At 70.7% G+C, this 227347-nt stretch carries 212 protein-coding genes and 4 tRNA genes (1 of these 216 only partly in view); 134 read left to right on the top strand and 82 right to left on the bottom strand.

The genetic code is table 11. The features are described 5' to 3' along the window. Positions 1–98: 98 nt before the first annotated feature. The 5 genes from TBR22_RS14595 (at position 99) to trxB (ending at position 6300) form a co-directional block, all read left to right on the top strand. Complete coding sequence (locus TBR22_RS14595) at positions 99–1364, top strand: M20/M25/M40 family metallo-hydrolase (RefSeq protein ID WP_239488576.1); 1266 nt, start codon at positions 99–101, stop codon at positions 1362–1364. Between the two features lie 188 nt (positions 1365–1552). Continuing rightward, positions 1553–2665 carry a D-alanyl-D-alanine carboxypeptidase family protein gene (locus TBR22_RS14590; protein ID WP_239488575.1) on the top strand — a complete coding sequence of 371 codons (1113 nt, stop codon included), beginning with the start codon at positions 1553–1555 and terminating at the stop codon, positions 2663–2665. A gap of 276 nt (positions 2666–2941) precedes the next feature. After that, entirely contained in the window at positions 2942–4852 is a 1911-nt protein-coding gene (gene glgA, locus TBR22_RS14585) for a glycogen synthase GlgA (protein ID WP_239488574.1), read from the top strand. Between the two features lie 27 nt (positions 4853–4879). After that, positions 4880–5209, top strand: coding sequence for a thioredoxin (gene trxA, locus TBR22_RS14580; protein ID WP_239488573.1), 330 nt, complete (start codon positions 4880–4882; stop codon positions 5207–5209). A gap of 119 nt (positions 5210–5328) precedes the next feature. Continuing rightward, positions 5329–6300 (top strand): thioredoxin-disulfide reductase, encoded by a 972-nt coding sequence (gene trxB, locus TBR22_RS14575; RefSeq protein ID WP_239488572.1) that lies wholly within the window; start codon positions 5329–5331, stop codon positions 6298–6300. Between the two features lie 104 nt (positions 6301–6404). On the opposite strand, the gene mnmA is transcribed toward trxB, so the two are convergent. Both mnmA and TBR22_RS14565 read right to left on the bottom strand, forming a co-directional pair. Continuing rightward, positions 6405–7475 (bottom strand): tRNA 2-thiouridine(34) synthase MnmA, encoded by a 1071-nt coding sequence (gene mnmA / locus TBR22_RS14570; protein ID WP_239488571.1) that lies wholly within the window; start codon positions 7473–7475, stop codon positions 6405–6407. Between the two features lie 3 nt (positions 7476–7478). After that, on the bottom strand, positions 7479–8678 hold the full coding sequence (locus TBR22_RS14565; protein WP_239488570.1) for a cysteine desulfurase family protein: 1200 nt from the start codon (positions 8676–8678) through the stop codon (positions 7479–7481). Between the two features lie 275 nt (positions 8679–8953). Here TBR22_RS14565 and TBR22_RS14560 point away from each other — a divergent pair, with 275 nt between their 5' ends. From TBR22_RS14560 to TBR22_RS14525, 8 genes are all read left to right on the top strand, one after another. Further along, positions 8954–9322 carry a polymer-forming cytoskeletal protein gene (locus TBR22_RS14560; protein ID WP_239488569.1) on the top strand — a complete coding sequence of 123 codons (369 nt, stop codon included), beginning with the start codon at positions 8954–8956 and terminating at the stop codon, positions 9320–9322. A 61-nt stretch (positions 9323–9383) separates the two neighbouring features. Continuing rightward, a complete protein-coding gene (locus TBR22_RS14555; RefSeq protein ID WP_239488568.1) occupies positions 9384–10058 on the top strand; it encodes a class I SAM-dependent methyltransferase in 675 nt (224 codons plus the stop codon). Positions 10059–10186: 128 nt separating this feature from the next. Next, positions 10187–11404, top strand: coding sequence for an acyl-CoA dehydrogenase family protein (locus TBR22_RS14550; RefSeq protein WP_239488567.1), 1218 nt, complete (start codon positions 10187–10189; stop codon positions 11402–11404). Between the two features lie 51 nt (positions 11405–11455). After that, the gene (locus TBR22_RS14545) at positions 11456–12664 is read left to right on the top strand and encodes an MFS transporter (protein ID WP_239488566.1); all 1209 of its coding nucleotides are present in this window, start codon (positions 11456–11458) and stop codon (positions 12662–12664) included. Continuing rightward, the gene (gene ybaK, locus TBR22_RS14540; protein ID WP_239488565.1) at positions 12661–13134 is read left to right on the top strand and encodes a Cys-tRNA(Pro) deacylase; all 474 of its coding nucleotides are present in this window, start codon (positions 12661–12663) and stop codon (positions 13132–13134) included. Before TBR22_RS14545 ends, ybaK begins: the two co-directional genes overlap by 4 nt. Positions 13135–13157: 23 nt before the next feature. Beyond that, entirely contained in the window at positions 13158–14447 is a 1290-nt protein-coding gene (gene hflX, locus TBR22_RS14535; RefSeq protein ID WP_239488564.1) for a GTPase HflX, read from the top strand. Continuing rightward, positions 14444–15856, top strand: a complete 1413-nt coding sequence (locus TBR22_RS14530; protein ID WP_239488563.1) for a tetratricopeptide repeat protein — start codon at positions 14444–14446, stop codon at positions 15854–15856. Before hflX ends, TBR22_RS14530 begins: the two co-directional genes overlap by 4 nt. A 15-nt stretch (positions 15857–15871) precedes the next feature. Further along, on the top strand, positions 15872–16420 hold the full coding sequence (locus tag TBR22_RS14525) for a CDP-alcohol phosphatidyltransferase family protein (RefSeq protein WP_239488562.1): 549 nt from the start codon (positions 15872–15874) through the stop codon (positions 16418–16420). A 21-nt stretch (positions 16421–16441) separates the two neighbouring features. Here TBR22_RS14525 and TBR22_RS14520 read toward each other — a convergent pair whose 3' ends face one another. From TBR22_RS14520 to TBR22_RS14490, 7 genes are all read right to left on the bottom strand, one after another. Beyond that, on the bottom strand, positions 16442–17377 hold the full coding sequence (locus TBR22_RS14520) for a UDP-glucuronic acid decarboxylase family protein (protein ID WP_239488561.1): 936 nt from the start codon (positions 17375–17377) through the stop codon (positions 16442–16444). 10 nt (positions 17378–17387) lie between these two features. Beyond that, positions 17388–18830 (bottom strand): undecaprenyl-phosphate glucose phosphotransferase, encoded by a 1443-nt coding sequence (locus TBR22_RS14515; protein ID WP_239488560.1) that lies wholly within the window; start codon positions 18828–18830, stop codon positions 17388–17390. Continuing rightward, on the bottom strand, positions 18824–19954 hold the full coding sequence (locus TBR22_RS14510) for a glycosyltransferase (RefSeq protein WP_239488559.1): 1131 nt from the start codon (positions 19952–19954) through the stop codon (positions 18824–18826). The genes TBR22_RS14515 and TBR22_RS14510 overlap by 7 nt, the downstream gene beginning before the upstream one ends. After that, positions 19951–21066, bottom strand: a complete 1116-nt coding sequence (locus tag TBR22_RS14505; RefSeq protein ID WP_239488558.1) for a glycosyltransferase family 1 protein — start codon at positions 21064–21066, stop codon at positions 19951–19953. Before TBR22_RS14505 ends, TBR22_RS14510 begins: the two co-directional genes overlap by 4 nt. 95 nt (positions 21067–21161) lie before the next feature. Further along, the gene (locus TBR22_RS14500; protein ID WP_239488557.1) at positions 21162–21989 is read right to left on the bottom strand and encodes a glycosyltransferase family 2 protein; all 828 of its coding nucleotides are present in this window, start codon (positions 21987–21989) and stop codon (positions 21162–21164) included. After that, positions 21986–23095, bottom strand: coding sequence for a glycosyltransferase family 1 protein (locus TBR22_RS14495; protein WP_239488556.1), 1110 nt, complete (start codon positions 23093–23095; stop codon positions 21986–21988). Before TBR22_RS14495 ends, TBR22_RS14500 begins: the two co-directional genes overlap by 4 nt. Next, positions 23095–24195, bottom strand: a complete 1101-nt coding sequence (locus tag TBR22_RS14490; protein ID WP_239488555.1) for a glycosyltransferase family 1 protein — start codon at positions 24193–24195, stop codon at positions 23095–23097. The genes TBR22_RS14495 and TBR22_RS14490 overlap by 1 nt, the downstream gene beginning before the upstream one ends. Before the next feature lie 104 nt (positions 24196–24299). Here TBR22_RS14490 and TBR22_RS14485 point away from each other — a divergent pair, with 104 nt between their 5' ends. The 9 genes from TBR22_RS14485 to priA are packed head-to-tail and all read left to right on the top strand — an operon-like array spanning position 24300 to position 34805. Then, a complete protein-coding gene (locus tag TBR22_RS14485; RefSeq protein WP_239488554.1) occupies positions 24300–25595 on the top strand; it encodes a UDP-glucose/GDP-mannose dehydrogenase family protein in 1296 nt (431 codons plus the stop codon). Between the two features lie 4 nt (positions 25596–25599). Beyond that, the gene (gene galE, locus TBR22_RS14480) at positions 25600–26610 is read left to right on the top strand and encodes a UDP-glucose 4-epimerase GalE (RefSeq protein WP_239488553.1); all 1011 of its coding nucleotides are present in this window, start codon (positions 25600–25602) and stop codon (positions 26608–26610) included. An 18-nt stretch (positions 26611–26628) separates the two neighbouring features. Beyond that, positions 26629–28464, top strand: a complete 1836-nt coding sequence (gene msbA, locus TBR22_RS14475; RefSeq protein WP_239488552.1) for a lipid A export permease/ATP-binding protein MsbA — start codon at positions 26629–26631, stop codon at positions 28462–28464. After that, positions 28461–29345: a YicC/YloC family endoribonuclease gene (locus TBR22_RS14470; RefSeq protein WP_239488551.1), complete on the top strand. Its 885-nt coding sequence runs from the start codon at positions 28461–28463 to the stop codon at positions 29343–29345. Before msbA ends, TBR22_RS14470 begins: the two co-directional genes overlap by 4 nt. After that, the gene (gene gmk, locus TBR22_RS14465; protein ID WP_239488550.1) at positions 29342–30001 is read left to right on the top strand and encodes a guanylate kinase; all 660 of its coding nucleotides are present in this window, start codon (positions 29342–29344) and stop codon (positions 29999–30001) included. The genes TBR22_RS14470 and gmk overlap by 4 nt, the downstream gene beginning before the upstream one ends. 44 nt (positions 30002–30045) lie before the next feature. Beyond that, entirely contained in the window at positions 30046–30255 is a 210-nt protein-coding gene (locus TBR22_RS14460; RefSeq protein WP_239488549.1) for a DNA-directed RNA polymerase subunit omega, read from the top strand. Between the two features lie 28 nt (positions 30256–30283). After that, the gene (coaBC, locus tag TBR22_RS14455) at positions 30284–31507 is read left to right on the top strand and encodes a bifunctional phosphopantothenoylcysteine decarboxylase/phosphopantothenate--cysteine ligase CoaBC (protein WP_239488548.1); all 1224 of its coding nucleotides are present in this window, start codon (positions 30284–30286) and stop codon (positions 31505–31507) included. After that, positions 31504–32334 (top strand): uracil-DNA glycosylase, encoded by an 831-nt coding sequence (locus TBR22_RS14450; protein ID WP_239488547.1) that lies wholly within the window; start codon positions 31504–31506, stop codon positions 32332–32334. Before coaBC ends, TBR22_RS14450 begins: the two co-directional genes overlap by 4 nt. Beyond that, entirely contained in the window at positions 32334–34805 is a 2472-nt protein-coding gene (gene priA, locus TBR22_RS14445; RefSeq protein ID WP_239488546.1) for a primosomal protein N', read from the top strand. The genes TBR22_RS14450 and priA overlap by 1 nt, the downstream gene beginning before the upstream one ends. Positions 34806–34949: 144 nt before the next feature. Here priA and TBR22_RS14440 read toward each other — a convergent pair whose 3' ends face one another. Further along, entirely contained in the window at positions 34950–35999 is a 1050-nt protein-coding gene (locus TBR22_RS14440; protein WP_239488545.1) for a site-2 protease family protein, read from the bottom strand. A 13-nt stretch (positions 36000–36012) separates the two neighbouring features. After that, a complete protein-coding gene (locus TBR22_RS14435) occupies positions 36013–36285 on the bottom strand; it encodes an HU family DNA-binding protein (protein WP_239488544.1) in 273 nt (90 codons plus the stop codon). Positions 36286–36346: 61 nt separating this feature from the next. Between TBR22_RS14435 and der the strand changes: the two genes are divergently transcribed. Together der and TBR22_RS14425 are read left to right on the top strand one after the other, a co-directional pair. Beyond that, positions 36347–37771 carry a ribosome biogenesis GTPase Der gene (gene der, locus TBR22_RS14430; RefSeq protein WP_239488543.1) on the top strand — a complete coding sequence of 475 codons (1425 nt, stop codon included), beginning with the start codon at positions 36347–36349 and terminating at the stop codon, positions 37769–37771. 33 nt (positions 37772–37804) lie between these two features. Next, entirely contained in the window at positions 37805–38320 is a 516-nt protein-coding gene (locus tag TBR22_RS14425) for a MerR family transcriptional regulator (RefSeq protein ID WP_239488542.1), read from the top strand. A gap of 54 nt (positions 38321–38374) precedes the next feature. Here the strand turns inward: TBR22_RS14425 and TBR22_RS14420 are convergent, their stop codons facing one another. Then, positions 38375–39382: an LLM class flavin-dependent oxidoreductase gene (locus tag TBR22_RS14420; RefSeq protein ID WP_239488541.1), complete on the bottom strand. Its 1008-nt coding sequence runs from the start codon at positions 39380–39382 to the stop codon at positions 38375–38377. Between the two features lie 98 nt (positions 39383–39480). Between TBR22_RS14420 and TBR22_RS14415 the strand changes: the two genes are divergently transcribed. Both TBR22_RS14415 and TBR22_RS14410 read left to right on the top strand, forming a co-directional pair. Further along, positions 39481–39557: transfer RNA gene (locus TBR22_RS14415), tRNA-Pro, on the top strand. A gap of 172 nt (positions 39558–39729) precedes the next feature. After that, positions 39730–41121: a hypothetical protein gene (locus tag TBR22_RS14410; protein WP_239488540.1), complete on the top strand. Its 1392-nt coding sequence runs from the start codon at positions 39730–39732 to the stop codon at positions 41119–41121. Positions 41122–41164: 43 nt separating this feature from the next. Here TBR22_RS14410 and TBR22_RS14405 read toward each other — a convergent pair whose 3' ends face one another. Continuing rightward, entirely contained in the window at positions 41165–41533 is a 369-nt protein-coding gene (locus TBR22_RS14405; protein ID WP_239488539.1) for a hypothetical protein, read from the bottom strand. A 72-nt stretch (positions 41534–41605) separates the two neighbouring features. On the opposite strand from TBR22_RS14405, the gene TBR22_RS14400 reads away from it, so the two are divergent. Both TBR22_RS14400 and TBR22_RS14395 read left to right on the top strand, forming a co-directional pair. After that, a complete protein-coding gene (locus TBR22_RS14400) occupies positions 41606–44788 on the top strand; it encodes a DUF1553 domain-containing protein (protein ID WP_239488538.1) in 3183 nt (1060 codons plus the stop codon). A gap of 10 nt (positions 44789–44798) precedes the next feature. After that, positions 44799–46262 (top strand): DUF1501 domain-containing protein, encoded by a 1464-nt coding sequence (locus TBR22_RS14395; protein WP_239488537.1) that lies wholly within the window; start codon positions 44799–44801, stop codon positions 46260–46262. 96 nt (positions 46263–46358) lie between these two features. On the opposite strand, the gene TBR22_RS14390 is transcribed toward TBR22_RS14395, so the two are convergent. Then, positions 46359–46868 (bottom strand): DinB family protein, encoded by a 510-nt coding sequence (locus TBR22_RS14390; RefSeq protein WP_239488536.1) that lies wholly within the window; start codon positions 46866–46868, stop codon positions 46359–46361. Next, complete coding sequence (locus tag TBR22_RS14385) at positions 46865–47314, bottom strand: hypothetical protein (protein ID WP_239488535.1); 450 nt, start codon at positions 47312–47314, stop codon at positions 46865–46867. Before TBR22_RS14385 ends, TBR22_RS14390 begins: the two co-directional genes overlap by 4 nt. A 348-nt stretch (positions 47315–47662) precedes the next feature. Here TBR22_RS14385 and TBR22_RS14380 point away from each other — a divergent pair, with 348 nt between their 5' ends. From TBR22_RS14380 to TBR22_RS14365, 4 genes are read left to right on the top strand one after another with little or no spacing between them, the layout of a single operon-like run. Beyond that, positions 47663–48433, top strand: coding sequence for a phytanoyl-CoA dioxygenase family protein (locus tag TBR22_RS14380; RefSeq protein WP_239488534.1), 771 nt, complete (start codon positions 47663–47665; stop codon positions 48431–48433). Beyond that, positions 48433–49545: a HupE/UreJ family protein gene (locus tag TBR22_RS14375; RefSeq protein WP_239488533.1), complete on the top strand. Its 1113-nt coding sequence runs from the start codon at positions 48433–48435 to the stop codon at positions 49543–49545. Before TBR22_RS14380 ends, TBR22_RS14375 begins: the two co-directional genes overlap by 1 nt. Positions 49546–49598: 53 nt before the next feature. After that, positions 49599–50468 (top strand): MBL fold metallo-hydrolase, encoded by an 870-nt coding sequence (locus TBR22_RS14370; protein ID WP_239488532.1) that lies wholly within the window; start codon positions 49599–49601, stop codon positions 50466–50468. A gap of 14 nt (positions 50469–50482) precedes the next feature. Next, a complete protein-coding gene (locus TBR22_RS14365) occupies positions 50483–51778 on the top strand; it encodes a Gfo/Idh/MocA family protein (protein ID WP_239488531.1) in 1296 nt (431 codons plus the stop codon). A gap of 183 nt (positions 51779–51961) precedes the next feature. Here TBR22_RS14365 and TBR22_RS14360 read toward each other — a convergent pair whose 3' ends face one another. Then, positions 51962–52888, bottom strand: a complete 927-nt coding sequence (locus tag TBR22_RS14360) for an META domain-containing protein (RefSeq protein ID WP_239488530.1) — start codon at positions 52886–52888, stop codon at positions 51962–51964. Positions 52889–52940: 52 nt separating this feature from the next. On the opposite strand from TBR22_RS14360, the gene TBR22_RS14355 reads away from it, so the two are divergent. From TBR22_RS14355 to TBR22_RS14345, 3 genes are all read left to right on the top strand, one after another. Beyond that, complete coding sequence (locus TBR22_RS14355; protein WP_239488529.1) at positions 52941–53099, top strand: hypothetical protein; 159 nt, start codon at positions 52941–52943, stop codon at positions 53097–53099. A gap of 394 nt (positions 53100–53493) precedes the next feature. Next, positions 53494–55107 carry a serine/threonine-protein kinase gene (locus TBR22_RS14350; protein WP_239488528.1) on the top strand — a complete coding sequence of 538 codons (1614 nt, stop codon included), beginning with the start codon at positions 53494–53496 and terminating at the stop codon, positions 55105–55107. Positions 55108–55115: 8 nt separating this feature from the next. After that, positions 55116–57356 carry a hypothetical protein gene (locus TBR22_RS14345; protein WP_239488527.1) on the top strand — a complete coding sequence of 747 codons (2241 nt, stop codon included), beginning with the start codon at positions 55116–55118 and terminating at the stop codon, positions 57354–57356. Here TBR22_RS14345 and TBR22_RS14340 read toward each other — a convergent pair. From TBR22_RS14340 to TBR22_RS14330, 3 genes are read right to left on the bottom strand one after another with little or no spacing between them, the layout of a single operon-like run. Then, positions 57280–58659 carry an NTP/NDP exchange transporter gene (locus TBR22_RS14340; protein ID WP_239488526.1) on the bottom strand — a complete coding sequence of 460 codons (1380 nt, stop codon included), beginning with the start codon at positions 58657–58659 and terminating at the stop codon, positions 57280–57282. The two genes, TBR22_RS14345 and TBR22_RS14340, sit on opposite strands and share 77 nt — an antisense overlap. Then, positions 58659–60329, bottom strand: coding sequence for a hypothetical protein (locus TBR22_RS14335; RefSeq protein ID WP_239488525.1), 1671 nt, complete (start codon positions 60327–60329; stop codon positions 58659–58661). The genes TBR22_RS14340 and TBR22_RS14335 overlap by 1 nt, the downstream gene beginning before the upstream one ends. Before the next feature lie 3 nt (positions 60330–60332). Further along, positions 60333–61622: a BamA/TamA family outer membrane protein gene (locus tag TBR22_RS14330; RefSeq protein WP_239488524.1), complete on the bottom strand. Its 1290-nt coding sequence runs from the start codon at positions 61620–61622 to the stop codon at positions 60333–60335. A gap of 695 nt (positions 61623–62317) precedes the next feature. On the opposite strand from TBR22_RS14330, the gene TBR22_RS14325 reads away from it, so the two are divergent. Continuing rightward, positions 62318–63124, top strand: coding sequence for an FRG domain-containing protein (locus tag TBR22_RS14325; RefSeq protein WP_239488523.1), 807 nt, complete (start codon positions 62318–62320; stop codon positions 63122–63124). Between the two features lie 277 nt (positions 63125–63401). Beyond that, positions 63402–63680, top strand: coding sequence for a hypothetical protein (locus TBR22_RS14320; protein WP_239488522.1), 279 nt, complete (start codon positions 63402–63404; stop codon positions 63678–63680). 159 nt (positions 63681–63839) lie between these two features. On the opposite strand, the gene TBR22_RS14315 is transcribed toward TBR22_RS14320, so the two are convergent. Both TBR22_RS14315 and TBR22_RS14310 read right to left on the bottom strand, forming a co-directional pair. Beyond that, the gene (locus tag TBR22_RS14315) at positions 63840–64709 is read right to left on the bottom strand and encodes a Gfo/Idh/MocA family protein (RefSeq protein ID WP_239488521.1); all 870 of its coding nucleotides are present in this window, start codon (positions 64707–64709) and stop codon (positions 63840–63842) included. Between the two features lie 90 nt (positions 64710–64799). Continuing rightward, positions 64800–65909 carry a glycosyltransferase gene (locus tag TBR22_RS14310; RefSeq protein ID WP_239488520.1) on the bottom strand — a complete coding sequence of 370 codons (1110 nt, stop codon included), beginning with the start codon at positions 65907–65909 and terminating at the stop codon, positions 64800–64802. Between the two features lie 439 nt (positions 65910–66348). Between TBR22_RS14310 and TBR22_RS14305 the strand changes: the two genes are divergently transcribed. Further along, entirely contained in the window at positions 66349–66558 is a 210-nt protein-coding gene (locus TBR22_RS14305) for a hypothetical protein (protein ID WP_239488519.1), read from the top strand. A 4-nt stretch (positions 66559–66562) separates the two neighbouring features. Further along, the gene (locus TBR22_RS14300; protein WP_239488518.1) at positions 66563–67954 is read left to right on the top strand and encodes a sigma-54 dependent transcriptional regulator; all 1392 of its coding nucleotides are present in this window, start codon (positions 66563–66565) and stop codon (positions 67952–67954) included. On the opposite strand, the gene TBR22_RS14295 is transcribed toward TBR22_RS14300, so the two are convergent. The 3 genes from TBR22_RS14295 to TBR22_RS14285 form a co-directional block, all read right to left on the bottom strand. Then, complete coding sequence (locus TBR22_RS14295; RefSeq protein ID WP_239488517.1) at positions 67932–70043, bottom strand: amylo-alpha-1,6-glucosidase; 2112 nt, start codon at positions 70041–70043, stop codon at positions 67932–67934. The genes TBR22_RS14300 and TBR22_RS14295 overlap by 23 nt on opposite strands. Next, on the bottom strand, positions 70040–71965 hold the full coding sequence (treZ, locus tag TBR22_RS14290) for a malto-oligosyltrehalose trehalohydrolase (RefSeq protein WP_239488516.1): 1926 nt from the start codon (positions 71963–71965) through the stop codon (positions 70040–70042). The genes TBR22_RS14295 and treZ overlap by 4 nt, the downstream gene beginning before the upstream one ends. Positions 71966–72349: 384 nt before the next feature. Then, entirely contained in the window at positions 72350–72505 is a 156-nt protein-coding gene (locus TBR22_RS14285) for a lmo0937 family membrane protein (protein ID WP_239488515.1), read from the bottom strand. 180 nt (positions 72506–72685) lie between these two features. Between TBR22_RS14285 and TBR22_RS14280 the strand changes: the two genes are divergently transcribed. Continuing rightward, positions 72686–73408 carry an SRPBCC family protein gene (locus TBR22_RS14280; RefSeq protein WP_239488514.1) on the top strand — a complete coding sequence of 241 codons (723 nt, stop codon included), beginning with the start codon at positions 72686–72688 and terminating at the stop codon, positions 73406–73408. After that, a complete protein-coding gene (locus TBR22_RS14275; protein WP_239488513.1) occupies positions 73402–73794 on the top strand; it encodes a hypothetical protein in 393 nt (130 codons plus the stop codon). The genes TBR22_RS14280 and TBR22_RS14275 overlap by 7 nt, the downstream gene beginning before the upstream one ends. A 31-nt stretch (positions 73795–73825) precedes the next feature. Here TBR22_RS14275 and TBR22_RS14270 read toward each other — a convergent pair whose 3' ends face one another. From TBR22_RS14270 to TBR22_RS14255, 4 genes are read right to left on the bottom strand one after another with little or no spacing between them, the layout of a single operon-like run. Next, positions 73826–74674 (bottom strand): Cof-type HAD-IIB family hydrolase, encoded by an 849-nt coding sequence (locus tag TBR22_RS14270; RefSeq protein WP_239488512.1) that lies wholly within the window; start codon positions 74672–74674, stop codon positions 73826–73828. A gap of 40 nt (positions 74675–74714) precedes the next feature. Further along, the gene (locus TBR22_RS14265; protein WP_239488511.1) at positions 74715–75344 is read right to left on the bottom strand and encodes a hypothetical protein; all 630 of its coding nucleotides are present in this window, start codon (positions 75342–75344) and stop codon (positions 74715–74717) included. A 3-nt stretch (positions 75345–75347) separates the two neighbouring features. After that, positions 75348–77261, bottom strand: a complete 1914-nt coding sequence (locus TBR22_RS14260) for a monovalent cation:proton antiporter-2 (CPA2) family protein (protein ID WP_239488510.1) — start codon at positions 77259–77261, stop codon at positions 75348–75350. After that, positions 77261–77857 carry an NAD(P)H-dependent oxidoreductase gene (locus TBR22_RS14255; RefSeq protein ID WP_239488509.1) on the bottom strand — a complete coding sequence of 199 codons (597 nt, stop codon included), beginning with the start codon at positions 77855–77857 and terminating at the stop codon, positions 77261–77263. Before TBR22_RS14255 ends, TBR22_RS14260 begins: the two co-directional genes overlap by 1 nt. A gap of 27 nt (positions 77858–77884) precedes the next feature. Here TBR22_RS14255 and TBR22_RS14250 point away from each other — a divergent pair, with 27 nt between their 5' ends. The 3 genes from TBR22_RS14250 to TBR22_RS14240 all read left to right on the top strand — a co-directional run bounded on the left by TBR22_RS14250 (position 77885) and on the right by TBR22_RS14240 (position 80423). Further along, positions 77885–79243 (top strand): sulfatase, encoded by a 1359-nt coding sequence (locus TBR22_RS14250; protein ID WP_239488508.1) that lies wholly within the window; start codon positions 77885–77887, stop codon positions 79241–79243. 170 nt (positions 79244–79413) lie between these two features. Beyond that, a complete protein-coding gene (locus TBR22_RS14245) occupies positions 79414–80199 on the top strand; it encodes a BON domain-containing protein (RefSeq protein ID WP_239488507.1) in 786 nt (261 codons plus the stop codon). Beyond that, complete coding sequence (locus TBR22_RS14240) at positions 80196–80423, top strand: CsbD family protein (protein ID WP_239488506.1); 228 nt, start codon at positions 80196–80198, stop codon at positions 80421–80423. Before TBR22_RS14245 ends, TBR22_RS14240 begins: the two co-directional genes overlap by 4 nt. Positions 80424–80534: 111 nt before the next feature. On the opposite strand, the gene TBR22_RS14235 is transcribed toward TBR22_RS14240, so the two are convergent. Genes TBR22_RS14235 through TBR22_RS14225 form a run of 3 tightly spaced genes read right to left on the bottom strand, consistent with a single transcriptional unit; the run spans position 80535 to position 82733 of the window. After that, a complete protein-coding gene (locus TBR22_RS14235; RefSeq protein ID WP_239488505.1) occupies positions 80535–80756 on the bottom strand; it encodes a hypothetical protein in 222 nt (73 codons plus the stop codon). Between the two features lie 49 nt (positions 80757–80805). Next, positions 80806–81348: a PAS domain-containing protein gene (locus TBR22_RS14230; RefSeq protein ID WP_239488504.1), complete on the bottom strand. Its 543-nt coding sequence runs from the start codon at positions 81346–81348 to the stop codon at positions 80806–80808. After that, entirely contained in the window at positions 81345–82733 is a 1389-nt protein-coding gene (locus tag TBR22_RS14225) for a sigma-54 dependent transcriptional regulator (protein ID WP_239488503.1), read from the bottom strand. Before TBR22_RS14225 ends, TBR22_RS14230 begins: the two co-directional genes overlap by 4 nt. A 274-nt stretch (positions 82734–83007) precedes the next feature. Here TBR22_RS14225 and TBR22_RS14220 point away from each other — a divergent pair, with 274 nt between their 5' ends. The 3 genes from TBR22_RS14220 (at position 83008) to TBR22_RS26935 (ending at position 84815) form a co-directional block, all read left to right on the top strand. Further along, positions 83008–83466 carry a DUF3592 domain-containing protein gene (locus TBR22_RS14220; protein WP_239488502.1) on the top strand — a complete coding sequence of 153 codons (459 nt, stop codon included), beginning with the start codon at positions 83008–83010 and terminating at the stop codon, positions 83464–83466. Between the two features lie 197 nt (positions 83467–83663). Continuing rightward, positions 83664–84419 carry a hypothetical protein gene (locus tag TBR22_RS14215; RefSeq protein WP_239488501.1) on the top strand — a complete coding sequence of 252 codons (756 nt, stop codon included), beginning with the start codon at positions 83664–83666 and terminating at the stop codon, positions 84417–84419. Between the two features lie 105 nt (positions 84420–84524). Further along, positions 84525–84815, top strand: a complete 291-nt coding sequence (locus tag TBR22_RS26935) for an alpha/beta fold hydrolase (RefSeq protein WP_370651344.1) — start codon at positions 84525–84527, stop codon at positions 84813–84815. A gap of 45 nt (positions 84816–84860) precedes the next feature. On the opposite strand, the gene TBR22_RS14210 is transcribed toward TBR22_RS26935, so the two are convergent. Next, positions 84861–85340 (bottom strand): hypothetical protein, encoded by a 480-nt coding sequence (locus tag TBR22_RS14210; protein ID WP_239488500.1) that lies wholly within the window; start codon positions 85338–85340, stop codon positions 84861–84863. A gap of 157 nt (positions 85341–85497) precedes the next feature. Continuing rightward, positions 85498–85571: transfer RNA gene (locus tag TBR22_RS14205), tRNA-Gly, on the bottom strand. A gap of 249 nt (positions 85572–85820) precedes the next feature. Here TBR22_RS14205 and TBR22_RS14200 point away from each other — a divergent pair. The 3 genes from TBR22_RS14200 to TBR22_RS14190 all read left to right on the top strand — a co-directional run bounded on the left by TBR22_RS14200 (position 85821) and on the right by TBR22_RS14190 (position 91096). Continuing rightward, positions 85821–89522 (top strand): alpha-amylase family glycosyl hydrolase, encoded by a 3702-nt coding sequence (locus tag TBR22_RS14200; protein WP_239488499.1) that lies wholly within the window; start codon positions 85821–85823, stop codon positions 89520–89522. Continuing rightward, entirely contained in the window at positions 89519–89869 is a 351-nt protein-coding gene (locus TBR22_RS14195) for a CBM20 domain-containing protein (protein ID WP_239488498.1), read from the top strand. The genes TBR22_RS14200 and TBR22_RS14195 overlap by 4 nt, the downstream gene beginning before the upstream one ends. A gap of 330 nt (positions 89870–90199) precedes the next feature. Continuing rightward, positions 90200–91096: a hypothetical protein gene (locus TBR22_RS14190; RefSeq protein WP_239488497.1), complete on the top strand. Its 897-nt coding sequence runs from the start codon at positions 90200–90202 to the stop codon at positions 91094–91096. Positions 91097–91295: 199 nt separating this feature from the next. On the opposite strand, the gene TBR22_RS14185 is transcribed toward TBR22_RS14190, so the two are convergent. Both TBR22_RS14185 and TBR22_RS14180 read right to left on the bottom strand, forming a co-directional pair. Next, positions 91296–92663 carry a phosphomannomutase/phosphoglucomutase gene (locus tag TBR22_RS14185; RefSeq protein ID WP_239488496.1) on the bottom strand — a complete coding sequence of 456 codons (1368 nt, stop codon included), beginning with the start codon at positions 92661–92663 and terminating at the stop codon, positions 91296–91298. Between the two features lie 61 nt (positions 92664–92724). After that, positions 92725–93777 carry a sugar phosphate nucleotidyltransferase gene (locus tag TBR22_RS14180; protein WP_239488495.1) on the bottom strand — a complete coding sequence of 351 codons (1053 nt, stop codon included), beginning with the start codon at positions 93775–93777 and terminating at the stop codon, positions 92725–92727. Positions 93778–93845: 68 nt separating this feature from the next. Here TBR22_RS14180 and pgsA point away from each other — a divergent pair, with 68 nt between their 5' ends. Then, the gene (gene pgsA, locus TBR22_RS14175; RefSeq protein WP_239488494.1) at positions 93846–94406 is read left to right on the top strand and encodes a CDP-diacylglycerol--glycerol-3-phosphate 3-phosphatidyltransferase; all 561 of its coding nucleotides are present in this window, start codon (positions 93846–93848) and stop codon (positions 94404–94406) included. Positions 94407–94428: 22 nt separating this feature from the next. On the opposite strand, the gene TBR22_RS14170 is transcribed toward pgsA, so the two are convergent. The 9 genes from TBR22_RS14170 to aroC all read right to left on the bottom strand — a co-directional run bounded on the left by TBR22_RS14170 (position 94429) and on the right by aroC (position 102351). Then, positions 94429–95412 (bottom strand): outer membrane protein assembly factor BamD, encoded by a 984-nt coding sequence (locus tag TBR22_RS14170; protein WP_239488493.1) that lies wholly within the window; start codon positions 95410–95412, stop codon positions 94429–94431. Then, a complete protein-coding gene (locus TBR22_RS14165; RefSeq protein WP_239488492.1) occupies positions 95388–96329 on the bottom strand; it encodes an NAD-dependent epimerase/dehydratase family protein in 942 nt (313 codons plus the stop codon). Before TBR22_RS14165 ends, TBR22_RS14170 begins: the two co-directional genes overlap by 25 nt. Continuing rightward, complete coding sequence (locus TBR22_RS14160) at positions 96326–96727, bottom strand: thioesterase family protein (RefSeq protein ID WP_239488491.1); 402 nt, start codon at positions 96725–96727, stop codon at positions 96326–96328. The genes TBR22_RS14165 and TBR22_RS14160 overlap by 4 nt, the downstream gene beginning before the upstream one ends. Beyond that, a complete protein-coding gene (gene rpe / locus TBR22_RS14155; RefSeq protein ID WP_370651529.1) occupies positions 96724–97401 on the bottom strand; it encodes a ribulose-phosphate 3-epimerase in 678 nt (225 codons plus the stop codon). Before rpe ends, TBR22_RS14160 begins: the two co-directional genes overlap by 4 nt. 2 nt (positions 97402–97403) lie before the next feature. Further along, positions 97404–98138, bottom strand: coding sequence for a PASTA domain-containing protein (locus TBR22_RS14150; protein ID WP_239488489.1), 735 nt, complete (start codon positions 98136–98138; stop codon positions 97404–97406). A gap of 174 nt (positions 98139–98312) precedes the next feature. Continuing rightward, positions 98313–99650: an RsmB/NOP family class I SAM-dependent RNA methyltransferase gene (locus TBR22_RS14145; RefSeq protein ID WP_239488488.1), complete on the bottom strand. Its 1338-nt coding sequence runs from the start codon at positions 99648–99650 to the stop codon at positions 98313–98315. Continuing rightward, on the bottom strand, positions 99647–100621 hold the full coding sequence (gene fmt / locus TBR22_RS14140) for a methionyl-tRNA formyltransferase (protein WP_239488487.1): 975 nt from the start codon (positions 100619–100621) through the stop codon (positions 99647–99649). The genes TBR22_RS14145 and fmt overlap by 4 nt, the downstream gene beginning before the upstream one ends. Then, entirely contained in the window at positions 100618–101127 is a 510-nt protein-coding gene (gene def / locus TBR22_RS14135; protein WP_239488486.1) for a peptide deformylase, read from the bottom strand. Before def ends, fmt begins: the two co-directional genes overlap by 4 nt. 3 nt (positions 101128–101130) lie before the next feature. After that, entirely contained in the window at positions 101131–102351 is a 1221-nt protein-coding gene (aroC, locus tag TBR22_RS14130) for a chorismate synthase (protein ID WP_239488485.1), read from the bottom strand. A gap of 181 nt (positions 102352–102532) precedes the next feature. Here aroC and TBR22_RS14125 point away from each other — a divergent pair, with 181 nt between their 5' ends. The 5 genes from TBR22_RS14125 (at position 102533) to TBR22_RS14105 (ending at position 107961) form a co-directional block, all read left to right on the top strand. Then, the gene (locus TBR22_RS14125) at positions 102533–104578 is read left to right on the top strand and encodes a sigma-54-dependent Fis family transcriptional regulator (protein WP_239493495.1); all 2046 of its coding nucleotides are present in this window, start codon (positions 102533–102535) and stop codon (positions 104576–104578) included. A gap of 10 nt (positions 104579–104588) precedes the next feature. Beyond that, a complete protein-coding gene (locus tag TBR22_RS14120) occupies positions 104589–105548 on the top strand; it encodes an ABC transporter permease (protein WP_239488484.1) in 960 nt (319 codons plus the stop codon). After that, positions 105545–106342: an ABC transporter permease gene (locus TBR22_RS14115; protein WP_239488483.1), complete on the top strand. Its 798-nt coding sequence runs from the start codon at positions 105545–105547 to the stop codon at positions 106340–106342. Before TBR22_RS14120 ends, TBR22_RS14115 begins: the two co-directional genes overlap by 4 nt. Before the next feature lie 225 nt (positions 106343–106567). Then, complete coding sequence (locus TBR22_RS14110) at positions 106568–107164, top strand: RNA polymerase sigma factor (protein WP_239488482.1); 597 nt, start codon at positions 106568–106570, stop codon at positions 107162–107164. Then, positions 107161–107961 carry a zf-HC2 domain-containing protein gene (locus TBR22_RS14105; protein ID WP_239488481.1) on the top strand — a complete coding sequence of 267 codons (801 nt, stop codon included), beginning with the start codon at positions 107161–107163 and terminating at the stop codon, positions 107959–107961. Before TBR22_RS14110 ends, TBR22_RS14105 begins: the two co-directional genes overlap by 4 nt. 24 nt (positions 107962–107985) lie before the next feature. Here TBR22_RS14105 and TBR22_RS14100 read toward each other — a convergent pair whose 3' ends face one another. Further along, positions 107986–110214: a hypothetical protein gene (locus tag TBR22_RS14100; RefSeq protein WP_239488480.1), complete on the bottom strand. Its 2229-nt coding sequence runs from the start codon at positions 110212–110214 to the stop codon at positions 107986–107988. Between the two features lie 7 nt (positions 110215–110221). Next, the gene (locus TBR22_RS14095; protein WP_239488479.1) at positions 110222–112075 is read right to left on the bottom strand and encodes a SpoIVB peptidase S55 domain-containing protein; all 1854 of its coding nucleotides are present in this window, start codon (positions 112073–112075) and stop codon (positions 110222–110224) included. 401 nt (positions 112076–112476) lie between these two features. On the opposite strand from TBR22_RS14095, the gene TBR22_RS14090 reads away from it, so the two are divergent. From TBR22_RS14090 to TBR22_RS14030, 13 genes are all read left to right on the top strand, one after another. Further along, a complete protein-coding gene (locus TBR22_RS14090; RefSeq protein WP_239488478.1) occupies positions 112477–113976 on the top strand; it encodes a type I 3-dehydroquinate dehydratase in 1500 nt (499 codons plus the stop codon). Next, the gene (gene trpE / locus TBR22_RS14085; RefSeq protein WP_239488477.1) at positions 113964–115478 is read left to right on the top strand and encodes an anthranilate synthase component I; all 1515 of its coding nucleotides are present in this window, start codon (positions 113964–113966) and stop codon (positions 115476–115478) included. The genes TBR22_RS14090 and trpE overlap by 13 nt, the downstream gene beginning before the upstream one ends. Positions 115479–115480: 2 nt before the next feature. After that, positions 115481–116047 carry an aminodeoxychorismate/anthranilate synthase component II gene (locus TBR22_RS14080; protein ID WP_239488476.1) on the top strand — a complete coding sequence of 189 codons (567 nt, stop codon included), beginning with the start codon at positions 115481–115483 and terminating at the stop codon, positions 116045–116047. Further along, positions 116047–117075 (top strand): anthranilate phosphoribosyltransferase, encoded by a 1029-nt coding sequence (gene trpD, locus TBR22_RS14075; protein WP_239488475.1) that lies wholly within the window; start codon positions 116047–116049, stop codon positions 117073–117075. Before TBR22_RS14080 ends, trpD begins: the two co-directional genes overlap by 1 nt. Beyond that, a complete protein-coding gene (gene trpC / locus TBR22_RS14070; RefSeq protein WP_239488474.1) occupies positions 117072–117941 on the top strand; it encodes an indole-3-glycerol phosphate synthase TrpC in 870 nt (289 codons plus the stop codon). The genes trpD and trpC overlap by 4 nt, the downstream gene beginning before the upstream one ends. After that, positions 117938–118546, top strand: coding sequence for a phosphoribosylanthranilate isomerase (locus TBR22_RS14065; protein ID WP_239488473.1), 609 nt, complete (start codon positions 117938–117940; stop codon positions 118544–118546). Before trpC ends, TBR22_RS14065 begins: the two co-directional genes overlap by 4 nt. A 14-nt stretch (positions 118547–118560) precedes the next feature. After that, positions 118561–119796, top strand: a complete 1236-nt coding sequence (gene trpB, locus TBR22_RS14060) for a tryptophan synthase subunit beta (protein ID WP_239488472.1) — start codon at positions 118561–118563, stop codon at positions 119794–119796. Beyond that, the gene (gene trpA, locus TBR22_RS14055) at positions 119793–120596 is read left to right on the top strand and encodes a tryptophan synthase subunit alpha (RefSeq protein WP_239488471.1); all 804 of its coding nucleotides are present in this window, start codon (positions 119793–119795) and stop codon (positions 120594–120596) included. Before trpB ends, trpA begins: the two co-directional genes overlap by 4 nt. Next, a complete protein-coding gene (gene pheA, locus TBR22_RS14050; RefSeq protein ID WP_239488470.1) occupies positions 120593–120898 on the top strand; it encodes a chorismate mutase in 306 nt (101 codons plus the stop codon). The genes trpA and pheA overlap by 4 nt, the downstream gene beginning before the upstream one ends. Before the next feature lie 123 nt (positions 120899–121021). Next, positions 121022–122071, top strand: coding sequence for a 3-deoxy-7-phosphoheptulonate synthase (aroF, locus tag TBR22_RS14045; RefSeq protein ID WP_239488469.1), 1050 nt, complete (start codon positions 121022–121024; stop codon positions 122069–122071). Then, positions 122068–123471 (top strand): prephenate dehydrogenase/arogenate dehydrogenase family protein, encoded by a 1404-nt coding sequence (locus TBR22_RS14040; RefSeq protein ID WP_239488468.1) that lies wholly within the window; start codon positions 122068–122070, stop codon positions 123469–123471. The genes aroF and TBR22_RS14040 overlap by 4 nt, the downstream gene beginning before the upstream one ends. Before the next feature lie 136 nt (positions 123472–123607). Then, entirely contained in the window at positions 123608–124303 is a 696-nt protein-coding gene (locus TBR22_RS14035; RefSeq protein ID WP_239488467.1) for a CoA transferase subunit A, read from the top strand. An 84-nt stretch (positions 124304–124387) separates the two neighbouring features. Beyond that, positions 124388–125035: a CoA transferase subunit B gene (locus TBR22_RS14030; protein ID WP_239488466.1), complete on the top strand. Its 648-nt coding sequence runs from the start codon at positions 124388–124390 to the stop codon at positions 125033–125035. Positions 125036–125053: 18 nt separating this feature from the next. Here the strand turns inward: TBR22_RS14030 and TBR22_RS14025 are convergent, their stop codons facing one another. Then, positions 125054–125497 carry a hypothetical protein gene (locus TBR22_RS14025; protein WP_239488465.1) on the bottom strand — a complete coding sequence of 148 codons (444 nt, stop codon included), beginning with the start codon at positions 125495–125497 and terminating at the stop codon, positions 125054–125056. A 107-nt stretch (positions 125498–125604) separates the two neighbouring features. On the opposite strand from TBR22_RS14025, the gene TBR22_RS14020 reads away from it, so the two are divergent. Both TBR22_RS14020 and TBR22_RS14015 read left to right on the top strand, forming a co-directional pair. Then, a complete protein-coding gene (locus TBR22_RS14020; RefSeq protein WP_239488464.1) occupies positions 125605–127152 on the top strand; it encodes a leucyl aminopeptidase in 1548 nt (515 codons plus the stop codon). Positions 127153–127155: 3 nt separating this feature from the next. Next, positions 127156–127557 (top strand): hypothetical protein, encoded by a 402-nt coding sequence (locus tag TBR22_RS14015; protein ID WP_239488463.1) that lies wholly within the window; start codon positions 127156–127158, stop codon positions 127555–127557. Between the two features lie 125 nt (positions 127558–127682). On the opposite strand, the gene TBR22_RS14010 is transcribed toward TBR22_RS14015, so the two are convergent. The 8 genes from TBR22_RS14010 to TBR22_RS13975 all read right to left on the bottom strand — a co-directional run bounded on the left by TBR22_RS14010 (position 127683) and on the right by TBR22_RS13975 (position 141402). Then, complete coding sequence (locus TBR22_RS14010; RefSeq protein WP_239488462.1) at positions 127683–129668, bottom strand: N-acetylmuramoyl-L-alanine amidase; 1986 nt, start codon at positions 129666–129668, stop codon at positions 127683–127685. Positions 129669–129677: 9 nt separating this feature from the next. Then, a complete protein-coding gene (locus tag TBR22_RS14005; RefSeq protein ID WP_239488461.1) occupies positions 129678–132092 on the bottom strand; it encodes a DNA translocase FtsK in 2415 nt (804 codons plus the stop codon). Further along, positions 132092–133825, bottom strand: a complete 1734-nt coding sequence (locus TBR22_RS14000; RefSeq protein WP_239488460.1) for a ribonuclease J — start codon at positions 133823–133825, stop codon at positions 132092–132094. The genes TBR22_RS14005 and TBR22_RS14000 overlap by 1 nt, the downstream gene beginning before the upstream one ends. 277 nt (positions 133826–134102) lie before the next feature. Beyond that, positions 134103–134891, bottom strand: a complete 789-nt coding sequence (gene rsmA / locus TBR22_RS13995) for a 16S rRNA (adenine(1518)-N(6)/adenine(1519)-N(6))-dimethyltransferase RsmA (protein ID WP_239488459.1) — start codon at positions 134889–134891, stop codon at positions 134103–134105. Beyond that, a complete protein-coding gene (locus TBR22_RS13990) occupies positions 134891–135289 on the bottom strand; it encodes a metallopeptidase family protein (RefSeq protein ID WP_239488458.1) in 399 nt (132 codons plus the stop codon). Before TBR22_RS13990 ends, rsmA begins: the two co-directional genes overlap by 1 nt. Next, a complete protein-coding gene (gene nth / locus TBR22_RS13985) occupies positions 135286–136164 on the bottom strand; it encodes an endonuclease III (protein WP_239488457.1) in 879 nt (292 codons plus the stop codon). Before nth ends, TBR22_RS13990 begins: the two co-directional genes overlap by 4 nt. Before the next feature lie 20 nt (positions 136165–136184). After that, on the bottom strand, positions 136185–137897 hold the full coding sequence (locus TBR22_RS13980) for a glycosyltransferase family 39 protein (RefSeq protein ID WP_239488456.1): 1713 nt from the start codon (positions 137895–137897) through the stop codon (positions 136185–136187). A 115-nt stretch (positions 137898–138012) separates the two neighbouring features. After that, positions 138013–141402 carry a carboxypeptidase-like regulatory domain-containing protein gene (locus TBR22_RS13975; protein WP_239488455.1) on the bottom strand — a complete coding sequence of 1130 codons (3390 nt, stop codon included), beginning with the start codon at positions 141400–141402 and terminating at the stop codon, positions 138013–138015. Positions 141403–141563: 161 nt separating this feature from the next. On the opposite strand from TBR22_RS13975, the gene TBR22_RS13970 reads away from it, so the two are divergent. Further along, positions 141564–143942, top strand: coding sequence for an alpha-L-rhamnosidase C-terminal domain-containing protein (locus tag TBR22_RS13970; protein ID WP_239488454.1), 2379 nt, complete (start codon positions 141564–141566; stop codon positions 143940–143942). 154 nt (positions 143943–144096) lie between these two features. On the opposite strand, the gene TBR22_RS13965 is transcribed toward TBR22_RS13970, so the two are convergent. Further along, on the bottom strand, positions 144097–145806 hold the full coding sequence (locus TBR22_RS13965) for a GMC family oxidoreductase (RefSeq protein ID WP_239488453.1): 1710 nt from the start codon (positions 145804–145806) through the stop codon (positions 144097–144099). Positions 145807–145909: 103 nt separating this feature from the next. Further along, positions 145910–147604 carry a GMC family oxidoreductase gene (locus TBR22_RS13960; RefSeq protein WP_239488452.1) on the bottom strand — a complete coding sequence of 565 codons (1695 nt, stop codon included), beginning with the start codon at positions 147602–147604 and terminating at the stop codon, positions 145910–145912. A 137-nt stretch (positions 147605–147741) separates the two neighbouring features. Here TBR22_RS13960 and TBR22_RS13955 point away from each other — a divergent pair, with 137 nt between their 5' ends. Next, positions 147742–148428: a gluconate 2-dehydrogenase subunit 3 family protein gene (locus TBR22_RS13955; RefSeq protein ID WP_239488451.1), complete on the top strand. Its 687-nt coding sequence runs from the start codon at positions 147742–147744 to the stop codon at positions 148426–148428. A 60-nt stretch (positions 148429–148488) separates the two neighbouring features. On the opposite strand, the gene TBR22_RS13950 is transcribed toward TBR22_RS13955, so the two are convergent. From TBR22_RS13950 to lexA, 3 genes are all read right to left on the bottom strand, one after another. After that, entirely contained in the window at positions 148489–149643 is a 1155-nt protein-coding gene (locus tag TBR22_RS13950) for a hypothetical protein (protein ID WP_239488450.1), read from the bottom strand. A gap of 168 nt (positions 149644–149811) precedes the next feature. Beyond that, entirely contained in the window at positions 149812–150147 is a 336-nt protein-coding gene (locus TBR22_RS13945) for a DUF3467 domain-containing protein (protein ID WP_239488449.1), read from the bottom strand. 4 nt (positions 150148–150151) lie between these two features. After that, positions 150152–150757: a transcriptional repressor LexA gene (lexA, locus tag TBR22_RS13940; RefSeq protein WP_239488448.1), complete on the bottom strand. Its 606-nt coding sequence runs from the start codon at positions 150755–150757 to the stop codon at positions 150152–150154. A gap of 143 nt (positions 150758–150900) precedes the next feature. Here lexA and TBR22_RS13935 point away from each other — a divergent pair, with 143 nt between their 5' ends. Genes TBR22_RS13935 through TBR22_RS13910 form a run of 6 tightly spaced genes read left to right on the top strand, consistent with a single transcriptional unit; the run spans position 150901 to position 157311 of the window. After that, positions 150901–151527, top strand: a complete 627-nt coding sequence (locus tag TBR22_RS13935; protein WP_239488447.1) for a hypothetical protein — start codon at positions 150901–150903, stop codon at positions 151525–151527. After that, positions 151524–153623 carry an ATP-dependent DNA helicase RecG gene (recG, locus tag TBR22_RS13930; RefSeq protein ID WP_239488446.1) on the top strand — a complete coding sequence of 700 codons (2100 nt, stop codon included), beginning with the start codon at positions 151524–151526 and terminating at the stop codon, positions 153621–153623. Before TBR22_RS13935 ends, recG begins: the two co-directional genes overlap by 4 nt. Beyond that, the gene (gene rsmD / locus TBR22_RS13925) at positions 153623–154171 is read left to right on the top strand and encodes a 16S rRNA (guanine(966)-N(2))-methyltransferase RsmD (RefSeq protein WP_239488445.1); all 549 of its coding nucleotides are present in this window, start codon (positions 153623–153625) and stop codon (positions 154169–154171) included. Before recG ends, rsmD begins: the two co-directional genes overlap by 1 nt. After that, on the top strand, positions 154168–154650 hold the full coding sequence (gene coaD, locus TBR22_RS13920; protein ID WP_239488444.1) for a pantetheine-phosphate adenylyltransferase: 483 nt from the start codon (positions 154168–154170) through the stop codon (positions 154648–154650). Before rsmD ends, coaD begins: the two co-directional genes overlap by 4 nt. Positions 154651–154675: 25 nt before the next feature. Continuing rightward, positions 154676–155875, top strand: a complete 1200-nt coding sequence (locus tag TBR22_RS13915; RefSeq protein WP_239488443.1) for a pyridoxal phosphate-dependent aminotransferase — start codon at positions 154676–154678, stop codon at positions 155873–155875. After that, the gene (locus tag TBR22_RS13910; protein WP_239488442.1) at positions 155875–157311 is read left to right on the top strand and encodes an FAD-binding oxidoreductase; all 1437 of its coding nucleotides are present in this window, start codon (positions 155875–155877) and stop codon (positions 157309–157311) included. The genes TBR22_RS13915 and TBR22_RS13910 overlap by 1 nt, the downstream gene beginning before the upstream one ends. 99 nt (positions 157312–157410) lie before the next feature. On the opposite strand, the gene TBR22_RS13905 is transcribed toward TBR22_RS13910, so the two are convergent. Next, the gene (locus TBR22_RS13905; RefSeq protein WP_239488441.1) at positions 157411–159117 is read right to left on the bottom strand and encodes a glycosyltransferase family 39 protein; all 1707 of its coding nucleotides are present in this window, start codon (positions 159115–159117) and stop codon (positions 157411–157413) included. A gap of 296 nt (positions 159118–159413) precedes the next feature. Here TBR22_RS13905 and rho point away from each other — a divergent pair, with 296 nt between their 5' ends. After that, the gene (rho, locus tag TBR22_RS13900) at positions 159414–160640 is read left to right on the top strand and encodes a transcription termination factor Rho (RefSeq protein WP_239493494.1); all 1227 of its coding nucleotides are present in this window, start codon (positions 159414–159416) and stop codon (positions 160638–160640) included. Between the two features lie 131 nt (positions 160641–160771). Here the strand turns inward: rho and clpB are convergent, their stop codons facing one another. From clpB to TBR22_RS13885, 3 genes are all read right to left on the bottom strand, one after another. Further along, the gene (gene clpB, locus TBR22_RS13895) at positions 160772–163381 is read right to left on the bottom strand and encodes an ATP-dependent chaperone ClpB (protein ID WP_239488440.1); all 2610 of its coding nucleotides are present in this window, start codon (positions 163379–163381) and stop codon (positions 160772–160774) included. 86 nt (positions 163382–163467) lie between these two features. Continuing rightward, complete coding sequence (locus TBR22_RS13890; protein ID WP_239488439.1) at positions 163468–164451, bottom strand: DnaJ C-terminal domain-containing protein; 984 nt, start codon at positions 164449–164451, stop codon at positions 163468–163470. An 11-nt stretch (positions 164452–164462) separates the two neighbouring features. Beyond that, positions 164463–164828, bottom strand: coding sequence for a MerR family transcriptional regulator (locus tag TBR22_RS13885; protein ID WP_239488438.1), 366 nt, complete (start codon positions 164826–164828; stop codon positions 164463–164465). 193 nt (positions 164829–165021) lie between these two features. Between TBR22_RS13885 and TBR22_RS13880 the strand changes: the two genes are divergently transcribed. Genes TBR22_RS13880 through TBR22_RS13870 form a run of 3 tightly spaced genes read left to right on the top strand, consistent with a single transcriptional unit; the run spans position 165022 to position 167243 of the window. Continuing rightward, positions 165022–165747, top strand: coding sequence for a hypothetical protein (locus tag TBR22_RS13880; RefSeq protein ID WP_239488437.1), 726 nt, complete (start codon positions 165022–165024; stop codon positions 165745–165747). Positions 165748–165749: 2 nt separating this feature from the next. Next, complete coding sequence (locus TBR22_RS13875; RefSeq protein WP_239488436.1) at positions 165750–166769, top strand: RimK family alpha-L-glutamate ligase; 1020 nt, start codon at positions 165750–165752, stop codon at positions 166767–166769. A gap of 45 nt (positions 166770–166814) precedes the next feature. Then, positions 166815–167243 carry a BrxA/BrxB family bacilliredoxin gene (locus tag TBR22_RS13870; protein ID WP_239488435.1) on the top strand — a complete coding sequence of 143 codons (429 nt, stop codon included), beginning with the start codon at positions 166815–166817 and terminating at the stop codon, positions 167241–167243. A 135-nt stretch (positions 167244–167378) separates the two neighbouring features. Here TBR22_RS13870 and hemH read toward each other — a convergent pair whose 3' ends face one another. Next, positions 167379–168407, bottom strand: a complete 1029-nt coding sequence (hemH, locus tag TBR22_RS13865; RefSeq protein WP_239488434.1) for a ferrochelatase — start codon at positions 168405–168407, stop codon at positions 167379–167381. A gap of 195 nt (positions 168408–168602) precedes the next feature. Between hemH and surE the strand changes: the two genes are divergently transcribed. Next, on the top strand, positions 168603–169367 hold the full coding sequence (gene surE, locus TBR22_RS13860) for a 5'/3'-nucleotidase SurE (protein ID WP_239488433.1): 765 nt from the start codon (positions 168603–168605) through the stop codon (positions 169365–169367). Here surE and TBR22_RS13855 read toward each other — a convergent pair. Next, entirely contained in the window at positions 169351–169536 is a 186-nt protein-coding gene (locus TBR22_RS13855; RefSeq protein WP_239488432.1) for a hypothetical protein, read from the bottom strand. The genes surE and TBR22_RS13855 overlap by 17 nt on opposite strands. Positions 169537–169644: 108 nt before the next feature. Here TBR22_RS13855 and TBR22_RS13850 point away from each other — a divergent pair. Beyond that, positions 169645–169721: transfer RNA gene (locus tag TBR22_RS13850), tRNA-Pro, on the top strand. A 119-nt stretch (positions 169722–169840) separates the two neighbouring features. Beyond that, entirely contained in the window at positions 169841–171418 is a 1578-nt protein-coding gene (locus TBR22_RS13845; protein WP_239488431.1) for a M20/M25/M40 family metallo-hydrolase, read from the top strand. Between the two features lie 64 nt (positions 171419–171482). Here the strand turns inward: TBR22_RS13845 and TBR22_RS13840 are convergent, their stop codons facing one another. Both TBR22_RS13840 and TBR22_RS13835 read right to left on the bottom strand, forming a co-directional pair. After that, the gene (locus tag TBR22_RS13840) at positions 171483–172487 is read right to left on the bottom strand and encodes an acetamidase/formamidase family protein (protein ID WP_239488430.1); all 1005 of its coding nucleotides are present in this window, start codon (positions 172485–172487) and stop codon (positions 171483–171485) included. Between the two features lie 39 nt (positions 172488–172526). Then, positions 172527–174515 (bottom strand): ATP-binding protein, encoded by a 1989-nt coding sequence (locus TBR22_RS13835; RefSeq protein WP_239488429.1) that lies wholly within the window; start codon positions 174513–174515, stop codon positions 172527–172529. A gap of 80 nt (positions 174516–174595) precedes the next feature. Here TBR22_RS13835 and TBR22_RS13830 point away from each other — a divergent pair, with 80 nt between their 5' ends. Then, on the top strand, positions 174596–175426 hold the full coding sequence (locus tag TBR22_RS13830) for a DUF72 domain-containing protein (RefSeq protein WP_239488428.1): 831 nt from the start codon (positions 174596–174598) through the stop codon (positions 175424–175426). Between the two features lies 1 nt (position 175427). Here TBR22_RS13830 and TBR22_RS13825 read toward each other — a convergent pair whose 3' ends face one another. Then, entirely contained in the window at positions 175428–175658 is a 231-nt protein-coding gene (locus TBR22_RS13825) for a hypothetical protein (RefSeq protein WP_239488427.1), read from the bottom strand. 142 nt (positions 175659–175800) lie between these two features. Here TBR22_RS13825 and TBR22_RS13820 point away from each other — a divergent pair, with 142 nt between their 5' ends. Next, a complete protein-coding gene (locus tag TBR22_RS13820; protein WP_239488426.1) occupies positions 175801–176922 on the top strand; it encodes a Vms1/Ankzf1 family peptidyl-tRNA hydrolase in 1122 nt (373 codons plus the stop codon). Between the two features lie 63 nt (positions 176923–176985). Here TBR22_RS13820 and TBR22_RS13815 read toward each other — a convergent pair whose 3' ends face one another. From TBR22_RS13815 to TBR22_RS13805, 3 genes are read right to left on the bottom strand one after another with little or no spacing between them, the layout of a single operon-like run. Continuing rightward, positions 176986–177180 (bottom strand): hypothetical protein, encoded by a 195-nt coding sequence (locus TBR22_RS13815; RefSeq protein WP_239488425.1) that lies wholly within the window; start codon positions 177178–177180, stop codon positions 176986–176988. A 13-nt stretch (positions 177181–177193) separates the two neighbouring features. After that, positions 177194–177562 carry a hypothetical protein gene (locus TBR22_RS13810; RefSeq protein ID WP_239488424.1) on the bottom strand — a complete coding sequence of 123 codons (369 nt, stop codon included), beginning with the start codon at positions 177560–177562 and terminating at the stop codon, positions 177194–177196. Between the two features lie 21 nt (positions 177563–177583). Continuing rightward, positions 177584–178906 carry a hypothetical protein gene (locus TBR22_RS13805; RefSeq protein WP_239488423.1) on the bottom strand — a complete coding sequence of 441 codons (1323 nt, stop codon included), beginning with the start codon at positions 178904–178906 and terminating at the stop codon, positions 177584–177586. 330 nt (positions 178907–179236) lie between these two features. Here TBR22_RS13805 and TBR22_RS13800 point away from each other — a divergent pair, with 330 nt between their 5' ends. The 6 genes from TBR22_RS13800 (at position 179237) to TBR22_RS13775 (ending at position 186070) form a co-directional block, all read left to right on the top strand. After that, the gene (locus TBR22_RS13800; RefSeq protein WP_239488422.1) at positions 179237–182455 is read left to right on the top strand and encodes a hypothetical protein; all 3219 of its coding nucleotides are present in this window, start codon (positions 179237–179239) and stop codon (positions 182453–182455) included. 4 nt (positions 182456–182459) lie between these two features. Next, a complete protein-coding gene (locus TBR22_RS13795) occupies positions 182460–182729 on the top strand; it encodes an acylphosphatase (protein ID WP_239488421.1) in 270 nt (89 codons plus the stop codon). Between the two features lie 54 nt (positions 182730–182783). Beyond that, on the top strand, positions 182784–183311 hold the full coding sequence (locus TBR22_RS13790) for an adenine phosphoribosyltransferase (protein ID WP_239488420.1): 528 nt from the start codon (positions 182784–182786) through the stop codon (positions 183309–183311). 163 nt (positions 183312–183474) lie between these two features. Further along, positions 183475–183551: transfer RNA gene (locus tag TBR22_RS13785), tRNA-Arg, on the top strand. Positions 183552–183588: 37 nt separating this feature from the next. Continuing rightward, positions 183589–184338: a tetratricopeptide repeat protein gene (locus TBR22_RS13780; RefSeq protein ID WP_239488419.1), complete on the top strand. Its 750-nt coding sequence runs from the start codon at positions 183589–183591 to the stop codon at positions 184336–184338. Between the two features lie 4 nt (positions 184339–184342). Beyond that, complete coding sequence (locus TBR22_RS13775; protein WP_239488418.1) at positions 184343–186070, top strand: response regulator; 1728 nt, start codon at positions 184343–184345, stop codon at positions 186068–186070. Here the strand turns inward: TBR22_RS13775 and TBR22_RS13770 are convergent. From TBR22_RS13770 to TBR22_RS13760, 3 genes are all read right to left on the bottom strand, one after another. Next, a complete protein-coding gene (locus TBR22_RS13770) occupies positions 186042–186905 on the bottom strand; it encodes an HDOD domain-containing protein (protein WP_239488417.1) in 864 nt (287 codons plus the stop codon). The genes TBR22_RS13775 and TBR22_RS13770 overlap by 29 nt on opposite strands. Beyond that, positions 186902–187375, bottom strand: a complete 474-nt coding sequence (locus TBR22_RS13765; protein ID WP_239488416.1) for a chemotaxis protein CheX — start codon at positions 187373–187375, stop codon at positions 186902–186904. Before TBR22_RS13765 ends, TBR22_RS13770 begins: the two co-directional genes overlap by 4 nt. 64 nt (positions 187376–187439) lie before the next feature. After that, complete coding sequence (locus TBR22_RS13760) at positions 187440–187805, bottom strand: response regulator (protein ID WP_255664930.1); 366 nt, start codon at positions 187803–187805, stop codon at positions 187440–187442. A 116-nt stretch (positions 187806–187921) separates the two neighbouring features. Between TBR22_RS13760 and TBR22_RS13755 the strand changes: the two genes are divergently transcribed. Further along, positions 187922–188659, top strand: coding sequence for a sensor histidine kinase (locus TBR22_RS13755; RefSeq protein WP_239488414.1), 738 nt, complete (start codon positions 187922–187924; stop codon positions 188657–188659). A gap of 97 nt (positions 188660–188756) precedes the next feature. Here TBR22_RS13755 and TBR22_RS13750 read toward each other — a convergent pair whose 3' ends face one another. Then, positions 188757–190172, bottom strand: coding sequence for a sigma-54 dependent transcriptional regulator (locus TBR22_RS13750; protein WP_239488413.1), 1416 nt, complete (start codon positions 190170–190172; stop codon positions 188757–188759). A 258-nt stretch (positions 190173–190430) separates the two neighbouring features. On the opposite strand from TBR22_RS13750, the gene TBR22_RS13745 reads away from it, so the two are divergent. From TBR22_RS13745 to TBR22_RS13555, 39 genes are all read left to right on the top strand, one after another. After that, positions 190431–190961, top strand: a complete 531-nt coding sequence (locus tag TBR22_RS13745) for a response regulator (RefSeq protein ID WP_239488412.1) — start codon at positions 190431–190433, stop codon at positions 190959–190961. Positions 190962–191166: 205 nt separating this feature from the next. Beyond that, on the top strand, positions 191167–191574 hold the full coding sequence (gene flgB, locus TBR22_RS13740; protein WP_239488411.1) for a flagellar basal body rod protein FlgB: 408 nt from the start codon (positions 191167–191169) through the stop codon (positions 191572–191574). A gap of 9 nt (positions 191575–191583) precedes the next feature. Further along, a complete protein-coding gene (gene flgC, locus TBR22_RS13735; RefSeq protein ID WP_239488410.1) occupies positions 191584–192015 on the top strand; it encodes a flagellar basal body rod protein FlgC in 432 nt (143 codons plus the stop codon). Between the two features lie 2 nt (positions 192016–192017). Continuing rightward, positions 192018–192323: a flagellar hook-basal body complex protein FliE gene (gene fliE / locus TBR22_RS13730; RefSeq protein WP_239488409.1), complete on the top strand. Its 306-nt coding sequence runs from the start codon at positions 192018–192020 to the stop codon at positions 192321–192323. Between the two features lie 37 nt (positions 192324–192360). Next, positions 192361–194028, top strand: a complete 1668-nt coding sequence (gene fliF, locus TBR22_RS13725; RefSeq protein ID WP_239488408.1) for a flagellar basal-body MS-ring/collar protein FliF — start codon at positions 192361–192363, stop codon at positions 194026–194028. Then, positions 194028–195056 (top strand): flagellar motor switch protein FliG, encoded by a 1029-nt coding sequence (gene fliG / locus TBR22_RS13720; protein ID WP_239488407.1) that lies wholly within the window; start codon positions 194028–194030, stop codon positions 195054–195056. The genes fliF and fliG overlap by 1 nt, the downstream gene beginning before the upstream one ends. Next, the gene (locus TBR22_RS13715) at positions 195046–195771 is read left to right on the top strand and encodes a FliH/SctL family protein (RefSeq protein ID WP_239488406.1); all 726 of its coding nucleotides are present in this window, start codon (positions 195046–195048) and stop codon (positions 195769–195771) included. Before fliG ends, TBR22_RS13715 begins: the two co-directional genes overlap by 11 nt. Beyond that, positions 195771–197099 carry a FliI/YscN family ATPase gene (locus TBR22_RS13710; protein ID WP_239488405.1) on the top strand — a complete coding sequence of 443 codons (1329 nt, stop codon included), beginning with the start codon at positions 195771–195773 and terminating at the stop codon, positions 197097–197099. Before TBR22_RS13715 ends, TBR22_RS13710 begins: the two co-directional genes overlap by 1 nt. Positions 197100–197177: 78 nt before the next feature. After that, positions 197178–197633 (top strand): flagellar export protein FliJ, encoded by a 456-nt coding sequence (locus TBR22_RS13705; RefSeq protein ID WP_239488404.1) that lies wholly within the window; start codon positions 197178–197180, stop codon positions 197631–197633. Then, positions 197630–197998 carry a flagellar hook capping FlgD N-terminal domain-containing protein gene (locus TBR22_RS13700; RefSeq protein WP_239488403.1) on the top strand — a complete coding sequence of 123 codons (369 nt, stop codon included), beginning with the start codon at positions 197630–197632 and terminating at the stop codon, positions 197996–197998. Before TBR22_RS13705 ends, TBR22_RS13700 begins: the two co-directional genes overlap by 4 nt. Position 197999: 1 nt before the next feature. Further along, positions 198000–199259 (top strand): flagellar hook protein FlgE, encoded by a 1260-nt coding sequence (locus TBR22_RS13695; RefSeq protein WP_239488402.1) that lies wholly within the window; start codon positions 198000–198002, stop codon positions 199257–199259. 56 nt (positions 199260–199315) lie between these two features. After that, the gene (locus TBR22_RS13690) at positions 199316–201013 is read left to right on the top strand and encodes a flagellar hook-length control protein FliK (protein ID WP_239488401.1); all 1698 of its coding nucleotides are present in this window, start codon (positions 199316–199318) and stop codon (positions 201011–201013) included. A 197-nt stretch (positions 201014–201210) separates the two neighbouring features. Further along, on the top strand, positions 201211–201747 hold the full coding sequence (fliL, locus tag TBR22_RS13685) for a flagellar basal body-associated protein FliL (RefSeq protein WP_239488400.1): 537 nt from the start codon (positions 201211–201213) through the stop codon (positions 201745–201747). After that, complete coding sequence (locus TBR22_RS13680; protein WP_239488399.1) at positions 201713–202015, top strand: FliM/FliN family flagellar motor switch protein; 303 nt, start codon at positions 201713–201715, stop codon at positions 202013–202015. Before fliL ends, TBR22_RS13680 begins: the two co-directional genes overlap by 35 nt. Then, complete coding sequence (gene fliO / locus TBR22_RS13675; protein WP_239488398.1) at positions 202012–202383, top strand: flagellar biosynthetic protein FliO; 372 nt, start codon at positions 202012–202014, stop codon at positions 202381–202383. The genes TBR22_RS13680 and fliO overlap by 4 nt, the downstream gene beginning before the upstream one ends. Continuing rightward, entirely contained in the window at positions 202383–203123 is a 741-nt protein-coding gene (gene fliP, locus TBR22_RS13670; RefSeq protein WP_239493493.1) for a flagellar type III secretion system pore protein FliP, read from the top strand. The genes fliO and fliP overlap by 1 nt, the downstream gene beginning before the upstream one ends. A 7-nt stretch (positions 203124–203130) precedes the next feature. Beyond that, positions 203131–203400, top strand: a complete 270-nt coding sequence (locus tag TBR22_RS13665) for a flagellar biosynthetic protein FliQ (protein WP_239488397.1) — start codon at positions 203131–203133, stop codon at positions 203398–203400. Beyond that, positions 203401–204156 (top strand): flagellar biosynthetic protein FliR, encoded by a 756-nt coding sequence (locus TBR22_RS13660; protein ID WP_239488396.1) that lies wholly within the window; start codon positions 203401–203403, stop codon positions 204154–204156. It abuts the gene before it with no gap. Between the two features lie 70 nt (positions 204157–204226). Beyond that, complete coding sequence (locus tag TBR22_RS13655; protein ID WP_370651343.1) at positions 204227–205222, top strand: flagellar biosynthesis protein FlhB; 996 nt, start codon at positions 204227–204229, stop codon at positions 205220–205222. Positions 205223–205239: 17 nt separating this feature from the next. Beyond that, a complete protein-coding gene (gene flhA / locus TBR22_RS13650; protein WP_239488394.1) occupies positions 205240–207288 on the top strand; it encodes a flagellar biosynthesis protein FlhA in 2049 nt (682 codons plus the stop codon). A 3-nt stretch (positions 207289–207291) separates the two neighbouring features. After that, positions 207292–208296 carry a hypothetical protein gene (locus TBR22_RS13645; RefSeq protein ID WP_239488393.1) on the top strand — a complete coding sequence of 335 codons (1005 nt, stop codon included), beginning with the start codon at positions 207292–207294 and terminating at the stop codon, positions 208294–208296. Continuing rightward, the gene (locus TBR22_RS13640; RefSeq protein ID WP_239488392.1) at positions 208293–209081 is read left to right on the top strand and encodes a sigma-70 family RNA polymerase sigma factor; all 789 of its coding nucleotides are present in this window, start codon (positions 208293–208295) and stop codon (positions 209079–209081) included. Before TBR22_RS13645 ends, TBR22_RS13640 begins: the two co-directional genes overlap by 4 nt. After that, a complete protein-coding gene (gene fliM, locus TBR22_RS13635; protein ID WP_239488391.1) occupies positions 209078–210070 on the top strand; it encodes a flagellar motor switch protein FliM in 993 nt (330 codons plus the stop codon). Before TBR22_RS13640 ends, fliM begins: the two co-directional genes overlap by 4 nt. Next, a complete protein-coding gene (locus TBR22_RS13630) occupies positions 210063–210863 on the top strand; it encodes a flagellar motor switch protein FliN (protein WP_239488390.1) in 801 nt (266 codons plus the stop codon). Before fliM ends, TBR22_RS13630 begins: the two co-directional genes overlap by 8 nt. A gap of 11 nt (positions 210864–210874) precedes the next feature. Next, a complete protein-coding gene (locus tag TBR22_RS13625) occupies positions 210875–211309 on the top strand; it encodes a hypothetical protein (protein WP_239488389.1) in 435 nt (144 codons plus the stop codon). Beyond that, positions 211290–212108 carry a hypothetical protein gene (locus TBR22_RS13620; RefSeq protein WP_239488388.1) on the top strand — a complete coding sequence of 273 codons (819 nt, stop codon included), beginning with the start codon at positions 211290–211292 and terminating at the stop codon, positions 212106–212108. The genes TBR22_RS13625 and TBR22_RS13620 overlap by 20 nt, the downstream gene beginning before the upstream one ends. Further along, positions 212081–212809: a flagellar hook-basal body protein gene (locus TBR22_RS13615; RefSeq protein WP_239488387.1), complete on the top strand. Its 729-nt coding sequence runs from the start codon at positions 212081–212083 to the stop codon at positions 212807–212809. Before TBR22_RS13620 ends, TBR22_RS13615 begins: the two co-directional genes overlap by 28 nt. A gap of 134 nt (positions 212810–212943) precedes the next feature. Further along, entirely contained in the window at positions 212944–213732 is a 789-nt protein-coding gene (gene flgG / locus TBR22_RS13610) for a flagellar basal-body rod protein FlgG (protein ID WP_239488386.1), read from the top strand. 31 nt (positions 213733–213763) lie between these two features. Continuing rightward, the gene (flgA, locus tag TBR22_RS13605; RefSeq protein ID WP_239488385.1) at positions 213764–214450 is read left to right on the top strand and encodes a flagellar basal body P-ring formation chaperone FlgA; all 687 of its coding nucleotides are present in this window, start codon (positions 213764–213766) and stop codon (positions 214448–214450) included. Further along, positions 214440–215156 carry a flagellar basal body L-ring protein FlgH gene (locus TBR22_RS13600; RefSeq protein ID WP_239488384.1) on the top strand — a complete coding sequence of 239 codons (717 nt, stop codon included), beginning with the start codon at positions 214440–214442 and terminating at the stop codon, positions 215154–215156. Before flgA ends, TBR22_RS13600 begins: the two co-directional genes overlap by 11 nt. A gap of 115 nt (positions 215157–215271) precedes the next feature. After that, a complete protein-coding gene (locus TBR22_RS13595; protein ID WP_370651527.1) occupies positions 215272–216369 on the top strand; it encodes a flagellar basal body P-ring protein FlgI in 1098 nt (365 codons plus the stop codon). 24 nt (positions 216370–216393) lie between these two features. Further along, positions 216394–217314: a M23 family metallopeptidase gene (locus TBR22_RS13590; protein ID WP_239488382.1), complete on the top strand. Its 921-nt coding sequence runs from the start codon at positions 216394–216396 to the stop codon at positions 217312–217314. A 60-nt stretch (positions 217315–217374) separates the two neighbouring features. After that, the gene (flgM, locus tag TBR22_RS13585; protein ID WP_239488381.1) at positions 217375–217671 is read left to right on the top strand and encodes a flagellar biosynthesis anti-sigma factor FlgM; all 297 of its coding nucleotides are present in this window, start codon (positions 217375–217377) and stop codon (positions 217669–217671) included. 42 nt (positions 217672–217713) lie between these two features. Then, positions 217714–218076, top strand: a complete 363-nt coding sequence (locus TBR22_RS13580) for a hypothetical protein (RefSeq protein WP_239488380.1) — start codon at positions 217714–217716, stop codon at positions 218074–218076. Continuing rightward, positions 218076–219443, top strand: a complete 1368-nt coding sequence (gene flgK / locus TBR22_RS13575) for a flagellar hook-associated protein FlgK (RefSeq protein WP_239488379.1) — start codon at positions 218076–218078, stop codon at positions 219441–219443. Before TBR22_RS13580 ends, flgK begins: the two co-directional genes overlap by 1 nt. A 12-nt stretch (positions 219444–219455) precedes the next feature. Beyond that, complete coding sequence (flgL, locus tag TBR22_RS13570; RefSeq protein ID WP_239488378.1) at positions 219456–220346, top strand: flagellar hook-associated protein FlgL; 891 nt, start codon at positions 219456–219458, stop codon at positions 220344–220346. Then, positions 220346–220798, top strand: coding sequence for a flagellar assembly protein FliW (gene fliW, locus TBR22_RS13565; RefSeq protein ID WP_239488377.1), 453 nt, complete (start codon positions 220346–220348; stop codon positions 220796–220798). Before flgL ends, fliW begins: the two co-directional genes overlap by 1 nt. A 16-nt stretch (positions 220799–220814) precedes the next feature. Continuing rightward, positions 220815–221054, top strand: a complete 240-nt coding sequence (csrA, locus tag TBR22_RS13560; protein WP_239488376.1) for a carbon storage regulator CsrA — start codon at positions 220815–220817, stop codon at positions 221052–221054. Next, complete coding sequence (locus TBR22_RS13555) at positions 221051–221998, top strand: GNAT family N-acetyltransferase (RefSeq protein ID WP_239488375.1); 948 nt, start codon at positions 221051–221053, stop codon at positions 221996–221998. The genes csrA and TBR22_RS13555 overlap by 4 nt, the downstream gene beginning before the upstream one ends. 100 nt (positions 221999–222098) lie before the next feature. Here the strand turns inward: TBR22_RS13555 and TBR22_RS13550 are convergent, their stop codons facing one another. The 6 genes from TBR22_RS13550 to TBR22_RS13525 form a co-directional block, all read right to left on the bottom strand. Continuing rightward, positions 222099–222569, bottom strand: a complete 471-nt coding sequence (locus tag TBR22_RS13550) for a hypothetical protein (protein WP_239488374.1) — start codon at positions 222567–222569, stop codon at positions 222099–222101. Between the two features lie 30 nt (positions 222570–222599). Continuing rightward, entirely contained in the window at positions 222600–223031 is a 432-nt protein-coding gene (fliS, locus tag TBR22_RS13545) for a flagellar export chaperone FliS (protein WP_239488373.1), read from the bottom strand. Between the two features lie 23 nt (positions 223032–223054). Further along, positions 223055–224392, bottom strand: coding sequence for a flagellar filament capping protein FliD (gene fliD, locus TBR22_RS13540; protein WP_239488372.1), 1338 nt, complete (start codon positions 224390–224392; stop codon positions 223055–223057). Positions 224393–224560: 168 nt separating this feature from the next. Beyond that, positions 224561–225367, bottom strand: coding sequence for a flagellin (locus TBR22_RS13535; protein ID WP_239488371.1), 807 nt, complete (start codon positions 225365–225367; stop codon positions 224561–224563). A gap of 222 nt (positions 225368–225589) precedes the next feature. Beyond that, positions 225590–226396, bottom strand: coding sequence for a flagellin (locus TBR22_RS13530; protein ID WP_239488370.1), 807 nt, complete (start codon positions 226394–226396; stop codon positions 225590–225592). Positions 226397–226614: 218 nt separating this feature from the next. Then, positions 226615–227347, bottom strand: partial view of a flagellin gene (locus TBR22_RS13525; protein ID WP_239488369.1) — the 3' portion only. 83 nt of this gene lie beyond the right edge of the window; only the last 733 of its 816 coding nucleotides appear in the window; its start codon lies off the right edge, out of view; the stop codon is at positions 226615–226617.

Here is a 227347-nt window from a genome sequence, read left to right as displayed (position 1 = left end):
CCATAAACTTCACAAATTCGTATCTGCCCTGCGAAAAGTTGGAGTAGGGGCAGCGGGACGCGCCGCCCCCCATGTATGATCCGCGAGTGCACACAAGCATGACGGTCAGGCGACAGGTCATGGCGCTCGGCGTGGTGTTCTTCCTCGGCAGCGGGGCGCAGGCGCAACAAGGGGCGGCAACGCTCGCCACGCGGCTACTGGGGCAGGCCGACGTCGCGGCCGCCGTCGCCGCGGCCGACACGCTCGAGCCCTGGGTGATCGACCAACAGGTGGCCCTCTGTGAGGTGCCGGCCCCGCCTTTCAAGGAGCAGGCCCGAGCAGAGGTCGTGCGGCGGGCCTTCGCGGATCTGGGCCTGCGACGGGTCCGCGTCGACGCGGTCGGCAACGTCATCGGGGAACGCGACGGCACGAGCGCGGCCGGACCGCACCTGGTGTTCAGCGCGCACCTCGATACGGTGTTCCCCGACGGCACCGTCGTGAAGGTCCGGCGGGAGGGCACGCGATTGCTGGGGCCGGGCATCACCGACGACTGCCGTGGGCTGGCCGTGCTCCTCGGCGTCGTCAAGGCCATCGGAGAGGCCGGCGTGAAGGCCCCGGGCCGCATCTCCTTCGTGGCGACCGTCGGCGAGGAAGGGCTCGGTGACCTCCGGGGCGTGAAGCACCTGTTCGGCCCCAGCGGCCTCGGACGCATCGACCGCTTCGTGTCGATCGATGGGGCGGGGCTCGAGATCACCAACGGCGGCGTCGGCAGCAAGCGGTATCGCGTCACCTTCACGGGGCCCGGCGGCCACAGTTACGGTGCGTTCGGGATGCCCAACCCCATCCACGCGCTCGGGCGGGCGGTTGCCGCCATCGGCGCGCTCGACGTGCCCGCGACGCCGAAGACCACCTTCAACGTCGGACGGATCGGCGGCGGGACGTCGGTGAACTCCATCCCCTTCGAGGCCTGGATGGAGGTGGACCTGCGTTCCGAGTCGGCGAGGAGCCTTGCCGATCTGGACACGCGGGTCCGCAGTGCCATCGAGGCGGCCGTGGTCGCCGAGAACGGTCGCTGGCGGCATGCGAGCAAGGTCAAAGCCGACGTGAGGCTGGTGGGAGACCGACCGGCTGGTCGGACGGCCGACACCTCCGACATCGTCCTGGCGGCCCGGTCGGTCCTCGAGGCGCTGAAGCAACCGGTGGTGCTCGACACGTCCTCCACGGACGCGAACGTGCCGATGAATCTGGGCATCCCGGCCATCACGATCGGTGGCGGCGGAACGGGGCAGGGTTCGCATTCCCTCGACGAATCCTTCGATTCCCGCGACGCCGTTGTCGGGTTGCGGCAGGCCATCCTGCTCGCGGCGGCGCTCGCCCAGCCCTGAGGCGCGGAGGTCGGCGCGACCGGCCGACGGCCACGTCCGGCCGCCATGTCCGCCACGTGGACATCGCGGCACGACTTTCGCGATGCATGGGTTGCAAGTGCTTGCAAGGAAAGGCTCCTGTAAAGACAATCTGCTAGACTGACGATGTCCCTTACAGAGGCCCCTCGCCCTTCCTAAGGACCCAAGGAATGCTCCAGCTCGTCGGACGTCGTTCGCTGCGCACGGTGATCGTGCTCGCCCTGTCGCTCGGCGTGTGTGGCCTGGTCGGCGTGACCGGGGCCGATGGCGCCACCAGGTCTCGCACCACCGCCAAGCGCAGCAGCGCCAAGCCTCAGGCCTCTCGTGCCTCGACCAGCCGGTCCAGGAGCGCACAGGCGTCGCGGTCGCGCAGCAGCCGTACGACACGCTATTCGGCATCAAAGTCCCGGCAGCGTCGGCTCGCGATGGCGCGGGCACGGCAGGCGGCGTATGCCCGGCAACTCGTCGAGATCCAGACGCCGCAGTTCAAGGCCGGGGCCAACGGGCAGTTGGTGCCGGACGTCCGGGCCGGCGCGGCGATCATCTACAACCCGGCCACCCATCAGGTGCTCTACGAGAGCAACGCGCAGACGCCCCGCTCGATCGCCAGCATCACCAAGGTGATGACCGCAGTGGCGTTTCTCGAGAACGAGGTGGATCTTGCGCGTCGGGTGACCGTGCACCCCGACGATCTGCGTGGAGCATCGACCACCTACCTGCGTCGCAACGACGAGGTGTCGATCCAGCAGCTGCTTCACCTGTTGCTCATCGGTTCGGACAACGTCGCGGCGCGCACGCTGGCCCGGCACTCGCTGTACGGTCCGGTCGGCTTCGTCGAGCGCATGAACCAGAAGGCGGCAGAGCTCGGGCTGTCCAGCACGCATTACTACGATCCGTCGGGGCTCTACGCCGAGAACGTGTCGTCGGCCTTCGACATGGCCCGGCTGATCTCCTTCGCCGCCGGCGACGAGCGCATCGCCTCCATCATGCGGATGAAGGAGTACCAGTTTGCCGCGCCGACCCGCACGGTGACGCTGCACAACACCAACCACCTCGTCGGCACCGACGTCGACGTGCGCGGGGGCAAGACCGGCTTCATCTCCAAGTCGGGCTACTGTCTGGCCACGCTGCTGCGCCTGCCCCAGGGCGACCAGGTCGCCGTCGTCGTGCTCGGCGCTCGCAGCAACCCGGGACGCTTCTGGGAGACACGCCACCTCTTCAACTGGCTCGCCGGCAAGGCGCCGGCCATCCTGGCGACCCAGACCCCGGAACAGCAGGACTGAACACGCGGCTCACCCACTGAGCCTCGAAGGCTGACGGCAGGCCACAGGTCCCCGCCTGTGGCCTTTCTGCGTGTGGTTGTCACGTCGCCCCGGCGATGGGCATCCGTAAGGCCGGGATGATCCGTTGCGCTACACTGGTCGTGGCGCCACGTCCGTCCCCGGCGCCCCTATCCACACGCAATGGCCAAAGCTCCCCGATCGCGCAAGGTTCCCTCCGTCGACCCGACACCCGCTCCGCCGCAGGCGCCTGACGCCGCGGGCGCCGCGGATCAAGTGATGCCGAAGAAGGCGAGCACCTCGTCACGGGCGCGCCGTCCGAAGGCGGCGGATGCGCCCGCCCAGGTGGACCCGGCGTCGACGAAGGCTCCGGCTACCGGCTCGTCGGGCAAGAGCGCGGCGACGTCGGCGCGGCAGGGCGCCGCCAGGAAGTCCACGACCGCCCGCAAACCGGCCCCGCGGGCGGTGGGGGGCAAGTCGACGCCCGCTCCCGCGGCGCCTCGCGTGCGCAAGGCCCGAACGTTGGCCGAGGCCGTCCAGGCGGCCGGGGACGTGCCCTCAGCCGTCGACCCGGTGGTGCCCATGCCGCCGTCGTCCGACGTCGTTGCGCCATCGCCCGACGTGGTCCCGGCCCCGCCGTTGCCCGCCGAGCCAGCCGCGTCCGAGCTCGTGGCCGCAGGTCCCGCGCCGACGCTGGGCGGGCACGGTCGTCCCTTGCGCATCCTGATGGTGGCCAGTGAGGCCGTGCCTTTTGCCAAGACCGGCGGCCTTGCCGACGTCGTCGCCGCGCTGCCGAAGGCGCTGGGGAGCCTGGGCCACGACGTCACCGTCGTCATCCCGCGCTATCGCGGCATCGCGGTCGAGGGCTCGCCGACGACGAGCTTTGCCGTCGCCATGGGCGGCCATCACTACCACGCCGACGTGTTCGTGAAGGAAACCAGCCCGGGCGTGCGCGTCGCCCTGGTGGACCACCCGGCGTTCTTCGATCGCGACGCCCTGTACGGCCTGGGCAGCCACGATTACGGGGACAACCCGCGCCGCTTCGCGTTCCTCTGTCTCGCCGCCCTCGAGTTCGCCCGCCTCGAAGGGCAGCCCGTCGACATCGTGCACGCGCACGACTGGCAGGGCGGGCTGGCGCCCGTGTACGTCAAGACCCGCTACGCCACCGATCCCGTCCTCGGCGGCGCCGCGACGATCTTCACGATTCACAACATCGCTTACCAGGGCACGTGCTCGTCGGAGTGGCTGCCGCAGCTCGGGCTGGGCTGGGAACTGTTCACCACCGATGGCCTGGAGTTCTGGCTGCACGCCAGCCTGCTCAAGGGCGGCATCATGTTCGCCGACCTGGTGACGACGGTCAGCCCGCGGTATGCGCAGGAGTTGATGACCCCCGAATTCGCCTTCGGATTCGAGGGCATCATCAGACACCGCGCCGCCGACCTGGTGGGCATCCTGAACGGCATCGACGCCGAGGTGTGGAACCCGGCCACCGACCGGCACATCCCCCGGCCCTTCGGGCTCGACGACATGAGCGGCAAGGCTGAAGCCAAGCGCCAGCTGCTCGAGACCTACGGCCTCTCGGGCGGCGACGACGCGCGGCAGCGGCCGCTCATCGCGATGATCTCGCGGATGGTCGACCAGAAGGGCCTCGACATCATCGCGTCGGCATCCGAGCAGTTGCCGCATCTCGGGGCGTCGTTCGTCATCCTCGGCACGGGCGAACCCTGGTACGAGGAGATGTGGCGTTCGCTGGCGCGCCGGTACCCTGACCGCGTCGGGGTGCGGATCGGCTTCGACGAGCCGCTGTCGCACCTCATCGAGGCGGGCGCCGACCTCTTCATGATGCCGTCCAGGTTCGAGCCGTGCGGACTCAACCAGATGTACAGCCTGAGGTATGGCACACTACCAGTAGTGCGTGCCACGGGTGGCCTCGACGACACCGTCGAGAACTATGAACCGGCGACCGGAGCCGGCAACGGCTTCAAGTTCCATGACGCGAGTGGTGAGGCGCTGCTTGGAACGCTCCGCTGGGCGTTGCACGTCTTTCACAACGAGCCCGAGCGCTGGCAGCAGTTGCAGCGCGCGGGCATGGCAGTCGACTTTTCCTGGACCGCGTCGGCGCGCGCGTACCTCGAGGCCTACGGGCGGGCGAGGGCGCGCATGGCGGGCGGGACGGTGGTGCCCGCCTGAGGGCGGGGCAGGCGAGAGGACACAACGATGGCTTCCGAGAACGTGCAGGTGCTGACCGACGCGAATTTCATGCAGGTGATCGGCAGCACGGATCAACCCGTGCTCGTCGACTTCTGGGCGGAGTGGTGCGGACCCTGCCGCATGATTGCGCCGGCCGTCGAGGCGCTGGCCGACGAGCTGAACGGCAAGGCCGTCATCGGCAAGCTCGACGTCGACAGCAACCCGAACGTGCCGGGCAACTTCGGCATCCGGTCGATCCCCGCGCTCCTGGTGTTCAAGGGCGGGCAGTTGGTCGACCAGACGATCGGCGTGCAGTCCAAGGATGCTCTGAAGCGTCTCCTCGAACGGCACATGTAGGAACGCGGCTCGGCTGAGCCGCGCCACACGTGCGGAATGCCGGATCCACGACCGCCCCCGGGGGGCGCTGTCGTGGATGGCACTCCGCATTTGCTGCGTCAGGGAACAGGATTGCGACTATGAGTGACGACGTGCGCGACGTGGTGATCATCGGCTCGGGCCCGGCTGGCCTGACGGCGGCGCTGTACACCGCGCGGGCCAACCTGCATCCGCTGGTCATCGAGGGCCTGCAGCCAGGTGGCCAGTTGACCATCACCACCATGGTGGAGAACTGGCCGGGGCACAAGGATGGCGTCATGGGGCCGCAGCTCATGGCCGACATGCGCGCGCAGGCCGAGCACTTCGGGACCGCGTTCATGTCGGGCCTGGTCGAGCGCGTCGACCTGTCGCAGCGCCCGTTCACGCTGACGCTGGACGGCGGGCAGGTGATCCGGTCTCGCACCCTGATCGTGGCGACCGGCGCGTCGGCCAAGCTGCTCGGGTTGCCGTCGGAGATGAAGCTGATGGGCCGCGGCGTGAGCACGTGCGCGACCTGCGACGGCTTCTTCTTCCGCAATCGCCCGGTCGCCATCGTCGGCGGCGGCGACACGGCCATCGAGGAAGCGCTCTACCTCTCGAAGCTGGCCTCGCACGTCACCGTGATCCATCGGCGAGACACGCTTCGCGCGTCGAAGATCATGCAGGACAAGGCATTTGCGAACCCGAAGATCTCCTTCCGCTGGAACACCGAGGTGGAGGAGATCGTCGCCGACGAGCGCGGCGACGTGAACGGCGCCCGCCTGCGCGACACGAAGACGGGCGTCGTCGACACGCTGGCCGTCGATGGCGTGTTCGTCGCCATCGGGCACACGCCGAACACCGCGCTGTTCAAGGGCCAGCTCGACATGGACGAGGGCGGTTATCTCGTGACCACGGGCGTGCGTACCAACGTGGCCGGCGTGTTCGCCGCCGGCGACGTGCAGGATCCGGTCTATCGGCAGGCGATCACGTCGGCCGGCGCCGGGTGCATGGCGGCGATCGACGCAGAGCGCTGGCTCGAGCTCGGCGACGCGGAGTATCACCACGGCGCCGCCGCGACCGCCAGCGCCTGACGGCGCCAGGCGCTGCATGCCGGGAAGTCCGGGAAGGCCGGCGGACCTCCCGACATTCGGCATCGCGACATTCGGAATTCACGCGCGGTGAGGGCCGTCAGCCCTCACCCCCGCGTGATCCAGCCCCCTCCCAGCACCTCGTCGCCGTCGTAGAACACCGCGGCCTGTCCGGGCGTGATCGCGTACTGCGGCGCGTCGAACTCGACACGCGCGTGCGAGGCATCGAGCGCGCGGATGGTCGCCGGCGCGGCTGCGTGGCGATGCCGGATCTGCACCTCGGCGCGCACCGCCCCGTCGGGCACGCGTCCCGACACCCAGTTGACGTCCTGCACCTCGCAGGTGGTGGCTTCGAGCGCGCTGCGCGGGCCGACGACGACGTCGCGCGAGTCGGGCTCGATGGCCACCACGTAGAGCGGCACGCCCACCGACAGGCGCAGGCCCTTGCGCTGGCCGATCGTGAAGTGGTGCACGCCATCGTGGGTGCCGAGGGCCCGGCCCTCGACGTCGACGATGCGGCCCGGGGGCGGCGTGCGATCGCCTGCGGCACGTGCCACGAACGCCGCCTGGTCGCGGTCGGGCACGAAACAGATCTCCTGCGAGTCCGGCTTCAGCGCCACGGGCAGTTCGCGCCGCGACGCGTAGGCGCGTACCGACGGCTTGTCGAGATGTCCGACCGGGAAGATTGCCCGCCCCAGCTGCGCCTGCGTCAGCGAGAACAGGAAGTACGACTGGTCCTTGCCGCGGTCGGCGCCGCGCAACAGGCGCCAGCCGCCGTCCTCGCGCCGCACCGACCGCACGTAGTGGCCCGTGGCGAGGCGGTCGGCGTCGAGTGCGCCGACCCGATCGAGGAGCGTGGCGAACTTCACTTCGCTGTTGCAGCGGGTGCACGGAATCGGCGTCCGTCCCGCCACGTAGTCGTCGACGAAGGGCGCCACGACCTGCGCGTGGAAGTGCGACTCGAAGTTGACGATGTAGTGCGGGATGCCGAGGCGACCGGCGACGCGCCGCGCGTCATGGAGGTCGTCGATCGTGCAGCAGGTGCCGAACGAGGCCTGTCCCTCCTGCTGGTCGTACAACTGCATCGACAGGCCGATCACCTCGTGGCCCTCGTCGACGAGCAGTGCGGCAGCGACCGACGAGTCGACGCCGCCCGACATGGCGACCGCGATTCGCATGCGTCAGGCCCCGCCGGGCATGCTGGCCAGCGGCGCGCGCCGGTCCGTCAGCGAACGCAGCCGCTCGACAAGGCCGGGCACCACGTCGAGCACGCGGCCGATCTCGTCGTCGGTGGTGTGCCGCCCGAGGCTGAAGCGCAGGGCATTCTGCGTGTCGTGCAGGGACAGGCCCATCGCCTTCAGCACGTGCGACGGCTCCAGCGTGCCCGAGGAGCAGGCCGAGCCGGTCGACACGGCGATGCCTTCGAGATCGAGCGCGATGAGCAGCGACTCGGCCTCGACGCCCTCGAACCCGATGCTGCTGGTGTTGGGGACGCGCGGCACCGTCCCGCCGTTGACGTGCGTGCCTGGGACGCGGGCCAGGATCTCCGTCTCGAGCCGGTTGCGAAGCGCGGCCTGCGTCGCAGCGTCGCTGGCGAGGCGCTCGCGCGCCAGGCGGGCCGCGACGCCGAAGCCGACGATGCCGGGCACGTTCTCCGTGCCGGCGCGCCGACTCCGCTCCTGCTTGCCACCGGTCATCGGCGACACCAGTCGGGTGCCACGCCGAATCCACAGCGCGCCGACGCCCTTGGGGCCGTACAGCTTGTGCGCCGACAGGCTCAGCAGGTCGACGTCGAGCTCGGTCACGTCGATGGGCGCCTTGCCGGCGCTCTGCACCGCGTCGGTGTGCACGAGGATGCCGCGGGCGTGGGCGAGTGCTGCGCAGGCAGCCACCGGTTGCAGCGTGCCGACCTCGTTGTTGGCGTGCATGAGGCTCAGTAGCGCCGTGTCGTCGGTCAAGGCGCTCGCCACCGCGTCGGGATCCACCACGCCGTCGCGCCCCGCCGCGACCCGGCTGACGCGCCAGCCGCGGCGCTCGAGGGCGCGCGCGGTGGTCAGGACCGCCTCGTGCTCGATGGCCGAGACCACCAGGTGGCGCTTGCCCAGAGGCTCGAGGGCCTCGGCCGCGCCGCGCAGCGCGAAGTTGTCGGCCTCGGTGCCGCCGCTCGTGAAGACGACCTCCGTCGGGCTGCCACCGATCAGGGCGGCGATCTCCTGCCGGGCATCGTCGAGGCGCGACTTGGCCATCTGGCCGAAATGGTGCACGCTGGACGCGTTGCCGTAGTCGTCACGCAGGGCCCGGGTGACCGCCTCGATGACGAGCGGGTCGACCGGCGTGGTGGCGTTGTGGTCCAGGTAGATGCGCGCGGAGGCGGCGGGCACGCGTCGATCGTATCACCCGCCGGTTCCCGTAAACCACAGCAATTGCGAGACCTAGACACGATCAGAGGGCTTGCGTATACTCCGCCGGACGTGGGGTCGACGCGCACCGGACCCCGACGGGAGACACCAACATGTGGAAACGCGATGACGCGCCGCGGCAACCAGCTGCCGCGCCGCCCACCCCGCCGCCGGCCCCGGCCGCCCCGCCTGCTGCGGCAGTCGATCCGGCCCCGGCCATGGCCCGGCCCACGCCTGGTCCAGGAGAACGTGCACCCATGAGCATGGGCAACATCGGCAAGTCGGTGATCATCAAGGGCGAACTCAGTGGCAGCGAGGACCTCACGATCGAGGGACAGGTCGAGGGGAAGATCGAGCTGAACAACAACGTGCTGACGATCGGGACCAACGCCAAGATCAAGGCGCAGGTCTTTGCCAAGACCGTCGTCGTGCTGGGTGAGGTCACCGGCAACATCAACGCGTCGGAGAAGGTCGACATCCGCGACAACGGGTCGGTCGACGGCGACATCACGTCCCCCAAGGTCGCCATCGCGGAAGGGGCGCACTTCCGGGGCGCCATCGACATGAACCGTGCTGGCGCGCCCAAGAGCCCCGCCAAGCCGGAGGCGACGCCCGTCAAGGCCTGAGGCCCCTGGCGACGCGGCGCCGCGCCTGGCGCCCGTCGCCGCCTCCTGTCCCGTCCGAGCCGTGACCGACACTCCCGACCGCTCCCTGGGTGCGCGCCTGTTCGGCTGGGCCAAGCGCGCCGATGGCCACGCCGACCCTGGCCGGAGCGGCCCCCCCGTGGGCACCAAGGTCCTGGCCAAGCTGCTCGCCGCGCTCACGCATCGGGAGGCGCCGGTGGTCGCCGACCTGGGACCGGTCGTCGGCAGCAACGTCTCCTTCCTCGGCGAACAACTCGGGTGCAAGCTGCGGGTCGAGGACCTGTACGCCGATATCGACAGGCTGACGCGCGAGCAGGCGCTCGACGCGATGCCCGCCTTCCTCGAGCGGCGTTTCGCCTTCGAGCCCGAGAGCCTGGACGCCGTCCTGTGCTGGGACGTGCTCGATTACCTCGACAAGCCGGCGGCCACGGTGCTCGGCAAGCAGGTCGTCCAGTGGGTCAAGCCCGGCGGCGTGGTGCTGTGTTTCTTCTCGACGGTGGCAGCGCCCGCACCGGTGTACACGCGGTACGTCATCGCCGACACCGACCACCTGATCTACCGCACCAGTCCTGCCACGCACGGCAAGCGCACGGTGTACCAGAACCGGGACTTCGACCGCCTGTTTCCGGGGCTGAGCGTGACCGAGAGCTTCCTGCTGCTCAACAAGACGCGCGAAGTCCTGCTCCGCAAGAAGGCCGCCGCGCCCGCCCGCGCGTGAGCCTGCACGTCACGCCCGAGGTCGGCCGTTTGAGGTAGCATCGGCCTGATTGCGGCGTCGATGCCGCCTCGCTCCCGACGAGGCCTGACCAGCGGGCTTCCGGGGCCTCGTTTCCTGGACGTGCCGACATGATCGATTTCGACCTGACCGAAGAGCACCGGCTGCTCGAGCAGACGGTGCGCGAGTGGGCAGCGCGCGAAGTGGCGCCCCACATCGCCGAACTGGACCGGGCCCACCGCTTCGACCCGCGCATCCTGCCGCAGATGGCCGACCTCGGCCTCCTCGGCGTGTGCATCCCGACCGAGTACGGCGGGGCCGGCATGGACTACATCAGCCTCGGCGTGGCGAGCGAGGAGCTCGAGTACGTCGACACGTCGCTGCGCGTGATCCTGTCGGTGCACGTCGGCCTCAACAGCCTGTCACTGCTCACATGGGGTACCGAGGCCCAGAAGCAGCAGTACCTCGTGCCGCAAGCCCAGGGACGGAAGATTGCGACCTTCGGCCTCACCGAGCCGGCGGCCGGCAGCGACGCACGCGGCATCCAGACCGTCGCCGTGAAGAAGGGCGATCACTACGTGCTGTCGGGCGAGAAGATGTGGATTTCTCTCGCCGACGTCGCCGACCACTTCCTGGTCATCGCCTGGAGCGACCTCGAGAAGAAGCGCGCCAAGGACCCCAGCGGACTCAGCGCCTTCATCGTGGAGCGCGCGTTCAAGGGCTTCTCGAGCGGCACTCTGACGCACAAGTGGGGCATCCTGGCGGGCAACACCGGGTTCTTCAAGATGGACGAGGTGGAGGTGCCCGTCGAGAATCTGCTCGGACGGGAGGGCGAGGGCTTCAAGATCGCCATGTTCGCGCTCGACCAGGGCCGCTATACGGTGGCTGCCGGCGCGACCGGCTTGATACGGGCGTGCCGTGACGCCAGCGTCAAGTACGCCAGGGAACGCCACACGTTCGGCGTCGAGATCGGCCAGCACCAACTGGTGAAGGAGATGCTCGCCCGCATGGAGGCCGACTACCAGCAGTCGCGGCTGCTGTGGCTGCGATCGGGCTGGCTCAAGAACGTCGGGCGCCGGAACACGAAGGAGACGAGCCTGGCCAAGTGGATGTCGACGGTGGCTTCCGAGCGCGCCGCCGGCGATGCCGTCCAGATCCACGGGGCCAACGGCTACTCCGACGAATATCCCGTCGGCCGCTACTACCGCAACTGCAAGGGTGCCGTGATCTACGAGGGCACGCGCGAGATCCACGCGCTGATGCAGGCCGACTACCTGCTCGGCTACCGCGCCGACAAGCCGACGCGTTGCGAACTGCCGGCCTACCAGGCCCAGACCGCGCACGCCTGAACCGCACGCGCCTGCAGCCCCCGCGTCGGCGCGGGGGCCCGGGCTCCCATCGTGAACCGCAACCTGCTCGCCATCGCCGGGGCCTGCTTCATCGGTTTCTCCGGCTTCACGCTCGTGATGCCGTTCCTGCCGATCTACTTCGGCCAACTCGGCATGCGCGACCCGGGCGACATCGCCCTGTGGTCGGGGCTCAGCCTCGGCGTCACGCCCGGCATGACGGCGCTGCTGGCTCCGCTCTGGGGCCGCGTCGCCGACCGCTACGGCAACAAGTTCCTCGTCCTGCGCTCCCTGGCCTGCTTCGTCATCACGATGGTGCTGTTCGGGCTGGTCACCCGCCCGTGGCACGTCTTCGGCCTGCGCGTCCTGCAGGGGTTCTTCGCCGGCTACGGCGCGCTGGCCGTGGCGATGGCGGCGCAGGCGGCGCCGCGCGAGCGCATGGCGACCGCCATCGGGACGGTGCAGACCGCCCAGCGGCTCGGACCCGCCGTCGGCCCGATCTTCGGCGGCGTGCTCGCCGTGGCGATCGGCATTCGCGCGTCGTTCTTCGTGTCGTCGCTGTTCTACCTGGCCGCCTTCGTGCTCGTGTGGCGCTGGTTCGACGAAGGCGGCGCGCCGCGCCAGCCGCGGCGGGCCGACGCCGTCAACGGACTCCGTTTCGCCAGCGGCGCCTCGCTCCAGCAGTTCGTGCTGCTGATGGGCGTCATCCTCGCCCTGCAACTCGTGGACAAGAGCTTCGGCCCGATCCTGCCGCTCTACCTGCAGCAACTCGGCGTGTCGGCCGAGCGCGTCGCGCCGGTCGCCGGCCTGCTGTTCTCGGGCGTGGCCTGTGCGGGCGCCGTGGGCAACATGGCGACCCAGCGGCTGCTGCACCGCTACGCCCCGCGGCCCGTGCTGCGCTACACCGCGATCGTCGCCGCGGTCGGGCTGCTGCCGTTCGTGTTCGGGGCGCCCGTGTGGCTGCTGATGGTGTCGACGCTGGTGTTCGGCCTGGCGATCGGGGTGGCGATGACCGCGTCGTTCACGGCCGCCGGGCACGTGATTCCGGAGGAGTCGCGGTCGACCGGCTTCGGGCTGCTGACCAGCGCCTCGCTGGTCGGCCTGTCGCTCAGCCCGGTGTTGAGCGGTGTGCTGGCCCGCACCAGCATCCGGAGCGTCTTCACGGCGGGCGTGATCACGCTCGGGGTGCTGGCCGCGACGGTCAGCTACGTGTTGCGTGACCGCGTCGAGGGCGCCACCTGGCCGTCGGTGGAGGAGACGTGAGCACGACGCCGGCGATCAGGGCCTTGCGGGCGGCCGGCGTCGCCTTCGAGGAGCATCCCTACCGGTACGAGGACCGCGGCGGCACCAGCGTCTCGGCGCGCGAACTCGGCGTCGACGAGCACCACGTCGTCAAGACGCTGGTCCTGCAGGACGACACCCGCCGGCTGCTCCTCGTGCTCATGCACGGCGACCGCGAGGTGTCGCTCAAGGGCCTGGCGCGGGTGCTGGGCGTCAAGCGCGTCGACCCGGCCGACGCCGCCGTCGCGCAGCGGGCCACCGGCTACCAGTTCGGCGGCACCTCGCCCTTCGGCACGCGTCAGCCGCTGCCGACCTATGTGGAGCAGACGATCCTCGACCTGCCCCGCATCTACATCAACGGCGGCAGCCGCGGCCTGCTGGTCAGCATCCATCCCGAGGTGCTCGTCCGGGTGCTCGACGCCACCCCCGTCACGGTCGCGATCGCGCCCTGACTGCGGGTGCTACCATGCCTGCAGTGACGGAACGTCAGGAACAGGGGCCCGCACAGGCGGGTCGCGAGCGCGCCGCGTTGGTCGGCCTGATCACCGGCCAGGCGCGCCGGACGCATGTCGAGGACGCGCTCGAGGAACTGGCCGGTCTTGCCGACGCGGCCGACGTCGTGCCCGTCCTGCGATTCATGCAGGAGCGCGATCGTCCCGATCCGGCCACCCTGATCGGCTCGGGCAAGCTCGCGCAGCTCAAGGCCGCGTGCGACGAGGCGGAGCTGTCGCTGGTCATCTTCGACCACGAGCTGACGCCGGCACAGCTGCGCAACATCGAGAAGGCGCTCGAGCGGCGCGTCATCGACCGGACCCAGCTGATCCTCGACATCTTCGCGCGGCGGGCGCGCACCCGGGAAGGGAAGCTGCAGGTCGAGCTGGCGCAGTTGCGCTACCTGTTGCCGCGCCTGGTCGGCGCGTCGGCGGCGCTGTCGCGGCTCGGTGGCGGCATCGGCACCCGCGGCCCCGGCGAGACCAAGCTCGAGACCGACCGGCGCCGCATCCGGGTACGCATCGGCGCGCTGGCCGACGAACTGGCCGAGGTGCGCCGGCGGCGAGGCCAGCTGCGCGACCGGCGACGCCGGACCGAGCTGCCTGCCGTCGCGCTGGTGGGGTACACCAACGCCGGCAAGACGACGCTCTTCAATCGCCTGACGCACGACACGGCGGTCGCCTCCGACGCGTTGTTCGTCACGCTCGACCCGCTGACCCGCGAACTGAAGCTGCCCAACCGGCAGCACGCGGCGCTCTCGGACACGGTCGGCTTCATCGACCGACTGCCGCACACGCTCGTCGCCGCCTTCCGGGCCACGCTCGAGGAGGTCGCCGACGCCGACCTGCTGCTGCACGTAGTGGACGCCTCGATCGAGGACTACGAGCGGCACATGCTCGCCGTCGACCGCGTCCTCGGCGAGGTGGACGCGGCAGAGGTGCCCACGTTGCTCGTATTCAACAAGGTGGACCGGCTCGATGCCGCGGCCCGCGAGCATCTGCGGCAGGCCTACGAGGGCTCGTTGCAGATCTCGGCCGCCACCGGCGACGGCGTGGACGATCTGCTCACGGAGGTGGCGCGCGCGCTGGCCCTCGACACGCGTCGGGTGACGCTGTCGTTCGACCAGGGCCGGCAGGAGGACCGCGAGGCCATCGAGCGGCTGTATCGCGTTGCCCGGGTGCTCAGCCACGACGCCGATGGCGACCGTGTCCGCATCGAGGCGGAAGTGCCGCGCCGGTTGATGCAACGCCTGCAGGAGGGCCTCTCGCTGTGACGCCGGTGTTGCGCCGCTGGCTGCTGGCGGCGACCGTGGGGCTGACCGTCGCAGCCGGGTGCGGGCGCCCCGCGCCGCCTCCCGTCGTGGCGCCCGGGAGCGAACGCTTCCCCGACTATCCCAAGCCGCTCGTGCCGACCGACCTGGCCCGACTGGCGCCGCCCGCGCAGGCCCACGAGCGGGCGTGGGCCCAACTGCAGTCCGGCGACCCGAAGGGCGCGGAGCGGACGCTGCGGGAGTCGTTGAAGAAGGCGCCCCGGTTCTATCCCTCCCAGGCGGCGCTCGGGTACGCGCGGCTGGCGCAGGCCGCCCACGCCGATGCGCTGCAATGGTTCGACCGCGCGCTCACCGCGAATGGCGATTACGTGCCGGCGCTGGTGGGACGAGGCGAGGCGCTTGTCGAACTCGGCAGGGAAGGGGAGGCCTTCGACGCCTACCAATCCGCCCTCGCCGAGGCTCCGGGCCAGCCCGTCGCGCTGCGTCGTGTCGAGGTCCTGCGGTTCCGGGCGGTGCAGAGCGACGTGGCGTCGGCGCAGGCAGCCCTGGCCGGCAATCGCCTCGACGAGGCGCGCGATCACTATGACCGCGCGCTGCGCGCCTCACCCGACAGCGGCTTCCTGCATCGGGATCTGGCCGACGTCGAGCTCAAGCTCGGCCACCTCGATCGCGCCCGGACGCTGGTGGACCGGGCGCTCGCGCTGGACGCGTCCGATGCCCGGGCCTACGCGATCCGCGGCGAAGTGAACGCGGCGGCAGCCGAGCCCGTGGCGGCCCTGGCCGACTTCCGGAAGGCGCTGGAACTCGATCCCGGCCTGACCGACCTCACCGCGCGCATCACCGAGATCGAGACCGGCCTGAAGGAAGCCTCGCTGCCCACCGAGTTCAAGGCCATCGGCGGGTCGCCACGCGTGACCAGGGGAGAGGTTGCCGCGCTGCTCGCCTACAAGGTGCCGGAGATCCTGCAGGCGGCGGCGCGCGGCACCGTGCTCATCACCGACAGCCGGAAGCACTGGGCGCAGTCTTCAATCCTGCTGGCGGCCCGCGCCGGCGCGATGGAGGTCTACCCGAACCACACCTTCCAGCCGAACGCCGGGATGACGCGCGGCGAGTTCGCGGCCGCCGTGGCGCGGGTGCTCAACCTGGTGGATGCCAGGGCGCCGCAACTGGCCAAGGGCTGGCGCGAGGCCCGCCTCGCCTTTGCCGACGTCCGCCCGGCGCACACGCTGTACGTGCCGATTTCGCGGGCCGTCGCCAGCGGCGTCATGACGCCACTGGAAGGCCAGACCTTCGGCATCAGTCGCCCGATGACCGGTGCCGATGCCGTGGCTGCCGTCGATCGCCTCGCGCGCATCGTCGAGGGGCTCGGTCCGCTGGCCGGTGCGGTGCCGCGTGGCGCCCAGCGTCCCTGACCCCGGATCAGAACCGTGCTGACCTTCGCAAACCAGCTCACGCTGCTGCGGATGTTGCTGATCCCGGTGTTCGCGATCCTGCTCGTGTACGGGCAGGTCGGCTGGGCGCTCACGGTGTTCGTGGTCGCCTCGGCGACCGACCTGCTCGACGGTTACGTGGCGCGACGGTCGGGCCCGACGACGCTCGGCGCGTGGCTCGATCCGGTTGCCGACAAGCTGTTGCTGCTCACGATGTTCGTGGTGCTGACGTTCCCGCTCCCGCACCTGACGCATCGCATCCCGCTGTGGCTGACGGTGGTGGTGGCGAGCCGCGACGTCGGGATCGTGCTGACGGTGTCGATCGTGAACCTGGCGCTCGGGCCGCGGACGTTCTACCCGTCGATCTGGGGGAAGCTGGCCACGGCCACCTTTGCGGCGACCGGCGTGGTGACCCTGTTCTACAACTGGCTGGCGACGCCATCGGCCGTCCCGGGCCTGTTCGCGATCGCCTCGGGCGTGATCACCGTGGTGAGCGCGCTGCACTACCTGCTCACGGCACAGCGCCCCGGCACGCAACCGTCCTGAGCCGGGGCGGGCCCCGCCGCGCTAGCCGAGCACCTTCTTGCGGAAGTACTCGATGGTGCGCGTCAGGCCGTCCTCGAGCGAGACCTTCGGCTCCCAGCCGAGCAGCGTGCGTGCCTTGGTGATGTCGGGACGGCGAACCTTCGGGTCGTCTTCCGGCAGCGGCCGATACACGAGCTGACTCGACGATCCCGTCATCCTGATGATCGTCTCGGCGATCTGCCTGATGGTCAACTCGTGCGGGTTGCCGATGTTGACCGGTTCGTTGATGTCCGAGTCCATGAGGCGGAGGATGCCGTCCACCAGGTCGGTCACGTAGCAGAAGCTGCGCGTCTGCGATCCGTCGCCGAAGATCGTCACGTCCTCGTTGCGCAACGCCTGGCTCATGAACGCCGGCACCGACCGGCCGTCGTTGACGCGCATGCGCGGGCCGTAGGTGTTGAAGATGCGCACGATCTTGGCGTCGACCCCGTGGTACCGGTGGTAGGCCATCGTCATGGCCTCGGCAAAGCGCTTCGCCTCGTCGTACACGCCGCGCGGGCCGACCGGGTTGACGTTGCCCCAGTAGGTCTCCTTCTGCGGGTGCTCGAGGGGGTCGCCGTAGACCTCGGACGTCGAGGCGAGCACGAAGCGCGCCTTCTTCTCCTTGGCGAGTCCGAGTGCCTTGTGCGTGCCGAGCGCGCCGACCTTCAGCGTCGGGATCGGCAGCTCGAGGTAGTCGATCGGGCTGGCCGGGCTCGCCCAGTGCAGCACGGCATCCACCGGCCCGTCGATGTAGATGTAGTTGGTGACGTCGTGCTTGATGAACGTGAAGTCCCGGTTGGCCAGGTGGGCGATGTTGGCGATGTCGCCCGTCAGGAGGTTGTCGATGCCCACCACCGTGTAGCCGCGGTCGAGCAGGGTCTCGGCGAGATGGGAGCCGATGAAGCCGGCGGCTCCCGTGATGACGACGCGAGGCATGTGTGGGATCTCAGTACGCGTGCTTGTGGAAGAACCCCTTGATCACGGTGAGCCACATGATCTTGAGGTCCAGCATCAACGACCAGTTCTCGATGTAGTAGAGGTCGTACTCGATGCGCTTCTCGATGGACGTGTTGCCGCGCCAGCCGTTGACCTGCGCCCAGCCCGTCAGGCCGGCGCGCACCTTGTGGCGCAGCATGTACTGCGGGATGCGCTGCTTGAACTGGTCGACGAAGAACGGGCGCTCCGGCCGCGGGCCGACCAGCGACATGTCGCCGCGCAGCACGTTCCAGAGCTGCGGCAGCTCGTCGAGGTTGCTGCGGCGCAGGAACTGGCCGATCGGCGTGCAGCGCGGGTCGTCTTCCACCGCCCAGACCGGGCCCGAGTTGCGCTCGGCCCCGTCGTACATCGAGCGGAACTTCCAGACGTGGAACGCCTTGCCGTCCAGCCCCATGCGCTCCTGGCGGAACAGCGCCGGGCCCGGCGAGGTGAGGCGGATGATCAACGTCAGCAGGCCCATGGGGATGGCCAGCACGATCAGGCTCGCGCCGGCCAGCACCACGTCCATCGTCCGCTTCAACACGGCATTGAGCCCGCGGAGCGGCACGTCGTGGATGTTGATGATCGGCAGCCCGTCGAGATCCTCGAGCCGGGCGCGCAGCGAGATGATCTGCAACAGGTCGGGGACGACGCGGATGTCGACGATCTCGCGGTTGGCGTTCTCGACCAGGGCGAGCATCTTGACGTGCTCGTCGAGCGGCAGGGCGATGTAGAGGTGGTCGATCTTCTCGCGCTGCAGGATCTCCGGCGTCTCCTCCAGCGTGCCGAGCAGCGGCAGGCCGCGGTACCCCAGGCTGGCGCCGCCCTCGGCCTTGTCGTCCACGAAGCCGATGACCTTCAGGCCCAGCTCCCGGTGCTCCAGGATCCGGTCGACGACGAGCCGGCCGAGGTCGCCGGCGCCGGCCACCAGCACGCGCTTGAGGCCGATGCCGGCGCGCCAGCGGCGCTCCAGCCAGTCGCGCACGGCGACGCGGGTGACGAAGGTGAGCGCGACGTTCAGGCAGAGGAACAGCCCCCACACCAGCTGGCTGACCTCGAAGACGCCCCGGTCCTTCAACGGATCGGGCACGTAGTAGGTCTGGACGTAAAGGGTGCTCACCACGCCGAGGACGACGGCCAGGACGCTGCCGACCAGGACGCCGAAGAAGTCGTCGATGCGGGACCGGCCCCGGCGGAGGCGATACACGCCGTGCAGGTTGAAGGCCAGGGGCACCAGGCCGCCGACGATCGGCGCCAGCCACAGGTACTGTTCGAAGGGCGGGTAGCCCTTGGTGACGGCGATGAGGCCCGAGTGGAAGCGGACCCAGTAGGCGAGCAGGAAGGCGATCACGCCCGACGCGGCGTCGACAGCCACGTGCAGCGCCACGAGGAGGCGGTTGTAGCGCCTTACCATCGCACCGCCTCCGGGGCGGCTTGTCGCAAGTCGGTCACGGCGTCGGTCAGTTCCTTGACGAATCGTTCTGTCGCAAACCGCTCCGCCTGCGCGCGGCAGGCAGCTGGAGCCGGGGGCCTGTCGAGCACCCGGCGGATCCCGCCGGCCAGGGCGTCCACGCCCTCGCCGGTCAATGCGCCCGTCTGGCCGTCCACGATCGTCTCGGTCGCGCCACCGCGGCCGAAGGCCACCACCGGGGTCCCACAGGCCTGCGCCTCGACGGGCACCAGGCCGAAATCTTCCTCGCCGGGCAGGAGCACCACTGCTGCCCGCCGGTACAGGTCACGCACCTCGGCGTCCGGCAGGGCGCCCAGGAACGTCACGCCCGTGCCGCCCATCCTGGAGAGGGCGCCGAACTCCGGCCCCTGCCCGACGATGCGGAGCGGCACCCCGAGCTGCCGGCACGCCGCCACGGCGACATCCACCCGCTTGTACGGCACCAGCGCCGAGACCACCAGCGCGTACCCCTCGCGGCGACTCTCGCCGGGCGTGAAGTACGTCGTGTCGACCGGCGGATAGACGACGGCCGACCGTCGATTATAGTACCGCCGGATCCTCCGCGCAACATACTGAGAAATCGCCACATAGCGGTCCGGACGTCCGCTGGTGCGCTGGTCCCAGCGCGCGAACCGGTCGAGCAGGTGCCGCATCACCGCCGCCCTGACCCGTCCCACCCGTTCGACGCCGAAGTACTGGTCGAACTGATCCCACGCATACCGCACGGGCGTGAAGCAGTAGCAGAGGTGGCGCGTCGGCGGGTGGGTCGGGACCGACTTGGCCGCGCAGTGACTGGTCGAGATCACCAGGTCGGCATCGCCGACGTCGAGGCCCTCGATGGCCCGCGGGTACAGCGGCAGCAGGTGGCGGTACAGCCGCGCCACGCCCGGGACCTGCTGCAGGAAGGAGGTCTGCGGCCGGTGGCGTTCGATGGTCGGCGAGACGCTGCCCGGGACGTGCAGCAGCGTGTGCAGCGACGCGTCCGGGAACTGCTCGCACAGCACCTCGAGCACGCGCTCGCCGCCACGCATGCCCGTCAGCCAGTCGTGCACGAGGGCGATGCGCGCCCCGGCCAGCCCGTCGCTCATCGGCCCGCCGCCGTCTCGCGGTAGATGCGCAGGATGGTCTCGGCCGTGCGGGTCCAGGAGTAGTGGGTCGCCCGCACCAGCCCGCGCTCGCGCATCTGCTGCCGCAGCGCCGGGTCGAGCAGGGCCCGGCGCAGCCCGTGCGCGATGGCGGTCGGCTCGCGCGGATCGACAAGGATGGCCGCGTCGCCCACCACTTCGGGCAGCGAGGAGACGTTGGAGGTGACCACCGGCGTCCCGCTGGCCATGGCCTCCAGCGGCGGCAGGCCGAAGCCCTCGTACAGGGACGGGAAGGCGAACACCGTGGCCAGCCGGTACAGCGCGGCGAGGGTCTGGTCGCCGACAAAGCCGAGGAACCGCACGTGCTTGTGCAGCTTGTGGCGGTGCACGGCCCGCCGCAGGGTGGGGTACTTGCTGATCTCGTCGCCGATGATGAGCAGCTTGGTGTTGGCCAGCGGGCCGGTCCGGACCAGCGCAAACGCCTCGATCAGCCGCTCGATGTTCTTGTGGGGCCGGATGTTGCCCACGTACAGCACGAACGGATCGTGCAGCTGGAAGCGCTCCTGCACGCGGGCGATGTCCTCGGCGGCCGGGCTGCGGTTGAAGCGTTCGTCGATGGCATTGGGCGCCACCGTGATCTTGCCCGGCGGGATCCGGTAGAACCGCAGGATGTCGCGCTTGGAGGCTTCCGACACCGTCAGCACGTGCGAGGAGCGGTGCGTGGCGCTCCACATGAACGTGCGGGCGTACGTGTAGGCCAGCCTGTTGGGCAGGTACTGCGGGAACATCAGGTGGATGCAGTCGTGGATCGTCACCACCGACGGGCAGGGGAGCAGCGGCGGCAGCACGTAATGCGGCGCGTGGAACAGGTCGACGCGCTCCCGCCGGAGCAGTGACGGGATGTTGAACTGCTCGCGCAGCGAGTAGTTGCCCGCAGTGCTGATCACCCCACGGAAGTTCGGCCCGACCGTGCAGGCGAACTCGAGATCGTCGGGGCGGCTGATCAGGACGTACTCGGTCTCGGTATCCAGCGTCGCCAGGCCGGCGACGACGTTGCGGACGTACGTGCCGATGCCGTAGTCGCGCAACTTCCGGATGTCGATGGCCACACGCATTCGGGGCGAGTCTAGCATTCGCCTGCACGGCTCCCGGCGATGCGCGCAGCCGCCCGGGCGGGAATGCCGTGATGCCCGAGCCCGGAGCCGCGTCGTCAGCTCGACCGACCGGTGATGTCGCGCGCCGCGAGGTACCACCGGAGCAGGCGGGCCCAGCGCGGATGGTGCTTGCGATAGAAGGCGAGCTGGCTGTCGCGATACCGCCGCGTGGTGGCGGTCGGGGCCGTGGCGCGTGATCGCCCGCGCAGGTGCGTGACGCTCACGTCCGGGGCGTAGAGGATCCCGTGGCCCGCGGCGCGCAGGGCCGCGCAGAAGTCGACGTCCTCGCAGTACATGAAGAAGCGCTCGTCGAGCAGGCCGACGGCCTCGGCCGCCGCGCGGCGCACCAGCAGGCAGGCGCCGCTGACCCAGTCCACCCACTGGCGACGCTGCATGTCGGCGGCGATGCGGGCCCGCACCGCCGCCGGACCTGCGGCCAGCAGCCGGCTCCGCACCTTCTGGCGGGCCTCGCCCAGCGGCGAGATCATCGGGCCGTAAGACAGCTCCTGTTGCCCGGTCCCGTCGAGCAGCCGCGGGCCGGCGGCTGCGGCGGCCGGCTCGTCGTCGAGCGCCGCGCAGAGCGCCTCGAGCTGTCCCGCCCCGACCAGGGTGTCGCTGTTGAGCAGGAGCACGTACGGGTGCGCGGTGGCGCGGATGCCGATGTTGTTGGCGGCGGCGAATCCGAGGTTCTCGGGGAGCCGGCGCAGCGGCACCTCCGGCCAGCGCGCCGCGATGGCGTCAGCGGTGCCGTCGCCCGAGTGGTTGTCCACCACGATGACGTCCCATGGCCGCGCCGGCGGGTGCGCGTGCACCGACGCCAGGCACGCAAGCGCATCCTCGCGGGCGTTGAAGGTGACGACGACGATCGAGACGCCGACGCTCACGGGCGTTGCCTCGCGGCATCGACGAGTGCCTGCCACACGAGGCGCGTGGCGTCCTCCCAGCGGTACTTCTGCACGGTGGCGTCGCCGGCCGCCACCTGCGCGATGCGGTCGACGGGTTCGCTCACGAGGCGCGCCAGGATCTGCGCCAATCCCATGGTGTCGCCGAGCTGGACGTACCGGCCCCCCTGGCCGTACACCTCACGCGCCACTGCCGTGTCGAGCACCACGGTGGGCACGCGATGGCGCATCGCTTCGAGGGGCGTCAGGCCGAAGCCTTCGTACTCGGACAGGAAGGCGAAGACCCCTGCCGAGGCATAGGCCGCTTCGAGGTCGGGGTCGGCGACGTAATCGCGCAGCCGTATCCCATCGGCGAGGCCGAGGCGGTCGGCCAGCGCCTGCAGGTCCTGGCGCGGGTGCGTCCGGTTCTCGCCGATGACCTCGAGCCGCAATGCCGGCACGGTACGCCGCGCCAGGGCGACCGCCTCGATCAGCATCGGGAGGTGGCGCCGCTCGAAGATCGAGCCGACGAACAGCACGACCGGTGTCGCCGGCGGCGGCGCCGGCGGTGGCGGTGGCGCGTCGTGATAGTCCACGGCCAGCGGCACCACCCGGAGGCGGTCGGCCGCGACGCCGAGGTGCTCCTGGATTTCGCGTGCCGAGAACTGCGTCAGCGTGAGCACGATGGCAGCGCGATGCGCGCTCCATCGGGCCATCAGGCGCAGCCGCAGGCCATGGCGCCACGCATACCACTCCGGGTGCGCGGCGAACGACACGTCGTGCATGGCCAGGACGACCGGCGTGCTCACCCGGAGGGGCGCCGTGTAGGCCGGCGAGAACAGCACGTCGACCTTGGCGTCCCGGACGGCGCGCGCCAGGGCATGCTGTTCCCACAGGGTGCCGGGCGTTCCTGGCACCAGGCGTGACGAGACCCTGGCGCCTCCCGTGCCCAGCGCCGCCTCGACGGCAATCGCGCCGGGCGAGAAGAGGATCAGTTCGGCGCCTGCGCAGGTCGGCCTCGCCTGCCAGCGGACCAGCAACTCGCGGAGGTAGCGACCCACGCCGGTCGGACGTCCGGCCAGTTCGCGCGCGTCCACGCCGATGCGCATCAGCGGGCCCTCCGCCGCGCCACGGCGTCCTCGTATGCCTGCCAGAGGCGTTGCGCCGAGCGGGCCCACGAGAACGTCGCGGCACGCGCGACGCCACGCTGGCGCAGTTGCTCCAGGCGGGCCGGCGAGGCCAGCAGGTCGGCGATGGCCTGCGCCATGCCGCGCGGGTCGTCGGGCTCGACCAGCACCGCCGCATCGCCACACACCTCGGGCAGCGCGCCGCGTCGCGAGGCGACGACGGGCACGCCGGCGGCCATGGCCTCGACGACCGGCAGGCCGAAGCCCTCGTCGAGGGAGGGCATGACGAGCAGGCGGGCCGCCTCGTAGAACCCGCGACGGTCGGCCTCTTCCACGTACCCGACGTGCTCGACCAGGCCGGCGAGCGGGGGACGGACGAGCCGCGCCAGCAACGGCGCCGCCGATGGCGGCGCGCCCCCAGCCAGTCGCAACGGAATCCGCACGCCGGCCGCCACCAGGTGCTCCCACGCGTCGAGCAGGCCGCCGACGTTCTTGCGTGGCTCGAGCGTGCCGATGCAGATGACCGGCCCTTCGGCCGGGACCGCCCGACGCGCGGTCCACGCCGGCGCGCCGTTGTGGCAGGTGACCACGGCCTGGGGCCGCACGCCCAGTCGCGTGACGACCTGCGCGGCGACCGTGGCGGACACGGTCACCACGAGGTCGGCGCGGCGCGCGTGGTCGGCGACCAGGACCGGATAGTCCCGCCGCACTTCCGCCGCCGTCGCCTCCGGGTGATCCAGGAAGAAGAGGTCGTGGATGGTCACGACCTGTGCCGCGCGCCGCGCCGGGATGAGCAGGGGCGTGGGCGAGTGGACGATGTCGTGGGCGCCGGCCAGCCACTCGATGGGCGGCCACTCGAGCCGGTGCCAGGCCCAGTTGAGGGCGCGGACCGGCACGCGGGCGTCGCTGGCCCGGATGCCGGGGGCAGGAGCCGACAGCCGATCCTTCCAGCTGCTCGAGAACACGGCGACCTCGCCACCGGCCGGGGCGGTGTCCTGCAGCGCGAGCGCCGTGCGGTGGACGTATTCGCCAACGCCCGTACGCGTCCGCAGGGCCGGGCGATAGTCGAGCAGCACCTTCACGGGACGTATGCTAGCGTAAGGCGTTCGGTCGTCTGTGCCTCGGCGCGTCAGGGCTGGCGTACGGATGGAGCGGGCATGCCGCCCCCGGACCGGAGGGATCAGACGTGAAGATTTCGGTGGTGGGGACGGGCTACGTGGGGCTCGTCGTCGGGGCGTGTTTCGCCGAGAACGGCAACGAGGTGATCTGCGTCGACAGCAACGTCGACAAGATCAAGGCGCTCAAGCGGGGCAAGATTCCCATCTACGAGCCCGGCCTGGAGGAGATCGTCAAGCGCAACTCCTCGGAGAAGCGGCTCACCTTCACCACCGACCTGCCCTCGGCCGTCAAGGCCACCGACATCATCTTCATCGCGGTGGGCACTCCTGAAGCCGAGGACGGCTCGGCCGACCTGAAGCACGTCCTCGGGGTGGCGCGCGACGTCGCCCGGGCGATGAACGGCTACAAGGTCATCGTCGACAAGAGCACGGTGCCGGTCGGGACGTCCGAGAAGGTCCGCGCCGTGATGGCCAAGGAGACCACGCATCCGTTCAGCGTGGTGAGCAACCCCGAGTTCCTCAAGCAGGGCGCCGCGGTCGACGATTTCCTCAAGCCCGATCGCGTGGTCATCGGCGCCGACGACGAGCGCGGCGGCAAGGTCATGACCGAGCTCTATGCGCCGTTCACGCGCACCGGCGCCCCGATCATGGTCATGGATTGCGCCAGCGCCGAGCTCTGCAAGTACGCCGCCAACGCGATGCTGGCGACGCGCATCTCGTTCATGAACGAGGTGGCGCGCGTCTGCGAGCTCTACGGCGCCAACGTCGACCAGGTGCGCCGTGCCGTGGCCTCCGACGCCCGCATCGGGCCGTCGTTCCTGTTCCCGGGCGTGGGGTATGGCGGCAGCTGCTTCCCGAAGGACGTCAAGGCCATCCTGAAGTTCTCCCGGGACAAGGGCTACGACTTCAAGATCCTCGAGGCCGTCGAGGACGTCAACGCGGCGCAGAAGAAGAAGCTGCTGCAGATGATGAAGCAGCGCCTCCGCTCGCTGAAGGGCAAGACGATCGGCGTGTGGGGGCTGGCGTTCAAGCCGCGCACCGACGACATGCGCGAGGCCCCGGCGATCACCATCATCGAGGGCCTGCTGAAGGCCGGCGCGACCGTGCAGGCCTACGACCCCGAGGCCCATGCGACCGCGAAGCGGATCTTCGGCGACCGGATCACGTACTGCAGGAACGCCTACGACGCCCTCAAGGGCGCCGATGCCCTGGCCCTGATCACCGAGTGGAACGAGTTCCGCGAGCCCGACTTCGCGCGCATGAAGAAGCGGATGAAGTCTCCGGTGATCTTCGACGGCCGCAACATCTACAAGCCGGAGGCCATCGCGGCCCAGGGCTTCGCGTACTACTCGATCGGACGGTAGCTGCATGGCCGTGCTCGTCACCGGCGGAGCCGGGTACATCGGCAGTCACTCGGTGAAGGCCCTCCTCAAGGCAGGACGCCGCGTGGTGGTGCTCGACGACTTCTCGGCGGGCCACCGCGGTGCCTGTGCGGCGCTGCAGACCATCGCGGCGCCGGGCCAGTTGACGGTGGTCGAGGCGGGCATCGGCGACACCGCCACCGTCGAGGCCACGTGCCGCGAGCACGGCGTCGACGCCGCGATGCACTTTGCGGCGTGGCTGTCGGTGGGCGACTCGGTGTCCGACCCGGCCGGGTACTACCGCAACAACGTCGTCGGCTCGCTCGGGCTGCTCGACGGCCTGCGGCGCGCCGGCGTCACGCGCCTGATCTTCTCGTCCACGTGCGCGACCTACGGCGAGCCGCAGCAGGTGCCGATCGACGAGACGCATCCGCAACGGCCGATCAACTCGTACGGCGAGACCAAGCTGGCCGTCGAGCGGGCGCTGCCGCATTTCGAGACCGCCTACGGCCTGAAGAGCATCGCGCTGCGGTATTTCAACGCCGCAGGGGCCGACCCCGACGGCCTGCTCGGCGAGGACCACGATCCCGAGATCCACATCATCCCGCGCGCCATCTTCGCCGCTCGCGGCACCGACAGCCTGAAGGTGTTCGGCGACGACTACCCGACGCCCGACGGCACCTGCCTGCGCGACTACATCCACGTCACCGACCTGGCCGACGCCCACGTCCGGGCCCTCGAGTCGCTCGAGCAGGGCGGCGCGTCGGCGCGGTTCAACGTCGGGACGGGCACCCCGCACTCGGTCAAGGAAGTGATCGACGCGGTGGCGCGCGTCGCCGGGCGGCCCGTGCCCTTCACCGTGGCGCCCCGGCGCGCCGGCGACCCGTCCACGCTCTATGCCGCCAACGGCGCGATCCGCGCGGCGCTCGGCTGGACGCCGCGCCACGCGGACCTCGACGCCATCGTCGGCACCGCCTGGCGGTGGTTCGATGCGCACCCCGATGGCTATGGCGACTGAGGACCGCGTCCACCGCGCGTGACTGTCCTGCTCCGGCTGCTCCGCTACGCGCGTCCCTATCGCGCCCGCATCGTCGCGGCCTTCGCGGCGATGGTGGCCTATGGGGCGGCGTCGGCGGGCGTCGTCTACCTGATCAAGCCGATCTTCGACCAGGCCCTCGGCAGCCAGTCGCAGCTGCCGACCATCGCGCTGGCGATTGTCGGCGTGTACCTGGTGAAGGGGCTTGGCGCGTACCTGTCGGCCTACCTGATGACCGACGTCGGGCAGCGCGTCGTGCGCGACATCCGCAACCAGATGTTCGGGCACGTGCTGGGGCAGTCGGCGGCGTTCTTCTCGCGGCGATCGACGGGGCAGCTCCTCTCGCGCGTCAACAACGACGTCAACCAGGTGCAGCAGGTGGTGTCGCAGACGCTCGGCGACATCATCCGCGAGGGCTTCGCGCTGGTCGGCTACATCGGGCTGCTCTTCTACCACGACGCCCGACTCGCGCTGGTGTCGCTGACCGGCGCGCCGGTGCTCATCTACCCGCTGGTGCGGCTCGGCCAGCGCGTCCGTCGCCGTGGCCGGCGCTCGCAGGAACAGCTCGAGGTCCTCACGCACATCACGGCCGAGGCGTTTGGCGGGCACCGCATCGTCAAGGCATTCGGTGCCGAGGCGCGCGAGCAGGCCCGCTTCGAGGAGGCCTCGCACCGGGTGTACCGCACCAACATGCAGGTGACCAGCACCGTGTCGGCGCTGCCGCCGCTCATGGAGTGGCTGGGGGGCATCGCCGTCGCGGCCATGCTCTGGTACGGCGCGTCGCAGATCGGCCGCGGGCGCCTGACGATGGGCGAGTTCATGCTCTTCGTCACGACGCTGTTCCTGATGTACGAGCCGATCAAGCGGCTCAGCCGCGTCAACGCGACGCTGCAGCAGGCGATGGCCGCCGCCCAGCGGATCTTCGAACTGCTCGACACCCACACCGAGGTCACCGATCGCCCGGGGGCAGTGCCGATGCCGCGGCCACGCACCGCCGTGGAGTTCCGTGAGGTCAGCTTCGCGTACGCCGATCGCGACAGGCGCACCGTGCTCGACGGCGTGTCGTTCCGCGTCGAGGCCGGCGAGATCATCGCCATCGTCGGGCTCAGCGGCGCCGGCAAGACGACGCTGGTCAACCTGCTGCCGCGGTTCTACGACGTGACCGGCGGCGCCATCCTCATCGACGGCATGGACATCCGCGACGCGACGCTCGCCTCGCTGCGCGCGCACATCGGCCTGGTGACGCAGGAGACCGTGCTGTTCGACGACACGATCGCGAGCAACATCGCGTACGGACGACCGGACGCGTCGGCCGCCGAGATCGAGGCCGCGGCGCGCGCTGCCCACGCCCACGAGTTCATCGCCATGTTGCCCGAGCGCTACGAGACGCGCATCGGCGAGCGGGGCGGCCGCCTGAGCGGCGGCCAGCGGCAGCGGCTGGCGATCGCGCGCGCCATCCTGAAGGACTCGCCGATCCTGGTGCTCGACGAGGCCACCTCCTCGCTCGACGCCGAGTCCGAGCGGCTCGTCCAGGAGGCGTTGCAGGCGCTGATGCGCAATCGCACGTCGTTCGTGATCGCGCACCGCCTGTCGACGGTGCGCAGCGCCGACCGCATCATCGTGCTCGAGCAGGGGCGCATCGTCGAGACCGGCCGGCACGACGAGTTGCTGGCGCGCGCCGGCGGGGTGTACAGCCGGTTGTACGCCTTGCAGATGTTCGGCAACGAGGCGGCTGCCGAGGGCAGAACAGTCACGGCCACGGCGGACGTGCCGTCGGGGCCCCCGAGGCCTGCCGCGGGACAGGCGACCACCGTTCCCGCGATGGAAGACCGATGATCGTGTCGATGACGGGTTTTGCGGCGGCCAGCCGCGAGACCGAGGACCTGGCGGTGACCGTCACGCTGCGCAGCGTGAACCACCGGCACCTCGACGTGCAGTTCCGCCTTCCGCAGTCGGTGCAGGCGCTCGAGCACGTGCTGCGCGCCACCGTGCAGCAGCGACTCGCCCGCGGGCGCGTCGAGGTGGCGATGACCGTGCAGGAACGCGTCGAGCCGGTCACGGTGGTGGAGTTCGACGAGACGATCGTCAACGCGGTGGGGGAGGCCGTGGCCCGGGCGCGCGCGTCGGGCGTGGTGGAGGGAGCGCTCCTGCCCGGCGACATGCTGCGGATTCCCCAGGTGCTCAAGGTGCGCGAGGAGCGGCCGGCCATCGATGCGGCGCGCCTCGAGACCGTCGTGACCGAGGTCCTCGACGAGGCCTTGCGGGCGCTCCAGGTGATGCGCTGCAAGGAAGGCGATTTCCTGGCCGCCGAGCTCGAGGAGCGGCGGCAGGCGCTGATCGGCCTGGTCGATGCCGTCGAGGAGGCCAGCCGTGAGGGGGCCGCGGCCATCCAGGAGCGGCTGTTACAACGCGTCGCGGAACTCCGGCTCGACCCGCAGGTCGATCCGACCCTGGTGGCGCAGGAGGTGGTCAAGTTCGTGGCCCGCTCGGAGATCCGGGAGGAACTGGTCCGGCTGCGGGCCCACCTGGCCCACTGGGTGGAGTTGGTGACGGGCGACGAGCCGGTCGGCCGCAAGCTCGACTTTCTTCTACAAGAGATGAACCGCGAGGTGAATACAATAGGCTCCAAGGCCGAGGGCGCCCGCGCCTCTGCCCTGGTGGTGACCGCCAAGGCCGAGCTCGAGAAACTGCGGGAGCAGGTCCAGAACGTGGAATGACGACCACCGCGCAGCAGCCGACTCACGTCCCGGGCGGGGGGCAGCTCTTCGTCGTGTCCGCGCCCTCGGGCACGGGCAAGACCACCGTGGTCGAACGCCTGGTTCAGGTCGTGCCGGGGCTGACCATGTCCCGGAGCTACACGTCGCGCAACGCGCGCGCCGGCGAGCGCGACGGGGTAGACTATAATTTCGTGTCCCGCGCCACCTTCGAGGCCATGGTGGCCCGCGGGGAGTTCCTCGAGCACGCCGACGTCTTCGGCAACCTGTACGGGACCGGCCGGGCCGATGCCGAGCAGCTGATGGCCTCGGGCAAGGACGTGGTCCTGGTCATCGACGTGCAGGGCGCTGGACAGGTCCGGGCGACCGGCATACCGCTGGTCACCGTGTTCGTCCTGCCGCCGTCGTTCGAGGTGCTCGAACAACGCCTCCGGGGGCGTGGCAAGGACCCGGACGCCGCGATCCGGCGCCGTCTCGACACGGCGCGGGGCGAGGTGGCGGCCTACGAGGACTACGACTACGTGGTCGTCAACGACGACCTCGATGCCTGCGTGACGGCGATGCGCAGCATCATCCTGGCCGAGCGGGTCCGTCGCACACGGATGCGACCCACGGCCGAGGCAATCCTGAAGACGTTCGGCGCCCAGCCGGTCGCCTGACGCGCGGCAGGGCCCCGAGAGCGCCCGGAGCAACGCCAGTACCCATGGTCGATCGCAGCACCCTCCCCAACGCCTTCGAGTTCGTCGTCGTGGCCTCGGCCCGTGCCAAGCAGCTGCTGCAGGGCTGCGTGCCCAAGGTCGAGCCGAGTGGCAAGCCGGCGCGCACGGCGCAACGTGAGGTCCTCGAGGGCCTCGTACAGCCCGTGTACTCCGACGAAGCCCCGATCGACCCGCAGGCGCCCACCCCGGTCTAGTCCGGCAGTCCCGCAGGAGGCACTCGGCATGGCCCTGGTGGCCGTCGGCGTCAGCGGAGGCATCAGCGCGTACAAGGCGGTCGAGGTGGTCCGCCTCCTCCAGAAGGCCGGCCACGAGGTCGCGGTCGTGATGACGCGCGCCGCGACGCGCTTTGTCGGCCCGCTCACCTTCGAGGCCATCACGCGCCGCCGCGTCGTCACCAGCCAGTGGACGCCGGGCGCCAACGCCGACATCGAGCACATCGCGCTCGCCTCCGACGCGGCGTTGTTCCTGGTGGTGCCGGCGACCGCCAACACCATCGCCAGGCTCGCCCATGGCCTGGCGGGCGATTTCCTGACGTCGCTGGCCCTGGCCACGCGGGCGCCCGTCCTGCTGGCGCCGGCGATGAACACGCACATGTACGACCATCCGGCCACGCAGGCCAACCTGGCCACCCTGCGGAGCCGAGGCGTCCACCTGGTCGAACCGGGCGAGGGCTACCTCGCCTGCGGCTGGGTGGGCAAGGGCCGGCTGGCCGAGCCCGACGTGATCGCGGCGGCCGCGCTGCGGCTCCTCGCCCCGTCGCGTGCGTTGGCCGGGCGGCGGGTCCTGGTGACCGCCGGGCCGACCTTCGAGGACCTCGATCCCGTCCGCTACCTCGGGAACCGTTCGAGCGGGCGCATGGGCATGGCCGTGGCGGCCGAGGCGGCGGCGCGAGGCGCCGATGTCACCCTGGTGCTCGGGCCTACCGCCGTCGAGCCGCCGGGCGGCATGCGCGTGGTGCGCGTCCGTTCCGCCCGGGAGATGCATGCCGCCGTCACCGAGGCGCGCGACCACGCCGATGCCATCGTGATGGCGGCCGCCGTTGCCGACTACGCGCCGGCCGGCGGGCCGGCCGGTGGCAAGGTCAAGAAGCAGGAAGGGCCGCTGACCGTGACGCTGGAGCGGACGGTCGACATCCTCGCGGACCTCGGAGGCTGGCGGGCCGGGCGTCCGCATCCCGTCCTGGTCGGCTTCGCCGCGGAGACGTCCGACGTGCTGGCCTACGCAGCGCGCAAGCGGGAATCCAAGCAGGTCGACCTGATCGTCGCCAACGACGTCAGCCAGGCCGGTGCCGGCTTCGAAGTGGACACCAACGTCGCGAGTTTCGTGACCGCCAGCGGGACGCAGTCGTTTCCCCTCGAAGCCAAGTCGGTGCTGGCCGCGCGCATCGTCGACTTCATCGCCGCCAGGCTCGCCCCGGCCGCCAGTGACCGCATGGTGCCAGCATGAGCGACGGCCAGGATCCCCGCGCGCAACTGCGTGCGCACCTGCAGTTCTACGCCGACCTCGGCATCGCCGGCTTCAGCCGCGACGCGGCGTGGACGGGGAGGCGGGCAGCGGAAGCCGGGCACCGGGCACCGGAGGAGCGCATCGCCAGTGCCTCGAATGCCCTGTCAGTCGAGCAGGACGCCTCGACGGCTGACGGCCGATTGCCGACGGCCGATCTCTCGGCGCTCGACTCCCTCGAGGCCCTGCGCGCCCACATCGGCCCACAGTGCACGCGCTGCAAGCTCTGTCAGCTCGGGCGCAAGCAGGTGGTCTTCGGCGTCGGCAACCCGCAGGCCGACCTGATGTTCGTCGGCGAGGCCCCCGGCTCGGACGAAGACGAGCAGGGCGTCCCGTTCGTCGGTCGGGCGGGGCAGCTGCTCACGAAGATCATCGAGGCGATCGAGATGCGTCGCGACGACGTGTACATCGCCAACGTCATCAAGTGCCGGCCGCCTGGCAATCGCAACCCCGAGCCGGACGAAGTGGCGGTGTGCGAGCCGTTCCTCTTCCGGCAGATCGACCTCGTGCGTCCCCGCGTCATCGTCGCGCTCGGCAAGTTCGCCGCGCAGAGCCTGTTGCGCACCGACACGCCGATCACCAAGCTGCGCGGACGTGTCCACCAGTTCCGCGGCGCCACGCTCGTGCCGACCTTCCATCCCGCGTACCTGCTCCGCAGCCCGGACAAGAAGCGCGAGACGTGGGAGGACATGAAGCTGGTGCGCTCCCTCCTGCGACAGGCCCCCGGCGAGACGGGCCCCGCCGCAGTCGAGGGCGGCGAGGCGCGCTGATGCGCCTGGTCCGCGTGGCCGTGCCCGTCCCGGGGCTCGGCCTGCTGACCTATCGCCTGCCGGACGGCCTGCAGGCGCCCCGCGGCACGCGCGTCATCGTGCCCGTCGGCCCGCGCAAGGTCACCGGCCTGGTCACCCACGACAACGCCCCGCCAGACGACGTCCCGGACCGCTTGCGGGACGTGCTGGAGGTGCTCGACGACGTTACGTTCCTGCCCGAGCCGGTGGTGGACCTCGCGTTGTGGGTCGGCGAGTACTACCTCGCCGGGCCGGGCGAGGTGATCTCGGCGGCGATGCCGCCCAAGGGCTGGCTGCGCGGCGACATGACCCTCACCCTGGCCGAGGACGCGGGTGAGGTGGAGGTGCACGGTGCCTTCGAGTTGCCGCTCGACGATCAGGTCGACGAGGCGGTGCTCGCGCTGTTGCGCGAGAAGGGACCGGTCCTGCGGCGGCAGGTGCCACGTGCCGTCGCGACGCGCCTGCGTGCGACCGACGTGACGCCCGACGTGGTCTCGCGCGCCGTGCGTCGCCTGCTCAGGCTGGGCCAGGTGCGGCTGCAACCCGTGGTCACCGGGAAGGCCGACGCGGCGCGCAAGCGTCGGTGGATTCGGCCCACCGCGCTCGCCAGCGAGCCCGCGAGCCAGCGCCTCGGGGCACGACAGGCCGCGGCGTGCGCCGTGCTGGTGGGCTCACCCGAGGGCGTCGACGCCAACGTGCTGCGCGACCAGGGCATCGGCAGCGAGGTGGTGCGTCGGTTGGTCGCGATGGGCCTGGCCACCGTGGAGTGGCGCGCCGTGGAGCGCGACCCGTTCGCGAGCGGCTCGGCGGGCGTGTCCGACGCGCTGGCCGCGCCGGCATTCCTCCCGCTGACGGGCGAGCAGGAGGCGACGCTGGCGACGCTCGAGCCGCTGCTCGAGCGCGGGTTCCACGCGGCCTTGTTGCACGGCGTGACCGGCAGCGGCAAGACGCAGGTCTACCTCCGGCTGGCGCGCGCGGCGCTGGCGCGCAACCGCGGCGTGCTGCTGCTGGTGCCCGAGATCGCCCTGACCTCCGCCGTCGCGTCGCTGTTCCGGCGGGCGTTCGGCGAACGCGTCGCGATCCAGCACTCCGGGCTGTCCGACGGCGAGCGCTACGACCAATGGCACCGCATCCGCCGCGGCGAAGTGGACGTGGTCATCGGCACGCGATCGGCGGTGTTCGCGCCGCTGCCCGACGTCGGGCTGGTGATCGTCGACGAGGAGCACGACACCGCCTACAAGCAGGAGGAGAGCCCGCGCTACCACGGGCGCGACGCCGCGCTGGTGCGGGCGCGGGACGCCGGGGCGCTGGCCGTGCTCGGGTCGGCCACCCCGTCGCTCGAGACGTGGCGCCATGCGTCGGAGGGACGGTATCGCCTCGTGCAGATGCGGCAGCGTGTCAACGATCGCCCGCTCGCCGAGGTGGAGACCATCGACATGCGCGACGTGCTCGCCACCGAGGGGCCGGACGTCGTGTTGAGCCAGCCGTTGCGCGAGGCGTTGCAGGCGTGTGTCGCCCGTCACGAACAGGCGATGGTGCTCCTCAACCGACGCGGGTACGCGCCATCGCTGCTGTGTCGCGGCTGCGGCAACAGCGCCGAGTGCCCCAACTGCGCGGTGACGCTCACGGTGCATCGTCGCGCCGGACAGGTGCGGTGTCATTACTGCGGGTACGCAGCCGCGCTCCCGACGGCGTGCCCCTCGTGCAAAGGCGAGTTCCTCGAGTACACGGGTGTGGGCACCGAGCGGGTGGAGCAGTCGGTGCTCGAGGCGGTGCCGGGCGCGCGCGTGGCGCGGGTGGACCGTGACACGATGCAGCGGCGCGGCGCCATCGGGCAGGTGCTCGCGCGGTTCGCGCGTCGCGAGCTCGACGTGCTGGTCGGCACGCAGATGATTGCCAAGGGCCACGACTTCCCGCAGGTGACGCTGGTCGGCGTGGTGTCGGCCGACATCGGCCTCGGCGTCGCGGACTTCCGCGCTGCGGAGCGCACGTTCCAGTTGCTCACGCAGGTGGCCGGCAGGGCGGGCCGGGGGGACATCCGCGGCACCGCGTTGGTGCAGACGCTGCATCCGCACCACTATGCGATCGGCATGGCGGCGCGGCAGGCCTACGACGAGTTCGTGGTGCGCGAGATGGAGTACCGCGAGCGCATGCGGTACCCGCCCTGGCTGTCGCTGATCAACATCGTGGTGCGGCACGCGTCGCTGGCGACCGCGCTCAAGGAGGCCGGACAGCTTGCCGACACGCTGCGGTCACTCGCGGCGGAGCGCTTCGGCGTGCTCGGGCCGGCGCCGGCGCCGCTCGGGCGGTTGCGCGGCGAGTCGCGCGTGCAGCTGTTCCTGAAGGGCCGCGACCGCGCGGCGATGCGTCAGGCGACCCGCCAGGCGATCAGCGGGATGCCGTCCTTGCAGAAGCGCGTGACGGTCGACGTCGATCCGCTGACGATGCTCTGAGGGTGGTCATTTGAAATTTGAAATTTGAAATTCTCGCGGGCGACGGCCTTCGGCCGGTCGCCCCGCTTGGCGCCTTGAGCGGCACGGCCGACAGGGCGGCCGCCGATCAATTTCAAATTTCGAATTTCAAATTGCTCGTGTCAGCTACCGGCCGCCGACGAAGTCCATCGGGCTGATCGGCACCGGCGTGAAGCTGAGGGCGAACATCGCCACGGCGACGACGGCCAGGGCGAGGCGCACGTTCCCGATGGGCAGGTGTTCCTCGCCGACCGGCGGGTGATCGAGGCCGAACGCGTAGGTCATCAGCACCAGCAGCACCGTCCACACCGCCCAGCTGTACGACACGAACACGGCCAGCCCCAGCAGGATCAGGACCGACACGAGCGTCACGTAGCGCGAGGCGCGTCCGACGATCGCGTGCACGATGTGGCCGCCGTCGAGTTGCCCGGCCGGAAAGAGGTTGAGGGCCGTCGCAAGCAGGCCGAACCACGCGGCAAAGCCCGTGGGGTGCATCACGAACAACGCACGGTCCGGCAGGGCGCCGAAGTAGAACTTCTGCAGCAAGGTCAGCAGCAGCGGATCGCCGAGGTTGAGTCCGCCCTGCAGCGCGAACTGGCGGGGCAGTCGCACGACGTACGAATGCGAGACGCCGTAGATGGCCAGGGGCAGCAGCACGAGGAAGCCGGCCAGCGGACCGGCGATGCCGACATCGAAGAGGGCGCGTCGGGTGCGCGGCAGCGCCATCCGGATCACCGCCCCGAGCGTACCGACGATCGAGAACATCGGAGCCGGCACGAAATACGGGAGCGATGCCGGGATCCGGTAATATCGACACGCGAAGTAGTGCCCGAGTTCATGCGAGCCGAGGATCAACAGCGCCGGCACGCTGAACCAGAGGCCGCCGAGCAAGGCCACGGGGGCCGTGACCACCACTCGCCGCGTGCCCACGGCCGAGACGTAGTTCAGGAAGAAGCTCGATCCGGCCCACGTCATCGTGACGAACGTGAGCACGAGCAGCAGCAGGTGGACCCAGCCGCGTGAACCGATGCGGACGGGGGCTTCCACGGGTGGCGTGAGTGGGCCGGTCGTCCACGCCTGATCCTGCGCCGACCAGCGAACCTGGCGCGCGTCGGAGAACGGATCCGGTTCGTCGCCGGGGCCGAAGGGGGGCGGAGGCAGGGGAGGCGTGGACACGGGCGGAGGAAGTTCAGCCGCCGATGTTCTGGAGATCCTTGCCCGGCTTGAACCGGATGGTGCGGCCCGGCGGGATGCGCACCTCCTTGCCCGTCCGGGGGTTGCGGCCAATGCCGCGCTTGCGGGGCTTCACCTGGAAGACGCCGAAGCCGCGCAATTCGATACGCTCGCCACGTTTCATGGCCTCGCGCATCGCCTCGAAGACGGCCTCGACGGCGATCTCGGCCTTCACCTTGGTGATGTCGGCAATCGTCGCCACTTCGTTGATGATGTCGACCTTGATCATCGTCAGCCGCTAAGAAGCATAGATTCAGGGGTTTAGCAGTGTCAATCCGCAAGATGCCCGCATGACAGGACCCTCCGCCCGCGCGCTGCCCACCGTGGTGCTCGTCGGACGCCCCAACGTGGGGAAGTCGACGCTCTTCAACCGCATCACGCGGACCCGCCGCGCCATCGTCAACGCGATGGCCGGGACGACGCGCGACGTCCTCGCGCACGAGGCGTCCTGGAACGAGGTGCCGTTGCGCCTGGTCGACACCGGCGGCATCTTCGGCCACACCGAGGATCCGCTGCACGACATGGTCGTGGAACACGGCAAGCGCGCCATTGCGCAGGCCGACCTCATCATCTTCGTGGTCGATGGCCGCGAAGGTCGCCTGCCGGGCGACGACGAGATTGCGGCCGCCGTGCGCACGACCAGCGCGCCGGTGCTGCTCGCCGTCAACAAGGCCGACGACAAGCGCGCGCGCGACCGCATGTACGAGTTCTTCTCGTTCGGCTTCGACCACGTCTTCGAGATCGCGGCCGAGCACGGCACGGGCGTGCCGGAACTGCTCGACGAGGCGCTGGCGCAGCTGAAGGCGGCCGGCAAGGTCGGCCGCAGCGGCAGCGAGGAGAACCCGGACGAGATCGCGGTCGCCATCGTCGGCCGGCCCAACGTCGGCAAGTCATCGCTGGTCAACCGGCTCCTGCGCGAGGAGCGGCTCATCGTCAGCGACATCCCCGGCACCACGCGCGACGCCATCGACACCGTGCTGCAGTGGCACAAGCGGACGTTCCGCATCGTCGACACGGCCGGGATCCGGCGGCCGGGCAAGGTGGCCAGCGCTCACGCCGTCGAGATGGTCAGCGTGCTCACGGCCAAGCGCGCCATGGAGCGGGCCGACGTCGCCGTGCTCGTGATCGATGCGTCGCAGGGCGCCACCGACCAGGACGCGGCCATTGCCGGTGAGGCGGAACGCCTCGGCTGCGGGATGATCATCGCGGCCAACAAGTGGGACCTCACCAAGGGGGAGGGCGACCGCTACTACAAGGATTTCGACGAGGAGCAGCGCTTCCGGATGAAGTTCCTCGACTACGCGCCGCTGCTGCACATCTCGGCGCTCACCGGCGAGCGCGCGCCCAAGCTGCTCGAGACCGTCGATCGGGTGGCCGCGGCCCGCAAGAAGCGCGTCACGACGGGCGAACTCAACCGCTTCGTCGAGCGCCTCGCGCGCGAGCATCCACCGTCGAGTCCCGACAAGAAGCACGTCAAGATCCTCTACGCCGCACAGACCGGTGTCGCGCCGCCCCAGTTCGTGTTCTTCACCAACGTGGCGACCGGCTTCCACTTCTCGTACGAGCGCTTCCTCATCAACAGCCTGCGCGAGACCTTCGGGTTCGAGGGCACGCCGATCCGCATCAGCGTCCGCAGGCGCGAGGGGCGTCGTCAGAGTCCGAAGGGCGAAGAGGGCAAGAGGGTCAGGAAGGCACGACCGACGTCGAAAGACTGAACGTTCGCCTTTGACAGGTCCTATACTTTCACCGTGCCCGACGTGGTGATTCCGGACAAGCCCGCGTTCAAGGCCGGGGAAGTGTGCGAGCTCGCGCAGATCCAGCCGTACGTGCTGCGCTCGTGGGAATCGGAGTTCCCCGACCTGGGGTTGTCGAAGACCCCCGGCGGCCCGCGAATCTACAGGCGCGCCGATGTCGAGCGGGTGCTGCGCATCCGTGAGCTCGTCTTCACCGAAGGGCTGACGCTCTCGGGCGTCCGCCGTCGCTTCGAGGCCGAGCAGCCACCGGCCCCGGACGACCTCTTCACCCTCGCCGCCGAGTTGCAGGCCGCCGAAGCCGCCAACGCCAGGCCGGTGACCGGCCGGGGTGCCCCGGCGCGGGAGGTGGCCGCTCCGGTCGTCGCCTCGGCGCCCGAGCCGGTCGTGTCCGAGGAGGCGCGTCTGAAGCTGGCCAAGGTCAAACAGGACATGCGCTCGCTGCTGGACCTGCTGGGGCCGCCCGGCGCGACCCCGCCCCCGGCGCCCGCCCGGCGCTCGCGACGCGCCTGATCCGCTGCTGCCCGGGACCGGCCAGGGTTCCTCCCTCCGCCCCGCGCCCGCTCGTCAGCCTCGCCAGGCTTCCATCAACCGCGTGTAACTCGCGCGACGTTCTGCGGTGTCGTGGACCACGGTGGTGACCATCACCTCCGATGCCCCGAAGGCGCGCGCCAGACCGCGTGCCTGTTCGGCCACGTCCGCGGCGGTGCCGAGCAGCAGGCGACTGCGGACGTGACCGACGATGGCGCGGTCGCCGGCGGTGAAGGCGTAGGCGCGTGCTTCCGCGACCGACGGCACCCGCTGGTGCACGTCGCCCCCGAGGAACCGCACCCAGAGCAGGTCGCCGCTCGACGCGAGGTCCTCGGCATGCGCCCTCGACTCGCCGCAGATCGCCGACACGGCCAGGATGGCCTCGGGTGACTCCCGTCGCGGCGTCGGGCGGAATGCGGTGCGGTAGATCTCGAAGGCTGCGAGCGCCGGGGCGGGGTCGATGTGGTACGCGAAGGCGAAGCCGAGTCCCAGCGTCGCCGCCAGTCGCGCCCCGAACGTGCTCGAGCCCAGCATCCACACCGGCGGGGCAGGCACGCCCGTCGGCATGGCGAGCACCGCACGACCGCCATCGGCGGTCGGCGCGTCCTCCAGGTAGGCGAGCAGGTCCTGCACGCGGTCCGGAAAGTCCTCGGCCATGAGGGCCTGAGGCGAGCGGCGCAATGCCAGCGAAGTGCGCTGGTCCGTGCCGGGGGCGCGACCGATGCCGAGGTCGATGCGACCCGGATGCAGGGCTTCGAGGACGCGGAACCATTCGGCGACCTTCAGCGGACTGTAGTTGGGCAGCATCACGCCGCCGGACCCGACGCGCAGGGTGCGGGTGGCGGCGGCGACCTGGCCGATGAGGATCTCGGGTGCCGGGCACGCGAGCGCGCCCGTGTTGTGGTGCTCGGCGAGCCAGAAGCGGTGATACCCGAGGGCCTCCACGTGCTGCGCCAACGTCACGGACTCGCGCAGGGCCGTTCCTGCCGTGGACCCGGACGGGAAGGGCGTGAGGTCGAGCACGGACAGGCGCGGCGAGGTCATGGAGCCATTGTGGAACGCCGGTCGCCCCTCGTGACCGGACCCTAGCCCCCGGCGCCTTGGTTGCGGTACACTCTGCGTTCGCGCCGTACGGCGCCGGTCGGGATGTAGCGCAGCCTGGTAGCGCACCTGAATGGGGTTCAGGGGGTCGCGAGTTCGAATCTCGCCATCCCGACCAATCCTCCCCCCCTCACAATTTCGCCACTCCGGTCGGCCGCCGCGGCCGCCGAGCCGTGCCGCGTGCCGCGTGCTGCGGGGGGGCGGGCTGTCGCCTGCGTAGCGGGGCTCGACGTGCCGATTACCCCGGGGATGCGACCCGCCCGTGGGGCGCGACGCGTCGCGTTTCACCGATGACCCGCCTCCTCGACGTGCTTTTGGGGTTGCTCGCCCTGTTCGGTCTACTCTCGCTGGCGGAGGGCAGCCTCGTCGCCGGCAGCGTGTCGATCCTCGTGGCGGGGGTCGGCGCCCTCGTCGTGCCTCGTGGCGCGGGCACGGCCAACCCGGCATGGGGCAGGGAAGCCGCCCACGTCGCCGACGTCATCGTCGACCAGGTGCTGTTCGATCACTTCGGGCTGAGCGACGCCGAACTCGAGGCGCTGGCGGCCGTCCTTCCCGAGCCGGTACGCGGCCCCGCGCCCTTCTGGTTCCTGTTGCATGCCGGCTGGCTGGTGCGCGAGGCCGCACGGCGACGGCACGGCGATGCCTTCGTCGAGCAGCTGCGCGCCGCCATGCGCGCGCGCCTGCGACTGAAGGGCGGCAATTTCGACGGCCCCCGGTGGTTTGCCACGCTCGACGGTGCGTTCACCCGTGCGGACGAGGCCATGCGACATCCCGAGGAGGGCGACCCGCCGCACACGCTGCGCGTCGCCCGCAGCCTGCTCGGCGCGAACGCGGGGAGTCCGTACGAGGGGCGCCTTGGCGTCGCCGCCGACGTGGACCGCCAACTGGCGACCTGCCTGCGCGCGCTCGAGGAACACCTGGCGCCGACGATCGATGCGCTGGCCGGGGTGGCGACGCCGGGCACAGCCACGCCTGCTGCCGAGGCCGCCTCGGCGGTCGTGGTGGAGGCAGGTCCACGCGAGCGTCTCCTCCTGCACCGCGATGGCAACGTGTTGTTCGCGCCCGAGCGCCGCGTCGTGACACCCGACGCCCTCGCGCAGGCCCGTGCCGACGACGCGCAGGAGTGCGAGGTCTTGCGGCAGCGCGCCGCCGACGTCCTGGCCGCCTCGGCCTCCGACGCGCATGGCTCGGACCCGACCCATTGCCAGGCACGGCTGGATGACCTGGCGGCGCTGATGGCGGCCTGCGCGCGCTACGGTTCGGCCGAGACGCTGGCGATCCGCGAGCAGTGCCGTACGGCGGCCCTCGACCTGGTGGGGGCGGCCCGCCACCGGCCGTCCTCGTCGCCCGAGCGCGATGCAACCTGGCAGGGATGGCTCGACAGCGAGGAGACACGCTTCAAGCGCCTGCCGGCGTCTTCGCCGGCGGACGGGATCGACGCCGTGCCCGAGGAGGACGTGGCGGCAATCGTCTGCTCGTGGACGCCCGACCGCATCCGCGACCTGGCCGCGCGCCTCGGCATCGACGGCCCGGAATGGCAGCGCCTGGTGCCACTGTGCGTGGAGCGCCTGCTGGCGGCCGAGCAGGAGGGGTATCCCGAAGAGCGCGTCGCCGAGCGGCTCGCCGCCCTTGGACGGCCGCGAGGGGTGCCGATGGGCCAGCCCGACGTCACGCCCGCCTGAGCCGCCGCGGTGGTGGTGCGCCGTGCGGCCGACGCCGCGGCCATCAGGTGCGCGGCGCTCGCCCTGCCGCCGCGAAGTGGTCGCGCGCCTTGCGCAGCGCCGCGACGCTCGGGCCACGGTGCCACAGCGTGATGCCGTGGAGCAGGTCGTGCGCCTTGCCCAGCGCCTCCCGTAGCAGGTCGGTGCCCTCGGGCAACGTCACGCCCGGGCGGTGCGCCAGCACGTCGAGTCCTTCGACGGCACGAGAGATGTCCGCGACCAGTTCATCGGCCAGCGCATCGAGGACGGGCAGGCGAGCCGCCAGGTCGTCGGTGTCGCGGGCGATCTCGATGACTGCCTGCACCCGTTGCTGCCAGCCACGCAGCGCGGCATGCACGGCGTGCACGTCGGTCGGCCTGGCGTGGTCGTTCACGGGCGCAACGCGGACAGGATGTCCATGGCGGTCTAGTTTGACAGCCTACCAACGGCTTCACAGAATGCGCGCATGACCTTCCTGCGGCGGGCGGCGTCGTGGGGGCTGGCGACCGGCCTCCTGGCCTCGGCCCTCGCTGCCGCGACGGCGGCCTCCGCGCCGGGCCAGGCGTCGTCGGCGGCGACCTCGACCCGCGTCTCGTTCACCCGCGACGTCCGGCCGCTGCTGTCGGACCGTTGCTTCCGCTGCCATGGCCCCGACCCGCGGACGCGCAAGGCCCGCCTGCGTCTCGACACCCGCGACGGGCTTTTCCAGGAACTCGAGGTCGGCACGGCGGTGGTCGTGCCAGGCGCGCCCGAGCGGAGCGAGTTGATCCGCCGCGTGTCCCTCGCGCCCGATGACGAGGACGTGATGCCTCCGGCCGACGCCCACCTGTCGCTCTCGGACGCGGAGAAGGCCCTGCTGCGCCAGTGGGTCGTCGAAGGCGCGGAGTTCCGCGGGCACTGGTCGTGGGAGCCGATCGTCGCGCCGGCCGTGCCGCCCACGTCCACGGGCCCGTCGCATCCGGTGGACGCCTTCGTGCGCGCCGCGCTCGCCGGGGACGGCATCGCGCCGTCGCCCCGCGCTGCGCCGGACGTGCTGCTCCGGCGCGTGACCTTCTCGCTCACCGGCTTGCCGCCGACGCCCGCCGAACTCGAGGCGTTCCGCGCCGACCCGTCCGAGGCTCGCTACGCAGCGGCGATCGAGCGCCTGCTGGCCTCGCCCGCGTACGGCGAGCGGATGGCGGCCGACTGGCTCGACCTGGCCCGGTACGCCGACACGTACGGCTACCAGGCCGACGTGACGCGGGACATGTCGCCCTACCGCGACTGGGTGATCGGCGCCTTCAACTCCAACCTGCCCTACGACCAGTTCCTGACGTGGCAGCTCGCGGGTGACCTGCTGCCGGGCGCGACGCGCGCGCAGCGGATCGCCACGGCGTTCAACCGCCTCCATCGCCAGACCAACGAGGGCGGCAGCATCGAGGCCGAGTTCCGCACCGAGTACGTGGCCGACCGCGTCAACACGTTCGGCACGGCGATGCTCGGCCTCGGGCTCGAATGCGCCCGCTGTCACGACCACAAGTTCGACCCGATCACCCAACGCGACTACTTCTCGCTGTTTGCGTTCTTCAACAGCATCGACGAGTCGGGCCTCTACTCGCACTTCACCAACGCGACGCCGTCGCCGTCGCTGCTGCTGTGGCCCTCGCACGCGCAGGAGGCGGCGCACGCGCGCGTGGTGCGCCGCATCGCCGCGCTCGAGCATCGGCTCGAGGGGCTCGCGCCTTCCACCGATCCGGCGTTCCAGCGCTGGCAGCGCAGCCCGTCGGCCATCGTGTCCCCGTCACCGATCGCCGCGTTCCCCTTCGACACCGTCGTGAACGGCACGACGCCCGGCCTGTCCGGAAAGGACAGCGCCACCCTCCAGGATGGCCCGGCACTGGTGGACGATGGGGAGGCAAGCGGCGGCAAGGCGTTGCGTTTCAGCGGCGACAACGCCGCCGTGCTCGGGTCGGTCCGTCAGTTCTCGCGCACCGACGCCTTCTCCGTGGCCCTGCGCATCAAGCCGACCGAGCGGCAGGATCGCGCCGTCGTGATTCATCAGTCGCGTGCCTGGACCGACGCGGGCAGTCGCGGATTCGAGCTCACCCTCGAGGACGGCCGGCCCTCGGCCGCGCTCGTGCACTTCTGGCCCGGCAACGCCATCGCCATTCGTGCGCGCGAGCCGTTGCCCCGCGGCGCCTGGTCCTCGGTGGTGGTCACGTACGACGGGTCGAGCCGGGCGTCAGGGCTCGCGCTCTACCTCGACGGCACGCCCGTGCCGGTCGACATCGTCCGTGACCGGCTCTACAAGGACATCCTGTACGACCCGGCGGCCGGCGACCTGCAGGCCAGGCCGACGCCGCTGACAATCGGTGCCCGCTTCCGCGACAGTGGATTCAGGAACGGGCTGGTCGACGACCTGCGCGTGTACGACGTCGCGCTGACGGCGGCGGAAGTCGCCGGACGTGTTCCCGGGGAGCCGCAAGCGGCGCGCGCCCATTACCTCGCGAGGGTGTCGCCCGAGGCGCAGCGGCTGCAGGCGCAATTGCGGCAGGCGCGGGTCGAGGAGCAGCGGCGAATCAGGCTCGTCCCGGAACTGATGGTGATGGAGGAACTGCCCGAGGCGCGTCCGGCGCACCTGCTCGCGCGCGGCGCCTACGACGCGCCCGGCCCGGTGGTGCCGCGCGACACGCCGGCCAGCCTGCCGCCCTTGCCGAAGGATCAGCCGCGCAACAGGCTCGGCCTGGCGCGCTGGCTCACCAGCCGCGACAACCCCCTCACGGCGCGGGTCGCCGTCAACCGCATCTGGAAGATGCATTTCGGTCGCGGCCTGGTGGCCTCGGCCGAGGACTTCGGCAGCCAGGGACGCCAGCCGACGCACCCCGAGCTGCTCGACTGGCTCGCCGCTCGCTTCATCGACAGCGGCTGGGACGTCAAGGCGATGCACCGCCTGATCGTCGGCTCGCAGACGTTCCAGCAGGCCTCCGACGCGTCTCCCGACCTGGTGCGACAGGATCCAGAGAATCTGCGACTCGCGCGCGGGCCGGCCGTGCGGTTGCCCGCCGAGCACGTGCGCGACAGCGCCCTCGCGGCGAGTGGGCTGCTGGTGCGGCGGGTCGGCGGGCGCAGCGTGAAGCCCTATCAGCCCGAGGGGCTCTGGGAGCAGTCGGGCACGGGGCAGAAGTACGTGCAGGATCACGGCGCCGCGCTGTACCGGCGCAGCCTCTACACGTTCTGGCGACGCACGTCGCCGCCGCCGTCGATGACGACCTTCGACGCGGTCTCGCGCGAGGTGTGCGTGGCGCGGCGCGAGACGACGCAGACGCCGCTGCAGGCGCTCGTGCTGTTGAACGACCCGCAGTTCGTCGAGGCGGCGCGGGTCCTCGCCGAGCGGTTGGTGCGCGCGCATCCATCCGACCCGGAGGCGCGCCATCGCGCGGCCTTTCTCGCACTGGCCGGCCGTCCGCCGACGGCCGCCGAGGCGCGGGTGCTCGCCGAGGCGGCCGCGCAGCAACGTCGGTTCGCGGCGGCCGATCCGAAGGCGGCCGCGCAGTGGCTCGCCGTCGGCGAGCGTCCGCGCGATGCGCGGCTGCCGGTCATCGACGTCGCGGCGACGATGGCCGTGACGACGTTGATCATGAACACCGAGGCCTTCGTGGTCACCCGATGAGGCGGGCCGGATGAGCATCCATCACTGCACGGGCGATCTGCCCACCGCCGGTCTCTCGCGGCGTGCGCTGCTGCAACGCGTCGGCATGGGCCTGGGCAGCGTGGCCCTCGGCAGTCTCGTGCACCCGCGCGTCGCCGCAGCGGCGGGCCCCACGGCGACGCCCGGCGTCCTCGGTCGCGCGCTGCACTTCACGCCTCGCGCCAGGCGGGTCATCTACCTGTTCATGGCGGGCGGCCCGTCGCAGATGGAGACGTTCGACGACAAGCCGGTACTGCGGGCGCGCAACGGCGAACAACTGCCCGATTCGGTGCGCCAGGGGCAGCGGCTCACGGGCATGTCCGGCAACCAGTCGTCGTTGCCGCTGGCCGGCTCGCAGTTCGGGTTCTCGCGGGCGGGCCGGTCGGGCACCTGGGTCTCCGACCTGCTGCCGCACACGGCGCGCGTGATCGACGAGCTCTGCGTCGTGCGGTCCATGTACACGGACGCGATCAACCACGATCCGGCGATCACGTTCTTCCAGACCGGGTCGCAGATCGCCGGGCGCCCGAGCATGGGCGCCTGGGTGCATTACGGCCTGGGCAGCGACACCGATGACCTGCCGGCCTTCGTCGTGCTGATCACGCCAGGAAAGGTCGATCAGCCGCTGTACTCCCGGCTGTGGGGGAGCGGCTTCCTGCCGTCGCAGCATCAGGGGGTGCAGTTCCGCAGCGGCAAGGACGCGGTCTTGTACCTGGCCAATCCTGCCGGCGTGAGTCCGCAGTCACGGCGCGCGCTCCTCGACCGCTTGCGCGACCTGCAGGCCGAGGCAGCGGCGCAGATCGGCGATGCGGAGGTCGACGCGCGCATCGCACAGTACGAGATGGCGTACCGGATGCAGGCCAGCGTGCCGGGCGTGATGGACTTGTCGGGCGAGACCGCGGAGACCTTCGAGCTGTACGGCCCCGACGCGCGGCAGCCGGGCACCTTCGCCGCCAATTGCCTGCTCGCGCGGCGCCTCGCCGAGCGGGGCGTGAAGTTCATCCAGCTGTATCACCAGGGCTGGGATCAGCACGACAGCCTGCCGAAAGGCATCGAGCGGCAGTGCCGCGAGACCGATCGCGCGAGCGCGGCACTGGTGACCGACCTGAAGCGACGCGGCCTGCTCGACGACACGCTCGTGGTGTGGGGCGGGGAGTTCGGTCGTACCAGCTATTCGCAGGGGAAGCTGACGGCGACCAACTACGGGCGCGATCACCATCCGCGCTGCTTCTCGATGTGGATGGCCGGCGGCGGCGTGAAGGCCGGCTACGTGCACGGCGCCACCGACGACTTCGGCTACAACATCGTCGACGGCGGCGTCCACGTGCACGACCTGCACGCGACGATGCTGCGGCTGCTCGGCGTGGACCACGAACGGCTCACGTACTTTCACCAGGGCCGCCGGTTCCGGTTGACCGACGTGCACGGGAAGGTCGTCGACGCGCTGCTGGCGTAGCGCGCGCTGCCTGCCGACCTGAAGGTCGGCAGGTACGAGCAGAAATGCGTAGGCGTCGACCTTCAGGTCGACGCGCACGCATGGTCGGAGCCTGTCCTACTGCTCGCCCGGGGACAGCTTGTTCAGGCGCATGTAGGTGACCACGTTGCCGTAGTGCAGGCCCGTGTGGGCGAGCAGATGCGCCGCGTAGTAGCTCTTGACGCGCGCGGTGCCGTTGGCCGTCTTCACCGTCTCGGCCAGCGTCGCGTCGGTGGCGGCCTTCAGTGCCGCGTCGCAGTAGTCGAACGCGCCGGTCAGCGCGGCGAGCACGTCGGCCTTGGCCAGTGGCGCGTCGGCGTCGACCTTGGGCCGCTTGCCGGGCGTGCCCGCCAGCCCGGAACAGATGCTGTAGCTCGCGTCGGCGATGTGCAGGAACTGCTTGCGCAGCGTGAAGACCTCCGGCGTCGCCTGGAATCCGTAGATCGATTCGGGGGCCTTGTTGGCCGCCGTCATCACCTGCGCCTTCACGGCTGCGAACTCGGTGCGGATGCCGTCGATGGCGGTCTGGGCCGCGGCGGGAACGGAGGAGAGGAGCAGGGCGGCAACGGCAAGCAGGGCAGGTCTCATTCGATGGTCTCCACGAAGGGGGTGCCCACGGCCGCAGCGATGTCGGCCAGCAGGCGGCTGTCGAGGGCCTGCGCGACCGGGTGGGCCTGCAGCGCCTCGTAGGAATCGAACACGGCCACGTAGCGCTCGTCGAGGAGTTCCCATTCCTCGAGGATGATCTTCTGCGCTCGCGTGAGGTACGCCGAGAGTGTACCCACTTGCGCCACCTTCACGCCCGTGAAGCGAAGCGTCCTGGGCACGTCACGGTTGCGGAAGTCCCAACCCACCAGTTCGACCGGCGCCATCTCACCGCGGGGCGCAGGCCGCGCGTCCCGGCGTCCGGCGACCAGTTCGAGCGCGGTGGTGACCAGGGCAGACAGGCTCTCGCCGCGCGCCGCCGCCAGGCTCCTGGCCGACTCCCAGACCGGTTGATCGCTGTCCTTCACGTACAACGTCACCTGAGGCATGAAGTACTCCTGTGGAAAAGTATACATGCACGTATACTTATCTCGACGCAATCCAAGGGAACTCGACAGGATCGCGGGGGCGCCCGGGTGCGCGCGGCACTGACCGCGGCCTGCCCCGAGGCACGCTGCCCGCGGGATGCATGGCGGGCGTGTTGGCCGACCGACGGTCGCTACGCCAGGTTCGGATCCCATGGTTTGAATAAGGTTTCCGCCTCGTCGAGCGTGCAGGGGCACGTATAAAGTGAACTAAGTATACAGCTATGTAGTGCCCGCGAAGCTCGGGCCGGCGACTTGCACTTCTCGTCGCCTCGACGTGCGTCCTGCTCGGCTGTGCGGCACAATGCGGCCGTGTCGTCACCGGTCAACGCCACGCGCTTCGAAGACGACGGGTTCGTGGTGGTCCGCGAGGCGTTTCCGCCAGCGGTCGCCGCCGAGTGTCGCGCCCTGTTGTGGCCGCAGACGGGGTGCGACCCGCGCGACCGGAGCACCTGGACACGTCCCGTGGTCCGCCTCGGCGATCAGGCCGCCGAACCATTCCGCGCCGCCGCCAATACGCCGGCCCTCCACGCCGCCTTCGACGTGTTGGTGGGCCCCGGCCGCTGGACCCCGCGGGTCAGCCTCGGCACCTGTCCCGTGCGGTTCCCCTCGCCAGAGGACCCCGGCGACGCCGGCTGGCACGTCGACGCCGGCTTCTACGCCGCCGACGGCTCCATGCGCCTCACGGTGGATTCCCGCGGCCGCGCGTTGCTGATGCTCTTCCTGTTCTCGGATACGGGCCCCGACGACGCCCCGACGCGGCTCCTGGTGGGGTCGCACCTGGACATCCCGCGATTGCTGCAGCCGGCCGGCCCGGACGGGCTGACGTTCATGGAACTGGCCCAGCGATTCCCGCCGTCGACGCTGGCGCGGCCGCTCGCCTTCGCCACCGGACGCGCCGGCGACGTGTTCCTCTGCCATCCGTTCCTGGTCCACGCGGCGCAACCGCACCACGGGACGATGCCGCGATTCCTCGCCCAGCCGCCGTTGCACCCGGCGGCGCCGCTGCAACTCGATCGCGCCGATGGCGCCTACTCGCCGGTCGAGCGTGCCATCCGCCGGGGCCTCGGGCATCCGCAGTGATGCGCTCGTGCCAAGCGATCGCCGCGACCTACGCGGTCCGTGCGTGCCTGTTGGCCGCCCTGATCCTGGTGGCGGGGACGCGGCCGGTGGCGGCGCACCCGGCGCCGTTCAGTTACCTCGACGTGAAGGTCTCGCCCGCCCGCCTCGACGGAACGTTGGTGCTGCACACCATCGACGTGGCCCGCGAAGTGGGGCTGCCGGATCCGCGCGCCCTGGCCGAACCGGCGACGGTGGCGCGTCACCTGGACGCCATCGTCACCCTGGTCACCACGCGTGCGGCCATCGAGGCGGACGGCACGCCCATCACCTGGCAGATCGACCGGGTGGAGCCTGTTCCGGGCCAGGACGCCGTGGCCATCGCCTGGCATGCGCAGTTGTCACGGTCGCCCGGCCTGCTGGGGATCGGCGCGCGTCTGTTCCCGGGCGAGTCCAATCACCAGACCTTCGTGACCGTGTATGAAGGCGATCAGGTGCGCTGGCAGGACGTGCTCGACAACCAGCGCTACCGCGCCGAGTACTTCACGGGCACGCGCCAGGGGCGGATGGCCGTGCTGCGGCGGTTCGTCGCCTCGGGCATCCACCACATCGCGATCGGCCCCGATCACATCCTCTTCATCATCGGGCTGCTGCTTCCGGGCGGCACGCTGCGGCGCCTGCTGGCGATCGTCACGGCCTTCACGGTCGGGCACAGCGTCACGCTGGCGCTGGCCACGTTGTCGATCGTCGACCCGCCCGCCCGCATCGTCGAGCCGCTGATCGCGCTCAGCATCGTCTTCGTCGGCGCCGACACGCTGCTGGTCGGGGGGCGTGGTCGCGACGTGCGGCTCTGGGTGGCGCTCGTCTTCGGCCTCGTGCACGGCTTCGGGTTCGCAGGCGTGCTGCGCGAGCAGGGCTTGCCACCGACCGCCCTTGGGGTATCGTTGTTCGCGTTCAACCTGGGCGTGGAGATCGGCCAGGCCGCCATCGTGGTGGTGGTCGCCTCCGCCATGGCGGCGGTGCGGCGTCGCGCGCCGCGGGTCGCCGAGCGGATCGTGGTCGTCGGCTCCGTGGTGGTGCTGCTGGCCGGCGCGTGGTGGTTCGTCGAGCGCACGTGGCTCTCGGCCCCCAGGTAAGGCCGGGTGTCTCACCCGGCCCAATGGTCAGGCGTCACGCAAGGAGCGGCGACATGCGAAGGTTCTTCCTCATCGGCGTCCTCGTGGCCTTCGGCGCCGCGGGCATCATGGCGCGGCAACCGGCGGGCGGGCCGCCGCAGGTGGCCGAGATCCTGAAGGTCAAGGACAACCTGTACGTGGTGAAGGGCGGCGGTGGCAACACGGCGGCCTTCATCACCAGAGCCGGCGTGGTCCTGGTGGACACCAAGCTCGCCAACTGGGGCGAGCGGATCATGCAGCAGGTGCGCACGGTCACCGACAAGCCGGTGACGACGATCATCAACACCCACACGCACGGGGATCACACGGGCAGCAACGAGTACTTCCCGGCGTCGGTCGAGGTGGTGGCGCACGTCAACACCAAGGCCAACATGGAGAAGATGCCGGCCTTCGCCGGCGAGAAGGCGCAGTTCCTGCCCGACCGGACCTACACCGACCGGTTGACGCTGGGCTCGGGCGACGAGCGCATCGAGTTGCGCCACTTCGGCCCCGGCCACACCAACGGCGACACCATCGTCGTCTTCCCGGCGTTGCGGGTGGCGCATACCGGCGACCTGTTCGCGGGCCTCGGGACGCCGCTCATCGACACGAAGAACGGCGGCACGGGCGTGGCGTACCCCGAGACCCTGAAGAAGGCGGCGGCCGGCATCTCCGGCGTCGACACGGTGATCCCCGGTCACGCCGACGTGATGCCCTGGAGCCGCTTCGTCGAGTTCGGGCAGTTCAACGCCGCGTTCCTCGCTGCCGTGCAACAGGCCATCAAGGACGGCAAGACGGCAGAGGAGGCCTTCGCGGGCCTGAAGCTGCCGGAGCAGTTCAAGGACTACCAGATCGGTCGAGGCCAGGCCAACGTGTCGGCCATCTATGCCGAGCTGAAGAAGTAAGCGGAGCCCTACGCGTGTCTGATCAGCAGGGCGGCGTGTCGCGCCGCGTGTTCCTCGGCGCGGCCGCCGGCCTCGCCTCCGTCATCCATCGTCCGGCCTTCGCCCAGCCGGCAGCGCCGAGTGACCAGTTGCGCCTCGCGTTGATTGGCGTCGGTGGCATGGGCACGGGGCGCCTCAAGGACTTCATCACCCACCCCGACGTGCGCATCGCGGCCATCTGCGACGTCGACAGCCGCCACCGCGACGCCGCCATCGCGCTGGTGAACGGCGCGCTCGGGTACGCGCCGGCAGGGGAGGGCGACTTCCGCCGCCTGCTCACCCGCAAGGACATCGACGCGGTCGCCATCCAGACGCCCGATCACTGGCACGCCATCACGGCGGTGCGCGCGATGGAGGCCGGCAAGGACGTGTTCGTCGAGAAGCCGCTTGCGTACAGCGTGGCGGAAGGGCGAGCCATGGCCGACGCCTCGACCCGCCATGCCCGGGTCACGCAGATGGGCAACCACATCCACAACACCGGGCGGAACTACCGCAACGTGGTGGAGCTGGTGAGGTCGGGCGCGCTGGGGCGCATCCACCGCGTGCAGTGCTGGAAGACGTGGGACGGTCCGCTGACCAACGGCGAACCGGCGACGCGCCCGGCCGAACTCGACTACGACTTCTGGCTCGGCCCCGCGCCGCGGCGCGAATACCACCCGCTCCGGTCGCACCGGTCCTTCCGCAACTTCTGGGACTACTCGGGCGGCACGTTCATCGACTTCTGGTGCCACATCGTCGACGTGGCCGTGTGGGCGCTCGACCTGAAGGCGCCGCGCAGCGTGTCGGCGATGGGCGGGCGATACGTCGTCAACGACGTCACCGAGACGCCGGACACGATGGAGGCGCTCCTCGAGTATCCCGAACTGCTGCTGTCGTTCAGCCTGCGTCCGGCGCCGCCGACGGGCTTCACGCACATGGGCGGTATCGGGTGCGTGTTCGAAGGCAGCGAGGCGACGCTGGTCACCAACTACGGCCGGCACGAGGTGTGGGTGAAGGGCAAGCTCGTCGAGGACTTCCCGCGGCCTGCCCAGAGCATCCCCGATTCGCCCGGGCACCTGCGCGAGTTCATCGACGCGATCAAGGCCCGCAACCTCGAGACCACGTGCAACGTGCGCTACGGTCATCGGCTGACGAAGCTGGGCCTGCTGTCCAACATCGCCTATCGCACCGGGCGCCGGCTGCACTGGGACGACACGCGCGAGCGGTTCGTCGGCGACGACGATGCGAACCGGTACCTTTCGCGGAAGTTCAGGAAGCCGTACGCGTTGTGACGTTTAACGTTTGACGTTTGACGTTTAACGCTCAACGCGGATCGCGGATCGGGCAACGCCGACCGCCGACCGCCGAACGAAGGCCTGTCCGCCGGAGCCTTGGCGGAGGCGGAACGTAGCCGTCGCCCTTGGGCGACGGTCAGGGATACGTCAGGGAGGACGCGAGAAGCGGCCCGATGCCGGTCAATTCTTCCTGAACAGGATCGTGTGCGTCACGCTGGCGTCGCCGCCTGACAGGTGGAGGCGTCCTGCCAGGAACGTGTAGCGGGTCGCGGCCTGGAGCGCGGTGAGGTAGCGGGTCTCGGTGGCGTTGGCGGCCTCCTCGGCGCACAGGCGGCGGGTGCCGGCGGTCGGCCCGACCTTCACGGTGCCGGGTGTCGACTCGGTCAGCGCGCCGGTGTAGCGGTTGCAGCCGGATGTGCCAGAGATCCGCCCATTCTCGTACGTCAGGGTCGGCGCCGTGATGCCGGCCGGCACGGGCGTGCCGTCGATCTCGACGGCGGTCCACGCGGCGCCGCCCAGGGTGGCGACCGAGAGCGTGCCAGTGACCACGGACGACTGCAGGCCCAGTCGGCCGCCCTGCAAGCGGTAGGTCCTGGTGGCCAGCTGCGTGGCGCAACACGCCGCGTCCTTCGGGCCGATCTCGACGACCTCGAGGACGATGTCGCGGCCAGCCAGGCGCAGGTCGCGGATCCTGGTGCGGTCGCCGACCAGGGTGGAACCGACGCTGGTGGCCTTGCCGCCGCGCAGGCCGACGACGGTCAGCACGACGCGCTCGCCGTTGCCGCCCTCGTTGGTGGCGATCACGGCAGCCGCGTCGGCACCGGGCGCGTCATCGAGGTCGCCGATGGCGGTCAGCGGCGCGAGCAGCGTGGCCGTGGGCCTGGAGGCCCCTCCCGGCGCGTACGGCGCCCCTTCGTACCGTCCGTCGACCAGCGTGATCGGCGTGTCGAAGGCGCCGAGAATGGTGGCCGAGGCCACGGCGCCGGCGGTCATGGCGGCCGGGGGGCCGGTGTTCACCCCAGCCTGCCTGGCCCCGCATCCGGCGAGCAGGCCAGTCGCCACCAGCAACATCGCCGCCCGCGCCCCCCCGGTCATCATCCACGGCATCCTGTCGACTCCTCGCGGTCGCGCGTCTCGGTTCGTGTTATTCAAGGACGCGATGCTCGACCCGCTCGTGCGCCTCGTCAGGCTCATTCACATGACGATTGGCATCAGTGAACCCAAGCCGGCCGAGGAGCGGACGATCGCGCTGGCGTGGCTGGCGCTCTTCCTCGCGCTCCTCGGCATTTTCGTCTTCGGACTCTTCGTGCTCGGCTGACGTTCCCTCGGGAGGTCTACCGGCCGGGTACGACGGGGGGCGCGGCACGGCCACGGCTGAGAGGGCGGCCGCCAGCGAGGCGCGGGACGACAGCAGTCTCGAGGACCATCTGGACATGCGGCACCCTTGGAGTGAAAGGAACTTCCGGACCGAGTGCTGAGCCGGGTACCTGTTGGTTCCCAGAGCGAGCAGTCGCCCCGGGCGCACGGATGTTCGCTGCCCCCGGGATGGCTCGTTGGTCAGGAGAGCGCCTCGGTCGTGAGGACCCGGCGCGAACCGGAGGCCGTGCCCCTCCGTCTGTGCTATCCATTGACCGCGCTCCGCGGACCTGCCTGAACGGCCGGGCAGGCTTGCCCCCGTCCGGCATCATGGTCGGCGGGAGGTCACACGCACCATGCAGGACGTCGTCCGCGCCACCACGCTCGGTCAGGGGACCTCCCCGCACGTCTCGTCCGAGGCGGCCCTCTCGCCGCGCCTGGTGAATCAGGCTGCGACACGGCTGTGCTGGGTGTCGCTGCTGGCGGCGGTGACCACCGTCGGCGCCTTCGTCATCCAGCGGCTGATCCAGCCCGAAATCGTCGAGGCCCAGCGCGATCCGGTCAATGCCCTGGCGCTGCTGGCAAACGTGTTGTGCGCCGCGGGGATCATCGCCCTGCAGCGCTACCGTGTCGTGCCGGCGGCCACCGTGCTGCAGCTGGGCATGGTCTTCGAACTGGTCGTGGCCTTCTCGATCTCGACGCTGGAGACGAGCCTGCCGTTCTCAGACGGGTTCGTGCGGGGCGGCTCCAACCTGGCCATCTGGATCGTCATCGTCGGCTTCCTGGTGCCCAACACGCCGCTGGTCACGCTGTCGGTGGCGCTGCTGGCGGCATCGACGTGGCCCATCGCCTACCTCATCAACCAGGCCCGTCTCGACCTGGCGCCCCTGCCGCTCAACCGCCTGCTGGCCTGGATCTTCGTGCCGTACTTCGCGGCGCTGCTGGCCTACTTCATCTCGCGTCGCGTCGAGCACATGGAGGCGGCGGCACGCAAGGCGCAGGACCTCGGCAGCTATTACCTCGAGTCGCTGATCGGCAAGGGCGGCATGGGGGAGGTCTGGCGGGCACGGCACAAGATGCTGGCGCGCGAGGCTGCCATCAAGATCATCAGGCCCGAGCTGATGCACGGCGCGACGGCCAGGCAGGCCGACGTCGCGGTGCGCCGCTTCGAGCGCGAAGCCCGGGTCACGGCCGACCTGCAGAGCCCGCACACCGTGTACCTCTACGACTTCGGGACCTCGCGCGAGGGGCACTTCTACTTCGTCATGGAACTGCTCGACGGCGTCAGCCTGCAGAAGCTGGTGCAGGTGTTCGGACCCCAGCCCGGCTCGCGCGTCATCCACCTGCTGCGGCAGGTGTGCCTGTCGCTCGAGGAGGCGCACGCCCGTGGACTGGTGCACCGTGACCTCAAGCCCTCCAACATCATGGCCTGCAAGGTGGCCCTGCAGCACGACTTCGTGAAGGTGCTCGATTTCGGGCTGGTCAAGCCGACGCAAGCCGAGGACCTCACGCACCTGACGATGGACGGCGTGTCGGCCGGCACGCCCGGCTACATCGCGCCGGAGATCGCGATGGGCGACGAGCGGATCGACGGTCGGGCCGACCTGTACACGCTCGGCTGCGTCGCCTACTTCCTGTTGACCGGCACCCTGGTCTTCAACGAGACCAGCCCGACGGCGATGGCCGTGGCCCACGTGCAGAAGTCGCCGGAGCCGCCCTCGGCGCGCACCGAGCTGCCGATCGCTGCCGACCTCGAGGCTGTCGTCATGCAGTGCCTGGCCAAGAAGCCGGGCGACAGGCCGACCAGCGCCCGGGCGCTGATCCGGTTGCTCGACGCGTGCGCGGAAGCCGACCAGTGGTGCGACGAGGATGCCGACGGCTGGTGGCGCACGCACCTGCCGCCCTCGTCCTCGCACCGCATTCCGGCCGTCGACCCGCAAGCACAGCCCTCGCCCGTCCTGGTACGCTGACGCCGCTCGTGGACATCCGCTCCCTCTCGCGCATGGCCATGACGGTGTCGGCCGTCATGCTCGCGCACCAGGTCGCCGGCAAGGCGGTGCGCGACGCGCTGTTCCTCGGCGCGCTGCCGGCTACCGACCTGCCGCGCATGGTGATCCTCGCGGCCGTGCTGTCGGTGCTCGCCGTGCCCGTGTACGCCCACCTGCTGGCCTGGGCGAGCCCGAAGCGGCTGGTGCCGGCCGGGTTCCTGCTCAGCGCGCTGGCTCACGCCGCCGAGTGGGTCGCCTACGGGCCGGGGCCGATCGTCCCGGCGCTCATCTACGTGCACGTGGCGGCCTTCGGGGCGCTGCTGCTGTCGGGGTTCTGGTCGCTGACCAGCGAGCTGTTCGATCCGCACTCGGCGCGCGAGCAGTTCGCGCGGATCGCCACGGCCGGTTCCCTGGGAGGCGTGTCGGGCGGCCTGGCGGTCGAGCGCATCGGCGCCTGGGCGACGCCGGCCGACTCCCTCCTCCTGCTGGCGGGACTGCACCTGGCGTGCGCCATCGGCTTGTGGCCCCTGTGCGCGGGCATGGTCGGGGGCGGTCGGCGCCGCGAGCCCGAGGCGACCTTCGGCGGCCGCCGCGTGTTCAGCGCGTCCCCGCAGGTCAAGGAGATCGCCCTGCTCGTCGTGCTCGGGACGGGCAGTGCGGCCATCGTCGACTACCTGCTCAAGTCGCGCGCCGCGGCCGAGTACAGCGGGGGACAGCTGCTGCAGTTCTTCGCCGTCTTCTACACCGTCGTGCAGGTCCTGACGTTCGTGGTGCAGGCCTTCGTGGCCGCCCCCCTGCAGAAGCAGATCGGCGTCGGGCGGTCGGTGACGTTGCTGCCGGTGGGGGTCGGCGTCGGCGCCGTGCTGTCGCTCTTCTTCCCGGCGACGCCGACCTTCGCGCTGGCCCGCGGCGCCGAATCCGTGCTGCGCGGGTCGTTGTTCCGGAGTGGCTACGAGCTGCTGTTCTCCTCGATGCCACCGGCCGAGAAGCGGCGCGTGAAGACGTTCCTCGACGTCGCCTGCGATCGCGCCGGTGATGCCCTGGGGGCCGGCGTCGTGCAGCTCCTGCTGCTGACCGGCCCGCTCTTCGTCGTCAACGAGATGCTCGGCGTGATGATCCTGATGGCGACGGCCAGCATCTGGATCGGGCAGCGGCTCGACGGCCTGTACCTGCAGGGCATCGAGCGGCGTCTCGTCGACCACGCCGAGGACCAGGACGTGGTGGGAGGCTTCGGCGATTTCGGCGGCCCCACGCTGGCCAGCCTCGAGATCCCGGTGGTGGCTTCGGCGCCCGTGCTCGAGGACGTGCAGCCGGCGCACCGTCCGCACGTGCCGGTGCAGGTGCTGCTCGACGAGCCGCTCGACCTGCTGCGCCAACTCCGATCGGGTGATCGGACCGTCGTGTCCGCGGCGCTCGAGTCGGCGCCGCGGTTCGAGGCCATGCACGTCGCGCAGACCATCCAGTTGCTGGCGTGGGACGACGTGACGCCGCTGGTGCGGAGGGCACTCGAGCACGTGGTGGACCGCCACTCGGGCCTGCTCGTCGACGCGCTGCTCGACGGCGGCACCGAGTTCGCCGTGCGGCGCCGGATCCCGCGGGTGCTCATCGGGGCCCCGACGCAACGGACGCTCGACGGGTTGGTGCTCGGCCTGTCGGACAGCCGGTTCGAGGTGCGCTACCAGTGCAGTCGCGCCATGGACCGGGTGCTGGTGGCCGAGCCGGGGCTGAAGGTCGATGCGGCCCGCATCCACCAGGTGGTCGAGCGCGAGTTGTCGGTGGCCAGGCCGGTGTGGAACGGCCATCGCCTGCTCGATCAGTTCGACAACGCCGACGCGGTCCTGTACCTCGACGAGCACCTGCGCGACCGGGCCAACCGCGCCCTCGAGCACGTGTTCTCGCTGCTGGTCACCGTGCTCCCGCGTGAGCCCGTGAAGGTGGCCTTCCGCGTCGTCCACAGCGAGGATCCGATGTTGCGCGGGCTGGCTCTCGAGTACCTCAATGGTGTCCTGCCCGAGCCCGTGCGGGCGCGGCTGTGGGAGGTGCTCGACGCCTCGGTCGGGCGTGCGGCGTCGGCCGCCGGATCGACCTCGGCCCTCGAGGCGCTGCTGCGTTCGCAGGAGGGGCTGCTGGAGCAGTTGGCGCGCACGCCGTCGCTCACACCGTCCGGCGCCGATGCTCCCGCGCAATCTGGCCCGCCAACGCCAGCCAGGCCACCGTCAGAGCCACGTTGAGCCAGGCGAAGGCGGCCACGCCGGCGCCCATGCCCGTGCCGACGCGGACGATCAGGGCCTGCGTCACGTCGCCCAGCCGCATGAAGAACGTGTCGATCGCGGCCTTGGCCTTGTACTTGGCCTCGCGGGTCGTCGGCAGGAAGAGCGCCTGGCGGACGGTGTTCTGGATCGAGTAGTCGGTGCTGTTCTCGAGCACCTTGAGCGCGCCGACCACCGCGAGCACCGGGGCGACGGCGATCACCGAGTAGTTCACCAGCGCCAGCACCGGCAACACGAAGAGCGCGCCGCGCACGCCGATGGCCCGCAGCAGGCGCGAGGTGACGAACAGTTGCAGCAGCAGGCCGAGCAGGTTGACGCGGCCGAAGAACGCGCCGTAGAAGGCGCCGATGTACCGCTGCCGCGCGCCGACGTCGCCGCCGGTGACGTGCGCGGCCGCATCGGCGACCACCAGCTTGCTCAGCAGGAACTCGCCCGAGGTGTTGACGATGTTGAGCAGCACCATCAGCGCCGCGATGAGCAGCAGGTAGCGGTCGGCGACGATCAGGGCAAAGCCGTTGCGGCCCTCGATCGGGGCGTCGCTCTGCCGCCGGCCGACGGCGTCGCTGCGCTGCACCTCGCGCCGGTTCACCACGACGATCAGGCCGAAGCAGACCGCGAGCAGGGCGGCGGTGCCGATCATCAGGGTGCCGGGATCGGCGGTCGTGTACGTGACCAGCGCCCCGGCGGCTTCGGCGCCGAGCCATGCCCCCAGCGAACTGCCGACGCCGATGAAGGGGAACAGGCGCCGGCCCTGACCCTCGGTGTAGACGTCGTTGGCGAAGGCCCAGAACTGGGAGATCACGAAGACGTTGAAGATGCCGAGCCAGATGTAGAACACGATGCCGACGGGCGTGCCGGCCGCCCTCAGGGAGGCGAACACCAGGAGGGTCGCGGCGAAGAAGGCATTGGACAGGCCGATGAGCGGCACGCGCGCGACCCGCGACGCCAGCCAGCCGTAGGCGGGCACGACCAGCAGGAGCAGGACGGCCTGGGCCGCCGACGAGTACGCCTTCACCTCCGCGCCGCCCTCGGTGAGGATGAGCGCCTCGCGTGCCGTCTTGAGGAGGTAGTACCCGGCCAGCAGCAGGAACACCGTGACCGCGAGCAGCAGGACGCCGAGGCCCTCGCCGGCGCGGACGTCGGCAAAGACCGAGAGCACCCGTTCCAGCGCGTTGCGCGGCGGCTCGCCGACGGTCCGGAAGTGCGGGAACGACTGCTGCGACTCGAGTTCGGGGTGGCTGACGAGGGTGCGGGGATCGTTCATCAGCGATAGAGACCCACGGGTGTCCAGTGGTCGCCCTGGCGACGGAAGTAGAACGCGACCGGCGTGGACCAGTGCCGGAACTGCGGGTGGACCGCGTGCACGCGCGCGACCACGAAGGCCTCCTGGGCGATCGCCGCCGGCAACTGGGCCTCCGGGATGTCGACGCTCACCGGACCGTCGACCGGCGTGTGGATGCCGGTGGCGTTGTCGAAGGCCTCCCATTGCACAACGTATCGGGACGGCGGGGCGCACACTCCGGCGTCGACCGCGGCGTTGGCGAAGCGGAGGCGCCCCTGCACGAGGACGGGCGACACCAGCGGCGTCACGCCGGTGAGCCACTGGCGGGCGATCGCGTCGCGCCGGCCGATCAGCGCCTGCGCCACCTGCGCGGTCGCCGCCGGATCGCTGTAGCGGCCCTGCTCGGCGAGCAGCCGCAGTTGTGCGTCGGTGAACGCCGCGACGCGACGCGCGCCCCAGAACGCGTCGTCGGGGCGCATGTTGAGGAATGCCGCGTTCGGGTACTCGGCCTTCCAGTCCGCCGGCTCGAACCCGTCGGCCGTGTAGGGGCCGACCGACGGATGGTACGGCGCGATGTGGCGTCGGGCCCAGGCCGGGGCCCACAGGCCGAACGTGCGCAGCACGCGCCAGGCCGTCGGCGCGTCGATCAGGTACGTGCGGCCCGACCGCGCGGTGTCCGGACCGGTGGTGCCGCTGCCCATGATCGAGCCGAAGTCGAACATGTAGTGGCGCAGCGCCGCGTGGTCGCCATCGCCCTCGATCATGTCGAGCGTGTTGTTGGCGCGCGAGTCGTCGTGGTTGACCCAGGCGGCGAACACGCGCGCCGCCCGCAACTCGCGCCGGTGCTCGTGCGGGTAGATGTCGTTGGGGTCGTCGTGCCTGGTGCCGTAGTAGCGGAACTGGCCGGCAGGCTTGCCCGGGGCGAAGCGACTGGCCAGGGCGCGGTACGTGCCGTCGGCACTGCGGGCGGCGCGCCAGAACAGGCGCTCGAGCGTCTCGCGCGTGAAGGGCTGCTTGCGGCCGTCGCGATCGCGGTACGTGGCGTCGGGCGCAATCGTGATCGTCGCCGGATCGACATAGACGATGTAGTTCTCGACGACGTGGTAGCCGAGTGCGTGGTAGAGCAGCGTGCCGATCATCTCGGCACCGGTCGCCAGTTGCGGGTGCCCGGGCGGATCGAACTCGATCTGGTAGAGCTGCTTGTCGTTCGCCCCGGTGATGGTGGCGCGGAAGCCGGGCTGCAGGCCGGTGTTCTTCCCGGCGACGATCGTCCAGGCGTCGGCGCGCAGCGTCTCGAACGAGTTCGGCCCCTGGGCCAGCGCCAGGTCGTCGATCGGTCGCTGCGTGATGCGATTGGTGAACCAGCTGGAGTCCGGCACTTCGTCAAGCGTGTTGACGTTCAGCGCCCGGATGTCGCGCCGATCGCCCTTGAGGGCGAAGGTGTTCTCGAGGAAGTCGTAGGACTGGCTCAGTTCCTGGGGTGCGACCTTGCTGGCGTCGACCACCATGTCGGCGTCCACCCAGAGGGGATCGTCGGCACGGAAGTGGATGGTGCGCGGCTCGTCGATCCGCGTGGCGCCAGCCACCAGCGCGGCCGCGAGGGCCAGGACGGCCACGCGGCGCAGGAACGAGGGCGGGGAAGGCCGTGACATCGGTCAGAAACTCGTGCTGAAGCCGACGATCAGGCGCGCGGTGCTCTCGCCGCCGAACGCCAGGTCGGCGCGCAGGGCGACGGCGTTGCTGTAGCCGAAGCGGAAGCCGACGCCATAGTTGTCGCGGAAGTCGCGCAGGCGGAAGTTGCTCCAGTCGGGCGCCACCTGGCCCGCGTCGTAGAAGACCGCCGCCATGAGGAACGGGTTGATCTCGTAACGATACTCGGCCGACACGAGGATCAGGCTGCGGTCGCGGAAGCGCTGGCGCTCGTACCCGCGGAGGCCGCGCGCCCCGCCCAGGGTGGGCATCAGGTAGAAGGGCACCTGCGCCTGCCCGAGGCCATCGGCATGCTGGGCGAGCACCCGCAGCGCGAGCACGCGACTGAGGTTCCAGAACGGGATGAACTGCTGCAGGTCGATGCGGGTGTCGGTGAAGGAGAACGCGCCGCCGTCCTGGTCGTCGAAGCGGCGCAACTGGAGGAGATACAGCCCGCCCTGGCGGGGATTGCCGGTGTCTCGTGTGTCGATCAGCGCGCCGAGGGTGGCCGTCACGTACGCCGGCTGGAAGGTCAGGCCCGGCGCCTCCGCCTCGGTGAACGCCTCCTGCGTGCCTGGCACGCGCGAGGCCTCCGACGAGGCTCCCAGGTCCGGAACCGCGTAGCCGACCGTCGCCGTACCCGTCAGCCACCGCGTCACCCGCACCGAGGCATGGCCCTCGACCTGCGTGGCCGACAGGCCGAAGCTGCTGCGGTCGTCGAACTCGGAGTCGGGGCCGGCGCCGTAGAACCGCTGCGCCGCCTCGTGGCGGCGCATCACGGTCAGGCCGACCTCGCCGGCGTCGCGCGGCAGGAAGGCGCGCGAGAAGTCGGCGCTCACCAGGTACGACTCTCTCAGCGAGCCCAGCCCGCGCAAGGTGAGGGCGCCCAGGGCTGTCGGCTGCCGGTAGCCGCCCCCCAGCGTGAAGCCGTTGCCCTCACCCACGCCGCCCACTTGCGCGAACCAGCCACGGGGTGGGTTGAAGATGCGCTGGAAGAGGCGTGCCTGCTCGATGAACGTGAAGGCCCGCTCCACCTTGTTGGGCGGCGGCGCCTCGGCGAGGGCCTCGCCCTTGGCGCGTCGCGCCCGTTCGATCTCGGCGGCCCGAGATTCCTCGGCCTGGCCGTGCGCGACACCACACGTCGTCACGAGGACGAGGCCAACGACACTGCCGACGCGCCGTACGCTCCGCGCCGCAGCCCGCGCAGCGCCGACCACTGCAGTGGTCCGGAGGAGGCACGGCCGCGTGTCGGTCATGAAGGGCTCATTAGACCAGAAGGCCCCGGAAGCGCCTACTCATCCGTATGGCAATTGGCCCGCCTCGGCGGCACCCTCGACCGGAGATCATCATGCGCATGCGGTGATGTCGACCAGGGTTGCCGGCGTGGAGGGCTGGGCGTACGGTGGCCCTGACAGCGCCGATCCACCGCTCTTCGACCGGTATCGGCGAGGGAGGTCACCATGGCCGAGGACAGTCCACCTTTCCAGGAAGGGCACGGCCGCCGTCACTGACGCCGACCGTGCCAGCCGGCGCGATCCCGCCGCTCGTGACCGCACGGACACCGTGGGCATCGACCCACACGGCAGCTGCCGGCGCCACGCGCACGAGGGCGAGATCGCATACAGCAGTGGTCCGCCGCGCAGGAGCGGCCGGGCATCGACATCCGAGTCGGAGGTGCGCACTGGACATGGACACGCCACCGAACAGGAACGCCGCGTAGGAGACAGGCGAGTTCCTGCGCGGCACGACCTGCAGGTCCACGCTGGCTGCGTGAGCGCCACGACACCGAGGCCCATGTGCCTCACGGCAACTGCCGACGCGCACGCCACGCTGCCAGCACGACCCGGACCGTCCGAACCACGAAAGGGAGAACACATCCGGCGGGCCCGATGCCTTCACGGCACCGGGCCCGTGTCATGTCTGCGGACCCGCCCTTGCATCGGCTCCCGACGTGACGTCCGCATGCCGGGAGCCGATCGCCGACTGGGCCGGCCTGAAAACGCGCCTCTCGCAGTTCGGCCCCGCGTGGGTCTTTCGCGGCCATGCCGGAGCCTCGTGGCCGCTCGCCACCGCCCTCGAGCGCGCTGACAGCGCCGACCGTGCCGCCGACGAGTGGCGCATGATCGATCACTTCAGGCGCCGGGCCGCCCTTCATCTGCCACCGCAACTCCAACTCACCGACGAGGACGTCTTCGGGTGGATGGCGCTGATGCAGCACTACGGGGCGCCGACGCGCCTGCTCGACGTGACGCGCTCGCCGTACGTCGCGGCCTTCTTCGCGCTCGAGGAGCCCGAGTGTGGCGACGAGACCGACGCCGCGATCTGGTGCATCGACACCCGGGCGTGCGCCGCGCAGGCCGCCAGCGCCGTCGAAGGTCACTGGGGCCTGGCCCCCGACGAGGCCGCCCGGATGGTCACTCATGAGCACGGCGCCCTGGTCCGGCGCCTCGTCTCGCCGCCGGGATGTTGCATCCCCGTCGTGTTCCCCGTCGAGCCCTGGCGCTTCGATCCGAGACAGAGTGCGCAGCAGGCCTGCTTCCTCTGCCCGGGCGACGTGAGCCGACCCATCCGTGGACTGCTCGATGCCGTGCCCGCTCCCCATGGCGCGCCAGCGATCGTGCAACTGACCGTGCCGCGCGCGACGCGCACCGAGGCACTCGACGACCTCTGGCGCATGAACGTGAGTCCCGCGTCGCTCTTTCCGAGTCTCGAAGGGCAGGCGCGCGCCTTGCGGATGCTGCTGACGCCCCGCGACTGACGCGTCGCGCTGCACGCGTCATGAACCGTGTCAACCCTGCGCAGTCCCACGCTGCTTCGGTGACGGTGGACGCCGCGCCCAGCGCGCCGTTGACGGCACGGACGCTCGGCAGCGTCCTTGCAACGGGTCGGGCGGCGCCGCGACGCGGTGCACGGCCAAAAGAAGACATGATGACCAGGATGGGGGGCAGTAGCGTGGGTGGCGCGCTGTCGACCGGTACCAACCCACCCACCAGCGTGACGCGTTCGTGACCTTCGGCCTCCGGGAGGAGCCCCGCATGACCAACACCATCAGCCTGCCCATCATTCCGCTCGATTTTCTCGGCTATGCCGATGACCGGACGCTCGACGCGACCGATCGCCCGTTGCTCGCCCTCGCCGAGGAAGATGTCGAGGAGGAGGTCGAGGACGACGAGGACGACGAAGACGACGAGGATGAAGACGACGAGGACCTCGAGGACGACGACGAGGAGGACGACCTCGACGACGAGGACGCCGACGACGAGGACGACCTCGAGGACGAAGACGACGAGGAAGAAGGCGAGTTGCAGGCGTAGGGAAGCCGGGGGGATTCGTCCCCTCGGCCCTGCTCACGCACGCGCGGCGGCGTAGAGCGCGTCGATGGTGCGGCTGACCTCGACGTGCGCCTCGCAATCGGCCTGGTAGCCGGAATCACGGGCGAGGCGCCGCGCCCAGTCCACCACCGCGCGCCCTCCCTAGGCGTCGGGCGGGGCACTGACCACGTGCGTGCGCGTGCCGTCGAGGCGCTCGGCCACGAAGTCGTGGAACGACCCGGCGACGTTGCACATCCGCAGGCCGCCGCGCGTGCCGTACAGCGCCACTTCCATCACCGCATCGCATCCGGCCGGGAGCCACCACGAGCACCCGAGCGTCGCGCTCGCCCCGCCCTCGAGGTCGAAGGCACACTGCGCGTGATCCTCGACCAGGGTCGGGTCGTGCCACCGGCGCCCCTGGGCGAACAGGACACTGCTCGACACGCGCGTCACGCCCGCGCCGGTGATCCAGGTCAGCAGGTCGAGCAGGTGCACGCCCAGGTCCATCAGGCAGCCGCCGCCGGCGAGATCGCGGGTTCCGTACCAGGCCTTGTCGGGTCCGTACGCGTTGTGGAAGGTCAGGGTGGCAGCGACGAGCGTGCCGATGGCGCCGGCCTGGAACTCGTCGCGGACGACGCGGGCGGCGTCGGTATAGCGGTAGGAGAAGTCGACGAGCAGCAAGCGGTTGGCGCGCCGCGCCGCGGCCACCACGGCTTCTGCCTCGTCTCCCGATCGCGCCAGTGGCTTCTGGCAGCACACGGCCAGTCCGGCGCGAAGGGCCAGCGCGGACTGCGTCGCGTGCAGGGCGGTGGGGGTGGCGACGACGAGGCCGTCGAGGTCCAGGCCGAGCAAGCCGTCCAGATCCTCGAGCGCGACGGCGCCCGGCGCGAGTCCGGCGGCCTCGCTGGCGGCCTCGGTCACCGGGTCGGCCACGGCGACGAGGTCGACGAGGTCGGCGGCCACGAGCGTTTCGAGGCGGTGCCTGCCGATCCAGCCCGCTCCCAGGGCGCCGACGCGAGGACGCCGCCGCATGTCAGGCACGACGCACCACCGCGGTCAGGAAGCCGTCGGGCCACGCCTGCATGACGCCGAGGGCATCGTCGCCCGAGCCCGCGAGCCTCATCACTGCCCCTGAGCGACGCGGGAGCGGGCGAGCTGGTGCAGCCCCATGGCCTCGGCCGCGTACGCCTCGAACTCGATGGCGCGGTGCTCGGCGGTGTGCGCCGCCAGGACGCGCTCCCGCGCGCGGAGTCCGAGCGTGCGCCGCGCGGCATCGGGCATGTCGAGGTACTGCTCGACGTCGGCCCGCGTCGCCGCCGGCAGGATCTCGATGTAGGGCTCGAAGAAGTCCTCGAGGCCGGGCCACTCGTCGCTGATGATCGCGGCGCCGCACGCGGCTGCCTCGAACAGCCGGACGCTGGGGGAGTGCCCCAGGCGGCGCATGTCGGCGCGGGTGAGGTTCAGCGTGAAGCGCTGGCCGCAGTAGAACGGCGCGTGCGCCGCCGGCGGCAGGTGGTCGACGCGATCGACGTTGGCAGGCCAGGCGACCGTGTCGGGATACATCGGCCCGGCGACCGCGTAGCGCCCCCAGGGCCGCGTGCGTGCGACGTCGAGCATCAGCGCCTCGAGTCCCGGCTGCCGATCGGGGGCATACGTGCCGAGGTAGCCGATGTCCCATCGGGTCTCCTCGACGACCGGCAGGTGGATGGTCGGGTCCACCGAGCAGCACAGCGCATGGGCGCGTGGCGCGCCCAGCGCGCACAGGCGATCGAGGGCGTGACCTGCCGTGAACGACAGGACCGAGTCGACCAGGCGCAGTTGATCGGGACGCAGGTACTCGCACGGCTGGCCGCTCTCGAGGGCGGCCAGGGTGATCGGCGTGTCGATGTCGTAGAACATCAGCACGCCGTTGGTGCTGCGCCGTGCCCACTCGAGGACCTCGGGGCCTTCCGGCACGCAGGACCCCACAATCACCACGTCGGCGGCCTCGACGGCCGACCGGTACTGGCAGGCCAGATCCTCCAGCGAGGTGTAGAAGCCCACCCGCACGCTGTCCCAGTCGCGCAGGTCACGGTGCGCGGCGTACCAGGGCACGTCGCGCTCGAGGAAGAGCACGTCGTGGCCGCGGCGGGCCAGCGCGCCGAGCAGGCTGCGGTAGGTGGTCGCGTGGCCGTTGCCCCACGACGAGCTGATGGAGAGACCCAGCACCACCACATGACAACGGTTCAGCATGCGTGCGCTCCGCGAGCGGGAACGGCGCCGCGGCGGCGGCCCCGGATGGACGACGTGACGCCGAGGACCGCCTCGACCCGCGCGGCGACCTGGTCGCCATAGGGCGACCAGCCCCTCGTGATCGGGCTCGAGGATGCGTCAGTCCCCTCGAGCGTGAACGCGCCATCACCGTCGTGGCGTCGCTATCGGAGGCGACAGGTCTGCAACCCACGTTCCGGCGCGAGTGCGACCGTCGCCAGCGCAAGCGGTCGCGGAAATCGAGCGAGGGATTGACCTTTCGGCACGCAGGCAAGGCAGTGGAGGGCGGCACGAGGCGCGCGTCGGGAACTCGTCCGACGTTGCGAACGGCAACGGCTGTCCGCAGGTGGTACACCCCGGCCGTTCTAGAAGTTCTAGAACGCCGTGCAGGGCGGGTACATCGCTTGCACGACGTCATCACGTGCCACCACTGCCGTCGTCTCCCGGGCCTGTCGACACTTCCACCCGCCGCATCGGGATCGACGCGTTCGGGCCGTGGTCCTCCAGCTGTCTCGAGCCGGCCCGCGACGTGCCGGTCGTCGAGCCCGACCATCCGTTCACCGACGCGTTCCTTTGCGAGCCTGACCCGCACGCCGACCTGCCGTCCCTGCCCGGGCTGGCCGGCCTCTGAGCCCGTGACTCGACCGCTCACGCGCGTGCTGCTGGTCGACCCCGAAGTCCCCGAGCGCGGCGGACTGGTGGCCGACCTGGAGGACCGGGGCTTTGCCGTCCGGATCGTGCGCGAAGGCGCGAGTGCCGAAGTGCAGGTGCGGCTGTGGCGGCCTCACGTGGTGCTGCTGGAACTGGTGCTGCCCGACGAGGACGGCCTCTCCTGGTTCACGCGCTGTCGCGGCCTCCTGGGGCACGCCCCGGTGATCGTCATCACGCGCCACGCCACGGTGCGGCGCGCCGTCGAGGCGTTGGGCGAAGGGATCGCGACGTTGCTCGAGAAGCCGGTGGACCTGCCGGTGCTGCTCGGGCACCTGCACCGGGCACTGGCGCGACGCGCGGCCCTGCTCGACGAGGCAGGACGCGCCGAGGTCGAGCCCGGCGTGGAGACGTTCGGTCGCCTGGTGTCACGGTCGCAGGGCATGCGCGATGCCTTCCGACTCGCCCGGGCGGCCGCGCCGACCGACGCCAACGTGCTCATCGTCGGCGAGAACGGCACGGGCAAGGAGCTGATGGCCTCGGCGCTGCACGACCACAGCCGGCGCGCGGGACACCCCTTCATCCGGCTGAACTGCGCCGCCATCCCGGGCGACCTCCTCGAGTCGGAGCTGTTCGGACATCGGCGCGGTGCGTTCACCGGCGCCTCGGTCGACAAGAAGGGCCTGCTGGAGGTCGCGCAGGGCGGGACCGTGCTGTTCGACGAGATCGCCGAGATGCCGACGGCGCTCCAGGTGAAGCTGCTGCGCGTGCTGCAGGAGCGCGAGTTCCGTCCGGTCGGCAGCCTCACCAGTCTGCGCGCCGACGTGCGGCTGCTGTGTGCCACCAACCTCGACCCGGCAGAGGCGGTTCGACGAGGCCAGCTGCGCGAGGACCTGTTCTTCCGGCTCAACACCATCGTGCTCAGCCTGCCGCCGTTACGCGATCGCGACGGCGACCTCCCGCTGCTGGCCACCCGGTTCATCGCGCAGTTCTCCGAACGCCACCGCCGACCGGTGAGCAGCATCGATGCGGCGGCGTTGCGGGTGCTCGAACGCCACGCGTGGCCCGGCAACGTGCGCGAACTCGAGCACGTCATCGAGCGCGCGGTGATCCTGTGCGCGGGCACCGACATCAGGGTGGAGGATCTGCCCGACACGGTGCGGCACCCGCTCGCGTCCGCCTTCCACACGTCGATGCCGATCGGGCAGTCGCTCGACGAGATCGAGCGCCTGGCGATCGTGCAGACCCTCGAGCGCACGCGCGGCAACAAGCGGGCCGCCGCCGCGCTGCTCGGCATCCATCGGCCCACCCTCTACAACAAGCTGCGCAAGTACGGCCTGTGGCGCGCCGACCCGATCAGCCCGTCGGCCGAGGAGTAGCCGTCCGCGCCAGCGCACGCAACCACTCGGCCACGCCCCAGGCCTGCGCGAAGCAGCCACGAGGGGCGTACGGCGGCTCGGCGTCGAAGATCTCGCTGACCGAGCCGATGCACGCCTGATCCAGGTGCGCGAGGCACGGCTCGACGAAGCGACGAGCGCCGGCGAGATCATCGGGATGGCGGGCCAGCCACGCGTCCACGAGAGGGCCAATCAACCAACTCCAGACCGTGCCCTGGTGGTAGGCCGCGTCACGCGCCCGGAGATCACCGAAGTACTGTCGCTGGTACTGGGCGTGTCGCGGCGAAAGCGATCGCAGGCCTACCGGCGTCAGCAGTTCGCGCCGCACCACGTCGAGCACCTCGTCCCAGTGCGCCCGGTCGAGCACCGGGAAGGCGAGGCTCATGGCCAGCAGCTGGTTGGGCCGGCATGCCGGGTCGTCGCCCGCCTCGCCGTCGACCACGTCGTTCAGGTGGCCGACCTCGGGGTTCCAGAAGCGGCGGTTGAACGACGCGCGCACGTCGGTGGCGTACGTCTCCAGCGTCGCCGCGGCAGCGGCATCGCCCGTCTCCCGCTCCCAGCCCGCGAGCAACCGCACGGCGTTGTACCAGAGCGCGTTGATCTCGACGGCCTTGCCGCGCCGCGGCGTCACGACCCAGTCGTCGACCTTGGCGTCCATCCACGTGAGTTGATAACCCTCTGCGCCCTGGCGCAGCAGGCCATCCTCGGGGTCCACCTCGATCCCGAAGCGCGTGCCGGCGCGGTGTGCCGCGACGATCCGCCGCAGCGCCGGCAGCAACTCGCGCAGCAGGAGGACGTCGTGGGTGCGCCGCTGGTAGCGGTCGATGGCGTGGAAGAACCACAGCGTGGCGTCGGCGGTGTGGTACAGCCCGTCGTTGTCCCCTTCGGGAAACATGTTGGGGATCAGGCCGTCGCGCACGTGGTAGGCGAAGGTCCGCAGGATGTCGCGGGCCTCGTTGGTCCTGCCGGTGCAGAGCGTGAGGCCCTCGAGCGAGATCATCGTGTCGCGGCCCCAGTCGGTGAACCACGGATAGCCCGCGATCACCGACCGCGCCTGGCCGCCGCTGGCGCGCACCAGCACGTGATCCAGCGTGCGCGAGGCGGGCGTCATCAGGAACTGATCGGCGGCGAGCACCAGCTCGGCCCCTGCGCCGGTCCGCACCGAAGGATCGGCGAGCGCCAGCAGCCTGGCGCGACGCGTGAGCTCCACCGCGAGGGCCTCGTCGGGATTGATCGCGGCCAGCGTGTCCCACGACTCGGCCGAGGCGATGATCGTGACCGGGGCCTCTGGCGTGAGGTCGGTCCGGAACCGGCCGGGGCTCCAGAGTGGCCCGGCATGGTCGTAGCCGCGCCGTTCCTCCACGAGGTAGCGCACGTCGCGGATGGCCTGGTCGTCGAACATGAACACGCCGGTCGCCGCGTGCAGGACGAGGCGGAGCGGCGGCAGGCCGCCATCGGCGACGACCTCGATGCGCTGACCTCGTGCGCTCACCGTGTAGCCATCGACGGGGGAGCGATCGACGGGGGCCTCGTGGGGGCGGAAGCCGACCATCGGCCGCAGCGACAGGCGCAGGCGGTCGGCGCCGTCGATCAGGCGGTAGCTGACGTGCACCGTGTTCTGCCCGTGCGGCATCAGCACGCGCTTCTCGACGATCGCCCCGTTGACGACGTAGCGCCACACGGGGAGGCCAGCCTCGAGGCGGAACTCGTCGAGGTGCAGGCCGGCGTCCAGCTGCGCCAGGCGTCCGGCGGCGCCGTGCAATCCCAGCCAGGCGCGCGTGCCGTCGCGCCACCCGAGGCGCTCCTCGAGATGGGTGAGCAGCATCGTCCGGCCGGCGGGCGCGGGCAACGCGGCCACCAGCAGGCCATGGAAGCGCCGGGTCAGCGCGCCCATGAGTGTTCCCGCGGCGTAGCCGCCGAGGCCATTGGTCACCAGCCACTCACGCGTACCGTCCTCCTCGAGGGTGGGAGCCTCGCCGGCCACGAAGGGGATCCGGCGCACCAGGGGCGCCAGTTCCGACAGCAGCGCGGCGTTGGTGGCATGAGCGGGAGCCGTGGTCACCTCCGTCATGCCGCCACCTCGCGATCGCGCACCGGTGTGGCCTGCAGCACGAGACACGCGTGTCCGGGGACGGGCCAGTGGCCCGACGTCCACGCCATCGTGCCTTGTCCGCCGTATGCCGGCTGCTCGCTCGACCACGCGTGCTGCCACTCGCGGCCGCCGGGGGGCGCCACGAGCGGGTCGGCCAGCGACGCCACGTCGCGGTCCGCCCCCATGTTCACCAGCACCAGCCAGTCGGCACCGCCGTCGCCGAAGTAGCGGAGGAGCAACAGGAAGGCGTCGGGCGTGCTCCCGTCGAGGCGATGCGCGCCGGCCAGGCGCGGCCTCCGCCGTCGCAGCGCGAGCAGGTCGGTGTGCAGCGCGAGCCATCGGCCCTGCTCGTCATCGTCGGGCGACCGACGCAGCTTGCAGCGGTGGAAGGCGTCGGGGCTGTGGGGCACGGCGAGGTTCGCCTGCACGTCCGGATCGCGCAAGCGCTCGAACTGCTCGAGGAACTGCCGTCGTCCGGCGGCCACCGCCTCGCGCAGGGGCGCAACGTGGTCGGCGAAGTAGAGGAAGGGCGCCCGCGACCCGAATTCCTGCCCCTGGAAGAGCATCGGGATTCCCGGCATGAGCAGGCACAGCGCGGTGAGCGCACGCAGGTCAGAGGGCCGTGCGAGATCGACGAGGCGGCGTCCCCGGTCCGTGTTGGCGACCTGATCGTGGTTCTCGAGGAAGTGCACCATGGTCGAGCGCGGCAGGTGCAGCGCCGGCGTGCCGCGCGCCTGCTTCTGCCAGGCGTAGTGCTGGCCCTGGAACAGGGCGCCCCAGCGGGCGCAGGCGAGCCACTCGGCCGGCGTGCCGTGGTAGTCGCTGAAGTAGGCCTCGTGCGTGCCGACCAGCGCCATGCGCGCGCTGTGGTGGAAGTCCTCGTTGTAGATGGCGTCGAGTCCGTGGCCGCCGTCGGCGACCGGCGTGACCAGGCGAGCGTGCTGTGGCTCGTTCTCGGCGGTGACGAGCACGCGCCGCGGGCCGGCCGTGGCCCGCGCCACGCGCGCGACCGCCGCCACCAGGTGCTCGGGCGAGGCATCGAAGATCTGCTGCGTGGCGTCGAGGCGGAAGCCGTCGACATGGAACTCGTCCACCCAGTACGCCACGTTGTCGAGGACCCACGCGCGCACCGGCGCGGACTCTGGCCCGTCGAAGTCGAGCGCGTCGCCCCACTCGTTGTCGTAGCGATCGGTGAAGTAGCCCTGCGAGAACTTGCGCAGGTAGTTCCCGTCGGGCCCGACGTGGTTGTAGACGACGTCGAGGACCACGGCGAGGCCGAGGGCGTGGGCGCGGTCGACGAACCGGCGCAGGTCGTCGGGCCGGCCGTACAGGCGCGACGGCGCATACAGGTTGACGCCGTCGTAGCCCCAGCCGAAGGCGCCAGGGAAGTCGGCCACCGGCATCACCTGCAGGACGGTGACCCCGAGCGCCGCCAGCGCCTCGAGCTGCGTCGTCGCCGCCGCCGTTGTGCCCTCCGGTGTGAAGGAGCCCAGGTGCAGTTCGTAGAGCACGGCGTGGTCGTGGTCGACGCCGGGCCAGTCGCCGTCCTCCCAGGTGTACGCGCGCGGATCGATCACCTCCGACAGGTCGTGCGGCCCGTCGGGCTGGAAACGCGAGGCCGGGTCCGGATAGGGCGTCGGGTCGTCGCCGAGAAGGAAGGCATACCGGCTCCCGGCCCGTCCCGGCACCTCGCCCGAATGATGGCCGTCGGGCTCTCTGGCCAGCACGTGACGCGCGGCGTCCATCACCACGGCGACGCGCGCGTGATCGGGCGCCCACACGCGCACGCTCACCATACCGGGCGCGATGATCTCTGCCCCGACGGACAAGCGGCGACTGGTGACGGGACGCGTGGGCAGGGGCGTGGACTCGACCATGGACGGCGGCAGGGCAAGGGGCATGCCTACCGGACGACACTGGTCTCGCGTCGTGGTAACTGCAGGAAGCGAGGCGCGACCTGATGCGTGGCCTGTAGGTGGCTGCGCCACGTGGTGCATTCCCGAACACGACCATGGATCACGATGGACCGTCGGGATGGCCATCGACGCCGGGCCTCAGCTCGTCGCCGGGAGGTACGCCGTCAGAGACACGCCCGTGTGGATGCCCCGGGTGGCGGTCCAGCTTCGGTCGCGATGAAGTGCAGTCGTTCGGCCTGCAGCGCAGCAGTGCACTCCTGCGAGGGCCGCGGCCCCTCACCACAAGAGTCCCCCTCGGGAGCCCTCAGCGTTCGCGGATTGCTGCGCGCGCATGGTGCGGCGCGCCGCGAGCTGAAGGCTCCCGCCGGGTCAGAGTGCCGCCCGTCGCGTTCCCGTGAACAGGTTGACCACCACGAGGATGAGCGCGAGCACGAGCAGGGCGTGAATCATCCCGCCCATCGTATAGGCGCTCACGGTACCGAGCAGCCACAGCACGAACAGGATCAAGGCCAGAGTCCAGAGCATGGTCACCTCCGGGGAAGGTCACTGCACGAAACGCGCCGACGAGTGCGCGTCCTGCCCGCTCCGTCATGCTCGTGATGGTCGATCCGCCGGCCCCAGACCGCACGCCGGCTTGCATCACTTCTTGCAGGCGATGGCTCCCGACACTCATTGCCGAGTGCCCTTCATGGAGTGGAGTTCGACGTGCGCACCAACCTCGGGACGTGGGAGCGGATTGGATCGGTTGCGGCAGGCGCGGGCCTGTTGTACGTCGCGGCGCGCCGGCCCGCGTGGCGACGTACCTCGCAGGCGGTCGGCGCCGGCCTGGTGATGCGGGGGATGTCGGGCGCGTGCCCCGTGAAGCAGGCCATGGTCGGTGACGGCAGACGCACCGACACCAGGCGTGCGCTCGGCGGGCCCGCTGGCATCCACGTGAGAGAGAAGGTCGTGATCAGGCGGCCGGCGCACGAGGTCTACGCGTTCTGGCGCGACTTCGAGAACCTCGCGCGGTTCCTGCGTCACGTCGAGCGCGTCGACGTGCTCGATGGCAGCCGGTCGCACTGGGTGGTCAAGGGACCCGGCGATATGCGGTTCCAGTGGGACGCCGAGATCCTGAGTGACGAGCCGGATGCGCTGATCTCGTGGAAGAGCATCGGCGAGGCCGACGTGGTGAGCGCCGGCAGCGTCATCTTCAAGCCGATGGGCGGCACCCACACCCAGGTCGCCGTGCACTTCCAGTACGCACCGCCGGGTGGGCGCGCAGCGCGGGCCATCGCCGCGTTGTTCGGCCACGACCCTGCCGCGCAGGTACGCGAGGACCTCGATCGTCTTCGCTCTCTGCTGGAAGGCCGCGAGGACGTGCGTCCGGAGGTGGTGGCCGCGGTCACGCCCGAGCCGCTTCCCGATCCAGGGCACCAGCCGTGGTGAGCCGGGTGCTGGTCGTCGCGTGGCTGGCGCTCGTTACGGTGGCCTGCGGGCCCCCGGGCTCCGACGTCCAGCGCGACGCGCACAACTCGCGCGACACCGGGCCGTGGCTGTCCCTCGGGCGATCGCGCTCGGCCGACGGCGCGCTGGTGGTGCACGTGACCGCGTCCTACCCGGAGCACGCCGAGACCATCGCGCAGAAGATCGTCAGGCAGAACTTCCCGACGTCGGCGCGGCCCATCCGGGTCGTCATCGACCCGACCGACGCGCAGGGGCAGCGCCGGGTGTTCCGGTGGGACGGCGTATCGCTCACGCCCGATACCGCACCGGAGGGCCTGCCGCCGCGCGCGTCCTCGCGCGCGGCGGGCGCAGGATCGGACGGGCACTGAGGCCAGGACGGGCGGCGACGGCGGGCCGGCTTCAGAGGCAGCCGGCCGGGTGCGGGCTGTGCTCGGCCAACAGCACGTCGATGGCCACGGCCAGGGCGTCCTCCGGGTCGGCGTCCGGGGCGACGAGGTCGGCGGCTGCGTGCGCCTCCGGCAGCGCGTGGGGCATGGCGACGCCCAGCCCGGCCCATCGCAACATGGGCACGTCGTTGTGGCTGTCGCCGAACGTCAGGACGTCCTCGCGCGCGACGCCGTAGTGGCGGGCGACGGCGGCCACACCGGTCGCCTTGGTGGCATCGGGGGCGTTGAACTCCAGCAGGTGCCTGGTGGTGATCACGACTTCCGCGTCGGCGCCGAGCTCGGCCGCCATCGTCGCCGCCCAGGCGTGCACCGCGTCGGTCTCGCCGAACCACAGGACCTTCAGCGGCGCGTGCCGTACCTCCTCGTCGAGATCGCGTGGCTCGATCCGGAGCGTGCCGTCGCGTTCGGCGAAGTTGTGCACGACCCACGGGCTGGTCGGCGCCGCCACGAACCCCTCGTCGGTGGCCAGCAGCACGTCGAAGCCTTCAGCACGCCCGCGCGCCAGCAGCTGCGCGGCAAGTGCCGCATCGACCGGCCGGCGCCAGAGCTGGTGGCCCGTGCTCGGATGCACGACGAGTGCGCCCTGGCTCGACACCACGTAGTCGTCGAGCCCGAGCCGCTGCTGGTAGATGGCCATGCTGTGGTGCTCCCGCCCGGAGGCAAGGATCACGCGACAGCCGGCGGCGCGCAGGCGGTCGATGGCCTCCCGGTTGGCCGGGCTGATCTGCTTGTCGGGGCCGACCAGCGTGTCGTCGATGTCGATCGCGGCAAGGCGATAGCGGAACGGCGGGCGAGCGGCCATCAGGAAATGATACCGCGCGCCCTCGCGCCGACCGCGGCCGTCACTTCACCTCGAGCAGGCTCACGTGCAGGTTGAGTTGGTGGTTGACGCGGAGGCCGACGACGCCATCGGTGTCGAGTTCCTTTGTGGGCACCCGCGCGACTTCGGTGCCGTTGACGAGGAAAGCGGTGGTGTCGGCAGCGACGCGGACCTCGAGTGCGTTCTTGACCGACTGCTGTCCCGCCTTGCGGTCGTCGAACTTCACGATCGCTGGACTCGGCGTCCAGTCCTTGACGGTGGCGGTCGTGCCGCCGGTGCGCCGCTTGATCAGGAACTCACCGGAGCGGCGAATCAGGAAGTACGTGTAGGCCTGCTGCGGCGTGTCGAGCGCCTTGCCCCCGATCAGCAGGCCGTAGCCCTCGCGACGCGTCCCGGGATCGAACTGGAAGATCTCGCTGCGCACGGTGTAGGCGCCGGTCGCCTTGCCGGCGGGCCGGTAGAGGATGGCCGCCGGTCCGGTCGTCACGTGCCAACCCGGCGGCATGGTGACAAAGGAGACACCGCTCGCGTCGGCCGTGCCGTGGTCCCCGCCGTCCACGCGCACCTGCCAGCCCTCGGGCACCTGCGGCGCGGCAGGCGCCTTGGCCTGGGGGACCGTCAACATCGCCAGCATCACGAGCATCTGCAGCATGGGTCACTCCTCGACGGAATCGGTCGACGGTGGTTCGGGCGTGGTGGCCGCAGACGGGCGGCCAAGCGCCTCGTCGCGCAGTGTCGTGTTGTCCCACGCGAGATCGAAGTGTCGATCCACGAAGTCCAGTGAGGCAAGCAGCTGGGCCGACTCGGCGATCCTGGCGCGGGCCGCGGAGAAGTACGAGCGGTCGTCGCCCCACTTGTCGGCGAGCGCGCGCACGCCCTGCTCGTCGTGGTCGCGGAACGCCTGGACGGCACGCCGGGCCTGGAACGCGCGATGGCCGAGCGCACGCAACGTCGCGTACCCCATGTCGCACGCGGTGCCGACGGTCTCCCGGTGCACCTCCGACACGCCGTCGCGCAGCAGCGCGTACGCCTCGGGCCGATCCGGCACCCGGACGATCAACCGCAGGTGCGGGAAATGTCGGCGCGCCACCTCGACGAGCCGCTCGGTGACCGCAAAGTCGTCGACCGCCACCACGAGGATGCGCGCCCGGGCCGCCCCGGCCGCCTGCAGCAGTTCGAGGCGGGTGGCGTCACCGTAGTAGGCCTCGAGGCCGAGGCGTCGCAGCACCTCGATCCGGTCGCCGTCGAGGTCGAGCACGGTGGTGCCGACGCCGCTCGCGCGCAGGAGCCGGCCGAGCGTGCTGCCGACCCGGCCGAAACCCGCGACGATCACCGGCGTGTCTTCGTCTGGGATGGCGTCGGCCTCGCGCGTCGGGGCCGCCCCGGCCAGTCGCGGTTCGACCAGGCGTGCATGGGCGAGCAGCAGGAGCGGGGTGGCGAGCATCGACAGCGCGACGGCGGCGACCAGTTGTCCGGCCTGCTGGTCGGGCAACACGCCCGCGCCGCGCGCCATGCCGAGGAGCACGAAGGCGAACTCGCCCACCTGGCAGAGCGCGGCAGCGATGAACAGCGCATCGGCCATGACGCTGCCCGCCCGGCGCGCGACCAGCACCAGGACCAGCGCCTTGAGCCCCATGATCCCCAACACCAGCGCGCCCAGCGATCCCGGGGCGGCCGCGACCAGCCGGAAGTCGATGCCGGCGCCGACCGAGATGAAGAAGAGGCCGAGCAGCAGGCCCTTGAAGGGCTCGATGTCGCCCTCGAGCTCGTGCCGGTACTCGCTGTCGGCGAGCACCACGCCCGCGAGGAAGGTGCCCAGCGCCGGGCTCAGCCCCACCGCCTGCATCAGCAGTGCGATCCCCACCACGAGCAACAGCGCCGTGGCCGTGAAGATCTCGCGCAGGCCCGTTCGCGCGATCGCCCGGAACACGGGACGCAGCAGGTAGCGCCCGCCCGCGACGATCGCGGCGACGGCGCCGAGCACGACGATCGCCTGTTGCCACCCTGGCAGCGCGCCCACGCCGTGCATCTCGGCCGCCGCTGGGGGCGGCGAGGTGGCCAGCAGCGGCAGGACCGCCAGGATCGGAATCACCGCGATGTCCTGCGAGAGCAGGATGGCGAAGATGCGCTGGCCGGCGTCGGTGCGCAGGCGGCCCGTCTCGGCGAGGCTCTGGAGCACGATGGCCGTCGACGACATCGCGATGATCACGCCGACGGCCAGCGCCATGCGCCAGGGCACGCCCAGCGCGACGCCCGCCGCGCAGCCCAGCGCCGCGGTCGCGACGATCTGCCCCCCGCCGAGGCCGACGACCGCGCCCCGCATCCGCCAGAGGGCCGCCGGACGCAGTTCGAGGCCGATCAGGAACAGCATCATCACGACGCCGAACTCGGCGACGTGCAGGACATCGCCCGCGCCGTCGGCCACCAGGCGCAGGCCGAACGGCCCGATGGCGATGCCGGCCAGGAGGTAGCCGAGGACCGCGCCCATGCCCAGGCGGCGGGCGAGCGGCACCGCGGCCACCGCGGCCGCGAGGTAGACGAAGGCCTGCGCGAGGAGGTTGTCGTGCATCACGCGTCCGCGACGAGGTCGTTGATGCGCGAGCCCTCGACGGCGCGCGCGAGGTCGAGCGTGCCGTCGCGGAGCGCGACGAGCAGTGCGCGGTACCGTCGCTCCGCGACGTCGAGGCCACCCTCGGCGTCGATGCGCAGCGCCCCGTGCACGACGAAGGGCGCCAGGTAGGTCATGCGGCACAGGAAGGCGGTCTGGTCGAACGGCGCGAGCAGTTGCCGCATCGTGAAGCGGTTGCGCCCGCCGATCTGGTAGGCCGACTCGGCGCCGCCGGTCGTCGTGGCATTCATCAGCAGCTTGCCGTCGAGGGCGTGGCCCTGCGAGCCGTACGCGAAGCCGTGCTCGAGCACCAGGTCGAGGTATTCCTTGAGCAGGGCCGGGGCGCTGTACCAGTAGAACGGGTGCTGCAGCACGATCACGTCGTGCGCGACCAGGCGCGCCTGCTCGGCCGCCACGTCGATCCGGAAGTCGGGATAGGCCTCGTAGAGGTCGTGGACGGTGATCTCGTCGAGGTCGGCAATCGCCTCGACCAGCCGCCGGTTCACCCGGGACTTCTCGTAGGCAGGGTGCGCGAACAGCACCAGCACGCGTGGCATGGACGCCGCATGATAGCCTGCCCAGCCGTGAGACGACGCCACAGCCTCCGACTCGCGCTCACCGTCGTCCTGGCCACGCTCGCCCTGGCCGTCCCCTCGGGCCAGTCCGGACGGTCGCCGGCCATGGCCCGCCCCCACGTCCTGCTGATCGTCGCCGACGACCTCGGCATCGGCGAGGTCTCCGCGTACGGCGCCACCGACGTGCGGACGCCGTCGATCGATCGGCTGGGTCGCGAGGGCGTGCGCTTCACCAGCGCGTACGCCAATGCGCCGGTGTGCTCGCCGACCCGCGCCGCGCTGATGACCGGCCAGCACCCCCCGATGGTCGGCGTGCCCGGCGTGATCCGCACCGACCCGGCCAACTCCTGGGGGGCGTTGCGGCGCGACCTGCGCCTGCTGCCGGAGGCACTGCGCGCGGTCGGCTATCGCACCGCCGCCGTGGGGAAGTGGCACCTCGGGCTCGAGCCCGGTGACCACCCGATGGATCGCGGCTTCGACGCGTTCACGGGCTTCCTGGGCGACATGATGGACGACTACGTCACCCATCGTCGTCACGGCATCAACTACATGCGCGACGGCCGCGACGCCATCGACCCGGCGGGCCACGCGACCGACCTGTTCACGCGCTGGGCGGTCGAGGCCGTGGACCGGCACGATCCCCGCTCGCCGCTCTTCCTCTACCTGGCCTACAACGCCCCGCACGTGCCGATCCAGCCGACGGCAGCATCGCTGGCCGAGGTGCGCGCGCGCATCCCCGGGATTGCCGAGCCGCGAGCGAAGTTGCTGGCCCTGGTCGAGCACATGGATGCCGGCATCGGCCAGGTGGTGGCGGCGCTCGAGCGCAAGCGGATGCTCGACGACACGCTCGTGATCTTCACCAGCGACAACGGCGGGGAAGTGCCGGCCGGCGCCACCAACAACGGGCTGCGCGGCGGCAAGCCGACGCTCCACGAAGGCGGGCTGCGGATCCCGACCGTGGTGCGATGGCCGCACGCGGCGTTCGCCGGACGCAGCGAGGGCACGCCCATCCAGTCGATGGATCTCGCCCCGACGATTGCGGGCGTGGCGCAAGCCGTGCTCGGCCCGGACGTCGCCGGGCGCGACCTGCGGCCTCTCCTGGCAGGCGCGCCGTGGGCTCCGCGTGATCTGCTGTTCAGCATCCGCGAAGGCCCGCGCCTCGGCGGCCAGGCCGTGTACGCGATGCGGCGTGGGGCGTGGACACTGGTCCAGCATCGCCCGCGCGCCCCGTTCGAGCTGTTCAACCTCGACGATGACCCGCTCCAGAAGGTGGACCGCAGCGGCGACGTCAATACGCCGCAGCGCGCCATGGTCGAGTCGCTGCAGTCGTTCATCGCTCGCGCTGAAGCGGTCCCGTACAGGCGCTGACGATCGCGGCGTGTATGCGCCGCGTACACGCGGCGCGAAGTTGCCGCGCCGCTGCCCTGATTTCGACTGTCGGGCCCGGCTGCGCGGCATTCCCGCCGCTGGTCCGGTCCTTGCTCTCCCTTTCGACACGTGTTTCGTCGGGCCTCCGCCCGACGCGAAAGGAGAAGCTGATGAGTCGGAACTTCATTCCGTGCCTCGGCCTCGCGCTGGGGGCCGCCATGATCGCCGGCACGCCAGCGATGGCCAGTGGCGCCGTCACGGCGGCGGTGATCCAGCAGGCGCAGGGAACGCAACGGGCTTCGGCCGACGCCAGCGATGACGTCGCGGATCGGGTCGAACAGCGCTGGTCGGCGGACAAGACGCTCGCCGACGCGGACCTGCAGGCGCGCATGGACGGCACGCGCCTGGTGATCGAGGGCGAGGTCGCCACGGCCGCGCAGCGACAGACGGCCGAGCGCCTGGCCAAGGGCGTCAAGGGCGTCTCGAGCATCGACAACCAGATCGCCATTCGCATGACGGCGGCCGGGACGTCGGCCAGTGAGGGCACCAAGGGATCGGTGCTCGCGGGCGACGTGAAGGATACGGCGCGCAAGGCGGGTGACAAGACCGAGGACGCGCTCGAGAAGACGGGTAGTGCCATCGGTGACGCCGCCGAGGCGACCAAGGACGCCGTGGTGACCGGCGCGAAGAAGACCCGCGACGTGGTGACGGCGACGCCCGAGAAGGTCGACGAGACCTGGATCACCAGCAAGATCGCCGGGAAGATCAACGCCGACGACGCGCTCGAGAACGTGGACGTCGACGTGAAGGTGAAGAAGAACGTCGTCACGATCACCGGCGACGTGCCGTCGCCCGAGCTGCGCGATCGCGTGCTCCGCATCGCCCGCGAGACCGAGGGCGTGAACCGGGTGGTCGACCAGATGACGGTGCGCCGCGCGCCGGAGCGCCAGCCATGAACCGCGCCACTGCCGAGGTGAAGTGGAAGGTGCTGCGCACCCGCATCAAGGAGACGTGGGGCGAGTTGACCGACGACGACCTCGACCGGTTCGACGGGCAGCGCGACAAGTTCGTCGGGCACATCCAGGAGCGGTACGGGATGTCGCGGGCCGACGTGGAGCGTCGGCTCCAGGAGATTGACGAGGCCGAGGGCAGCAGTTGGGGAGGTACCGCCCGCGGCTGACCTGCATGCAGTGCGGTGAGACGCACTGTCGGGCCGGGCAACAATCGGGGCGGGCCTGGACAGCCCGCCCCGCGGCGTTTCGATCCCGGTGGCGCCGAGCGCTGGGTGCGGTCAGTGCTGACTGGGGCGGACGTAGAGTCCGCGCGACGTGCGATGCAGGAAGTGCCGATCGACCAGCACTTCGAGCAGTTGTTCGCACTGCCGCGCATCGAGGTGCCACAGCCTGGCCGCTTGCGACGCGCTGAGCGACAGCCCGGGCATCTCGAGGTACTCGCCGACGACGCGCTGCAGCGCCTCGGGTCTGTTGAAAGACGGGTGGGCACGCTGGTTCATGCCGCCGCTCAGGAGCAAGCGGAATGCCACGTGCCCGCGAGCGCCGCGCCTACTCGGTCATCCGCTTGATGATCACCGCCTGTTGCCGCGCGTTGGCGGCGATCGCCTTGAGCCCTCGCTCCAGGACGTCGGGTCCCGCGTCGCCCGCACTCAGCAAGTCGGACCAGCCGAGAATCGCGTTCAGGGGCCCGCGCAGTTCGTGCGCCCACTTCGACATCGCGATGGTCGCGGGCGCGGCGGCGGGTTGAGGCGTGATCGTGTGGATGACGCCGAGCACGGCGCCGTCCTCGCTCGTCCATTCCGCGCTCGTATCCACGACCGGCACCGGCTCGCTCGCGTCGGTGACCAGGCGATAACCGACGGCACTGCCCGGTGCGGAAGTCGCGAGGCCGGCCCGGTCGTCGGGATGGACGAACCGCAGCCAGCCCTCCCCGACGTTGGCGTCGAGCGAACTGCCCGTCAGTGTCCGCCAGGCGCGGTTGACGTAGGTGACGCCCGTCGTCGGCGTCCACACACGCACCATGGCGGCGAGGTGGTCGAGCATCCGTTGGCAGGTCTCGTCGACGGCAGGGTGTCGCGAGGGGAGGTTCATGCCGTGGCCGCTTCTTCCTGCGGCGCCATCAGGCCGTACTTGCGCATCTTCGCGTACAGGGTGGGGCGATAGACGCCGAGGATGTCGGCCGCCGCGCGCTTGTTGCCGCGCGTGTAGGCCAGCGTCCGCACGATGGCCGCGCGTTCGACGTCCTCCAGGGTGCAGAGCGGGCTGGTGTCGTCGACCGTCGATCCGGAGCGGAACGACTCGGGCAGGTGACGCAGCTGGATCTCGCGTCCCGTCGCGACGATCACCGCGTGCTCCACCACGTGCTCGAGTTCACGGACGTTGCCGCGCCACACGTGCTTCATGAGCCGCTGCAGCACCGACGGGTGGTAGCGCACGACCTCACGCTCGTACTTCTCGGCGTAGCGCTGCAGGAACAACTGGGCGAGCACCGGGATGTCCTCGCGGCGTTCGCGCAGCGGCGGGATGTCGAGGACGACGGTGTTGATCCGGAAGTAGAGGTCCTCGCGGAAGCGATTGTCGGCCATCAACGTCTCGAGCCGCGCGTTGGTCGCACAGATGAGGCGGAAGTCCGGGGTGGTCATGCGCGTCTCGCCGAGGCGGCGCACCTGCTTCTCCTGCAGGACGCGCAGCAGCTTGACCTGCGCGTTGGCGGGCATCTCGCCGATTTCGTCGAGCAGCAGGGTGCCGCGATCGGCCGACTCGATCAGGCCCCGCTTGTCGGCCAGAGCGCCCGTGAAGGCGCCGCGCTTGTGCCCGAAGAGCTCGGACTCGAAGAGCTCGCCGGGAATGGCGCCGCAGTTGATCTTGATGATCGGCCCGCTGGCGCGAGGACTGCGCTCGTGGACCGCGTCGGCGACCAGCTCCTTGCCGGTGCCGTTCTCGCCGCGGATGAGGACCGACGCGTCGGTCGGCGCCACCAGCTGGATGAGGTCGAACAGGCGGCGCATCGACGGCGAGGTGCCGACAATGCGTCCGAGGCCGTCGCGGCGCTCGACGTTGAGGCGCAGGCGAGTCGCCTCGGCGTGCAGTTGGCGGTGCGCCAGGGCCTTGTCGAGCAGGGCGTCGAGGACGGCGAACTCCACCGGCTTCTCGACGAAGTTGAACGCGCCCTCGCGCATCGCCTCGACGGCCAGCGACACGCTGCCGTGGCCGGTCAGCATGATGACCTCGACCATGGGATCGGCCGTCTTCAGCTGGCGCAGCACCTCGAGCCCGCTCTGGTCAGGCAGCTCGTGGTCGAGCAGGACGACGTCTGGCCGGTGAGTGGTGAAGGAGGCCAGGGCCGACTGCCCGTCGGTGGCGACGGTCACCTCGTATTGCTTGCGTTCCAGGGCCAGCTTGAGCCACTCGTGGGTCTCGGGCTGGTCGTCGACATGCAGGATGCGTGCGGCCGGCATGGTGTCACGTGCGGTCATGCGGGGCTCCCGGGCCGAGTCGACCCTTGCCAAGGGGAAACCTTGGTGTGTTCAAAATTTGAACACAGTGCTGTGGATTACGGCCAGCGGTCTGGCGGAGTGTAAACATCGCCAATGGGGATGTGTCTCGATTTGACGCGGCCGGAAAGAGACGGCGTGAATTGCTGCTGCCTGAACGCATTGATTCATTGCACATGCCGTGCCGTGGTCGGGCCTGGTTGGCAACCCCGGCCGGCGACGCCGCCCCGGGGGCTCACCTTGCTATGCTGCGCGGATGGCAGCAGGTGGCCGGAGTGTCGTCGGGACGGTGCTGGTGCTGGTGGCAATCGCGCTGTTCGCCGTCGGCTGGCGGCTCACCGAGACCGACCGCTTCTTCCTGCTGCAGGCGGCGCGAACGACCGGCCAGGTGGTCGCGCACGAGTCCTACGTGCGCGAGGCCAAGAAAGTGGAGCAGCGGTACCGCCTGGTCGTGGCCTTCACGACCCCGGATGGGCAACGCGTCCGTTTTCGCAGCGTGTCGAGCTACGGGCGCCCTCCCTACGCGGTCGGCGAGGCGGTCCCGGTCCGGTACGATGCGAGCCAGCCGATGCGCGCCCGCGTGGACCGGCGCATCGAGTTCCTCGCGCCCGTCCTCATCTGGCTCGGCGGCGTGCTGTTGCTGGGGGGCACCGGAGTTGCGGTGGCGGTGTTCGGGCCCCGGGATGCCCGTGGCACCTCTCGCACCCGGCGATAGAAGAGGGCTCAAGGCTCAGGGCTCAGGTCCTGACACAACCGTCGGGCCGCGGGCCGACGCGGCCCATCCCGTTCGCGGCTCAGGGCCGAGACTCCACACCGGTAGGGCCGGGTGTCCCACCCGGCCGTTCTCTGCCGTTACGGCTCGTGGCGGAAATCGGCTTTCGCCTGTAGCCGCCCTAACGCTAGAGTCAGGGGATGCGCTTGCTCATCCGTCCGTGCCTGGTCGTGGCGCTCGGCGCCCTGTCGCTGGCCTCGACCGCCATTGCCCAGCCGCCCCCGCCAAAGGCCGAACGGGTCGCGTTCGCGGCCGGCGCCTCGTCGGCGGCGATCAAGGGGCAGTTGAAGGGTGACGAGACCATCGACTACGTGGTCAAGGCGGCGGCCGGCCAGACGATCACCGTCACCCTGGCGCCGACCAACAAGTCGACCTCGTTCAACGTGCTGCCGCCGGGCAGCGCCGACGCGGCCATGTACGTCTCCGATGGCGCGGCCTCGTACAAGGGCCGCCTGCCTGCCGACGGCGACTACAAGGTGCGCGTCTACCTGATCAGGGCGATCGCCCGTCGGGGGGCAGCCACCAGCTATGCGCTGACGATCGGCGTGACCGGCGCGCCGTTGCGTCCGCTCGCCTCGTCGGCCGATGCGCTCGTGCCGGGCACGCATCGCCACGCGGAAGCCTCGATCCCGTGCGTGGCCAATCCGTACGACACCGACAAGACGCCCAAGCCGTGCAAGGCCGGCGTGATTCGTCGGGGCCGTGACGGCACGGCCACCGTGGAGATCGAACTCGGCACGGCCGGCGTCCGGAACATCCTGTTCGAGAAGGGCAAGCCGACGGCGTCGGACGCCAGCGAGGCCATGTCGGTCGAGCGGAAGGGCGACACGACGATCGTCACGTTCCCGTCGGGCGAGCGCCACGAGATCCCCGACGCGTTGGTCACGGGCGGCTGAACGTCGCTGCCGGTCCTGCTGCTGTGTCGGGAATCGGCGAAGGGGTGGAGCGGGCTCCCGTCGGTCGGAGGAGCGTGGTCCGAAACACTTGCGAAAGGCGGATGCATGCCGCTCTTCGTCGCAGGGCTCGTCACTCTTGCGTCCGCGGCGGGTGCCGTGCATCTGCTGGCCAGGGGCGTCGTACAGGTGCCCTGCACCGTGGTTGTCGGCACGCTGGACAGAACGTCTCCGCCCGTACACGCCGATGCGCTCGTTGAGGGCATCCGGGGAGCGCGACTGCATCGTATCGAAGGGGTGGGGCACGCACCCAACTTTGAAGCGCCTGACGCCGTTGCCGAGTTGATCAGGGCGGCGTCGGCCAAGGCAGCGCCCGGGCATCCATCGGTGCCCTCCTGAGCGGCGCAGACTTCGGCCCGTCCCACACGTGCTGCTCGAACCTCGTCACGCTCTCGGCGCCGATTGCCGAGTGCCGAACGTCGCCAACCCGAACTGGAAGTTCTTGCAGCGCGTGTGGTGCGGGGGCAGGCCGTTGTAGCCGTCAGGCACGGGAGGAATGGGCAGCGCCCTGGCGTTCGTCACTTCGACCGTGTAGCCGTTGTACGTCGTCGCTGACGTCGTCGAGCCCTCCTCGTACCGGACAGGCAGATGGAGGTTCCGGTACTTCCGCTGGTCTTCCGGTCCCATCGCCACGCCGCAGATGTAGACGATCGGTGACACGTCCAGGAGGTCGAGGATGATGTCCACGCCACTGGAGGCATTGCGAGAGTGGAAGTTCGGCGCGCGGAGCCCCTTGAAGCAGCACTGGCAATGCGTCTCGGGGATGAAGCCCTTCACGTAGAAGGCCCAGATCAAGGAGAACCCTTGCACCCGCCCTGGCGGGAAGGCGGGGTGGGAGAAGCGGAGGATGATGGCGTCGGCCACGGCGATACCCCTGTCAGATGTCCACGTCCACGACAATGCACCTGGCCGAGGGCGGACGTGAGCCTGCGATCCGCCTGCTGACTGATCCGTTCGCGATGGAGAAATCGGGGAACAGCCCGGTTGGCAAGCTGTAGGTCGTTGATGCAGCGTGGGTTGGTGGAGCGGGCTACGGGAATCGAACCCGTCTAGCTGGCTTGGGAAGCCAGAGCATTACCACTATGCTAAGCCCGCACGCGCGGGAACCTTCAGTATTGTCCCCGGAACTCCGCAGAAGTCAACCGGCGCGGCTCGCCCTGGCCCCGGGGCATCCCACGCCGCCGAACCCGCCCCGGCCGCCCGCTCCCGGGCCACTCGCTCGAGGCGAGCACGCTTGACCCCGCCCGGAGAGACCGAACGACCGTCGCTGTCCTCGTGTGCGGCCTGCTGGCCGCCGTACGTCTGGCTCCGCCCCTCCTCGCGGGGAGTCCGGCGCCCACCTCGGTGACCATCGCCGGCAACCTCCAGTCGGAGCTGGGATGCCCGGGTGACTGGCAGCCCGAATGCGCCGTCACCGCCCTGACGTACGACGCCGGCGACGACGTGTGGCAGGGGACGTTCACGGTGCCTGCGGGCGCCCACGAGTTCAAGGCGGCACTGAACGGCTCCTGGGACGAGAGCTACGGCGGGCCCGGCGGCGCGAACATCCAGCTCCCGCTCGCCAGCGCCGCGAGCGTGAAGTTCTACTACGACCACAAGTCGCACTGGGTCACGACCAATCGCACCAGCGTGATCGCCGTCGTGGCCGGCAGCCACCAGTCCGAGCTGGGCTGCGGCTCTGACTGGGACCCGGGATGCCTGCGGTCGTGGCTGCAGGACCCCGAGGGCGACGGCACCTACACCTTCACCGCCACGGGCGTGCCGGCCGGGGCGTACGAAGCAAAGGTCGCCATCAACGAGGGCTGGGACGAGAACTACGGCGCGGGTGGCGCCCTCAACGGCGCGAACGTCGCCTTCACGGTGGGCGCCAGTGGCGTCGCGATCTTCTCGTACGACTCGGTCACGCACGTGCTGACGGTGAGCGGCGGGGCGCCCCTACCCGACAACACCGTGCAGTGGGACGGCCTGCTGCACGACTCGCGCGACACCCTGTATCGATCCCCGGGCGGCGCCGTGCCGGCCGGAACTCGCGTCACCCTCCGCTTCCGCACCTACCACGCCGACGTGACAGCGGTCACGCTGCGGGTCTACGACACCGATGCCGGCGCCGAACAGGTGCTGCCCATGCAGGTGGTCGCCAGCGACGTGCCCTGCTCGCCATCGTCCACCAGCAGTCCCGGGTGCGACTTGTGGGAGGCGACCGTCCAGCGGGGGCAGCCCGAGACCCTCTGGTACCGCTTCATCGTGTCCGACGGCACCGACACGGCCTACTACGCCGACCATCCGTCGCTCGATGGCGGACGCGGGATTGTGAGCGACGACATCCTGGACTACAGCTACGCGCTGTTGTTCCACGTGCCCGGATTCACCGTCCCGAGTTGGGCGCCCGGTGCGGTCATCTACCAGATCTTCCCGGACCGCTTCCGCAACGGGCGCGCCAACAACGACCTGCGCACCGGAAGCGCGCGCTACGCCGATCCGGTGCTCGCGCTCGACTGGCAGACCCTGCCCGAAGGCTACTGCCGGAACTACGCCGATGCCGCGACCAACTGCCCGTGGCGTTTCGATCCCGCGCCGCCGAGCTGGAGTCCGCTGGTCGAGATGCCGCGCGGGCGCGACTACTTCGGCGGCGATCTCCGCGGGATCGACCAGCAGGTCGAGTACCTGCAGGCCCTCGGCGTGAACACGCTCTACCTCAACCCGATCTTCGACGCCGCGTCCAACCACGGCTACGACACGCAGGACTACCTGCGCATCGACCCGGCCCTTGGCACGGCCAAGGACTGGGAGAACCTCGTCAAGCGCACCCAGCAGCGCGGCATGCGGCTGCTGCTCGACGGCGTCTTCAATCACGTGTCGTCCGACGGATCCTGGTTCGACCGGTACCGGCGCTACCAGAGGGTCGGCGCCTGCGAATCCGGCGCCTCTCCCTTCCGTCCCTGGTTCTACTTCAGGCCGGCGAGCGAACCCGGCCCGTGCGCGCCGTCGTCTCCGGGAGGCAACGACACCGCTTACGCCGGCTGGTTCGGCTTCGACAGCCTGCCGGTGCTGAACAAGTCCGTGCCGGCCGTGCACGCCTTCTTCCTGACAGGGCAGGGCAGCGTGGCTCGCCAGTGGCTGCGACAGGGCGCCGCCGGCTGGCGCCTCGACGTCATGGGCGACACGTCGTTCCCGGCGGGCTACTGGGAAGCGTTTCGCAGCGCCGTGAAGGACACCCGAGCGGACGCGCTCATCATCGGCGAGCTCTGGCAGAAGGACTCGGTGCTGCTGCGGCACCTGCGCGGCGACACGGCCGATGCCACGATGAACTATCGGCTGCGCGACGCCGTGCTCGGGTTGCTCGCGCCGCAACCGTTCGATGCCAAGGGGTTCCCGGACAGCGGGCGGCGGCTGCTGCCGTCGGAGTTCGCGGCACGGCTCGAGTCCATCCGCGAGAACTATCCCACCGCGTCGTACTTCGCGCTGATGAACCTGCTGGATAGCCACGACACCGAACGCGCGCTCTGGACGCTGACGCCGGGTGCGGAAACGGCCGCCGACAAGGAATGGAACCCGGCCAATCTCGCGGTGGGGAAGCGGAACTTCGCGCTGGCGTCCATGATCCAGTTCTTCATGCCGGGGGCGCCGACCGTGTACTACGGCGACGAGGTGGGCGTGACCGGCGACGACGATCCCGATGATCGGCGCACGTACCCGTGGCCGGATCTCGGCGGCACGCCCGACCTCGACCTGTTCGGACACTACCAATCCCTCATCGCCGTCCGCCGGCAGTCCGCGGCCCTGATCGCCGGCGACCTGCGCACGCTGCTCGCCGATGACGCCAACGATCTCGTGGCACTCGGGCGTCGCACCGACGCGCACGCGGCAGCGTTGCTGATCAACCGCGGCGACACGCCATGGACGTTCGCGGTGCCGATGAGCGGGTTCGTGCCGGAAGGCACCTCCTTCCACGTCGCGCATGGCGTCGGCGCGGCGCCGGGGGCCACGGTGTCGGTCGAGGGCCTGGCGCTCACGGTCGACGTGCCCGCGCAGGGCGCGCTGCTGCTGCTCACGGGAGCGATCGACCTGACGCCGCCCCCGCCCGCCACGGACCTCCGTGTCACTGCCGAGCAGGACGGCCGCGTCTCCCTCGCCTGGAGTGCCGTGCCTGGGGCGGCGGCGTACGTCGTCCATCGCAGTCCGGTGAGTGGCGGCGGCTTCACCCCGGTGTCGACTGCCCTGGGTACGACGACGTTCACCGATACCGGGCTTCGCAACGGCACGCCGTACTACTACGTGGTCCGCACCCTCGACGAGGTGGGCAACGAGGGGGCCTCGTCCAACGAGGTGCGTGCCATGCCGCGCCTGTCGATCGGGTGGGCCAACCTGCAGTGGCCGCCGACGATCACGCACACGATCAGTGCCGTGACCCGCACGTCCAGTGTGTACGGGCAGGCCTGGATCGACGGCGTGACCAACCAGCCCGGCCCCACGCCGTCGCTGCGGGCACAACTCGGATACGGCCCCTCGGGGAGTGATCCCGCGGCCGGCGCGTGGACGTGGGTGGATGCCGCCTTCCACACCGATGCGGGCAACAACGACGAGTTCGTGGCGAGCCTGTTGCCCGAGGCGACCGGGGCGTTCGATTACGCCTATCGCTACAGCACCACGAATGGCGGCGAGTGGATCTACGCCGACCTCGACGGTACGGGCAACGGCTACGCACCGGCGTCGGCAGGGAAGCTCACCGTCCAGGCGAGTAGCGACACGACGGCGCCGGCCACGCCGGCAGGCGTGAGCGTGGTGGGGCCACCGCCTCGAGCATCAGCCTCGCATGGTCGATGGGACCAGCTGATCCGTCGCTGTACGGTTACGAGATCCTGCGGGCGTCCACCAGCGGTGGACCGTATGTGCCGGTGGCCCTGGTGGCCGGCGCCACGAGCTACACGGATACGGCGGTCACTGCCGGGGCGACCTTCTACTACGTGCTTCGTGCGGTCGACCTGTCGTTCAACCGCTCGGCCATGTCTGCCGAGGTCGCCGCGAAGGCCCAGGCGCGGACGGTGACCGTCACATTCACGGTCACCGTTCCCTCGACCACCGAGGCCACCGGTCGGCAGGTGTACATCGCCGGCTCCCTCAATCGGCTCGACGGCGGGCTGCCGGAATGGAACCCCGGCGGTGTGGTGCTGTCGCGCCTGAACGCCACCACATGGCGGATCACCCTCACGGGCACGGAAGGGACGGCGCTGGAGTACAAGTACACGCTCGGCACCTGGGAGTACACCGAGAAGGACGACTCGTGTGCCGAGCTCCCGAACCGTCAGCTGACGCTGACCTATGGAAGCTCTGGCGTCCAGTCGTGGAACGACACCGTGATGCAGTGGCGCAACGTCGCGCCCTGCGGCAACTGAGGCGGGTTGCCGATGAGCGGCGTGCTCCGGTCCGGGCACGCCGCCATCTCGCGGTCGAGCCGGGCCGGGCCATCCCGGCGGCTGATACCTGACGCCACCGCAAGGCCGGGTTGCGCGCCCGCCTGTGTCGCTTTGAACGCGCCTGTAGGCCCGAGCTACAGGTTTTCTGCCGTTTCTTCGCTGTTTTCCCTTGCCGGTCGATTCCAGACGCGGTCCGCTTCTTGCCTCTCCTTGATGGCATGAGGCGGGCACGGGCTCGCCGTGAACCGCACCCCGGCCACGCCTCGCGTGAGTCGGAGCGTCAACCGGGCAAGACGGAGGAACGAAGCAATGAAGCGCACATTCCAGTGGGTGACGATGTTCACCGTGGCGGCGAGCATGACGGCGGCGGCCCAGCAGGCCGGCTCGTCGAGCACCTCGGCTACCTCGTCGTCGCAGCAAGCGGGGCAGAAGATCACCGTGCAGGGCTGTCTGCAGGCCGGCGGCGGCGCGGGCGCCTCGACCAGCAGCGGCACGTCCACCTACGGCAGCACCGGCAGCACCGGGTCGACCGGAGCCACCGGCTCGACCGGGTCCACCGGGAGCAGCACCACCGGCAGCACCAGCACCGGGAGCAGCGGCACCACCGGCTCGAGCGGCACGACGTCGTCCGGGACGCAGGGCGCCACCAGCCAGACCGGCCAGGCCGGCCAGGCCAACTACGGCGCCTCGGGCGCGGCGGCCAGCGGCGGCATGTACGTGCTCCGCGTGACCGATGGCTCGGGCAGCTCGCGCACCGGCATGCCGAGCGCGACCGGCGGGCAATCCGACGCGCGTTCGGCCGCCGGGCAGCAGGGCGGGCGCATGTACCACCTGATGGCCGATGGCTCGACCAACCTGGCGGCCCACGTCGGCCACCAGATCGAGGTGACCGGCACGTTGACCGGCCACGGCACCATGGGTCTCCACTCGGGCTCGGGCACGACGGGCAGCTCCGGCACGACCGGCAGCGGCGCGGCGGGCGCGGGCAGCGGCAGCTCGGGCTACACCGGTCAGGGCACGTCGGGTAGCGGCAGCACGGGCAGCGGCGCGGCCGGCGGCACGGGCAGCACGAGCGGCACCACGACGGGCAGCACGACCGGCAGCACGTCGTCCATGGGCTCGATGTCCGGCATGGCCGGTCAGGGCGACATGGCCGGAATGCTCCGCGTGACCAACGTCAAGATGATCGCGGCGACCTGCAAGTAGGCGTGGGGAACGGGAAAGGGCCCGCCCTGGCAGCAGCCGTGGGCGGGCCCTCATGTGTCTAGGCTCGGCAGTCGGCAGTCGGCAGTCGGCAGTCGGGAGTCGGGAGTCGGGAGTCGGGAGTCGGGAGTCGGGAGTCGGAGGCGGCAGCTGCGAGCGGCCGTCGACTGCCGACCCGCCGACTGCCCACTGCCGGCGGATGTCAGCCCCTGATGATGCCCAGGATCTCGTCGCGACGCTGCTCCATGATCGCCTGCGTCACGCCCTCGAGGTTGAGGCGGAGCAGCGGCTCGGTGTTGGACTTGCGCACGTTGAAGTGCCAGTCCGGGTACTCCACCGACACGCCGTCCAGGTGGTACACGTGGGCGTCCTTGTACTTCTCGCCGAGCAGCGCGATCTTCTCGTCGGCCAGTTCCATCGTCGCCAGCTTCGTGTTGATCTCGCCGGAGATGAAGTACTTCTCGCGCAGCGGCGCGAGCAGCTCGGCCAACGTCTTGCCCTTGCGCGACATCAGCTCCAGGATCAACAGCACCGGAATGAAGCCGTTGTCGGCGTAGAAGTTGTCGCGGAAGTAGTAGTGCCCCGTGACCTCGCCGCCGAAGATCGCGTTCTCGGCGCGCATGCGCTGCTTGATGAACGCATGACCCACGCGGCTCATGATCGCCGTCCCGCCGTACTGCCCGACGATGTCCTTCACGGCGTAGCTGGCACGGACGTCGTAGATGATCTTCTCGCCCGGGAACTTCAGCAGGAACGCCTCGGCGAGGAGCGCGGTGACGAAGTCGCCCGACACGAACTCGCCGGTCCCGTCGATGAAGAAGCAGCGGTCAGCGTCGCCGTCCCAGGCGATGCCGATGTCGGCCTTCTGCTCGAGCACCGTGCGGGTGGCCGTGCGGCGGTTCTCCTCGATGAGCGGGTTGGACTCGTGGTGGGGGAACGTGCCGTCCACCTCCATCGCCACGTGCGTCGTCCGGCAGGGGAGCCGCGCGAAGATCCGCGGACCGACGAGCCCGCCCATGCCGCTGCCGGCGTCGAGCACGCAGTTGAACGGCTTGATGATCGACGGGTCGATGAACCGGAAGATGTGCGCGAGGTAGTCGTCGAGCACGTCGCCGCGCTCGTAGCCGCCGATCGTCGGCGTCGACGGCGGCAGCTCGCGGGCCATGATCATCTCGCGGATTTCCTTGAGGCCCTGCTCGCCGCTGAGCGGCTTGGCGCCCTTCTCCACGAGCTTGATGCCGTTGTATTCCTTCGGGTTGTGCGACGCGGTGATCTGCGCGCCGCCGTCCAGCCCGTCGCGGCACACCGCGAAGTACATCACGTCGGTCGGCATCATTCCGTAATCGACGACGTCGCAGCCCTGCTGGCGCGCGCCCTCGATGAACGCGTCGGCCAGGCCGGGCGACGAAGTGCGCATGTCGCGCGTGACCGCGATGCGCTTCGCCTTCAGGTAGGTCACGAACGCGCCGCCGATGTCATGGGCGGCGGTCTCGTTGACCTCCGACGGATAGAGGCCCCGCACGTCGTAGGCCTTGAAGATCGAGGGGTTGACGACGTTCACGTCTGCCATGCGACTGTCCCGGCGCGCCGGGACCCGCGGGCCCGGCGCGCGAAAGCCCCGGGGCGGGGCGTCAGAGCTTGCTGAAGTCGGTGACGGTGCTGCGATCGCCGAGCATCCGGCCCTCGCTCAGCACGGTGTTGCGCCCGACGTGGCAGTTGCGGCCGACCAGCGCGCCGTCGAGGCTCGACTCGGCGCCCACGACCGTGTTGGCCCACACCACCGAGTCGCGCACCTGCGCCTGGTCGTCCACCTGGCACTGGCGACCGAGGACCGCGTACGGGCCGAGGCGCGCGCCGCGCCTGACCACCACGCCCTCGTCGAGGAAGCAGGGCCCCTCGATCTGCACGTCGTCTTCCAGGCGGGCGCCGAGGTCCACCACGCCGCCCGGCGCATCGAGGAACGGGGCAGCCTGGTAGCGACCGTCCATGATGTCGCGGTGCACCTGCCGGTACTTCTCGGGCGTGCCGATGTCGATCCAGTAGCCGTCGTTGACGTACGCCACGAACGTCTCGCCGTTGGCCACCAGCGACGGGAAGTACTGGCGCTCGATCGAGTAGTTCTCGTTGGCCGGGATGCGATCGAGCGTCTCTGGCTCGAGCACGTAGATGCCGGCGTTGATCGTGTTGCAGGTGATCTCGTCGGCCTTCGGCTTCTCGAGGAAACGCCTGACGTTGCCCTCGGCGTCGGTCTCCACCAGGCCGTACGCGCTGGGGTTGTCCACCGGCGTCAGCACGATCGTCGCCTTCGCCTTGCGCTCGCGGTGCCGCGCGATCACGGCCTGCAGGTCGATCTGCTGCAGCACGTCGCCGTTGAGCACGATGACCGAGTCCTGGACCGTCTGGGCCGAGAACTTGATGGCCCCGCCGGTGCCGAGCGGCTGCGGCTCCACGGCGTAAGAAATCTTGATCCCGAGCGCCTCGCCGTCGCCGAAGGTCTCCTCGATGCGCCTCGGCTGGTAGTTGAGGCTCAGGATCACCTCGGTGATCTCCGGCACCCGACGCAGCTGGTCCAGCTGGTACATCAGGAACGGCCGGTTGAAGATCGGGACGATGGGCTTGGGGGTGTTCAGCGTGAGGGGACGGAGGCGCGTGCCCTTGCCTCCGGCCAGCAGGATGGCCTTCATGTCAGCCCGACATCATACCGCACGCATCGGGGCGCACAGCCCGACGGGTACAATGGCGCCGCCCGCCCATGCTGAACCTCCCGAACATCCTCTCGGCCGTGCGGATCGTGCTCGTGCCGATCCTGGTCGTGGTGATGCTCACGCCTCCGCGCAGCTGGGAGTGGACCGGGCTGGGGCACAACTGGCTGGGGGCGCTGATCTTCGGCCTGGCCTCGCTGACCGACCTCGCCGACGGCTGGCTCGCCAGGCGCAATCGCCAGGTGACGGCGCTGGGCCAGTGGCTCGATCCGCTCGCCGACAAGCTCCTCGTGCTCGGCGCGCTCATCTCGCTCGTGCAGCTCGAACGCGCGCCGGCCTGGATGGTCACCATCCTGGTCGGCCGTGAGCTCGCGGTGACGGGGCTGCGCAGCGTCGCCACGGCGCGGGGCGTCGCCATGCCGGCCTCCGACCTCGGCAAGCGCAAGATGGCCGCGCAGGTCACCGCGATTCTCGGATTGCTGTTGGCGCCGAGCGTGCCGTTCCCCTTGAACTGGGTGGGCACCGTCGCGCTGTGGGTGATGCTGGCGCTGGCGATCTGGTCGGCGGTGGACTACTACCGACGCTTCAGCGCGGTGCTGAAGAACGACTGACGGCGCGGTCGGAGACCGCGCCCTACCCGCGAGGGACGGGCTTGGCGTCGACGCCGGAGGCCGGCGGCGGCGTGCCCGGCTTGACCACCGGCGTCGTGGTGGTGCCCTGGGCCGGCGGCGTCACCACACCCGACGCTCCGGGGGCTGCGGGCGCTCCAGGGGCGGCCGTCGGGCTGCCCTCGGTGCCGGGCGTACGCTGCGCCAGCGTCGTCTTGACCTGCTCCCGCAGCGCCGCGCCCTTGACGAGGAACTCGCTCTCGATGAATTCCTCCTCCAGCTTGTCCAGCAAGGGGAGGGCCTCCGCCTCGAGCCTGACGGTCACCAGGGCCTCGGCCAGGTAGTAGTACACCGCGTCGCGGCCGGTGAACTGCGGGTCTTCCTGCAGGACCTGGCGGAAGCGCGAGATGGCGCCGGGGTACCAGCGGGCCCGGTGGTAGAAGTAGCCCACCTTGTAAATCGACTCGCTGAGGCGGTCGCGCGCGATCCGTTCCTTTTCCTGGACGTCGGGCATCAACGGGCTGTTGGGGTAGCGGGTGCGGAAGGCCTCGAACTGCTCCAGCGCCGCCCTGGTCTCGGTCTGGTCGCGCTCGGCCTTCGGCATCTGCTCGAAGTGCGTCATCGCCAGCTTGAACTGCGCGTAGTCGGCCTTCTGGTGGGTCGGGAAGTACGACAGGAACTCCTGGAACTCGCGCTCGGCGCGCAGCTTGCCCTCGGTGGTGCCGTCGTTGAGGTACGCGTCGCCGAGCCCCAGCTTGGCGTCGGCGCGCAGCGGGCTCTGCGGGTAGCCGTCCACCAACTGCTGGAAGTACTCGCGGGCCGTGAACCACTTGCGGTCGGTCATCGAGGCCTGGCCCTGCTCGTACAAGTACTTGTCGGGCTCGGTGACCCCGGTGGGGATGTTGCCGCGCTTGGTGGCGCACGCGCCGGCCATCACCGCGAGGCCGAGCACCACTGCCAGCCGGAGACGTGCCATCACCATCGTCATGCGCGTTCGGTCCGTAGCCATGCGTATTCTTCTGTCAGTCCCTGCTCGAGCGTCACCGACGGGACGAAGCCGAGGTCGGCCCTCGCCCGGCTCGTGTCCGCGTACGTGTCGCGCATGTCGCCCTTCTGGGGCGGCTGCTGGTCGATCTCCACGGCGCGCCCGACGAGGCGCCCGATGATCTCGAACACCTGGTTGACGGTCACCCGCGACCCGCCGCCGATGTTGTACACGCGGCCCGGTGCGCCGAGGGTGGCCGCCGCGACCGTGGCGGTCACCGCATCGGCCACGTACGTGAAATCCCGCGTCTGCTCGCCGTCGCCGAAGCGCGTGAGCGGCTTGCCTGCCATGGCGGCCGTGAGGAAGCGATGGAACCCCATGTCGGGCCGCTGGCGGGGGCCGTACACGGTGAAATAGCGCAACGCCGTGAACGGCAGCCCATGGTTGGCAAAGTACAGGTGCCCGAGGTGCTCGGCGGCCAGCTTCGACACCCCGTACGGGGAGAGCGGCTGCAAGCGCTGATCCTCCCGCATCGGGATCGGGGCCTCGTCGCCGTACACCGAAGACGTCGAGGCATAGACGAAGCGCTCGAGCGGCCGGCCGGCGCACTCCTCGAGCAGCCGTTGCGTCGCGGCGATGTTGTTGCTCACGTAGACGCTGAAGTCGCGGCCCCAGCTCTTGCGGACGCCGGCCTGCGCGGCCAGGTGGAAGACGTGGGTGACGCCGTCGAGCAGGGCCGCCAGGTCGGTGTCGAGCAGGTCGTCCTCGACCAGTTCGAAGCGCGCCGACTGGCGTGCCCCGGCAAGGTTCGTCTCCTTGAGCGCGCGCGGGTAGTAGTCCGTGAAGCAATCGATGCCGACCACGTCGGCGCCCTGCGCCAGCAGGCGGTCGGTCAGCGTCGAGCCGATGAAGCCCGCCGCGCCGGTCACGAGTGCCCTCACGAGAAGATCTCCCTCAACGCCACCGGCAGGCGGCAGGGCCGCCCGTCGCGGTTGACGGGTACGTGCATCGTCCGGGCCGTCGCCAGCACGCGGGCGTCCTCCAGCCGGACCAGCTCATAGGTGAACTCGACCCGAAGCGCGCTCGCCATGCGGCCCGTCGTCCGGATCTCCAACTCGTCATCGTACCGCGCCGGGTGCAGGTACGTGCAAGTGGCCTCGATGACGGGCAGGCTCACGCCGTCGGCTTCGAGAGCCTTGTAGCTCCAGCCGAGCTGTCGCAGCAGCTCGACGCGGCCGACCTCGAACCAGGCGAAGTAGTTGCCGTGGTAGACCACCCCCATCTGGTCGGTCTCGGCATAGCGGACGCGGATGCGGGCAGCGCCCGCCACCCGGCTCATCGCGCGCCGCGCGCCTGCCAGCCACGCGTGCCGGCGGCCCGCAGGTCGGCCATCGCCGCGGCGGGATCGGCGGCGGCGAACACGGCCGCGCCAGCCACCAGCACGTCGCCTCCCGCGGCGACCACGGCTTCGGCCCGACCGGGATCGACCCCGCCGTCGACGGTGATCAGGGCCTGGCTCCCCGCCCGATCCAGGAAGTCGCGCAGCCGGCGCAGCCGGTCGTAGCTCCGCTCGATGAACGCCTGCCCGCCAAAGCCCGGGTTGACCGACATGAGGATGACGATGTCGAGGTCGGGCGCGATCTCGGCGAGCGTGTCGAGGGAGGTGGCCGGGTTGATCGCCACGCCCGGCCGAGCGCCCAGCTGCCGGATCCGATGCACCAACCGGTGCAGGTGGTCGGTGGCCTCCACGTGTACCGAGAGGGACGCCGCGCCGGCCTCCACGAACTGATCCACGTACCTTTCCGGCTCGACGATCATCAGGTGCACGTCGAGGGGCACCGGCGACACCCGCTTCAGGGCCGCGACGACGGGCAGGCCGATGCTGATGTTGGGCACGAAGCGGCCGTCCATCACGTCGACGTGAATCCAGTCGGCGCCGGCCGCCGCCACCTTCCGCACGTCTTCGCCGAGCGCGGCGAAGTCGGCGCTCAACACCGACGGCGCGAGACGCACGCTCACCGGCTGACCTCCAGGGAAATGGCGTCGCCGGGCGCAATCTGGAAGCCGCCGAGCGGCGACTGTCGCAGGACGATGCCGGGGGGAACGCCGGGGTAGGGCTGCTCGGCCACCAGCGCCACGCGGAAGCCCCGCACCCGCAGCACTTCCGCGGCCCGCTGGGCGTTGACGCCGATCAGGTCGGGCATGACGTAGGTGGCACCCCGCTCGCCGCGGTTGACCAGCAACGACACGGTGTCGGCCGCGGCGCCGGGCGCCGGGTTCTGCGACACGACGATGCCGGCGGGGAAGGCCGAGGAGCGGATGGCGGCGAGACCCCGGATGCCGACCCCCTCACTCTCGAGGCGCAGCTGCGCGGTGCGCTCAGTGAGGCCGGTCACGGCGGGCACGCGGCTCACGGTCGGCCCGGCACTCAACCACACCTTCACGCTGCGCGGGCGACGAGCGGTGCTGCCCGACACGGGATCCTGCGCGAGGATGAGGCCTGCCGGTACCTTCGGGTCGGAGCGCCGCGACTCTTCGACCTTGAGCGGCAGGCCGAGTTCGGTGAGCGAGGAACTGGCCTGGTTGACGGTGCGCCCACGCAGGTCGGGCACGCGCACGTCGCGCGTCCGCAGCGCGAGCCGCATCGCCATGCCGAACGAGACGGCGTACGTCAGCCCGAGCAAGGCCAGCAGCACGAGCAACTTGCCCGCGCCCCAGACCCGTCCGGTGAACCCTCGACCCGATTCCATCAGCACACCATTCTAGTCGGCAGTCGGCAGTGGGCAGTCGGCAGTCGGCAGTCGGCAGTCGGCAGTGGGCAGTGGGCAGTCGGCCGTTGGTCGTAGCCGTCGCCCTTGGGCGACGGTCAGTCATGGCCAGCCCAGGTCAGAGACCGTCGCGCGAGCGCGACGGCTACCGCATGGTCAAGGCTTCTGCAGGACCACGGCGTAGAAGGCGTCGAGGCCGTGCGCGTGCGGCCAGGTGCGCAGGGCACCCTCGTCGGTCAGCAGCGGCGCCATCGAGGCGGGCAGCGCTGCCGTGCGCAGGTCGATGCGCGTCAACTCGGGGTGGGCCACCAGCACGTCGGCTACCAGCGATTCGTTCTCCTCGGGCTCGCTCGAGCACGTGGCGTAGATCAGCCGGCCGCCGGGGGCCAGGGCCCGCAGACCTTCCTCGATGAGGGCGCGCTGCGTGGCCACCAGCGCTGGCAGGTCACCGGGGCCGCGCCGCCAGCGGACGTCGGGCTCGCGACGGAGCGTGCCGAGGCCGGAGCAGGGCGCATCCACCAGGACGGCATCGAGGCTTGCCGAGAACGGCAGGCGCGCCGCGTCGCTGCGTAGCACCGGGATGGCAGCGCCCGGGATCCGCGCCAGCGTCTGCGCCAGGAGCGTCACACGCCGGGCGCGCAAGTCGTTGGCCATCAGGCGGCTGCCCGCGGGCAGCCGGCCGTGCATGACCAGGCTCTTGCCGCCTGGCGACGCGCAGGCGTCGAGCACACGGCCCCGCGCCACGGTGGCGGCCACCAGCCCGACGGCCGCGGAGGCCTCGTCCTGAGCGTAGGCCCTGGCCTCGCGCAGCAGCGGCAGCGCGTCCTTGCCGGCGTCGAGCACCAGGCCGCCGGGCACGAAGCGCGTCGGCTGCCCGTGCAGGTCTTCCGGCAGGACGCCGCGGCCGGGCATCGGCCAGACGGTGACGTCGGCCGACGTGTTGTCGTGGCGGATCCAGGCCTCGGCCGCGTCGTAGCCGTGCCTGTCGACCCACCGCTCGACCAGCCAGCGCGGGTGCGATCCGGTGATGGCCAGGTAGGCGAGCGCCTGCTCGCGCCAGCGCGGGTCGCCGACCGGCACCCGTGGCGCGTCGGGCAGCCGCGGGAACCCATCGCGCACCACGCGGCGCAGCACGGCGTTCACCATGCCGGAGGCGCTGCGCGTGGGCCCGCGCTTGACGATCTCGACCGCGTCGTTGACGACGGCCGATGGCGGGGTTCGGGTCGCGTGCTGCAACTGGAAGAGCCCGAGCCGCAGCGTCGCGCGCACCTCCGGATCGAGCGAGGCCGGCTGCCGGTTGGTGAGGGCGTGGATGGCGAAATCGAGCGCGAGGCGCCAGCGTTCGACGCCAGAGGCCAGCTCCGTGAGCAGCGCCCGGTCGCGCGCGTCGGCAAGCCCGGCGTGCGCCTGCGCCAACGCCGACGGCAGGTCGATCCGACCGGCCTCGACGGCAACGAGCACGTCGGTGGCGGCGCGCCTCGCGGGCGCAATCACGGCGCCATCCCGGCGCGCAGGGGCTCGGCCGCGCGTCGCCCCTGCAGCCACTCCCGCGTCGTCATCGCCCGCTTCCCCTCGGGTTGCACGCGGCTGACCCGCAGGCAGCGCCCGTCGCCGCAGGCCAGCAGCGCCGCATCGCCGTCGACCCGCACGAGGCCGCCGGGCGGCACGTCACCCGCGGGCGTGTCGTCGGCCCTGGCCTCGCGCACCACGAGGCGCTGCCCGTCGACGTACGTGAAGGCCGACGGCCACGGCTGCATGCCACGCACGTGGCAGTCCAGGCTCCACGCCGACCGCGTCCAGTCGATGAGCCCCTCCTGCTTCTCGAGGCGCGGCGCCAGCGTCGCGGCCGCGTCGTCTTGCGGCACCTCCTCCACGGACTCGCCGCGGCCGATGCGATCCACCACGTCGCGCAGGAGCGACGCCCCGGCGACCGCGAGCCTCGCCTCGAGCGAGCCGCTCGTGTCGTCGGGACTGACGGGCACCTCGACCCGCGCGAGCATCGCCCCGGCATCGAGGGCGAGCACCACGCGCATGATGGTGACGCCGCTCACCGCATCGCCGTTGAGGACGGCACGCTGGATGGGCGAGGCGCCACGCCACGCCGGCAACAGCGAGGCGTGCACGTTGAGGAGCCCGCGCGGCGGGATGTCGAGCAGCACCTGGGGCAGCAGGCGGCCGTACGCCGCGACCACGCCGAGGTCGGCGTTCCAGGCGCGGAACGCGTCGAGGAACACGGGATCCTTCAGCCTGGTGGGCTGCAGGATCGGGACGCCCGCGACGACGGCGCGCTCCTTGACCGGCGCGTCGCTGACCTGCTGCCCGCGGCCGCGCGGACGATCGGGCTGCGTGACCACCCCGACCACCTCGTGCGAGGAGGCGAGCAGGGCGTCGAGCGTCGGCACGGCAAAGGCCGGGGTGCCGAAGAAGGCGATGCGGAGGGGCATGTCGGGAACCGTCGTGCTCACCACTTGCCCGCACGACGCAGGCGCTTGATGCGGCGGATGATCGCCCACCGGTAGACCGGCCGGAGGCGATCGAGGAACAACACGCCGTCGAGGTGATCGATCTCGTGCTGCAGGGCGCGCGCGAGGAGTCCTTCGGCGCGGATCTCGCGCACGTCACCGTCGGCATCCATCGCCCTGACGACCATGCGCAAGGGGCGAGGCACGGTGGCTTCGATGCCCGGCAGGCTGAGGCAGCCTTCTTCCTTCAACTGCAGGCCATCGCGTTCGAGGATCTCGGGGTTGATGAGCACGAGCAGCTGGTCGGCGCGCGAGCCCGCCGACAGGTCGATCAGGCAGAGACGCACCGACTCGCCGACCTGCGGCGCGGCCAGGCCGACGCCCGCCGCGGCGCGCAGCGTCTCGCGCATGTCGGCGATCAGCGTGTCGATCGCCGGCGTGATCGACTCGACGGGCGCGGCCTTCTGGTGGAGGACCGGGTCCCCGTACCGCAGGATCGGCCGGCGCATGCGTCAGGCTTCGGTCGGCGCGCCCGAGAACCGCTGCGCCACCCGCGCATCGACGCGCTGCATCTGGGCGCGGATGTCGTCGAGCGTGTCGGCGCCGTACCGCTCGATTACGGCGTCGGCAAGGACGAAGGCGACCATCGCCTCGGCGACGACGGCCGCCGCCGGCACCGCACACACGTCGCTGCGCTCGATCGCCGCCGGCGACTCCTGCATCGTCTGCAGGTCGACCGAGCGGAGGGGCTTCATCAGCGTGGAGATCGGCTTCATGTAGCCGCTGATGCGGAGGTCCTCGCCGTTGGTGACGCCGCCTTCGAGGCCGCCGGCGCGGTTGGTCGGGCGAGCGACGCCGATGGGACGGGACGGCGCACCCTCGGCAGGCAGGAGGATCTCGTCGTGCACCTGCGAGCCCGGGATCGAGGCGACGCCGACGCCCTTGCCGATGCCGACGGCCTTGATCGCCGGGATCGACATGACCGCCTGGGCGAGCCGGCCATCGAGCTTGCGGTCCCACTGCACGTACGAGCCGAGTCCGGCGGGAAGGCCGCGCACGACGACTTCGAAGGCCCCGCCGAGCGTGTCGCCCGCGGCGCGTGCGGCATCGATGGCCTCGATCATCTGCTGCTGCACCCCCTCGTCCACGCAGTGCAGCGGCGCCTCGTCGTCGATCGCGGCGATCTGCTCGAACGTGCAGGCCAACGGGTCGCCGGCCGACACCGCCCCGAGCGTGAACACGTGACTCACGATGCGGATGTCGAGCGCCGACAGCAGCTGCCGGGCCAGCGAACCGGCCGCGACGCGCGCCGCGGTTTCGCGCGCGCTGGCCCGCTCGAGGATGTCGCGCATGTCGTCGCGGTCGTACTTCAGCGCGCCGGCGAGATCGGCGTGGCCGGGCCGCGGCCGGGTGACCGGGGCGCGCCTGGCACCCGTCGCGTCGGCCGGCGCCTCCGGCCCGACATGCATCGTCTGCTGCCAGTTCTTCCAGTCGCGATTGCGGATCAGCATCGCCACCGGACTGCCGAGGGTCTGGCCCTTGCGCACGCCGCTGAGGATCTCTGCGGTATCGGTCTCGATCTGCATGCGGCGGCCGCGCCCGTAGCCGAGCTGCCGGCGTCGGAGCTCGCGGGCGAGCGCCTCCTGGTCGATCGGAAGGCCGGCGGGCAGACCTTCCACCATCGCAACGAGAGCCTGCCCGTGTGATTCACCGGCGGTGAGAAAGCGAAGCATCAACCCGCGATTCTACACGGCGGCCGGGCCGGGCAGCGTCGCGGTGGTAGTTCCTGCGCCGCCCGCTGCGGCCCGGCCTCGCAGATTCCGCAGGGCGGGCGGCGCGATCGCCGCAATTGCTGCGGAATCGCCGCAGCCGCGCGTGGCGAGTGGCTTGCTCCTGTGTCCACCCGTGAGCGGCATGGACGTGACGTCGATCCGGGGCGGGCGGCTGCTGTCCGGGCCGGGGGGCCTGCGCGACCTGGCCACGGGGTGGTCCGTACGGATCGACACCGTGCCCGGCATCGTCTCGGCGCCGACCGGCACGAGTTCGATCCTCGACCAGTGGGCCTGCCAGGACTGGCTGGGACGCTGGCGCACGCACCGCGTGATCGCCTCGAGCGGGGTGGCGGCGGATCTCACGATGGCAGTGCCGGACCTGGCCGACCCCGCGCCCGACAGCATCGGTGTCACGCACGCCGGAGACGCCGCGGGCTGGTGCGGGGTGGCGGCCGCGGCCCGGCGCGCCGGCTGGGTGCCGGTCCACGTCGCGCTGCTCCGTTGGCTCGATGCGCGCAGCGCCCGGGCGTGGCCGCCCCTGTGCGTGGCGGTCACAGCCGGCCAGGAGGAGGTGCCGGTCGCCCTGGCCTCCTGGGTCGCGCAGGGCGGGCGAGTCGCGGCGATGGCCACGACGGGGTTCACGCCGGTCGTCGGCGATGCGGAGGCGCTGCCGATCGTCGCCGCAACCGCGCCGGCGGCCTCCGCGCACGGTCGGCTCGTCCGCCGGGCGTGGCGGGCGAGGGGCCGCGGGCCCGCCGCGCCGTCGTTCCTCTGGTGTCGACCGTCGAGGGAAGGACCAATCCGCATGACTCATCTCGAACTGCTCGATGTCACGGCTGCCCTCGAGGAGGTGCGGCGCGACGAAGACGCCCTCGTGGTGACCTGCCGCGCGGTGCGACGGCACACCGGCGCCAGGCGCGCCGGCATCCTCGCAGTGCGCGGCACCGAGGTCCGCGTGCTGGCCACCGATGAGCCGTCGCCCGAGGCCGTGCACGCCTGGCGCCGTCTCTGCCTCGAGGACGGCCTGGATGGCCTGGCCTCGACAAGCGGCTGGCACGCATCGGGGCGGCACCAGGCCCGCGACGACCTGTACGTCCATGTCTGCGGCACCTGGCCGACGCGCGACGAGGCGGTGGCGCGGTCGGAGCTGCTGCCGGTCTTCGCGCGGCTCGCCTCCTCGCGCGTGCCGACGTCGGGGCCGTCGTCGGCGGCCAACTCGCCGCTGGCCGACACGCTGGTGGGCGAGAGCGTCGTGATGCGGGACGTGCGCGCGCAGATCGCCCTCGCGGCTCGCGCCCCGTTCCCGGTGTTGATTCGGGGGGAGAGCGGCTGTGGCAAGGAACTGGCCGCCCGGGCCATCCACGCGCTCGGGCCTCGTCGCCAGCGGCGCTGCGCCGCCATCAACTGCGCCGCGCTGCCCGACGACCTGATCGAGTCCGAGCTCTTCGGCCATGTGCGCGGTGCCTTCACCGGCGCTGCCGCCGATCGCACGGGTCTGTTCGACGAGGCCGACGGCGGCACCCTCTTCCTCGACGAAGTGGGCGAATTGGGCGCCCGCGCGCAGGCCAAGCTGTTGCGCGTGTTGCAGGACGGGGAAGTGCGGCGCGTCGGCGAGAACACGGCACACCGGGTCGACGTGCGGGTGATCGCGGCGACCAACGTGTCGCTGGAAGAGGCGGTCCGGCGCGGCACGTTCCGGGCCGACCTGTTCTACCGCCTCGACGTGGTGCGGGTGCGCATGCCGGCCCTGCGCGAGCGCCGCGAGGACATCCCGGCGCTGGCCCGGCACTTCTGGCGCGACTGCGCCGCGCGCGTCGGCAGCCGGGCCCGGCTCGAGGGGCCGGTGCTCGACGCCCTCGCGCAGCACGACTGGCCCGGCAACGTCCGGCAACTGCAGAACACCCTGGCGGCACTCGCGGTCCGCGTGCCGTCGCGCGGGCGCGTCGGCGTGGACGACCTGCCGCCGGAGTTGCGCCGCACCGACGCCTCCACGCCCTACGTCACCCGCGCCGGACTCGACGCGGCGCGCCGCGCCTTCGAGGCCACCTACGTCCGCGACGCGCTCTCGCGGGCCGGCGGCCGTCCGTCGCTGGCCGCCCGCGACCTCGGCCTCACCAGGCAGGGGCTCTCCAAGCTGGTGCGCCGGCTGCGCCTCGACGAGCCGGACGAGGGGCCTCGACTACCATAGGCGCCGACCCATGCTGCGTTTCCTCGTGCGTCGGCTCCTTCTCACCATCCCCGTGCTCCTCGGGGTGGCGACGATGGTGTTTGCGTTGATTCACCTGGTGCCGGGCGACCCGGCGGTCTCGATGCTCGGCGAGGCGGCCACGCCGGCCGACGTCGCGGCGCTGCGCGGCAAGCTCGGGCTCGACGACCCGCTGCCGGTGCAGTACGGGCGCTTCCTCTCCGATGCCGTCCGAGGGCGACTCGGGCAGTCGCTGCGCACGGGCCGGCCGGTCACCACCGAACTCTCCGAGAAGCTCGGGGCGACGGTCCTGCTGGCGGTCACCGCGATGGCCGTGGCGCTGGTGGTGGCGTTGCCGCTCGGCATCCTCGCGGCCGTGCGCGCCCACACCTGGGTAGACAGTGCCGCGATGGCCCTGGCGCTGGTGGGGGTGTCGATGCCGAACTTCTGGCTCGGGCCGTTGCTCGCGTTGTTGTTCGGCGTCACCCTCGGGTGGCTGCCGATCTCCGGGCGCGGACCGTCGAGCGAGATGCTGATCGGCTCGGTGCCGCGTGTGCCGCCCGAGTACCTCGTGCTGCCGGCGCTCACGCTCGGCCTCGCGCTCGCGGCCATCCTGGCGCGCATGACACGGGCCAGCCTGGTCGAGGAGCTCAAGGAGCTCTACGTGCGGGCGGCGCGGGCCCGCGGCCTGTCGCGTACCCGCACGGTCCTGCGCCACGCGCTGCGCAACGGCCTCATCCCGATCATCACGATCATCGGCCTGCAGTTCGGCGCCGTGCTGACGGGCACCATCATCACCGAGACGATCTTCGCGTGGCCCGGGCTCGGACGGCTGCTGATTCAGTCGATCCAGTTCCGCGACTACCCGATGGTGCAGGGGTGCATCCTGCTCATCGCGGTCACGTACGTGGCCGTCAACCTGCTCACCGACCTGGCCTACGGCGTGGCCGATCCCCGGATCCGGTACGAATGAACCTGCGCATCGGCCTCGTGCTCGTGGTGGCGACGGTGCTCGTGGCGGTGGCCGGCCCGTGGCTGGTGGCCTCCGATCCGCGGACGCAGGAGCTGGCCCTCCGCCTGGCCGGTCCCTCGCTGGCGCATCCGTTCGGGCTCGACGAACTGGGGCGCGACATCCTGGCGCGGCTGGTCGCGGGCGCGCGCATCTCGCTGCTGGTCGGCGTCTCGGTGGTGTCGGTGTCGGCCGCGATCGGCTTGCTTGTCGGTGGGGTCGCCGGCTATGCCGGGGGCTGGGTCGACACGCTGATCGGCCGGGTCATCGACGTGCTGATGGCTTTCCCGGGCATCCTGCTCGCGATTGCCCTGGTGGCCGCGCTCGGGCCCAGCCTCCGCAACGTGGTGCTGGCCCTGGCCGCCATCGGCTGGGTCGGCTACGCGCGGCTGGTGCGGGGCCAGGTGCTCAAGGCACGCGAGTTCGAGTACGTGCAGGCGGCGCGCAGCCTCGGGGCCTCGGCCGCCTGGGTGTTGGCCAGGCACGTGCTGCCCTCGGCGTACCCTGCGGTGCTGGTGCAGGCCACCCTCGGCATGGCGGGCGCCATCGTGGCCGAGGCGTCACTGAGCTTTCTCGGCCTTGGTGTCCAGCCGCCGACGCCGAGCTGGGGCGCCATGCTCGATGCCGGCCGGGGGCACCTCCTCGACGCGCCGCACCTGACGATCTTTCCGGGCATGGCCATCGCCCTGCTCGTCCTGGGCTTCAATTTCCTCGGCGACGGCCTGCGCGACCGCATCGACCCGAGGCGGGTGAAGTGACGCCTGACGCTCGAGGTAGCCGGGTGTCCTCACCCCGCCGTCGGCTGACGGCGCGGTTGCGTGCCCTGAGCGGAGTCGAAAGGGGACCGCGCCCGACCCTGCGCTCCCCCGGAGACGGCGCCCGACCTTGTCCGGCAGCCGCCCCGGAACAAAAGGTGAGTTGCGGTGTCCAACCAGACATCGGTACGCTCAGGAGGTGACTGCAGGGTGGCAGGGGAAGCGTCGATGAAGCCCGTCACACTCGACTGGGCCGGTGTCAGTGACGCCGAGGCCGCGCTGGTGTCGCGTTGCCTGGCGGGCGACGAACTGGCCTGCACCGAGCTGGTGGAGACCCACCAGCGCATGGTGTTCCAGCTCGCCTATCACCTCCTGGGCGACAAGGAAGAAGCCCTCGATCTGTCGCAGGACGTCTTCCTCACCGTCTTCCGGATGCTCGATCGCTTCCGTGGACAGTCTGCCCTCCGCACCTGGATCTACCGCATCGTCGTCAACCAGGCCCGCAACCGACAACGCTGGTGGCGTCGGCGCTACCAGTCGGCGCAGGTCCCCCTTGATGTCCACGTCTCGGCGCATGGCGACCTGGCGTCGCCGGCCGATGAATGTGGCCCCGAGCGGTTGTTGCGCCAGAAGGAACAGGCCGAGCGCGTGTGGCAGGCGCTGCGTGAACTGCCGTTCGACCAGCGCACGGCCCTCGTGCTCCGGGAGATCGACGGCCTCAGCTACGAGGAGATCGGCTTCTCGCTGAACGTCGCCGTCGGCACCGTCAAGTCGCGGCTGGCGCGGGCGCGCCAGTTGCTGCGTGCGGAGTTGCAGCAGTCATGACCACCACAGCGTGTCACGACATCGTCGAGCACCTGTCGGCGTACAGGGACGGGGAACTGTCGGTCACCGAGGACATCGACGTCGGCCAGCACCTGCGGGAGTGCGAAGCCTGCCGGCGGGTCCTGGAGGATCTCGACGACCTCGGGCAGATGCTGCGCGGCCGCGCGGCGCAGGCCTCGGCCACGATTGGCGACGAGCCGATCCGGCGGGGACTGGCCGGCGCCGTGGTGAGTCGCGTGCTCGCCGAGCAGGAGCAGTCCTGGCCGGTGCGCCTGCGCGAGGCCTTCGACGACATGCACCTGGTCTGGGCCGGGTTGAGCGCGACGGCCGCGGTGGTGGTCTGCGCCGGTGTCGCGGCCGCCCTGGTGTTGTTCGCGCCCGCCGCCGAGCGGTCCGACTCGCTCCGCGCCATGTTCACGATGATGGCGCTGCCCGGCACCGAACTCGAGCCGCTGCCGCTCGCGCCGGGGATGGAGGCGCCTCGTGTGTCGCCCGACGCCATCATGCCGCTGATGCTGGCCAATGACCTTTCGTCGGCCGACGACGAGGAGGTCGAGGTCGCGATTTCGGCAGTGGTGACTCGCGAGGGGCGCATCGAGCAGACGACGCTGCTCGAGGGCTCCGACAGCCATCAACTGGTCCAGTCGCTCGAGGACTCGGCGCGCTTCCAGCCGGCCAGTCGCGCTGGCAGTCCCGTTGCCGTGAGCCTGGTGTGGCTGGTGAGTCACACCACCGTGCGGCCGCCGATGGTCAAGCCGCAATCGTCGCGCCGGCTGCCGACCGACATCTCCACGTAGCGGGCGGGGCCTGGTCGGCCCTTCCTACCGCTTCGGCGCGATTTCGAGCGTCGCGAGGTTGGTGAGGCTGTCGGTGGCGCGTACCACCACCGGGCCGTCGCCGAGGTCGGCCAGCGGCACGGTGAACGTCTCCCGCAGGCCATCCATCACGCCATCGTCAGGGAAGACCGGGCGCCACTGCCCGTTGGCCAGGAGCACGTCCACGCGGTCGAGCGTGGACGCGCTGTCGATCACCTCGAAGGCAAGGCGGGTCGGCGCGGGCTGTCCTGCGGCCGGCTTGTCGGTGGGCACCTGGCGGACGTGGATCACGGGCGGCGTGTTGTCGACCGTGATCGGGCCGCCTTCCTTCTCGCCCGTGAGTGCCGTCCCGGTCGGATTGGCACGCCCATCGGTGGCGACGATGCGCACGAGGTATCGCGCATCGGGCAACTGCGACGTGTCCCACGTGTAGACGTTGCCGACGAGATCCCTGGCGAGCGTGCGCCAGGTGTCGGTGCCGACGCGGCGAACCAGCACCTGGAAGCGGAGGTCGTCCTTGTCGGGATCACTGGCGTCCCACTGGAACGTCTGGAAGCCTTTCTGGAACAGGCGGCGGCCGACCGCCGCGGCGGTGCTGGTCGGCGTCGCCGCGGCGATGGCCTGGTCGCGCGCCGGCGCAGGCGTCGTCGACTGGAAGCCGGCGAGGTCCGGCGGCTCCTGCGTGCCGTAGGGCTGTTGGAACACGACGCCCGCCGGGTGGAGGGTCAACGTGGTGACGCGCGGGCGCTGGTTGCGCGGCAGGTAGGTGAGCGTCACCTGGTCGAGGGCGGCCGCGCCCGTCAGGTCGACGCGCCACTGCAGGTAGCGTGCGGCGGGGCTGGCGATGCGCAGCACGCCCTGGTCGTCGCGCACCGGGACCCAGTCGGCCCAGGTGTCGTCGGGAGTCGACGTGTTGCCGCTGCGCGTGGCGAAACGCGCGCTGCTGCCGGTGGGCTGCTCGCCGTCCCAGCGGAGCACGCCCCACGCGGCGCCGGTGGTGGCGTCCTTCACCTCCGAGGTGTACTGGCCCGTGGCGGCGGGCGTCGCCGCCAGTTCCACCAGCTTGCCCGGGTTCGAGGCCGTGAGCAGGTATCGATCGCCGCGCGGGATGATCCGCGTCAGTTGCCGGGCCTGGACCTGCGCCAGGCGTGCGGTGCGTGCCGGCTCGCCGTCGACCGCGTACACGACGCCGTTGTCGGCAGCCACCAGCAGCCGACCCGTGTCGGTCGGCAGCAGGTCGAACGGCAGTTCGCCGGTCGCCTCCCAGTACGTGTCGACGAGGCCGTCGGCGCCGACTCGGTAGATGGCGCCCTTGCCGGAACCGCCCGCGCCTGCCGCAGGCGTGGCCGTGGTCGCCGGGGTGGCGCTGACCGTCGTCGAGTCGCCGACGGCAACGACCGTCACCTCGGTGGAGACCTGCGCGGATGTGGTGGACGAGGAAGTGGCCGGCGCGGGCGTGCTCGCGGCGGGCGTGGCGCCCGGTGAGACGGCCAGCACCCACACGGTCCCCTTCGCATCGGCGCGGATTGCCTGCACCTGCGTGTAGGGGCCGTCGAGCAGCGCGAATGGCCTGCCGCCCGGCGGGATTCGATAGAGGCGCCCGGGGCTGTCGGTGCCGACGAACACGTCGCCGGCGTCGGTGACGTGGAGCGCGGTGACGTTGGCCGCGGCGCTCTCGAAGATCTTCGTGGGCGTGCCGCCGGCCTTCGGCAGCCGGTACACGCGCCCCTTGCCGCCGGTGGCCACGTAGACCTGCTGCTCTCGATCGACGGCGATCGCCCAGACGTAGGTTTCCTCGGGGTCGAAGAACACCCTGGCAGTGCCGTCGCGCGCGATGCGGTACACCTTCCCGTCGGGCGAGGTGCCGGCCAGCAGTGCGTCGCCGTGCCAGGCCAGGGCGTGGACCTGGAGTTCCTCGCCGTCCCAGAACACGCGGGTCGTGTCGCCGGCGAGGGCGAGCACCTGGCCCTCGTTGCCGGTGCCGACGTAGGCCGTGCCGTCGGGAGCGGTCACCGCCGTCCACAGCGTCGGAACGGGGGCTTCGTGGAGCACGCGCGACGCGGGTCCGAGCGCCAGTCGCCCGTCGCGCGTCACGGCGACCTGCTCGCCGCGGCCGGCCATCCAGTGCTCGACGCTGGTCACCTCCCAGCGTGAGGGGCCGGCGGCCGACAGGGGCAGCGAGGCGAGGGCCGCGAGCGCGGCCGTCGCGAGCGACGATCGGGACGGAAGGGTCATGGAATGATTACGGAACGAGGGGCGTGATGGCGATCGTGCGCTGCCCGGTGGCGACCGCGTCGGCGGGAATCTCCCATTCGCCGAGCACGTCCTGGTCGAGCGAGGTGGCGACCACGCCGGGGGTCGCGCCGAGCACCTGCAGCACGCTGCCGGGAAGGGCGGGCAGGTCGCGGCCGTTGACGACCGAGCCGGCGGCGGGACGCACGAGCCGCACGTACCAGCGGTCGCCGCGACGCTGCTGGTTCAGCAGGCCGACCAGCTCGTCGACCGAGCGCGCCTGTTCGACCGTGCGTCGCCGTCCCTCGAGCTGCGCGAGCGTGGACCCGTCGATGATCTGCAGCTGCAGCGTCCCGGTGGCGCCCGGGGGAAGCGCGATGGACAGCGTGTGCAGCTGCGGCGTGCTGCGGAAGTTGCGCGTCTCGGCGCGCAGCGTGATCGTGTCGCCGGCGCGCGGGCGGGGCTCGGCGATCCAGGCGCGGTCGAGGCGGGTCGAGCGCTGCCGCTCCTCGGTGTCGAGGGTCAGCGCGATCGGCCCGAGGCGCGGGGTGCCGAGGTCGCTGCGCAGGACGGCGGCCAGCGGGGCGGCCACCGACGCGGCGGCCGTCGCGACGGCGCCGTCGCCGCCGAACACGTTGTCGAGGCGCAGCACGCTGGCCCCGACCTGCGCCGAGCCGGCGAGGCGCACCGTCGAGGCGCCGATCTCGCGCTGGTACGACTGCAGCACGTTGGCCACCGCGGCGTAGACGATGAGCGGTGAGAAGAGCTGGTCCTCGGACACCTCGAAGGCGAAGGTGCGCGCCGCGCTGCCATTGGCGCGCAGCGAGACGGTGAGCGGGATCGTCCGGGGCGTGACGCCCAGCGTGCCGCCGATCGCGGTCGCCCGGTCCTGATCCATCACGCCGACCACGTCACCCAGCTGCGCCAGCTTGATGGAGTTCAGCAGGCTCGGCACCACCGCGACGACCTGCGCGCGGGTCATCGGCAACTGCGCCGGCCCGAGGTTGAAGAACGGGTGGCCGAACGCCAGGACCCGCGTGCCCTCGACGCTGGTCACGGTGCCGGTCGCGCCGAGCGACAGGTCGCCCCGCACCAGGCTCACGCCCACCGCGTCGCCGGGCTGCAGCGGGCCGCCGTCAGCCACGGCCGCCCCGCCCGCGGACGCGCCTGCGCCGGCCGAGACCGGAGCGAACCCGGCCTCGCCGAGCGTGTCGGCCAACCATCGGCCGATGCCCGGGGCAAAGCCGCTCATCGACAGGGGCGTGGAAATCGGCCGCAACAGCGGCGAACTCGTCGACTCGACGCCGAGGTTGCGCAGTGCACTGGCCGGAACGGCGATGCCGTCGCGCCCCGGCAGGGATGCCAGGAACGCCTCGCGCAACGCCTCGGGCGTGAGCGTGGTGTCGAGCGGCCAGGCGGCGACGGCACGCAGGCCCGCCGCTGGCATCGACGTCGCGTCCTGCATCTCGGCGATCGGCGTGATGCCGGCGATCGGCGCCTTCGGGAACTGACCCATCGAGTACGCGACGGCGCCGACGAGCCGGCCGTCGATGTACACCGGGCTGCCGCTCATCCCGGCGATCACGCCGGTGTTCTCGAGACCTGCGCCCTCGAGCCTGGCGAGAATCACCTGCCGCCGGGGACCGACGACGCCGTCGAGCACGCCGAGGACGTGGGCCTTGAACCGGACCTGCTCGCCGCCCTCCATCCGGGTGAGGCCTTCGGCCACCTGGCCGCGCCTGATCTCGCTCACCGGGAACGTTGCCAGGCGCGCCGGCACGGGCGCGACGCACAGCAGGACGGCCAGTGCGACCAGGAGGACGCTGCGGCGCAGGCGAGATGGCGAGGAAGCAGGGAAGAGCAAGGTTCGGCCGTTATGACACGCGGGGGAGAGGGGGTCAAGCGAACCAGTGGCGCGCGTCATAACGTTGGACGCACGTTGACGCAGTTCGGACGACTCTGGTACGGTGCCTCTCACATGCGGGTCATCGCCGCCACCTCCTTCGTCTCGCAGCCGGCCTCCAGCCGCGTGCCGTTTTCGGCGCGGTATTGGTGGTGGTCTGGCTCCAGAGCCGAGGGGGCGGCCGTCTAGCCGCGTATCGACCAGCACCGTCACGACCGGAACCTGGCGCCCCTTCGGCCTCCGCCGAACGGGCGCTTTTTGTTTTTCACGACGAAAGATCCCCGGCTCGAGGCTCAGAGAACACACAGATGCCCGTCAGCATGCTTTCTGAGCCCTGAACCCTGAGTCCCGAGACTTCACGTATGCCGACCACCCTCGTCTCCACCCTGGCCGACCTGAGCGTCGACGCCCTGCCCGCCGCGCGGGCCGAGGCGCTGCGCGTTGCCGACCTGGTGGAGCTCAGGCTCGACCGGTTGCCGCCGTTGCCGGTGGCCGAGGTGATGGGGGAGGCCGCGAGCCGGGCCGTGGTGACGTTCCGGCCGGTCCGCGAAGGCGGGCGATTCGAGGGCGAGGAGTCGGCGCGCGAGGCGCGCCTGCGCGAGGCGCTGACGCACGGCGCGGCCTACGTGGACGTCGAGTGGGACGCGCCCTTTGCCGACGACTTCATCGCGGCGTTCCCGGGGCGGGTGATCCTGTCGCGACACGACTTCAAGGGGATGCCGGCCGACCTGGCCGCTCTGGTCTCGGCGATGGCGGCGCGCCGGCCGGGCGTCGTGAAGCTGGCGGTCACGCCGACCCGCCTCACCGACCAGCTCGCATTCCGCGCGGCGGCTCCGGCCGCTGGCGACGTGCCGCTGGTGCTCATCGCGATGGGCCCGGTGGGCCTGCCGTCGCGCCTGCTGCCCTCCCGGTTGGGATCGCACTGGACGTACGGCGGAGCGGCCGTTGCGCCGGGGCAGGTGCGTCCGGAGGTGATGCGCGCGCGCTACCGCGTCGGGCAGCAGGGACCGACCACGCAGGTGTTCGGCGTCGCGGGGCGGCCCATCAGCCACTCCTGGTCGCCGACGCTGCACAACGCGGCGCTTCGCGCGCTCGGCGTCGATGGCGTGTACGTCCCCTTCGAGGCGCAGGACATCGGCGACCTGCTCACGATGGCCGAGGCGCTCGACGTCCGCGGCCTCAGCGTCACCGCGCCGTTCAAGCTCGATGCGCTGGCGGCGGCCGTCCGCGCCGACGAGCTGGCGACGCGCCTCGGCGCCGCCAACACGCTGACCCGCGTGGAGGGCGGCTGGGCCGCGCGCAACACCGACGTCGAGGGCTTCCTCCAGCCGTTGCGCGACCGGCTCGCGCGCACCGGCCGGGTCCTGTCGGGCCTGCGGGTCGCGGTGCTCGGCGCCGGCGGCGCCGCCCGGGCCGTCGTCGCCGGCCTGGTCGACGCCGGGGCGGCGCCCACGGTGCATGCGCGTCGCCGCGAGCAGGCCGAGCAGCTCGTGGCGCTCGGCGCCCGCGCCGGCCAGGCCAGTCCCGAGCCCGGCACCTGGGACGTGCTGGTCAACACGACGCCGGTCGGCACCGCGTCGCACGACGGCGCCAGCGACGCCACGCCCATCGACGCCGACCGCCTGACGAGCGGTGGCCTCGTGTACGACCTCGTCTACAACCCGGGGCGCACCCGGCTGCTGCGCGAGGCGGCGGCTGCGGGGTGCGACACCCTCGGCGGGCTCGAGATGCTGATTGGCCAGGCGGGCGTGCAGGTGGCCACCTGGTTCGGCGTCGCCCCGCCGCTCGACGCCATGCGCGCCGCCATCCATGCCGAGGCCCCCCAGCTGGCCCTCGTGCCGGAGACCCCATGTCCGCGATGACCCAGACCACGTTCGAGGAATTCGTCGATCTCGCCGGCCGCGGCACCTTCGTGCCGGTGTGCCGCGAGCTGCTGGCCGACCTGCTCACGCCCGTTTCGGCGTTCCTGCGCGTTGCGGAACACTCCGATTACGCGTTCCTGTTCGAGAGCGTCGAGGGCGGCGAGCAGGTGGCGCGCTACTCGTTCCTCGGCAAGGACCCGTTCCTGGTCCTGCGGGCCCGCGACGGCAAGGCCGTGATGGAGCAGGGGGGGCAGGTGTCGGCCCTCGACGAGACGTTCGTCTCGGCGCTGCGGCGCATCATGGCGGAGTACCGGTCGCCCTTCGTGCCGGGCCTGCCGCGCTTCACCGGCGGCGCCGTCGGGTTCTTCGGCTACGACGCAGCGCCGTGGTTCGAGCCCAAGCTGCAGGAGACGTGGCAGGCCTACCGGGCCGCGCAGGATCCGCGCGACGAGGCGGCCTTCATGCTCTTCGACACGGTGCTCGCGTTCGACCACGTGAAGCACCGCATCCTGCTCATCGCCAATGCGCGCATCGCGCCCAGCGACGACCTGGCCTCGCTGTACCAGTTCGCCAACGCCCGGCTCGACTTCCTGCAACGCGAGCTCGAGCAGGCCCACGCGCAGCCGATCGCCGGGGGCGAGGCGGCGCCGGCGCCGCCGGTGGTCACGCCGCTGACCAGGCGCGAGGACTTCGAGCAGGCCGTCCGCACCGCGCAGGCCTACATCAAGAAGGGCGACATCTACCAGGTGGTGCTGTCGCAACGGTTCGACGTGCAGCTCGACGCCGACCCCTTCACGGTGTACCGCGCGCTGCGCCACGTGAACCCCTCGCCGTACATGTACTTCATGCGCGTCGGCGACCTCTCCATCGTCGGTTCGTCGCCCGAGATGCTGGTGCGCGTCGAGGCCGGGCAGGCCGAGACGCACCCGATCGCCGGAACGCGTCCGCGCGGCCGCACCCACGAGGAGGACCTGCGCCTCGGTGAGGAGCTGAAGCGCGACGAGAAGGAACGTGCCGAGCACGTGATGCTGGTCGACCTCGGGCGCAACGACCTCGGGCGCGTCTGCCAGTACGGCTCGGTGCGGGTGCCGCAGTTCATGACGCTCGAGCGCTACTCGCACGTCATGCACCTGGTGTCGCGCGTGGTCGGCACGCTGGCCGACGACGCCGACCGGCTCGACGCGCTGGTGTCGTGCTTCCCGGCCGGCACCGTGTCGGGCGCCCCGAAGATCCGGGCGATGGAGATCATCGCGGAACTCGAGGGGCGGCCGCGCGGCGTGTACGCGGGCGCGGTCGGCTACCTCGACTTCGCCGGCAACCTCGATTGCTGCATCGCCATCCGGACCGTCTGGATGCGCGATGGCCTCGCCTTCGTGCAGGCCGGCGCCGGCATCGTGGCCGACAGCCACCCGGCCGCCGAGTACGAAGAAACCCTGAACAAGGCGCGTGCCGTGCTCGGTGCGCTCGAACTCGCCCAGTCGCTCGGGCGCCACGCCGGGTAGCCATGGTCCTGCTGATCGACAACTACGACTCGTTCACCTACAACCTCGCGCAGTACTTCGGGGAACTGGGCGCCGAGGTGGCCGTGCACCGCAACGACCGGATCACGCTGGACGAGATTCGCGCGCTCGAGCCCTCGCACATCGTCATCTCGCCGGGGCCGGGCCGTCCTGAGCACGCCGGCGTGTCGGTCGACGTGCTGCGTACCTTCGGCCCCCACGTGCCGATTCTCGGCGTGTGCCTCGGGCATCAGGCGATGGGCTACGCTTTCGGCGGCCAGGTGGTGAACGCCCCGGTGCTGATGCACGGCAAGACGTCCGACGTCGAGCACGACGGCAAGGGCGTGTTCCGCGACATCCCGCAGGGGTTCACCGCGGCGCGCTACCACAGCCTCGTGGTCTCACCGGTCGGCCTGCCCGAGTCCCTCGAGGTGACCGCGCGGACGATGGGCGACGGCATCGTGATGGGCCTGCGCCATCGCGAGTACCCGATGCACGGCGTGCAGTTCCACCCGGAGTCGGTGCTCACCGGTCCGGGACACCACCTCCTGCGCAACTTCCTGGAGCTGTGATGTTCGCGCCCCTGCTCGAGAAACTGCAGCGGCACGTGCCGCTCACCACCGACGAGGCCGCCGCCGCGATGGCCGCCATCATGCGCGGCGAGGCCACGGCGGCGCAGGTCGCCGGTTTCCTGATGGCGCTGCGATCCAAGGGCGAGCGTCCCGAGGAACTGGTCGGGCTCGCACGGGCGATGCGCGCCGCGGCCGTTCCCCTGCCGCAGGCCTTCGCCGACGTGTTCGACACCTGCGGGACCGGCGGCGACAACGCGGGCACGGTGAACGTCTCGTCGATGGCGGCCGTCGTGCTCGCCGCATCCGGCGTGCGCGTTGCCAAGCACGGCAACCGCTCGGTGTCGAGTCGCAGCGGCAGCGCCGACGTCTTCGAGGCGCTCGGCGTCAACGTCGCCGCCACGCCGGCCGTGGTGGCGCGCTGCCTCGACGAAGTGGGCATCGCGTTCCTGTTCGCGCCGACCTTCCACCCGTCCATGAAGCACGCCGCGCCGGTGCGGCGCGAACTGGGCGTGCGCACCGCCTTCAACCTGCTCGGGCCGCTCACCAACCCTGCGGGCACCACCCGGCAGCTCGTCGGTGTGCCCCGGCCCGAGCTCACCGAACTGGTCGCGCGGGCGCTCGGCCTGCTCGGCTCGACGCACGTGTGGGTGGTGCACGCGGCCGACGGCCTCGACGAGCTGTCGACGACCGGCTACACGAAGGTGTCGGAGTGCCGCGGCGGGCTGCTGCGCACGTTCTTCGTGCACCCCGGCGCGTTCGGGCTGGCCAAGGCCACGCTCGCCGACCTGAAGGGCGGCGACGCGGCCTACAACGCCGACGTCGCGCGTCGCGTGCTCGCCGGCGAACCCGGACCGGTCCGCGACATCGTCCTCCTCAATGCCGGCGCCGGCCTGTTCATCGCCGGCCGCGTGCCCGCCGTGGCCGAAGGCGTCGCCGCCGCCGCGGCCGCGATCGACGACGGCCGGGCGGCCGCCACGTTGCGGCGGCTTGTCGAGGTCTCGCAGGCCTCCGTCGAGGCCACGGCATGACGATGCCCGCCACCCCGTCCGTGCTCGACACCATCGTCGCCGCCGCGCGTCGTCGCGTGGAGGTGGCGCGGGAGCGCCGGAGCCTCGCCGACCTGGAACGCGTGCTCATCGATCGCGCCGCGACCCCGCGTCCGGCAAGTGACCCGTCAGGGGGCCCGTCCGGGACGAACGGCGCGTTCACGCGCGCGCTGCAGGCGCCGGGCATCCGCGTGATCGCCGAATGCAAGCGGCGGTCGCCGTCCAGGGGGGTGCTGCGCCACGACTACGACCCCGTGGCGATTGCCGGCAGCTACGGGCGCGCGGGCGCGGCGGCCATCTCCGTGCTCACCGAACCGGGCTTCTTCGACGGCCAGCTCGATCACCTCGAGGCGGTTCACGCTGCCCACCCCGCGCTGCCGCTGCTGCGCAAGGACTTCGTCGTCGACGAGTACCAGATCGCCGAGGCCTCCGTGGCTGGCGCGTCGGCGGTGCTGCTGATCGTCGCGGCGCTCGAGCAGGCGGCGTTGCAGCGGCTGCTCGGCTACGCGGCGCAAGTCGGCCTCGACGTGCTCACCGAAGTGCACGACGAGGACGAGGCGCGCCGCGCCATCGACGCCGGCGCGGCGGTCGTCGGGGTGAACAACCGCAACCTGAAGACGCTGGCGGTGTCGCTGGACACGTCATACCGGGTGGCGCCCCTCATCGCGTCGGCCACCGTGCGCGTCGCGGAGAGCGGCCTGCGTTCCGGGGCGGACCTGGCGGCCTTGAGCGACGCGGGCTACGGGGCGTTCCTCATCGGCGAGCGCTTCATGACCGAGGCCGACCCCGGCGCCGGCCTGGCGCGGGTCCTCGCGGAGGCGACCGCCGCGCTGGAGGCCTCGCGGTGACCCGCATCAAGATCTGCGGGATCACGTCGGTCGACGACGCGCTCCTGGCGCTGGACGCGGGCGCCGACGCGATCGGGCTGATCTTCTGGCCGGGCAGCAGGCGCGCCGTCGACGTCGAGCGGGCCCGGGCGATCACCCGGGTGGTGCCGCCGCTGGTGGCGACGGTCGGCGTGTTCGTCGACGAGACGCCCGATCAGGTGCGCAGCATCGCCGACGCGGTGGGCCTGTCGGCGGTGCAACTGCACGGGCAGGAGACCCCATTGGACTGGGCGAGGTTCCCGCGGCCGGTCCTCAAGGCGATGCCCGTCGAGGCCTACGCCGACAGCCCGTGGCAGCAGGCACGTGCCGCCATCCTCGTGGACGCGCACGACCCGGTCACGATCGGCGGCACGGGACGCACGGTGGACTGGGAGGCGGCCAGGGCGATCGCGGCGACGCGCCGCCTGGTGCTGGCGGGCGGCCTGACGCCCGACAACGTCGGTGATGCGGTGCGGATGGTGCGCCCGTGGGGCGTGGATGTGGCGTCGGGCGTGGAGCAGGCGCCGGGCGTGAAGGATCCGGGCAAGGTGAGGGCATTCGTGCAGGCCGTGCGCGAGGCAAGGTGAATGGAATGGACGCGATGATGACGACAGGGCAGCAACAAGGGGGACGACCGGTGTTCGGCCGTCGCGACCCCGATGCCCGCGGGTACTTCGGCGAGTTCGGCGGGCGGTTCGTGCCCGAGACGCTCGTGGCGCCGATTCAGGCGCTCGAGGAGGCGTACCTGGCGGTGCGTCGCGACGAGGCGTTCATCGCCGAGTTCGAGCACCTCCTGCGGCAGTTCGTGGGGCGGCCGACGCCACTGTACGAGGCACGGCGCCTGACGGAGGCCTGTGGCGGCGCGACGATCCTGCTCAAGCGGGAAGACCTCGCGCACACCGGTGCCCACAAGATCAACAACGCCCTCGGGCAGGCGCTGCTGGCGCGCCGCATGGGCAAGACGCGCATCGTGGCCGAGACCGGCGCGGGGCAGCACGGGGTGGCCACGGCGACCGTGTGCGCGCTGCTCGGGCTGCAATGCGTCGTGTACATGGGCGTCGACGACATGGCCCGCCAGGCGCTGAACGTGTTCCGGATGCGGATGCTCGGCGCCGAGGTCCGGGGCGTCGACTCCGGCGCGCGGACGCTGAAGGATGCGATCAACGAGGCGATGCGTGACTGGGTCGCCACCGTGCGCGACACGTACTACCTGCTCGGGTCGGCGCTCGGCCCGCACCCGTACCCGCTGATGGTGCGCGAGTTCCAGTCGGTGATCGGCGAGGAGGCGCGGGCGCAGTGCCTGGCGACCTACGGACGACTGCCCGATGCCGCCCTCGCCTGCGTCGGCGGCGGCAGCAACGCGATGGGCCTGTTCGACGCGTTCGTGGCCGATCCGTCGGTGCGCCTGATCGGCGTCGAGGCCGGCGGGGAAGGGATCGTGGCGGGACGCCATGCGGCGCGTTTCGCCGGCGGCGTGCCGGGCGTGCTGCAAGGCACGCGCACGTGGGTGCTGCAGGACGAGGCCGGCAACATCTCGCTGACCCATTCGGTGTCGGCAGGCCTCGACTACGCCGCGGTCGGCCCTGAGCACGCCGACCTGCTGCAGAAGAAGCGCGCCGAGTACCGCTACGCCACCGATCCGGAGGCGCTGGCCGCCTTCCAGCGGCTCGGCCAACTCGAGGGCATCCTGCCGGCGCTGGAGTCGGCGCACGCGATTGCCGCCGTCGAGCAGGTGGCGCACGAGGTCGGCCCCGAGGGGATCGTCGTGGTCAACCTTTCCGGACGCGGCGACAAGGACGTGCAGAGCATCCAGCACCTGCTCGGAGATCAGGCATGAGCACGCGGATCGAACAGGCCTTCGCGCGGATGAAGACCGATCGACGCACCGGGCTTGTCGCCTTCGTCTCGGGCGGCGACCCCACGCTGGAGCGATCCGGCGAGGTCATCAGGGCGATCGACGAGGGCGGCGCGGACGTGATCGAGATCGGCGTGCCGTTCTCCGACCCGCTGGCCGACGGCCCCGAGATCCAGCGCGCGTCGGAGCGGGCGTTGCGGGCCGGCGCGACGCTGCGCGGGGTGCTCGACCTGGTCGGCGACCTGCGCAAGGACGTCGAGGCGCCGCTCGTGCTCTTCAGCTACGCCAATCCCGTCGTCCGCTTCGGCATCGAGGCCTTCGCCGCCCGTGCCGCCGAGGTCGGCGTCGACGGCGTGCTGCTGCTCGATCTGCCGCTCGAGGAGGCCGGCCCGACGCGAGACGTGCTCGTCGCTCACGGGCTCGCGCCCATCTTCCTGCTCTCGCCGACGACCACCGCCGAGCGCGTGCGCAAGGCCGATGCGCTCGGCAAGGGCTTCCTCTACGCCATCTCGCGGCTGGGCGTGACCGGCGTGCGCGAGCAGGTGGCCGACGACGCGCGGCAGTTGGTCGAGCGCCTGCGGCAGGACTCGACGCTGCCGATCGCGCTGGGCTTCGGCCTGTCGAGGCCCGAGCACATCCGCGACGTCGGCAGGTACGCCGACGCGGCCGTCGTCGGCAGCGCCCTGGTGGCGCAGGTCGCCAGGCACGGCCAGTCGCCGCAACTGGCCGACGAGGTCCGCGGGTTCGTGCGCTGGCTCACCGGACGGGAGGCACGGCCATGACCGACCCCGACTGGCGCATGCGCGCGCTGCGCGATCGGATCGACGCGCTCGACGAGCAGATCGTCGGGCTGTTGAACGAGCGTGCTGCGTGCGCGCTGGAGATCGGCGAGATCAAGCGGCGCATCGGCATGGCGATCTACCAGCCGGGCCGCGAGAAGGACGTGCTGGACCACGTGCGGCGCGTGAACCCGGGGCCCCTCGACGGCGACGCCGTGATGCGGCTCTTCGAGCGCATCATCGACGAGGCCAGGCGCCTCGAGCGCGTCACCGCGCAAGCGCAGGACGAAGGGAAGCGGGAGTGACGGCTGACGCCGGACACTGAACGCCGAACGCCGAACGCGGCATGTGGAACGCCGAAGCGATACGAAGGCCGACGGCCCGATGACCAGGGCCGTCCATTGTGGTTCCTGAAAGCGAGTACTGACATGGTCGTGGTGATGGAGGAACGCGCGAGCGAGGACCAGATCCAGCGCGTTGTCGCGCAACTGGTCCAGATGGGGTTCGACGTGCATCGATCCACCGGGTCGCTGCGCACCGTGATCGGCGCGGTCGGCGGCCAGGGCAAGCACGATCCGCGGCTGCTCGAGGTGCTCGACGGCGTGCAGGAGGTGATGCGCATCACCGAGCCCTACAAGCTGGCCAGCCGCACGTTCAAGAACGAGGACACGGTGGTCACCGTCGGCGACCTGCGCATCGGCGGCGACGAGGTGATCGTGATGGCCGGGCCGTGCTCGGCGGAGAACGAACAACAGGTCATGACGACGGCGGCGGCGGTGCGGCGCGCCGGCGCCAAGGTGCTGCGTGGCGGCGCGTTCAAGCCGCGGAGTTCGCCATACAGCTTCCAGGGGCTCGGCGAGGAGGGGCTGAAGCTGCTTCGCGCCGGCGCCGACGAGCACGGGCTCAAGCTGGTGTCCGAGGTGATGGACGTCAGCCAGATCGAGGTGATGGGCAAGTACGTCGACATCTACCAGGTCGGCGCCCGCAACATGCAGAACTTCACGCTGCTGCGGGAACTCGGCAAGGTGCGACGACCGGTGCTCCTCAAGCGCGGGATCTCGGCGACGATCGAGGAGTGGCTGCTGTCGGCCGAATACGTGCTGGCCGGCGGCAACATGGACGTGATCCTCTGCGAGCGGGGCATCCGCACCTTCGAGAGCTACACGCGCAACACGCTGGACATCTCGGCGATCCCCGTCGTGAAGAAGCTCAGTCACCTGCCGATCTTCGTGGACCCGAGCCACGGCACGGGCCGGCGCGACAAGGTCGCGCCGATGGCGCGCGCCGCGGTCGCCGCGGGCGCCGACGGGTTGCTGATCGAGGTCCACTGCGACCCCGACAACGCGCTCAGCGACGGCGCGCAGTCGATGTTCCCCGGGCAGTTCGAGCGGCTGATGGCCGAACTGCGCATCATCGCCCCGGCGATCGGCCGCAGCATCTGCCAGGAGCCGGTGGCGCGTCGCGGTTGGGGCCAGTGAGCGATCCGGCGCCCTTCGACCGCGTCCTGCTCGTCGGCTGCGGGCTGGTCGGCGGGTCGCTCGGACTGGCCATCCGCGCCGTGTGGCCGGAGGTGGCGATCACCGTGCTCGACCCGGCGGCCGACCCACGCGTGAAGGCGCACTTCACGCTCGTGTCGTCACCGGCCGCGGCGGCCGAGGCCGATCTCGTGGTGCTGGGCGCACCGGTGCTGGAGAACCTGCGCCTGCTCGACGCCTTCGCCCCGTACGTGGCTGCGCCGACCGTCGTCACCGATCTCGGCAGCACGAAGGGCGCGATGGTGCGGCACGCCCGGACGCACGCCGGCGTGTGCTTCCTCGGCGGGCATCCGATGTCGGGCAGCACGCACAGCGGCTTCGCGCACGCCGACGCCGGACTCTTCCTCGGTCGCCCGTGGATCCTCACGCCCGACGCCGAGAGTCCCCTCGGACCCGGTGCGGTGGGCGAGGCGCTGGCGCGACTGACGCAACTGGTCGTGGGCATCGGCGCGCGCCCGGTCGTGATGGGCGCCGACGAGCACGACCACGTGATGGCGTACGTGAGCCACCTGCCGCAGGTCGTGAGCAGCACGCTCATGGCCGTCACCGGCAGGGCCGTCACCAGCGACGGCCTGCAGTTCGCCGGCCCGGGGCTGGTGGACACCACGCGACTGGCCGGCAGTGCGCCGGCGCTGTGGCTGGACATCCTGGCCACCAACGCCACGTACGTCGGCCAGGCGCTCGACGCCTTGCGCGCCGCGTTGCCGACCCCGGACATGCTCGCTGGCGACGCCTCGGCCATGCAGCCTGTGCTGCAGGACGGGCGGCGGTGGCGGACGACGTTCGAGAGCCAGCGGCCGGCCCGCCCGTCGTCGCGCCTGCTGCACCGTCCGGCGACCCGCACGTTCCTCGAGATGCGCGCGGCGAGCCAGGTCGTGCCGTTCGCGTTCCCGGACGTGGATGCCGTGGTGCGCCGCCTCGATGTCGTGCCGGGCTCGCTGTACCGATACCTGTACCGCGAGGTCGGACGTCCGTGGCACTGGATCGACCGGTGGGACTGGAGTGACGCGCGCGTTGCCGAGCATCTCGCGTCGGGCGGGATCGAGATCTGGCTGCTGACGGTGGCGGGCACGCCGGCGGGCTACTTCGAGTTGCACCGGACCGCGCACGAGGTCGAGATCTGCTACTTCGGCCTGCTCCCCGAGTTCATCGGCCAGCGTCTCGGCCCGGCCCTGTTGACGGTCGCGGCACGCGAGGCGTGGGCCAGCCAGCCGGAGCGCGTGTGGCTCCACACCTGTTCGCTCGACCACCCGGCCGCGGTCCGCAACTACCAGCGCGTCGGCTTCGTGCCGTATCGACAGGAGCAGTACGACGCGAAGATTCCGGTGGATCGCGAATTGTAGACGGTGCGTCGACCTGAAGGTCGACGCCTACGCACCTGAAGGTCGTGGCCGCCGACCTTCAGGTCGGCGGTCCTGTTGGTCCCGGCCCCCGATCCGCGATCCCCGATCCGCGATCATGCTTATACTTCCATAAGCCATGAATAAGCAGATCGCGAGCGCCGACGAGGCCGTCGCCCTGATTCCTGATGGTGCCAGCATCATGATGGGCGGGTTCGGGCTCTGTGGCATTCCCGAAACCCTCATCGCCGCGCTCCATCGCCGGCGCACGCGGGACCTGACCGTGATCAGCAACAACGCCGGGGTGGACGACTTCGGCATCGGCATCCTGCTGAAGGCGCGCCAGGTGCGCAAGATGGTGAGCACCTACGTCGGCGAGAACAAGGAGTTCGAGCGCCAGTTCCTCACCAGGGAACTGGAGGTCGAGCTCATTCCGCAGGGCACGTTCGCCGAGCGCATCAGGGCGGGCGGCGCAGGGATCGGCGGCTTCTTCACGCCGACCGGCTACGGCACCGTCGTGGCGGAGGGCAAGGAGACCCGGGAGATCGACGGCGTGCACTACGTGTTCGAGTCCCCCCTGCGCGCCGACTTCGCCTTCGTGAAGGCACACCTCGGCGACACGCACGGCAATCTCGTGTACCGCCGCACCGCCCGCAATTTCAACCCGGTGATGGCGACGGCGGCGCGCGTCACGATCGCCGAGGTCGAGCAACTCGTCGCGCCCGGCGACATCGATCCGGACGTCGTCGTCACGCCCGGGATCTACGTCACGCACGTGCTGCGCGGCGGCCCGTACGAGAAGCGCATCGAGAAACGCATCACAGCACAGGGGTAGGGCGGGGTGTCCCACCCCGCCGTAGCGACCAACGGCGCGGTCGGAGACCGCGCCCTACCTGATCCGTCATGAGCCGGTGAGTCCATGGACAAACGTGACCGCATCATCCGTCGTGTGGCCGCCGAGTTGAAGGACGGCGACTACGTGAATCTGGGCATCGGGCTGCCGACGCTGGTGGCCGACCACGTGCCGCCGGGGATCGACATCGTGCTGCACTCGGAGAACGGCCTGCTCGGCGTGGGCCCGTACCCGTCGGAGGCCGAGGTCGACGCCGACCTGATCAACGCCGGCAAGGAGACCGTGACGGCGCTGCCGGGGGCTGCCTTCTTCAACGGTGCCGAGTCGTTCGCGATGGTGCGCGGCGGGCACATCGACCTCACCGTCCTCGGTGCCCTCGAGGTCGACGAGCAGGGGAACCTGGCCAACTGGATGGTGCCCGGCAAGATGGTCAAGGGGATGGGCGGGGCGATGGACCTGGTGGCGGGGGCGCGGCGGGTGGTCATCGCGATGGAGCACGCCACGCGCGACGGCCAGCCCAAGATCGTGCCGCGCTGCACCCTCCCGCTGACCGGCGTGCAGGTGGTGCACCGGATCGTCACCGAGCTCGCCGTGTTCGACGTGACCGGCGACGGACTGGTGCTGCGCGAGATCGCCGAGGACGCGTCGCTGGAGCAGGTGCACCGCCTGACGAGCGCGGCCTTCCGCATCGACGAACCGCTGGCGCGTTTCTGAACGGCGCCGCGATCGGTGCTACGGCAGTTCGGAAGGGTCGCGGATGCCGGCGCGCACCTGCACGAGGGTCGCCTGCCCGCCCACCACCTTGTCGCCCTTCTTCATGCGGAAGCGCACGGTGTAGCGGCCGGCCATCTCGTACGTGTGGGTGCTGCTGTAGTACCGCCGGATCTCGCTCTTGCCGGGCTCGTACGGAGCGCAGTCGGCCGTGTTCTCCGATGACGTGCCGTCGTCCCAGTCCCAGACGATGGTGGGGCAGTAGTACGGCTCGTAATCGAGTGCGCCACCCTTCATCTCGGCGCGCACCGTGACCTTCGCCGGGGAGAAGGCGATGAGCGGCGTGACCTTGATGTTGATCTCGGGGCGCCCCTCGTCGCGGGTCGCCCTGGCGTCCTTGTCCTGCGCGGAACCCTGGGCGGCCAGGGCCACGCCGGACACCACTGCCAGGACCGCTGCTGCCATCGTGCGCATCATCGCTCCGTCCTCGTCCGAGCACCTGCCACTACAGGCATCGTAGCATTCCGGCGGGCCGGGGACCGTCGGGGGCCGGCGGTATAGAATTCAGGGTCATGCCTTCGCGCGAGTTCTACACCATGCCCACGCTGCGGCTCGTCGTCGCGGCTCCGGCCGACGTCCAGGCGGACGTCGTGGTCGTCCCGGTCCCTTCCGAGGGCACGGTACCGGCGCTTCCCGACGGGCTGACGGCGGCCATCGGCGCTCTCCGCGACGGCAAGGAGTTGAAGGGCGAACCATTCGAGATGCACTGGCTCCGTGCCGACGAGCTGGCGTCGCCGCGCGTGCTGTTGCTCGGCGCGGGCTCCGGAGCGTCGATGTCCACCGACGTGGCGCGACGGCTCGGCACGACCGCCGGCCTGGCGGCGCGCAGCCGCGGACAGGGGCATGTCGCGGTTCTCGCGTCGGGGGCCTTGCAGGCCGAGGAGCACGTGCGTGCCCTGGCGGAGGGCCTGACGCTGGCGGCCTTCCATGTCGACGCCTACAAGACGAAGGATCGCAAGCTGGCCGACCTGCAGTCGGCCGCCATCGTGGTGAGCGAGGGTGCGGCCTCGACGCTGGCCGATGCGGTCGCGCTCGGCGGCGTCCTCGGCGAGGCGACCAACGTGGCTCGCGCCGTGGCGCACGAGCCGCCAAACGTCCTGACGCCAGCGGTGCTGGCCGAGCGGGCCGTCGAGCTGTTCGCGGGCACGCCGGTGTCGGTCGAGGTGCTCGACGAGGCGGCACTGCGCGACAAGCAGATGGGACTGCTGCTCGGCGTCGCACAGGGGAGTGTCAACGCACCCCGGATGATCGTGCTGACGTACGAACCCGATGCCAATCGGGAGTCGGGAGTCGGGAGTCGGGAGTCGCAGGACGCACCCGCGGCAGCCCCGGTGCTCGGCCTGGTGGGGAAGGCCGTGACGTTCGACACCGGCGGCATCTCGATCAAGCCCGCCGACAACATGGACCGCATGAAGTACGACATGTGCGGTGGCGCGGCCGTCCTGGGCGCCTTCCACGCACTGGCGCGGGTCGGTGCGCCGTGCAAGGTCATCGGCGTCATCCCTTCGGTGGAGAACATGCCCAGCGGCACGGCGTTCCGCCCCGGCGACGTCCTGACGGGCGCCAGTGGTCTCACCGTCGAGATCACCAACACCGACGCCGAGGGACGACTGATCCTGGGCGATGCCCTGTGGTACGCCCGGCAACTGGGCGCCACGCACCTGGTGGACATCGCGACCCTCACCGGCGCCTGCGCGGTCGCCCTCGGGCGCGTCGCCTCGGGGCTGTTCGGTACGCCGGACACCTGGCGCGACGCCGTGCGCGAGGCCGGGACGCGCGGTGGCGACTTCCTGTGGCCGCTGCCGATGACCGACGACTACAAGGAACTGCTCAAGAGCGACATCGCCGACATGGTCAATGCCGCCGGCACGCGGTACGGTGGGGCGATCAGCGCAGCCATCTTCCTCAAGGCGTTCGCCGGCGACGCGGCATGGGCGCACCTCGACATCGCCGGCACGGCGTGGGCCGACGAGCCGAAGCCGTATCAGCCGAAGGGCCCGACGGGCGTCGCCGTGCGTACCCTGATCGAACTGGCGCGCTCGGCGGGGAGCTGGGCGTAATCGATGGCGGTTCCCCAGGCGCCGACGACGTCGCCTGCCACACCGGCCACGCCGGCCACGCCGGCGGCGACGCAGGAGTCGGTGCCACCACCGCGAGAGACCGCGTCACCCACGGGCACGCCCGCCGGCAAGGGCACCCTGCGCCGGCCGGGTGAAGCGCCCCGCGACGTGCCGCTGATGTCGATCCAGAAGGACGAGGTTCGCGTCCAGGTCGGCCCGGTGACCCAGGGCACCGGCGTGGCCGACGTCCTGCTCGGCTCGCTCGGCATCGTCGCCGTGGCGGTGATTGCCGCGCTGGTGCTCGGGGCGCTGCTGGGCGCGGTGCTCGTGTTCGTCAAGCACCGCCTGGGGTGGGGCGGTCCGGAGCGCGACGCCGAGGATCACATCTCACTCACCGACAGGTAGATCTTCCGGGAAGATCACTGGCCATCGGGTAAGCCCGACGGCTTCATCCAATCGGGCGCGCCCGACGCGAGCTGCCAACCAGCGCGTGTAGCCGTCGCCCTTGGGCGCCGGTCATGCCGCAACGGCTACTGCGTGCGGGCTGCGGTGGTCGTCGCGCCCTTCAGCGAACGCTGGTAGCGCAGTAACCCGTCACGTAACGCTTCCGCGATCTCCTGGCGGTACGCCGCCGTCTTGAGGCGACGCCCTTCCTCGGGCGTGCTCACGAACCCGATTTCGCACAACACGCTCGGCATCGACGCGCCGATCAGCACGACGAACGGCGCCTGCTTGATGCCGCGATCGGGCAGGTCCGCCTCGCTCTTGCGCAGTCGCGAGACGAGGTTGCCCTGCACCAGTTCGGCGAGGTCGCGCGACTCGTCGAGCTTGTTGTTCAGCGTGATGGCCTTGACGATGTCGGGGAGCTGCCGCATGGAGCCCTTGGCGATGGCGTTCTCTCGCGCGGCCACTTCCTCGGCGTCGCTGTTGTTGGCGAAGTTGAGGATGAAGGTCTCCACGCCCTGCGCGGTCTTGCGGCGGCTCGAGTTGGCGTGAATCGACAGGAACAGATCCGCGTTCTGTCGGTTGGCGATCCGCGTGCGCTCCTCGAGCTCGATGAACTCGTCGGTGCGGCGCGTCATCACCACGTCGATGCCGGGTTCCTGCTTGAGCAGCTTCTCGAGCCGGAGCGCGACATCGAGCACGAGTTCGGCCTCGCGGATGCCCTCTCCGAGCGAGCCCACGTCGTGGCCGCCGTGGCCCGGGTCGATCACGATGCGCGAGACTCCCAACCCGAGCTGGCGGGCCAGCGAGTAGCTGCCCGAGCTGTTGGACTCGGGCGCCGACGGGGCCGTGGTGACGTTGGGCCCGGCGGGCGTGGTCGGCAGCGGCTCGTTGCGGACGGCCGTCTCCGGCCCGGGCGGTGGCGCTGGCGGCCTCGTCGACGGGAGCACGGCGGCGACCGAGGTCTTCGGTGCAGGGATCAGGGGCGGAGGCAGCCGCTGGCCGACTCCCGTGGACGGCGGCAGCGCCGGCGGCATCTTCTGCGTGAGCCCCGGCTCCCGGTACATGTCGAGCACGAGGCGATACGGGTTGTAGAGCGTGAACAGGCTGTGTCGAGCCACGCCCTGCGTGTCGAGGACCACGCGCACGATGCCACCCGGGTGGCTGCCGACGCGCACCTCGCGCACGACGTCACCGTCGGCGAAGGCGCGCACGCCCTCCTCGACCGCCGGGCCGAGTTTCGCGCCGCGCAGGTCGAAGAAGAGCCGCGACGGGTTCTGGAGCGCTTCCTCGTAGTAGGTCACCTCGCCATCGAGCTCGATGGTGACGCGCACGACCTCGGGCAACACGACGCGCTTCACCTCGCGCACGGTCGGCGCGTTCGCGGCGGCGCGCGTGACTGCAGGCGCCTTCGGGGCGGTCCCCTTCGGCACCGTCGGGGCGGGGGCAGGTGTCGCGGCAGGCGGGGCCGGGGGCTCGTCCATGTCGGCGGGCGGCGCGGGCTCGGCCTCCGCGGTGCGGATGTTGGCCTTGGCCAGCTCGGTGGCCGCCGGTGGGGGCGTGATCGGTTCGGCCCGCGCGTTCCGCTTGTCGGGCTCGGCCTTGGTCGTCTTCGGCGCGGCGGCGTTGATCTTGCGCAGCCGGGTCTGCGCGTCGCGCGCCAACGAGCTCGACGGGTATTCCTTCACGAGCCAGCGCAACATCTCCATCGCGCTGTCGCGCTCCTGGCGCGCGCCATAGGAGATGTTGGCGTCGTAGGCGAGGTTGGCGCCGTTCCAGAGGGCGTTGTCGGCGTAGCCGCTGGTCGGCCAGCGGCGGGCGATCGCCTCGTACTCCTCGATCACGGCGCGCATCTGCGAGAGCGGCGCCTTGCGCCGCGAGGTGCGCAGGGCGCGCTCGCGCGCCAGGGTCCGGTCGTAGGCCGCGCGGGCGGTGCGCGATTTGGACACCTGGCTGGCCGGAGCAGCAGTCTTCTTGGTCGTCGCCTTCTTCTTCTGCGCGGCCCCGGCGGGGACGCAGAGGACGAGCGCGAGGGCGGTCGCGGTGGCGATGATGCGGATCGTGCGTCGCATGCGGAGTCCTCAGCGCAGTTGCGCGTCCACCTCGTCGAAGTAGTCCTTGTCCACGAGCACCTCGCGGGCCTTGCCGCCCTGGCCGCTCGAGACGAGTCCTTCGGCTTCCATCATGTCGACGAGGCGTGCCGCGCGGCTGAACCCGATACGCAGCCGGCGCTGCAGGTAGCTGATCGACGCCTGTCCGCTGGACACCACGATCCGCGCCGCCTCGTCGTAGAGGTCGTCCTTGTCGAATCCACCGCCGCCGGCCTCGCCCGACTTCTCTTCGTCGGTGATCGAGCGGTCGTAGGTCGGCTGGCCCTGCTTGCGCAGGAAGCTCGCGAGGCGCGCGCTCTCCTGCTCGGAGATGTAGGCGCCGTGCAGGCGCATCACGCGCGAGGAGGCCGGCGGCAGGAAGAGCATGTCGCCCTTGCCGAGCAGGGCCTCGGCGCCGTTGGCGTCGAGAATCGTCCGCGAGTCCACCTTGGACGACACGCGGAACGAGATGCGCGACGGCATGTTGGCCTTGATCAGGCCGGTGATCACGTCCACCGACGGCCGCTGGGTGGCGAGGATCAGGTGGATGCCGACGGCGCGCGCCATCTGCGCGAGGCGGCAGATCGACTGCTCGACCTCGTTGGAGGCCACCATCATGAGGTCGGCCAGCTCGTCGATCACCACCACCACGAACGGCAGCGGCTTGAACGGCTCGCCGGTCTTGGCGTCGGTCCGCACCTCGCCAGCCTCCATGGCCGCCTTGAGGTTGCGGTTGAACTGCTCGATGTTGCGGACGCCGAACGCCGCGAGCGTCTTGTAGCGCTCTTCCATCTCGCGCACGGCCCAGCGCAGCGCATTGGCGGCGAGCTTGGGCTCCACCACGACTGGCGTGAGCAGGTGCGGGATGTCCTCGTACATGCCGAGTTCGAGGCGCTTGGGGTCGATCATGATGAAGCGCACCTGATCGGGCGTCGCCCGGTACAGGATGCTCGTCAGCATCGCGTTCAGGCCCACGGACTTGCCCGTGCCCGTCGATCCCGCGATCAGCAGGTGCGGCATCGTCGCGAGGTCACTGACGTACGGCTCGCCGTGGATGGTCTTGCCCAGCGCGACGGCCAGCTTCGAGGGCGACTTGCGGTAAGGCTCCGACTCGAGCAGCTCGCGCAGGGAGATCGCCTCGCGCTGCGGGTTCGGGATCTGGATGCCGACGGTGCTGCGGCCCGGGATGCGATCGATGAGCACCGACTCGGCGCGCATCGCCAGCGAGAGGTCCTCGGACAGGCCGGTGATCTTGCTGTACTTGACGCCGGCATCGGGCTTGAACTCGTAGGTCGTGACGACCGGACCGGGCAGGATCTGCACGACGTCGCCTTCGACCGAGAACTCGCGGCACTTGTCCTGCAGTTGCCGCGCGGCGTCCATCAGCTCGCGCTCGTCCACCTTGCGCTCGGCCTGCGGCGGGTCGAGCAGGGCGAGCGGCGGCAGCGTGTAGGCGCCCGGCTTGCGTTCGGCCGGCGCCTTCAGTTCCGGTTCGTCGAGCGACACCGGCGTCGGCCGCGACGGCACCTTCGGCCGGATCGCCGGCAGGTCCTTCACGACGCGCGCGGGATCGGGGCTGGCGCTGGCCACGGGCGCGGCCGGCGTCGGGCCGGGGCGAGGCCGCGGCCGGCGTCGATCCTCGGGCGGGGCGGCCACCGGCGTCTCCTCGAGGGCCTCCGTCGGGTCCTGAAGGGGCGCCGGTGTCGTCGCGGCCGGCTTGCCCTTGCCCTTGATCATCCGATCGATGTCCTCGGGCGAGGCGTTGGGCAGCCGCTTCTTCATCACCTCGCGGCGCTGTTCCTCGCGGCGACGCACCTCCTGCGCGGCCTTGCGCGCCTCCTGCCAGGTCGTCAGCCGCGCCCGCACCTTCTCGGCGGCAGCCGACGACAGGGCGCTGAGCGACACCTGCGTCGTCAGGATGAATCCCAGCAGGCCGGTGGAGAGGATGACGATGGCGCCGCCGGCGCGGTTGAAGTAGTGGACGGCGAGATCGGCGAGGACGGCGCCGAGATGTCCGCCGGCGGGCACCGACGTGTCGCCGGCGCGGGGCGAGCCGACCGCGAGGCCGAGCAGCGCCGCCAGGCAGAGCAGCAGCACGACGGCGCCGATCGACTTGGTGTAGCCGGCCGGGAGCGTGCGGCACCAGAAGTAGTGCCAGCCCGCGACCAGCAGCACCACGGGCACGAGGAACGAGGCATAGCCGAGCAACTGGAACGACGACTCGGCCACGAAGGCGCCGAAGCTGCCGGCGAAGTTGGCGGCCTGCTTGGGCGGGCCGGCGTAGAAGAACCAGGCTGGATCGCCCGGCGTGTAGCTCACCAGGGCCACGAACCAGAGCAGGGCGCCGAAGAACAGCGCCACGCCCAGCGCCTCGCTCGCGCGTCGCGACATCACGGATGCCGACATCAGATCTCCATCACCACCGGCACGATCAGCGGGCGTCGCCCCGCCTTGCGCCGCATCACCCGCTGCAGTTCCGCGCGCACGCGCTCCCGCAGCAACCCCACGTCCGTCCGTTCCTCGACCGAGGCCGCCAGCACGGCGTCGCGGATCATCGTCGTCGCGTCACGCAGCAACTGCTCGGAGGACTCGTCCACCACGAAGCCGCGCGTGATGATCTCCGGCGTGCCCTGCAGCGCGCCCGTCTGCATGTTGACGGCGAGCATCGGCACGATCAGCCCGTCGCCGGCCAGGTGCCGGCGATCGCGCAGCACCTCGTCGGCGACCTCGCCGGTGCGCGTGCCGTCGATCAGGCGCCGGCCGACCTCGGCCCGCCCGGCGACGGTGGCGCCCTCGCGGTCGAAGCGCAGCACGTCGCCGTTGTCGATCACCATCACGTCGGTGGTGCGCGACACCGCCTGCGCGACGCGCGCGTGCCGCGCCAGTTGACGGTACTCCCCGTGGATCGGCACGAAGTACTTCGGCCGCACCAGCGAGTGCATCAGCTTCAGCTCCTCGACGTGGCCGTGGCCCGACACGTGGACGTGCTTCTGGCCCTCGTAGATCACGTCGGCGCCGCGCACCGCCAGGTGGTTCATGACGCGGCCGATGGCGCGCTCGTTGCCCGGAATCGCCCGCGCCGAGAACACCACCACGTCGTCGTCATCGACCTTCACGAAGCGGTGGTCGTCGATGGCGATGCGCGACAACGCCGCGGCCGGCTCGCCCTGCGTGCCGGTGGTGATGCACACGACGTCGCTGGCGGGGAAGTCGCGCACCTCGGAGTCGCGGATGGCGACGCCCTGCGGGATGCGCAGGTAGCCGAGGCGCTGCGCGGTCTCGGAGTTGTCGATCATGCCGCGGCCGACGAAGGCCACGTGCCGGTCGAACTGCGCGGCGAGGTCGACGATCACCTGCATCCGGTGGATGCTCGAGGCGAACATCGCGACGACGATCTTTCCGGCGGTCGAGGTGAAGATCTCCTCGAAGCCGTCGATCACGTCGCGTTCCGAGCCGGCAACGCCGGGGCGATCGACATTGGTCGAGTCGGCAAACAGCGCGAGCACGCCCTGCTGGCCGAGTTCGGCCAGTCGCGGCAGGTCGGTGCGATCGCCGTCGAGCGGCGTGTGGTCGATCTTGAAGTCGCCGGTGTGCACGAGCACGCCCTGCGGCGTGTGGATCGCCAGCGCCAGGCAGTCGGGCATGCTGTGCGTGACGCGCAGGCACTCGATGGTGAACGGGCCGACCTGGACGCGATCCCCGGGGGCGACGGGCTTGAGCCGGTCGCGCACGTCGATGGCGTGCTGCTCGAGGCGGTGCTCGACCAGCGCCAGGGCCAGCTTCGACCCGTACACGGGGCCGGCGACCAGCGGCATGAGGTAGGGCAGCCCGCCGATGTGATCCTCGTGGCCGTGCGTGAGGAACACGGCGTCGACCTTGCGGCCGAGGCCCTCGAGGTACGCCAGGTCGGGGACCACGAGGTCCACGCCGGGCAGGTCCGGCTCGGCGAACATGACCCCGGCGTCGATCACGATGGTGGTCTCGCCACACGTGATCGCCATCGTGTTCATGCCGAACTCGCGGAGCCCGCCAAGGGGCACCACGTCGACAGGCAGGGCCTGCGCCTCGGGTACGGTCATCTCGCGTCGAATCACCAGAGCGTCGGCGTGAGCCGACAGCACGTCCGATCGCAGCGACATGCCGCGTCCGGAACTCACACGCGCTGCGCCACGTGCACCGGTCGAAGGTGGGGGACCGGGCCAGCGGACACGGACAGCCGGGGGACTGGCGGGAGCCAGGACCGGCGCTCTGGAATCAGACCCACTGGGTTGGGCTGAAACCGCTAAGTCCTACAACGTGCAAGAAGATAGCACAGTTGAATGGGCGCGTCGGCCAAGGCCGACGCCTACATCCAGGGGGACACGCCGCCCTACCCATGGTGTAGCCGTCGCGCTTGCGCGACGGGCAGGTCGACGCCTACAACGCCCGGGACGCGTCGGCCAGGCGGGCGAATTCCTCGAGCGTCAGTGTCTCGGGGCGGCGCGTGCCGTCGATGTCGGTGGCGCGCAACCACGCGCCCGCGTCGGCGCCCTCGCCCCGCGCCAACGCCCCGAGGCTGCTCGAGAGCATCTTGCGGCGCTGCGTGAACACGTGGCGGACGAGCGCGTCGAGGCGCGCCGGATCGGCGACGGGGACGCGGTCGGGCCTGAAGACCATCCGCACCACCGCGGAGTGGACCTTCGGCGGCGGCCGGAAGGCGCCGGGCGGCAGCACGAGCACGCGGCTGACGTCGGCCTGCTGAGCCATGGCGATGGCCAGCGGCCCGTAGTCGCGCGTCCCAGGGACGGCCACCAGTCGGTCGGCGACCTCCTTCTGCAGCATCAGGAACGCGTCGGCGAGCCGGCCGGCGCGGGCATGGCGGAGCAGGCGGCCGAGGATGGGCGTCGAGACGTTGTAGGGGAGGTTGGCGGCCATCCGGTACGGACGTTCCCCCGCGAACCAGACCTCCGGCGGCACGTCGAGGAAGTCTCCCTCGTGCACGTGGACGCCCGGGATGGCTCGCGCCCGTAACGCGGCGACGAGGTCGCGGTCGATCTCGACCGCATGCACCACGGCGCCGGTGCGCGCGATCGGCTCGGTCAACTGGCCGCGGCCCGGGCCGACCTCGAGGAACACCTCCCCGGCCTTCGGCGCGACGGCCGCGACGATCTTGGCGATCCAGGCCGGCTCGAGGAAGTGCTGGCCGAAGCGCTTGCGGGCCTGCACTAGTCGCCGCCCCCGTCCTGCTCCGCCCAGAACTTCTCCTCGACCTCCATGATCTCCTCTTCGGACATGCCGAAGTAGTGGCCGACCTCGTGGATGAGGGTCTCGGCGACCATCGCGACCAGGTCGTCCTCGTTGACGGCGTCCTCCTCGTGCGGCCCCTGGTACAGCACGATCTGGTCGGGTTCGCGATTGCCGTCGCCCCACTGGCGCTCGGTGATCGGCGTGCCGAGGTACAGCCCGTAGAGCGTGTCGGGCGGCTCGATCTCCATCTCGTGGAGGATCTCCTGCGGCGGATGATCCTCGACGATGATCGCGATGTTGCGCATCGCGTCTCGGAAGTCCGGCGGGATCAACGCGAGGGCCTCCTCGATCAGGCTGGCGAACTCGTCGCGGGTCATCGGGCACCGCCCTTCGCCGGCTTCGCCTTGACGGGCGGCGGGACGGCCTTGGGGACGGCCTTCGTCATGCGGCCTTCGGCCTTCGGAGGTTGTGGGTTCGTGGCCGTCGACCTTCCAGGTCGACGGTCAGCGATGTTCCCGGATGCTGCCGCCCTGGCGCGCTTCTTCACCGGCGCCACGAGGTCGAGCGGCCGCAGTCCGCCCACCTTGAACGGATACCGGCATACGTCGGCAACCTCGCACGCGTCGCACTGCGGCTTGGGCCGACACACGCGCCGACCGTGGAGGATGAGGCCGTCGGACAGGCGCGTCCAGTCGGCGGGCGGCAGCGCCGCACACAGGTCGCGCTCGACACCCTCCGGCGTCGTCTCGTGCGTGAGGCCGATGCGTTCGGCCACGCGCAGCACATGCCGGTCCACCGGCAATCCCGGGACGCCCAGGGCGTGCCCGAGAACGACGTTGGCGGTCTTGCGACCGACGCCGGGCAGCGCCGTGAGGGCAGCCATGTCGGCCGGCACGTCGCCCGCATGCTCGGCGACGAGGCGTTGCGACAGCGTGATGATCGCCTTGGCCTTGACCCGGAAGAAGCCGGTGGCGTGGATCAGCGGCTCGACGTCGGCCGGGTCGGCGGCAGCGAGGGCAGGCGCGTCGGGGTAGCGGGCAAACAGCGCCGGCGTCGTCTCGTTGACGCGCCTGTCGGTGGACTGTGCCGAGAGGACGGTGGCGATGAGCAGTTCGAAGGCGTTGCGGTACGCCAGTTCCGTGTCGGGAGCCGGGTAGTGCCGCAACAAGCGCTCGAGGACGGCTCGCGCGTCCACGAACGGTACGGACTCGGCAGCAGGTGTCGGGGAGGCGGGGGCCGCGCGGCGGGGCACGCCAAGGATGGTAGCAGGCGTCAGCAGGACGGCTGCAGGGCGAACACACGTACCTGCGCGTGCCGTTCGAGCGTCAGCAGTGGCGCTGCCGGATCCACCCAGCACGTGAGCGGGCCGAACGCCGCCTCGAAGGCGTCGCGGTCATCCGAGTCGTCGATGAGCAGTGCCCTGCGCCCCTGCGCACGCGCGGCGCGCGCCGCGGCAGCGAGCTCGTCGCGCGAGATGAGATCCCAGCGCACCGTGCGTGGTCCGCCGTAGAACCTGAGGCTGCCGCTGTGGAGTCGGGTGGCGGCGAACGCGCCGTCGAGGCCGGCCGCCTTCAACCGGTCCGGCAACTCGGCGAACCGCGACATCGCCGTGCGCGTGTGCCGCAGCTCCGATCGCTCCGTGAAGTGCAGTTGCCAGCCCAGGGCGATGAGCACGAGCCCTGCGAAGACCAACGGCCGCGCCGCCGTCAGCGCCGACCACGTGATCACCGCGCCCACCACCAGCACGGGCAGGGCAGGAAGCAGGAAGCGGGCAAACGTCCAGTGAGGCCACGGCAGGTACACGAGGTACAGCCCGACCGTGGTGCCGGCAAGCAGCACCACCGCCGCGGGCACGCGGGAGGTGCGGACCAGACCGACGAGCCAGGCGACGCCGCCCAGGACGGTCACCGGCGACAGCGCCTGCCACAGCCACATGGTGTAGCGCGCAAGGTTGGTCGGCACGTGTGCGACCGAGAACAGTTGGCCGGGCGCGCCGTAGCCTGTGGCCAGTGGCGCCCCATAGAGGGTCGCCTGGTGCCAGGCGAGCCACCCGACGGCGGGCAGCATCGCGGTGACGGCGAGGCTCGCGACGCGCCAGCCCTGCACCTGCACGGCCCGCAAGGCGATGGCTGCGGCCAGAGGAGCGAGGTTGGGTCGCACCAGGATGGCCGCGCCTGCCAGGGCCCCTGCCAGCAGCGCGGCGACCCATCGACGCCCGGCAGGCCCGCGACCGGCGCACACGAAACTGCCCGTCCAGTACGCCGCGGCCAGGGTGTCGCTCATCGGCACGATCGCCTGGGCCAGGACGATGGGGCAGGTGGCGACCAGCAGTGCGGCCACCGGCCCCGTGCGCTCGTCGCCGAGTTGTCGGCCGAGCGCCCAGGTGCCCCAGACCATCGCGAGGGCCGCCAGCGGCGAGACGAGGTACATCGCCCAGGGATGCGCCAGGCTCGCCAGCGCCATGTGCAGGGACGTGCCCGGCGGATACAACGCGACGGCTGCGGGGACCGGCGCCGAGCGGAAGACATAGCCCAGGGGCACGGCAGCGCCGGCATACAGATCGCCGAGTCCGGTCACCCACTCGGGATGCACCAGCGAGCCGGCGCGCCAGTCGAACGCCTGCTGCACGTAGCCGTACATGTCGGCTGCCGCAGCGTACGGAGCCAGGTGCACGCCGACGAACGCGACCTGCGCCGCGAGGGCGACGACCAGCCAGGGACGGGCGGCGCCCGGCCACGGGAGGGCCGCCCTGCCGGAGAGGGCGCGGCCGGCCAGCCACGCGAGGCTCGCGAGGACGAACGGGCGCAGGACGTGCGATGACGAGAGGCGGAGCCCGGCCAGCGAGGTCTGGAAGCCGCCGGTGGCCCAGGTGAGGACGGCGACGAGCATGCCGATGGCGGCAACCGCCTGAAGGGCGGGCGCGATCAGGGGCGAGCGGCCAGGGCGCGACGATGAGGCATCAGGCGATGCGGTGGGCTGGCCCATTGGCGTGTGACGCAGGCCAGACTACCGCGCGGCCCGGCGTTCCGCCAGCCAATCGATGGCCGCACGGAACGAACCGGCCGACCCGGGGTGCCCCGGGCCGGCCGAAGGAACGACGTCAGAAGTCGAACCGGACGCCGAACTGGAACTGGCGCGGCGGCTGCGCGCCGGTGATGGTGCCGAACGCGACGTCGTTGGCGTTCACGTTGGGGTTCTGCAGGTTCACCGTGTTGAACAGGTTGAAGCAGTCGAAGATCGGCGTCAGGTTGTAGCGGCCGCCGAACCGGAAGTTCTTGCGCAGCGAGATGTCCATCTGCGAGAACGCCGGGCCCTCGATCTGGCCCACGGTCGCCGAGCCGCGCCGATCCTCGGGCGGGTTGGCGAAGGCCGACGTGTTGAACCAGCGGCTCTCGTCGCCGTCGATGTCCACCTCGCCGCCGACGTACTCGGCGCGGCGGCTGCCGATCGACGAGTTGCCGACCGGCGTCAGGTACTGGCCCGACTGCCACCGGTACTTGCTGCTGGCCTCCCAGCCGCCGAGGACCGCCTCGAGGACGCCGCCGCGATCACGCAGCCACGGAATGCGGTAGGTCAGCGTGTTGATGAACGCGTGACGACGGTCGAACGTCGCCGGGCCGTAGAAGAAGTCCAGGTCGTTGGCGCCGTCGACCGTGTCGTTGTCGCCGTTGCCGCTGGCGTTGGTGAGCACGCGACCGAGCGTGTACGAGATGGTGAACTGGAAGTCGCCGCTGCGCTTGGCGCCGTACAACTGCATCGAGTGGTACTGCGAGCTCGCGTCGCTGACGCGCATCCGGATCGACGAGTAGCCCTTGTAGGGCCGCAGGAAATTCTCCGAGACGCGCTCGGCGGCGGGCAGCGCGGCGTTGGCGCGCAGGGCGTCGAAGCTGGCGCGGTTGATGTCGGGCTGGCGGATCAGGCTGCGGCCCGTGTTGCCGACGTACGTGGCCTCGGCGAAGTAGCCTCGCCCGAACTGGCGCTGCACGCCGATGCTGTAGTTGGTCTGGTACGGCAGCTTCATGTTGGGGTCGATCGCGTTGATCGTGCCCACCGCGCCCACCGCGCCGGCCGCGCCGCTCGACGGGTTGGCGATGTTGAAGTTCTCGTACACCGTGTTGGCGAGCACCGGCGGCAGGTTCAGCTGCGAGAACACGACGTTGCCTTCGGGCTTGTCGTAGAACAGGCCGACGCCGCCGCGGATGGCCGTCTCCGGGTTGAGCGAGTACGCGAAGCTGAAACGGGGCATGAACAGGTGCTGCGCTTCGTACAACCCGCGCGGCGCGCCGAACGGAATCTTGTCGTAGTCACCACCACTGATCAGGTCGACGCGGCCGACCTGATCCGCGGGGATGCCGTCTCCGGCCATGACCAGGCCGTTGAAGCGGTTGCCGACGCCGGGGACGAGCAGGCCGTTGGTGCGCACGATGACGGCCTGGTTCGGGTCGTACCGCGACGGGTCGAAGTTCACGAGGTTGTTGCCCGACGTGTAGGTGGGCGTCGAGTACTCGTACCGGAGGCCGACCTCGAGGCTCAGGTTGTTGCGCACGCGCCACGTGTCGGACACGAAGCCCTGATACGTGGTGAAGCGGAAGAAGCCGACCGGGTCGGCCGAGGCCTCGTCGTACGTGCGGAAGTTGCCGAGCAGCATGTCGCCGACCGAGTTGCCCGTGCTGTTGGGGTTGCCGCCGCTGTTGAAGTTCACCGACCCGAAGTAGTTGCCGCGGCCGTTCTGGTCCTTGCGGTTGCGCGAGATGGCCACGCCCGTGCGCACCGAGTGGTTGCCCTTGATCCAGGTGATCGTGTCCTGGAAGGTGATGTCGGTGGTGGGCGAGAGGAGCGCGAAGTTCGGGCCCGTCACCCCGGCAAAGCCGGCCAGCGACACGTTGGGGATGCCGCCTGCCACGTAGCCGGGCTCGTTGAACAACTCGGGATACTGGAACCCGAACGTGTCGCGCAGCCAGAAGTCACCGACCGGCTTGATGCGCTGACCGTTCCACGAGGCGCCGACCTTGGCCTCGTTGATGAAGTTGGTGCTCAGCACGTACGTGTGGCCGATCTGGTAGCTGGTGCCCGGACGCGAGCGGTCGGTCGGCACGGTGGGCATCGAGGCCCCCGAGAAGGTGCCGAACGGCTCGACCAGGTTGTACTCGTCGTGGATGTAGCGGCCGTAGATACGCTGCTTCTGCGTCGCCTGCCAGTCGATGCGGATGATGTCCTGCCGCTGCTCGAACGGGTTGTACTCCTGGAACGTCGCGTTGTTGGCCGTCGGTGTGTCGGTGAACGAGGCCGCCTTGCCCTGCATGGCGCGGTAGATGTTGGCAAACGCGCGGCCATCGGGGGTGATCCGGCTCTGCGGGATCACGTTGCCCGGGAACTGCTGCCCGGTCTGCGGGTCGCGGAGGATGCCGTCGTCGGCCGTGCCGACGATGCCGTCGGCGCCGCGCAGGCGGAACGAGAGGTCGCCATTGAGTTCGGCCGTCGTCGGCACGGTGACGCGGTTCGGGTTGGTGAACCGGTTGATGGTGCGGTACTGCTGGCCGCCGAAGAAGAACAGCTTGTTCTTCAGGATCGGGCCGCCGAGGGCGCCCTCGAAGTTGCGGAACTCGAGGGGCGGCTTGGTGCGGTTGCCGCTGGCGTCGCGCGGGGCGAAGTAGTTCGGCTCGTCGAACTTCTCGTCGCGGATGTCGTAGCGGGCGGTGCCGCGGAAGCGGTTGGTGCCGCTGCGCGTCACGACGTTGACGACGGCGCCGGAGTTGCGGCCCTGCTCGGCGGAGAAGTTCGAGGTCTGGATCTTGACCTGGTCGATGAAGCTCAGGCTCACGTTGTTGATCTGCGAGCCGTTGGAGCCGGAGTCGAGGTTCGACGTGCCGTCGACGGTCAGGTTGTTGGTGTTGCCGCGGTTGCCATTGATCGACTGCCCGGTGACGCTCAAGCTCGTGGCGAGCGCCAGGGGGTCGAAGTCGGTGGCGACGGCGCCGGGGATGAGCGACGCCAGCTCGAGGTAGTTGCGGCCGTTGAAGGCCAGATCCTTGATCTGCGTCTGGTCGATGGTGCGCGAGACTTCGCCCGAGGTGCGGTTGACCACTTCGCCGGCGACCGCGGTGACTTCGACCGACTCGGTCAGTTCACCCACGCCGAGCGCGAAGTCGGTGGTGATGCGGGCGTCGGCGCCCAACTGGATGCCCGTCTTCTGCTGGCGTCGGAACCCCTGCAGCTCGGCCGTGACGCTGTAGGCGCCGACCGGGAGGCTCGTGACGGTGAACAGGCCGTTCTCGTCGGTGACGACCGTGCGGGTGAAGCCGGTGCCTTCGTTGAGGACGGTCACGGTGGCGCCGGGGAGGACGCCGCCGGAGCTGTCACTGACATGGCCGTCGATGCGGCCGGTGATGTTCTGGGCGGCGGCGGGAAGGACGCCGAGGCCGAGAATGAGGCAGGCGTGCGCGAGCGTCCACAACGTTCGTTGGGCCCGCGATCGCAAGTCGAGCGACATCGTGACTCCTTAAGTAGCCGAGTGGTCTGACAAGTTGCCCGCCTATAGTCAGTCCGTCACAGAACGATGTCAATTGCGAAAAGATTGCGTTGCGGCCGCCGTCGCGCCCGCCTTGGTCCATGGCCGTCGGGCCCTGGCCCGCCCGTCCCGAGGAGTCCGTCGTGTCCCGTCCAATCGCCACGGTCGTCGCGTTGGTGCTGGTGCTGTCGGGAGGCCCCGGGAACACCGACCCGGCGAGCGCCGCACCCCCGGCGGCCCCGTCCGAGTGGACCGCGCGCTGGGCGGCGCCAGCGGACGCTTCCCCGTTTGCCTACGGCGTGTACCACTTCCGTCGCGCGTTCGACCTCCCGACGGTGCCGGCGCGGTTCGTGGTGCACGTCAGCGCCGACAATCGCTACCAGTTGTTCGTGAACGGCACGCGCGTGGTCTCGGGACCCGCCCGCGGGCACCTGTCGGCCTGGCCCTACGAGACCATCGACCTCGCCCCGCAGCTGCGGGCCGGGCGCAACGTGCTGGCGGCCGTGGTCTGGAACCTCGGCGAGCACGCGCCGCTGGCGCAGCACACCTGGCAGACGGGGCTGATGGTGCAGGGGGACGGCCCCGCCGAGCGTGTCGTCGACACGCCGTCCCATTGGGTGGCGACGCGCAATGCGGCGTACACGCCGGTGACCGTGGACTTCGCCACGGTGCGCGGCTACTGGGCGGCCGGGGCCGCCGAGCGTGTCGACGGCACGCAGTATCCGTGGGGATGGGAGCAGCCCGACTTCGACGCGGCGGGATGGTCGCCGGCCGTCGCCGGGCCGCCGGCCCGTCCGCGGGAGGCGCGCGACGCCGCCAGTCGTCACATGCTCGTCCCGCGGGGGATCCCGCTGATGGAGGAGCGGGTGGAGCGCATCGCCCGGCATCGCGAGACGGCCACCGCCGGCATCCCGGAGGGGTTCCCGGCCGTGCCGGTGGACATTCGCGTCGGTGCCCGCGAGCGCCGGCGCATCCTGCTGGACCGTACGCTGCTGACCACGGCCTACCCGGAGCTGGAAGTGTCGGGCGGCAGGGGGGCGCGCATCGGCGTGCGCTACGCCGAGGCGCTCTACGCGGGACCGAAGGGCAACGCCAAGGGGCATCGCGACGAGGTCGCCGGCAAGACGTTGGCCGGCTACGGCGATGAGTTCCTTCCCGACGGCGGTGCCCGTCGCGTGTTCCGGCCGCTGTGGTGGCGCACGTATCGGTACGTCGAGCTGACGATCGAGACCGCCGCGGAGCCGATGGTGGTGCACGACGTCCGGTCGGTGGCCACCAGCTATCCGTTCGAGCAGACCGCCCGCTTCGCCGCCGATCGCGCCGACCTCGACCGGATGCTCGAGGTCGGCTGGCGCACGGCCCGCGTGTGCGCCCACGAGACGTACATGGACTGCCCGTACTACGAGCAGTTGCAGTACGCCGGCGACACGCGGATCCAGGCCCTCGTCTCGTACTTCATGAGCGGCGACGGCCGGCTCGCACGCCAGGCCATCGAGGCGCTCGACGCCTCGCGCACGTTCGAGGGCCTCACGTTCAGCCGCGCGCCCTCGCGCCTGCCGCAGTACATCCCGCCGTTCTCGTTGTGGTGGATCGGCATGGTCCACGACTACTGGCGCTACCAGGACGACGAGGCGTTCGTCCGCGCGCAGCTGCCGGGCATGCGGGCCGTGCTCGAGTACTTTGCGGCGAGGCAAGGGCCCGACGGCCACCTGCGAGACGTCGGCTGGTGGAACTTCGTCGACTGGGTCGACGCGTGGCCCAACGGCGTGCCGCCAGTGGGCAAGGCCGGCGAGTCGGCGCCGCTCGACCTGCAGCTGCTGCTCGCATACCAGTACGCGGCCGATCTCGAGTCGGCGCTCGGCGCGCGGGCGCAGGCCGAGGCGTACCTCGCCTCGGCGGGGCAGTTGCGCGAGGCCGTCCGTCGTCGCTACTGGCAGCCGGAGCGACGCGTGTTCGCCGATGTCGGCGACGGCAGTCGCATCTCGCAACACACGCAAGCACTGGCCCTGCTCGCCGGCGTCGTCGACACGGCGGAGCAGGCTGCGCTGGCCGGGCGGATGCTGAGCGACGCAGACATGGCGCCCGCATCGATCTACTTCAGGTACTACGTGCACCAGGCCGTGGTCCGTGGCGGCCTCGGTGACCGGTACCTGGACCTGTTGGGGGAGTGGCGCCGCATGCTCGACCTCGGCCTCACGACGTGGGCCGAGAGGGCGGAACCGACGCGGTCGGACGCGCACGCGTGGGGCGCCAGTCCGAACATCGAGTTCCTGCGCACGGTGCTCGGCGTCGACAGCGCCGCGCCCGGCTTCCGCCGCGTGGTGATCGAGCCACACCTCGGCGCGCTCACCAGGGTGTCCGGGCGGGTGCCGCACCCGAAGGGCTTCGTGGACGTGCGACTCGAGCGCCGCGGCTCGGGCGTCGAGGCCGAGGTGACGCTGCCCGCCGGTGTCGATGGCGAGTTCGTGTGGGGCAGCGAGCGCACGCCGCTCCGGGCTGGCACGCAGGTGATTGTCAAATGACGTGTAGGCGTCGCGCTTGCGCGACGCTCAGCGACGGATCACTGACCGTCGACCTGAAGGTCGACGGCTACACGTGGGGGAGGTCGACGGCTACACGTGGGGGAGGTCGACGGCTACGTCTGCTGCTCAGGCCCCAGCGCCCAGCGCCCAGCCCCTACAAGCTCCTTGTTCGCAGCTGTTCGAGCAGGTGGTCGCAACTGCGGACCGTGAGCGCCATGATCGTGAGCGTCGGGTTCTGGCAGGCGATGGAGGGGAAGCCCGACCCATCGGTCACGAGCAGGTTCGGAATCTCGTGCGCCTGCTGGAACTGGTTCAGGAACGACGTCTTCGGATCGGCCCCCATGCGGGCCGTGCCGACTTCGTGGATGCCGTAGCCGGGCACCTGGCGCTGGTTCAATCGCAGCTGGATGTTCCTGCCACCGAGCGCGTCGAGCATCTCGGCCGCCTGCACGGCCATGTCGCGGCGCATCGCGTACTCGTTGTCGCTCCAACGCATCGACACGCGCAGCACCGGGATGCCCCACGCATCGACGACGTCGCGGTCGATGGCGACGTGGTTCTCCTCGCGCGGCAGGCATTCGCCGAAGCCACCGAGACTGAACGACGTCACCGGCTCCTTCAGCGCCGCCTTGTACGCTGCGCCGAACCCGGGCGCGCTGCTGCGCAGGGCCGTGCTGCCGCCGCCCTGATACCCGTAGCCGCGCAGGAAATCGGGAGCTTTGGTGTCGGGCCTGCCGGGGAGATTGCGGAACCGCATCAGGTAGATGCCGTTCGGGCGCCTGGGACTGTCGGGTCCCATCACGGTGCCCGCGAGATCGGGGAACTCCGCACTCGCACCGCCACCCGAGATGTGGTCCATGAGGTACTTGCCGAGCACGCCGCTGCGGTTGGCCAGCCCGCCGGGGGCGCTGTTGAGCAGCAGGCGCGTCGACTCGAGCGCCTGCGCCGCGAGGATCACGACCTTGCCGTACACCTCGCGCGCCTGGCGCGTCGTGCGATCGACGTACAGGATGCCGCGGGCGCGGTTGGTCGCGGGGTCGGTGAGGACCTGCGCCGCCATCGCGCCGGTCACCAGCGTCGTGCGCCCCGTCTTCACCGCGTCGGCGACGGTGGTGAACGCGGCGTTGAAGTAGGAGTGCGTGGCGCAGCCGTGCTCGCACGGCCCGCAGTAGTGGCACGGCGCGCGTCCGTTCAGCGGCTTCGTGATGTTCGCCGAGCGCCCCAGCGTCATCGTGCGGCCGAACTGCGTGCGCAGCCGGTTACGGACGGCATGCTCGACGCACGACATGCCCATCGGCGGGTGGAATCGTCCGTCGGGCACGACCGCGTCGGCGCCCTCGTTCATCCCCGTGATGCCGACGTAGTCCTCGACGATGTCGTAGTAAGGAGCGAGGTCCGCATAAGACAAGGGCCAGTCGACGCCATGGCCGTCGAGGCTGGCGGCCTTGAAGTCGATGTCGCCGAGCCGATAGCTCTGTCGACCCCACACGTTGGTGCGGCCACCGACCACGCGCATGCGCCCCATCCAGGCGAACGGCTTGTCGCCCGGCGTGGTGTACGGCTCGTCGATGTCGTTGGCGAACCAGTCGTAGTTCCACTCGCGGCAGGCGTAGCAGTCCTTCTGCTTCGGCCGCGTGCGGCGCATCACCTGGTCGGCGCGGTTGCGGTACTCGAGGGCGTAGGCCGGGACGTGTTCCTTGTAGTCGGCATCGGTGAGGGCGCGTCCGGCCTCGAGCAGGCACACCTGCAGGCCCGCCTCGCTGAGACGCTTGGCGGCCCACCCGCCCGACGCCCCGGAGCCGACGATGACGACGTCGAAGGTCTTGCCGGCGACGCTGGCGGTGGTGGCCTGTGCTGTCTGCATTGGTGCCCTACGGAGGCGGCCGGGAAGGTAGGGCGCGGTGTCCCACCGCGCCGCTGTCATGACCAACGGCGGCGTGGGGACACGCCGCCCTACCACCGTGGTTCTACACGTTCCCCTTCTTCATCTCTTCCATCAGGTGATCGGTGGAGCGCACCGTGAGCGCCATGATGGTGAGCGTCGGGTTCTGGCAGCCGCCCGACGTGAAGCCGGACGCGTCGGTGACCAGCAGGTTCGGGATGTCGTGCGTCTGCTGGAACTGGTTGAGGACCGAGTTCTTCGGGTCGGCTCCCATGCGCGCGATGCCCATCTCGTGGATGCCGTAGCCCGGCACGCGATCGAGGAAGAAGAACGGTCTGATGTTCTTGCCGCCGGCGGCCTCGAGCATCTCGGCGGCGGCGTACCCCATGTCGGGGATCATCTTCTTCTCGTTCTCCTTCCACTCCATCGAGATGCGCAGCACCGGGATGCCGAACGCATCGACGACGTTGGGGTCGATCGAGACGTGATTGTCCTCGTAGGGGAGCACCTCGCCGAAGCCAGCGAACCGGAACTCGGTGAGCGCGTTGTCCTTGACGGCCTGCTTGTAGGCCGCGCCGAAGCCCGGCGCCGCGAAGTTGAAGCCCGCCGAGCCGCCGCCCTGGTAGCCGTACCCGCGCAGGAAGTCCTTGTGCTTCGCTTCCCCCGGCCGGTTGCGGAAGCGGATCGTGTAGGTGCCGTTGGGGCGGTTGGGCCCGTTGACGCTCGGCTTCGTCGGGTGATCCGGGAACTCGGCCGACGCGCCGCCGGCCACCCAGGTGTGGTCCATGAGGTACTTGCCGAGCACGCCGCTGCTGTTGGCCAGGCCGCCCGGCGCGCTGTTGAGCAGGATGCGCACCGACTCGAGTGCCTGCGCGGCGAGGATCACGACGCGCGCGTTGACTTCCTTCAGCTGCCGCGTGGTGCGGTCGATGTAGGACACGCCGCGGGCCTTCTTGCCGCTCGCGTCCATCAGCACCTGGTAGACCATCGCGTTCTGCACCAGCGTGCACTTGCCGGTCTTGAGCGCGTCGGCCACGGTGGTGAACGCCGAGTTGAAGTACGAGTGCGTCTGGCAGCCGCGCTCGCACGGCCCGCAGTAGTGGCACGGCGCGCGGCCGTTGAGCGGCTTGGTGATGTTGGCGGCGCGGCCGATCGTCAGCGTGCGATTGAAGGCCTTCTTCAGCACGCCTCGCACGTGGTGCTCGGCGCAACTCATGCCCATCGCCGGGTGGAAACGGCTGTCGGGCAGCATCGGGTCGTTCTCGGCCTGGCCCGAAATCCCGACGTAGTCCTCGACGAGGTCGTAGTAGGACTCGAGGTCCTTGTAGGAAATCGGCCAGTCGATGCCGTGGCCGTCGAGGCTGGCGGCCTTGAAGTCGTAGTCGCTGAAGCGGTAGCTCTGGCGACCCCACACGTTGGTGCGCCCGCCGATGATGCGGGTGCGGCCCTGCCACGAGAACGGCTTGCCGTTGGGCGTGGTGTAGGGCTCGTCGTTGTCGTTGACGAACCAGTCGTAGTTGTACTCGGTGCAGGCGTAGCAGTCCTTCTGTCGCGGTCGCGTCTCGCGGATCCGGTCGTTGGCCCGGTTGCGATAGGCCAGGGCGTAGGCGGGGACGTGCTCCTTGTAGTCGGCGTCGGTCAGGGCGCGACCCGCGTCGAGCATCAGCACGTTGACGCCGGCCTCGGCGAGCCGCTTGGCGGCCCAGCCGCCCGAGGCGCCCGATCCCACCACGATCACGTCGTACGTCCGACCCGCTGCATCACGAGAGGCTTGCGCCACTGGCCTGGCTCCTGGCTGAAGAAAGAGAAGTGGCCGCAGCATAGCCATTCGGCTCAGAGTGGGTCAAATCGTCCAGACCTGCCGATCCCTGTGGTAACGTTTGCGCACTACCCGTCGCTCCCGAGGAGATGTCGCGCATGAAGGAAGGTCGCACCCTGCCGGTCATCCAGCCCGCGCCCGAGGCGGGGCTCTCGCGCCGTGCGGCGCTGCAGTCGCTGGCCGCCGGTCTCGGCGCCTCGCTCGCCGTGCCCGGCGTGGCGGCGGCCGACGAGCATCCCGTCCACAAGCACGTGGCCCAGGTCGCCGAGCAGGCGCGCAAGCCCGGGGCACGACCCGCGGCGGCCTTCAAGCCCGCCACCTTCGACGCCCACCAGTACGCCACCGTGGTCGTCCTGGCCGACCTGATCGTGCCGGGCGCGAAGGCCTCCGGCACACCGGAGTTCCTCGACAAGCTGTTGACGGTGGAGTCGGCCGACACGCGACGCCGTTTCATCACCGCGCTTGGCGCCATGGACGGCGCGGCGCTCAAGGCGAAGCAGAAACCCTTCAAGGACCTCGCCCCGGCCGACCAGGTGGCGCTCCTCACCGAGGCGTCCAGCGGTGCGCCCAGCATGGAGATGCCGTCCTGGAAGAAGGGCGACCCCATTCCCGTGCCGATGCCGGCCCCGAAGCCGGCGACACTCCGCGATCACTTCGATCACATCAAGGGCTGGGTGTCGGGCATCTACTTCGCGTCGGAACCGGGCCTGAAGGAATTGGGCTACACCGGCAACGTGTTCCACGAGAAGTACGAGGGCTGCACGCACGAGGGCAAGCACGCCTGACGCGTTGCCCCGGGCCGACCGCCAGGTCGGCCCGCTCCCCTTGCTGGTGATCGACGTGCCTCAGCTCGCGCGCGAGCGGCGTGCGAGCGAGCCCTTGGCCAGCGCCCTGAAGCTGCGCGCCGTGCGCAGTCCGTCGTGCCGGCGCAATGCCGCCGCGGGTTCGGTGGAGAGATCGAACAGGCTCAGCTGCGGGCCGTCAGCACTCAACCCGCTGGCCACGAGACTGACGCGCACTGGCGGGTCGCCGTATTTCCACAAGCGTGCCGCGAGCGCCCGCGCCACCGGCGCCAGGTCGGTGCGCTGGCGGGCCGCCTCGCGCAAGGTGAACGTGCGGCCGCGGAAGCGCTGGTCGGCGCCCATGACCCGTACCGTAAGGGCGTGCGCGAACGCGCCGAGCTGCGCCAGGCGCTGCGACACCTGGTCGGCCAGGTGCTCGGCCGCCAACTGCACGTCCTCCGATCCGACTGGCGGGGCCAGCGCAATCGCCCGCGTGAGGCTGCGCGGCAGCGTGGTGCTCGCCAGCGCCCGCGGCTCCTCGGCCCGCGCCATGCGCCACGCCGCGGCCCAGCCGCTGCCGATGACGGCTTCGGCCTCATGTGGCGCCAGCGCGGCGAACGCGCCAATCGTGGTGATGTTGCGATCGCCGAGACGCTCCCTGGCGGCCGCCGTGAGGCCGGGGAGCCAACGCAGGTCGAGCGGCGCCAGGAAGCGCTGGTCGTACCCCGGCAACACCTGCAGAAGGCCTGACGGTGCCACCAGCGCGGCCGCGACGCTGGCCGCCACTTCCGTGTCGGCCAGCCCGGCCGCCGTCGACAGCCCGAGTTCCTGCCGGATGGCCCGCTGCATGGCATCGGCCGCCGCAGCCGGCGTCCCGGACTTGACCGCCGACGCAGGGATGACGGCGCGATCGATCGACACCCAATCGACTTCCGTGCACCAGCGGCGCACCAGCTCGTCGAGCATCGAGGCCGTCTCCGCATAGCGGTCGAGGATGCCGGGCACGAAGCGCGCGGCCGGCGCCAGACGCGCCGCCTCCCGCAGCGGCATTCCCGATCGCACCCCGGCCGCTCGGGCGACTCGGCAGGCGGCCACGACCTGCCCGGGACCGTCCGGGGCGCCGCCGACGATGACGGGCACCTCTGGAGGCAGGCCTTCCCACCGGCGCTCGGCATCGACGACAAAATCCGGAAGCAGGAGCGTGAGCAGCGTGGCCATCGGCATTCCCTTGTTCAGACGTCTGGTGGCAAAGAAAGGGCGAAGCTGATCGGCGCGATGGGAAGCGGTGTGTGAGGCCTCCGCCTCGTCGAGGCAGCGCGTCCGAGCCCGGTTACGAGGGTCGGACGCGTTGCGGGAAAGAGTCTGACAGGGAGGGAGCGCGGGGCTTCAGTGGATCGGGTCGCCGGACCAGCCGGGGGCGCCCTGCTTCTGCGAGTCACCGAACGCGCGCATGTGCTCCTGGAGGGCCGCGATGAGCGTCGGGATGAACGGCACCGGGACGACGATCTTCGCCTTCACCGGCGCCTGCAGGACGTGTTCACGCTCGGCCTGCTGCACGTCCTGGGGCGACAGCGGCTGCACCTCGCAGAAGGTGAGCGTGAAGTCGAAGGGCGTGTTCGCCACCGCGCAGAAGTTGGCGTAGACGCGCGGGACGTCGGGCCCGTCGGCCGGGACGATGGTGAAGTTGATCTGCCGGGACTCGGGCGGCGGCTGCTGGCTCATGGCCTCAGTATCGCCGCATCACGCCGATCACCACGCCCTGCACCTGCACGTCGGCCGCCGGCACGATGATCGGCGCCATCGTCGGGTTGGCCGGCTGCAGGCGGACCTGATCGTTCTCCTTGTAGAACTTCTTGAGCGTCACGTCGGAGCCGGCCAGCAGCGCGATGACCATCTCGCCATTGCCGGCGGTCTTGCGATCCTCGACGATGACGAAGTCGCCATCGCGGATCTGCTCGTCGATCATCGAGTCGCCCTTGACGCGCAGCACGTAGGTGTCGCGCCGACCGACGAGCGCCTCGGGGACCGTGATGGTCTCGCTGCTCGTGATCGCCTCGATGGGACGACCCGCGGCCACGTAGCCGAGCAGCGGCAGTTCGAGGGCCCGGCCGCCGATGCGCGCCGGGATGAGCTCCACCGAGCGGCTGCGGTTCCAGGCCCGCTTGATGAACCCCTTCTCCTGCAGGTTCGTCAGGTGCTTGTGGACCGTCGCCAGCGACGACAGGCCGAAGCGCCGACCGACTTCCTCCAGGCTCGGCGCATAGCCGTGCTGCTGGATGAAGTCGTTGAGGTAGTCGAGGATTTCGCGCTGGCGTTTGGTGAGCGGCTGCACGATGGGAATTCTCCGGAAGCGCGCGCGCACCCGACCCGACAGTGGGCCTGCGCGACGATGGTCGGAGGGTATGCAAATAAAAAGCGAAAGTCAAGCGGCCCGGCCAAATCGCCGGTGCTAGACTCCAAACGGCAGTGGCTTCCATGCAGGACACCCGTCACGCGCCGCGCCGCGCTCGCCTCGCCGGCCTCTGGCTCGCCCTGGCCGTCACCCTCGGCCTGGTGGTGACGTCGCCCTCGCCGCGCGTGCTGGCGCATTCGCGCGCCCAGGGCAGCGCCGCTCTCGCCGACCGCATGCACGAGAAGCTCGAGTCGGTGGTGCGCTTCGGCGCGATCCCGCGCCTCGAGACGCAGGCCACGGTGTTCGAGGAAGCGGAAGTGAACGCCTACCTGGAGCACTACCTGCGCAGCGAGATTCCCCCGGGCATCGCGACGCCGACGCTGCGCATCCTCGGCGACAACCGGCTCAGCGCCACCGCGACGCTCGATCTCGACGCCATGAACGCCAGCCGCCCGCCGTCGGAGGGCTTCGACCCGTTGCGCGTGCTCAAGGGCAGCCTGCTCGCGAAGGTCAGCGGCCGGCTCGTCACCGAGAACGGCGGCGGGCATTTCGAGTTGGAGACGGCCGAACTCGGCGGCATTCCCCTGCCGCGTGCCCTCGTGTCGCAGCTGCTCGCGCGCTACGACGTCAACCTCGACGCGCCCTTCGACCTGCCCTCGTCCATCCGCGAGATCCGGGTCGAGCCCGGCCAGGTGACCGTCCTGCAGTGACGCAGGCCGATCCGCTCCTGGCCCCGCTGGCGACGCTGCCCGGCGTCGGGCCGACGCGTGCCGCCGCCCTCGCGTCGGCCGGCCTCCGCACGATCGAGGACCTGTTGCTGCGGTTCCCGCTCCGCTACGAGGACCGGGGCCACATCGTGCCGATCGGGTCGCTGCGCCCCGGCACGGCCACGGTGGCCGGCGAGGTCGTCGAGGCGCAGGTGAAGCCGACACGTCGGCCTCGATTCACGGTGTTCGAGCTGGTGGTCTCCGACCGGTCGGGCACGGCACGGGCGGTCTTCTTCAACCAGCGCTTCCTCGCGCAGGTGTTCCGTCCGGGCCAACGCGTCGTGCTGCACGGCAAGGTCGAGTGGACCAGCCTGGGCCCGCAGTTCCAGGGCCCGCAGTACGAGCTGGTCGACGTCACCACCGTGGAGGACGGCGAGAGCATCCACACGGGGCGCATCGTGCCGGTGTACGAGCGCGTCGGACCGCTCACCCCGAAGCTGCAGCGCGATCTCGTGGCGCGCGCGCTCGAGCGCTTGCCCGAGTCGATCGGCGATCCGCTGCCGCAGGAGGTGCGCCGCGCACGCGGCCTGCCCTTGCGGCGCGAGGCCCTGCTCGACACCCACTTCCCGCCGGAGGGCACCAGCGTCGACACGCTGAACGCCTTCCGCACGCCGGCGCAGGTGCGGCTGATCCTCGAGGAATTCGTGCTCTTCCAGCTGGCGCTGGCCGAGCAGCGGGCGCAGGTGGTCGTGACGCCGAAGCCGCACCGCATCGTGGTGACCGACGCGATCCGCGACCTGGCGCGCCAGGTGCTGCCGTTCGCGCTGACGGCCGGGCAGAAGCATGCGCTCAAGGAGATCGTCGAGGACCTGCAGCGCCCGACGGCGATGAACCGGTTGCTGCAGGGCGACGTCGGCGCGGGCAAGACCATCGTCGCGCTGCTGGCGGCCGTCGTCGCGATGGCCAACGGCCTGCAGGTGGTCCTGATGGCGCCCACCGAGCTGCTGGCCGAGCAGCACGCGCGGACCGTCGAGGCGCGGCTGGCGCCCACGCCGTTCCGCGCGGCGTTGCTCACCGGCAGCCAGCGCAGCCGGGCGCGTTCGGAGGCCCTGGCGCGGATCACGTCGGGGGAGGCCTCCCTGGTCATCGGGACGCACGCGGTCCTCGAGGATCCCGCCTCGTTCCCTCGCCTCGGGCTGGTGATCATCGACGAGCAACATCGCTTCGGCGTCGGGCAGCGCGCCCGCCTGCGCGACAAGGCGCGACAGCCGGACGTGCTCGTGATGACGGCGACGCCGATTCCCCGCACGCTCACCCTGACCGCCTACGGCGACCTCGACGTCTCGGTGATCCGCGACCTGCCGCCGGGCCGCCAGCCCGTGCAGACGACCGTGCGGCCCGAGACGCGCCGCGACGAGGCGTATGCCTTCGTTCGCGAGCAGGTGGGGGAGGGGCGGCAGGCCTACGTGGTCCTGCCGATCATCGAGGACAGCGAGAAGATCGACGTGCGGGCGGCGGTCGGCATGGAGGAGGAACTGCGTCATGGGGCGCTGGCGGGCCTGCGCCTCGGGCTGCTGCACGGCAAGCTCAAGGCGGCCGACAAGCAGGCCGTCATGCAGGCCTTCCTCGCCCATGAGGTGGACGTGCTGGTGACGACCACGGTGATCGAGGTCGGCGTGGACGTGCCGAACGCGAGCGTGATGGTGGTGGAGCACGCCGAGCGGTTCGGCCTGGCGCAGCTGCACCAGCTGCGCGGCCGCGTCGGCCGTGGCGCGGCGCGGAGCTACTGCGTGTTGCTGTTCGAACGGCCGCTGTCGGAGGACGCGCGCGAGCGGCTCGCCGCGATGGCCGAGACCACGGACGGCTTCGTGATCGCCGAACGTGACCTGGCCATCCGCGGTCCCGGCGACATGTTCGGCACGCGGCAGGCCGGTCTGCCGACCCTGCGCATCGGCGACCTTCGTCGCGACCAGGACCTGATGGCCGACGCCCACGGCCTGGCGCGCGACCTGGTGGCGCAGATGCCCGCCGACGCCCTCCCCCGACGGCTGGCCCGACAGGCGTGGTCGGGCCGCTTCAACCTGGCGCAGGTCGGCTGATGCGGATCATCGCCGGTGCCTTCAAGGGACGCGTGCTGCAGGCACCCTCGTGGGAGGGGTTGCGCCCGACCTCCGACCGCCTGCGCGAGACGCTCTTCAACATCCTCGCGCCGCGCATCGCCGGCGCGGTGGTGGCCGACGTGTGCGCGGGCACCGGCGCGGTGGGCCTCGAGGCCCTGAGCCGGGGCGCCGCGCACGTCACGTTCGTGGAGCAGGACCGGCGCGCCGTGGCGCTGATCGAAGCCAACGTCGGCCGGTGCGGCGTGTCCGGCGGCTATACTGTCGACCGTCGCGACGCGCTGGCGACCGGTCGTGAGGGCCGGGCGTTCGACATCGTGTTCGTGGATCCGCCCTACGCACAGCGCGACCTGGCGCCCTGGGTGGCGAGCGCCGCGCCGGTGCTGGCGCCCGGCGGTCTCGTGGTGCTCGAGCACGCGTCACGCCTCGAGCCGCCGGCCGCGGTCGCCGGGCTCGTCCTCGGACGTCGCCTGCGGCAGGGCGACAGCGCGCTGGCGTTCTACGCCGCCCCGGGAGGAGGGCCTGAATGAGCGAAGGACGGGCAGCGCTGGTCGCCGGATCGTTCGACCCGCCGACCCACGGACACCTCGACATCATCACCCGTGCCCGGCAGCTGTTCGGCCGCGTCGTCGTCGCCGTGCTGGTCAACCCCGGCAAGCAGCCGCTGTGCACGATCGAGGAGCGTCTCGCCATGATGCGTGGCAGCGTGGCGGGGCAGGCCGGCATCGACGTGGTCGCCTTCGAGGGCCTGCTCGTCGATGCGGCCCTGGCGCACCACGCCAGCGTGGTCGTGCGTGGCCTGCGCTCGTCGGCCGACTACGAGCACGAATGGCCGATGGCGCGCATGAACGCCGCGCTGCTTCCCGGCCTCGAGACCGTCTATCTCACGGCGTCGCCGCAATGGGCGCACGTGAGCTCGAGTCTCGTGCGCCAGATTCACACCCTCGGCGGTCCGATCGAGGCCTTCGTGCCCGCGGCCGTCGCCTCTCACCTGCGCAGCCGCGCCTGACGCGCCGCGCCATCCCGACCCCTGCATGCTCGCCGAACGCACCACCCGCATCGCGTCCTCGCCCACGATGAAGGGCCTCATCGCCGCCGAGCGCCTCCGCAAGGCGGGCGCCGACGTCGTCGACGTCAGCGCCGGGGAGCCCGACTTCCCGACGCCCGATCACGTGAAGGCGGCCGCCCACGCCGCCATCGACGCCAACTACACCAAGTACACGGCCAACTCGGGCTCCAGCGAGGTGAAGCAGGCGATCCTGGCGCGCTACCGCGCCGACTACGGCGTCGAGTACGACGAGAGCGAGGTGATCGTGTGCGCCGGCGGCAAGCAGGCGCTGCTGAACGCCGCGCTCGCCGTGTTCGGGCCCGGTGACGAGGTCATCACGCACATGCCCGGGTGGCCGACGCTGGTCGAGCAGATCAAGCTGGCCGACGCCACGCCGGTGATCGTCCGCACGTCGCCGGAGGACGGCTTCGCGCTGCGTGCCCAGGCGTTCATCGACGCGTTCACCGCGCGGACCCGCGCCGTGGTCATCAACTCGCCGGCCAACCCGACGGGGGCGCTGATGACCGAGGACGAGATGATCCGGCTGGCGGAGGCGTGCGCGCCACGCGGCATCTGGGTCGTCCTCGACCTCTGCTACGAGAAGCTGATCTACGACCCGGTGCCGCACAACCTGCCGGGCGTCCTGGCGGCGCGCATGCGCGAGCGCACGATCGTCACCGGCTCGGCATCGAAGGCCTACGCGATGACCGGATGGCGGTGCGGCTGGTTGCTGGCGACGCGCGAGGTCGTGGCGGCGGCCAACGCGCTCCAGAGCCATTGCACCAGTAACGTCTGCTCGATCACGCAGAAGGCCGTCGTCGCGGCGCTCACCGGGCCGCAGCAGTGCGTGACCGAGATGCTCGACGAGTACCGTCGGCGACGCGACGTGATTCAGGCGCTGATCGGCCGCGATCCCCGCCTGCGCTGCCTCACCCCGGCGGGGGCGTTCTACCTCTTCGTGGATGTGTCCGCGTTGCTCTCACCGGCTGGCTTGCGCACCAGCGCCGACTTCTGTCAGGCGATGCTCGAGGCGACGCACGTCGTGGTGACGGCCGGCGAGGCGTTCGACGCCCCGGGCTTCTTCCGCATCTCCTACGCGGCCTCGATCGATCGGCTCGAGGAGGCGGCGCGCCGCATCCACGCCTTCGTCGCCGACGTGGACGCCGGCAGGTACGCCAGGGCCTGATGACGGCCGACCGCCCCTACGGTGAGGTGACCGAGGCCTTCGTCGACGCGCTGCGGGCCGCCGTCGGCGCCGAGCACGTCCGCCTGGACGAGGAGGCGCGCGTCAGCTACGGCGCGGACATGCTCAAGAAGGGGCACCCGGCCGACGTGGTCGTGTGGCCGGCGACGACCGACGAGGTCGCGGCGGTCCTGCGCGCCTGCAGCGCGCACCGCGTGCCCGTGGTGCCGCGCGGGGCCGGCACCGGCTACACGGGCGGCGCGGTGCCCTCGCTGGGCGGCGTCGTGCTCGCGCTGTCGCGGATGAACCGGATCCTCGAGGTCGACGAGCAGAACCTGCTGGCCGTCGCCGAGCCGCATGTCATCACGGGTGACCTGCAGAAGGCCGTCGAGGCGGTGGGCCTGTTCTATCCGCCCGATCCGGCCAGCCTGTCGACGTCGACGATCGGCGGCAACGTCGCCGAGTGCGCCGGCGGCCCGCGCGCCTTCAAGTACGGCGTCACCAAGCGCTACGTGCTCGGGCTCGAGGCCGTGCTCCCGTCGGGCGAGATCATCCACACCGGCGGCAAGAGCGTGAAGAACGTCGTCGGTTACGACCTGACGCAGCTGCTGGTCGGGTCGGAAGGGACGCTGGCCGTGATCACGAAGATCATCGTGCGGCTGGTGCCTCTTCCGCCGCATCAGGTGACGCTGCGCGCGACCTTCGCGACGATTCAGGGCGCCGTCGACGCCGTCACCAACCTGATTCGGGCGCGCGTGGTGCCCTCGGCGCTCGAGCTGATCGACGGCGACTCGCTCGACGCCGTGGCGACCAACCTGGGCACCCGGGCGCTGGCGCCGGAGGGCACCGGCGCCGTGCTGCTGCTGGAGGTCGACGGGCTCGAGGCCACCGTGCAGGAAGAGGGACGACGCGTCGCGCAGGCGTGCCGCGATGCCGGGGCGACCGAGGTGCTGGTGGCCGAGGATGCGGTGACGCGCCAGGAGCTGTGGCACGTGCGACGATCGTTGAGCCTGTCGCTGAAGGTGCTGGCGCCGCTCAAGATCAACCACGACGTGGTGGTGCCCAAGGGGCGCATCCCCGAGCTGTTCGCGCTGGTCGAGCGGCTGCGGGCCGCCTCGCCCGGGGTGCGCATTCCCTGTTTCGGGCATGTCGGCGACGGCAACATCCACGTCAACATGATGCTCGACCCGTCGGACGCTGTGGCGATGGCGGCGGCGCGGGCGGCCGAGCGCGAGCTCTTCGCGGGGGTGGTGGCGCTCGAGGGGTCGATCAGCGGCGAGCACGGCATCGGCTTCTCCAAGATGCCGTTCGTCCCGCTGGAGCTGTCGCGCGTCGAGATCGACCTGCAGCGGCGGGTGAAGGCGGCCTTCGATCCGCTGAACATTCTCAATCCCGGGAAGATGTTCCCTGACGCTGGCAATTTGAAATTCGAGATTTGAAATTGATCGGCGGCCGGCCTGTCGGCCTTGCCGCGCGACACGTCCCGAGGGGCGGCGGCGAAGCCGCGCCCTCGAGCATTTCAAATGTCGAATTTCCAATTACTGGTTCGTGACCAGCAGCACCGTCTCCAGGTCGCGTGACGGATCGGGCCAGAGCAGGGTGCGGAGGCGCACGCCAGCCGGGTTGAAGTACTGCACCTCGGCGAGGGTGCGCGTCTTCAGGGCGTGCTCGGACGAGAGGCGGGCGAGGTCGTCCTTGGTGATCACGCAGAGCACGCGCTCGGGGCGCCGCAGGAACTCGACGACCTCGTGCGGCTGGACCAGGTCGGTCTGCTTGATGGTCGTGTAGAAGACCAGGTTGCGCACGAAAACGCGGTAGGTGGCCGAGGGCTCGTGCCCTTGGTAGGCCGAGGCGTACTTGCGCGCCATCACCTGCACCGGCTCGAGGTCGGCCGCCGACTGCACCGAGTACTGCAGCGAGAGCAGCGTCGCGATCGACGCCACTGCCATGGTCACGGGCAGGGCCCAGCGGCGCCGGCTCCAGCTCGCCACGAAGACCGACAGCGCCGCCGTCGTGATGATGCCGGTGCAGACCAGCGCCAGCGACGGCGTCAGGGCGAACAGCAGCGGCCGCGCCCGGTGCAGCAGGAGCCCCAGGATCAGGAACAGGATCGCGCACAGGGTGCCGCACCATGCGAGCGCCACCTGGCGCGTGGTGCGGGCCGTGGGCGACGGTCCCTCGTCGGGCAGGCGGGCGATGACGCTGCGGGCCAGCAGGAGGGCCATCGGCGGCAGCATCGGCAGGATGTAGCGCGGCTGCTTGCCGATCGAGGCCGAGTAGAACACGAACGGCACCAGCGCCCAGATGATGGCGCGCCACTCGGCACGGGTGACGAGTCGCTCGCGGCGGAACACCCGTCGCCAGGTGGGCAGCCACAGCAGGATGAAGGGCGACCACGGCATCAGGCCGCCGAGCACGATGGGCACGTAGAACCAGAGCGGCCGCGGTTCGTTGTAGCGGTCGGTCGCGAAGCGCTCCAGGTTCTCGCCGATGAAGAACCGGTGCATGTACGCCAGGCCGTGGTGCTGCGCCATGGCGATGAACCATGGCGCGGCCACCAGCAGGGCCAGCCCGCCCACCAGCAGCAGATCCACCACTCCGGGGAATCGCGAGGCCGTGTCGTCGCCTTCGGTGGCCTTGCGCTCCTTCCACCACGTGGCGGCGGCCGCGGCGACGGGCAGCGCGACTGCCACCGGCCCCTTGGCCAGCAGGCCGAGGCCCATCATCACGCCGGCGAACGCGAACCACAGGCGACGCCGCGCGACGGAGGTCGTGGCCGTCGCGATGGGGGAGCCGATGCCCTCGATGAGGCCCCAGGTCGTGGCGGCGATGAAGAAGGCCAGCGGCAGGTCGGGCAACGACAGCCGGCCGATGGAGAAGTAGCCGAAGCTGGTGGCGACCACCGTTGCCGCGAAGAAGCCGGTGCCGGCGTCGAACCAGCGGCGACCGACCAGGTAGGTGAGGATCGCCAGGCCGAGCCCGGCGAGCGCCGACGGGAAGCGCGCCGCCGCCTCGCCGACGCCAGCCGCCTTGTAGGCGATCGAGACGAGCCAGTAGTACAGGATCGGCTTCTGGAAGCGGAGCTCGTAGTTGTAGTAGGGGGTGAGCCAGTCGCCCGACGCGACCATCTCGCGGGACGCCTCGGCGTAGAACGCCTCGTCGGAGTCCCCGATGGCGCCGCGGCCCAGGCCTGCGAAAAACGTCAGGAAGCAGACCAGGCCGAGTATGAGGACATGCCGCGACACGCTGGCCCCGGATTCTACACCATGGGTTTTTTGGGCTATACTCGCCGCTCACCCCGCGGTTCCGGGATCGGCGTCGGCGCCACGCGTGCCCTCGCGTCCCTTCCGGCAACCCCTCTCCGTTCCACACCGCAGAACGCATGGCACCAGCACAGAAGCGATCCGGCGGCCGTCGCGGCCCCCGTCCCCAGGGGCCCCGCCGTCCCGCCAACGACATCCCCGACGTCGCCAACGATCCGCCGCTCGACCTGCCGCCCGAGGGCAGCGAGGCCACCCTGCGCATCGGGCAACTGAAGGAGATGAACATCCAGGCCCTGATGCAGGTGGCACAGGACCTGGGCGTGGTCGGGGCCACCGGCCTGCGCAAGCAGGAGTTGATCTTCCAGATCCTCAAGGCGCAGACCGAGCAGAGCGGCTTCATCTTCAGCGAAGGCGTGCTCGAGGTGCTGCCCGACGGCTTCGGCTTCCTGCGGGCCCCCGACTACAACTACCTGGCCGGCCCCGACGACATCTACGTGTCGCCGTCGCAGATCCGCAAGTTCGACCTGCAGACCGGCGACACCATCAGCGGCCAGATCCGCCCGCCCAAGGAAGGCGAGCGCTACTTCGCGCTGATCAAGGTCGAGGCCGTCAACTTCGAGACCCCGGAGTTCGCGCGCAACAAGGTCTTCTTCGAGAACCTCACGCCGCTGTACCCGCAGCGACGCTTCTCGCTCGAGACCTCGAAGGACAACATGTCGGCCCGCGTCCTCGACCTGATGACGCCGATCGGCAAGGGCCAGCGCGGCCTCATCGTCGCGCCACCCCGCACGGGCAAGACCATGCTGCTGCAGAACATCGCGCAGTCGGTGGTGCAGAACCACCCCGAGGTCTACCTGATCGTCCTGCTGATCGACGAGCGCCCCGAGGAAGTGACCGACATGCAGCGCTCGGTGCGCGGCGAGGTCATCAGCTCGACGTTCGACGAGCCGGCGCAGCGGCACGTGCAGGTGGCCGAGATGGTGATCGAGAAGGCCAAGCGCCTGGTCGAGCACAAGAAGGACGTGCTCATCCTGCTCGACTCGATCACCCGCCTGGCGCGCGCCTACAACAGCGTCGTGCCTCCGTCCGGCAAGGTCCTCACCGGTGGCGTCGACTCCAATGCGCTCCAGAAGCCGAAGCGCTTCTTCGGCGCGGCGCGCAACATCGAGGAGGGCGGATCGCTGACGATCATCGCCACCGCGCTGGTCGACACCGGCTCGCGCATGGACGAGGTGATCTTCGAGGAGTTCAAGGGGACCGGCAACATGGAGGTCCACCTCGATCGCAAGCTGGTGGACAAGCGCGTGTTCCCGGCGATCGACATCACCAAGAGCGGTACCCGCAAGGAGGAACTCCTCATCCCCAAGGAGGACCTCAACCGCATCTGGGTGTTGCGCAAGGTGATCAACCCGCTGTCGCCGACCGAGGCGATGGAACTGCTGATCGACAAGCTGGCCAAGGCCGGCAGCAACGCCGACTTCCTGAACGCGATGCATCGGCCCTGAGGGGCCGGTGCATCGCCTTCGATGCCGCGATGCCGGGAATGCCGTCAATGTCGAAGGCATTGCAGACTCCCGACATGCGCGGCATTTCCGGCATTTGTGCCATTGTCGTGCACTGACGGCGCGACGCGCCGTCAGTGCACGACGGCGTGCCGCTTCTCGAAGCGCAGCGCGCCGTCGACGAGGTCGAGCGTGATCTCGTCGCCCTCCACGAACTCGCCCTGCAGCACCTTCATCGCCAGCGGGTCGAGGACGCGTCGCTGCAGCGTCCGCTTCAGCGGCCGCGCGCCGTACAGCGGGTCGTACCCCTCGTCGACGAGCGCCTGGCGCGCCGTGTCGCTGAGGTGCAGCGTGAGCTTCCGCTCCTGCAGCCGCGCCAGCAGGCGCGCCATCTGCAGGTCGATGATCCGCCCCATGTGTGCCCGCCCGAGCGGGTGGAACACGATGATCTCGTCGACGCGGTTGATGAACTCGGGCCGGAAGTGCTGCCGCATCGCGTCGAGCACCTCGCGTCGCGTCCCCTCGTCCACGGTGCCGTCACGCAGCGCGCGCTCGGCCAGGAACTGGCTGCCGAGGTTCGACGTCATGATGACCACGGTGTTCTTGAAGTCCACCGTCCGCCCCCGGCCGTCGGTGAGCCGCCCGTCGTCGAGCACCTGCAGCAGCACGTTGAGCACCTCGGGGTGCGCCTTCTCGATTTCGTCGAACAGCACCACCGCGTAGGGGCGCCGCCGCACCGCCTCGGTGAGCTGGCCTGCCTCGTCGTAGCCGATGTAGCCGGGAGGCGCGCCGATCAGCCGCGACACCGCGTGCTTCTCCTGGTACTCCGACATGTCGATCCGCACCATGGCCTGCTCGTCGTCGAACAGGAACTCGGCGAGCGCGCGGGCCAGTTCCGTCTTGCCGACCCCGGTCGGTCCGAGGAACACGAAGCTGCCGAGCGGGCGGTTGGGGTCCTGCAGGCCGGCGCGGGCCCGTCGGATGGCGCTGGCCACCGCCAGGATCGCTTCATCCTGCCCGACCACGCGGTGGTGCAGCCGGTCCTCCATGTGCACCAGCTTCTGGACCTCGCCTTCCATCAACCGGCTGAGCGGGATGTGCGTCCACTTGCTCACGACCTCGGCGATGTCCTCCTCGTCGACCTCCTCCTTGAGCATGCGCGGGCCGGCGTCGGGGCCGGCCAGACGCGCCTCCTCGGCGGCGCGCTTGCGTTCCAGTTCGGGCAGCCGGCCGTACTGGAGCTCGGAGGCCTTCGCGTAGTCGCCGTCGCGCTGCGCCTGCTCGATCTGCTGGCGCACCTGTTCGATCTCGCCCGTGATCGCGCTGGTCGTCTGGATGGCCGCCTTCTCCTGCTCCCACTGCGACTGCAGACGCGTCCGCTCCTCCTTGAGTTCGGCCAGGTCCTTCTCGAGCTTGCCGAGGCGCTCCTGCGACGCCTGGTCGGTCTCCTTGCGCAGCGCCTCGCGCTCGATCTCGAGCTGCATGATGCGCCGCGACACCTCGTCGAGTTCGGCCGGCATGGAGTCGATCTCCATACGCAGGCGCGACGCCGCTTCGTCGACCAGGTCGATGGCCTTGTCGGGCAGGAACCGATCGGCGATGTAGCGGTGGCTGAGCACCGCGGCGGCCACCAGCGCGGAGTCCTTCAGCCGCACGGAGTGGTGCAGCTCGTACTTCTCGCGCAGGCCGCGCAGGATGCTGATCGTGTCCTCGACGCTCGGCTCGCCGACCAGGACCGGCTGGAAACGCCGCTCGAGCGCCGCGTCCTTCTCGATGTGCTTGCGGTACTCGTCGAGCGTCGTCGCGCCGATCGTGTGCAGTTCGCCACGCGCCAGCATCGGCTTGAGCATGTTCGAGGCGTCCAGCGAGCCCTCGGCCGCCCCCGCGCCCACGACGGTGTGCAGTTCGTCGATGAACAGCACGATCTCGCCCTGCGCGTTGGTGATCTCCTGCAGCACCGCCTTGAGCCGCTCCTCGAACTCGCCGCGGTACTTCGCGCCGGCCACCAGGGCGCCCATGTCGAGCCCGACGATGCGCTTGTCCTTCAGCCCCTCGGGCACGTCGCCGCGCACGATGCGCTGCGCGAGGCCCTCGACGATGGCGGTCTTGCCGACGCCGGGTTCGCCGATGAGCACCGGGTTGTTCTTCGTGCGGCGCGACAGCACCTGGATGACGCGCCGGATCTCGTCGTCGCGGCCGATCACCGGATCGAGCTTGCCGTCGCGCGCGGCGCGCGTCAGGTCGCGCCCGTACTTGTCGAGTGCCTCGTACTTGGCCTCCGGGCTCTGGTCGGTGACCCGCTGGGTGCCACGCACGGCCACCAGCGTATCGAGCACCTTGTCGCGCGTCGCGCCCACGGCCTGCAGCGCGAGGGTGGCCGGCGTCCGGCCGCCTTCACCGGCGATGGCGAGCAGGAAGTGCTCGGTGCTCAGGTACTCGTCCTTCAGCTGCGCCGCTTCCTTCTCGGCGGCCTCGAACAGGGCGCGCAGCCGCGGCCCGATACCGGGCTCGCTGCCACCGTAGGCGCGTGGACGCTTCTGCAGATCGGCGTCCAGGGTCCGCCCGAGGGCGACCGGATCGACCCCCATGCGGCGCAGCACCGACGGCACGATGCCGCCCTGCTGCCCGACCAGCGTCGCGAGCAGGTGCTCCGGGTCGATCTGGGCGTGGTTGAGTCGCGTGGCGAGTTGTTGCGCCGCGACGACGGCCTCCTGGGCCTTTTCGGTCAAGCGATTCAGGTTCACGGTCTCCCCCGTTCGATATCGAGTCGATCGAGAAAACGGTCTTCGTTGATGGACAGGCTCAGGGCCCAGGGCTTGAGCCGTGAGCCCTACACGGGCTGGACCTTCCGCAACTCCGCCAGCGCCTCGTAGTGGCGTCGTTCCTCCGGCGTCAGATCGGTGGGGACCTGGAGATCCAGCGTCACCAGCAGATCGCCTCGTTGCCCGGCCTGGCCCAGGATCGGGCGGCCGTGCCCGCGCAGCCGGAGGACTGCGCCAGGTCTGGTGCCCGCGGGCACCTTCGCGCGGACGCGCGGCCCGACCAGCGGCATCACCTCGATCTCGCCGCCGATCACCGCCACCGGGATGGGCACCGCCACCCGGGTGGCCAGGTCGTGGTCGCCGCGCGGCTCGAAGCGCGGGTGCGGCGCCAGCCTGACCCTGAAGAACACGTCGCCGCCGTCCGATGCCGCGCGGACCTTCTGCCCGTCGCGGATGCCGGCGGGGAAGCGGACCTCGAGCGACCGATCGCTGCCGGCGCCGGTGAGCGTGACCTTGCGGGTCGTGCCCATGAAGGCCTCTTCCAGCGAGATCGCCACGTCGTGCTCCTGCGGCACGTGGTGCCGTCGTCCTCGCGCCTTGGGCCGCGCCCCGCCCGCCTGGGCCCCGCCGAAGAACGTGGTGAAGAAGTCGGAGAAGGGGTTGGCCCCCTCGCCGAACATCTCCTGGAACTCCTCGGGCGACACGCTGCGGTAGCCGCCGCCCTGGGCGCCCGCCTGCGCCCCGGGAGCCCCCCCGAAGGGCCAGCCGCCGCCGCCGAACGGGCCGCCACCGCGCGGGTCGAACCCCTGGCGCTGGGCCTGCTCGTAGGCCTTCCAGTTGGCGCCGAGCTCGTCGTACTTGCGCCGCTTCTCGGCGTCGCCGAGCACTTCGTAGGCCTCGTTGATCTCCTTGAACTTGGCCTCGGCGGCACTGTTGCCGGGGTTCACGTCCGGATGATGCTTGCGCGCCAGCCGGCGGAAGGCCTGCTTGATCTCCTTTTCGGAGGCCGTCTTCGCCACGCCGAGGGTGGCGTAGTAGTCGCGAAAGTCCATGGGAGGCCTCCTCAGAGCCCGAGCATCGCGCTCAGGCGATCCAGTTCCTGCGCCAACCGGCGCACCGAGGCGCGCGACCAGTCACCGCCGCTGGTGATCGGTCGGATCCGACGCAGCACGTCGGCGACCTCGAGCAGGCGCTGCACGCCCGCCAGGTTGATGCCCGCCTCGTCGACCAGGTGCTTGATGACCCGCAGTCGCTCGAGCTCGTCGCGCGAGTACACCCGCATGCTGCCGAGCGTGCGCGTCGGCCGGACCAGCCCGAGCCGCTCGTACTTGCGGAGGGTCTGCGGGTGCATGCCGAGATGCCGCGCGGCCACGCTGATCAGCAGGAACTCGTCCTGCGGGCCCTCGAGTCGGGGACGGTCACCACTCATTGACACAGACCGAGTGTAGGCCTTGATACGAAGCGTGTCAATGTCATGCGGTGTCCCGAGTCAATGTGTCGGGGCGGCGCGGCCTGGCGCGGCGATGGGGCGTAGGCGTTGGCCGGAGGTTGCCGCATACTGGTCCTCTGTCCCTGCCGCGGGTATCGCACCCGAGGGGGTGGCAGCCGAGGCACGGAGACCGTTGGTAGTTTCTGACCTGATCACCATAGGCCTGCTGGTCCTGCTCGAAGGATTGCTGAGCGCGGACAACGCGCTCGTCCTCGCCATCCTCGTGCTGGGCCTGCCCCGCGAGCAGCAGCGCAAGGCGCTCCGCTACGGGATCGTCGGCGCCTTCGCCTTCCGCGCGCTGGCGACGTTCTTCGCGGCGTTCATGATCAAGCTCGCGTGGGTGAAGCTGGTCGGGGCGCTGTACCTGCTGTACCTGCCCTTCCAGCACTTCCGCGGCGGCGACCACGAGGACCGGCGGGCGATCAAGCCGGCGACCAGCTGGCTGGGCCTCGGGGTCTTCTGGACCACCGTGATCAAGGTCGAGCTGACCGACATCGTCTTCGCGGTGGACTCGATCCTGGTGGCCGTCGCGATGTCGCCCAAGCTCTGGGTCATCATCACCGGCGGCATCCTCGGCATCGTCGCGATGCGGCTGCTGATCGGGCAGCTGCTGGCGGTGGTGCAGCGGTTCCCGGCGCTGGTCGACGGCGCGTTCGTGATCATCGCGTGGGTGGGCATCAAGCTGCTCGTCGAGTACGGGCACCAGCTGGGATACGTGCACTTCGAGATCCCCAAGTGGCTGTCGCTGGGCCTGATCGTGGTGATCTTCGGCGGGTTCTACGGGTACGCGCGGCTGCAGGGCCCGGTGGAGATCCCGCCCGAGGCCGATGAGGCCGCGGAACTGCTGAAGGAGGAGTAGGCATGATCGAGATCCTCTACGAACACCCCGCATGGTTCGCCCGGTTGTTCGAGGCGCTCGACGCCAGGGGCGTGCCCTACCGTCGGACCCATGCCGCTTCGCTCCTGTTCACCCCGGACTGGCGGCACGACCCGGCGGCGCGCGCGGCAGCGCCCGACCTGCTGGTCAACCGCATGAGCCCGTCGGCCGACCGGCGCGGGCACGGACACGGGATCCTGCCCGTCCTGCAGTACGTGGCCTCGGCCGAGGCGGGCGGGGTGCGCGTGATCAACGGCGCCAGGGCGTACGGCTACGAGATCTCCAAGGCGCGCCAGATGGCGCTACTGGCCGATCTCGGGCTGCCGTTCCCGAAGACGCGCGTCATCAACGCGGCCGACCAGGCGGTGGCCGCGACCGAGGGGTTGCGCTGGCCAGTGGTCGTCAAGCCCAGTGTCGGGGGCAGCGGCGCCGGCGTGCTGCGTGTCGACCGCGAGGCCGACCTGCGCGCCGCCGTCGAGGCCGGGCAGTTGGACTTCGGCGTCGATCACCTGGCGCTGGTGCAGGAGTTCATCCCGGCGCGCGACGGCAAGATCACGCGCGTCGAAGTGCTGCAGGGCCGCTACCTGTACGCCATCGACATCCCGGTCACGGGGCAGAGCTTCAACCTGTGCCCCGCCGACCTGTGCGAACTGCCGGAGCCCGGCCAGACGACCGCGCCTGCCGCGCCCGTCGAACTGGGCGGCAACTGCGCCATCTCGCTGCCTTCGGCGGGGAAGCGCGCCGTGCAGGCCCACCCGCCGCAGGACATCATCGATGCGGTGATCCGCATGACCGATGCGGCCGGCTTCGACGTCGGCGGCGTCGAATACGTGGTTGACGACCGCGACGGGCGGCCGTACTTCTACGATCTGAACGCGCTGTCCAACTTCGTGGCCGATGCCCCGGCGGTGATCGGCTTCGACCCGTGGGTGCCGTTCGTGGATTTCCTGGTCGCGGCGCACGCCGAGGCCAGCCAACGACGCCGCGCCGTCGCGGCGGTCTGATCACACGAGTCGGGGGCGTGGCCCCCGTTGAAGGAGTAGAGACCGATGCCGTATCCCGAATTCCTGATCGCGCCGATGCGCGAAGAGCTCACCGAGGTCGGATTCACCGAATTGCGCACGGCAGCCGAGGTGGACCGTGCGGTGAACGAGAAGGGCACCACGCTGGTGGTGGTCAACTCGGTGTGCGGGTGCGCGGCGGGGAAGGCCCGTCCGGGCATCGCCCGTGCCATGCAGCACGGCACCAAGCCCGATCACGCCGTCACCGTGTTCGCAGGCGCCGACATCGAGGCCACCGACCGCGCCCGCTCGTACTTCACGGGCTATCCGCCCTCGTCGCCGTCGGTCGGGCTGCTGCGCGACGGGAAGCTGGTCTACATGATGGAGCGGCACCAGATCGAGGGGAACACCGCCGACGGCATCGCCGCCGCCCTCACCGCCGCCTTCGACAAGTACTGCGCCACCCAGAACGCGTGACCGTCATGGGCACGCCTTCGCGTGCCCACTCGTCCCGCGCCTGCGTGGAATGCCGCGATGCTGCGGCAAATACAGGTAGGGTGCGGTCTCCGACCGCGCCGTCAGCCAGCCAACGGCGGGGTGGGACGCCCCGCCCTACCTCACTGGCGAGACGGCGGGGGGCGGCAGCTCCGTCGCGTTGGGCTTGTCGGGATTGACCAGCATCAGCGGCCGGCCGCCCTTGTAGGTCTCCCACGTCCGGATCACCATCTCCGCCAGGGTGCCGATGAACGCCGGGTGGGCGTTGACGGCCGATGCGCGGGCCATCGGCAGGCCCAACTCCTCGCACGTCGCCCGCGCTTCGTGGTCGAGGTCGTAGAGCACCTCGATGTGGTCGCACACGAAGCCGATCGGGCTGAGGATCACCGCATCCAGTCCGCCGCGCGCGTGCTCGGCGCGCAGGTAGTCGTTGACGTCGGGCTCCAGCCACGGGTCTTCGGGACGCCCGCTACGGCTCTGGAACACGAGCGCCCAGTCGTCCATCCCGAGCCGGCGCGCCACTTCCGCCGCCGACACCTCCAGCTGCTTGCGGTACGTCGTCGCGCCCGTCATCGTGGCTGGGACGCTGTGCGCCGTGAAGACCAGGCGGGCCCCCGCCTGCAGGTGGGCCGGGAGCGTGTCGCGGGCCACCACCACGTGGTCGGCCACGGCCGTCAGGAAGCCGTCGTGGAGGTGCCAGTCGCCGACGTACGTCACGTCGACGGGGGGCAGGCCCGCCGCATGCACCGACTCGCGCGCCTGCAGCACGTTCTGCTTGTACTGCGTGCAGCTCGAATAGGACCGATGGGCCGCCGAGGTGACGCCGATCGCCCGCCGGATGCCGTCGCCCGCCATCCGGGCGATCACGTCCGGGAGCAGGGGTGTCCAGTTGCGCATCCCGACGTACACCGGAAGGTCGAGGCCGCGCCCCCGCAACTGCGTGCGCAGGCCCTCGGCCTGCGCCATCGTGTACGCCGTCAGCGGCGAGACGCCGCCGAACAGTTCGTAGTGATGGGCCACCTCCTCGATGCGCTGCGGCGGGATGCGGCGGCCTCGCAACACGTTGGCCAGGAAGGGGCGGATGTCGTCGAGGCCCTGCGGGCCTCCGAACGAAACGAGCAGGACGGCATCGAACGGGGCGGACATGCTGCGATCATAGACTCCGGCCTCGGCCCGGGCGGTGCACGGGCCGCCAGAGGGCCGCAGTCCACAGGCCTCAGGCTGCCTGTAGCCTGGAGGCCCTGGCCCCGACTCCGATTCCCGACTCCCGACTCCCGACTCCCGACCCCCGACTCCCGACTCCCGACTCCCGACTCCCGACTCCCGACTCCCGAAATCTCCATGCCCACCATCCTGGTCACCAACGACGACGGCATCGATTCCGAGGGCCTGCAGGCCCTCGCCGACGCGGTGCGCCCGCTCGGTCACGTGATCGTGTGCGCGCCCCTCGGCGAGGCGAGCGCCATCGGCCATGCGCTCACGCTCGCGCGGCCGCTCAGGCTCGTCCAGCGCGGCGAGGCCCGATTCGCTGTCGATGGCACGCCGGCCGACTGCGTCAACGTCGCCGTCGCGCACGTGCTGCATGGCGTGCTGCCCGACCTGGTGATCTCGGGCATCAACAAGGGCTGGAACGTCGGCGACGACGTGACCTACTCGGGAACGATTGGCGGGGCGCTCGAGGGCCTGTTGATGGGTGTGCCGGCCATCGCGGTCTCGATGCAGCGCGGCCCGACCTACGACTTCTCGCACGCCGCTGCGGCGGCCGGCCGGGTGGCCCGCGAGGTCCTCGCGCACGGACTGCCGCCGCGCGTGCTGCTCAACGTCAACGTGCCGCAGGGCGTGCCGACGGGATGGCAGGCGACCACGCAGGCCGCGCGGACGCACACCACGAGCGTGCTCCGGCGGGACGATCCCTGGGGACGTCCGTACTACTGGCTGGACGAGGGTCGGGTTGAGTGGGCGCCCGGGGAAGGCACCGACTTCAAGGCCGTGACGGCAGGGCGCATCTCGGTCACGCCGCTGCACGCCGACCTCACGGCGCACGGGGCGGTGGGGATGACGACGGCGCTGGTGGCACGCGCCGCCGGGCTCACGCCTGATAGTTGACGATCTGGCCCTTGCCCGAGGCGGCGGTCCCCTCGATGAGCCGGACCATCGCCTCGGCCTCCTTCTTCTTTTCCTGGAGCGCCTTGCTGATGGCCACGGTCGTGCGGTCCGTGCGAGCCGCGACGGTGCTGTCGCTGCCCGTGCTGATGAGAGGAGGAATCCCGGTCATACGAAGGCAATCGGCGGCTCCCGGTGGAACTTGAGAGGCCTCGCGATCTCGGCCGTTGCGGTGTCGCGTTTGACGAGCGCGAGGCGTGTGGTATCCTCCTCGGGTTGTCGGGGCGTGGCTCAGCCTGGTAGAGCGCTCGGTTCGGGACCGAGAGGTCGGAGGTTCGAATCCTCTCGCCCCGACCACGAAATCGAAAAGGCCGGATTCGCTGCACGCGGATCCGGCCTTTTCCTTTTGCACTGGCACGTTCACCCGCTGAGGCGTGCGGCCGGCCCGCCCTAACTGCTGGGATACCCTGAGGGCCATGCGCATCCGCACGGTTCTCGTCGTCCTGTCCGGCCTCCTCGCGTGCGCCGCGCCCACCGTCGGCGCGCAGCCTTCGTCGACCGGCCCCGGCAGCGCGCTCGCGGCACGCGTCCGCGCCTGGCGGCAGGCCCACGAGCGCGAGGTCCTGACCGAGCTGCGGGATCTCGTCGCGCTGCCCAACCTCGCCAGCGACGCCGAGGGCATCGCCCGCAACGCCGCACACCTGCAGGGCCTGCTGCAGCGGCGTGGGTTCGCGACGCGCCTGCTGACGGTGCCCGACGCGCCGCCTGCCGTGTACGGCAGCCTGGAGGTGCCCGGTGCCACGCGCACCGTCGTGTTCTATGCGCACTACGACGGCCAGCCGGTCACGCCTTCGGACTGGGCGACGCCGCCCTGGACCCCGGTGCTGCGTGCCGGCACCCTCGAAGCCGGCGCGCCCGTCATCGCCTGGGACGCGCTGCCGGCGACGATTCCCGGCGAGCATCGCCTCTACGGACGCGCCGCCTCGGACGACAAGGGCCCGATCGTCGCGTTGCTGGCCGGCCTCGACGCATTGAAGGCCGCCGGCGTGGCGCCGACGGTGAACCTGAAGGTGTTCCTGGAGGGCGAGGAGGAGGACGGGTCACCGAACCTCGAGCGCCTGCTGCGAGCGCATCGCGACACCCTGCGCGCCGACGCCTGGATCTTCGGCGACGGCCCCGTGCACCAGTCGCGCGCGCCGCTCGTGTCGTTCGGCGTGCGCGGGTCCATCCAGCTCGAGATCTCGACCTACGGTCCCGCCCGCGCCGTGCACAGCGGCCATTACGGCAACTGGGCGCCCAACCCCGCCGTCGATCTCGCGCACCTGATCACCAGCATGCGGGATGCCGATGGCCGGATCCTCATCAAGGGCATCGCCGAGGCCGTCCGTCCCCTCTCGGCGGCCGAGCGGGCGGCGCTCGACGCCGCGCCGGCCGAGGACGACGCGATCGCTCGCGCACTCGCGCTGGGACGCCGCGAGCAGGTGAGGAGTCGGCTGGTGGACGCCATCACGATTCCCGCCTTGAACGTGCGTGGCTTCCGTGCCGGCGAGGTGGGGGAGCGTGCCGCCAACGCGGTGCCGACGAGGGCCCAGGTCTCCATCGACTTCCGGCTGGTGCCCGACCTCACGCCGGAGGTGCTCACGCCGCTCGTCGAGGCGCACGTGCGCGCCCAGGGGTACCACATCGTGACCGGCAGCGAACCCGACGAGGAGACGCGCCGCGCGCACCCGCGCGTCGCGCGCCTCGACTGGGGACCCGGCTACCCGGGCTACCGGGCGTCGATGGACATGCCGGTGTCCAGGGCGATCGTGTCGATCGTCGCGCAGGCGCGCGGCGTGGCACCGGTGGTGATGCCGAACATGGGTGGGAGCCTGCCGCTGTACCTGTTTGCCGACATCCTGCAGGCGCCGCTGGTGAGCGTGCCGGTCGTCAACCACGACAACAACCAGCACGCCGCCAACGAGAACCTCCGCATCCAGAACCTCTGGGACGCGATCGAGACCTACGCCGTGCTGGTGGCACGCCTCGAGCCCGAGTGGGCAGCCGCGCGGTAGCGCCCAGCGCGGCGCCTCCAGCCGGTGCCCGGGGTCGGCCCACCGGTGCCAGGCACGAGGGGCTTCACGGCGCCTTCGGCAGTCGCGGTGGCAGCGCCGACTTGGGAAACTTCGCCACCACGGTGTAATTCGGATCGACGACGTTGGCCACGCGCGTGCTGCCGGCCTGCGAGACCACCTGGTAGGCGTCCATCCGGTCGAAGCCGTAGTCGTCCACGAGCCACTGGATCAGCTCGACCTGCGCGATGCGGAAGGCATCGACGAGCGGCCGGATGCTGCCGGCGACCATGATGTGCGTCTCGTCCTCGATGCGTGGCCACGCGATCTTGCGGCCCTTGATCACGTCGAACTGCAGCGTCACGTCCATCGTCGTCTCGAGCCCCGAGCCGACGATCTCGCCGTCGCCCTGCAGCGCGTGCCCGTCGCCGAAGTAGAAAAAGCCGCCCTCGTGGAAGACGGGCAGGTAGACGGTGGCGCCCTCCCGCACGTCGGAGGCGTCCATGTTGCCGCCGAAGTTGCCGGGCCACAGGCCGCCCCACGCTTCCTGCCCGGCCGGGGCCACGGCAACCCGGCCCAGCATCGGCCGCAAGGGGAGCTCGATGCGCTTGCTCGCCGAGTTGGGGATGTCGAGGATGCCGACGTTGCGCGCACGATCGAGCTGCCAGACGTAACGGCGGGCCGGCAGCGGATCGTTGAGGATGCGCGTCCGGTTGTCGCCGGCGACGGCGCTGATGCCATTGGGCACCACGGCCGACACCGCGGTGTCGCGGTTCGGGCGCACCTTCAGGATCTTCACGACGAGCGTGTCGTCGGGCGTGAGGCCCTCGATGACGAAGGGCCCGACCTCGCCCGGCCACGGCCCGCCGGCCCGGTCGTAGTAGTCGCCGGGCTTCGAGAACGTCTGCGACTCCACGACGTCGCCGGGCTTCAGGCGGAGCACCGGCTCGCGAACGGCGAACGTGGGCACGCCGGTCGTCGGCGTGAACTTGTGGACCTCGGCGAGCGTCGGCCGCGCAGGCAGGGCCAGCATCGCCGCAAGTCCGATCAGGCAGGGCAGGGAAGCGCGCATGGCGGGGCATGGTAGCGCGTCCCGCGGCGATGCGTTGCGTCAGGCAGGGGGCGCCGCACCGGCGGCGTCCTCGCGGCGCCGGGTGACTTCGGCGATGGCCGCGAGCAGGCGCGCGGGCTCGACGGGCTTGCCGACATGCGCGTCGAAGCCGGCATCCAGGACGCGGGCCCGGTCCTCGGCGCGCGTGAAGGCGGTGACGGCGATGGCGGGGGCGCGCCGGACGCGCGGGTGCGGAAACGATCGCAGCGCCCGGATCAGGTCGAAGCCGTCGCGTCCGGGCAGGCCGATGTCGCTCAGGACGATGTCGATCTGCAGGTCGCCGAGCAGGCGGAGGCCGTCGGCGACGGTGGCAGCGCCGACGGGGACGCCGCCGGCGTTCTCCAGCACCACGCTGAGCATCTCGCGCGAGTCGGCGTCGTCCTCGATCACGAGGATGGACTGGCCCCGCAGCGGGCTGGGAGCGCCGTCTTGCGGCGCCGGACTCTCTGCGGGCGTTGCGCCTTCGGCGGCCGCGACCCCGGTCGCAGGGAGCGACACGGTGAAGGTCGCGCCCAGGCCTTCGCCGGGACTGGTCACGGCGATCTCGCCGCCATGCATCTCCACCACCTGCCGCGCGATCGCGAGGCCGAGTCCGAGTCCCCCGTAACGACGAGCGGCGGGCGATTCCGACTGCCTGAAGCGGTCGAACACGAAGGGCAGGAAGTCGGCGGGGATGCCGATGCCGGTGTCGGTGACCTCGATGGTCACGCGGTGGGCGTCGTGGTGCAGGCGCGCAGTTATCGCGCCGCCCGCCGGCGTGAACTTCACCGCATTGGCCAACAGCTGGTCACAGGCCTGGCGCAGGCGCGTGGAATCGCCCCAGACCAGCGGGGCGCGGTCGGCGATCTGCACGTCGAGGCGAAGCCCCCGCGCATCGGCCAGCGGTCGGACGGCTTGCAGCGCCTGCAGCAGCACGTCGTCGAGCGCCACCGACTCCTGATCGAGCCGGACGTGGCCGGCGATCACCCGGCTCACGTCGAGCAACTGGTCGATGAGCTGTCGCTGCGCCTGGGCGTTGCGCTCGATCACGTCGAGGGCCCGCGCCTGGTCTGCCTCCGACAAGCCGCCTCGCTTGAGGAGTCCCGTCCAGCCGGTGATGGCATTGAGCGGCGTGCGAAGCTCGTGAGCCAGCGTCGCCAGGAACTCGTCCTTCATGCGAGCAGCGTCCTCGGCGGCCTGACGCGCTCGTTGCTCGGACGCCAGCAGGTGCTGGTTGGCTTCCATCAGCCGACGCTGGTCGTGGTCGTCCACCAGGATGCCTACCCAGCGCTCCACGTGGCCCTCGGGGTCGCGCACGGGCACGGCCCGCAACGCGTGCCAGCGCCACGTGTCGTCGGCGGCGCGGTGCACGCGGCAACGTGCCTCGTACGGCGCCTCCCGCCGGACCGCGCCGAGCCACCGCACCCGGATCCGCTGCAGATCCTGCGGATGCAGCGCGCGCTCCCACTCCTCGGGGCCGAGCGTGCCGACGACCTGCTGCAGGGCAGCGTTGAAGTAGGCCACTCGCCCGTCCGGGTGCGCCGCCCACACGAGGGCCGGCACCGCATCGACGACTGCCCGGAACGCGGCGTCGACCGGGTGGGACGCGTCAGGGCGTGGCGTGTCGTCTGTGGCCGCGGCGCCTGCGGTGACGACGAGCAGGACGCCTTCAAGGCCCCGCGCGGGCCCGCCTGTTCGGCGCGCGCGGACCAGGACGTGCCTCGGCGGGCCGTGGCCGGCGAGGGTCACGCGCCACTCGACGGGGCGATCGCCTCGCAGCGCCCGCTGCCAGGCGCGCCGCATCTCCTCGCATTCCGCGGGAGTGACCGCCGCGAACCACGTCCTGCGCTGCAGGCGGCCGGCGCCGAGGCCGAAGGCGTGCGCCCACCGCGGCTCGAGCTGCAGCAGGTCGGCGTCGGCGTCCCAGTGCCACGCGCCGAACTCGCCGTCGGCGATGGCCCGGAGCGCATCCGGAGAGACACGATGGGCGCTGAGCGGGAGGTCCGGCATCGGCGGGCCCGTATGCGTGGGCGAACCTTGCTACGGGCAGTGTACCGACATCCGCCGGCGGCGCACAGCAAGTTCTGTCGGTGATCACTTACAGCTCAGGTGCTGGAGGTGGCACGCCGTTCGCGACGCACGTTGCCGTGGCCGGCCTGCTGCGCGTCGGGTGCTCCGGATGGGACTACGCCCATTGGCGGGCGCGGTTCCACGCCGCGGGCGTGCCGCGGACCCGCTGGCTCGAGGGGTACGCCACGCGGTTCGACACCGTCGAGCTCAACAACTCGTTCTACCGCCTGCCTGCTCCGGAGACGTTCGCCAACTGGGCCGCCCGGGTGCCGCCGGGCTTCGTCTTCGCCGTCAAGGCAAGCCGGTACCTGACGCACATCAAGCGACTCCGCGACCCCGACGAGCCCATCCATCGGCTCCTGGCGCACGCCGAACACCTCGGGCCGGCACTGGGGCCGCTGCTGTATCAGTTGCCACCGCGATGGATGCCCGACCTCCATCGCCTGGAGCGCTTCGTGGCGGCGTTGCCGACCTGGTCGCCCGGACTCGACGTGCCGCGGGTCGGCCCTTTGGTGCACGTCATCGAGTTCAGGCACGAACACGGGGTGACCGACGAGGTGCTGGAGCTGCTGCGCGCCCACCGTGTAGGCGTGTGCCTGCACGACATGCCCGGCGGACCCACCGGCGCCGCGGCCCGCGCCGTCACCAGCGACACCCTCTACCTGAGGTTCCACGGGGCCACGCAGAAGTACGCCGGACGCTACGGCGATGCGGTGCTCGACGGGTGGGCGGACTTCCTCCGCCCCCACCTCGACGCAGGTCGCCGCGTGTTTGCGTACTTCAACAACGACATCGATGCGCAGGCGCCCGAGGATGCCGTACGACTGCGAGAACGCCTCATTGCGGGCTGAGTCAGCCGCCGCTACGGCTCTGCCGGATGCCTCGTCGCGGGTCGCCTTCACGTCCATCCGGGTTGGGCCGGGCGGAGTCTTCGGCGGCCTCACTGGCCTCCGCGGGACTCTCCGAGACGACGTGCCCGGCCAGGTCCCGTGCGGTGTCGTCCGGGCGGCGCAGCCGCTCGCGCTCCTGCTGCTCGACTTCGGCCGTCTCGCGGTTGCTGATGCCCGTGTGCTTTTCGGTCATGCCCCCTCGGGTGCAACCGCCGTACCGCCCGACCCCTGGCCGTGCAGCGCGCCGGACGTCGCTCTGGCGTCTCGTGCGGCGTGGGGCTTGCACGACTGCGCGGCAGACCGGCGCCGCGCGCGCCACAGCCAGGAGACGCACCTTGCCCAGCGCCACGCTCGACCCCGTGATCGACCGCCTCGCACGTTTCACGCTTGCGCCGATGCCGGTGGTGAGCCTCTACCTCGACCTGTCGGCCGACCAGCACGGCCGGCAGAATCACGAGGCCTTTCTCGCACGCGCCTTCGCCGATCCGGGCTCCACCTATGCGGCCGACTCGACCTTCCGCGAGTCGCTGGCGCGCGACGAGGCGCGCATCCGCACATGGCTGCAGGAACAGCTGCCGTCGCCGGCGCCGAGCGCGGTGGCCCTGTTCTCGTGCAACGGCGGCGAGGATCTCTTCGAGGCGATCGTGCTCGATACGCCCCTCGCCGGGCACCTGCTCTATGTCGACGAGGAGCCGCACCTGTTCCCGTTGGCGCGAGTGGCGGAGCAGTATGCGACGTATGCCGCGCTCGTGGTCAACACCAACACGGCCCGGCTGTTCGTGTGCGCCACCGGCGCGGTGCAACGAGCCGAGACGATCGAGAACGAGAAGACGCAGCGCGTCAGTGTCGGTGGCTGGTCACAGGCGCGCTTCCAGCGGCACGTGGACGACCTGCACCTGAAGCACATGAAGGAGGTGGCGGCCGCCGTCGAGCGTGTGGTCCGTGAGGACGGCGTGCGCGCCATCATTCTCGGGGGAGATGCGCAGGCCACGGCACTGCTGCGCAAGCAGTTGCACGAGAGCGTCGATGCACTGGTGATCGACGTGCTGCGCCTCGACGTCGGCTCGCCCGAGCAGGCCATCCTCGAGGCGACGCTGGAGCGGTTCCGCCGCAAGGATGAGGAGACCGACCGCGAGGTGGTCGATGCCCTGCTCGATGCCTACCGGTCGCGAGGACTTGCCACCGTCGGCGTCACCGGGGTGCGGGCCGCCCTCGACCGCGGACAGGTCGACCTGCTGCTGGTGCCGGCGGCACCAGCAGCACCAGCCGCCGATCATTCGTCGGCAGAGGCGTCCGACTCGGTGCCCGTCCAACAGCGCAGTCCTCCGGACGAATCACTGGTCGAGGCGCTGGTGACCGAGGCCCGTCGCACCAGCGCTGGCGTGCGCTTCATCGAGGACGGCTCGCTGCTCGAGCCCGCCAGCGGCGTCGGGGCGTTCCTGAGGTACAGAGTCTAGGCATGTCGGCTCAGGCCTCGGTATTCGAGACCCGAGCCGACGTTCACGAGGTCATGGGCGAGCTCAGCGCCCTGCCTTCCTGGTCGTCCGCGATGTGACCGCCGCGGCGGGGCCGGTGCGAGCGCCGGCCCCGGCCTTCGGATCCGGTCGGGCCTGCGCCAGTCGCGCCTTGTGCTCGCTGGTCACGACGTCGGCGCCCGGCCGCTCGCGGCCGGCGACCTTGTACTGACCCGGGTTGACGTTGTTGTTCTTGCTCATGCCCTGGTGTGCTTCACGGGGCGTGCCAGCGCCGCCACGCATCGCCAAGCATCGTCCCGCCCAGCCAGGTGACCAGCAGCGGCAGCGAGTAGATGAGCCACGCCAACGGGCCGAGCGCACTCGAGCGGAGCATCCAGCCGCACCAGCCCAGGAGCGGCAGGATGACCAGGAGCCGCGCCCCAGGCGAGGGGAGCGCCCGTGCCATCAGTGCGCCGCCGATCATCAGCAGTCCTGCCAGGACTCCCCATCGCCACAAGGCCACCCCATCGCGCCATACGCCAGGGCTCGTTTCATGGCCGCGCCAGTCGAGGCCGAGCACGACCGGTCCGAGGGCGAGGATCACCAGCGCGGTGATGAACACGGAACGCGAACCAGGGCGCATGCGCATGCCTCCGCAGGAACGTCAATGGGCCTGACAGGACTGGCATTCGACAGGACAGAAGCCGCCGGCCACCGACGTGCACCCGCCGCCGCTCGCCCCGCCGTCGCCGCCGCTGCTACCGGAGCCGCCGCCCCCACAGTACGCGGGATTGCTCACGGTACAGAAGCAGTAGACCACTTGCGCGTTGCAGCGCTGGCATGACCACGAGCCGGAGAACGGCCACCACCAACTGCTCGAGCTGCAGCCGTTGGTCTCGTAGCACTTGTCGTGCACGTCACAGCAGGCCCGGAATATCGACCCGTCGAGCCAGTGCAGGTTGTCGCACCCCGGTTCGTTCCGCACGGCGCCGGCCGCGCCCGCGATCGCCCACCAGCGCTGGGAGAGATCGCCGAGCACGTCCGAGACCACCTCGCGCGTGCGTGCGCCCACCAGGCCGGCCGCCAGCGCCGGCACCGGCGCGACGGCGCGAGCGACCAGCATGAACGGCACCGGCGCCGCGGGAGGAGCGGCCTCGTGGCGCGCGGCCATCGGCGTGACCGCGTCGAGCGTGCTCGCCGCCCCGGTGGCGAACTGATACGCCTGCACGTTGGCCCACCCCATCGTGGGCGTGAACGTCCAGCCGCCGCGGAGGCGCTCCGGCAGCACCACGCCCTGGCTGCCGCCCTCGATCTTCCACGTGAGCACCTGCGCCGTGTCGAACCAGCGAACGAACCCGCGCGGGGCGCCGGTGCGCGCATCGCGGATGGCGGCCGTGAAGCGCGAGTAGTCGATGCGCTTGCCGCCCGCCGGTCGCCGTTCGTGCCGGTCGATCGACGCCCGCACGATCACCTCGTCGAACGTCGTCTCCACCTCCTGCACCCGCGCGGCGAGTTGCCCGCTCGACACGCCGCGCCCCAGGGCCGCCCGGCTTCGCCGCAGGTGGCCATCCCACGCCCCATCGTCGCCGGCCACCTCGATGGCCCGACCGTCGGCGCGGGCGGCCTGCTCGTCCTCGTGGAGCGCATGGAGTTGGTGGGCCGCCCAGTCCAGGCTCACCGTCGCCTGGTCGGGCAGCGGAAACTCCGATGACGCGCCGCTCGACTGCCGCCACTGCACCCGCCGGGATCCGGCGGCCAGCGTCAGCCCTCCTTCGTCACGCCCGGCCCGCGACCGGAAGACCGCCTCGATGGCCTGGCCCTCCCCGCGCCGTACCTCCACGCTGCCCTCCGGGAAGGTGGCCACGACCCGGCGCGCCCGCGCCTCCAGGCCGTGGAATGTCGTGCCCATGTTGACGCTCTGCGCCAGGCTCACACCGGGCACGAGCAGGAGCAGGGCGGTCAGCACCGCCTGCGAGTGTCGACACATCGGACGCCTCCCTCCCGCCGGACCTCGCCGGCGGGCACGGAGCGGGCCAACCTCCCTGAACGTCCGTCATCCTTCTTCGCAAGGCACGGGCCAGTTCGACGTCGCTGCGGTTGCGCGTGAAATGTGCGCGGGACGCCTCTCTGGTGGCAGAAAGTGCGCACCGGGTCGCCCCCGACGCGTGGCAGATCCTGCCATCCTGACCGCGCCCCACGGGGCAGCCGAGACCGCGAGCGGCGGGCCGAGTGGAGACGTCGGTCCTGCTAGCATTAGGCGTTTTACCGGCGGGCATCGCGCCACGCCGGGCGGGCCGTGCGGGTCAAGGAGCAGAGCATGGGGCGAGCATCACGCGGGTGGCAGGTCATGGCGGCGGCAGTGGGCGTCCTCGCCCTCACGGGCACGGCCTGGGGGCAACCCGCACCAGCCGCGCCCGTGCCAGCGACCGCCAACGCGGCGCCGACGCCCGCGCCGAAGGGGCTGGCCGTCCTGTCCACGCTCAAGTGGCGCAACGTCGGTCCAGCGCGCGGCGGACGGTCCATCACCGCCATCGGCAGTGCCGCGCGACCGCAGGAGTACTACTTCGGCGCGACCGGTGGCGGGCTCTGGAAGACCACCGACGGCGGCCTCACCTGGAGTGCCGTCGGCGATGGGCAGTTCAAGACCTCGTCGGTCGGGGCCGTCGCGGTTGCTCCGTCGAACCCGGACGTCGTCTACGTGGGCTTCGGCGAGGTACAGCTGCGCGGCAACATCATCCAGGGCGACGGCGTCTACCGCTCGACGGACGGCGGCAAAACGTTCGTCCACGTCGGTCTCGCCCAGACCCGTGCCATCGGCCGGATTCGCGTCCACCCGACCAACCCTGACGTCGTCTGGGTCGCCGCCCTCGGTGAGCCGTATGCGAGGACCCCGGACCGCGGCGTCTACAGGTCGACCGACGGCGGCAAGTCGTGGACGAAGGTGCTCTTCCGCGACGAGGGCACCGGCGCGGTCGACCTCGTGGTCGACCCGACCAATCCCGACGTGCTCTACGCCTCGCTCTGGGAGGTGTTCCGCACCCCGCATTCGCTGTCGAGCGGCGGACCCGGCAGCGGCCTCTTCAAGTCCTTCGATGGCGGCGCCACGTGGACCGAGATCTCGCGTCGTCCGGGCCTGCCGACCGGCCTGCTCGGCAAGATCGGCGTCTCGGTGTCTGGCGCCGACGGCAACCGCGTGTACGCGATCATCGAAGCCGCCGACGGCGGCCTGTTCTCGACCGACGATGGCGGCTTGAACTGGAAGCGGGTGAGTGAGGATCGCAACATCCGGCAGCGCGCCTTCTACTACACCCGCGTGTACGCCGACCCGAAGGCCCGCGACACCGTGTACGTGCTCAACGTCGGCTTCCACAAGTCGGTCGACGGCGGGAAGAGCTTCAAGCCGATTCGGGTGCCGCACGGCGACAACCACGACCTGTGGATTGCTCCCGACAACCCGGCCCGCATGATCGAGGCCAATGATGGCGGGGCCAACGTCTCGATCAACGGCGGGCAGTCGTGGACGGGGCAGCAGTACCCGACCGCGCAGTTCTACAACGCGTTCACCACCTCCGACACGCCGTACATGATCTGCGGGGCGCAGCAGGACAACACCACCGCCTGCATCCCGAGCACCGGACCGGCCTCGGACTTCTACCCGGTGGGCGGCGGCGAGAGCGGCTACATCGCGCAGTCGCCGACCAACCCGGACGAGTTCTTCGCCGGCAGCTACGGCGGCATGTTGACGCGCTACGATCGCCGCACCAGGGTGACGCGCGCGGTGAACATCTGGCCGGACAACCCGATGGGGTACTCGGCCGGTGACATCACCGAGCGCTTCCAGTGGACCTACCCGATCGTCTTCTCGCCGATCGAGAAGGGCGTGCTCTACGCCGGATCGCAGCACGTCTGGCGGAGCGTGACCAACGGCGAGACGTGGGAGCGGATCAGCCCGGACCTCACGCGTCACGATCCGGCGACGCTCGGGCCGTCGGGCGGGCCGATCACGCTCGACCAGACCGGCGTCGAGACCTACGCGACGGTCTTCACCATCGCCCCGTCGCGTCGCGAGCGCGGCGTCGTCTGGGCCGGCAGCGACGATGGCCTGGTGCACGTGACGCGCGATGGCGGCAAGTCGTGGAAGAACGTGACGCCGAAGGCGCTGCCGGATTTCGCCCGCGTCAGCCTGATCGAGGCCTCGCCGCACAAGCCCGGCACGGCCTACCTCGCGGCCAACCGCTATCAGAAGGCCGACCGCGCCCCGTACGTCTTCCGCACCGACGACTACGGCGCGTCGTGGACCGCGATCACCGGCGGACTGCCCGCCGACGACTTCGCGCGCGTCATCCGCGAGGATGCCGTCAAGCCCGGCATGCTGTACCTCGGCACCGAGCACGGCATCCACGTCTCCTACGACAACGGCGGCACCTGGGAGTCGCTGCGCCTGAACCTGCCGGTCACCCCGGTGCACGGCATCGTCGTCCAGGGCAACGACCTGGTGATCGGCACGCACGGCCGCGCCTTCTGGGTCCTTGGCGACATCGCCGCGCTGCGGCAGTTCACGCCCGACCTCACCTCGAAGGCGCTGCACGTGTTCACGCCCGGCGTGGCGACGCGTCGCGTCGATGGCAGCCTGCCGATCGACTACCTCCTGAAGGCCGACGCGAAGGCCGTGACGATCGAGATCCTCGACGCACAGGGCAAGGTGCTGCGCACGTTGAAGAACGAGGCGCCGAAGCCGGATGCCGCAGCCGGCGGCGGCGACGACGACGAGGGCTTCGGTCCGCCTCCGGCGCGCGTCACGGGGAAGGCCGGGATGAACCGCTTCGGCTGGGACATGCGCGTGCAGGCGGCGCGTGACTTCCCGGGACTGATCATGTGGGCCGGCCGGGTCGCTGGGCCGATCGTCGTGCCGGGCCGGTACCAGGCCCGCGTGACGGCCGACGGCCAGACGCAGACCGTACCGCTCGAGATCGCGGCCGACCCGCGCAGCCGAGCGACGATGGCCGATCTGCAGGCGCAGTACGCGCTGGCGGCGAGGATCAACGGCGAGGTCAACGCCGCCAACGAGGCGGTGCTCCGCCTCCGCCACATCAAGCGACAGGTGGAGGAGCGCGTCAAGGCCAACGGCGAGCTGAAGTCCGCGGCAGACGCGCTGACCGCGCAACTGACCGGGATCGAAGGCGAGATCTACCAGTACCGCAATCGCAGCAGCCAGGACCCGCTGAACTATCCGATCAAGTTGAACAACAAGCTGGCAGCGCTGCAGGGGGTGGTCGAGGCCGGCGACGGCGCGCCGACCGCGCAGAGCGTCAAGGTGCACCAGGAACTGTCGGGGCGGCTGACCCAGGCGTTGGCACGCGTCGAGGCCCTGGTCGCCGGCGAGGTGGCCGCCTTCAACGCGACGCTCGCCTCGCGCAAGTTGCCGCCGGTGACGACGGCCGTGCCGACCATCGAGGAGGTCGCCAGGATGGGCACCTCGGTGGCCGACCTCGAGGCGGCTGCCGCCAACGAGCGGACGAGCACGCGGTTCTGGTGATCACATGCTCCGCGCGATGCACGTGATCGTCTCGGGCCGTGTGCAGGGGGTCGGCTTCCGCGCCTTCGTCGCCGATGCGGCGCGGTCGGAGGGCCTCGACGGCTGGGTGAAGAACCTCCCCGACGGATCGGTGGAAGTCCAGGCGGAGGGGGACGTCGAGGCGCTGCGGCGGCTCGAGTGGAAGCTGTGGCAGGGCCCGCCGATGTCGCGGGTTGACGAAGTGGCGACCGAGGACGTGGTGCCGACCGGCGCCACGGGCTTCCGGATCGCCTGAAGGCCGGTGCAGGACCCGTCGGGGGACGCCCGACGGCCATGACTCACACATCACATGACGACCGAACTGCTCAAAGGCAAGATCCGCCACGTGCCCGACTTTCCCAAGCCGGGCATCCTGTTCTACGACATCACCACGCTGCTACGCGATCCGGAAGGCCTGCGGCTGGCCCTCGACGCGATGGCCGCGCCCTTCACCGACACGCCGGTCGACCTCGTGGTGGGCATGGAGAGCCGCGGCTTCATCTTCGGCGCCGCGTTGGCCGATCGGCTTGGCGCCGGGTTCGTGCCGGTCCGCAAGCCGGGCAAGCTGCCGGCGCAGAGCGTGCGGGTGTCGTACGACCTCGAGTACGGCTCGGACGCGCTCGAGATCCACGCCGATGCGGTCGGCGCGGGGCAGCGCGTCCTCATCGTGGACGACCTGCTCGCCACCGGCGGGACGGCGCGAGCGACCATCGACCTGGTGCGGGGCCTGGGGGCGGAAATCGTCGCGTGTGCGTTCCTGGTCGAGCTGACGTTTCTCGATGGCAGGGCCAGGCTCGGCGACACCACCGTGCACGCGGTGCTGCCCTACGACGAGTGATCACAGGGGGCAGCGGGGCGCCTCGACGTGTCTCCCTCGTCGGTCCTCGCCGGTCGTTCCCGTTCTCCCTTGTCGCTTGCTCATGCGCGGCAGGGCAGTGCATCATGGCGGATGGTCCGGAGGAGGATGGCCAGCCAATCGGCGTGTCCTCCTGCGGTCACGGGAGCGTGTAGCTCAGACGGATAGAGCGGCCGCCTCCTAAGCGGCAGGTCCCCGGTTCGACTCCGGGCACGCTCACCATCGGCCCAGCGGGAGAGCCCGCGGGCCGGACGACGCCATGAACAAGACCGAACGCGAACAGCTCAAGCACAACGAAGCCGCCGACGCCATCGTCGCCGCCAGTTCCTACCTGTCCCGGTACGGGCGCACGCTGGGGCTGGCCGCCGTCGCCGTCCTCCTCCTGGTCGGCAGCGTGGCCGGCTATCGGGCGTTCAAGGCGCGGGCCGAGGAGCGAGCCCAGGCACAACTGGCGGCCGCCGTCGAGATCCTCAATGCCCCCGTGGCGCAGGCACCGGCGCCCGGACTGGCGCCCACGCCTCCAGCGCCGGGTACGTACGCCACGGAAGCGGCACGTGCCGATGCGGCGCTGAAGCAGCTGCTCGCGACCGCCGAGGGCTTCGGCAACACCGACGCCGGCATTCGGGCGCGCTACTACGCCGCCTCGCTGCATGCCGAGACCGGCCGCGTCAAGGAAGCCGCCGACCTCTACACCCAGGTGCGCGATGCTGCCGGTGCCTCGACCCTGCTCGGCCGCATGGCCTCGCTCGGCCTGGCGTCGATGCAGGTCCGCCAGAAGCAGTTCGACCCGGCGATCAAGGCGCTGCAGGAACTCGCGCAGCGCCGCGACGGGCCGTTGCCGGTCGATGCCGTCCTGGTCCAGCTCGCCGAGGCCTACCAGCAGGCCGGCCGCGCCGCCGAGGCGTCGCAGACGCTGCAGCGCGTGGTCGACGAGTTCCCGCAGAGCCCCTACGCCGCCGACGCACGGCAGCGGGTCGAGGCCCTGCAGGCCACCGCCAAGGTCTCCTGACCCCGTGAATCCCGCGCGCGCGCTCCAGACAGTCGCTGATCTCGGGGCGCGCGCCTTGTCGTCCACGCCGGTGGGCGACCTCCTCGACGCCGGCATGCGGCTGGCGCGCGAGGTCACCCAGAGCGATCACGCCGTCTTCTTCGAGGCCTCGCCCGGAGGCGACGCCCTCCTCATGCGGGCCGGCGTCGGCTGGCGGCCGGGCATCATCGGGCGCGTGTCGCTGAGCACGGGGCAGGGCTCCTTCGGCCGCTACATCCTGCAGCAGCCGACGCGCATCGTCGATGCGCTGCCGTCGCACCCGGAGTTCGGCCTGCCCGCCGTCCTGCGCGACCACCTCGTCGAATCGATGGCCTGCGTGCGCCTCGACGGGATCGGGCACCCGCTCGGCGTGGTCGCCGTGTTCAACGTCAACGACGGCCTGCCCAGCACCGAGCACCTCACGTTCCTGCAGGCGCTCGGCAACATCCTGGCCACGGCGGTGCTCCGGCAGGTCACCGAGGAAGGGCTGCTCCAGAGCCAGATCCGCCTGCAGAGCGTGCAGAAGATGGAGGCCATCGGGCGGCTGGCCGGCGGCATCGCGCACGACTTCAACAACCTCGTGCAGGCCATCGGCGGCTACACCGAGATCCTGCTGCGGCACCTCAAGGAAGGCGACCCGCTCCGTCGCAACGCCGAGGAAATCAAGAAGGCGGGCGACCGCGCTGCGGCCCTGACGCGGCAACTGCTCGCGTTCAGCCGCCAGCAGGTGCTGCAGCCGTCACTGCTCGACGTCAACCACGTCGTCAACCACGTGGAGCAACTGCTGACGCGGCTGATCGGCGAGGACATCGAGCTGCGGACCTACCTGGCCGACGACCTCTGGCCGGTGAAGGCCGACGCGGCGCAACTCGAGCAGGTCCTGATGAACCTTGCCGTCAACGCGCGCGACGCGATGAAGGATGGCGGGTTGCTCACCATCGAGACCGCCAACATGGAGCTCACGCGCTCGGAGGGGGAGCCGTTCGTGATCCTCGCCGGCCCGTACGTGCTCCTGGCGGTGACCGACACCGGGACCGGCATGAACGCCGAGACCAAGGCGCGCGCGTTCGAACCGTTCTTCACCACCAAGCCACCAGGGCAGGGCACCGGCCTCGGCCTGTCGATGGTCTACGGGATCGTCAAGCAGAGCGGCGGCTACATCTTCGTCGACAGCGAGCTCGGCGCGGGCACGCGGATCCGCATCTACCTGCCGCGCGCCGACGACGTGCCGCTGCCGTTCGAACCCGAGGAGCCGGCGGTGGCCGTGGCACAAGCACCGGCGGGACCTGTCGCAGCTGCGGAGGCGGCCCCCGCCCCGGTGGAGACGCTGTTGCTGGTCGAGGACGAAGAGGGCGTGCGCGAGCTGATTCACGAGTGGCTCGCGGCGCACGGGTTCACGGTGCACTCGGCCGAGGACGGGCAGCGCGCCCTCAACGTGGCCGAGGGCCTCGAGCAGCTCGACCTGGTGATCGCCGACGTCGTGATGCCCACGATGGGCGGGCCGGCGCTGGCCAAACGCCTGCTGCAGGCGCGTCCGGACCTGAAGGTGATCTTCGTGTCGGGCTATGCCGACGAGGCGATCGGGGATCGGCGGATGCTGGAGGACGGCGCCAGCTTCCTGCAGAAGCCCTTCACGCTCGAGGAACTGCTGGTGAAGGTGCGGGAGGTGCTCGCCGACCGCCGGCCTAGCCGAGGGCCTGGCGCGCCGCGTTGAAGAGGCCGGGCGCCCGCACGTCGGCGCGGGCCAACCACGCCGCATCGAGCTCGAGGTAGGGGAAGACCGCGTCTTCCAGCACGCCGTCTCCCTCGGGCGCGCAGCCGAACCCGTAGCGGTGGCTGAGGAGGTTGGCCGCATAGCAGATCGCGGCGGCCTGCGGATCGGCGGCTTCCTCGAAGGCGTGGTGGTGCTGCACGATGTCGCGCACCTCGTCGGGGACGTTCCAGAACCCCAGCGCCAGCGCGCCGCACAGCGCGTGGTGCTGCTTCACCGCCGACGCCAGCTCGTCGGCGCGAATCACCGCCCCGTGCTTCTCCTGGTACTGGTGGGCCGTCCGGAGCACGACCAGCTTGCCGATGTCGTGCAGCAACCCGCACAGGAACGCTTCCTCGACGTCGGCCCGCACGTGATCGGCCACCAGGTGCGCGACGTACGCGGTGCCCACCGCGTGCTCCATGAAGTTGTGCCCGTCGTGCCCGTACACGTCGGGTGACTTGAACTGCGACTGCATCGACACGGTCACCACGACGTTGCGCACCGTCCGCGTGCCGAGGCGCACCACCGCGTCAGAGACCGAACGCAGCGGCGACATCGCGCCGTAGAGCGCGGAGTTGGCCATGCCGAGCACGCGCGTGGCCAGCACCGGATCCTTGCTCACGACGGCGGCCAGCGTCGCGATGGTGACGTCGGGATCGCCCACCAGGTGGAGGACGCGCTGCGCCTGGTCGGGCAGCATCGGAATCGACAGGTCGTCGGGACGCAGCCACGGGTGGTCGCCGTTGCGGAGCGCCAGCGTGGCGCTGGTGGCCGCCGATCCTGCCGGAAGGCTCATGCGCGACGCACCTTGGCCGTCGTGATGACCAGTTCCACGAAGATTTCGTGATCCTGCATGCGGAAGGGCAGCATCGTGCGGCGCCCGTCGGTGAGTGGCGTCATGTAGAAGTCCGATCCCATGGTCACCGTCGGGATCGAGATCGCCCACGCGTCGCCATCGGTGGCCATGCGGGTGCGGAACGAGCCGGCAATCATGTTGGTGATCTCGCCGATCGCGTCGGCGACCTCCGGCTTGGAGGGCTCGGTCTGCTCGTCGAGACCCAGGAGCATGCGCGTGATGAAGCCGGCCCCGGCAAACGTCGCGTAGAACACGACCAGGCCGGAGCGCGATCCGCCGAAGCCGATCTGGCCGACGACGTTGCTCTGCGGCCGGAGGGCGTCCCCGTCGAGCGGGGTGCCTTCGGCGAGGGCGGTGCCCACCATGGTGCCGAACACGTCGATCGTGCACGCACGGAGGGTCTCGATCATGGGGACTGACGACTGGGCGTCGGCAGCGGCGGCCGGTGATGCCATGGTCCGCTCCTGGGTGGGCCTAGTGGGCCAGCACCGCGTCGATCTTTTCCTTGATGGTTTCGGGCGTGAAGGGCTTGACCACGTAGTTGTTGACCCCCGCCCGCAGCGCCTCGACGATGTCGTCCTTGGCCGCATTGGTGGTGACCATCAGTACGGGGAGCTTGTCCTTTCCGTCCATCGTCCGCAGCGCGCGGATGAACTCGATCCCGTTCATCTCCGGCATGTTCCAGTCGGTGATGACCAGGTCGACGGGGCCTTCCGACACCCGATCGATTCCTTCGCGCCCGTTGCCGGCCTCCACGATGTCCGTGTAGCCGATCTTGTTGAGCGTGTTGATGATGATGCGTCGCATCGTCGACGAATCGTCTACCACGAGAAAGCGCATACGCCTCCGACTTGCCGGTCCGGGGCGGGCGGCCTGCCCGACCCCTGCTGCCTCAGGGGCCTAATCGGCCCCACCCACGGCGGCTTGAGGTAGGATGACCGTCGCAAAGGAGCGACGTGTCCCCTTCCGAACCGTTGCCGGTGCCCTCCGAGGCCATCGGCGCCCCCGCGCGCGACCTCGGTGCCGGCGATCTCGTGTTCGCCAACCGCCTGATCACGCTCGAACTCGTGTTGCCCAACGTCACGCACGAGATCAACAACGCCCTCCAGGTCATCGGGGGACTCGGTGAGATCCTGGCGACAAGGCCCGGCATCTCCGACGACGTCGCACAGAAGTTGCAACGTATCCATGGGCAGTCGGTGCGGTGCTCGGGGCTGCTGCGCGAACTGCTCGGCTACGCGCGTCGAGACGAGGCGTCGCCGGTCACTGACGTCGCCCGCAGCCTCGACCGTGCATTGAACCTCAGGCGCTACCACCTTGCGCGTGCCCGGGTCACCGTCCACGTCGAGCCGCTGAGCGACGGGACCCACCTGGCGAGGATGGACTCGCAGCACTTCGAGCAGGTGGTGGTGAACCTGGTGCTCAACGCCGAGCAGGCGCTGATGGGGCGGCCCGATCCGGTGATTCGCCTGACCTATGGGCGGGATGGCGGCCAGCTGGTGCTGCAGGTCAGCGACAACGGGCCCGGCATCGACCAGGCGCGCGAAGGGGACTACTTCGCGCCGTTCATGACGACGCGCGACGGCGCGGTCGGGCTCGGGCTCACCGCCAGTCGAGCGCTGGCCAACGCGGCCGGCGGGGCGTTGCGGTTCACGGCGCCGTCGAGCGTCGAGTTGCGGGTTCCGGCGAAGTAGGCGGCACACTTCCCGCGTTCACGAGAAGAGGGGAATCGGCAGCGCCGGTTCCCCTCTTCTTCGTGCGCGTTCCGGTGTGTGCCCGCTGGCTCGCGGGCTAGGCGGTGGCGCTGATGTCGTCGGGCGGCGTGGCGACGTTGAGTCGATTCAGCTTGTCGATCAGCGTGGTCCGGCTCAACTGGAGCAGGCGAGCGGCCTGGCGCTTGTTGCCGCCGGTCTTCTCGAGGCACCGGACGATCAGCTCGCGCTCGAGCTGCGACACGACCTGCGTGAAGTTGATCCCCTCGTCGGGGATGGCCACGGTCGGCAGGAGTAGCGAGGCCGCCGGGGCCGAGATGTCCTCGGGCAACGCGCGCGCCTGGATCTCGGTGTCCTGACCGGTCATCGCCACGGCGTGCTCGATGGCGTTCTCGAGCTGGCGGATGTTGCCCGGCCAGCTGTAGTTCATGAGCGCCCGCATCGCGTCCTGGGTCAACGTGCGCGGCGGCAGGTTGTTGTTGCGGCAGGACTTCTGCACGAAGTGCCGGGCCAGCAGCGGGATGTCTTCCTTGCGGTCGCGCAGCGGCGGCAGCGTGATGGGAATCACGTGCAGCCGGTAGTAGAGATCCTCGCGGAACGTGCCGTCCTTGACCATCTTCTTGAGGTCGAGGTTGCTGGCCGCGATGATGCGGGCGTCGAACTTGATCGACCGGCTCTCGCCGACCCGCTCGATTTCCTTCTCCTGCAGCGCGCGCAGCAGCTTGGCCTGCATCTGCAGGCTCATCAGCGCCACTTCGTCGATGAAGAGCGTGCCCCGGTGGGCGAGTTCGAACCGGCCGACGCGTGCCTGCACGGCGCCCGTGAAGGCGCCCTTGGCGTGGCCGAAGAGCTCGGCCTCGGCCAGCGGTTCCGGGATGGCGGCCGCGTTGAAGGCAACGAACCGCTGATCGGCGCGCGGGCTGTTGTGGTGGATGGTGCGCGCGATCAGCTCCTTGCCCGTGCCGGTCTCGCCCTGAATCAGCACGGTGCTGTTCATCGGCGCCACCAACTCCAGGGTGGAGAAGACGTGGCGCATGGCCGAGCTGTGGCCGATCACGCTGTCGAACCGGTACCGGTCACGCAGTTGGGCGCGCAGTTCGGCGTTCTCCTCCCGCAACCGGCGCTGCTCGAGGGAGGTGGTCAGGATCCGGTTGAGCTGGGAGAGCTGGAACGGCTTGATGAGGAAGTCGATCGCCCCACGTCGCATCGCCGACACGGCCTCGGCCACGCCGCCGAAGCCGGTGACCATGACGGCCAGGATGTCGGGGTAGCGACCCACCGCGGCGTCGAGCACGTCCAGGCCGTCGGCGTCAGGCAGGCGCAGGTCGATGACGATGGCGTCGTAGGCAAAGCCCTTGAGCCGGTCCAGGGCATCGGCGCCATCGGGGCTCTGGGCCACGACGAAGCCTTGCTCCGTGAGGGATTCGGCAATGGTCTGACGAAGCTCGGCTTCGTCCTCGACCACGAGAACCGATGGCTGGGGGCGGGTTGTCACGGGCACCTCCGTACCGGACACGACGCGTGGGGCGCCGGCGGTCGCACGACCGTCAGCAGGGCGACCTGACGCGGAGCCCAGTATTGGGCTGAAGTATGTCGCATGTCAAACAGGATTGTCGGTCTGCCGACAGTACACCTTTAGGGTGAACCGGGGCGATGACGGGAAGGCGTCGGCCGGTCGTCAGTCGTCGATGGCACAGGTCTCGCCCATCACACCTGAGCGTGTCCTCGGATAGGATGACGCCGAGGACACACCGTGGCCCAGCGGCAGGAACGCCCGGCAGTACTGATCGTGGAAGACGAGGCGGACATCCGGGAACTGCTCTCGGAGTACTTCCGCGCGCGCAACTACGAGGCGGTGGGCGCGGCCGACGGCCGTGCGGCACTCCTGGCCATCGAGCGGGAGCCTGACCGATTTTCGTTGGTGATCACCGATCTGCACCTGCCTGGCGTCGACGGACTGGCGGTGCTCCGGGCGGCCAGGGCGGCCAATCCCGGTTGTTATGTGGTGATCGTCACCGGGTTTGCCTCGCTCGATTCGGCGATTCAGGCGGTGCGGCTCGGCGCCTACGACTACCTGACCAAGCCGTTCTCGCTCGGGCAGATCGACGTCGTGCTGCAGCGCATCCACGACATCCAGGTCCTGCACGCCGAGAACAAGCGACTGACCCGGCAGGTGTCCCAGAAGGACGCCGTGGACCTCCGGCAGGCATTGCTGCTCCGACTCGACGGCATCGAGACCCGCCTGACCCGCATCGAAGCGGCCCTCCGCGCCCGCACGATGTAGACCGGTGGCCGTTCGGCTGACCGAGCGTCGGTGCTCCGACGCTCCACGACGAGGCCGAGCCGACGGCAAATGCGAAAAAGCTTCGGGATCTGGCAGGGGCGCCATCCGGTGACGGGATGGCGTCGTTCTTGCTCTACCGCTGGGTGAAACGCGTCCGGACCGGAAATCGGCACCGTGACGCGGATCTTGAAACCCCGGACGAGCGATGCCGATCTCCTTTCCCACCTCCGACGCGCAGACGATGAGCGCGCTGCGTCGCACCCTCAGCCTGGCAGCCGCCAAGCAGGTGGTGTCGGCGAGCAACCTCGCCAACCTGAGCACCCCGGGCTACAAGGCCCAGGAAGTCGACTTCGACGAGACGCTCGACCAGCAGGTCGGCGGCGCGCGCCTGGCCGTGACCAACGGCAAGCACCTCGGCGGCGGTCCCGGCTCGGCCAGCGGCGTGTCGACCCGGGAACGGCAGGACGACGCCGCCCGTCGCGACGGCAACACCGTCCAGGTCGACCGCGAACTCCTCAACATGACCACGGCGGCTGGCGAGTTCGCTCGCGCGCAGACCGCCCTGGCCGCCAAGTTCCGCCTCGTGCGGTACGCCCTGAACGAGAGCCGGTAAGGAGCGGGCATGTCGAGTCTCTACAGCGCGGTCAACGTTGCCGCCAGCGCCCTGTCCGCCGAGCGGACGCGCATCGAGGTGGCGGTCTCCAACCTCGCCAACGCCGAGACGACTCGCACCGAGAGCGGCAAGCCGTATCGCCGCCGCGACGTCGTGCTGGCGTCGGACACCGTCCAGAGCTTCGACGGCGTCCTCGGGCGTGCCTCGGCCACCGGCGTCAAGGTCGCGGCCATCGTCGAGGACACCTCGAAGCCACGGCTGCGGTACGACCCCTCGCATCCCGACGCCAACAAGGACGGCGTGGTCGAGCTGCCCAACGTCGATCCGGCCGTCGAGATGGTGGACATGGTGGGCGCCTCGCGCGCCTATCAGGCCAACCTCACGGCCATCAACCTGATTCGCGACCTGGTGTCGCGCGCCCTCGAACTCGGAAGGTCGTAGCCATGGCCATCGACGCAATCACTGCCAAGGTCATCACCGGCGTCGGCACCGGCGCCGTCCCCGCCACGTCGTCGCTCGGCGGCGATGGCGGCGAGGGATTCGGCGCGGCGCTCTCCCGACTGGTCGACACGGTCGAGCAGAGCCACGCCGGAGCCAACCAGGCCGTCAACGGCATGCTGGCCGGCCAGACCGACGTCCACGACGCGATGATTGCCCTCCAGCGCGCGGACCTCACGCTGCAGTTCGGCGTGCAGGTGCGCAACAAGCTGATGAACGCCTACCAGGAAATCATGCGCATGCCCGTCTAGGGCACGCCCTCCGCCGCAGAGAGAGTCAGGGTTCATCGTGGCATTCCTACCCGTGCAGTGGCAGTCCGTGGTCGAGAGGAGCAAGGCCGTGCGCGCCTCGCTCTCCACCGGCCAACTGGTCTCCCTCGTGGCCGTGTTCGTCGGTGTCCTCGCGCTCGTGATCGGGTCGGCGTGGTACCTGAACCGCACCGAGTACCGTGTGCTGTTCAGCGACCTGAACGCCGAAGAGGCGGCCAGGGTCGTCGAGCGCCTCAAGGCCGACAACGTCGACTATCAGCTCCAGGACGGCGGCCGCACGGTGCTCGTCCCGGTGGCCAGCACCGACAACCTCCGGCTCCAGTTCGCCGGCGAGGGCATGCCGGCCAGCGGCCGCATCGGCTTCGAGATCTTCGACAAGGTGGCGTTCGGCCAGACCGAGTTCCTCGAGCACGTCAACTATCGTCGGGCCCTCGAGGGCGAGCTCGCGCGCACCATCACCACGCTCTCGGAGGTGCAGGCCGCCCGCGTCCACATCGCCATGGCCAAGGAGTCGCTGTTCGGCGCCAAGGAGCAGCCTGCCAAGGCCTCGGTCACGCTGACCCTCAAGGGCTCTCGCGCGCTGGCGCCGCAGGCCGCCGCCTCGATCACCAACCTCGTGGCGGCCAGCGTCGAGGGGCTCCGTCCCGAGCAGGTCGTGATCATCGACAACTACGGCCGTCCGCTGGCGCGCGGGCAGATGAGCCCCGACTCGGGCGACATGGCCGGGATCGACCTCGAGAAGCAGCAGAAGTACGAGCGCGATCTCGCCACGAGGGTCGTCGCTTTGCTCGAGCCGGTGGTCGGCGTCGAGCGCGTCCGCGCCAACGTCAACGTCCGCCTGCACGCCGCCTCCGAGGAGCAGACCAAGGAAGACTTCAACCCAGACCCGGTCATCCGCAGCAAGCAGGAGACCTACGAGGGCTCGCAGGCCGCGGTGGCTGCCGGCGTGGCGGGTGCGCGCGGCAACCTCCCGGCGCCGGTCGCGCCCGACGGCACCCCCGTCGCGCCGACGCCGACGCCGGCCGTCACCACCAGCGGACTGGCCAGGAGCAGCAACCTGACCAACTACGAGATCTCCAAGACCGTGACGCACACCATCCGCCCGCGCGGCGAGGTCGCCCGCGTCTCGGTCGCGGTGCTGGTCGACGACGAGCACGTGTCGACGGTGGCGCAGGACGGCTCGGTGACGACCAAGCGCAAGCCGCGCGACCCGGCCGCGATGCAGAAGCTCCAGAAGCTCGTCGCGGCGACGATCGGCCTCGACGCGCAGCGCGGCGATCAGGTCACCGTCGAGAACATCGCGTTCGAGGCCCCGGTGCCCGAGCCGGTCGTCACGCCCACGCTCTGGCAGCGCGTCTCCGACCAGAGCAGCGGGGCCGTGCGCGTGGTGGCCATCCTCCTGATGGTCGCCATGGTGCTGTTGCTGTTCGTGCGGCCGGTGGTCGGTCGCCTGTTGACGGTGCCGGGCGCCCACGACCACGCCACCATCAACATGCCGCAGCAACTGCCCAAGACCATCGAGGAGATCGAGGGCGAGATCGAGGCGCAGCTCGACGCCACGCCGGTCGAGGGCGACCGTCGCCAGCCGGTGCTCACGCGCCGCGTCGCCAACCTCGCGCACAAGGAACCCGAGAGCGCCGCCAAGCTGGTGCGCGGCTGGCTCGCCGAGAGCAAGGGAGCGCGGTGATGACCACGGCCCTGATGCCGCGGATGACCGATCTCAATGGCGTGCGCAAGGCCGCCATCCTCACGGTGCTGCTGGGAGAGAACGCCTCCGGCGAGCTCTTCAAGCACCTGAACGAGGAGGAGATCGAGATGATCGCCCGCGAGGTGGCCCTGCTCGGCCCCGTGCCGGCGGCGACCGCGACCGAGGTGCTCGAGGAGTTCCACACCATGTGGAAGGCCGCCGAGTACGTGACCAAGGGCGGCGTCGACTACGCATCGAAGCTCCTGGTCAAGTCCCTGGGACCGGATCTCGCCAAGCGCGTGCTCGATCGCGTGGTCAAGACCTTCGAGTCGTCGATGGCCTTCAACGGCCTGGAGAAGGCCGATCCGCAGCAGCTGTCCAAGTTCATCCAGAGCGAGCATCCGCAGACCATCGCGCTCATCCTCGCGCACCTGAAGCCGGGGCCGGCCGCGCAGTTGATGCAGAGCCTTCCCGAGGACCTGCGCGTCGAGGTCGTCACGCGCATGGCCAACCTGGAGGAGATCTCGCCCGAGGTGATCTCCCGCATCTCGGCGGTGATCGAGCAGCGCCTCAAGTCGCTCGGCGCGAGCACGCACGAGTCGTACGGCGGCGTGCGCGCGGTCGCCGAGCTCCTCAACCGGATCGATCGCGGCATCAGCCAGCCGGTCCTCGAGGCCATCGAGGCGCAGGCCCCGGAACTGGCCGTGTCGATCCGCCACCTGATGTTCGTGTTCGACGACCTGCTCCACGTCGACGACAACGCGCTGCGCGAGATCGTCCAGCGCGCCGACAAGAAGGTGCTGACCATCGCGCTGAAGGGCACGTCGGAGGACATCCGCAACCGCTTCTTCCAGAACATGTCCAAGCGCGCCGTGGACATGATCAGGGAAGAGATCGAGCTGCTCGGCGCCGTCCGCCTGCGCGAGGTGGAGAAGGCGCAGCAGGAGATCGTCGGCATCGCGCGCAAGCTCGAGGAAGAGGGCCTGCTGCAGACGGGCGCCGCCGCCGGGGAGCCGTATGTCACTTAGGACGCGACGGATCCGCGGCGAGGCGCTGCCGGTGGAGCGCTTCGCCTGGAGCCCCACCGAAACCGGTGGGCGCCCGGGCGGGAGCAACAGCGACGTCTGGGCGCCGCTCGAGGCGATGCCCGTGGTCGGCCACCAGCCGCCGCCGGCCGCACCCGAGCCCTACCAGCCGACGCCCGAACAGCAAGCGCAGCTGGCGGCCCTCGAGCGCGAAGCCTTCACCAAGGGCTATGCCCAGGGCGAGCGCGCCGGGCTGGAAGCCGGCGGCAAGCGCGCCGAGGCGATGCTGCGGCGCCTGGCGCAGACGCTGGAGGAGCTCTCGGGCCTGCGCGACAACATGGTGCGCCAGACCGAGCGCGAGCTGGTGCAGTTGTCGGTGGCCATCGCGCGGCGGATCCTGCAGCGGGAAGTCAGCGTCGACCCCGAGTTGACCGCGGCGCTGGCCCACATCGCGCTCGAGCGTCTTGGTGGCGCTGCGCCGGCCACGGTGCGGCTCCACCCCGACGACTACACCGTGGTGACGGCCGGGCAGGTCACGCCGCTCAGCGGACGGCAGGTCGAGATCCTGCCTGATCCCTCCGTGTCCCGCGGCGGCTGCCTCGTCGAATCGGAGTTCGGCTTCATCAACGCGTCGGTCGACGCGCAGGTGGACGAGATCGCACGCGCCGTGCTCGGCGAGCCCGTCGTCTCGCCGGTCAGCCGCCGCGGAGTCGCCTGATGGCCCTCATCGACCTTGCTGGCGGCTTCTCGCTGGCGCGCTATCACGAACAGGTCGCCTCGGCCGACCCGCTGCCGATGGTCGGCCAGGTCGTGCGCACCGTCGGCCTGCTCGTCGAGTCGAAGGGACCGCGCGTCCGCGTCGGCGAGCTCTGCGAACTGCAATCGCGTGACGGCGCTCCGCCGCTGATGCTGGAGGTCGTGGGCTTCCGCGACAACCTGCTGCAGTCGGTGCCGCTCGGCAGCACCACCGGGATTCGCCCGGGGGACCAGATCGTCTCGCGCGGCCGTCCGGCGTCGGTGCCGGTCGGTGACGCCCTGCTCGGACGCGTCATCGACGGCCTGTGCCGTCCGCTCGACGACCTCGGTCCGCTCGGCACCAGCGAAGTGGGGCCGTTGCACCCGCCACCGCTCAACCCGCTGGCCCGCCAGCCGATCGACATGCCGATCGGGACCGGCGTGCGCGCCATCGATGCGTTGCTGACCGTCGGCCGCGGCCAGCGCGTCGGCCTGTTCGGCGGCAGCGGCGTCGGCAAGAGCACGCTGCTCGGCATGATGGCGCGTGGCACCGCCGCCGACGTCGCCGTGATCGCGCTGGTGGGCGAGCGCGGCCGCGAGGTGCGCAGCTTCCTCGAGCACGACCTCGGGCCCGAGGGCCGGCGCCGCTCGGTGGTCGTCGTCTCGACCTCCGACAACCCGCCGCTGGTCCGACTGCGCGCCGCGTATGCCGCCACGGCGATCGCCGAGTGGTTCCGCGACCAGGGCAAGAACGTCCTGCTGATGATGGACTCGGTGACGCGCTTCGCGATGGCGCAGCGCGAGGTCGGGCTCGCGGCAGGGGAGCCGCCGACCGCGAAGGGCTACCCGCCGTCGGTGTTCGGCCTGCTGCCGGGATTGCTCGAGCGCGCCGGCAACGTGCAGGGGCGCGGCTCGATCACGGCGATCTACACCGTGCTTGTCGAGGGCGACGACACCAACGAGCCGGTGGCCGACAACGTGCGCGCCATCCTCGACGGCCACATCGTGCTGTCGCGATCGCTCGGCGCGCGCAATCACTACCCGGCCATCGACATCCTTCCGAGCGTCAGCCGCACCATGCCCGACGTGACCACGCCGGAGCACCGGATGAAGGCCGGTCGGGTGCGTGACTGGATGGCGTTGATCCGCGAGAACGAGGACCTCGTGTCGGTCGGGGCCTACGTCGCCGGCTCCAGCGCCCGCATCGACGATGCGCTGGCGCACCGCGAGGCGATCGATGCCTTCCTGAAGCAGCCCGCCGAGGATCTCGTGGACTACGAGTCGTCGGTGTCGTCGCTCGAGGCGCTGTAGGCATGGCGCCCCGTCCACGGCTGTCGCAGGCCCGACACTTTGCGCAGGCGCTGGCCCTTCCTACTCGACACAATCGGCATGGCTCGCTTCCGCTTTAGGCTCGAACCCGTCCTGCAGATGCGCCAGCGCGCCGAGGATCAGGCGCAGCAGGCCCTCGCACGCGCCGAACGGCAGCTCCAGGAGGCCGAACGCGGCCTGGCGCTGGCCGAGAACCGTCTCGGCGACGCCTACGCCGCCGCCAACGAGGCCGAGCGCGGCGGCGCCGACGTGATTCGGCTCACGTGGCATCGAAATTGGATTGTCGTCAAGACACGGGACGTGGAGGCTGCCCGCCTCGACGTCCGCGACCGGCTCGAGACCCGGGACCTGCGGCTCCGCCAAGCGCAGGAGGCGCGCAAGCAACGCCTGGTCCTCGCCCGGTTCAAGGATCGCGCGCAGCAGGCGTACGACGCCGACGTGGCCCGGCTGGAGATGCAGGCCATCGACGAACTCGCGACCATCAAGGCCGCGCGCAGGGCAGGAGACTTCCAGTGAGCACATCGGCCATCGGCACCACCACCGCACAGGGCCTTGCCGCCAACGCCGCGCAGGCGACCACGCGCGCGACCGGCACCCGCGACCTCGGACAGGACGCCTTCATGCGGCTGCTCACCACGCAGCTGCAGAACCAGGACCCGACCAAGCCGCAGGACAACGGCGAGTTCATCGCGCAGCTGGCCACGTTCAGCCAGCTCGAGAAGCTCACGATCATCTCCGACAAGCTCGATCAGATCGGCACCGCCCTCGGCGTGACGCTGACCGACACGGGCGCGTCCGGCACGTCCGGCACGAGCGGAGCCACCACCCCCAGCAGCACCGGCACCACCGGGACCAGCACCACGAAAGACGGAGGCAAGTGAAATGGCAGTCGGATCATTTTCCGCCGGGTTGTCGGGCCTCAACGCCAACGGCACCTACCTCAGCGTGATCGGCAACAATCTCGCGAACATCAACACGATTGCCTACAAGAGCAGCGCGGTCAGCTTCGCCGACCTCGTGAGCCAGACCGTCGGCGGCACCAGCATCAACCCGATGCAGGTCGGGCTCGGCGTGCTCACCGGCTCCATCTCCCCGGTGTTCAGCCAGGGCGCGATCGAGAACACCCGCGAGGCGACCAACGTCGCCATCCAGGGCAGCGGCTTCTTCGTCGTGCGCGGCGACAACGGCAACGCCTACACGCGTGCCGGCAACTTCGCCTTCAACGCCGACGGCGAGCTGGTGACTCCGGATGGCTGGCGCGTGCAGGGCTACACCGATCTCGATCCCGTGACCGGCGAGGTGGTGACCACCAACGGCCTGAAGGACATCGTCGTGCCGCCGGGCGTGCTCCGGCAGCCGGTGGCCACCAGCAACGTGCGCACGCTGATCAACCTCGACGCCAACGCCGATGTCACCGGCGCGCCCAACTTCACGACCCCAATCAAGATCTTCGACGCGCTCGGTTCGTCGCACGTGATCACGGTCAACTTCCAGAAGACCGGCGCCGGCGCCTGGACCTACACGGCCACCGTGCCGCAGGCGGAAGTCAACGGCGGGACCGGCGTGTTCCAGCTGGCGACCGGCAACCTGACCTTCAACGGCGCCGGCCAGCTGACGGCGCCGGCCGCCGACGTCACCTTCACGGCGCCGGCGACGTGGGCCAACGGCGCGGTGGGCACCAACATCACCTGGGACATCACGCCGCCGCCGGCCGACAAGCCGTCGATCACCAACTTCGCCTCCGCGTCGGAGACCTCGTCGATCACCCAGAACGGGTCGGCCGCCGGCCAGATCAGCAACATCTCGATCGACCCCGAGGGGCAGATCGTCGCCACGTTCGGCGCCGGGCAGACCGTCTCGGTGGGTCAGCTGGCGCTGGCCAACTTCAACAACCCGAAGGGCCTCGTGAAGCTGGGCGCCAACCGCTACGGCGAAAGCCAGTCGGCTGGCATCGCCAATGTCGGCACCGCCGGCACCGGCGGGCGCGGCACCCTGATCGGCAGTGCGATCGAGCAGTCCAACGTCGACATCGCGCAGGAGTTCACGCAGATGATCCTGGCGCAGCGCGGCTACCAGGCCAACTCGCGCACCATCACCACGTCGGACGAAGTGCTCCAGGAAACCCTGCAGCTGAAGCGGTAGTGACCTGACACGCCGGGCGGCCTCGCGGCCGCCCGTGCGACGCGCCTGGAGCCGCCATGAGCCTCGTCCCGTTCGCCCCGTCCACCGCTGCCGCCGTGCCGTCGGCCGTCTCCCGACCGGCGGGCTCGCCTGCCTCACCACGCGCCGGCGGCCCCCCCGCGGCCTCGCCGCGCAGTCAGGCCGTGGCCCGCGGGGGCGTCACGGCAACGCACCAGGCCAAGGGCCGGCAGGGCTTTGCCAGCGTGCTGGCCGCCGTCCAGGACCAGGAACCGCAGGAGGCCGCGGACCGGTCGCCCTCGTCGATAGCCTCCCCGGAAACGCGCGCCACCACCGGGGCGCCTGGCCCGTCGAGCCACGAGGCCGCCGAGAGCGAGGACGAGGCCGTTCCGGGAAACGACCTTCGGACGGCGTCGCCCGGCGACCCGCAGACGCCGTGGCTCCTGCTCGCGCTCGGGGCGGGCCCCTGGGCCGAGGTCGTGGCGCCGTCAGCCGACGGCGCACACGTGGGTGCCGAGGATGGCGGCGGGGACGCGGTGATCCTTGCGCTGGACGAACGTCTCGCGACGTCACCGGCCGAGCCCCCCGCGGCGCCAGGGTCGCAGCTCGTCGTGGCAGCGCCGCTCGCCGGCGAAGCGTTCGTCGTGGGCGCACCCGCGGGGAACCCCGTGGCGTCGTCCTCGGCGCCCGTCATCGAGAACGGCCGTCTCCAGGAACCGCCCACCGCGATGCCCACGGGGCCATTGGCAGCCGCCATGGCCCGCACGCCCAACGCCACGGGGCAGGCCTCGGCCGACCTGGAGACGAGCGCGACACCGTCAGGCGAGGCGACCCTGGGCGGCAGCCCTGATACTGCCCAGGCGGGAGTACCCGTCCAGGCGGAGCGCGCGTCGGTCGGTGCCACTCCTGCCGACGCGACGTCCACGGACCCGCCCGCGGTTCACGCGCCCGCGGCAGACATACGTGCCCGCTCGAGTGTCGCGAGCGGCGGCGGGGACCGATCGGCCCCCACGACCGCGGGAGAGGGAACCGACCGCGTGCCCGGCGGAGGCCAGGTTGCGCCGGGCGCGACCGCGAACCGGCTGGCCCAGGCGCTGGGCCGGGCGGTTGGCGCGCAGACGGACGCACCAGGGGCCGCGGTGCATCTGGTGCCGGTCGAGGCGAGTGCGACGCCGCCCTCGATGTCGCCGTCGGCGTCGCGGGCCACCGAGGTGCTCCTGCGTCTCGCGCAGGGCGGCGGTCCCGTGTCGCGCCGGGCGACCGAGTCGGCCGCCAGTGGCGCCTTCGCCCAGATGCTGTCCTCGGCGCTGCCGACGTCGGCGACGACGCCCGTCGGCGCGGCGCCACCGCCCTCGGCGCCGCTCCCGGTGGCGACCGGCGAACAGGTGCTGGCCCAGGTGGTGGCGTCGCTGAAGGTGCAGTGGAAGGACGGCATCGGGGAGGCCAAGCTCCACCTCCGACCGGATGCGCTCGGCCACGTCAGCGTGGCCCTCAAGGTCGAGGCTGGTGCGGTGACCGCGGTGGTCAAGGCCGACAACCCGCAGGTGCAGGAGTGGATTCTCCAGCACCAGTCGTCGCTGCGGCAGCAGATGGAAGCGGCCGGCCTGCGCCTCGACGACCTGGTGGTCTCGCCCGACGACCAGCGGCAGTCCGGCGGGCAGTCGCAGCCCGACGGGGAGGAGGCGCCGCATCGCCAGCCCCGGCGCGACCGCGATCAGGCCCGCGGCGACGGCGCCCGATTCGAGATGCTCCTCTGACTCGCCCGGTGTCGCCGCACCGTCACACCCGCCGGGGGAACGGCGGCCACCTGGCCGCGCCCGGCGGGCCAATCCTGCGAAATCGGCACTTTTCCGCGCTTCTTTAATCGCGCCGCTGGCCAGCCTCGCCGCCGGCGCGCGGCATCAGCCTTGCTCCCTCTCCTGGTGACCGCCTGAGCGCGGACGCAGGAGTGTCCATGAGCAAAGCTGCCGCGAAGTCCGACGACGCCCCCAAGAAGAAGGGCAAGCTCCCCCTCATCCTCGGCCTGGTGGTCCTCCTGGCAGGGGGTGGCGGTGGCGGCTACTGGTACTACGCCCGGCAGAAGGCTGCGGCGGCTGCCGCCTCCCAGGGCAGCGATCCGGGCAAGGCCAAGGCGGGTGAGCACGGCGAGGGCGGTCACGAGGCAGAGGCGAAGGAGGGTGGGGCGCTCCTGCCGCTCGACGTGTTCACCGTGAACCTGGCCGACACCGAGGCGCAACGGTTCCTCCGCACCAACGTGCAGCTGGTGATCGACGCCGACGAGGCCGCGCTGAAGGAGATCGAGGAGGAGAAGCTCCCGGTCGCCCGGGCCCGCTCGGTGGTGCTCGACCTGCTGTCGACGCAGAAGTCGGCCGACATCGCCACGGCGGAAGGCAAGGCCGCCCTCAAGAAGGCCATTGCCGCGCAGACGGCCAAGGCGATCCACCACGAGGTGCTCGATGTCCTCTTCTCCGACTTCGTCATCCAGTACTGACCTGTCGCTGCCGCCGGCCCTGGCCAGCTTCGGCGACGTCAGGATGCGCGTCGACGTCATCCTCGGCCGCGGCTCCATGACGCTGCGCGCCTGCCTCGGCCTGCAGCGGGGCAGCGTCGTGCGCCTCGCGCAGTCGGCGGGGCAGGACCTGTTCGTGCTCGTGAACGACGTGCCGGTGGCGCGCGGCGAGGTCGTGATCATCGACGACAGCGTGTCGCTGCGGCTCACCGAGTTCCGCCAGAAGGCGGCGAGCGAGGCGCTGGCGTGACCACGTTCCTGCTGGCGCAGGCGCAGGCCGTGCCCGTCACTCCGGGCTGGTCCGACGGCCCTGGCGTCGTGCGCACCCTGCTCTCGCTGATGGTGGTGATCGGCCTGATGGCCGGCTGCCTGTGGCTGATTCGCCGCAGCGGCTGGCAGGGCGGGCGCAAGGGCGCCCGCGCCGTGCAGGTGGAGACCGCCGTGGGGCTGGGCGATCGCCGCCAGCTCGTGATCGTGCAGGTCGAGGGGCGCCGGTTGCTGCTCGGCGTGACGCCCATGCACGTCTCGCTGGTCACCGAGCTGGCGGCCGGTGCCGCCTTTGCCGACACCCTCGCGGCGCAGGTCGGCCAGGCGCCGTCGGCAAGGGGGCAGGCGTGATGCGCCGCGTCCTGGTCACCGCAGCAGCCACCCTGGCGGTGTGGGCGGCGCTGGCCGCGCCGGTGCTCGCGCAGGCTGCCGGCAACACCCGCATCGACATCGACGGCATCGGCGCGATCTCGGCGCCGCTGCAGGTCGTGCTGCTGCTGACGCTCCTCAGCTTCATCCCGGCCATCCTGATGACGATGACCGCGTTCACGCGCATCGTCATCGTCTTCCACTTCCTGCGGCAGGCGCTCGGCACCCAGGAAGCGCCGTCCAACCAGATCCTGATCGGCCTCTCGCTGTTCCTCACCGTGTTCGTGATGGCGCCGGTCGGCGAGCAGGTGAACCAGGCCGCCGTGCAGCCGCTCATGAACGACCAGATCACGGTGACGCAGGCGCTCGAGCGCGGCACGCCGCCGCTGCGCGGCTTCATGCTCAAGCAGACGCGCGAGACCGACCTGGCGCTGTTCGTCGAGCTCGGCAAGGTGCCACGGCCCGACACGCCCGACGCCCTGCCGATGCGCGTGGTGATCCCGGCCTTCATCCTCTCGGAGATCAAGACCGGGTTCCAGATGGGGTTCTACCTGTTCGTCCCCTTTCTGCTCATCGATCTGGTGGTCTCCACCACGCTGCTGTCGATGGGCATGCTGCAGCTGCCGCCGGCGATGATCTCGCTGCCGTTCAAGATCATGCTGTTCGTGATGATCGACGGCTGGAACCTGCTGGTGTCGTCGCTGGTCCGCAGCTTCCTCTGAGGCCCCCATGTCCGAAGCCCTCGTCGTCGGTATCGTCCGCCAGGCCATCGAGCTGGCCATCCTCGTCAGCCTGCCGATGCTGCTGGCCGGCCTGGTGGCCGGCGTGCTGGTGAGCATCTTCCAGACGGTCACCAGCATCCAGGACAACGTGCTGGCGTTCATCCCGCGCGCCGCCGCGATCTTCCTCACGTTCGCGGTCACCTTCCCGTGGATGCTCCGGCTGATGTCGGGGTTCACGCGGCAGATGGTCACGCGGCTGCCCGAACTGGTGCGGTAGATGGACCTGTCGCCGCTCCTCGTGTTCGTGATCGCGCTGATCCGCCCGAGCCTGATCGTGATGGCGACGCCGCTGTACGGCGGGACGTACGCGCCGACGATGGCCAAGATCGGACTGCTGCTGGTGCTGGCGGCCTTCATGGCGCCGGTCATCGGCGTGCCGCGGACGCTGGCCTCGGGGATGCTCATCGCGGTGATGGTGCGAGAGGCGCTGATCGGCCTGGCGCTGGCGATGACGGTGCGCCTGCTGCAGGCCGGCGCCGAACTCGGCGGCTACCTCACCGGGTTCCAGATGGGGCTCTCGTACGCGGCCCTGGTCGACCCGCAGAGCGGCGTGCGCAACAACGTCCTGGCGGCCCTCTACGGATCGATCACCGTCATCGTGCTGCTGGTGACCAACGCGCACCACGAGCTGCTGCGCGCCCTCGCCGCCTCCTACGAGGCGCTGCCCATCGGCGGCGGCGCGGTGGCGACCAACCTGGCCGAGATGACGGCCGGGATGTTCGGGCTGATGTTCACGCTGGGCGTGCGGCTCTCGGCGCCGATCGTCATCACGCTGCTGCTGGTGGAGGTCGGGCTCGGCGTGATGGCGCGGGTCGCCCCGACGCTGAACCTGATGGTCACGGCCGCGCCGGTGCGCCTCCTCATCGGCTGGATGGCGTTGGCCCTGACCCTGCGGGTGCTGCCCGACATCCTGACGCGCGCCTTCCCGCAGGCGCTCACCCTCGGCGCCCGGACGGCCGCCGCGTTGCACTGACGCCATGGCCGAGGACCGCACAGAACAACCGACCGCGAAGCGCCGCCGGGATGCCCAGAGGAGAGGGCAGGTGGCGCGCAGCCGCGATCTCAACGACGCCTTCCACCTCGGCGCCGCGCTGATGGTATTGGCCTACTGGGGGCCGTCGATGATGGCCGGCCTCGGCACCGTGATGGCGTCGGGCATCACGCGCATGGGCGACGCGCGGGCGCAGGCGATCACCTCGGGCGAGGTCGTCAACCTGGCGCTGCAGGGCGTCTGGCAGCTGGCGTGGCTGGTGGCGCCGCTCGCCGTGGCCGCGGTGGTCGCCACCGCCGCGGCGACGCAGGCGCAGGGTGGCTTCATCATCGCCACCGAGGCGCTGCAGTTCGACCTGAACCGCCTGAACCCGTCCAACGGCTTCAAGCGCCTCGCGCCCAACCAGGCGGGCCTCAACCTGCTCAAGACGGTCATCGCCGCCACGGTGGTGGGGTGGGTGGCGTGGCTGGCGGTCCGGAGCCTGATGGACGAAGCGCCGCGCTTCGCCATGGTCGCGCCGCAGGCCTCGGCGATCAGCGCGTGGGGGCATGCGGTGGCGTTCCTCAAGCGTGCGGTGATCACCCTGCTGGCGCTGGCGGCGGCCGACTTCGGCGTGCAGAAGTGGCGCACCCTCGAGTCCTTGAAGATGACCAAGCAGGAAGTCAAGGACGAGATGAAGATGCAGGAGGGCAACCCGGAGATCAAGGCCCGGGTCCGCCGCGTGCAGCGCGAGATGCTGCGCAAGCGGATGCTCGCCGCCGTCCCCAGGGCGACCGTCGTGGTGACCAACCCGACGCACTTCGCCGTCGCCCTCCGCTACCAGCGCGGCCAGAGCGCACCCGAGGTCGTCGCCAAGGGCGCCGATGCCCTGGCCCTCAAGATCCGCACGATCGCCCGCGAGCACGGCGTGCCCATCGTCGAGAACCCCCCGCTGGCGCGGGCCATCTACCGGCAGGTCGAGGTGGGCGAGTCCATCCCCGGCGACCTGTTCGAGGCGGTGGCCGAGGTGCTGGCGTACCTGATTCGCCTCAAGCAGCTGGTGCTGTGAGGTAGAGGAGAACGCGCGTGTCCTCCCATCCCAAGCCGTTCGGGCCGTCCCAGTTGCTCGTGCCCGGTGTCGTCCTGCTGGTGCTGGCGCTGATGGTGCTGCCGCTGCCGCCGGTCCTGATGGACCTGCTGCTGTCGGTGGACATCGCCTTGTCGGTGGTGCTGCTGCTGACCGCCGTCTACGTGAAGGACCCGATCGAGTTCTCGGTGTTCCCGTCGTTGCTGCTGCTCCTGACGCTGCTGCGGCTGTCGCTCAACGTCGCGTCCACCCGCCTGATCCTGCTGCACGGCAACGAGGGGGTCGATGCCGCCGGCCACGTCATCATGTCGTTCGGCCAGTTCGTGGTGGGCGGCAACTTCGTCGTCGGCATCGTCGTGTTCCTGGTGTTGATCGCGATCCAGTACGTGGTCATCAACCACGGCGCGGTGCGCATCTCGGAAGTGACGGCGCGGTTCACCCTCGACGCCATGCCCGGCAAGCAGATGTCGATCGACGCCGACCTGAACGCCGGCACGATCGACGAGAAGGAAGCCAAGCGGCGTCGCGACAACGTCCGCAAGGAGGCCGACTTCTACGGCGCGATGGACGGCGCCATCCGCTTCACGCAGCGCGACTCGCTGGCGGCGCTGCTGATCACCGGCGTCAACATCGTCGCCGGCCTGATCATCGGCGTGATGCAGTACGAGATGGAACTGGTCGACGCGGCCAGGACCTTCACCATCCTGACGGTCGGCGAGGGCCTGGTGACCGCGATCCCCTCGCTGCTCGTCTCCATGTCGGGCGGCCTGATCACGACGCGCGCCTCGTCGGAGTCGTCGCTGGGGGAGGACGTGGCGGGGCAGTTGCTCACGCGCGTGCAGCCGCTGGCCATCGGCGCCGCCTTCCTGTTCTTCATGGGCCTGGTCCCCGGCCTGCCGAAGCTGGCCTTCTTCCTCGTCGCCGCGGCCTTCGGCCTGGCCGCCTACATGAACCGCGAGCCGGCGGCCAGCGACCTGTCCGACGAGGCGCTGGACACCGGCGGGGCGCCGATCCAGGCCGAGCCGAGCGTCGAGAACCTGGCCTCGGTGGACCCGCTGGCCGTGGAGGTGGGGTACGCCCTCATCTCGCTCGTCGACGAGCGGCAGGGCGGCACGCTGCTGCAGCGGGTGAAGTCCATCCGCCGGCAGATCGCCACCGAGACGGGCATGATCGTCCCGCCGGTGCACGTGGCCGACAACCTGCAGCTCGGGCCGCGCACGTATGCGCTGCTGGTCAAGGGCGTCGAGGTGGCGCGCGCCGACCTGATGCCCGACCGCCTGCTGGCCATCAACCCGGGGACCGCCACGGCGGCCATCGACGGCACCAACGCCCGGGAGCCCGCGTTCGGCCTGCCCGCCCTGTGGATCCGTGCCGAGCAGCGCGAGGCGGCCACGGCGGCCGGCTACACGGTGGTCGACCCGACGACGGCGCTGTCGACCCACCTGTCGGAGATCATCAGGAACTTCCTGCCCGACCTGTTGACGCGCCAGCACACCAAGGACATGGTGGACCGTGTCGCGCAGGCGTCGCCGCGGCTGGTCGACGACCTGATCCCGAAGCTCCTCGGCCTGGGCGACGTGCAGCGCGTGCTGCGCCAGCTGCTGCGCGAGCGGGTGCCGGTCAAGGATCTCACCACCATCCTGGAGGCCCTGGCCGACGCCGGCGCGCAGACCAAGGATCCCGATCAGCTGAACGAGGCCGTCCGGCAGGCGCTCGGCCGCGCCATCTGCCGGCAGCACCAGACCGACCAGGGCGAGCTGCCGACGATCAACCTGGCGCCGTCGCTCGAGGAGCGCCTGATGCAGGCCATCGTCCGCACCGAGCATGGGGTCGTCCTGGCCATCGACCCCAACGACGCGCAGCACATGGCGTCGCGCATCGCGCGGGCCCTCGAAACGGCGGTGGCACAGCCTGTGCTTTTGTGTTCGCCAGCACTGCGTCCGCACCTGTGGCGACTGTTCACCCGGGTGCTCCCGCAGATGGGGGTCCTCTCGCACAGCGAAGTGCCTCCGCACGTGAAGGTCGCACCGGTTGCCGTCCTCGAATAGGCCATGACTCCTCAGCGTTTTCGCAGTTCCAGCGTTCGTGACGCCCTTGCCCAGGCCAGGGAGGCCCTCGGGCCCTCGGCCCTCGTGCTGGGCACGCGCCTCGTGCCGGCCTCGGGCTGGCGTGGCTGGTTGGGCGGGCGTGAGGTCGAAGTCTCGGCATTCGCGCCGGCCGGGGTGTCGGAGAACCGACGGTCCCGTGAGTCCGAAACCGCACACCCCGCACACGCCCGCGGCGCCCAGCCGCCGGTCACCGACAGCCTGGTGGCGCGCCTGATTGCGACCGGCCTCGATCGCGACCTGGCCGAGGACGTCGTGGAGGCCATTCCGCAGGCGCGGCGTCGCGACATCTCGCAGGGCCAGTTGCGGCAGGCCCTGGCGGCCTCGCTGGCGCCGGTGGCCAGTCGCGGCCTGGCGCTCGGCGACGTCAACGTCTTCATCGGCCCCCCGGGCGTCGGCAAGACGACGACCATCGCCAAGATCGCGGCGCAGGCACGGGCCCGCGGCGAGCGCCGGTTCCGGCTGGTGGCGGCCGACGGGTATCGGGTCGGCGCCGTGGAGCAACTGCGGCTCTACGCGGATATCATCGGCAGCCCGTTCGTGGTGGCGCGCACGCCCGAGGAAGTCGGGGCCGCGGTGGCCAGCAGCAAGCTGCCGGTGCTGGTGGACACGCCCGGCCTGTCGCCGGCCAACGAGGAGGCGGCGGCCTTCTTCGAGGCGCTGTCGGCCCTGCCCGGCGTGCACACGCACCTGGTCGTGCCCGGCAGCACCACGCCGCGCGACTTCGAGCGGATCTGGGACCGGTTCGCCATGGCCGGTGCCGATCGCGTCGTGATGTCGAAGGTCGACGAGGCCGAGACCGTGATGCCGCTGGTGCGCGCCCTCCGCCAGCGCGCGCTGCCGGTCTCGCTCATCGGCCTGGGCCAGCGAGTCCCCGAGGACCTGGTCGAAGCGGATCCAGAAAGTCTCGCCGCGTGCCTGCTCGGGCAGGTGCCCGTGGTGCACGCATGAACGCCCCCGCGCGAAAGCGCCGGACAGGAGAAGAGGCCGTGTCGGTTATGTCCCATCAGGCGAGCTATGTGGACCGCGATCAGCTCGTGATCGCCCATGTCGGTCTCGTCAAGGCGATGGCCCATCGCCTCGCTCAGCGCCTCCCGGCGCAGGTCGAGATGACCGACCTGATCAGCGTCGGGGTCATGGGGCTGATCGACGCCGCGGGCCGGTACAAGGCCTCGATGGGCGTGCCGTTCGACGCCTTCGCCCGCCGTCGCGTGCAGGGCGCGATGCTCGACGCGCTGCGTGACCTCGACTGGGCGCCGCGCTCGCTGCGCCGCATGCGCCGCGAGCTCGATGGCGCGGTCGCCAAGCTGCGCGCCGAGTTGAAGCGCGAGCCGACCGAGGACGAGGTCGCCGGCCAGATGCAGATGTCGCCGGCCGAGTACGACAAGGCGATCGACCAGGTGCGGACCCTCGAGGTCGGCGCCATCCGTCAGCTCGACGCCACCGGCGAGGACGGGCAGCCGCTCCTCGAGCTGTGCATCGACGTCGACGAGGGCCCCGACGCCCAGCTCGAACGCAAGGAACTGCGGATGCTCCTCGCGCAGGCGATCATGGACCTGCCCGAGCGCGAGCGGCAGATCCTGGCGCTGTACTACGAGGAGGAGATGACCATGGCCGAGATCGGCGCGGTCATCGGCGTGTGCGAGTCGCGCGTGTCGCAGCTCCGTTCGCTGGCGCTGTCGCGGCTGCGCAGCAGCCTGAAGGCCCGGCTGCAGAAACCCGAGGCGCAGGCGTGAGCAAGATCCTTTCCCAGGACGAGATCGACGCGCTGTTGACGTCGGCCGCGGACCTGGAGAAGGCGGCGGTCAACGACCTGCCCCTCGAGGGCGAGTCGGTCATCGTCTACAACTTCCGCCGCCCCGACCGGGTCAACAAGGAACAGATCCGGTCGCTCCACTTCCTGCACGACCGCTTCGCGCGCAACATCTCGACGTCGCTCTCGGCGTACCTGCGCACCGTCACCGACGTCAACGTCACCTCGGTGGAGCAGTTCACGTACTCCGAGTTCCTGATGTCGCTGCCCGATCCCACGGCGTTCTATGCCATCTCCCTGACCCCCCTCGAGGGGCTCGGGGCGCTGGAGCTCAATCCGTCGGTGGCCTTCTCGATGATCGACCGGATGCTCGGCGGATCGGGGAAGGGTATGGCGCCGACGCGCGGATTGACCGAGATCGAACACAACGTGATCGACGGCGTGGTCAAGCTGGTGCTCGAGCACCTCACCGAGACGTGGCGCAACATCGTCGACGTCCGCTTCCGGGTCAATGGTCGGGACACCCGTCCCCAGATGCTGCAGGTGGCGGCCCCGAATGAAGTCGTCGTCCTCATCGGCTTCGACATCAAGATCGGCGACGCCCGCGGAATGTTGAATTTCTGCCTGCCGGCCACCGCCATCGAGACCGTCGGCGACTCGTTCACCCACACCTGGTACCGCACCCACCGCGAGCCGACCATGGACGACCGGCAGCAGTTCTGGCGCACGCTGGGCCACCTGCCGGTGGACGTCTCGGCCACCGTGGAGACGACCCTGCCGGCCCGCGACGTGCTCGACCTCGAGCCCGGCGACGTCATCGCCCTCGGCCATCGCCTTGGCGATCCGCTGCAGGTCCGGGTGTGCGACACCGTGAAGTTCGAGGCCTTCCCGATGCAGGACAACGGCCACGCCGGCGTCCGGCTGCTGCACCAGGTGTCCAGCGCGACCCACCCGGAGGCCGTCAATGGGTGACACCAAGTCCCTCCTCGACGCCCTCGCCACCAACCTCGGCGAGTCGCTCGGCGCGATGACCGGCACGGCGGTGCGCACCATGCCGACGGTCGGCGGGGCGACCGTCGACTGGCAGGTGCCGGTGCAGGTCGGCGGCAGCGCCGTCGGCACCGTGTGGGTCGGGCTGAGCCAGGACGGCGCCACGCAACTGGTCGCCGCCATCCTGGGCGATCCCAGCCTGGTCACCGACGCCGACATCGTCGACACGCTCAAGGAGCTCCTCGGCCAGGCGGCCGGGGCGCACGTGCACGGCGAGGGCAAGGGGCTCACCCTCACGGTCGACGCACCCGGGCCGGGCGCGACGCCGCTGATGCCCGACGCCCAGTACTACGACCTGATGGTCGGGGCGGCCGACCCGATCCGCCTGGTGGCCTGGGGCCGCACCATCGCCGGCCTGGCCCCGGAGCCGGCGCGCCCCGCGGCAGCGGCGATGCCCGCGCCGCCGGCGGCGCCGCCGGCACCGGTCCCGGTGGCCGCCGCCATGCCGCCGCCGCGCAACCTCGACGTCGTGCTCGACATCGAACTGCCGATCACGGTGCGTTTCGGCGAGACGCAGATGACGCTCGAGAACCTGGCCCGCCTCGGGCCGGGGTCGATGATCGACCTCGCACGTTCTCCCGACGATCCGGTCGACCTCCTGGTCAACGGCCACCTCGTGGCTCGCGGACAGGTCGTGGTGGTGTCGGGATGCTACGGCGTGCGCGTCAACGAGGTGGTCAGCCCCGCCGACCGCCTCCGCAGCCTGCAGATGTAGGGAGCCTGATGATGACGATCCCGATGTTGGTCCTGATGTCGCTGCTGGCGCTCTCCACCGGCGTGATCCTGCTGGTCGCGGCCCGCCTGGTGCGTGCCCTCCGCCACACCGTGGAACTGGAACAGCGCGTGGCGCGCCTGCAGGAAGGCCTCAACCTGCTGACCGATACCACCGAGACCGGCTTCCGCCAGGTGGCCACCGAACTCGAGCGCCTCGCGGCCCCGGGCGGGCAGCCCGTCGTGCATCAGCCGACCCCCGCGCCGGCCGTCCGACCGACCGCGGCGCGCCTGCGCGCTGCCACCCGCCGCGGGCGCTCCGTGAAGGAGATTGCCGCCGCCGAGCAGGTCTCGGAGGGCGAGGTCCGGCTGCGCCTCTCCCTGGCCGACGCGAGCGCGTCGGGGCGCACCCGCAAGATGGAGGCTGCCCGTGGCTCGCTGCGCGCATGAGCAGTGCCGCACCTGGCGCGTGGCGCTCTGGCTGCGCCGCGGCCTGACCTTCGACGGCGAGTGGTTCTGCAGCCCCGGCTGCCTCGCCGACGCGACGGCGCGCCGCCTCGAGGCCCTGCGGCCGCCGGTCATCGCCCGCGTGCCGACCATGCCGCCGGTGCGACTCGGCACCACCCTGGTCGCCTCGCGCAGCATCACCGCCGAGACACTCGAACGCGCGCTCGGCGGACAGGCGAGCAGCGGCCTGCGCCTCGGCGCGCAACTGCTCGCCATGGGCGCCGTCGACGAACCCACCATCACGCACGCCCTGGCTCGCCAGTCGGGCGTCGGATTCCTGACATCGGTCAATCCCACCTCCGTGCGCAAGCCGGTCGCCAACCTGTCGCGCACCGTCGTGCACGCGCTCGGGGTCGTGCCGCTCGAACTCGAACGTGACGGAACCCTGCGGATCGCCGTGGGCGCGCCCCTCCCGCGGATGGCCATCGCCGCCCTGCAATCGGGGACCGGCCTGCGCGTGCGCCCGTACCTGGTGAGCGACGCCGTGCTCCGTGCGTTGCTCGAGGCCTACGGGACCGATGCCGCACCCGCCAGGCCGTCGGGTGTCGGCCGTCTGTCAGCCGCCCAGGCCGCTCGACGGATTGCCGACGCTGCGCTCGCAGGACGCGCGGTTTCATGGCAGCACACGTGGGGACCGGGATTTGCATGGGTACGTCTCGACGGTGCATCAGGCCCTGAAGACCTGATCGTGGCGCCGTCGGTGACGGAGCAGACATGGCAGGTGGCACTTACGCAGCGCTGAGTGGATTGCAGACGCGGATGGAGCAGCTCGATCGGCTCGCCGCGGACATCGCCAACGCCAAGACCGCCGGATACAAGTCCGAGCGGGTCACCACGAACGCCGCCGAACGCCCCTCGTTCGGCAAGGCCCTGCAGGCCGCCATCGACGTGACGCCGGGACCGGGGCACCTCGACTTCCGCCCCGGCTCGATGGAGAAGACCGGACGGGACCTCGATTTCGCGATCGAGGGCAAGGGCTTCTTCGTCGTCGACACCCCGCAGGGCGCGCGCTACACCCGCAACGGCAACTTCCAGCTCGCCGCCGACGGCACGGTGACCACCGCCGACGGCCATCCGGTGCAGACCGCCAACGGGCCGCTCAAGGTCGCCAGGGGCGCCAGTGGACCGGTGAGTGTCTCCGACGATGGCACCGTGAGCGTCGGGACGCAGACAGTGGGGAAGTTCCGCGTCGTGGACTTCGGCGACTACTCGGAACTCCAGCGTGAGGAACTCGGGCGCTTCCGCGCGCCGGCCTCGGCGCAGCCCACCGACGCCGACGTCTCGGTGCGGTCGGGCGTGCTCGAGGCCTCCAACGTCTCGGTGGTCGACCGGATGGTCGCCCTCACCGAGGTCGCCCGCGGCTTCGAGGCGTTGCAGCGGGGGCTGAACATCCTCAGCACGGAACTCGACGGCCGCGCCATCACGGAGTTGGGGCGACGGTGACGTTTAACGTTTAACGCCTAACGCTTGACGCATAACGCGAAGGCCCAAGGCCCAAGGCCCAAAGGCCCAAGGCCCAAGGCCGAAGGGTGAGCCCGCACTTCGGCACACCGGTAATCGGCAGGAAGAGGACCAACATGATTCGAGCGATGTACACCGCCGCGAGTGGCATGAATGCGCAGCAGGCCAACATCGACAACATCGCGCACAACCTGGCCAACGTGAACACGTCGGGGTTCAAGAAGAGCCGCGTCGAGTTCGAGGACCTGGTGTACCAGCAGGTGAACGCCCCCGGCGCCGCGACCAACGCCACCGCCGAGGCCCCGGTCGGCATCGAGCTCGGACTCGGCGCCAAGCCCGTGGCCATCGCCCGTGACTTCGCGTCGGGCAACCTGCGCGCGACCAACTCGCCCTACGACGTGGCCATCGAGGGCCGCGGCTTCCTGCAGGTGACCCTGCCGGACGGGCAGACGGCCTACACGCGCTCGGGCAACCTCCACATGAACCAGGAGGGTTCGCTGGTGACCAGCGAAGGCTACATGCTCGAGCCCTCGATCACCATCCCGTCGAACGCGGTCTCGGTGACCATCTCGAAGGACGGCATCGTGTCGGCCACCCTGGCCGGCGAGAGCGCGCCGCAGCAGGTGGGCACCATCCAGATCGCGGCGTTCCAGAACCCGGCCGGCCTGCACGCCATGGGCGCCAACCTGTTCACGGTCACCACGGCGTCGGGCGACGCGATCACCGGCCTGCCGGGCACCGACGGCCTCGGCACGCTGCAGCAGGGGTTCCTCGAGGAATCCAACGTCAGCATCGTCGAGGAGATGGTCAACATGATCCTCGGCCAGCGTGCCTACGAGGCCAACTCGAAGGTGATTCGCACCGCCGACGAGATGCTCTCCCAGGTGAACAACCTTGCCCGCTGACCCTCGTTCGCCTCGCACGCGGTTGGCGCCCATGGCCGCCGTCGTCCTCGCGGTCCTGTCGCTGGCCGCGCCGCTCGGCGCGCAGCCCGCCGGCGACCTCGAGGCCGCCGTCGCGGCTGCGACGCAGGCGGTGCGCGAGGCGTTCGGCGGCGAGGCGGAGGTGACGATCACCGCGCCGGTGCTGACGCTGGCGCCGGGCGCCGGGCCGATCGTGCGAGCGGTCCCCGAACCGGCCAGCCGCACCGGCGGCCCGGTCCGCTTCGTGCTGTTCGGCGACGAGCACGCCACGCCGGCGCGGGTCGGACGACTCGGCGCGGTGGTGCATGTGGTGGCGCCGCACGTGCGGGCCCGGCAGAAGGTCGCGGCCGGCGAGGCGCTGACCGCAGATGCGCTGGAAGGCGTGCGCGATGACGTCGGTCGGCAGCCGCTCTCGCCGCTGCCCACGCTCGAGGCGGTGCGCGGCCTCACGACGCGCAAGGCACTGCAGGCCGGCGAGGTGGTGACGCGCCTCGCCGCCGTGGTGCCGGCGCTGGTCAACTCCGGCGACGAGGTCGTCACCATCGCGCGTGTCGGCGCGCTCGAAGTTCGCGGACGCGCCATCGCGGCGCAGTCCGGCACCCTGGGGCAGACCGTGATCGTGGTCAACCCGGACAGCAAGAAGCGCCTGCGCGGCCGTGTCGTGGCCGAGGCGCTCGTGGAGGTCCTCCATGCCTCGTAGCTCCTTCGTCCTCGCCCTGTGCGCCAGTGTCGTCCTGGCCAGCGGCGCCGCCGCACAGACGCAGACGCCCCTGCCGACCAAGCCGTCCAACAACGCGTACGACGCGGCCGTCGCCCGTCACCTCGAGACGGCCAGGATGCTGGCGCGCGCCACGGTGTCGCCGGCCAGCGACGAGGCCTCGATCGACTGGATCAGCGGCCTCACCTCGGACCGTCGCGCCTCGCGCGTCAACGACCTGATCACCATCCGGGTCATCGAGAACATCGAGTCGTCGGCAACGGCCGATTCGGCGCTCGACAAGGAGGGCCGGGGCACCGCGGGCGTCCCGACCCTGTTCGGCCTCGAGACCAAGTTCCCCTCGTCGGTGGACCCCGCGAACCTGATGAGCACCAACAGCGAGACGTCGTTCAAGGGCAGCGGCACGACGACGCGCACCAGCATGCTCACGGCGACGATGACGGCGCGCGTCAGCGAGGTGCTCCCCAATGGCGACCTGATGCTCGAGAGCGTCAAGGAACTCGACCTCAACGGCGAGCGACAGGTCGTCGTCCTGACCGGCGTGGTGCGCGCCCAGGACCTGCGTCGCAACAACCAGGTGCAGTCCACCCAGATCGCCAACCTGCGCATCCAGTACTACGGGCGCGGGCTGATGAAGGACAACCTGAAGCCGGGCTGGCTGGTCCGGATCATGAACAAGATCTTCTAGGCAGGCCGGCCTTCGTCATCCGGCCTCGGGCCTTCGAAGGGCACGAGGCGGGACGCACGACGGCCAACGACGCACACGGAGAACGACGATGACGCGGATGATGGCAGTGGGCGTGATGGTGGCGATGCTGGTGGCGGGCGCGGTCCCCCTCGGTGCGCGCAGCGCCAACACCATGCGGATCAAGGACGTCGCCTCCCTGGTCGGCGTCAGGCCGACGCCGCTCATCGGATACGGCCTGGTGATCGGCCTGAACCGGACCGGCGACAAGCGCCAGACGCTGTTCTCGAACCTGTCGCTGGCCAACACCCTCGAGCGCTTCGGCGTGGTCGTGACACCCGAGATGATGAAGGTCGAGAACGTCGCGGCGGTGCTGGTGAGCGCCGAGTTGCCGCCGTTTGCGCGGCCCGGCGTGCGCCTCGACATCACGGTGTCGTCGATCGGCGACGCCCGCAGCCTGCAGGGCGGCACGCTGGTGCCGACGCCGCTGCGCGGCACCGACGGCCAGGTGGTGGCGCTGGCGCAGGGTCCGCTCACCCTCGGCGGGTTCGGCGCCGGCAACGCCGCCAACGGCGTCCAGGTGAATCACCTGACGGCCGGCCGGGTGCCCGGCGGCGGCCTCGTCCAGGTGCAGCCACGGGGCGCGGTGCCCGACGGCGATCAGGTGATGCTCGCGCTCAACGCGCCGGATTTCTCGACGGCCTCGCGGCTGGCCGCCGTCGTCGACCAGGCACTGGGCACCGGCTCGGCCCGGGCCATCGACCCGGCCACCGTGACCATCACCGTGCCGGCGCACTACAAGGGCAACATCCCGGAGTTGATGGCGCGCATCGAGCCGTTGCCCGTGGAGTCGGACGCGCCGGCCCGGGTCGTCATCAACGAACGGACCGGCACGGTCGTCGTCGGCGCGCAGGTGACGCTGGGCGCCGCGGCGGTGGCCCATGGTTCGCTGGCGGTGCGCATCTCGACGCAGTTCGACGTGTCGCAGCCCAACCCGTCGTGGGGCCCGAGTCGCGGGCAGACCGTCGTCGTGCCCAATCAGCAGGTGGACGTCAAGGAGCGCGAGACGCGCCTGATCGCGCTCGAGGAAGGCGTGACGCTCGACGCGGTCGTGCGCGCCCTCAACTCGCTCGGCGTGACCCCGCGCGACATCATCGCCATCGTCCAGGCGCTCAAGGCCGCCGGCTCGCTGCGCGCGGAGATCGTCGTCATCTAGCGCCCCGCGCGCCCAGGTCCCGCCATGGCCGTCGACACCCGCACCCCGTCGCTCACGCTGCCCGCGCCCGGGCCCGATCGCCTCACGGCGCTCGATGGCCAGGCGACGCCGGCGGCCGAGCGGGAGAAGCTGTCCGAGCTCGCCGCGCAGTTCGAGTCGATGCTGATGCTCGAGATGATCAAGCAGATGCGCAAGTCGCTGCTCGACGAGGAAGGCCAGGGTGAGGGCCTCGGCAACGAGACCTACAGCTCGACGATCGACAGCGAACTGGCGATGCACCTGGCCAGGGCCGGCGGCATGGGCCTCACGCCGATGCTGGTGCAGGCGTGGGAGCGACAGCAGGCGGCGGTCGCGCCCGGCACGGTGCTGCCGCGAACCGAGGGCCTGCCCGTGTCCGGCCAGGGGGCTCCGTCGTTGACCGCGCCGGCGACGACCACCGGTGGCCGTGCCGGCAACCTGACCGCAACGCCTGCCGCGGTGTCGGTTGTCCGACCCATGCCCGGGTCGACAGCATCGGCCATGGGTGACGTGTCGAGCGAGCTTTCGCTCGAAATGTCCGGGCGGGTGAGCTCCGGTTACGGCTGGCGCGCCGATCCGTTCAAGGGACAGTCGAAGTTCCACGGCGGCATCGACCTTGCAGCGAGGTATGGCACCGACGTGCCCGCCGCTGCGGCCGGCACGGTGGTCACGGCCCAGGAACAGGGCGGCTACGGCCTGACGGTCGTCGTCAGGCACGCCAATGGATTCGAGTCACGGTACGCGCACCTCTCCTCGCTGGACGTCAAGGCGGGGGACACCGTGGCGCAGGGGCAGCAGGTCGGACGGGTCGGCAGCACCGGCCGGTCGACCGGGCCGCACCTGCATTTCGAGGTGACGCAGGCAGGGCGCCGGGTGGACCCGGAGCAGTTCGTCAGGAATTTGACGAGTGACATTAAAGGTCAGTGAACGGCTGCCGATTCCTGGTACAAGCGCCGGCTGTCCCGCCGTGCGCCACAGGAGTAGACGATGAAGATTCAGGGCGATCGCCCCTCGGGCGCACAGGACGCAGGCCAGACCCAGCAGGTCCAGAAGGCTGCGCCGCAGCGGGCGCAGGACGCTCGCGGCAAGGCGGAGGGCGGGGACCGGGTAGAGGTCTCGGCTGATGCACGCCTGCTCGGCAAGGCGGTGGATGCCGCCAACAAGGCCCCGGAGATTCGGCAGGACGTCGTTGACCGTGCCAAGGCCAAGCTGGCGGCCGGGCAGGTCGGCAACGATGCCGGCCGACTCGCGGACCGCCTGATCGACAGTCTGCTGTCGAAATAGGGTCGGGGGGCCACCCCCCGGCCGGAACGCGGAGCGTGGGGTGTGACTGAGACATCCCGACTGAGCACGACGGCGCAGGCTCTGGGGCTCGCCCTCGAGGCGCTGGCCGACGCGCTGGCGCAGGTTCGCCCGGAGGCGATCGAGGCCAGCGAACACCAGATCGAGGCGCGGGCACGGGCCTTCACGCAGGCCGCGGCCGAGGCCATCCGGACCGGCGACACGCTGGCGCCCGAACAGGCGATGGCGGTCACCGCCGCCCTGGCGCGTTGTCGTCGCCTGGGCTTCTCGCTGTCGCTCCTGACGGGACACCAACCCGTCGTCGCCGACGCCCCGCGCGGCTACACGCCCGTGGGACGCCCCCTCACGACCCCCGGTGGGGGCGCCTTCCTGACTGCGAGAGGCTGATGTCGCTGTTCGGCATGCTCGGGATGACGTCCAAGGCCCTCGACGCCCAGCGCTTCGGGCTGGACGTGACGGGGAACAACCTGGCCAACGTCAACACGCCCGGTTACACCAAGCGCGTCGCCGACTTCGGCGCGGTGCCGCCTCCCGACCGGTTCTCGGCCGGCATCGGCGTCGAGGTGCTCGGCGTGCGCTCGATGCGCGATCGGCTGTACGACCAGCGCCTGTACGACGAGTCACCGCTCGAACAGCAGCAGTCGGCGATGGCCGAGTCCCTGGGACTGGTCGAGGTCGCCCTCGGCAAGCCGGGAAGCTCGGTCGATGCCGATCTGGAAGACTTCTTCGACGCGTTCGCGGAACTCGCCGAGGCGCCCACGTCGGCCACCGCCCGCCAGCAGGTCCTGTCGGAAGGCGAGGCGCTGGCGCGCGCGTTCAATGGCATGGCCAGCCGCCTGACCGATGCGGCCAAGGCCACCGACCAGCGCGTCATCGAGGACGTCGAGAGCATCAACGAGCTCACCACCCGCATCGCCGCCCTGAACAAGTCGATCGGCTCGTCGCCCTCGTCGCAGACGCTGCACCTGCGCGACGAGCAGACCGAGGCCATCAAGGAGCTGTCGGGCATCCTGGGGACACAGGTGCTCGAACTGGCCGACGGGACCGTGCAGATCTCGACGCGCAGCGGCCGGCCCCTCGTGGTCGGCGCCGACAGCTACGCGCTGGCCGCCGTCGCGGGCATGCCGTCGGGCTACGCGCGCGTGCAGGCGGCCGACGGGACCGACATCACGCTCGAACTGACCGACGGCCACCTCGGTGGTGAACTGCACGTCCGCGACACCGACATCCCAGGCTATCAGGCGCAGCTCGACGAGCTGGCCTACGCGGTGGCCACCGAGGTCAACACCCTGCACGCGACGGGCTACGACCTGAACGGCAACCCGGGCGGCAACTTCTTCACGCCGCCGACCGGCGTGGCCGGCGCGGCGGCGGCCCTCAGGATGGACGCGACGCTGATGGCCAACCCGTCGCTGGTGGCGGCGGCGGGCATCCCGTCGTCGGGTGACAACCAGGTGGCGCGCAAGCTGGCCGACCTGCGCGATGCCTCGATCGTCAACGGCGACACCCCGGCCGAGGCGTGGACGGCGCTGGTGTACGACGTCGGCAGCGACGTCAGCCGCGCCGAGGCCGAGCAGGCGAGCCGCCAGGAGATCGTCAACCAGATCGAGCAGCTGCGCGACAGCGTGTCGGGCGTGTCGATCGACGAGGAGGCCGCGATGATGCTGCGCTACCAGCGCGCCTACGAGGCCAATGCGCGGTTCTTCTCGGTGATCGACCAGACCATCGAGACGTTGCTGTCCCTGAAGCGTTAGCGCGAGGTTGCCATGTACCGCGTCACCAACAACACGATCTTCCGCAACTCGCTCAACGACATCCAGTCGACGGCCGAGGCCTTCGCCCGCGCCCAGCAGCAGGTGTCGTCGGGGCGCCGCATCCAGCAGGCCAGCGACGACCCGTCGGCGGCCGCCGCCGGGCTGCGCGAGCGCGCCGAGATCCGCGCCACCGATCGGTATCGCGACGCCAACGACTCGGTCGACTCGCGCCTCCGCGTCACCGACTCGGTGCTCTCCGACATCATCTCGAGCATCACCACCGCCCAGACCAAGGCGGCGCAGGGACGCACCACCATCCTGACGCCGGCGCAGCGCGAGGCCGTGGCGCTCGAGATCGAGGGCGCCAAGGAAGCCATCTTCACGGCCATCAACACCAGCTACCGCGGCATCTACCTGTTCGCCGGTGCCGACACCTCGTCGGCGCCCTACACCAAGGCGGGCACCACCGTCTCGGCGTACCAGGGCGACAGCACCGTCGTGCAGGTCGACGTCTCCCGCACCTCGTCGGCGGCGGTGACCGTCGACGGCGGCAGCCTGCTGCAGGGCGGTGGCGGCAACGTGTTCCAGACGCTTGACGCGCTGGCGGCCGCCGTCCGCGCCGGCAACATGTCGGGCATCGACGGTGGCCTGCAGGACCTGCAGGCCACGTTCGACAGTGTGACGGCCGCGCAGGGCAAGGTCGGCGCCACCCTGAGCGCGCTGCCGGCCGAGAAACTCCGCCTCGACGAACTGCGGCGGGCCAGCGACACGCGCCGATCGCAGGCCGAGGAGATCAGCCTCGCCGAAGCCATCTCCGAGATGACGCGCGCCCAGCAGGCCCAGCAGGCCGCCATCGCTGCCGCGGGCCAGAACCAGAAGCGCTCGCTCATGGACTACCTGTGATGACCGCACCCGAGCAGTTGCCGTCCGACGCCATCCGCCTCGACACCGCCTTCGGCACCTTCGAGGTGGCGCCGGCCGACGTCGTCTCGTTTCCTGCCGGCCTCCCGGGCTTCGAGGAGTGCCGCCAGTTCGTGGTGCTCTCGTCGCGCGAGCTCGACCCCTTCAAGTGCCTCCAGTCGGTCGAGGGGCCGTCGGCCTCGTTCCTGGCCGTGGACCCGCGGCGGGTCTTCCCCGACTACCGATGCGTGCTCTCGGACGTCGACCGCGCGCGGCTCGGTGATCCCGACGAGGACGCCCTCGTGTGGCTCGCTGTCGTCACCGTCCAGGCCGAGCAGACCGTCGTCAACCTGCGCGCGCCGATCGTCGTCAATCCCGCGCGGATGCTGGGCTACCAGCTGATGCCCTCCAACAGCCTCTATCCGCTGCGGTTCGAACTCACGCAGCTCTACTGAGCAAGGACGCCCCGTCGTGCTCGTCTTCACGCGCCGCCGCAACGAAGCGATCATCGTGGCCGATGGCATCGAGATCCGGGTGCTCCGGGTCAGCAAGGACGCCGTGCGCCTCGGAGTGACGGCGCCGGCCGACGTGCCGGTGCACCGGCAGGAGGTCTACGACCAGATCCGCGAGGAGAACCGTCGGGCCGCCACGCCCACCGGGCTGCCGGCCGCGCTCTCGCAGCTCACCAAGGCCGCCGGCGGCGCGTCATGAGGCTCGACGACTGGCGGAACCTGCCGGCCGAGGCCATGCGCCCGGTCTACGAGGCGGAGAAGGCCCGCTGGTCGACGGGCCTGCAGTGGGATCTCGAGCCGTCGCTCCAGATTCTCGAGCACGCTCGCGCCGACGGCACCCTGCCGGGCCTGGTGGTGCGCGGACCGGGGCAGAGCATCGTCGGCTGGACATACTTCCTCGTGCAGCACGGCGTGCTGCAGGTCGGCGCGTTGCAGGCCAGGACGGCCGACGGCGTGCGGTTGCTGCTCGACGCGATCTTCAAGGCGCCCGAGGCGTCGCTGGCGCACGACATCCTGCTGTTCGTGTTCCCCGACAGCCCGGCCTGCGAGAGCGCCCTGCAGCGCCGACGGTTCGCGGTGACCCGCTACTGGTATCTGCGTCGGACGCTGGACCGCAGCTGCCAGGGGCCGATCGATCCGGCGTTGCGCCCGCTGGCCGAGGAGGATGGCCCCGATCTCGTCCGCCTGTTCTCCCGGGCGTATGCCGGCGTGCCCGGAGCGCGCTGCTTCGCGCCGCACGGGCGCCTCGAGGAGTGGGCGCAGTACCTGGGGCAGCTGACGCGCGGTGCCGCGCTCGGCCGCTTCGTGCCCGACGCCAGCCTGGTCCTGCCCGGCGCGCTCGCCGGGCAGTTGAACGGCGCGGCCATCGTGACCGCGTTGTCGGCGCGCACGCTCCACCTCGCGCAGATCGTCGTCGATCCGCTCGCGCGTCGGCAGCACCTGGCCAGCCGCCTGCTCGACGGCATGCTGTCGTGGGGCGTCTCGCACGACCGGGCCGTGGCGACGCTCCTGGTGAGCGAAGACAACGCCCATGCGCGCGCCCTGTACGACGTGCGTGGGTTCGTCCCCACCGGCTACTTCCTGCACGCCGAGCGTCCGCTCGGCCGACGCGTCCTCACGCCCGCCGCCGCGGCCAGCGCGTGACCCGCGGTTGAGAAGCTCGAACCTGCGGCGCGCCGCGCCATCTCCAGGTGAAGCTCCCTGATCCCTGAGCCCTGCCCAGCGCCTCGAGCCTGCTCGAGGTTCAGCCCCGCTGCGTGAACAGGCCTGCCGGCGCCTGTGGCTGCTGCAGGATGCGGCGGTAGGCCGCCAGCGTGGCTTCGCCCGCTTCGAGGCTCTGCGTGGCTGCGCGACGGTCCGCGTCGGCGCGCTGGAGCACCTGCAGGCTCTCGTCGTCGAGTTGCGTGATGTCGTTGACCAGGGCGGTCGCGCGCTGGTGACGCTCGGCCACGCCGGCGTACCCGGGCATCTGCCGCACGGCGTGCACCTGGGCGGCCAGTTGGGTGCGGAGCGGCAGGACCTGCTGTTCCAGCCCGGCGAGGGTGGCGAGCAGGTGTTCGCGTTCGAGGGCGAGGGCGGTGAGGGCTTCCGGGGTGGGGGAGGCGGGGAGGGCGTGCTGCCGCCTCGCCACGTCGTGCAGTTGCGCCAGCAGGGCCAGCTCGGCGTCGAGGCCGGTCCGGTAGTCGGCGAGCACCGTGGCGAGATCAGCAGTCATGGGAACCGGTCTCCCGGCGGTGCGGGCCGCTCAGCCGGCTTGCGCCGGATTCTGGGCCACGGCGGCCCAGGCATCGCGCAGCGGCGTCAGCAGCTTGATGGCTTCGTCCAGACCCGCCGGATCCAGCTGCGTGTTGGCCTCGTAGCACCGGCCGAGGATGTAAGTGTAGAGGCCGTCGAGGCGCTCGGCAACCTCGCCTCCCGCCTCCATGTTCAGCATGTTCTGCAGTTCCTGCACGATGGCCAGCCCGCGCGACAGCGCGTGCCGCTTGGCGATCAGGTCGCGGCGTGCCATCGCCTCGCGGGCCTGGCCGAGGAACTTGATGGCCCCGTCGTACAGCATCACGACGAGCTCGACCGGCGTGCGTGACTGCACCTGGGTCTGCAGGTAGGCCTGGGCACCCTTGTTGTACATGGCTGGATTCGGGCTGTGGGGAGCGGCGTACGCCAGAAGAGTCGACATGGGCGATGGTGTTTCCGTGTGCCTCAGAGGCTGCTGAGCGATGAGGAGAACGATCCCAGCTGGCTCTTGGAGGAGTTCAGCTGCGCGATCGCCAAATCGGCCGCAACGTACTCCTTCTGCAATGCTTCCTTGCGGATCGCCAGCCGCCGCTCCATCTCGCTGATGCGCTCACCGAGCTTGGTCAGCTGGTCGTCGAGGCGCGTGCGCGCCGTCGGGATGAGGCCGCCGCTGCTGGTGTAGTTGCTGACGGCGGTCTTCATCTTGTCGAAGGCGCCATCGAAGCCCGAGCCGCCCTGGAACAGGCTCATCACCGCCGTCCGGTCGGCCTTGATGGCCGCCTGCAGGTCGGCGTTGCGGAACTCGAGCTGGCCCGTGCGGTTGAACGAGAGGCCGACCTGCGCGAGCGAGGTGTACGTGTCGCCGGTGGGAATCTCCCCCGAGGCGACGCGACTCAGGCTGTTGCGCAGCTGCCGCACCAGCGGGTCGCCGCCGATGTTGTCGCGCTCCTTGTTGGCGAAGGCCTTGGTCTGCTGCTCGAGGAAGGTCTGCAGCTCGTTGTAGGCGCTGGTGAACTTCTTCACCAGTTCCTCGACCGACGACGTGTCTGCCGTGATGGTGATCACCACGGGCGCCGCGATCTGCTCCTGCAGCGTCAGGGTGACGCCAGGGATGGCGTTCTCGACGGTGTTGGAACTGCTGGTGACCGTCACGTTGTTGATCGACAGGACCGCATCCTGCGCGGCCTGCGCGTTGGTGCCGGGGAAGCTCACGCCGCCGCCACCGGTGAGGTTGTTGGTGACGGTGAACGCCTTGTCGGCGCCCGTCTCCTTGCCGGTCAGCACCAGCTGGTACGCGCCGCCGGTCGATCGCACGACCGAGGCCGTGACCCCGATGTCGGCCGTCTCGTTGATCGCGGCGGCCAGGCCGTTCATCGTCACGTCCCCGGTCACGGTGACGGTCTTGCCGCCGATGACCAGCGAGCCGCCGCTGGCGACCACCGTCGTGTCGGCGTCCGGCGTGGTGCCGTTGGTGGCGGTGACCTGCGCCTGGGCGAGGGCGCTGACGGTGAGCGAGTAGCTCCCCGTGGCGGCGCCGCTGGCGCTCGACGCCCTGACTGCCGACTCCTTGCTGACCGACGCCGTGGTCCCGCTGAAGGCCCTCGAGGACGCCAGGTCGCTGGCTGCCGACTCGAGCGCGCTCAGGCGTGTCGCGAGGGTGCCGAAGGCTGTCTTCTGTTTCTCGAGCTGCGCCTGCTGCGTCTGCAACTGCAGCACGGGCTGGCGCTCCTGCTGGTACAGGGCCTCGACGATGCTGTTGAAGTCGATGTTGTTGAAGCCGCTCAGCGTAATGGGACTGCTCATGGACACACGCCTCCGACGTCCGATCCCGGGCGTCTACTCCCTCAATCGGCAGTCTAGCGGGAAGCTGTAGGGGCGGCGAGTGCTGCGGGGCTGGGGGCTGGGCGTGGGGGCAGGGAAAAGGCGCCGGCCGGGCCCGGAGGTGCCCGACCGGCGCTAGGGTGCGAGTCCTTAGCCGCGGAGCAGCGAGAGGACCGCGGAGGTCTGGCCGTTGGCCTGGGCCAGGGCGGCGATGCCGGACTGGTTCAGGATGGAGAACCGGGTGAGGTTGGCCGACTCTTCCGCGATGTTGGCGTCGCGGATGCGGCTCTCGGCGGCCTTGTTGTTGACGATCTGGTTCTGCGCCAGGCTGATGGCGTAGCTGAGGCGGTTCTGCAGCTGACCGACCTGGCCCTGCACGGTGCCCAGCGAGGTCACGGCCGACGCGATGGAGGCCACCGCGGTCTGCGCGGCTGCCTGCGTCGTCAGATCGCCCGAGGCGATGCCGAGCGAGGTGGTGGTGACGGCGTTGATGCTGCCGCCGACCTTGCCGTTGGTGCTGTTGTTGCTCACGAACACCGAGAAGCCCTGCGCCGTGGCCAGGCCGGCCACGTTGGTCTCACGGTTGATCTCGTTGAGCACGTCGTCGAACTCGGCATCGAGCGTGGTGCGCGAGGTGCTGGTGGTCTGGCCCGAGGCCGCCTGCGTGGCGAGCGTCGAGAGGCGGTCGAGCAGCTTGGAGACGTTGTCGAGCGCGCCGTCCTTGATCTGCAGGTCCGACAGGCCATCGTTGGCGTTGCGGACGCCCTGGTTGAGCACCGCGACGGTGGAACGGTAGCCGTTGGCGACCGCGAGGCCGGCCGCATCGTCACCGGAGTTGTTGATGCGGAAGCCGCTGCTGACGCGCGTGAGGGCCGTACGCAGACCGATGTTGGTCGAGTACAGGTTGGCCTGGGCGTTGTTGGCGGCGACGTTGGTGATGACCGAGAAACTTGCCATGACGATCCTCCTTGACCGAGTCGGGTTCGCGTCCCTGCGAACCCGGTGGCACCGTCCGCGGTGCCGTTGTCGGGGTGGTAATCGGCCCTCGCTGGCGCGGCTTTAGTGCCGAGATCCGCGAGATGTTGTGCGGGGTGACGGCACGGCCACAAGACGGACAGGCCGTCCGGACTTGCGTCCGGACGGCCTGTCGGGGTGTCGTCAGGCGTGCCTGACGGGGGGCTAGCCGCGGAGCAGCGAGAGGACCGCGGAGGTCTGGCCGTTGGCCTGGGCCAGGGCGGCGATGCCGGACTGGTTCAGGATGGAGAAGCGGGTGAGGTTGGCCGACTCTTCCGCGATGTTGGCGTCGCGGATGCGGCTCTCGGCGGCCTTGTTGTTGACGATCTGGTTCTGCGCCAGGCTGATGGCGTAGCTGAGGCGGTTCTGCAACTGACCGACCTGGCCCTGCACGGTGCCCAGCGAGGTCACGGCCGACGCGATGGAGGCCACCGCGGTCTGCGCGGCTGCCTGCGTCGTCAGGTCGCCGGTGGCGATGCCGAGCGAGGTGGTGGTGACGGCGTTGATGCTGCCGCCGACCTTGCCGTTGGTGCTGTTGTTGCTCACGAACACCGAGAAGCCCTGCGCCGTGGCCAGGCCGGCCACGTTGGTCTCACGGTTGATCTCGTTGAGCACGTCGTCGAACTCGGCATCGAGCGTGGTGCGCGAGGTGCTGGTGGTCTGGCCCGAGGCCGCCTGCGTGGCGAGCGTCGAGAGGCGGTCGAGCAGCTTGGAGACGTTGTCGAGCGCGCCGTCCTTGATCTGCAGGTCCGACAGGCCATCGTTGGCGTTGCGGACGCCCTGGTTGAGCACCGCGACGGTGGAGCGGTAGCCGTTGGCGACCGCGAGGCCGGCCGCGTCATCACCGGAGTTGTTGATGCGGAAGCCGCTGCTGACGCGCGTGAGGGCCGTACGCAGACCGATGTTGGTCGAGTACAGGTTGGCCTGGGCGTTGTTGGCGGCGACGTTGGTGATGACCGAGAAACTTGCCATGACGATCCTCCTTGACCGTTGGACCCCGCTGGGGGCGGGCTCCGAGAGCACCATCCTTGGTGCCGTTCGGGAAGGTAATCGACTGGCCTGGCCCGACCTTTAACGGCCGGGGATCGCCGATCGCGGATCGCCAGGGGCGGGCCGCGCGCCGAGACGACGAGGCCCGCCGGCGCGAGGGCGACGACGGGCCTGTCCGCGGAGGGGAGGTCTCGAGGGCGTCAGCCGCGGAGCAGCGAGAGGACGGCGCTCGTGGACTGGTTGGCCTGCGCCAGGGCGGCGATGCCGGACTGGTTCAGGATCGAGTAGCGCGTCAGGTTGGCCGACTCCTCGGCGACGTTGGCGTCGCGGATGCGGCTCTCGGCGGCCTTGGTGTTGACGATCTGGCTCTGCGCGAGGTTGATCGCGTAGGAGAGCCGGTTCTGCAACTGACCCACCTGGCCCTGGACCGCGCCGAGGTTGGTGATGGCGGTGGTGACCGTGGACACCGCGGTCTGGGCGCCGCCCTGCGTGGAGATGTCCAGCCCCACCAGCCCGAGCGACGTGATGTCGACGTCGCCGATGGTGCCGGCCACGACGCCATTGCTGCCGTTGCTGCTCACGAACACGGAGAAGCCCTGCGAGGTGCCGGCGACGTCCAGGCGCGCCACGTTCGACTCGCGGCTGATTTCGCCGAGCACGTCGAGGAACTCGGCGCTCAGCGTGTTGCGCGAGGCCGTCGTCGTCTGGCCCGAGGCCGCCTGCGTGGCCAGCACGGCGAGACGGTCGAGCAGCTTGGACATGTTGTCGAGGGCGCCGTCCTTGATCTGCAGATCGGACAGCCCGTCGTTGGCGTTGCGCACGCCCTGCTGCAGGACGGCGACGTCGGAGCGATACCGGTTGGCGACCGCCAGGCCGGCCGCATCGTCGCCCGAGTAGTTGATGCGATACCCGCTCGACACGCGGGTCAGGGCC

The sequence above is a fragment of the Luteitalea sp. TBR-22 genome, assembly GCF_016865485.1.
Taxonomy (GTDB): domain Bacteria; phylum Acidobacteriota; class Vicinamibacteria; order Vicinamibacterales; family Vicinamibacteraceae; genus Luteitalea.
Note: the sequence above shows the minus strand (reverse complement) of the source record. Positions and strands in the feature narration are given on the sequence as shown.

Excerpts from the sequence above, each read along its gene's own strand:
- TBR22_RS13710 (WP_239488405.1), top strand. The coding sequence starts at position 195,771 with ATGGCCCTCATCGACCTTGCTGGCGGCTTCTCGCTGGCGCGCTATCAC.
- TBR22_RS14160 (WP_239488491.1), bottom strand. The coding sequence starts at position 96,727 with ATGAGCCGGGTGGCGGGCGCTGCCCGCATCCGCGTCCGCTATGCCGAG.
- TBR22_RS14090 (WP_239488478.1), top strand. The coding sequence starts at position 112,477 with ATGCCGACCACCCTCGTCTCCACCCTGGCCGACCTGAGCGTCGACGCC.
- TBR22_RS14235 (WP_239488505.1), bottom strand. The coding sequence starts at position 80,756 with ATGAACCAGCGTGCCCACCCGTCTTTCAACAGACCCGAGGCGCTGCAG.
- TBR22_RS14125 (WP_239493495.1), top strand. The coding sequence starts at position 102,533 with ATGGACGTGACGTCGATCCGGGGCGGGCGGCTGCTGTCCGGGCCGGGG.
- flgM (WP_239488381.1), top strand. The coding sequence starts at position 217,375 with ATGAAGATTCAGGGCGATCGCCCCTCGGGCGCACAGGACGCAGGCCAG.
- flgC (WP_239488410.1), top strand. The coding sequence starts at position 191,584 with ATGTCGAGTCTCTACAGCGCGGTCAACGTTGCCGCCAGCGCCCTGTCC.
- TBR22_RS13645 (WP_239488393.1), top strand. The coding sequence starts at position 207,292 with ATGACTCCTCAGCGTTTTCGCAGTTCCAGCGTTCGTGACGCCCTTGCC.
- TBR22_RS14320 (WP_239488522.1), top strand. The coding sequence starts at position 63,402 with ATGACCAACACCATCAGCCTGCCCATCATTCCGCTCGATTTTCTCGGC.
- fliE (WP_239488409.1), top strand. The coding sequence starts at position 192,018 with ATGGCCATCGACGCAATCACTGCCAAGGTCATCACCGGCGTCGGCACC.
- fliP (WP_239493493.1), top strand. The coding sequence starts at position 202,383 with ATGCGCCGCGTCCTGGTCACCGCAGCAGCCACCCTGGCGGTGTGGGCG.
- TBR22_RS13990 (WP_239488458.1), bottom strand. The coding sequence starts at position 135,289 with ATGACCCGCGACGAGTTCGCCAGCCTGATCGAGGAGGCCCTCGCGTTG.
- TBR22_RS14350 (WP_239488528.1), top strand. The coding sequence starts at position 53,494 with ATGCAGGACGTCGTCCGCGCCACCACGCTCGGTCAGGGGACCTCCCCG.
- fliS (WP_239488373.1), bottom strand. The coding sequence starts at position 223,031 with ATGTCGACTCTTCTGGCGTACGCCGCTCCCCACAGCCCGAATCCAGCC.
- trpC (WP_239488474.1), top strand. The coding sequence starts at position 117,072 with ATGACGATGCCCGCCACCCCGTCCGTGCTCGACACCATCGTCGCCGCC.
- TBR22_RS14015 (WP_239488463.1), top strand. The coding sequence starts at position 127,156 with ATGGCGGTTCCCCAGGCGCCGACGACGTCGCCTGCCACACCGGCCACG.
- TBR22_RS13975 (WP_239488455.1), bottom strand. The coding sequence starts at position 141,402 with ATGTCGCTCGACTTGCGATCGCGGGCCCAACGAACGTTGTGGACGCTC.
- fliW (WP_239488377.1), top strand. The coding sequence starts at position 220,346 with ATGACCGCACCCGAGCAGTTGCCGTCCGACGCCATCCGCCTCGACACC.
- TBR22_RS14285 (WP_239488515.1), bottom strand. The coding sequence starts at position 72,505 with ATGCTCTGGACTCTGGCCTTGATCCTGTTCGTGCTGTGGCTGCTCGGT.
- TBR22_RS13910 (WP_239488442.1), top strand. The coding sequence starts at position 155,875 with ATGACGGCCGACCGCCCCTACGGTGAGGTGACCGAGGCCTTCGTCGAC.
- fliD (WP_239488372.1), bottom strand. The coding sequence starts at position 224,392 with ATGAGCAGTCCCATTACGCTGAGCGGCTTCAACAACATCGACTTCAAC.
- TBR22_RS13780 (WP_239488419.1), top strand. The coding sequence starts at position 183,589 with ATGAACAAGACCGAACGCGAACAGCTCAAGCACAACGAAGCCGCCGAC.
- TBR22_RS13790 (WP_239488420.1), top strand. The coding sequence starts at position 182,784 with ATGACGACCGAACTGCTCAAAGGCAAGATCCGCCACGTGCCCGACTTT.
- TBR22_RS13760 (WP_255664930.1), bottom strand. The coding sequence starts at position 187,805 with ATGCGCTTTCTCGTGGTAGACGATTCGTCGACGATGCGACGCATCATC.
- der (WP_239488543.1), top strand. The coding sequence starts at position 36,347 with ATGACAGGACCCTCCGCCCGCGCGCTGCCCACCGTGGTGCTCGTCGGA.
- TBR22_RS14030 (WP_239488466.1), top strand. The coding sequence starts at position 124,388 with ATGGACAAACGTGACCGCATCATCCGTCGTGTGGCCGCCGAGTTGAAG.
- TBR22_RS13530 (WP_239488370.1), bottom strand. The coding sequence starts at position 226,396 with ATGGCAAGTTTCTCGGTCATCACCAACGTCGCCGCCAACAACGCCCAG.
- fliL (WP_239488400.1), top strand. The coding sequence starts at position 201,211 with ATGAGCAAAGCTGCCGCGAAGTCCGACGACGCCCCCAAGAAGAAGGGC.
- aroC (WP_239488485.1), bottom strand. The coding sequence starts at position 102,351 with ATGCTTCGCTTTCTCACCGCCGGTGAATCACACGGGCAGGCTCTCGTT.
- TBR22_RS13630 (WP_239488390.1), top strand. The coding sequence starts at position 210,063 with ATGGGTGACACCAAGTCCCTCCTCGACGCCCTCGCCACCAACCTCGGC.
- TBR22_RS14185 (WP_239488496.1), bottom strand. The coding sequence starts at position 92,663 with ATGGCAGACGTGAACGTCGTCAACCCCTCGATCTTCAAGGCCTACGAC.
- TBR22_RS14255 (WP_239488509.1), bottom strand. The coding sequence starts at position 77,857 with ATGCCACGCGTGCTGGTGCTGTTCGCGCACCCTGCCTACGAGAAGTCC.
- aroF (WP_239488469.1), top strand. The coding sequence starts at position 121,022 with ATGGTCGTGGTGATGGAGGAACGCGCGAGCGAGGACCAGATCCAGCGC.
- TBR22_RS14315 (WP_239488521.1), bottom strand. The coding sequence starts at position 64,709 with ATGCGGCGGCGTCCTCGCGTCGGCGCCCTGGGAGCGGGCTGGATCGGC.
- TBR22_RS13800 (WP_239488422.1), top strand. The coding sequence starts at position 179,237 with ATGGGGCGAGCATCACGCGGGTGGCAGGTCATGGCGGCGGCAGTGGGC.
- TBR22_RS14360 (WP_239488530.1), bottom strand. The coding sequence starts at position 52,888 with ATGCCGTGGATGATGACCGGGGGGGCGCGGGCGGCGATGTTGCTGGTG.
- TBR22_RS14190 (WP_239488497.1), top strand. The coding sequence starts at position 90,200 with ATGAAGCGCACATTCCAGTGGGTGACGATGTTCACCGTGGCGGCGAGC.
- TBR22_RS13640 (WP_239488392.1), top strand. The coding sequence starts at position 208,293 with ATGAACGCCCCCGCGCGAAAGCGCCGGACAGGAGAAGAGGCCGTGTCG.
- rsmD (WP_239488445.1), top strand. The coding sequence starts at position 153,623 with ATGCGGATCATCGCCGGTGCCTTCAAGGGACGCGTGCTGCAGGCACCC.
- TBR22_RS14460 (WP_239488549.1), top strand. The coding sequence starts at position 30,046 with ATGGTCGATCGCAGCACCCTCCCCAACGCCTTCGAGTTCGTCGTCGTG.
- TBR22_RS14595 (WP_239488576.1), top strand. The coding sequence starts at position 99 with ATGACGGTCAGGCGACAGGTCATGGCGCTCGGCGTGGTGTTCTTCCTC.
- TBR22_RS14220 (WP_239488502.1), top strand. The coding sequence starts at position 83,008 with ATGGCAGCAGGTGGCCGGAGTGTCGTCGGGACGGTGCTGGTGCTGGTG.
- TBR22_RS13665 (WP_239488397.1), top strand. The coding sequence starts at position 203,131 with ATGTCCGAAGCCCTCGTCGTCGGTATCGTCCGCCAGGCCATCGAGCTG.
- TBR22_RS14020 (WP_239488464.1), top strand. The coding sequence starts at position 125,605 with ATGCCTTCGCGCGAGTTCTACACCATGCCCACGCTGCGGCTCGTCGTC.
- def (WP_239488486.1), bottom strand. The coding sequence starts at position 101,127 with ATGCGCCGGCCGATCCTGCGGTACGGGGACCCGGTCCTCCACCAGAAG.
- TBR22_RS14000 (WP_239488460.1), bottom strand. The coding sequence starts at position 133,825 with ATGTCGCTGCGATCGGACGTGCTGTCGGCTCACGCCGACGCTCTGGTG.
- TBR22_RS13805 (WP_239488423.1), bottom strand. The coding sequence starts at position 178,906 with ATGTGTCGACACTCGCAGGCGGTGCTGACCGCCCTGCTCCTGCTCGTG.
- TBR22_RS13945 (WP_239488449.1), bottom strand. The coding sequence starts at position 150,147 with ATGAGCCAGCAGCCGCCGCCCGAGTCCCGGCAGATCAACTTCACCATC.
- galE (WP_239488553.1), top strand. The coding sequence starts at position 25,600 with ATGGCCGTGCTCGTCACCGGCGGAGCCGGGTACATCGGCAGTCACTCG.
- TBR22_RS13695 (WP_239488402.1), top strand. The coding sequence starts at position 198,000 with ATGGCAGTCGGATCATTTTCCGCCGGGTTGTCGGGCCTCAACGCCAAC.
- TBR22_RS14180 (WP_239488495.1), bottom strand. The coding sequence starts at position 93,777 with ATGAAGGCCATCCTGCTGGCCGGAGGCAAGGGCACGCGCCTCCGTCCC.
- TBR22_RS14340 (WP_239488526.1), bottom strand. The coding sequence starts at position 58,659 with ATGAACGATCCCCGCACCCTCGTCAGCCACCCCGAACTCGAGTCGCAG.
- trpE (WP_239488477.1), top strand. The coding sequence starts at position 113,964 with ATGTCCGCGATGACCCAGACCACGTTCGAGGAATTCGTCGATCTCGCC.
- rho (WP_239493494.1), top strand. The coding sequence starts at position 159,414 with ATGAACATCCAGGCCCTGATGCAGGTGGCACAGGACCTGGGCGTGGTC.
- TBR22_RS13660 (WP_239488396.1), top strand. The coding sequence starts at position 203,401 with ATGGACCTGTCGCCGCTCCTCGTGTTCGTGATCGCGCTGATCCGCCCG.
- TBR22_RS14390 (WP_239488536.1), bottom strand. The coding sequence starts at position 46,868 with ATGAGACCTGCCCTGCTTGCCGTTGCCGCCCTGCTCCTCTCCTCCGTT.
- coaD (WP_239488444.1), top strand. The coding sequence starts at position 154,168 with ATGAGCGAAGGACGGGCAGCGCTGGTCGCCGGATCGTTCGACCCGCCG.
- TBR22_RS13955 (WP_239488451.1), top strand. The coding sequence starts at position 147,742 with ATGAAGGAAGGTCGCACCCTGCCGGTCATCCAGCCCGCGCCCGAGGCG.
- TBR22_RS14225 (WP_239488503.1), bottom strand. The coding sequence starts at position 82,733 with ATGACCGCACGTGACACCATGCCGGCCGCACGCATCCTGCATGTCGAC.
- surE (WP_239488433.1), top strand. The coding sequence starts at position 168,603 with ATGCCCACCATCCTGGTCACCAACGACGACGGCATCGATTCCGAGGGC.
- TBR22_RS13890 (WP_239488439.1), bottom strand. The coding sequence starts at position 164,451 with ATGGACTTTCGCGACTACTACGCCACCCTCGGCGTGGCGAAGACGGCC.
- TBR22_RS14230 (WP_239488504.1), bottom strand. The coding sequence starts at position 81,348 with ATGAACCTCCCCTCGCGACACCCTGCCGTCGACGAGACCTGCCAACGG.
- TBR22_RS14335 (WP_239488525.1), bottom strand. The coding sequence starts at position 60,329 with ATGTCACGGCCTTCCCCGCCCTCGTTCCTGCGCCGCGTGGCCGTCCTG.
- TBR22_RS14215 (WP_239488501.1), top strand. The coding sequence starts at position 83,664 with ATGCGCTTGCTCATCCGTCCGTGCCTGGTCGTGGCGCTCGGCGCCCTG.
- TBR22_RS14035 (WP_239488467.1), top strand. The coding sequence starts at position 123,608 with ATGAATAAGCAGATCGCGAGCGCCGACGAGGCCGTCGCCCTGATTCCT.
- TBR22_RS13815 (WP_239488425.1), bottom strand. The coding sequence starts at position 177,180 with ATGAGCAAGAACAACAACGTCAACCCGGGTCAGTACAAGGTCGCCGGC.
- treZ (WP_239488516.1), bottom strand. The coding sequence starts at position 71,965 with ATGCCCCTTGCCCTGCCGCCGTCCATGGTCGAGTCCACGCCCCTGCCC.
- TBR22_RS13595 (WP_370651527.1), top strand. The coding sequence starts at position 215,272 with ATGGTGGCGATGCTGGTGGCGGGCGCGGTCCCCCTCGGTGCGCGCAGC.
- flgA (WP_239488385.1), top strand. The coding sequence starts at position 213,764 with ATGGCCGCCGTCGTCCTCGCGGTCCTGTCGCTGGCCGCGCCGCTCGGC.
- TBR22_RS14080 (WP_239488476.1), top strand. The coding sequence starts at position 115,481 with ATGGTCCTGCTGATCGACAACTACGACTCGTTCACCTACAACCTCGCG.
- TBR22_RS14450 (WP_239488547.1), top strand. The coding sequence starts at position 31,504 with ATGAGCGACGGCCAGGATCCCCGCGCGCAACTGCGTGCGCACCTGCAG.
- TBR22_RS14265 (WP_239488511.1), bottom strand. The coding sequence starts at position 75,344 with ATGCTGCAGATGCTCGTGATGCTGGCGATGTTGACGGTCCCCCAGGCC.
- TBR22_RS14005 (WP_239488461.1), bottom strand. The coding sequence starts at position 132,092 with ATGTCGGCATCCGTGATGTCGCGACGCGCGAGCGAGGCGCTGGGCGTG.
- coaBC (WP_239488548.1), top strand. The coding sequence starts at position 30,284 with ATGGCCCTGGTGGCCGTCGGCGTCAGCGGAGGCATCAGCGCGTACAAG.
- mnmA (WP_239488571.1), bottom strand. The coding sequence starts at position 7,475 with ATGCGAATCGCGGTCGCCATGTCGGGCGGCGTCGACTCGTCGGTCGCT.
- trxB (WP_239488572.1), top strand. The coding sequence starts at position 5,329 with ATGAGTGACGACGTGCGCGACGTGGTGATCATCGGCTCGGGCCCGGCT.
- TBR22_RS13935 (WP_239488447.1), top strand. The coding sequence starts at position 150,901 with ATGCAGGACACCCGTCACGCGCCGCGCCGCGCTCGCCTCGCCGGCCTC.
- TBR22_RS14245 (WP_239488507.1), top strand. The coding sequence starts at position 79,414 with ATGAGTCGGAACTTCATTCCGTGCCTCGGCCTCGCGCTGGGGGCCGCC.
- TBR22_RS14270 (WP_239488512.1), bottom strand. The coding sequence starts at position 74,674 with ATGGCCGCTCGCCCGCCGTTCCGCTATCGCCTTGCCGCGATCGACATC.
- gmk (WP_239488550.1), top strand. The coding sequence starts at position 29,342 with ATGACGACCACCGCGCAGCAGCCGACTCACGTCCCGGGCGGGGGGCAG.
- TBR22_RS14395 (WP_239488537.1), top strand. The coding sequence starts at position 44,799 with ATGAGCATCCATCACTGCACGGGCGATCTGCCCACCGCCGGTCTCTCG.
- TBR22_RS13615 (WP_239488387.1), top strand. The coding sequence starts at position 212,081 with ATGGCAGGTGGCACTTACGCAGCGCTGAGTGGATTGCAGACGCGGATG.
- trpA (WP_239488471.1), top strand. The coding sequence starts at position 119,793 with ATGAGCACGCGGATCGAACAGGCCTTCGCGCGGATGAAGACCGATCGA.
- TBR22_RS14400 (WP_239488538.1), top strand. The coding sequence starts at position 41,606 with ATGACCTTCCTGCGGCGGGCGGCGTCGTGGGGGCTGGCGACCGGCCTC.
- TBR22_RS13835 (WP_239488429.1), bottom strand. The coding sequence starts at position 174,515 with ATGCCGGACCTCCCGCTCAGCGCCCATCGTGTCTCTCCGGATGCGCTC.
- TBR22_RS14110 (WP_239488482.1), top strand. The coding sequence starts at position 106,568 with ATGAAGCCCGTCACACTCGACTGGGCCGGTGTCAGTGACGCCGAGGCC.
- TBR22_RS14510 (WP_239488559.1), bottom strand. The coding sequence starts at position 19,954 with ATGAGCGACGGGCTGGCCGGGGCGCGCATCGCCCTCGTGCACGACTGG.
- TBR22_RS13690 (WP_239488401.1), top strand. The coding sequence starts at position 199,316 with ATGAGCCTCGTCCCGTTCGCCCCGTCCACCGCTGCCGCCGTGCCGTCG.
- pheA (WP_239488470.1), top strand. The coding sequence starts at position 120,593 with ATGACCGACCCCGACTGGCGCATGCGCGCGCTGCGCGATCGGATCGAC.
- TBR22_RS13845 (WP_239488431.1), top strand. The coding sequence starts at position 169,841 with ATGCGCATCCGCACGGTTCTCGTCGTCCTGTCCGGCCTCCTCGCGTGC.
- TBR22_RS13840 (WP_239488430.1), bottom strand. The coding sequence starts at position 172,487 with ATGCGCGCTTCCCTGCCCTGCCTGATCGGACTTGCGGCGATGCTGGCC.
- TBR22_RS14520 (WP_239488561.1), bottom strand. The coding sequence starts at position 17,377 with ATGCCTCGCGTCGTCATCACGGGAGCCGCCGGCTTCATCGGCTCCCAT.
- TBR22_RS14495 (WP_239488556.1), bottom strand. The coding sequence starts at position 23,095 with ATGCGCATCGGCGTGGACGCGCGCGAACTGGCCGGACGTCCGACCGGC.
- trpD (WP_239488475.1), top strand. The coding sequence starts at position 116,047 with ATGTTCGCGCCCCTGCTCGAGAAACTGCAGCGGCACGTGCCGCTCACC.
- TBR22_RS14025 (WP_239488465.1), bottom strand. The coding sequence starts at position 125,497 with ATGGCAGCAGCGGTCCTGGCAGTGGTGTCCGGCGTGGCCCTGGCCGCC.
- flgL (WP_239488378.1), top strand. The coding sequence starts at position 219,456 with ATGTACCGCGTCACCAACAACACGATCTTCCGCAACTCGCTCAACGAC.
- TBR22_RS14170 (WP_239488493.1), bottom strand. The coding sequence starts at position 95,412 with ATGGCTACGGACCGAACGCGCATGACGATGGTGATGGCACGTCTCCGG.
- TBR22_RS14560 (WP_239488569.1), top strand. The coding sequence starts at position 8,954 with ATGAGCATGGGCAACATCGGCAAGTCGGTGATCATCAAGGGCGAACTC.
- TBR22_RS13770 (WP_239488417.1), bottom strand. The coding sequence starts at position 186,905 with ATGAGCCTTCCGGCAGGATCGGCGGCCACCAGCGCCACGCTGGCGCTC.
- TBR22_RS13875 (WP_239488436.1), top strand. The coding sequence starts at position 165,750 with ATGATCGAGATCCTCTACGAACACCCCGCATGGTTCGCCCGGTTGTTC.
- TBR22_RS14240 (WP_239488506.1), top strand. The coding sequence starts at position 80,196 with ATGAACCGCGCCACTGCCGAGGTGAAGTGGAAGGTGCTGCGCACCCGC.
- TBR22_RS14550 (WP_239488567.1), top strand. The coding sequence starts at position 10,187 with ATGATCGATTTCGACCTGACCGAAGAGCACCGGCTGCTCGAGCAGACG.
- TBR22_RS13555 (WP_239488375.1), top strand. The coding sequence starts at position 221,051 with ATGAGGCTCGACGACTGGCGGAACCTGCCGGCCGAGGCCATGCGCCCG.
- TBR22_RS14115 (WP_239488483.1), top strand. The coding sequence starts at position 105,545 with ATGAACCTGCGCATCGGCCTCGTGCTCGTGGTGGCGACGGTGCTCGTG.
- TBR22_RS13535 (WP_239488371.1), bottom strand. The coding sequence starts at position 225,367 with ATGGCAAGTTTCTCGGTCATCACCAACGTCGCCGCCAACAACGCCCAG.
- TBR22_RS14150 (WP_239488489.1), bottom strand. The coding sequence starts at position 98,138 with ATGGAATCGGGTCGAGGGTTCACCGGACGGGTCTGGGGCGCGGGCAAG.
- TBR22_RS13625 (WP_239488389.1), top strand. The coding sequence starts at position 210,875 with ATGACGATCCCGATGTTGGTCCTGATGTCGCTGCTGGCGCTCTCCACC.
- TBR22_RS14295 (WP_239488517.1), bottom strand. The coding sequence starts at position 70,043 with ATGACGGAGGTGACCACGGCTCCCGCTCATGCCACCAACGCCGCGCTG.
- trpB (WP_239488472.1), top strand. The coding sequence starts at position 118,561 with ATGATGACGACAGGGCAGCAACAAGGGGGACGACCGGTGTTCGGCCGT.
- TBR22_RS14370 (WP_239488532.1), top strand. The coding sequence starts at position 49,599 with ATGCGAAGGTTCTTCCTCATCGGCGTCCTCGTGGCCTTCGGCGCCGCG.
- TBR22_RS13550 (WP_239488374.1), bottom strand. The coding sequence starts at position 222,569 with ATGACTGCTGATCTCGCCACGGTGCTCGCCGACTACCGGACCGGCCTC.
- flgB (WP_239488411.1), top strand. The coding sequence starts at position 191,167 with ATGCCGATCTCCTTTCCCACCTCCGACGCGCAGACGATGAGCGCGCTG.
- TBR22_RS13980 (WP_239488456.1), bottom strand. The coding sequence starts at position 137,897 with ATGGGCCAGCCCACCGCATCGCCTGATGCCTCATCGTCGCGCCCTGGC.
- TBR22_RS14435 (WP_239488544.1), bottom strand. The coding sequence starts at position 36,285 with ATGATCAAGGTCGACATCATCAACGAAGTGGCGACGATTGCCGACATC.
- TBR22_RS13825 (WP_239488427.1), bottom strand. The coding sequence starts at position 175,658 with ATGACCGAAAAGCACACGGGCATCAGCAACCGCGAGACGGCCGAAGTC.
- TBR22_RS14515 (WP_239488560.1), bottom strand. The coding sequence starts at position 18,830 with ATGGTAAGGCGCTACAACCGCCTCCTCGTGGCGCTGCACGTGGCTGTC.
- glgA (WP_239488574.1), top strand. The coding sequence starts at position 2,942 with ATGCCGAAGAAGGCGAGCACCTCGTCACGGGCGCGCCGTCCGAAGGCG.
- TBR22_RS13870 (WP_239488435.1), top strand. The coding sequence starts at position 166,815 with ATGCCGTATCCCGAATTCCTGATCGCGCCGATGCGCGAAGAGCTCACC.
- fliG (WP_239488407.1), top strand. The coding sequence starts at position 194,028 with ATGACCACGGCCCTGATGCCGCGGATGACCGATCTCAATGGCGTGCGC.
- TBR22_RS14420 (WP_239488541.1), bottom strand. The coding sequence starts at position 39,382 with ATGACCTCGCCGCGCCTGTCCGTGCTCGACCTCACGCCCTTCCCGTCC.
- TBR22_RS14330 (WP_239488524.1), bottom strand. The coding sequence starts at position 61,622 with ATGACCGACACGCGGCCGTGCCTCCTCCGGACCACTGCAGTGGTCGGC.
- TBR22_RS26935 (WP_370651344.1), top strand. The coding sequence starts at position 84,525 with ATGCCGCTCTTCGTCGCAGGGCTCGTCACTCTTGCGTCCGCGGCGGGT.
- TBR22_RS13590 (WP_239488382.1), top strand. The coding sequence starts at position 216,394 with ATGGCCGTCGACACCCGCACCCCGTCGCTCACGCTGCCCGCGCCCGGG.
- TBR22_RS14260 (WP_239488510.1), bottom strand. The coding sequence starts at position 77,261 with ATGCACGACAACCTCCTCGCGCAGGCCTTCGTCTACCTCGCGGCCGCG.
- TBR22_RS13715 (WP_239488406.1), top strand. The coding sequence starts at position 195,046 with ATGTCACTTAGGACGCGACGGATCCGCGGCGAGGCGCTGCCGGTGGAG.
- TBR22_RS13965 (WP_239488453.1), bottom strand. The coding sequence starts at position 145,806 with ATGCAGACAGCACAGGCCACCACCGCCAGCGTCGCCGGCAAGACCTTC.
- TBR22_RS13795 (WP_239488421.1), top strand. The coding sequence starts at position 182,460 with ATGCTCCGCGCGATGCACGTGATCGTCTCGGGCCGTGTGCAGGGGGTC.
- trxA (WP_239488573.1), top strand. The coding sequence starts at position 4,880 with ATGGCTTCCGAGAACGTGCAGGTGCTGACCGACGCGAATTTCATGCAG.
- TBR22_RS14590 (WP_239488575.1), top strand. The coding sequence starts at position 1,553 with ATGCTCCAGCTCGTCGGACGTCGTTCGCTGCGCACGGTGATCGTGCTC.
- TBR22_RS13855 (WP_239488432.1), bottom strand. The coding sequence starts at position 169,536 with ATGACCGGGATTCCTCCTCTCATCAGCACGGGCAGCGACAGCACCGTC.
- TBR22_RS14105 (WP_239488481.1), top strand. The coding sequence starts at position 107,161 with ATGACCACCACAGCGTGTCACGACATCGTCGAGCACCTGTCGGCGTAC.
- flgG (WP_239488386.1), top strand. The coding sequence starts at position 212,944 with ATGATTCGAGCGATGTACACCGCCGCGAGTGGCATGAATGCGCAGCAG.
- TBR22_RS14410 (WP_239488540.1), top strand. The coding sequence starts at position 39,730 with ATGACCCGCCTCCTCGACGTGCTTTTGGGGTTGCTCGCCCTGTTCGGT.
- TBR22_RS13810 (WP_239488424.1), bottom strand. The coding sequence starts at position 177,562 with ATGCGCCCTGGTTCGCGTTCCGTGTTCATCACCGCGCTGGTGATCCTC.
- pgsA (WP_239488494.1), top strand. The coding sequence starts at position 93,846 with ATGCTGAACCTCCCGAACATCCTCTCGGCCGTGCGGATCGTGCTCGTG.
- TBR22_RS14505 (WP_239488558.1), bottom strand. The coding sequence starts at position 21,066 with ATGCGTGTGGCCATCGACATCCGGAAGTTGCGCGACTACGGCATCGGC.
- TBR22_RS14010 (WP_239488462.1), bottom strand. The coding sequence starts at position 129,668 with ATGCGACGCACGATCCGCATCATCGCCACCGCGACCGCCCTCGCGCTC.
- TBR22_RS14355 (WP_239488529.1), top strand. The coding sequence starts at position 52,941 with ATGCTCGACCCGCTCGTGCGCCTCGTCAGGCTCATTCACATGACGATT.
- TBR22_RS13885 (WP_239488438.1), bottom strand. The coding sequence starts at position 164,828 with ATGAGTGGTGACCGTCCCCGACTCGAGGGCCCGCAGGACGAGTTCCTG.
- TBR22_RS14120 (WP_239488484.1), top strand. The coding sequence starts at position 104,589 with ATGCTGCGTTTCCTCGTGCGTCGGCTCCTTCTCACCATCCCCGTGCTC.
- TBR22_RS13915 (WP_239488443.1), top strand. The coding sequence starts at position 154,676 with ATGCTCGCCGAACGCACCACCCGCATCGCGTCCTCGCCCACGATGAAG.
- TBR22_RS14375 (WP_239488533.1), top strand. The coding sequence starts at position 48,433 with ATGCGCTCGTGCCAAGCGATCGCCGCGACCTACGCGGTCCGTGCGTGC.
- TBR22_RS13680 (WP_239488399.1), top strand. The coding sequence starts at position 201,713 with ATGTCCTCTTCTCCGACTTCGTCATCCAGTACTGACCTGTCGCTGCCG.
- flgK (WP_239488379.1), top strand. The coding sequence starts at position 218,076 with ATGTCGCTGTTCGGCATGCTCGGGATGACGTCCAAGGCCCTCGACGCC.
- TBR22_RS13600 (WP_239488384.1), top strand. The coding sequence starts at position 214,440 with ATGCCTCGTAGCTCCTTCGTCCTCGCCCTGTGCGCCAGTGTCGTCCTG.
- TBR22_RS14470 (WP_239488551.1), top strand. The coding sequence starts at position 28,461 with ATGATCGTGTCGATGACGGGTTTTGCGGCGGCCAGCCGCGAGACCGAG.
- TBR22_RS13705 (WP_239488404.1), top strand. The coding sequence starts at position 197,178 with ATGGCTCGCTTCCGCTTTAGGCTCGAACCCGTCCTGCAGATGCGCCAG.
- TBR22_RS14310 (WP_239488520.1), bottom strand. The coding sequence starts at position 65,909 with ATGCTGAACCGTTGTCATGTGGTGGTGCTGGGTCTCTCCATCAGCTCG.
- TBR22_RS14385 (WP_239488535.1), bottom strand. The coding sequence starts at position 47,314 with ATGCCTCAGGTGACGTTGTACGTGAAGGACAGCGATCAACCGGTCTGG.
- hemH (WP_239488434.1), bottom strand. The coding sequence starts at position 168,407 with ATGTCCGCCCCGTTCGATGCCGTCCTGCTCGTTTCGTTCGGAGGCCCG.
- priA (WP_239488546.1), top strand. The coding sequence starts at position 32,334 with ATGCGCCTGGTCCGCGTGGCCGTGCCCGTCCCGGGGCTCGGCCTGCTG.
- TBR22_RS13765 (WP_239488416.1), bottom strand. The coding sequence starts at position 187,375 with ATGATCGAGACCCTCCGTGCGTGCACGATCGACGTGTTCGGCACCATG.
- TBR22_RS13950 (WP_239488450.1), bottom strand. The coding sequence starts at position 149,643 with ATGGCCACGCTGCTCACGCTCCTGCTTCCGGATTTTGTCGTCGATGCC.
- TBR22_RS14100 (WP_239488480.1), bottom strand. The coding sequence starts at position 110,214 with ATGACCCTTCCGTCCCGATCGTCGCTCGCGACGGCCGCGCTCGCGGCC.